Source organism: Mesorhizobium sp. M0166, from assembly GCF_040322255.1.
Lineage (GTDB): Bacteria > Pseudomonadota > Alphaproteobacteria > Rhizobiales > Rhizobiaceae > Mesorhizobium.
This window is the reverse complement of record NZ_JAMYTD010000004.1, coordinates 111,945-334,196: the sequence shown is the minus strand read 5'-3', so window position 1 is coordinate 334,196 and position 222,252 is coordinate 111,945. Positions and strand designations below refer to the sequence as shown.

Here is a 222,252-nt window from a genome sequence, read left to right as displayed (position 1 = left end):
TGAAGCGCATGGCGGCGATCGTCGACCGCCAGAACGAAGGCGATCCGCTCTACCGGCCGATGGCACCGGATTTCGACAAGTCCATCGCCTTCCTCGCCGCCTGCGATCTCGTCTTCAAGGGCCGCGTCCAGCCCAACGGCTACACCGAACCGGTGCTGCACGCGCGGAGATTGGAACTGAAGGCGAAAGAGCAGGCGCGATAGTCGCCAGCGTTCCCCTCCCCCTCGAGGGGAGGGTGGCCCGAAGGGCTGGGTGGGGTCCTGCGTGAAGTGCGCCGACTCCCATTCCGGCGACAAGAACGGGAACGAGGATTGTCTTAGCGACCGATAACGGGTGCCATCTTGATCTGCCGCATATCGAGGAGACGTTAAAGGCAGAGCACGTCACCGGCGACCCCACCCGGCCCTTCGCGGCCACCCTCCCCTCGAGGGGGAGGGAAACCTACGCCGCTTGTGCCATCCGCTCCGAGCTCATGCGGTAGGAAATCGCCTCGGCCAGATGGATGCGGCCGACCGTCTCGCTGGCCTCGAGATCGGCCAGCGTCCGCGCCACCTTCAAGACGCGGTGATAGGCCCGCGCGGAAAAGCCGAGCTTTTCGCTGGCATCCCTCAGCAGCGACAGGCCGGCGGCATCGGGCATGGCGATTTCCTCGATGACCGACGGCGAGCAATGCGCGTTGGTGGTGGCGGAGGTCGCGCCGAGCCGCTCGAAGCGTTCACGCTGGATCGTACGGGCACGAGCGACGCGCAGTGCCACGGCTGCACTCTTCTCCGCCCGGTCCGGCCGGATCAGATCGCTCGCCGAAACCGCCGGCACCTCGATCCTGAGATCGATGCGATCGAGCAGCGGGCCGGAAATGCGCGCCTGGTAGTCGGTGCGGCAGCGGTCGCCGCGCAGGCAGCGATAGCCCGGCTCGCCGGCCATGCCGCAGCGGCACGGGTTCATCGCCGCGACCAGCTGAATGCGCGCCGGATAGGTGACGCGGTGGTTGGCGCGCGCGATCATGCAGTCGCCGGTCTCCAGCGGCTGGCGCAGCGCATCGAGCGCCTGCGGCGAGAATTCGGGAAACTCGTCGAGGAACAGCACGCCGTGATGGGCAAGCGAGGCCTCGCCCGGCCGCACGCGCAACCCGCCGCCGACCATCGCCGCCATCGAGGCCGAATGATGCGGTGCCCGGAACGGCCGCCGGTCGGTTAACTTTCCTTCGCCGAGTTCGCCGGCCACCGAGGCGATCATCGAGACTTCGAGCAATTCCCTGGGCGCCAGCGGCGGCAGGATCGACGGCAGCCTCTGCGCCAGCATCGATTTACCGGAGCCCGGTGGCCCGACCATCAAAAGATTGTGGCCGCCGGCTGCTGCCACCTCCAGCGCCCGCTTGGCGGTCTCTTGGCCCTTGATGTCGGCAAGGTCGGGCAGGTCGCGCGCCGAAGCACGGATGCCGGCTTCCGGCCGCGACAGGACCTGCGTGCCGCGAAAATGATTGGCGATGGCGATCAGGCTGCGCGGCGCCAAGATGTCGAAATCCTTGCCGGCCCAGGCCGCTTCCGGCCCGCAGGCGAACGGGCAGATCAGGCCCTTGCCTTCGGCATTGGCGCCGATCGCCGCCGGCAGCGCCCCGGCCACCGCGGCAATGGTGCCGTCGAGCGACAATTCGCCAAGCACGACATAGCCGGCCAGCATGTTGCCCGGAATGGCGCCGAGCGCCGCCATCAGCCCGAGCGCGATCGGCAGATCGTAGTGGCTGCCTTCTTTCGGCAGGTCGGCCGGCGCCAGATTGACGGTGACCTTCTTCGACGGCATCGACAGGCCGGATGCATGCAGTGCTGCCTGTACCCGCTCGCGGCTTTCCGCCACCGCCTTGTCGGCCAGCCCGACGATGTGCATGTTGACCTTGCCCGGCGCGATCATCACCTGCACGTCGACCGGCACGGCCTCGATGCCCTGGAAAGCAACCGTGCGAACCCGCGCCACCATGTCTTCACCCCGGATGCAGGCTTTGCCCCAAGCCTTTGCGATCATGCCGCGAACGGCGTCACCGGAAACAACCACAGATTTCCGGCGAAGGCAAGAACATTTGGGGAACAGCTGAACGCAACGGCTGCAATGTTTGCAACGCGGCGCTCCCGAAGCGACTAGTTACGCTTCTCCTCCACGGCATCCCAGAACAGGCTGGCGATGTCGGCGCCGCCGAAGCGCTGCACTTCGCGTATGCCGGTCGGTGAGGTCACGTTGATCTCGGTCATGTAGTCGCCGATGACGTCGATGCCGACGAGGATGAAGCCGCGCTCCTTCAGCGAGGGGCCGATGCGGGCGCAGATCTCGCGTTCGCGTTCCGTCAGCTCGGTCTTTTCGGCGCGGCCGCCGACATGCATGTTGGAGCGCGAATCATGCTCGGCCGGCACGCGGTTGATGGCGCCGACAGGCTCGCCGTCGATCAGGATGATGCGCTTGTCGCCGGCCCGCACCTCCTTGAGGTAGCGCTGCACGATGTACGGTTCGCGGAACATCTGGCCGAACATTTCGAGCAGCGAGGCGAGGTTGCGGTCGGCCTCGTGCAGGTGGAAGATGCCGGCGCCGCCATTGCCGTAGAGCGGCTTGACGATGATATCGCCGAACTCCTTGCGGAAGGCTGAGACCTCGAGCGGGTCCTTGGTGATCAGCGTGTCCGGCATCAGGTCGGGAAATTCGGTGACGAAGATCTTTTCCGGGCTGTTGCGCACCCAGGCCGGATCGTTGATCACCAGCGTCTGCGGATGGATGCGCTCGAGGATATGCGTGGTGGTGATGTAGTTCATGTCGAAGGGCGGATCCTGCCGCAAAAGGATGACGTCCATCTCCGATAGGTCGATGCGGACTTCTTCGCCCAGCGAATAATGGTTGCCCTTCTCGTCGCGGACCTGCATCGCCTCGATACGGGCGAACACCTTGCCGTCGCGCAGCGACAGCCGGTCGGGCGTGTAGTGGAACAGCTGGTGGCCGCGCCGCTGCGCTTCCAGCGACAGCGCAAACGACGTGTCGCCGGCAATCGACACGGTGGAGATATGGTCCATCTGGACGGCGACTTTCAGGGGCATGGCAGCTCTCCAGCGCACTTGGGGCGATCCATTTGGATGCACAAAGTACGCTCCAACACTTTTCAATCCATGCATCGTGCTTTTCGAAATTCGATTTCCGATTTTCGGGCCGATGCGTCGACGACAGCGATATAAGGAAATCGGCGGCTTCTGCCAATCGGCCAAGGTCATGATGAGGCTGCGCTTCGCTTGGCGCAGACCCCAATGCGATGCTTTCAGCGGTCGAAGACCAGCTTGGAATAGCCGAGGAAGGACAGCGCCATGGCAACCAGCGAGGCGACCGCAAGGGCAACGAGCGGCGACACCATCGGCAGCGCGAACAGCATGGCGCAATAGACGAGATAATTGACGATGCTGGTGGCGATGCCGACGCCGCCGTAGCGTGCGCCCTCTTGCGCGATGCCGCGGCTGGAAGGCGAGAAGGTCAGATGGCGGTTGATCAGCCAGGTGACGGACAGGGCAAAACCGATCGAGATGATGCGAGCCGCGAATGGTCCGAGCGGCGCTATCGTCAGCACCAGCCAAAGCGCCGCCGCGTCGGCGACGAAGCCGATGCCGCCGGCGACAATGAAGCGGGCGAGGCGTCCCATTTAGAGCTCTAAGCCGCCCGCGGGGTCTTGCGCGGTCCGGCCTTCAAAGTCGCGAGAGCGCTTGCACGTTCACGTTCGACACGACCGGAAGGCATCGACAGATAGAAGATGCGCTTCTGCTCGGCCCGGCCGCGCGACACCGAATCGAGGATTACCCCGGTCACCGCCGCCAGCATCGACAGCAGCAGCAGCCCGACCGACAGTACCCAGGTCGGCATGCGCGGCACAAGCCCGGTTTCGGCGAACTCGATCAGCACCGGCGCCATCAGGAACAGGCTTGATGCCAGGAAGAACACGGAAAACGCGCCGAAGAAACGCAGCGGCTGCGTCTCCTTCATCAGCATGGCGAACATCCACAGGATCTTCGCGCCGTCGCGAAAGGTCGACAGCTTCGACGAGGAGCCTTCCGGCCGGCGGCCATAGTCGAGCCCGATCTCGCTGACCGGCAATTTCAGCTGCGAGGCGTGCACCGACATTTCGGTCTCGATCTCGAAGCCGCCGGAAACGGCGGGAAAACTCTTGACGAAGCGCCGGGTGAAGGCGCGGTAGCCGGAGAAGATATCGGTAAAGTCCGAGCCGAACAGCCGCTTGTAGAGGCTGTTGAAGATGCGGTTGCCGAAGGCGTGGCCTGTCCTGCCGGCATCGTTGGCGACGCCGCGCCTCGTGCCCACCACCATGTCGGAGCGCTCGGTCAGCAGCGTGTTGATCAGTTGCGGCGCGTCCTCCGGCGCATAGGTGCCGTCGCCGTCGGCCATCAGGTAGATGTCGGCCTCGATGTCGGCGAACATGCGGCGCACGACATTGCCTTTGCCCTGGCGCGGCTCGCGCACCACGATGGCGCCGGCGGCGCGGGCTCGGAGCGCCGTCAGGTCGCGCGAATTGTTGTCGTAGACATAGATCGCGGCGGAAGGCAGCGTTTCGCGAAAGCGCCGCACCACTTCGCCGATCGTCAGCTCCTCATTGTAGCAAGGCAGCAGCACGGCGATGCTCGGCTCATGGCGCACTTCTTGTGGCATTTTCGTCTCCGGATGCCCTGTGAGGCCCCTGACCGCTCAAACGCCGGCCTCGCTCGGGCGGCTTTACTATTTATTGAAGCTGTTAAGGCTAGGTTTAAACCGCCCCGTATTCCTTCCAAAGGTCCTGATATGAGCACAGCCGACGATGGCGCCTCCAGTTGGAGGTCCGAGATCGCGCTGGCGCTGCTTGCCACATTGCTGGCGCTGGCCGTCAATGCCTTTGCCGGCTTCCCGGAACTGACCAATGCCGGCGGCGACAACGACAATCTGCTGCGCCTCGTCGAAGTTCGCGATATGCTGGCCGGCCAGGGCTGGTTCGATCTGCACCAGTACCGGATGGGCCTGGAAGGCGGTTTCGTCATGCATTGGTCGCGGCTGGTCGATGCGCCGATCGCCGCCGTCATCATCGTCGTATCGGCCCTGACCGGCAGCGCGGCCCTTGCCGAGAATGTCGCTCAAGTGCTGTGGCCGGCGCTGCTCTTCTGCCTGACCGTGTTTTTCACCGCCCGCGCCGCGCGCAGCTTTGCCGGTGACGGCGCCGTGCTGCCGGTTGTCGTCGTCGGTGCCGCCGCACTGTATTTCCTCGGCATTTTTTCGCCTGGCGCACTCGATCACCACAATGTCCAGCTGATGCTGAGCATGGCCAGCCTGAGCCTTCTGCTTGAAGCGCCGTCGCGCAGGGCGGCGGCATCGCTCTCCGGCCTGTGCGCCGGATTGATGCTGGCCGTCGGCATGGAAACCGCGCCTTATGTCGCCACCATCGGCGCCTCTGTCGCCACGCTGTTTGCCCTCGACGCCAATGACGAGAGGCTGATCGCCAAGGATTTCGGCCTCGGCTTTGCCGGCGTGTCCGCTCTCGTCTTTGTCGCCACCATTGACCCATCCGCCTGGGGCCAGGCGCAATGCGACGCCTTCTCGACCGTGCAGTTCGTAGTCGCAGCGATTGCCGGAACCGGCCTTGCGGCGATAGCGTCGATCGAGCCGGCCGGCCGCACGCGCGGGCGGCGGTTCGCCTCGCTTGGCCTGCTTGCACTGGCATTGGCCACTGTCGTCGTCCTTTTGTTTCCGCAATGCCTGGCAGCGCCCTATGCCAATCTCGATCCGCGCCTCAAGGAGCTATGGCTTGATCACATCGACGAGGCGCAGTCGCTATTCAAACTGCTCGCCGAGGATCCGGCCGAGGTGGTGGCGCGCTATGCCACGCCGCTCATTGCGCTCGTGCTGATGGCGCTTCGCCTTGGCTGTGGCGGCTGGCGACGGCAGGACAGCCTTGTCGGCGCGCTGCTTGTCGTGGCGTTCATCGTCAGCGCCTGGCAGGTGCGCGGTTCGACATTCTCGATCGCCTTCGCTGTCATCCCGCTTGCCGCCTGGATTGCCAAATGGCGTCAACGGGCCGAGGCCAGCGCATCGCGCGGCGTGGCGCTGCGCATGGCTGCCGTCTGGCTGGTTTCGGTGAATGCGGTCTGGACTGGGGCTGCCGCGGCGACCTCGGTGGCCTTCGACGACAGCAACGCCACGGTCGATAATGGCACTGATGTCGCTTGCCACCGCATGGCCTCCTTTGCGGCACTTGGCCGCCTGCCCGGCACCACGGTGCTGGCAATCTCCAATCTCGGATCGCCGATCCTGGCCTATTCCGGGCATCGCGTCTTCGCCGGGCCTTATCATCGCAACATCGCCGGCAACCTGCTGGTGCTCGATGCCTTCCTTGGGTCCGATGCCGATGCCAGGACGGTCCTGGCCGATCATCACGTCGGCCTCGTCGCGTTGTGCCCCGGCAGCGCCGAAAGCAAGCTCCTCGCAACCAAGGCGCCGGCAGGCTTTCTTGCCGGGTTGATGCGCGGCAGCGTGCCGGAATGGCTTGAGCCGGTCGCCGGGACCAGCGGAGCCGCCGTCGAATTGTACCGCGTCCGGCTGGGCAGTTGATCGATCGGCGGCCCGTGCGGCCTTTTGTCGGACATAAGTCCTGACAATCCACTCTTTCGCCCTTGCCCGCCCGACACGGCTGGATAGGATGCGCGCCGGCCGACCGAGATCATTGGACCGGGAGAGAATTCATGATGCCATCGGCACGCTTTGCCGACCTCGAAGGCGCCTCGGTGCTGATCACCGGCGGCGGCTCCGGCATTGGTGCTGCCTTGACCGAAGGTTTTGTCCGCCAGGGGGCAAAGGTCGCCTTTATCGATATCGCCGACCGTCCGAGCCTGGCGCTGGCCGGTCGGTTGGACAAGGAGCTCGGCCGGCGACCGCTCTATCTCGAGACCGACATACGCGACATCGAGGCATTGCGGCTGTCAGTCGCCAAGGCCGCCGAGGCGCATGGCGACGTCACCGTGCTGGTCAACAATGCCGCGCAGGATGACCGTCATGCCGTGGAAGACGTCACGGTCGAGTTCTGGGACAACAACCATGCCATCAACCTGCGCCCGCATTTCTTCAGCGCACAGGCGGTGGCGCCAGGCATGAAGCGGGCCGGCGGCGGCTCGATCATCAACTTCACCTCGACCTCGTTTCTCATCAACCATCCCGACATGCCGGCCTACACCGCCGCCAAGGCCGGCATCGTCGGCCTCACCAAGGGTCTCGCCGGCAAGCTCGGTGTCGACGGCATTCGCGTCAACGCGATCGCGCCCGGCTGGGTAATCACCGAGCGGCAGAGAAAGCTCTGGGTCACCGAAGAGGCGCTCGCCGCCCACGTCGCCAAGCAGTGCATCAAGCGTGTGATGCAGCCGGACGACATCGTCGGCACCGTGCTGTTCCTGGCGTCGGATGCTTCACGCATGCTGACCGCGCAGATGCTGATCGTCGACGGGGGGTTCCTGTGATCTCATCGAGCAAGGCGGCGTCTGTCGCGGCCGTCGACTGGGGCACCACCCGTATGCGGGTCTGGCTGCTCGACGGCACCGGCAAGGTTCTCGCCGAGCGGCGCGGCGATGACGGGCTGATCACCGCCCAGGCCAAAGGATTTTCGTCCATTCTCGAAGGGCATCTGGCCGCCATGGGTGCTCCCGAGGCGCTGCCGGTCATAATTTGCGGCATGGCCGGTTCGCGCCAGGGCTGGCTGGAGGCGCCCTATGTCAGCGTTCCGGCGCCGATAGGCGCTATCCTCGCCGGTGCTGCCCACATCCCCGGCCAGCGCCGTGATATCCGCATCGTGCCTGGCCTTGCCCAACGCCTCGCCGATGCACCTGACGTCATGCGCGGCGAGGAAACCCAGCTTGCCGGCGCCGGTTTGCCGGCAAACGGACGTCACCTCGTCTGCATGCCTGGCACCCATTCGAAATGGGTGCTGGTCGAGGACGGCTCCGTTGCCGGCTTCGGCACCTGGCCGACCGGCGAGCTGTTTTCGGTGCTGGCTGCGCACTCGATCCTGCGCCATTCGCTGGGCGAGCCGCCGAAGCCGGTTGCCGCCGAAAGTCCGTTCTTCCGGGACTGGTGCCTGAAGGCGCTGGCCGAGGGCGGTGACGTCGTTTCAAGACTGTTCTCGATCCGCGCCGCCAGCCTGTTGCAGGACCTGAAGCCGGAGGATGCCGCCGCCTGCCTGTCCGGCCTGCTGATCGGCGGCGAGATCGCTTCGGCAAATCGCCGTTATGGAGCAAGCGCTGTGCCAGTCGTGCTGATCGCGTCGGGCGCACTTGGCACGCTCTATGCCGAGGCGCTCGGCCTTGCCGGGCTCGCTTTCAGGGCGGTCGACGCCGACGAGGCGGTGCGCGCCGGCCTTGCCGAAGCCGCGCGCGAAAATGGCATGATCGCCGGAAATGGAGTTGCCGCATGACAAAGACCGCACCTTTTCCAAAGCTCGAGCGGGGTCTGGTCGCGATCCTGCGCGGCCTCAAGCCAAGCGAAGCGGTTGCGATCTGCCAGGCGGTCTTCGGCGCCGGCATCGAAGCGATCGAGGTGCCGCTCAACTCGCCCGAGCCCTTCGTTTCGATCGCCAGCATTGTCCAAGCGCTTCCTCCGACAGCCCTGGTCGGCGCCGGCACGGTGCTCACCGCCGCCGATGTCGATGGCCTGCACAAGGCCGGCGGGCGGCTGCTGGTCAGCCCCAATATCGATGCCGAGGTCATGGGCCGTGCCATGCAGCACGGCATGGTGACGATGCCCGGCGTGTTCACGCCAACCGAGGCATTCCAGGCCATCCGGCTGGGCGCCTCGGCACTGAAATTCTTTCCGGCGAGCGTGCTTGGCGCGGCAGGCATTTCGGCGATGCGCGCGGTGCTGCCGGCCAGTGTGCTGGTCGGCGCCGTCGGCGGCGTTTCGGATAAGGATTTTGCCGGCTACAAGGCAGCCGGCGTCAGCGTCTTCGGTCTTGGCTCCAGCCTGTTCAAGCCGGGCATGAGCGTCGACGAAGTGGCAGCACGGGCGAAAGCCGCAGTTCAGGCCTGGGACGCGGCGTTTGGAGTGGCATGATGAGCGAGACCATCGTTTCGGTTTTTTCCGACCATGTCTGCCAACTCGGGGAGGGACCAAGCTATGACCCTGCCACGGACACGCTCTACTGGTTCGACATCGTCAACGGCCAGCTCCTGGAAAAACGTGTGTCCGGCGGTGCCGTCAAGATCCACGAGCTCCACCAGATGGCCAGTGCCATTGCCGTCATCGACGACCGGCGTCAGCTGATCGCCACCGAGACTGGCCTGCATGTCCGCGACGTCGCGACCGGCAAGCTGACGCTGCACACTCCCATCGAGGCCGACAATACGGTTACCCGCTCGAACGATTCACGCGTTCACCCTTGCGGCGCGCTCTGGGTCGGCACAATGGGCAAGGGCGAGGAGAAGGGCGCCGGTTCGATCTACTGGTTCTTCAAGGGCGAGCTGCGCCGGCTTTATGCCGACATTACTGTGCCCAACTCGATCTGCTTTTCCGAAGATGGGACCATTGCCTACTACACCGACACCAGCACCGGCCTGTTGATGCGCGTCGGCTGCGATCCGGCGACCGGCCTGCCGGTTGGCGAACCGAAGATCTTCGTCGATCACCGTTCGGCCAAGGGCTATATCGATGGTTCGGTGCTCGACCGCGACGGCATATTGTGGAACGCCTGCTGGGGCGGCAGCGTCGTCGAAGCCTATGGGCCCGACGGCAAGCTTGTCCGTTCGGTGGCGATGCCGGTCACGCAACCGTCCTGTCCGGCTTTTGTCGGCGGGAATGCCGACCGGCTGGCGGTCACCTCCGCCTGGTCGGGCAAGAGCGAGAAGCAGCGCCTGCTCGACCCGCAAGCTGGCATGACATTCATGCTCGACATTCCGGTCAATGGTCGCTTCGAGCCGCGCGTGCTGATCGGCTGACCATGATCCCGAACCTTTGGTTCGGAAAAGATCATGGTCAACAAGAGATGGGCACTTGCTGTCGTGCAGGCGTCCGATCGACGTCGGTTCCGCGCAAGCCGAATGCGTTCGCCGTGCGATGGTAGGCAATCGTGCTGCCAGGAGCCGTCCCGCCCATGTCAACCCGCAAGCCGAAACTGATCCTGGTTTATGAGCCGGAAAAGGCCTGCTTCGATCGGCTGATCGCCGATAACCACGTGCCGAAGCGTGCCGCCGAAATCGCCTCCTATCTGGCGCAATCGACCGATATGGCTGCTGAATTCGACGCACTTGCCACCGCTTGCCAGAAGCGCGGCTTGTCATTTGCGCCGGTGACGCTCGACGACGCCGCAAGCGTTCTCAGCGGCGAGGACCCGAAGACCACGCTTGTCTGGACGCTGACCGACGGCATTGCCTATTTCCGCGGCGGCGCAGCACCAGCTCTGGCGCGGCTGAACGGCCTGAAGGCGATCGGCGCCGACGATGCGGTGTTCGCGCTCTGTCAGGACAAGTTCCGATCCGGCGCCGTGCTCGGCGCGCTTGGCCTGCCGGTGCCGCAGGCGGGCCTCGCCCGTGACGGTGCCTGGCTTGTCGCGCCACCGACCTCGCCCGGCGGCTGGTTCGTCAAGCCGAACCGGCTCGGCGCCAAGATCGGCATCTGGCCGGATTCGCGCTGCGACGATCTCGGCCGTGCGCTGGAGCTTAGCCGGCGCGTATTCGCCGCCTATCGCGACGATGTCGTGGTCCAGCCCTATGTCGCCGGGCGCAACGCGCGGGCCAGTTTTCTCGGATTGAAGCCGGATACCGGCGTCGAGGCGTTGGGCATCGCCTTTGTCGATTCGGGCGGCGATTTCCAGACCATGCAGGACAGCCTGGCGCTTTACGGTAATACCGGCGAAGCGGCGAAAGCGTCGGGAACATACACAGAGCCGGCGCTGCTGCCGGTCGCCGACGGCCAGCCTCGAGCCGATGCCAGAATCCGTCGCATCGCCGAAAGCCTGATGGTCGGGCTTGGCCTGAGGGATGTGTTTTCCATCGACTTCCGGGTCGAAGCCGACGACAGCGTGCACCTCATCGAGTTCGAGGTCTGTCCCGGCCTGCCCTGCTTCGATTTCCGCGATTACTGTCGCCGGCAATGGGGCCTGAGCCTCGCCGATGCGATGGCGGAGGCAGCGGCGAACCGGCTTCTCGCCTAAATCCCTTCGACCAGAACGATTTCGCCGTCAGCAACCTTCTGGCGGATTGCGACTGCGCGCTGGTATTCGGGTGAGTGGTAGCAGTCATGCGCCGCCGCAAGCGACGGAAACTCGATGATCACGTTGCGGTCGCGGCCCGGCCCCTCTGCCTTCTCATGTGCGCCGCCGCGCGCCAGGAACTTGGCGCCGAAGCGGTCGAAGGCCAGCTTGGCAGCTGCGACATAGTCCTTGTAGCCTTCCGCATCGCGTACATCGACGCGAGCGATCCAGTATCCCTTGGGCATGGCTTTTCTCCGGGTTAATTCCTGGCGTCAGGCCGAGCGCATTTCATCCAGGATCGCTTCCGCCGCCGCCCGCCTGTCGGCCGCGCCGACGATCGGCCGGCCGACTACGAGGTGGCTGGAGCCGTTGCGGATCGCCTGGGCCGGCGTCACCACACGTTTCTGGTCGCCATGGTCGCTGCCCTTCGGCCGGATTCCCGGCGTCACGACGGCCAGGTCGGGGCCGACGATGCGGCGCACCGCCTCCGCTTCCTCGGCCGAGCAGACGATGCCGCCCATGCCGGCATGCAGCGCCTGCTCGGAGCGCCTCAGCACCAGCGTATGCGGATCATACTCATAGCCGGCGTCGATCACGTCCTGCTCGTCCATCGAGGTCAGCACAGTGACCCCCAGCAGGCAAAGGTCGCTGCCCTTCGCAGCCTCGACGGCCGCCTTCATTGTCTTCGGATAGGCATGGATGGTCAGCATGCTCATGCCCATTTTGACGATGTTGTCGACCCCTTTGGCTACCGCGTTGTCGATGTCCAGCAGCTTCATGTCGAGGAAGATCCTGGTGCCGCCGCTGGCCAGCTCGCGGGCGAAGTCGAGCCCGCCGGCAAAGGCGAGCTGGTAGCCGATCTTGTAGAATGAGACGATTCCGTCGAGTTCGCGCACCGCCTTCTCGGCTTCCCTCAAAGTCGGCAGGTCGAGGCCGACGATCAGCCTTTCCTGCATTGTGTCGGCATGCGCGGCGTCCGGGATCATGCCTCGATCCGCGTCGACAGCATGCGCGAGGTTTCGATCAGCGTGCGGCATAGGTGCTCCATCGATTGGTGTAGTCTCTCGTCCCTGAAGTTGCCCTCGTCGTCGAAGGCGTTGCCGCCCTCCGGCACCGAACACTCCGGTGTCACCACCTCCATCCGGCAGCGCACCAGCACGGCGCGCAGATGGTTGATGCAGCGTATCCCGGCGAAGGGTCCGTTGGAAGACGAGCACAGGCCGGCGACCTTGCCGGCAAACGGCCTGAACGTCCGGCCGCCATCCTTGCGCAGCTGGCTCACCCAGTCGATGGTGTTCTTGAGCAGCGGCGGAATGGAGCCGTTATATTCGGGCGTCGCGATCAGCAGCCCGTCATGGGCGGCGATCATCCGGCCGAGCTTGACTGCGTTTTCGGGAATGCCTTCGTCCTTTTCCAAATCCTGGTCGAGGATCGGCAGCGGATAATCGGCGAGCGAGATGCGGGTCACCTCGGCGCCCTGCATGGCAAGTTCCTTCTGTGCCACGTCGGCGGTCCTGCCGCTATAGGCGCCGCTGCGCACCGAACCGGCGAAGACAAGAATTTTCGGGATCACAGCCATGGGTCTGCCTTGTCACCCGATGGGTATTAAGACAAGTGCTATTCAAACCCAACGCTTCAATTCATGCGGCCCGGCGCCGATAGATCCAAAGCTGCGTCGGCGGAATGTTGCGGATGACGAAATGGAAATGCTCGACCGTATAGTCGCCGCGGCCGGGCGGGATCGGCGACAGCGGCCCGTAAGTCAGCTGCACGATTGGCCGGCCTGCCGGGATGCGGTCGAGCAGGCTCTCGACATAGGCGATGCGCTGGGCGACCGGAAAATTGAGCAACGGCACGCCCGATATCACCGAATCGAAGATCAGGTCGCGCTTGTCGCCAAGCGTCGCGTCGAGGTTGAAGGCGTCGCCCTCGATGACGTTGACGCCTGGATAAAGCTGGCGCAGATGGCGCACGAAATCAGTGGAATATTCGACCGCGTAGAGATTTTCAGGCTTTATGCCCTGGGCGAGGATGGCGCGCGTGATGACGCCTGTGCCGGGCCCGACCTCGAGCACCGGCAGGCCGGATGTCGGATCGACGATCGAGGCCATCTTGCCCGCGGTGATGGAACTGGTCGGGACGATCGAACCGACCGCCTTCGGCTTGTCGATCCAGCCCTTGAAGAACTTCAGCTCGTCGTCGAACTTTTCTGCCAGCGTCTTTCGCAGTCCGGGACTACGCGTCATCGAAAGTCCTCCTCAACGCCCCTCGCACGCTACTTAGCAGTTACGAGGTGCAAGACAAGGCGAATCCCCGGATAAGGTGTTGATGACGCTCGGGAAGCGTTTCCAGGGATCAGCTTCAGTGCTCGCCGAACGTTTCGAAAAAGTCCTTCATGCGTGCGAAAAATCCGCTCGACTGAGGCGAATTGTCCTTTGAGGAAAGCTGCTCGAATTCCTCCAGCAATTCGCGCTGGCGGCGCGAGAGGTTCTGCGGCGTCTCAACTACGGTCTGGATGTAGAGGTCGCCGATGTTGGGCTGGCGCAGCACCGGCATGCCCTTGCCCTTGAGGCGGAACTGGCGACCGTTCTGGGTGCCTTCCGGCACCTTTACTTTCGTCTGGGTACCGTCCAGTGTCGTCACCTCGAACGAGCCGCCAAGCGCTGCCGTCGTCATCGAGATCGGCACCTTGCAATAAAGATCGGCGCCGTCGCGCTGGAAGAATTCGTGCGGCTTGACCGCGAGGAAGATGTAGAGATCGCCCGACGGGCCGCCGCGCAGGCCGGCCTCGCCCTCGTTGGCCAGACGGATGCGGGTGCCGTCCTCGATGCCGGCAGGGATGTTTACCGACAGCGAGCGCTCCTCGGTGACACGGCCCTGGCCGGCGCATTTCGGGCACGGATCCTTGATGGTCTGGCCGCGCCCCTGGCATTGCGGGCAGGTGCGCTCGATCGAGAAGAAGCCTTGCGTGGCACGCACCTTGCCGTGGCCGTTGCACATCGAGCAGGTGACGGGCTGGGTGCCTGGCTTGGCGCCGCTGCCCGAGCATTCTGAGCAGGAGATCGAGGCCGGCACGCGAATTTGCGCGGTCTTGCCGGAAAATGCCTCTTCCAGCGTAATTTCCATATTGTAGCGCAGGTCGGCGCCGCGCTCGCGGCCGCCGGACGAGCGGCGCTGGCGCCCGCCCATCATGTCGCCGAAAATGTCTTCGAAAATGTCGGCGAAGCCGCCAGCGCCAAAGCCTTGCGCCGCGCCATTCATACCGCCATGCTCGAAGGCGGCGTGGCCGAAGCGATCATAGGCGGCGCGCTTCTGCGGGTCCTTCAGCGTCTCGTAGGCTTCGTTGATTTCCTTGAACTTGTGCTCGCAGGCATGGTCGCCTGGGTTGCGGTCGGGATGGAACTGCATGGCCAACTTGCGGAAAGCGCTCTTGAGCTCCTTCTCGTCGGCGCCCTTTTGCACGCCCAGCGTTTCGTAAAAATCAGCTTTCATGTTTTCCCGCAGTCCGGATAGTCAACGTCTTGAAGCATCGTTGCGTCGTTTGCCGGCACGCTGTTCCGATTTAGGTGTGATGGAGCCGGGATGCCAGTGTCTACGAGGCTTTGTCCGCATTTTTTCGGGGAGCTCCGCGTTTTTCCGGCAAAGGGTTGCAAAAAAGCCCGGCTGCGCACCGGGCTTTTTCCCTTACCTGTACCGTCAGGCGGTTCAGGCCGACTTCTTCTTCTCGTCGTCTTCGTCGATTTCCTCGAAATCGGCATCGACGACGTCGCTGTCCTTGGCGGCGTCAGCCTTGGCGTCGGCCTCGGCGGCTTCCTTCTGCGAAGCCTCGTACATGGCCTGGCCGAGCTTCATCGAGACTTCGGCGAGCGTCTGCGTCTTGGCCTCGATGTCGGTCACGTCGTCGCCTTCGGCAGCGGTCTTCAGCGCCGCGATCGCATCGGCAATCGCCGTGCGGTCGGCCTCGGAAACCTTCTCGCCGTATTCCTTCAGCGATTTCTCCGAGGAATGCACCAGCGCCTCGGCCTGGTTGCGGGCCTCGACCAGCGCGCGCCGCTTCTTGTCGGCTTCGGCATTGGCCTCGGCGTCCTTGACCATCTTCTCGATGTCGGCATCCGAAAGGCCGCCAGACGCCTGAATGCGGATCTGGTGCTCCTTGCCGGTACCCTTGTCCTTGGCCGAGACGTTGACGATGCCGTTGGCGTCGATGTCGAAGGTGACCTCGATCTGCGGCACGCCGCGCGGCGCAGGCGGGATGCCGACCAGATCGAACTGGCCGAGCGCCTTGTTGTCGGCGGCCATTTCACGCTCGCCCTGGAAGACGCGGATGGTCACCGCCGACTGCGAATCCTCGGCCGTGGAGAACACCTGGCTCTTCTTCGTCGGGATCGTCGTGTTGCGCTCGATCAGCCGCGTGAACACGCCGCCCAGCGTCTCGATGCCGAGCGACAGCGGGGTCACGTCGAGCAGCAGCACGTCCTTGACGTCGCCCTGCAGCACGCCGGCCTGGATGGCGGCGCCCAGTGCGACGACTTCATCCGGGTTGACGCCCTTGTGCGGCTCCTTGCCGAAGAACTGCTTCACGATCTCCTGGATCTTGGGCATGCGGGTCATGCCGCCGACCAGGACGACTTCGTCGATTTCGCCGGCCTTCAGGCCGGCATCCTTGAGCGCCGCCTTGCAGGGATCGATCGTGCGCTGGACAAGATCCTCGACCAGGCTCTCAAACTTCGCCCGCGTCAGCTTCAGCGTCAGATGCTTGGGGCCGGTGGCATCGGCGGTAATGAAGGGCAGGTTGATTTCGGTCTGCGTGGTGGACGACAGCTCGATCTTGGCCTTTTCAGCCGCTTCCTTGAGGCGCTGCAGGGCGAGCTTGTCGTTGCGCAGGTCGATGCCCTGTTCCTTCTTGAACTCGGCCGCCAGATATTCGACCAGACGCATGTCGAAATCCTCGCCGCCGAGGAAGGTGTCGCCATTGGTCGACTTCACCTCGAACACGCCGTCGCCGATTTCGAGCACCGAAATATCGAACGTGCCGCCGCCAAGGTCATAGACGGCAATCGTCTTGCCTTCCTTCTTGTCGAGACCATAGGCAAGCGCGGCCGCCGTCGGCTCGTTGATAATGCGCAGCACTTCCAGGCCGGCGATCTTGCCGGCATCCTTGGTCGCCTGGCGCTGGGCGTCGTTGAAATAGGCCGGAACGGTGATGACCGCCTTCTCGACCTTCTCGCCGAGATAGGCCTCCGCCGTTTCCTTCATCTTCTGCAGGATCATCGCCGAAATCTGGCTGGGCGACTGCTTTTTGCCGCCGGCCTCGACCCAGGCGTCGCCATTGTCGCCCTTGACGATCTTGTAGGGGACAAGCTTCTTGTCCTTCTCCGTCACCGGATCGTCGTAGCGGCGGCCGATCAGGCGCTTGACCGCGAAAATGGTGTTTTCAGGATTGGTAACGGCCTGGCGCTTGGCCGGCTGGCCGACGAGGCGCTCACCGTCGCTGTTGATGGCGACGATGGAAGGGGTCGTGCGGGCGCCTTCCGCATTCTCGATGACCTTGGATTCCTTGCCATCCATGATGGCGACACAGGAGTTGGTTGTTCCCAGATCGATACCGATTACTTTTGCCATTGTTCTAATCTCTCCGCTAAGCAGGCTCTCAGGACCCGTACAGGCGTTCCGACGAAAGCCCCTGTTCACAAGAAATTCCGCTCCGGCAACCGGCATTCGGCGCTGGACGGCTTGGCGCGTATATAAGAACAGGCTGCGTGGCGCGCAAGCATTCTGCGCAAGGCGTTCACCATTCATCGCGGTTGATCGGATTCGGGACCGGCAGGCCGGTATTTTCCGGTGGTGATCCAGCCGGCCCGACCTCCGGCCCATGAACCTTTCCGCCTCGCCCCGCGACTGACGCTCAGGTGCCGCGTCGTGCGGCCCCGGAAAGGACAGCCCCATGACCACAGATCCAGAGGCTCCATGGTCTGCGGGAACAGCAGGAGCTCAGCGCGACCATCGCCTTCGGGACCGGGTCGATGCGCTGGGCTGTTCGCTGGTTCCGTTGACCCTGCGCGGACGCAGGCGTATCGTGACGTTGAGGAAAGCAGACAATTCGATCAGGGATGAACGTGCCGGAACGCCGCGCCTTGCCCTGATTTGCGCGCCGGGACCGGACGCTTCTCCCATGACCTGTGGGGGGCGATCCATGTCTTGCGACCATGGCGCGTTGGTGCGCTCTCGTGTCGGCCGTTTGCGCCGCGCCATCCAGGCTGCCAGCGGCCAGGCTGCCAGCGGATTGTCGATCTTGGCACTCGCCGCTGGGGTCTGGCTCGGCGGCTCGGCCCAGGCCCAGGAAACCCAGATCATCTATCCCGGCTCGATGGCAGTGACCGGATTCTCCGGCACCATCATTCCCAATTTCGAGCAAGGCCTGCCGCCGGGCGTCGATCCCGTCGACGAAACCTTCATCGACACGGCGCGCGCGACCTTGCGCGTCTTCGACGTCTCAAGGCTGGGCGGGCCGGCGTCTGGCCAATTGGTCTTCACCCCGCCACCGTTCGAGGTCACGGCCGGACAAATCGGCCAGGTTTTCGGCATCGCCTACGACGACGGCGTGCGCGACGGCGTTCCCTCGGCCATTCCAAACCTCTATGCCGGCGCCACGTCGCTGCACGGCATCCGCATCGTCACACCAGACGGCGACGCCGACGGCCGGCCGGAGCGGCAGCGCCGCGGCACGGCTGACGCGGTCTTCATGGACGGTCAGTTCGGCACCGAAAACGGCGGCGGTCCCGGAACGATCTGGAAGATCGACGGCATCACCGGCGCTGTCTCGAAATTCGCCGATATCGACGCCAATAGCGGTCCCGGCATCGGCGACGTCACTTTCGACAATATCCACCGCCAGTTCTTCGCCAGCGATCTCGACACCGGCCTCATTCACCGCATCGACGCCAATGGCGCTCTGCTCGACACGTTCGACCACGGCATAGCCGGCCGCCCGGCGCACGGGCTTGCTGCCCTTGCCGACGACGGCTCGGTGATGGACATACAGGGTGCCGCCTTCGACAGTGAGGACCCGGACAGCTGGGGCTACACGCAGGACGAGCGTCGCGTCTGGTCGGTCGCCTATCGCGGCGGCCGGCTCTATTACTCGGTCGGGGAAAAGGCGGAGATCTGGTCGGTGGGCATTGCCGGCGACGGCAGTTTCGCCGGCGACCCGCGCTGGGAACTGACGGTCAAGGCCGACAAGGATTACGCGGTCACCGACATCGCCTTCGACAACAAGGGCTTCATGTATCTGGCCCAGCGCGGCCCGGTGGAGAACCGCTACGACTACAGCCAGTTCGCCGATTCCGGCAAGGGTGAGGTCATCCGCTACTGGCGCGAAAATCCGGACGATGCGGCGACGGAATCGGCCTGGGCGGAAGTGCCACAGGAATATGCGGTCGGCTTCCCGCAAGACAACCGGCAGTCGGCCGGCGGCCTCGACCTGCAATATGGCTACGATGCCGAAGGCAATCTCGATACCGGCGTCTGCACCGACACGCTGGTCGATACCGGTGACAAGTTACGCGACAACCCGGAGCTTGCCGAACAACTCGCTGCCGGCGGGCCGCTTGCCGTGCACGGCGTGCAGATCACGCCGACGGCGCTGGTCAAGCCGGCCAACGTGCCGCCTTTCGGCTCGTGGTTCGTCGACTTCGACACTTATTTCGAAGACCCGGAAGTCGAGGGCCATGTCGGCGACGTCGAGGTCTGGCGCCCCTGCGAAGGCCGTGCCGGCTATTACGAGCAGGTGCCGGGCGGCTATCTGCCACCGTTCTATCCGCCGGACTTCCCGCCTCCCGGCAATCTGCCTCCTTGCCTCGACGTCGAGGATGTCAGGTATTTCTGCACGCCTTCCGGCCTCGAGGCCGATCTCTATCTCCATGACCATGCCGGCTTCGGCGGCGATTCGATCAAGGCTCTGTCCAGGACGCCTGGCGTCGGGGTGACTTCACCTCTGTCGCATGCACCCGGCGCGCCATTCACGATCGGCATCACCGGCCATTATCCTGGCGACAGGGTCGATGTCGGGCTCTGCTTCTACAGGCAGTCCGACCGCGACAAGGGTGGCTACTACCCTTGCTGCAAGATGACCTTGCCGCTCAGAACCCCAGCCGTCAGCTGCGAACCGTGAGGAGGGGAAGATGAGCAATCTTGCACTTTTCCCGCCTGCGACGAGCAGCCAATCAACCGGCAAACAATCATTCGTCATGGAGACCATCATGAAACCCCTGTCACTCGCCAGGCGCGGCGCGCGCTGGCTGATGGCGGCCGGTATCGCGGTCGCCATGCTGAGTCCGCTGCAAGGCTTCGCTGAAGACCTCGCTCCGGCCAAGATCAAGCCTGCCGATGCGGGTGCTGTCATTCCAGATACCAAGCTCGATTTCGACAATCCTCGCATCGTCAATCCGGAGCCGGGCCGGATCGTGCCCTTCTTCACCAAGAAAGGCACCCAGCGAGGCTGCGACTATGTCGTATATTCGCTGAGCTTTGGCTTGCGCGGCAATCCGCAGGGTTTTGCCAGCCCCGGCCTCGCGGCCATGCTGAAAAAGGCCAGGCTCGATTTCAGGGACCAGCTCCCGCACGGCCTGCGCATCGTCGGCGTACATGTGACCGGCGACGGCACCGATGCGTCCGGCGGACCGCTGCCCGGCGCTGCGATCAGCAGTTCGGCTGGCCCGGACGATACCGCGACGGTGTCCGATTTCCGGATTTCCGCCAGCGACCTCGACGGCATCGGCGCTGCGAACGAGCGCGTCATCACGTTCCAGATCACCGCCAAGATCGACCATGCGGCGTTTCCGTCGCCGACGATCGTTCACAACCAGGGCATGGTCAAGGTGAGCCGCGAACGCGGCGCCGGCATGGAAATCAGGTCGCAGGATCCGGGCAAGCCGGACGACGGCAATTATCTCACGGGTGCAAAGACCTCGATCAAGATCAACGTCACCAGGTGCAACCCGCCGCCCCCACCTCCCGGCAAGGAATGCTTCAAGGTGGAGCGCGGCACGGTTGATTGCGTGCCCGGCGGCGGCGCCTTCATCTACCACATGCCGGTCGGCCCAGAGATGGCCGGCAAATGGGTGCAGCTTTCGACGACGACACCCGGCATCACCATCATTCCCGACACGCAATTGGTGCCGGTCGGCGGCGGTGTGCTCAATTGGAAGATCGTCGGCGCTTCACCCGGCGACGTCATCCACATCATCGTCACCGGTATCGAAACCTATGCCGGCCCGAAGGAGGGCTGGGGCCTGTGCTGCACGCAGACCATCGATATCGTCATCCCGCGTGGTCAGCGCTGCCCGCCGAAGGACAAGGAACCGGATCTGAAAGTCGAAAAGCACGCCGACGTGCAACGTTGCACGATGGGCGGCGGCTGCGACTTCACCATCAGGGTCACCAATGTCGGCGATGCACCCTACCACGGCAAGATCGTGCTCGACGAAGTTACCCTGCCGGCCGGCTCCACCCTCGATTCAGGGCCGAACCCGCCTTGGGTCTGCGCGCCTGGAACCACCCCGATGATTTGCACTCATCCGGTGACCACGCTCAATCCGGGTGCCTCTGTCGACCTCGAGCTCGGCTTCAAGCCGGCCGCAGGCTGGCGAGGCAGCGTCTTGCGCAACTGCGCCACCTACAATTATGGCGCCAGCGGCAAGCCGCTTTTCGGCAGCCAGCAAAACGATCGCGGCTGTGCTTCGATCCCGGTCTGCCGGCGTGGCGATCGTGACCGTGACTGCCGGCCGCCGGTGGAGAAGAAGGTCGACATGATTCTGAAGAAGCGCGCCCGCACCGAATTCTGTTCGGCCGATGGCGTCTGCACCTTCGTGATCGACATTATCAACAACGGCAGCGTCCCCTATAACGGGCCGCTGACGGTCGTCGATACCTATCCGGGCGGCGTGCCGGCATCCTCGACCTTCGGCCCGACGCCGCCATGGACATGCGGACCGAACGGCCCCGGCCAGTTCCACTGCGACAATGCCGGCATCGTGCTGTTGCCTGGCGCCTCGACGCCGATCTTCGTCAAGGCGGTGATGCCGGCCAACTACCGGCCCGATACCGTCGAGAACTGCGCCGAGGTGAAGGCTATTCCCGGTGAGGACGACCTCACCAACAACAGGACCTGCGCCAAGGAACGCATCCGTCATCCCAATGGCGGCCAGCCGGCCCTGCGCATCACCAAGGTGTGCAATGGTTCGCTGGCCGGCGCTGCGGTCGTTTCCTGCCGCATTACCGTCATCAGCCTCGGCACCACTGCCCCGACCGGTCCGGTGCGGGTCAACGATGCCGCGACGCTGATGGCCGGCGGAGCGCCGGTCCAGATCCAGACCGTCGCCCCAGACGGGCCGGAATGGGCTTGCGGACCGGTACCGGCCAACACACTGTCCTGCCAGATTCCCGGCGCCGTTATGACGCCCGGAACCAGCCGCCATTTCGACGTGACGGTTGCCGCGGGTGGCGAATTCGAGAACTGCGCACGCGGCTCCTACGGCCCGGCTCCAGGAGACGACATCGTCTATCCGATCGGCCAGGCCTGCGCCAAGGGCGGCGGCGCCTCGACTATCCGCGTCGAGAAGACCGGCGACGCCGAGTGCAAGCCCGGCCAGCCCTGCTCGTTCGAGATCACCATCACGAACGATGGCGCGAGCGCCTTCGCCGGCCCGGTTCGCATCGGCGATGCCATCGGCGTCGAAGGCCTCGGCCGGCTGGAAGGCGTCGCGATCACCTCGATCGATCCGCCCTTCGGCTGCTCGCCGGAGCCGGCAACCTTGCCGCTATCCTGCATCGCCAACTTGACGCTCGGCGCCGGGGAAAGCCACGTGCACAATGTGATCGTGACCATTCCTGACGACGGCCGCCTGGCCACTCTGCAGGGCACGGTCAATGGCCAGAACTGCGTCGGCGTGCTTTCTCCGAACACGCCGGTGCAAGGCGCGGGCGACGTGTTGTCCCGCGGTGCGGCCAACGTGCAGGGCGATCGCGGCAAGGCCTATGCCTGTCATCCCTTCACCATCAGGAATGAGGTGAAGAAGGAATGCTCAGCAGGCTTCGTCATGAACGACGCCGGCAACTGCGTCTGCCCGCCAGGCACCACCTTCCGCAACGGCCAATGCTCGTCCGGCGGCGGCACGGTCATCGTGCCGAAGCCAAGACCTTGCGTTCTGCTCAAAGGCCAGATCCGTACCGAAGACGGACGCTGCGTCTGCCCGCGCGGAACCGAACTGGAAAACGGCGCTTGCGTGGGGAAAGAGCCCAAGCCCGAGCAGTGCACGATCCGCGGCCAGATCCACGACGCTGCCGGCGATTGCGTCTGCCCGCGGGGCACCGAAGTCAGGGCTAGTGCCTGCCGGCCAATCCAGCCGAAGCCTGAGCAGTGCACCATTCCTGGCCAGATCCGCAACGCTGTTGGCGATTGCGTCTGCCCGAGGGGTACGGAAATCAGAGGCAATGCCTGCCGGCCAATCCAGCCAAGGCCCGAGCAGTGCACGATCCGTGGCCAGATCCACGACGCCGGTGGCGATTGCGTCTGCCCGAAGGGCACCGAAGTCAGGGGTAGTGCCTGCCGGCCAATCGAGCCGAAACCCGAGCAGTGCACCATCCGTGGCCAGATCCACGACGCCAACGGCGATTGCGTCTGCCCGAAGGGCACGGAAGTGCAAGGCAATGCCTGCAGGCGCAAGAAGCCTGTTGTGGTGGAGTGCCCGATACCTGGTCAGGTCCACAACAAGCGTGGCGTCTGCGTCTGCCCGCGTGGGACAGAGCTGCGCGACGGCGCCTGCCGCAAACCACGGCTGGAATGCGCACCTGGCGCGCGGCCGATCAATGGCCAGTGCCAGCCGATCCGCAACCCGAACCTGCTGCTGAATCCAAAGGTTCTTCAGCAGGTCGTGCCAAGGCGCAAGCCGCAGCTCGAGCAATAGGATCGCGCACGGAACTTCAAACGGTGATGGTTCGCGTCACCCAAACCCGCCGGAGCGGTCCGGCGGGTTTTTTCTTTGGCGGGCAGATGAAAGGGCAGCGCAAACCTGAAGCCGTGGCGTCGGCGGAAGGACAAACCGGCTTCCACTTTCCGCACTCATGGTCTAGGCAGTCGATACAGAGGGTCTGTAAACTGAGGCGTTCAGGAAGGCCGCACCATGAGCAAAAAAACCCTGATCGCGCCATCGGTGCTGGCTTCCGATTTCTCGAAGCTCGGCGACGAGGTCGAGGCGGTGGCGGCGGCCGGCGCCGACTGGATACATCTCGACGTCATGGACGGGCATTTCGTCCCCAACATCACCTTCGGGCCACCGGTGATCAAGGCGATCCGCAACCGCACCAAGGCCTTCTTCGACTGCCATCTGATGATCGCGCCGGCCGATCCGTATCTGGAGGCCTTCGCCGAGGCCGGCTGCGACGGCATGACGGTGCATGCCGAGGCCGGGCCGCATCTCGACCGGTCGCTGCAGACGATCAAAAACCTTGGCAAGAAGGCCGGCGTGTCGCTCAACCCGGCGACACCGGAAACGATGATCGAATACGTGCTCGACCGGCTTGATCTGGTCCTGATCATGACGGTCAATCCGGGCTTCGGCGGCCAGGCCTTCATTCCGGCGATCGTCGACAAGGTGAAGCGGGTGAAGGCGCTGATCGGTGGCAGGCCGATCAGGATCGAGATCGACGGCGGCATTTCGCCTGAAACTGCGCCCCTGGTCACCGCCGCCGGCGCCAGCGTGCTGGTCGCCGGTGCGGCCATCTTCAAGGGCGGCAGCGTCGAGGCCTACCGGGCAAATATCGAGGCAATCAGGGCGGCGGCGGACAAGGCGGCCGGCTGACCGCTGCCGCCTGGCCCGGAAACCGCGGCTCGGGGGACTTATGAGCAACCATCTGTTCGATGCTTTCCGTGCCCGGATGCCCGCGCCCGAACGCCTTTTGATGGAGGCAGAGGATCGGCGCTCGATCAGCTATGGCGAAATGCTGGCGCGCTCCGCTCAACTGGCACATGCGCTGTCGCAGCTGGGCGTCGAAGCCGGCGACCGCGTCGCCGTTCAGGTCGAGAAGAGCCCCGAGGCCATTTTCCTTTATCTCGCCTGCCTGCGTGCCGGCGCGATCTTCCTGCCGCTCAACACCGCCTATACACTGGCCGAGCTCGACTATTTCTTCAGGGATGCCGAGCCGCGACTGGTCGTCTGCGACCCGGCGCGACTGACCGAGATAGGCGCTTTGGCGCAGGCCTCGGGCGCTGCGGTCGCGACACTCGGCAGCAAGGGCGAGGGTTCGTTGACCGATCGCGCCTCTGAGGCGGCCGTGGACTTCCACGATGTGGCGCGCGGACCGGACGACCTTGCTGCGATCCTCTATACGTCCGGGACCACCGGCCGTTCGAAAGGCGCCATGCTCAGCCACGAAAACCTCGCCTCGAATGCGCGGGTGCTCGTCGACCTCTGGCGCTTCACTGCCGCAGACGTGCTGATTCACGCGCTGCCGGTTTTCCACACGCATGGCCTTTTCGTCGCCACCAATGTCGTCCTGATGGCCGGCGCCTCGATGCTGTTTGAAACCAAATTCGACCCGGCCTGCATCGTCTCGCTGCTGCCGCGCGCCACCGTCCTGATGGGCGTGCCGACCTTCTACGTCCGCCTGCTGCAGCAGGACGGTTTGAACCGGCAAGCGGCGAAAAACATCCGCCTGTTCATTTCCGGCTCGGCGCCGCTTTTGGCCGAGACGCACAGAACCTGGCGAGAGCGCACCGGCCACGCCATCCTCGAGCGCTACGGCATGACCGAGACCAACATGAACACGTCGAACCCGTATGAGGGCGAGCGGCGAGCAGGCACAGTCGGGTTTCCCCTGCCCGGCATCTCCCTGCGCATCGCCGATCCCCATGGCGGCGAAACACTTGCCCGGGGCGAGGTCGGCATGATCGAGGTCAAGGGCCCGAACGTCTTTTGCGGCTACTGGCGCATGCCGGAAAAGACCAGGGCCGAATTCCGTGACGATGGGTTCTTCATCACCGGCGATCTCGGGCTGATCGATGCCGACGGCTATGTCCACATCGTCGGCCGCGGCAAGGACCTGATCATTTCCGGCGGCTACAATATCTATCCAAAGGAAGTCGAGAGCGAGATCGACGCGCTGCCTGGTGTCGCCGAAAGCGCTGTCATCGGCGTTGTCCATCCGGATTTCGGCGAAGGCGTCACCGCTGTCGTGGTGCGGGCGCCGGGCTCGACCATCAGCGCCGCAGGGATCATCGAGGCCATCGCCGGGCGCCTCGCCAGGTACAAGCATCCGAAACGGGTGGTCTTCGTCGACGAACTGCCGCGCAACACGATGGGCAAGGTGCAGAAGAACCTGCTGCGCGAAGCCTACAAGGACCTCTATACGTCCAAACCGGGCTAGGCCGGATGGATAGCGTTAGCTGCAAAAACCTTGGCGCCATCGATCCAGACGCTTTTAATGTCCAGATCGTCTGACAGCGAAACGATGTTGGCGGCGGTTCCCTTGGCGAAGCGCCCGTGCCGGTGCGACTGGCCGATCGCTTGCGCCGGATAGAGCGAGGCCATGCGCAAGGCTTCGTCGAGGCCGAGGCCGACGACGCGGTGCACGAAGCGCACCGCGGAAATCATGTCGAGATCAGCGCCCGCCAGCGTGCCGTCGGCAAGTGTCAGCCTGCCATCCTTGCGGTGGATGGTGCGGCCGTTCAACGTGAACGAGGTCATGTCTGTGCCGATCGTCGCCATGGCGTCGGTGACGAGCAGGATCTTGCCCGGCCCCTGCTTGGCGCGCAAGGCGATGGCCATGGTGGCCGGATCGACATGGATACCGTCGGCGATGATCCCGGCATAGAATGTGCCGGTATCGATTGCGGCGCCCGCCAGCCCCGGCTCGCGATTGCCGATCTGGCTCATTGCGTTGAACAGATGGGTGACCACCGTTGCGCCGGCCTCGGCAAAGGCGCGAGCCGCGGCATAGCCGGTATCGGAATGGCCGATGCTGACGACAATGCCGGCCTTGCTAAGTGCCGACACCTGGCCGGGCTCGACGGATTCGGGCGCCACCGTCGTCAGCAGCACGGGCAGGTTTTTCCGTGCGGCGATCAGCATCGCCTGGTCGGAGTCTAGCATCGGCCGGATCAAAGCCGGGTCATGCGCGCCCTTGCGGGCGATCGACAGATGTGGCCCTTCGAGATGCAGGCCCAGGAACCCCGGCACCTTCCTCCGTGCCGCCTCGGCTCCGGCCGCAACCGCCGCGGCGGTGATCCCGGACGTGTCGGTAATCAGCGTCGGCAACAGCGCCGTCGTGCCGAAGGGTGCGTGCGCCCGGCAGATGGCCTCGATCGAGGCGAGGTCGGGATGGTCGTTGAGCATAACGCCGCCGCCGCCATTGACCTGCAGATCGACGAAGCCAGGCGCCAGCATGCCGCCGCCGGTCTCGATACGCGCAACATTGGATGGAATGGCGCCGGCGGCAACGATGGCCTCGACGAGCCCGTCGCGCACGACAAGCGCCGCATTGTCGTGCCAGTCGTCGCCATCGAAAATCCGGGCGCCAGTCAGGGCAAAGCGATCGCTCATAGGGTTTCCGTCACCTTGCGCAGATTGGGCGGCGTGTCGGGGTCGAGGCCGCGATGGCGGGCAAAAGCCTCGACGAAACCATAGAACGACACGATCAGCGTCAGCGGGTCGGTCAGCGGATGACCGGTGGCGACATGCGGCAGCGGCCGCGCGCCCTTTGCCTTGTTCGACGTCACAAAGACGGCGGCGCCCTTGCCGGCCAGGCTGTCGGCGGTCTCGGCAACCGAAGGCTCTGAGGCGTCGCGAGCAGCCAGAGCCAGCACAGGGAAGCCGGGACCGACCAGCGCCAGTGGGCCGTGCATGACCTCGGCGGCACTATAGGCTTCCGCATGCATGCCGCAGGTTTCCTTGAATTTCAGCGCCGCCTCGTTGGCGATCGCCGCCGACGGGCCACGGCCAAGGATGAACAGAGATTTTTGCGTCTCGAGTGCCCCGGCCAGCGCCATCCAGTCGCAGGCGATCGCCTTGCGAAAATGCTCCGGCAGGCGGGCGAGTGCGGCGAGCAACTTGTCGTCGCCGGTGCTGTGCGCCATCAAGGCGAGGCCGGCGACCGCCGAATTGACGAAGGTCTTGGTCGCCGCGACGCTGAGCTCCGGTCCGGCCAAGATATCGATGGCGTAATCCGAGGCGCGCGCGAGCGGCGAATCGGCGGTGTTGGTGATGGCGACGGTCAGCGATCCGCCGGCCCGCGCCGCTTGAGCCATTGCGACGATGTCCGGGCTCTTGCCGGACTGCGAGATCGCCAGGCAGGCCGAGCCGCCCAGCTTCAGCTTGGCGCCATAGATCGAGGCGATCGACGGGCCGACCGATGCAACCGCCAGCCCGGCGGTCAGCTCCACGGCATATTTCATGAAGGTCGCGGCATGGTCGGACGAGCCGCGCGCCACGGTGACGACGAAATTCGGGTCGCGCTCGCGAATGCCGCGTCCGGCTTCCGTCAGCACCGCGGCCGAACCGTCGAGCAGGCGGGCGGTGGCCTCCGGGATCTCCTCGATCTCGCGCCGCATATGGGTAATTGTTGCGCTCATGGCCGGCCCTCTTCGCCCGGCCCGCTCAGCCGGAGTTCGGCGACAAAATCATAGGCGTCGCCCCTGTAGATGGAGCGGGTGAACTCGATCACCTTGCCGCTCGCCAGATAGGAGATACGCTCGATGTGCAGGCCGGCAATGCCCGGCGGCACTTCCAGCAGATGCGCGTCGCTATCGCCGAGATTGGTGGCGGAAATGCGCTGCACCGCCCGCACCGGCCTGTTGCCGGTCTTTTCCAGCGCGGCGTAGAGAGACGAACCGATCGCCGCCGGATCGGGCAGCACGCTTGTCGATAGCGAGGCGCGCTCGATCGCCAGCGGCGTGTCGTTGGCGATGCGAAGGCGCGCCACGCGCGCCACCAGTTCGTTCGACGCCAGGCCGAGCACCATCATCTCGTCGGGCGACGGCGGATAGAGGCCGCGGTCGAGCCAGGCCGAACGCACCGCCATGCCGCGCCGCGCCATGTCTTCAGTAAACGAGGTCAGCATCGACAGCGACTGCTCGACGCGCTCCATGCGCGGCGCAACGAAGGTGCCGGAACCATGCCGCTGGACGAGGATGCCGCCCTTGACCAGGTCTTGCACCGCCTTGCGCACGGTGACGCGCGAAATATCGGCCTTGCTGGCGATGTCGCGCTCCGATGGCAGCGCATCGCCCGGTCCGATCAGCCCGCGTTTGACCGCATCCTCGATGCTTTTCCTCAGCTGCAGATAGAGCGGTGCGCCGCTCTGCGACGATTGTCTCAGCGCCGCGAATATCTGGTCGGCGGCCTCGCTCATCGCGCTGCCTCCGCCGTGTTCGCAAAAATCCGAACCGCCATCTGCACCGCGCCGCCCAGCGCGTCGTCGAGCGGCGGTTTCAGCAGCGCCCGGTAGCGGGCCGACAGGCGCGGCGCGTAAAGCGGCGCCAGCCCGCCGAGCAGGCAGAGCGGATCGTCGCCACCCAGGTCGAGCACGCCAAGCGCTGCCTCGACATCGGCGACCGCCTTGTCGAGGATCGAGATAGCGACGGCGTCGCCTTTTTCGGCATGTTCGAACACCTTGGGCGCGAAGCCGCCGAAGTCGCCGGGCTTGGCATTGGTGGTGAACTCGACCACATCCTCGGGATTGTTGCGGAAGATGGCGAGCATGGCCTCTGTCAGCGGCGATCCCTGGCGGATGCCGTCATAGGCGAGCAGCGTCTGTTCGAGCAGGTCGCGGCCGATACGGGCGCCGCTGCCCTGGTCGCCGACCTGGAACCCCCAGCCGCCGATGGCGCGCGACTTGCCTTGTTTGCGCGCCATATAGGCGGTGCCGGTGCCGAGTATGGCCATGGCGCCGTCGCCGGAGCCGACCGCGCCTTCAAGTGCGATCTCGGCGTCGGTCTCGACACGGCTGCTGCGGAACGGCAGGATCGCTTCCAGCTGCTGCCGATAGGTGCCGACATTGGCGCCGGCAAGGCCGAGAACGGCCGGAGTTTGCGGGATCAGTCCGGGATCTCTGCCCGCGGCGACAAAGGCCTGGTGCGCTGCATCGACGATATTGGCCCTGGCGCCGGTGAGATCGGTGCGGATGTTGGCGGCACCGCTTTTGGCGCGGCCGAGGAGGCTGCCGTCGGCCGTTGCAAGGGCCGCCCTGCAGCTGGTGCCGCCGCCATCGATGCCGAGCACGAATTTCACGCGATTTCTCCTCCGGGCGGATAATACCAATAAAATACCAATAGCCAAGGATTAATTTCTGTTTCAAAAAAGTTAAGGCGTAGTTTGTTGGAAAATCAGCCAATTTCGTCCGCAAGCCTGCACCGCCGCAACGATTTCATTAATGCGTGTGGACAAGTGGTATTTTTTTGGTATGGTTTTCTCGATTGGAGGAAAGCGGATGGCCGAAACGCGCACCGAAGCGCTTCACCACAATGCCGAGGGACTGGATATCCAGGCCCCGGAAGCCGTCCTTTCCTCCTTGGCCAACGCACAGATCGAGGCCGCCAAGGCCGTGCACGGCGCCATTCCTGCCATTGCCGCGGCAGCCGAAATCATCGCAAGCAGACTGAAAAGCGGCGGCAAGCTCGCCTATGCGGCTGCCGGCAGTTCGGGCCTGATGGCACTGGCCGATGCGCTTGAGCTGCCGGGCACTTTCGGCATCCAGCGCGACCGTATCGCCATCCTGATCGCCGGCGGCGATGAGGCCTTCAAGACACTGGCCGGCGGGCCGGAGGACGACACCGAGGAAGCTTCGGTATCGGTCGCCGCTGCCCGCATCGGCAAGGGCGACTGCCTGATCGCCGTCTCGGCCAGCGGCTCGACACCTTATGCTGTCAGGGCGATCGAGGACGCCAGGCGCCGCGGTGCGGCGACCATTGCCATCGCCAACAACAGGGATGCGCCGCTGCTGCGGCTGGCCGACATCGCCATCCTGCTCGAAACGCCGCCGGAGCTGATTGCCGGCTCGACGCGCATGGGCGCCGGCACCGCCCAGAAGATCGCGCTCAACATGCTGTCGACGCTCGCCGCCATCCATCTCGGCCATGTCCATGACGGCTACATGGTCAACCTCATGGCCGACAACATCAAGCTGCGCGACCGCGCCGCACGCATCGTGGCCGCCGTCAGCGGGCGCGACAAGGACGAGGCGGCGCGCCTGCTCGAAAAGAGCGGCGGTGTCGTCAAGACCGCCATTCTGCTCGCCGCCGGCGCCGCCAGCGCCGATGCAGCCGAGAAGATATTGGAAGGGACCGGCCACAGGCTGCGGCCCGCCCTTTCCGCGATCGAGGGGAACAAGGGGCGCAATGCCTCTGTTCTCATCAAAACCGAACCTGAAAAAGGTCAACAGGGAGACTGAGCATGACAACGAAGCTACTGACGGCACTTCTTCTCGGCACCAGCATTCTCGGCTCCGCCGGGGTGGCTTATGCCGACGACGTAACGCTCAACATCGAAAGCTGGCGCGGCGACGACCTTGCCATCTGGAAGGACAAGCTGATCCCGGCCTTCGAAGCCAAGAACCCGGGCATCAAGGTGGTGTTCGCGCCGTCGGCGCCAACCGAATATGACGCGGCGCTGGGCGCCAAGCTCGCCGCCGGCTCGGCCGGCGACCTGATCACCTGCCGCCCGTTCGACAAATCGCTGGAACTGTTCAAGAAGGGCAATCTTGCCGATATCTCGACCCTGCCCGGCATGGAGAACTTCTCGCCAGTGGCCAAGGCGGCCTGGCAGACCGACGACGGCAAGGTGAGCTTCTGCGTGCCGATGGCCTCGGTCATCCATGGCTTCATCTACAACAAGGACGCCTTCGACAAGCTCGGCCTCAAAGTGCCGGAGACCAATGAGGAGTTCTACGCCGCGCTCGACAAGATCAAGGCCGACGGCACCTACATCCCGATGGCGATGGGCACCAAGGATCTTTGGGAAGCGGCGACCATGGGCTACCAGAACATCGGACCGAACTACTGGAAGGGCGAGGAAGGCCGCCTGGCGCTGATCAAGGGCGAGCAGAAGCTGACCGATCCGCAGTGGGTCGAGCCCTTCAAGGAACTGGCCAAGTGGAAGGACTATCTCGGCGACGGCTTCGAGGCGCAGACCTATCCGGACAGCCAGAACCTGTTCACGCTCGGCCGCGCCGCCATCTACCCGGCCGGCTCGTGGGAGATCGGCCTGTTCAACACGCAGGCGCAGTTCAAGATGGGCGCCTTCCCGCCGCCGGTGCAGAAGGCCGGCGACACCTGCTACATCTCCGACCACACCGATATCGGCATGGGCCTCAATGCGGCTTCGAAGAACGCGGATGCGGCCAAGACCTTCCTGTCCTGGGTGGCCTCGCCGGATTTCGCCACCATCTACGCCAACGCGCTGCCGGGCTTCTTCAGCCTGAACAACACCCCGGTGAAGATGGAAGACCCGCTGGCCCAGGAATTCGTCTCCTGGCGCGGCAAGTGCAAGTCGACGATCCGCTCGACCTACCAGATCCTGTCGCGCGGCACGCCAAACCTCGAGAACGAGACCTGGGTTGAATCGGCCAACGTCATCAACGACACCGATACGCCGGAAGCTGCCGCCAAGAAGCTGCAGGACGGCCTCGACAGCTGGTACAAGCCGGCAAAGTAAGAGCGCGGCGAAGCGTTGTCTCCCCCCTCGAGGGGGAGATGTCGCCGAAGGCGACAGAGGGGGTCGGTCGAGGCAGGCCGCGGCTTGATCGTTGCTGAAAGGCGCGGTCGAACGACGATGGCGCGCTGCCTCGGCCGACCCCACCTGCCTCGCTTCGCGAGGCACCCTCCCCTCGAGGGGGAGGGAGGCGCCGTGCCCTTTGACGGCAATTGCAAGACCTGATCGGCGGGGACCGAACGCATGGCCGCAGCACCGAAAAGACCATTCCGTTGGCATATCGGCGTTTTCCTGGCGCCGGCGTTGCTGGTCTATACGGCGATCATGATCCTGCCGCTGGCCGGCACGCTGCAGCTTTCCTTGTTCCGCAACATCAATCAGTCGCAGGTCTTCGTCGGACTGGAAAATTTCCGCATGCTGTTCGGCGATCCCAACTGGTCGGTCAATTTCTGGAATGCGCTCAGGAACAATGTCTGGTTCTTCATCATCCACATGCTGGTGCAGAATCCGATCGGCGTCCTTTTGGCAGCACTTCTGTCCAGCCCCAGGCTGCGGTTTTCCGCCTTCTACCGCACGGCGATCTTCGTGCCGACGATCCTGTCCTTCGTCATCGTCGGCTTCGCCTGGAAGCTGATCCTGTCGCCGCTATGGGGCGTGGCGCCGCATATGATGGACCTTGTCGGCCTGAAAAGCCTGTTCACGCCCTGGCTAGGCAAGGCGCAATACGCGCTGACCGCGCTCAGCCTGATTTCGGTCTGGCAGTTCGTCGGCATCCCGATGATGCTGATCTATGCGGCATTGCTGTCCATCCCCGAAGAGGTGATCGAGGCTGCCGAATGCGACGGGATCACCGGTATGGCGCAGTTCTGGAAGATCAAGCTGCCGCTGATCCTGCCGTCGATCGGCATCATCTCGATCCTGACGTTCGTCGGCAATTTCAACGCTTTCGACCTGATCTACACCGCGCAAGGCGCGCTGGCCGGACCGAACTATTCAACGGATATTCTCGGCACCTTCCTCTACCGCGCTTTCTTCGGCTTCCAGCTCCAGGTCGGCGATCCCAACATGGGCGCGGCGATCGCCACGATGATGTTCCTGATCATCCTCGGCGGCGTCTGCGTCTATCTGTTCCTCGTGCAGACGCGCTTGCGTCGCTACCAGTTTTAGGGGAGCGTGACCATGAGCACCGCAACCCGCTCGCTGCCCCGCACCATCGGCGCCCACGCGATCCTATTGACCTACACCGCGATCGCGCTGTTTCCGGTGATCCTCGTGATCATGAATTCGTTCAAATCGCGTGCCGGTATCTTCGGTGCGCCGCTGACGCCGCCGACGCCGGGGACCTTCGACCTGATCGGCTACACCACGGTGATCGGCCAGGGCGACTTCATCCACTATTTCCAGAACAGCCTTGTCGTCACCGTCGCCTCGCTGTTCTTCGTGCTTTTGTTCGGCGCCATGGCTGCGTTCGCGCTGTCGGAATACCGCTTTCGTGGCAATTCGCTGATGGGGCTTTACCTGGCGCTCGGCATCATGATCCCGATCCGCCTCGGCACCGTCGCCATCCTGCAGTTGATGGTGGCGAGTGGACTGGTCAACACGCTGACGGCGCTGATCCTGGTCTACACGGCGCAGGGCCTGCCGCTGGCCGTTTTCATCCTGTCGGAATTCATGAAGCAGGTCTCCGACGATCTGAAGAATGCGGGCAGGATCGATGGCCTGTCCGAATACACGATCTTTTTCCGGCTGGTGCTGCCGCTTGTGCGGCCATCGATGGCGACGGTCGCGGTCTTCACCATGATCCCGATCTGGAACGATCTGTGGTTCCCGCTGATCCTGGCGCCGTCGGAGGAGACCAAGACGGTGACGCTGGGCGCACAATTGTTCCTCGGCCAGTTCGTCACCAACTGGAACGCCATCCTGGCCGCCCTGTCGCTGGCGATCATGCCGGTGCTGATCCTCTACGTCATCTTCTCGCGGCAGCTGATCCGCGGTATCACTTCGGGAGCGGTCAAGTGAATTCGCAAACACCCCTTCGCGTTGTCGTCGCCGGCCTCGGCAATATGGGGCGCAGCCATGCGCTGGCCTATCACACTAATCCGGGGTTTCAGATCGCCGCGCTGGTCAACCGCTCCGATGTGCCGCTGCCGGAAGGGCTTTCGACCTACGCCATCCGGCGTTCCTTCGACGAGGCGCTGCGCGATGAAAAGCCAGACGTCGCCTGCATCGCCACCTATTCCGACAGCCATGCCGACTATGCCGTCAAGGCATTCGAGGCCGGCTGCCATGTCTTCGTCGAAAAGCCGCTGGCAACGACGGTCGCCGATGCAGAACGCGTCGTCGCAGCAGCCAAGGCCAACGGCAAGAAACTGGTGATCGGCTATATCCTGCGCCACCACCCGTCCTGGATCAGGCTGATCGCCGAGGCGCGGAAGCTCGGCGGCCCTTACGTGTTCCGCATGAACCTCAACCAGCAATCCTCAGGACATACCTGGGAGACGCACAAGCAGCTGATGCAGACGACGTCGCCGATCGTCGATTGCGGCGTGCATTATCTCGACGTGATGCTGCAGATCACCGACGCCAGGCCGGTCGAGGTGCGTGGCATGGGGCTGCGGCTGAGCGACGAGATCGCAACGTCGATGTACAATTACGGGCACCTGCAGGTGCTGTTCGACGACGGCTCGGTCGGCTGGTACGAGGCCGGCTGGGGGCCGATGATTTCGGAGACGGCTTTCTTCGTGAAAGACGTGATCTCGCCCAATGGCTCCGTGTCGATCGTCATGAAGGAGGGCGCCAGGTCCGACGACATCGATACCCACACCAAGACCTCGACCATCCGCCTGCACAGTGCGGCAACCGGCGCGGACGGCAAGTTCGCCAAACCGGATGAGATGCTGTCAATGCAAGGCGAGCCCGGCCATCAGGACCTCTGCGACCTGGAACAGGCGTTTGTGCTGAAGGCGATCCGCGAGGATCTAGACTTGACCCGCCACATGGATGACGCGGTGAAGTCGCTCGCCGTCTGCCTGGCCGCCGACGAGAGCGTACGCAGCGGCCTCGCCGTGAAACTCTAGAACAGGGACTAAGCCGTGGGCTCGCTGAACATCGAGAACGTGAAAAAGGCCTTCGGGCCGGTCGAGGTGCTGAAGGGCATCAACCTCGAAGTGACCGATGGCGAGTTCGTCGTCTTCGTCGGTCCATCCGGCTGCGGGAAGTCGACGTTGCTGAGGGTCATCGCCGGACTGGAGGACTCGACCTCGGGCCGCGTGGTCATCGACGGGGCGGACGTCTCCGCAACGCCGCCGGCCAAGCGCGGCATCGCCATGGTGTTCCAGACCTACGCGCTCTACCCGCATCTGACGGTGAAGAACAATATGGGCCTCGGCCTCAAGCAGGCGGGCACGCCGACGGCCGAGATCGACCGCCGCATCGGCATCGCTTCCTCGATGCTGTCGCTAGAGCCCTATCTCGAGAGGCGGCCGGCCGAATTGTCCGGCGGCCAGCGCCAGCGCGTCGCCATCGGCCGCGCCGTGGTGCGCGAACCCAAGCTTTTCCTGTTCGACGAGCCGTTGTCGAACCTCGATGCCGCGCTGCGCGTCAACACCAGGCTGGAGATCGCGCAATTGCATCGCCGGCTGAAGGCCACGATGATCTATGTCACCCACGACCAGGTCGAGGCGATGACGCTGGCCGACAAGATCGTCGTCCTCAACGCCGGAAAAATCGAGCAGATCGGCGGCCCGATGGAGCTTTACAATTCGCCGGCAAATGAATTCGTGGCCGGCTTTATCGGCTCACCAAAGATGAATTTCGTCGACGGTGCCAGGCTTGGCGAAACGGCAAAGACCATCGGCGTCCGTCCCGAACATTTGACGGTGGATCCCAAATCCGGCGCCTGGAAAGGCACGGTCGTCCACGCCGAGCACCTTGGCGCCGACACCAATCTCTATCTCGACTGCGAGAAGGCCGGCTTGATCACCGTGCGCATCTTCGGCGTCTACAACGCCGAACCCGGCGCCACGCTCTATGCGACGCCGGATCCGGCGAAGACATACCGGTTTGGAGCCGATGGCAAGGTGCTGGAGTAGGCGCCGACTCCCCTTCTCCCCTTGTGGGAGAAGGTGGCCGAGCGAAGCTCGGTCGGATGAGGGGTGCTGGAAGGATCGCTGCCCTGAAAGCGTACGTGCCTAAAATCCCCTGATGTTTTCATGCCTCGTTTCTTCCAACACCCCTCAACCGTCTCGGCGCTGCGCGCCGATCCACCTTCTCCCACAACAAGGGGAGAAGGGAAGGTTTCTACAAATCCGCCTTGAACGTCTGCTTCTGTATACCAAGCCCTTCGATACCGAGCTCGACCACATCGCCGGGCTTCAGGAACACCGGCGGCTTCATGCCGAGGCCGACGCCGGGCGGCGTGCCGGTCGAGATGATATCGCCCGGGTGCAGCGACATGAACTGGCTGAGATAGGAGACGAGATAAGCGACGCCGAAGACCATGGTCTTGGTCGAGCCGTTCTGCATCGTCTTGCCGTTGACCGTCAGCCACATAGGGATGTTCTGCGGGTCCTTGACCTCGTCCTTGGTCACCAGCCACGGACCGATCGGCCCGAACGTGTCGCAGCTCTTGCCCTTGGTCCACTGGCCCTGGCGCTCGGCCTGGAAGGCGCGCTCGGAGACGTCATGCGCGACGCAGTAACCGGCGACATAGTCCAGCGCCTCGGCTTCGGTGACATATTTTGCGGTCTTGCCGATGACCACGCCGAGCTCAACTTCCCAGTCGGTCTTCACCGAGCCGCGGGGGATCAGCACGTCGTCATTCGGCCCGACAATGGCCGAGCTTGCCTTCATGAAGATGATCGGCTCCGGCGGCACGGTGGCGCCGGTTTCGGCGGCGTGGTCGGAATAGTTGAGGCCGATGCAGATGAATTTGCCGGTGCCGGCGACGCAGGCGCCGATCCGCGGCTTGCCGGAAACCGCCGGCAAAGATTTCACATCGAGCTTCGACAATGTCTCAAGCGATGCCGGGTCAAGCGCCTTGCCGGCAATGTCGGTGACATGGGCGGAGAGGTCGCGGATCGTTCCATCGGCATCGAGCAGGCCGGGGCGTTCGCTCCCCGCCTCGCCATAGCGCAGCAGTTTCATAGAATTCCTCTCCTTGATTTGAGATGAGCTTAGATCGACCAGCCACCGTCGATATTATAAGCCTGCCCCGACGTATAGGTGGCGCCAGCGAGATAGACGGCGAGATCGGCGATTTCCTCGGGTGTGCCGAGGCGGCCCATCGGCTGGCGGGCGATGAAGGCCGCGCGAGCTGCTTCGTAATCGCCCTGCGCATGCATGCGGTCCTGCAGCGACGGGCTTTCGACCGTGCCCGGACAGATCGCATTGCAGCGTATGCCCTTGCCGACATAGTCGGCCGCGACCGATTTGGTCAGGCCGATGACGGCTGCCTTGGTCAGCCCGTAAACGAAGCGGTTCGGCACGCCCTTGGTCGAACTGGCCAGCGATGCCATGTTGATGATCGAGCCGTCGCCGCGCTCCAGCATGCCGGGCAGCACGGCGCGGATGGTGCGGATCATCGAGCGAACATTGAGGTCATAGGCAAAGTCGAGATCGCCGTCCTTCATCTCGAGGATCGACCCGGAATGGACGAAGCCGGCGCAATTGAACAGCACGTCGACGGCGCCGATCTCGGCAAAAGCGGCGTTCACCGCCTCGTCGTTCAGCACATCCAGCTTGCGGGTCTTGATGCCGGGCGTCTTGCCGAGGTCGGCGAGCACCACCTCGTTGATGTCGGTGGCATGGACGACGGCGCCGGCCTTGGCGAAAGCCAGGGCGCTCGCCCGGCCGATGCCTTGCGCCGCCGCCGTGACGACAACGATTTTGCCTGTCAGATCCGCCATGCTTTTCTCCTCGCCCGTCTATGATCGTTCGGCTTTTTACCGGCACAAGGCCGGGGCGCAATGTGCCAGGGGAGCACTACCATCCCGCCTGTTTCGATATTCGCCTGCCAGCCAAATGTTTTTTCTCGGTAAAGAACATCTTTTGGCTCGTCAAGCCCGGACGTCCTTCCGGGACATTCAGTCGCCGTAGGGCACCCAGACGTTCTTGACCTCGATCGCACGGCGCAGCAGGGTATCGCCGGCTGCTTCGTTCAACGCCCAGTCGAGGCTGTGGCCGTTGCCGGTCCAGACGCGTTTGAGATTGCCGATGGACTCGGCCTCGGCCTTGGCGCAAGTCTCGGCATCGGCGAACACCCAGAGCCCGTCAACATCGTCATGCTTGGCCAGTACGCCGGCCAGCTCGGCGCTACGGCCGGTGACGATATTGATGGCGCCCGCCGGAACGTCGGAATATTCGATGACCTGGTAGAGGTCGGTGGCAAGCAGCGGGTATTTTTCGGACGGCACGGCGACCACGGTGTTGCCCATGGCGAGCGCAGGCGCCACCAGCGAGATCAGGCCGAGCAAAGGCGCATTGTCCGGCGCGACGATACCGACGACGCCGACCGGTTCGTGCAGTGCCAGTGTGACGGCGCGGGCTGGCGGCTGGTGGACGCGGCCCTCGAATTTGTCGGCCAAGCCGGCATAGAGGAACAGGCGCTCGATCGACAGCTCGACCTCGTCGCGCGCCGCCTTGGCGGTCGCGCCGGTGAGCTGGGTCAAACGGGCGGCAAACTCGTCGGCGCGGCCGGAAAGGTTTTCGGCCAGGTAGTAGAGCACCTGGCTGCGGTTGTAGGCGGTCGCCTCCGGCCAGGCCTTGCAGGCGCGCGCGGCCGCGACGGCGTCACGGATATCCTTGCGGTTGCCGAGCCCGGCCTCGCCGGCAAGCTTGCCCTTGGCGGTGGCGACGGCGAAGGAATAATTTCCGTCCGGCCGGACCTGCTTGCCGCCGATGAACAGTTTTGCCGTGCGGTCGATGGCGTCGCCTTCCGGCTGCTCGACAGGTTGGGCCGAAGACGTTGCCGGTTTGATGGTCGGGCTGAGCGGCAGTTTTGCCGAGAGATATTCGAACATGCCCTCGCGCCCGCCTTCGCGGCCAAAGCCGCTCTCGCGATAGCCGCCGAAACCGCAGGCGGCGTCGAACATATTGGTGCCGTTGACCCAGACGACGCCGGCCTTCAATTGCGGCGCGACGTGCAGCGCAAGATTGATGTTCTCGCTCCACACCGAAGCGGCCAGGCCATAGCGCGTGTTGTTGGCAAGCTCGACCGCTTCCTCGGTGTTGCGGAAGGTCATGGTGGCGAGCACCGGCCCGAACACCTCTTCCTGTGCCAGAATGTTAGTCGGCGAAACACCTGTCGCCAGCGTTGGCAGATGGTAATAGCCCGAGGCGGGCAGTGCCGAGTCCGGCTGCCAGCAGATCGCGCCCTGCTTGGCGCCTTCGGCGATCAGGCCCTTGACGCGATCGAGCTGGGTCAAATCGACCAGCGGGCCGATGTCGGTGTTCTTGTCGAGCGGGCTGCCGACGCGCAGCCGGCTCATCCGCGTCTTGACCTTGGCGATGAAGGCGTCGGCGATGCCTTCCTGCACCAGCAGGCGCGAGCCGGCACAGCAGACCTGGCCCTGGTTGAACCAGATGCCGTCGACCAGACCTTCGACGGCGCTGTCGAGGTCGGCATCCTCGAAAACGACAAAGGCCGACTTGCCGCCAAGCTCCAGCGACAGTTTCTTGCCCGAGCCGGCAGTGGCCTTGCGGATGATCTTGCCGACCTCGGACGAACCGGTGAAGGCAATCTTCTGGATGCCGGGATGGTTGACGATGGCCGCGCCCGCCTCCGGCCCGCCCTGGACGATGTTGACGACGCCCTTCGGCACGCCGGCGCGTCGGCAGATCTCGGCAAAGAGGATGGCGGTGAGCGGCGTGAATTCCGCGGGTTTGAGCACCACGGTGCAGCCCGCGGCGAGCGCCGGCGCGATCTTCCAGGCGAGCATCAAGAGCGGGAAGTTCCACGGGATGATCTGGCCGACGACGCCGACGCCCTTATGGCCTGGAAAATCCCTGTCCAGCGCCTGCGCCCAGCCGGCATGATGGATGAAATGGCGGATGGCGAGCGGCACGTCGATGTCGCGGCTTTCGCGGATCGGCTTGCCGTTGTCGATCGATTCCAGCACCGCGAACAGCCGTTGGTGACGTTGCATGGCGCGGCCGATGGCATAGAGCACTTTGGCTCGGCTGTAGCCGGTGCTGGCGCTCCATTTCGGCAGCGCTTTTGTGGCGGCCGAAACCGCAGCGTCGATATCGGCGGCACCAGCGTCCGACACCTTGGCCAGCAATTTGCCGGAGGCGGGATCGCTGGTGTCGAAGGTCTTGCCTCCGCTGGCTGCCTTCCAGTCGCCGCCGATGAACAGCGCTTTGCCGAAATCCCGCGCGGCAAGCCACCCATCGGCCTCGTTGCGGGCTTCCGGCGCCGGCCCGTAATCCATGGCGTGATAGCGTTCGAGAATGTTCATGAAGCGCTCCGAATCACGCCATCGCGTGGCGATGATTGGCCGAGTAGTGGCCTGTCAGATGATGCTCGAGTTGGCGCTCGATGTCGGTCAAAAGGCTTGATGCTCCGAAGCGAAACAGCTCCGGCTCCAGCCACGGCCGGCCCAGTTCTTCTTTCATCAGCACCAGCCAATCGAGCGAGGCTTTTGCCGTGGAAATGCCACCGGCCGGCTTGAAGCCGATGAGATAGCCGGTTTCCTCGAAATAGGCGCGGATGGCGCGCACCATGGCAAGGCCAACCGGCAGCGTCGCGTTGACGCTTTCCTTGCCCGTGGAGGTCTTGATGAAATCTGCGCCCGCCATCATCGCCACCATCGAGGCGAGCATGACGTTGCGCAGCGTCGCGAGGTCGCCGGTGCCGAGGATCACCTTCAGATGCGCCTCGCCGCAAGCGGCGCGCATCGAGACAATCTCGTTATAGAGCTCTTGCCATTTCGCCCCGAATACCAGGCCGCGCGGGATGACGACGTCGATCTCGTCGGCGCCGTCGCGGACCGATGCTTCGATCTCCTGCAGGCGCGTCGAAAGTGGGGCAAGGCCATGCGGGAAAGCCGTCGAAACGGCGGCGACATGGACGCCGCTGCCGCGCAGCGCCTCGACGGCAGTGGCGACGAAGGGATGATAGACGCAGACCGCCGCCGGGCGGATCTGTTCACCGGTAATGCCGAGCCCCTCGGCAATGTCGCGGCGGAACGGGTTGACTGCCTTGGCACAGAGCCGGCGCACGCGCTCTTCCGTGTCGTTCGAGTTCAGCGTCGTCAGGTCCATGCAAGCGACGGCGCGCAGCAGCCAGGCGGCCTGGTTATCGGCCTTGATCGAGCGTCGTTTGGTCAGGCTGGCGACGCGGCGTTCCAGCGCCGAACGGTTGACGCTGCGCACCGATTCCATGAAGCCGAGATCGAGCCTCATGCCGGGATTGCGGGCAATGCCATGGACCTGCGGCACCGGCGCATTGGCGGCGGCGCGCGCCGGCAGCGGCGTGATCTTGGACGTGCCGAGATCGGTTTCGCGGATTGTGCTGCTCATCTCCTGCCCCTTGTTCAGCGACTTATGCCGAAGATAGACCGTGAAGCAGCGCTTCACGAGTCCTTCAAGCGGTCATAGCGGAAAAAGGCAGTCAAGGCAGCCGATTTTTGACCGTATGATCAAAATCAAGGTCGCAAACCAGTGGACGCTGAGCTGCCGCGTCTCAGCCGACGAAGGCGCGCTCGACGACGAAGCTTGCCGGATGATGCAGCGAGCCTTCCTGGAAGCCGTGGCTTTCAGCCAGCTCCTTGACGTCCTTCAGCATATGCATCGAGCCGCAGATCATGATGCGGTCGGTCTCGGGATTGAGCTTGTCGATGCCGAGATCGGTGTAGAATTTGCCCGAGCCGATCAGCGCGGTGATGCGGCCCATGCACTCGGAGGTCTCACGCGTCGTTGAATTGTAGAGCGTGACGCGGCCACCGGTCAGCTCGCCGATCAGCGGATCATTCTCCAGTGCGGCCACCAGCTCCTGGCCGTAGGTGAGTTCAGCATTGTCTCGGCAGGTATGGGTCAGGACCACCTGCTCGAACTTCTCATAGGTGTCGGGATCGCGCAGCAGGCTGGCGAAGGGCGCGATGCCGGTGCCTGTCGAGATCATGAACAAGCGCTTGGCCGGCGTCAGTGCGTCGACCACCAGCGTACCGGTCGACTTCTGCCGCATGATGACGGTGTCGCCGATCTGGATCTTCTGCAGCTCCGAAGTGAGCGGGCCGTCCGGCACTTTGATCGAGAAGAATTCGAGTTCGTCGTCCCAGGCAGGGCTGGCGATCGAATAGGCGCGGAACACCGGCTTCTCGGCATTTGGCAGGCCGATCATGACGAACTCGCCGGAGCGGAAGCGCAGCGACTGCGGCCGGGTGATGCGGAACGAAAACAGCCGGTCGGTATAGTGCTTCACCGAGACGACAGTTTCGGCATAGACATTGGCCGGTATCGGGAACTGCAACGGCCGGGCGCCGGCAGTGTTGAACGCGGATGTGGTGTTCATCAAACCTAACCTTCCGGGCCAGCTCAGCGCCCGCGCCAAATCTTCACCTGCGCGCCCGAACCGGTCAGGTTCCAGCGTGCCGTTTGCACACTCCGAAGCGGTAAGCTCTTGTGTCCGGAATTTATTAGTATACAAACGATATTTGCGTCAAGACGCCGCCGTAAAACAGCTTTCCAAACTGAGGCATGTAAGCAGTTCGGGCATTTCGGGTTTCGACAATGGAACAGAATTTTTCGGCGCAAGCTCTGGATTCGGCGGGCAGTGTCGTCGCCGGCATAGATGTCGGCGGAACCTTTACCGACCTGCTTCTGATCGACGGCCGTGATGGTGGCCGGGTGCATATCGCCAAAACCCCGACGACGGTCGACAACCAGGCCTTCGGCGTCGTTGCAGCGCTTGGTGCCACCGGCTTTCCCGTCGACGGCATCGACCTCATCGTGCACGGCACGACGACCACGACCAACGCCGTTCTGGAGCGCCGGTTGGCCAAGACCGGCATGATCACCACGCGCGGCTTTCGCGACGTGATCGAGCTAGGCCGGCGGACACGGCCGCAACCCTATGGAATGACAGGCACCTTCGTGCCGATCATTCCGCGCAATCTGCGGCTCGAAGTGTCGGAGCGGGTCGAAGCCTCGGGCGCGGTGCGCATCCCGCTCGACGAGGCCGAGATGCGGACAGCGATTTCACAACTGATCGCGGCCGGCTGTGAATCCCTCGTCATCCATTTCCTGCATTCCTACGCCAATCCGGCGCATGAGCGGCGCGCCGCCGAGATCGCCGCCGAGCTTTGGCCGAACGGCTACATCACGACGGGCCACGCGCTGCTTTCGGAAGCGCGCGAATTCGAGCGCGGGGTGACCGCTTCGGTCAACGCTTCGGTGCAACCGATCCTCGAACGTTATGTCGAGCGGCTGCGTAAGGAGCTGGCATCAAAAGGCTACGCCCGCGACTTCCTGATCATGAACGGCAATGGCGGCATGATCTCTGCCCGTTTTGTCACACGTGAGTCGGCCAAGACCGTCATGTCCGGCCCCGCTTCCGGCGTCATTGCCGCCGCCTATACGGGAAAACGCGCCGGCTTCGAAAACCTGGTCACCTACGACATGGGCGGCACCTCGACCGACGTGGCGCTGATCCGCAACGCCGAGCCGGCGGTGTCGAACGAGATCGAGATCGAATATGCCATGCCGATCCATGTGCCGATGGTGGCGGTGCATACGGTCGGCGCCGGCGGCGGCTCGATCGCCCGCGTCGATGCGGCCGGCCTGATCCAGATCGGCCCGGAAAGCGCCGGCGCCAATCCCGGGCCGATCTGCTACGGACGCGGCGGCTTGGAGCCGACCATCACCGACGCCAATCTGGTGCTCGGTCGGCTAGCGCCGAAAAAGCTGCTTGCGGTGGAAAACCCGGTCACCGTCGAACGCGTCACCGGCATATTCGAGGACAGGATCGGCCGCGCCACCGGCCTATCCGGCGTCGAGGCTGCGGGTGCGGTGCTGCGGCTCGGCAACGTGAAGATGGCCGGCGCCATCCGCATGGTTTCGGTATCACGCGGCCACGACCCGCGCGATTTCGCGCTGTTCGCCTTCGGCGGCGCCGGGCCGCTGCATGCGACGGCATTGGCGCGCGAGCTCGGCCTGCCCAAGGTGCTGGTGCCGGCGCGGCCGGGCATTACCAATGCGCTCGGCTGCGTCGTCGCCGACCTCAGGCACGACTTCGTCAACACGGTCAACCAGCCGGTGGCCAGTCTCGATGAAACCCAACTCCACGACACATTGGAACGGCACCGAAACGAAGGCGAAGAGCTGATCGGCAAGGAAGCGGTGAAGCCGGAAACGATCCGCGTCACGCATTCCGCCGACATGCAGTTCGTCGGCCAGACGCATATCATCAACGTGCCGCTGCCGTCGTCTGCGGTGACGCGCGAGGTACTGCAGCAACTGTTCGAGAAGGCCTATTTCGCCCGCTTCAAGGTCCAGCTGCCGGAAATCCGCGCCAATCTGGTCAACCTCAACACCTCGGTCACCGGCGTGCGGGCGGCGATCGATCTGTCGCGGCTGATCGACCCGGCTGGCCGCGCCAAGACGCTCGAAGAGGCGCGGCGCGAAATCCGGCCGGTCTGGTATGGCGGGCGCTGGTACGACACGCCGGTCTACAGCAGGGAAAAACTGCCGCTCGACGCCGTCATCATGGGGCCGGCGATCCTCGAGCAGATGGACGCCACCACCGTGCTGGAGCCGGGCGACCGGGCGCGATCGGATGCCGATGGCAACATCATCATCGATATCGGTGAGGCCTGAGATGGAAAAACTCGACGCGATCACCCTTTCGGTCATCCAGGCGGCCCTGCAGCAGGTCTGCGACGAAATGGACCTGACGTTTTCGCGCGCCGCGTTCTCGCCTGTCATCGCCGAGGCCAATGACCGTTCGGATGGCATCTATTCGGCGCTCGATGGTTCGCTGATCGCGCAAGGCAGCCAGGGCCTGCCGGTGTTCGTCGGCGTCATGCAGTATTCGACCAAAACCGTGATCGAGATGATCGCCGACGGACGCTGCCTGCCGCCCGAGCCGGGCGATATCTACATCGTCAATGACCCCTATCTCGGCGGCACCCATCTGATGGATGTGCGCTTCGCCATGCCGGTCTACCGGGACGGCAAGATATTCTGCTGGCTGTCGAACACCGGCCACTGGCCCGACATCGGCGGTTCGGTGCCGGGCGGCTTCTCCGCCTCGGCAACGGCGGTCGAGCAGGAAGGTTTGCGGCTGCCGCCGGTGAAGCTGTTCAAGAAGGGCGTGCTCGATCGCGAAATCTACGCCATCATCTGCTCGAACATCAGGGTTGCCGACCAGCGCATCGGCGACATCCGGGCGCAGGCGGCGGCACTGCTGATCGGTCAAGATCGACTGAACGGAATCCTGGATCGTTACGGGGATGAAACGGTCGTCGATGCGATCGCCGAACTGCGCCGCCGCGCCGCCGAACAGATGCGCGCGAACATATCAGCCATTCCCAACGGCATTTATCGGTCGCGGGCTTTTGTTGATTCCGACGGCGTGGTCAACGAGCCGCTGACTATCGCGCTGGCGGTCGAAAAACAGGGCGACACGCTCAGCTTCGACTTCTCGGGGTCGTCAAAGCCTTGTGCCGGGCCGATGAACAGCGTGCTGGCGACGACCTTGTCCTCGGTGTATCTCGCCATGCGCCATATTTTCCCCGACGTGCCGATCAGCGCCGGCGCATTCGAGCCGCTGATCGTCAAGCGGCCGGAAGGCACTTTCCTCGACGCCAAATATCCGCGTCCGGTGTCGGGCTGCGCGGCCGAAGTCTCGCAGCGCATCGCCGAGGCGGTGTTCGCGGCGATGGTACAGGCGCTGCCGGACAAAGTGACGGCGGCTCCGGCCGGCTCCAGCGGCAATTTCGCGCTCGGCGGCAACGATCCGGCCCGCGGCCGCGATTATGTCATGTACCAGATCTCCGGCGGCGGCTATGGCGGCAATGCCGGTCACGACGGCCTGACCAATGGCTGCTCGACCATCGGCATTTCCAAGTCGCCACCGGTCGAAATCATGGAGCAGGCCTTCCCGGTGCTCTACCGCCACTACGCCCTGCGCGAAGGCTCGGGCGGCGCCGGCAAGCATCGCGGCGGTTTCGGACTTGCCTATGAGGTCGAGATCCTGCGCGGCGACGCCCGCGCCTCCTTCGTCATGGATCACGGCCGCTTCGGCCCGCAAGGCGCGCTCGGCGGCAAGGACGGTGCGGTCAACACGGTGACCGTGTTCCGCGACGGCGAGGCGCATGTGCCTGCGCATCTCTCCAAGGAGCAGGACATCACGCTGAAGGCAGGCGACCGCGTGCGCGTCGGCACGCCGGGCGGCGGCGGCTACGGCGATCCGTTGCAACGGGACGCCGATCTGGTGTCGAGGGATGTCGCGCTGGGCTATTACACGCCCGCAGAAGCCGCCGAAAAGTTCGGCGTCGCTCTCTCGGCGGATGGATTGGGGATCGACCGGGCAGCCACGGAAAAGAGGCGCGCCGGCTGACGGCGCGGCCCTGGATTTCCGTCATTTGCGGCCAACGATCAGTTGCGGTGGTCCAGCCTCGCGACCAGCCGGTCGCCGGCCCACTGGATGCCGCAGACCAGGGCGATCAGGACGATGACAACGGCGATCATGACTGACGTTTCGAAGCGTTGGTAACCGTAGCGGATGGCGAGGTCGCCGAGCCCGCCGGCGCCGATGGCGCCGGCCATGGCCGAGGCGCCGATAAGCGTCACCAGCGTCACCGTGAAGCCGGCGACGATGCCGGGCAACGCTTCCGGCACCAGCACCTCGCGAATGATCGTCCAGCGGTTGCCGCCCATGGCGCGCGCCGCTTCGATCAACCCGTGGTCGACCTCGCGCAGCGACACTTCGGCGATGCGGGCATAGTAGGGCGTCGCCGCGATCGACAGCGGCACGATCGCTGCCCAGGTGCCGATCGAGGTGCCGACGATCAGCCGCGTCACCGGGATCAGCGCAACCAGCAGGATGATGAAAGGCACCGAGCGGAAACCGTTGATGACCGCGCCAAGCGCGCGGTTCACCCACAGGTTTTCGGCGATGCCGCCGCGGTCGGTGGCGACCAGCGCCAGGCCGAGCGGCAGCCCGAAAACCAGCGAGATTAGGCCGGAGGCGGCCGTCATCAGGATCGTTTCCCAGATCGAACGGACGAGAAGCTCAAACAGAACCGGCGACATGGCCAAGCACCTCCACCCGCGCATTGCGGGCTTTCAAGAACGCGATCACCTCTGCCAGGTGAGCTTCATTGCTGCCGGCGATGGCCACGAACAGCGTCCCGACAGGCTGCTGCTGGACGTGATCGATGCCGCCATGCACGAGGCGGAACGAGCCGGGAACTGCCGAGGCAAGATCGGACAAAAGCGGGCTTCGCGCGGCCTCACCCGCCACGTCGATCCTGAGGATCGCTTCCACGCCGGCGTTCTGCGTTAGCCGGGTTGCGATCTCCGCCGGCAATTGCGGCCTGATGCCGCCGAGCAGGCTTTGCGTGATCGCCGACTTCGGATCGGCAAACACCGACCAGACCGGCCCTTGCTCGACGATCCGCCCGGCGTCGATCACCGCGACGCGGTCGGCGATCGAACGGATCACCTCCATCTCATGGGTGATGAGCAGGATGGTCAGGCCGAGCTGCCGGTTGATGTCTCTGAGCAAGGCAAGGATGGAGCGCGTCGTCTCCGGGTCCAATGCCGAGGTCGCTTCGTCCGACAGCAGCAGCGCCGGGCGCGCCGCAAGCGCCCGGGCAATGCCGACGCGCTGCTTCTGCCCGCCCGACAGCGAGGCCGGATAGGCTTTCGCCTTCTCCGACAGGCCGACGAGCTCGAGCAACTCGGCGGCGCGCGCCAGGCGTTCGGCCTTGGGCCGGCCTTCGATTTTGAGCGGCAGCGCTACATTGTCTTCGACCGTCTTGGCGGACAGCAGGTTGAAATGCTGGAAGATCATGCCGATGCGCCGGCGCAGCGGCTGCAATTCGCGCTCGCCGAGCCGGCTGATGTCGCGACCTTCGATGAAGACCTGTCCTGTATCCGGCCGTTCCAGGCCGTTCAGGCAGCGTATCAGCGTCGACTTGCCGGCGCCGCTGCGGCCGATGATGCCGAGGATCTCGCCCTGGCGCACGCTGAGCGATACGCCGTCCAGCGCCGCTGTCGCGCCAAAGCGGCGCTTCAGCTCGATTAGGCGTACGACATCGTCCGGTCCCGCGGCACGGTTGCCGGCGGAATGCATGACTTCGGCAACCGGGGCGAAATGCTGGTTCATGAAAGTTCCTGTTTAGTGTCCCGCAAACGCGATCGCGGTCCGCGTTGAAGCGCGGACCGCTTTATCACGCCGGGCTTCAGCGCCCAGTCGAGCTCGGCATCAATAGGCGCTGATGCCGGTTCCCTTGTAGACCAGGTCGAATTCGGCCTTCACCTTTTCGTTCTGATAGGAGGCGACCAATGTCTTTACCCAGGGCTGGTTTTCATTGCCGGCCCCGACCGCGATGAAGTTGCGGTAGGGATTGTCGGCCACCGCCTCCTGGGCGATGCGGTTCTCCGGCGTGAGCCCGCTCTTAAGCGCCCAATCCGTGTTGACCACGGCCCCGTCGAGGTCTTCCACCGAGCGCCCGACAATGCCGGCGTCAAGCTCCTTGACGACCAATTTCTTCGGGTTTTCGGCAATGTCGGTGGTCGTCGCCAGAATGCCGGTGCCTTCCCTGAGCTTGATCAGACCTTCGCTCTGCAGAACGCGCAGTGCGCGGCCCTCATTGGACGGGTCGTTCGGTACGCCAATGACCGCGCCTTCGGGCAGGTCGGCAATCCTTGTGTATTTCTTGGAATAGAGGCCGATCGGCCAAACCCCGGTATAGCCGACCGGCACGATGTGATAGCCCTGCGTCTTGATCTGATTGTCGAGATAGGGCTTGTGCTGGAAGGCGTTGGCGTCGATTTCGCCGCGTTCGAGCGCTTCATTCGGCTGGGTGTAGTCGTTGAACACCACGGTCTCGATCGTCAGTCCCCTCTCTGCCGCCTGGGCGGTGACGACCCGCCACACATCCTCGTCCTCGCCGCTCATGATGCCGACCTTGACCGCCGTCTTGTCTTCGGCGAAGGACGGCGCAGCAAGGCCGACAATCGCAACCGCCGACGCGAAAAGTACAGCCAGACCGGCGCGCCGGTTTATACTTGCGGAGAGAAATGAGCGCAAAGTGTTGGTGTTCCCAGACATGATCTATCCCATCGGTTCTGAAGTTGTTGCGGCCAGGCGGAGTGCCAAGCCTTCCCGGCATCATCGGGAATGCTGACCGTCGGATCAAAGCACCGAATTTCCCGCGAAATGCGAAGCCAGGAATATTCTCTCAAAGTTTCGGGCCTGGCGAGCACAGGGCGCGTGCTGGGATCATGCGTTATAAGCCAATGCTGGTTCAGAAATTGTCCAGGCGTCGTCTCCGCTACGAGGCCCGCCATGCATCGGAACGGCGGGCCTTTCTGCATTCGAATTGCCCAGCACGGGCAGCAGTTTGGGATGTCGACAATGCAGGGCGCGCCGCATGTCCCTTCAAAAAACGACGCGCATTGCTCACTGGATGACCTTCACGATCCTGCGTGTGCCCGGATCGACCAGGACGGTCTGGTTGTCGACGACGACGTAGCGGTATTTGACGTTGGGAACTTCATGAAGCTCGACGGTATCGGGCAGGGTCGAGCCGACATTGAGCTCCACGCCGGGAAGCTGGACGGACGCCAGGGGCTGCTTTTTCACATATTCGCGTACGATCGTCTCCTGCTGCGGTTCGATGACCACGTCCTGAGCGGCAGCGGCGCCAACACCCGCAAGCAGCAAGAACCCACCCGCGGCTGCCGAAAGATGCATTCTCATGATCGTCTCCTTTCGTCGTGAGCCACCTCTGCGCTGCGTCGCGTCATGCTGTTCGCAGCGGGGTCGCTATAGGCCGGTAACGTCATCAGGTGGAGCTTGTTCCGCCACTCGGATCGCTTGCCGTTTCCCTCCATTGTTTGGAACAAAGTTTTTTAGCCGCAGTTTTACGCGGTGAAGGGACGCATTTTCCAAGGAGATCTCTCATGAAAGGCGTTCTGATCACCAGCATGCTAGCAATCAGCGTCAGCTGCGGGGCTGCACTTGCCCAGACGCAGCAGTCGACCGATGACCAGTCCGGCGCCAATTGTGCAACCGGCACCGCCAACTGCCCAAATGGCGCCAAGATGGGCGAGCAGGCCCAGGGCAAGGCCGGCGCCACGACTGATCAACAGGCGCAGGGCAAACCGAAGCTGAAGACCGACGAGCAAGCCCAGGGCAAGGCCGGTGCCACGACTGAACAGCAGGCGACGGGCACCACCAAGATGAAGACCGACGAGCAGGCTCAGGGCAAGACTGGCCCTACGACTGAGCAGCAGGCCACGGGCACCACCAAGATGAAGACCGACGAGCAGGCTCAAGGCAAGGCTGGAACCACCACCACCGAGCAGGCCCAAGGCAACACGAAAATGAAGACCGAGGAGCAGGCTCAGGGCAAGACTGGGACCACGACCACCGAGCAGACTCAGGGCAATGCCTCGACGCAGACGCAAGACCAGAGTTCGACCGCTTCCATCAACAATGTGACCGTTGAACAGAAGACGGAGATCACGCAGGTCATCAAGGAGACCAACGTCCAACCGGTTTCCAGCGTCGATTTCGACATCTCTGTCGGTGTCGAGGTTCCGCGAAAGAAGGTCCGGCTGCATCGCCTGCCGGCGCGCATCGTCAAGATCGTTCCGGCTTACGAAAGCTATGAGTATTTCGTGCTCGCCGACGGCCGGATCGTCATCGTCGACCCGAATACCTACAAGATCGTGATTATCCTGACCTAGTCGTGGCCAGACGGTCTACCGTGGGTTGATGCACCAAAAAGCCCGCCGCGCAGCTCGGGCGGCGGGCTTTTCCGTACCCGGCTCCAGCGTCTGCAAATCGCAAATCAAGGTCCGTCCTCGGGGCGAGGAGCGAGCACGGTGTGATCGATGGTGTCGGGCAGGCAGGGACCGGGCACGCAGCTTGTTCGGACTGACGCGGTGGTAATGGCATCGATATCGGTGACCAGCACCATTCGCGCGTAGTGCCGCGGCCACAGCGGTTCTCCAAACAGGACGAAGACGCCGCCAACCATTAGCGCCAGCAACAAGAGTGCCGTTGCGTTTGCAAATATCTCGCCGTAGCGCATTGAGGTAACCTGTGCTGGCCGGAAGGCGATTCAGCCTGTGACAGCGGCGACCAGGACGGCGCCGAAAGCCGGCGCTACTATCCTTGAGGCCTCGCGAATGCCGCCTTCCATTGGATATTCCGCGGAATAGGGCGGGTGAATAACGGCACTCTCGGTGCTTTGTTCCCGGCCCGACGACAGCCGCTTCATTCATGCCGGGGCGTTTCCGTTGGCGAAGCCGCACGGTGTTCGCTCTCATTGATGCGCGGCAGCGAGATCCTTCACGTGACGTTCGTGCATTTGCAGCACCGGCAGCGTCTTCTTGGCAAACTCCTTCATCGCCGGATCGTCGCCGGAATTTGCGTAGGCGGAAAACAGCGCCACCGCTTCCTTATGCGCCTGGGTCTGCATGTCGATATATTTCGATTGGAAGCTGTCCCCGCTGGTCTCCTTGAGTTGGTCGAGCAGCGCCTGGTGCTTGGTGTCCAGCGGCGGGCCGGCTGGCTGGGTGGCCGAAGTCGTCTGACCCTTGCTGAGCGCCGCCTTGAAGTCCTCGCCGGCCTTGGTGTGGTCCGTGATCATTTGCGCCGCGAATGCCTTCACGTCGTCGGCCTTCGCCTGGGTCTGCGCAAGCCGGCTCGATTCGATTTCAAATGTATTGGCAATGGGCACGGTCTTGATGAACGTCGCGGTGTCAACCTTGCTCATGGTGTCGGTCGTCAGAGGCGTCAGCGTCGCCGATTGGGCGAAAGCAGCCAAAGATGCGCCAGCCATCATCGCTGCCGCAGTGATGGATAGAAGGGTTTTCATGGGGATTCTCCGAGGCTGATGTCATCCCTCCGATGGCTCAACGCGGAAGCTGCGGCGAGGTTGCCTGGTCGTGGGGGGCCCCGCCGCCGCGGCGCCAAACAATGGTTTGGTAACGCAAAACAAAATACCCCGGCTGCGTCCGGCAAAGTGCAACGCAAGCCACGAGATCGTACGGAATCGTACAAGCTCTTTCGCTTTACCGCAGTCTTGCTATCGTTGGCTGGGAGAGATGGGTGGAGGCTTCCGTGGGGCAGATCAAGTCGCCGCTTGGAATCGGTATTGATACCGACAAAGCCGTCCATACCGTCATGGCCGACTACCATCCGGGCGATATTCTCTCGACCACCGTCGTCATAGCCGATTTGCGCAAGCGCTTTCCCTGCTTCCGGCAAACCGACGAGGAGCTGGTTGGCTTCATCGTTCGGGCGCTGGACGGTCGGGAGATCGCGGTCAGCTTCGACCACCGCGGCCGTTAGGCGGCTGATCTTACGGCAACCGGCCGCGGAGCCTATGCTCCGCGGCCTCGTCAGGCTGTGGCGCTTACTTGCCGCAGTGGTTGTCGTTCACCGTCGGCGCCATCGTGCCCGGAGCCTTGCCGGTCGCATCGGGCAGAGCCCCTTGCGGGCCAGGCGGGCAATTCCGGTCGGCATTCGAATTCGTCGTTGAGAAATCGCGAATGCTGTTGGTGATGGTCGAATCCGTGCCGGTATCAGGGCCGCCATTATCCGGCACTACGACCGTCCGCCCGCTCCCGTCGGCAGCGGCTCCGGAGGGATCGCCGACGTTCTGGGCCATCGCTGACGTGGCCAGACCGATCGTAAGCGCCGAAGCTGCGAGTATTTTCGTGAGCATGATGCTTCTCCTTTTTACGAGGGTCGTCGCGTTGCGACTACGAAAACAACCGTTCGGGCGGGCGAAGGTTCCGACAAATTCCCCATGAAATTCAGCATGTTCTCAGGTGTTCAAGGCGGCCGCCATGCCATTCTCGGCTGGCATGCTTCTGTGGACTTTTCTAACGGCACAGCCCGGTATTTTGCTCGCCGCATAAGCGTACGCCTTACGTCCCGCCGGAACAGGAATGCTCCTTGTGAGTTCATACCTTTGTACGTTCATACCTTTGTACAATGCGACGCGCTGATGCGAATGGCGGCAGCGCAAACAAGGAGAGCAGACATCATGGGCCTTGGAACCATTCTCATCATAATCTTGGTCCTTGCCTTGCTTGGCGGCTTCAGCGGCTTGGGCGGCGGACCGTTCTATGGCACCGGCTATTACGGTGGTGGCGGCCTAGGCCTGGTGCTGCTTATCGTCATTATCCTGGTCCTGCTTGGGCGCATTTGAATGCATGTCGCGCAAAAGCATGCCCTCGGGCTTGAACCGAGGGTGTGCAGCGGTTTTGTGATAGCGACGTGCATAAAACAGGAACCTAAAGCACATCGCATGAGGCCAGTCGAACGCGACGGGCCTTAGTGTCACGCTCGCGACAAAAACGCCTGCCGCTTGGCAACAAGCGCCGGGCGTTTTGTCGTGAAAAGACAAGATTTCCACGATCCTTGGCCAACCAGGACCTTGGCTAAAAAGGGTGACTCGGTGCCGAACCTTTCGGCACCGAGGACACCACCATAGCAGCAGCTTAGTGTTGGCGATCGGCGGCCAGCGCTTCTTTCAGATCGGCGCTGAGCACACCCTCGTTGAACAGCGACATGATACGTGCGGCCAACCGCTCGCGGACAGGACTGTCGTCCGCAACACCCAACTCGCGGCAGCAGTCGTCGAGCGCTTTTTTCAGCACGCTCAGTTCGGCTGGAGTTGCTGCACCTTGCATCGACATGCCATCCTCCCTTGAAAAAGGGCGAAAGCGCGAAGCGTCTTTCAAGCGTCCACTCGCCATGTCTTGTGGACGACACCAATTCAATTAGCGCCGCTTTCGTCCAAACTCAATGTACGGAAATTACCAAGCAGACAGTTTGGGAACGACTGCCTTGCACCTGCATTGTTGCTGCGATCCAACCCACCCCTCATTTGGATCATTGGGCGTAGCCCACGACGCCCGAATGGAGCCCGTTGCATCCCTCGCGACGGGCTCTTTCGCATCCGGTGACCTCAATTGTCGTTTTCGTACCAAACGGTCTTTGGTACGTTTCCAACTCTAACTTTCAGTCGGATGTTTTCGTAGGCAAGCGGCAGGAGAAACTGCCGTGCATCGATTCATTTTTTTATTTAGTAGGCTCCATACCTTTGAGTCCATATATAAGCGCTATCGTCCGCAGGTTATACCGGGCGCGGACGGCTGGGAGATAAGAAAGCTCTTGCCCTGTTTTGGGGCTAGCTATGTCTGATCCAGCAATTTCCGATAGAACTCTATACAGAAACAAGCTGTTGCGCCGGATGAGCGCCGACGATTTCGCCTCTCTCGAGCCGCACATCGAGCGCTGTTCGCTGGAGTTACGGCAATCGCTCGAAGTGTCCGGATCGCCGATCGAGGCCATTTATTTCCTCGAGGACGGCATCGGTTCGGTGGTTGCGAAAATGCCGAACGGCAGCGATGCGGAAGTTGGCCTTGTCGGCTTGGAAGGTATGACCGGCTCGGCCCTGATAATGGGCGACGACCGTACGGTCCATGATTGCTATGTGCAGCTGGCCGGAGAGGCCGCCAGGATCGACGCCGAGCCGTTCAAGGCGGCGCTGACGCAAAGCCCGACGCTGCGGCTGTTCTTGCTGCGCTACGTGCAATATCTGCATGTCCAGACTGGCTATACCGCGCTGGTCAACGCACGATCGAAACTTGAAGACCGGCTGGCGCGCTGGCTGCTCATGTGTGACGATCGGGTGGACGGCGGCCGGCTGACGATCACTCACGAATTCCTGTCGATCATGCTTGGCGTAAGGCGCCCGGGCGTCACGGTCGCGCTGCAGCTGCTTGAGGGGCGAGGGCTCATCCGGTCCCGCCGCGGCGAAATTATCATCCGCGATCGCGATGGTCTCGTCGCACTGGCCGATGGCGGCTACGGCCTGGCGGAGGCCGAATATACCCGCCTGGTCGAGCATATCGGCGAGCGCTGACGGCACTTTCCTCGCCGATTGCTGCCGCAGGTCGAGACCCCTTGCGACACTAGACAGCGGGGTCCGAAAAAATTTTCGAAGCTCCCGGACCGTCAGGGAACTTGTTTCCCGTCGGAGGGTTATGGGACGCCTCTACTCTGCGAGGCGGCACGAACCATTCGGGAGAGGATCATGGCGACCACGAAAAAGGCCGCGAAGGCGGCAAGCAAGGGCCTTGAGGATCTGTTCCTCGACGGGCTCAAAGACCTCTACTACGCCGAGAAGAAGATACTGAAAACGCTGCCCAAAATGGCCAAGGGCGCGGAGTCGGAAGAAGTGACCGCCGCCTTTGAGAAACACCGCATGGAAACCGAAGGACATGTCGACCGCCTCGAGGAGGTGTTCGAGAAATTCGGCAAGCCGGCCCGCGGCAAGACCTGTCCGGCGATCGACGGCATCATCGAAGAGGGCTCGGAAGTGCTCGAGGAGTATAACGGTGCTCCCGCGCTCGACGCCGGGCTTGTCGGCGCGGCGCAGGCTGTCGAACATTACGAGATCGCTCGCTACGGCACTTTGATCGCGTGGGCGGAAGAACTTGGCAAGAGCGACGTTGTCGAGCTGCTCAGGGCAACCCTCAAGGAAGAGGTCGCGACCGACGAAGCGCTTTCCAAGCTCGGCGAAAGCGGCGTCAACGAACGAGCAATGCAAGAAGCCGCTTGATCTCAAAACCACAACCGAGCCTCGGAAATGGTTGCCAAGGCTCGGTTGGCCGCGGCGAACCGATGAATTCTGCATTGGTCCGTCATGAACGGTAGAGCGGGCAGCAAGAGCCTTGAAACGGTGCCTCGGAGCGGACTTACTCGATCTGCTCGAACGTACATTGCCGGGGTTCCTTGTCCGGCCGCCAGCGCAACAGCTTGGTACCGTGCCGGAACCGGTCGCCTGTCACATGGTCGAAACGAACCTCGACCACCAGTTCGGGTTTTATGGGCTCCCATTGCCCGCTGCGCTCCGTGCTCCAGCGGCTTGGTCCGCCCGGCGCCTTGCCGGTGAAACCCGGTTTGGCCCGCAGTTTTTCCAGCCGCCTGGTCAGCGCCGCCCGGTCGTCCTTGCCGATGGTCGAGGTGAAGCCGACATGGTCCAGCCTGCCTTCATTGTTGTAGAGCCCGAGCAGCAGGGATCCGACTTCGTTGCTGCCGGCGAGATAGCGAAAGCCGCCGACCACGCAATCCGCGGTGCGCAGCCGCTTGACCTTGACCATGGCGCGCTCGCCGGGCCGGTATGGCTCGGCGATCAGTTTTGCAACGACGCCGTCGGTCGAGCCGTGGCCGGCGCCCTGCAGCCAGCGCTCGGCGGTGGCGGCGTCGTGCGTATATCTGGACAGGTGCAGTGCGGGCCGTGCCGCCGACGCCACAAAGGCCTCAATCGCCTGCCTCCTGGTGGTGAGAGGCTCTTCGATGATGATCCTGCCGCCGGGTTCGGCCAGCATGTCGAACAGGACCAGCATGGCAGGCGTCTCCAGGCTCAACTTGCGGATCCTGCTTTCGGCGGGATGAAGGCGCATTTGCAGGGCCTCGAACGAGGACGATCCGTCGACCTCGATGACAATCTCGCCGTCGGCAACAAACCGTCGCGAGCTCACGTCCCGCAGCACCGCGACCAGTTCGGGAAAATAGCGGCCAAGCGGCTTGCCCGATTTTGCACGCAGATCGACGGCATCGTCGCCCTTGAACACGAGGCAGCGAAAGCCGTCCCATTTCGGTTCGTACTGCCAAAGCCCGTCGCCGCCAGGAATTGCGTCGGCGGCTTTGGCTTCCATCGGACGAAGGTCGAGCGGCAACGGAAATGCGGTCATGGCTGGTCCGCGCCCCGCTGAGGCATTCGCTATCGCCGTCGGCCATTCCCCTGTGCCCCGCTTTGCCGCCTCGGCGCCTTGCGGCCGGTTTGGTCGGGTGAAGGCGACCGCGGATAGACCTCGCCGAACCCACCGATCTCCTTGGTGATGCGATAGGCCAGATAAGCGACGGCTCCGGCAAGCAGCAAGCGGACCATGACTGCAAATCCTTCGTTGGCGTGAACCCACCAACCCGCAGGCCGAAGGTTTTGTTCCGCCGCTGCCCATCGCCGGGGTGAATCGTCGGCGGCGCAACCAAAATCCAGGCGCATCGTTTGTTGCTTATCGACGAAAAGAATTTGCGATGAAGACGCTCTTGCCCTTGTTCGCTTTGACCATGGCGCTATTCCTGGCCAGCCGCGCTTGGCCTGACGGGTGACCGCGATGGTCCTCGTTGTTCCGGTCTGGCAGGACATCGCGGCACGGTTGCTTCTGACCGCGCTCGCCGGCCTGTTGATAGGCCTCAACCGCGAGGCGCGCGGGCACGCGGCGGGGCTACGCACCACCGTGCTGGTCGGGTTAGCCGCTGCCATCGCAATGATCCAGGCCAGCATTCTGCTGGGGACCGTAGGCAAGCACCCGGATTCGTTTGCATCGATGGACGTCTTGCGCTTTCCGCTGGGCGTGCTGACCGGCGTCGGCTTTATCGGCGGTGGCGCCATTCTTCGCCGCGGCAATCTTGTCAGCGGCGTCACCACGGCGGCCACGTTGTGGGTGATGACGGCAATCGGATTGGCTTTCGGTGGTGGCCAATACGGCTTGGGCGCGGCCGGCACGGCGCTGACGCTGGCCACCTTGCTGGTCCTGAAATGGGTGGATCTTCGAATGTCGCGCGAACACCACGCCCAGTTGGCGGTGACGTGGAAGGCCGCAGCCCGACAGGAACTCGATACGATGATCGGGCCGCTTGGCTACCGGGCACGCCTCGTCGCGATAGAGAGGCGCCCGGATATCAAGGACCCCGTATTCTCGTTCGAGATCAGTTGGAGGCGGCCGGACACTGGCGCACCGCCAATGGATCTGCTGGCATCGGTGGGCGAGCATTGCGAGATCCAGAAGTTTGATCTCCTCAGCGAACCTGCCCGCTAGAGCGGTTCATCGTTTCACGGAAACGCCGGCTTGCAACGATCGCGGCCTGAATTCAGGCCATCGCTTCTTCGCGGCGCTTTCGATATCTATCTATCTGTCGAGGCAGGACTCAAGGAGCAAGCAAAAGAGCGTGGCACAGCGATCGGGAAGTGCTGATCTTCCACTTCACGGCGGGCGCGTACCGAAATGGCTCGGCGACCGCATGACGCGGCTTGGCGCGGTCATGTGCGAAGCGATCATCCACCATTACGGCCGCGATGAACTGCTGCGCCGGCTGGCGCATCCGTTCTGGTTCCAGTCCTTTGGCGCCGTGATGGGGATGGACTGGCACTCTTCCGGCATCACCACCAGCGTCGTCGGAGCGTTGAAGCGCGGCCTGTCGCCGCTTTCCGGCGAACTCGGCATCCACGTTTGCGGCGGCCGCGGCGCGCATTCGCGCAAGACCCCGCATGAGCTTGCCCTGATCGGTGAGCGCGTCGGCCTCGACGGGCAAGGCCTCGCGACCGCCAGCCGGCTTGTCGCCAAGGTGGACAGCGCTGCGGTCCAGGACGGTTTCGATCTCTATCTGCACGGCTTTATCGTCACCGACGACGGCAAGTGGGTGGTGGTGCAGCAAGGCATGAACGGCGACAGCAAGGTGGCACGCCGCTATCACTGGCTGTCCGAGGGCCTGACGAGCTTTGTCGACCAGCCGCATGCTGCCATCGAGGGCGCCAACCAGGGCGAGATCGTCAACCTGACCGACCGCCGCGCCGAAGCGTCGCGCCAGGGACAACTGGACCTTCTGCGCGACCTTGGACCGGATCGCATCGTGAGGGAGCTTGCCGCTTTGGAGCGGGGTTCAGCGCCAGCGCCGGAGCCGGCACAAAAGCTGCTGCCGCATCTGGTGATGCCGGCGCACCACGATGTACGCGAAAGCGATGTCGTCATGCGCCGCCTGCACGGCAACATCGCGGCGGCGGCCGAGCGCGGCCCGACAGATTTCGCCGGGCTTCTCCTGGTGCCCAATGTCGGCGCGCGCACTGTGCGGGCGCTGGCGCTGGTCGCCGAAGTCGTGCATGGCGCGCCGTGCCGCTTTTCCGATCCCGGACGTTTCTCGCTGGCGCATGGCGGCAAGGACAGGCACCCGTTCCCGGTGCCGCTGAAGGTCTATGACGAGACGATCGGCGTACTGAAGTCGGCAGTGCAGAAGGCCAGGCTCGGCCGTGACGAAGAGATCGGCGCGTTGCGGCGGCTGGACGACCAGTCGCGGCAGGTGGAGCGCTATGTCACCGGTCCAAGCCTGAAGGAAATCGTCGCCGGGGAGTTCGAGCAATCGCATCTGCTCGGCGGCCGCAGCGTTTTCGGTTGGGAAGGCGCCCCCGAGAAAGCCGCAGTTAAATCAGCGAAGTGATCGGGTCGGATCAAGCCTCCAAGTCGATCAGGGCGACGCCGAGTTCGGGACGGTGCCTCCGGCGCAGATGGCCAGGCGTCTCCACCAATGTGACCTCGAGCGTCGGCCGCACGATGCCGTCCAGCAGATGACCGCCCCTCGTGGTGCCGTCACTCAATCCAAGGACTGCGTGGACGTGCAGGCTGGGCCTGCCGTCGTCGCCGATGGCAACATCGCCGATCGCGCTCAGCACTTCACACTGTTCCCGGACGGGGATTTTCCGGTAGGTCCTTTCGCCAGGGTCGAACCAGCCGACGGTTGCGCTTTCGAAAGCGCCAAGCGCGGTCAGCGACGCACTGCCGACGCCACGGTCGACCGCAAACGACGTCAGCTGCGCAAACGCCTCTTCGCCGGGATCAAGCACAACGACGAACGTTCTCTGTCCGGCGCTTTCGGCAACAAGCTGTGATTTCATGATTTCGCTCCAGCCGTCAGGAATTCAAATCCACCACACCAGCCATGCCAGCAAGACGAGACCCACCAGGCCGGCGATGAAAATGATCCGGCGCGCCCGCGTCCGCAGGATGATCTCGCCCTGCCGCGCCTGTTCCGCCGAAAAGACAGGACCATCCTTGTCCCGGTCGTTGCTCATCCATCGTCTCCTTCCGGGGGCACTTGTTCGGCATTGAATAGATCGGGCGCCCGATAGAACACAATCTCGTTTGGCGGATGAGGTTCCACGGCTGGGCAGCGTCTGCATCTATTCCTTTGGCGCGGTTGCGGGCGCGGTATAGCGGCGGCGCACGGCGTCGAGGACGTGGTTGCGGCTCTCTTGCGCCGAAAGTGTGCCGTCTTTCTCCGCTTCGGCCGTTTCGCATGCCAGTTCCTTGTCCCTGATCTGGTGGCGAAACCATTCGGAATAGTCGCCGGCGCGCAGATGATGTTCCCAGGTCTTGTCGTCGATGCCTTCGGCGATCTGGGCGAAAATCATCAGATTATGGGCGCGGAGGTTCATCGCATTGTCGGGGCCGCGGAAATAGAAGCTGCCCTTCTCGTCGAGCTGACCCTCGGCATATTTTCGGCTGTGGCGCTTGAGCGACTGTCGCGGCTCGATCGGCTCGACCATGGCAGGCTTCTTGCGCGCCTGCGGCCGCCAGAACAGCACGCGCTCGTCTTTTGGAGAGTTCAGGTCCTTGTCCTTTGGCGGTTCGGTGCCGGTCTCGCGACAGAACGTCTTGATGACCTTTTTCGCCTTGGGACCGAGTGCGATGACGGCGGTGACCAGCCGCAATGCCTCGGTTGAGATCGCGTCCGGATGAACCGTGATCAGGATCGTGCCCGGCAATTCCATGGCCAGCACCATTGGCGTGTCGTCGCGCCGCTTCGGCAACAGGTGATGCGCCTCGTCGATGATCAGCCAGTGTGGTCGTGCGGTGCGGAAGCGAACACCGCCAAGGCCCGGCAGCAGGTCGGCAAAGAAGTCCGGCCGCTCGTTGACGCGCAGCGCCAGGCCATTGACGACCAGATTGTTGTCCGGCTTCTCCAGGAGATCGAGCAGTTGCGTCTTCGTCGGCGCGTTCGAGCCGTCGCCCAGCCGGACGGCGCCTTCGAGGCCGTCATAGTCGCCTTCCGGATCGAAGATGCAGAACTGGAACTTTCTCTCGACGAAGCGCTCCGTCAATGCGGTCGCCAGGGTCGATTTGCCGATGCCGGAGCTGCCGGCGATCAGCACCGTATCGGTTGGCGATAGATACACCTCCTTGCCATCCTCCGAGCCAAGCAGAATGCCGTCGCGGCTTGGCACAAGCTCGCGGTCGCGCTCGACCACCTTGGCGATCAGCTCCTCGACGCCTTTTCCGCGCGCGCCGCGTGTCACGAGATCCGCCGTACTCTTGACTGCCGGCAGTGCGTTGTCGACGGCGACGCTGAAGCCGCAGGCGCGCAGGAAGGCATGGTCGTTTTCGGCGTCGCCGACACCGACGACGTTGTGCGGCGACAATCTGAGGTCCTGAAGCGCGGCTGTCAGCCCCGTCGCCTTGTTGATGCCGCTGGGCAGGATCATCACCGCGCCTTTGTTGAAAATGATTTCCAGCTCCAGCCCCAATTTCTGGATGACCTCGAGCGCGGTAGTCTGATGCGGTTCCCAGGTTGCGACGATCGAGCGTCCGACCGAAAGCGGTTTGACACCGCGTTTCCTGAGTTTGGCGATGAACTCGGGGGCGGGCGGCGGAGATATCGTCCGCTCCTCCTCGCTGGCCGGCGTGTAGATCAGCGCCCCGTTTTCCGCGACCACCTTGTCGAAGATCGCGACTTCGGGAAAGACGCGTTTGAGGTCGGGCAGCTCGCGCCCGGTCACGAGAATGAGTTTGCGGCCGCTCTTCTTGAAGCGTTCAAGCGCCGCAAGCGTCTTCTCGGCAACGAGCCCTTCATGCGCCAGCGTGCCGTCATAGTCAGTGGCCAGGGCAATGAAATACATGCCGTCAGTAGCCGCCGACGATCGGCAATATCTCGCCGGTGATGTAGCTCGAGCAGTGTGGCGAGGCGAGGAACACGTAGGCCGGCGCGATCTCTTCCGGCTGCGCCGGCCGCTTCATCGGCGTATCGGCGCCAAATTTCGAGACATCGCCGGCTTCCTTGTCCGAGGGGTTGAGCGGCGTCCAAACCGGGCCTGGCGCCACGGCGTTGACCCTTATGCCCTTCTCGACAAGGTTGCCCGAGAGCGCGCGGGTGAAGGCATGAATGCCGCCCTTGGTCATGGAGTAATCGACCAGTTGCTTCGAGCCCTCGATGCCGGTCACGGAGCCGGTATTGATGATCGCCGAACCGGCTTTCATGTGCGGCACGGCCTCCTGCGCCATGTGGAAATAGCCGTAGAGGTTGGTCTTCAGCGTCGTGTCGAAATGCTCCTCGGTCAGCTCGCTGAAATCGCTGGAATGGATCTGGAAAGCGGCGTTGTTGACCAGCACGTCGATCCGCCCAAACTCCTGTACGATCTCAGCCACCGCGTTGTGGCAGTGGTCGCGTTCGCTGACGTCGGCCTTGATCAGGATGCAGCGCTGGCCTTCCGCTTCGACGGCCCTTTTGGTCTCTTCGGCGTCCTTGTCCTCCGAGAGATAGATGATCGCCACATCGGCGCCTTCACGCGCATAGAGCACGGCCACCGCACGGCCGATGCCTGAGTCGCCGCCGGTAATGACGGCCACTTTACCGTCGAGCTTTTTCGATCCGATATAGTACGGCGCATCGTAAAGCGGTGCCGGCTCGATCGCCCATTCATGCCCCGGCTTCGGCTGGTGCTGCTCGGGGAAGGGCGGCTCGGGATATTTGCGGGCACCGGCCTGCATAGCGCCTTTTTGCTTGCCATTGGACTTGGACTTGTCTCTCTCGTCGATGCGGCGCTGGATGTGCCGTTGCTTGGCGGCCTCGCCGGCGATTTCCGATTTCATCTGCATGGTCATCTCCCTGGCTTGAAACCCAACAACGCGTGTCCGGCGAAAAGGTTTATGCGACCAGGTCGTTCCTTCAGCCCGGGCGGATCGTGCGGAGTCTAACCCACGGCACCGGCTGCAGTACGGACCCGCTGAAAAGCCTAGGAGATTGCGGCTCCCTCAGCGGCGCATTCGTTCGACCCGCCCTGAGTCACAGATTGTTCTGCAGGGTCGCCGGCCCGTTGGCTCCATCCGTCCTATTCATGTCGCGCCCCTTGCCGTTGAGCTGCCTGGCCTCGTCCTCGGCTGCGTCTTCAAGCTTGGCGACGAGCAGGTCCTTGAGGTCGCCAACCTCTTCCTCGATGTCTTCTATGGGCACGCCGGCGTCGGCCGCCTCTTCCTTGCATTCCCTGGCGAGGATTTCCGCCTCCTTTTCAAGCTTGATCGAAGGCGGCGGTAGATGAACGTTTTCGTGGATCCAGTCCTGCAAGAATTCTATCGCACTAGCACTCATGGCGCTCACCTATAGCGGCAACCTGTAGTGCACATTAACGTACGTGCTGCAAAATGGATGCTTGGTAACGCCGGATTTCGAATAGCGACACTTGACGATAGCGTGATCGCCTAGGGCTAGAGCTTCTGCAGCCAAATGGGATCACTTGGCGTCGCGGAAATGCGGCTAGCCAGACAGTTGGAGCGGGATCTAATTTGAAGGCATCCCGCCCTTAGGACGTGTTGCGCCGCCGCGCCGGTGTTGCTCGACTAGGATCGCCAGACAGCCGACCATCGTCGTCCGCAGCAGCCGGTCGCGTCGGCCACTCAGCGGCGCGGTCGGCGCGCATTTTGCGTTTATGCGCCATCCAGAACGGCAAGAGCTCAGCAAGAAAACTGTATATGGTGGTCTTCATAGGCATGCTCCGGATACGGCTTACAACTCGTGATCCCCGAGTTGCGTTCCGACAAAGCGTTCCGTTCCGACAATGAGTTGCAAATCCGTCGCTTTTACAATTGCGATTCGATCGGCAGGCATCCAACCAGCGCTGCAACGATGCGCCGATAGAGACTGGCCTCGGGTTCACGCGAATATTGCCGCATCTCGCCATCCGCCATGCCGAGCCACCGCAAGGCGCCTTTGTCCAGGACCAGCTGATAGCTCGTCTGCGGTGATTTTTCGTGCTCGAACAGCCGGCGCAACTCCATCACCAGATTGGTATCGTGGAAAAGCACGCCCATTTCCGCATTCAACGACACCGAACGTGGGTCGAAATTGAAGGAACCGACAAACCCCAGCGTATCGTCGACCGTGAAGGCCTTGGTGTGGAGGCTGGCTCCCTTTGAACCGAAAACGGAGATGTTGGCCTGACGGTCGAAGGGCTGCAATTCGAAAAGCTGGATACCCTTTTTAAGCAGCTTGCGGCGGTATTTGGCATAGGCGCCGTGCACGGCGGCGACGTCCGTCGCGGCGAGCGAGTTGGTCAGTACTGCAACCTCGGCGCCACGGCCCACCAGCTTCGACAGGATGGCCAACCCGGTGCGGCTGGGGATGAAATAGGGCGAGACAATTTCGAGGCGCTGCCTGGTGGCCGCGATAGCGGGAAGCAGCTCCTTGGTCAGCCAGTTCCTGCGCCTTTTGCCGCGCACCTTTTCCGGCGGATCGGAAATGACGCGAACGCCTTTCGTCCAGCAGACGTCGCTGTGTGCTGCAATGAACTCCGTGATCGTGCGCCAGGCACTGAGGCTGTTCAACAGCCGGCCGTCCGCGGTCGCGTCGGGATTGTCGAGGAAATCGGCGCGCGAGCCCGCCGCAGCTGGACTGAGCAGCTGGATCGGCGTTGCTGCCTCGCAATTCCAGAACGCCTCGAAGATCTGCATCGTCTGCCCTACGGCAGGACCGAGAAGCAACAGGTCGAGATCGCGAAAATTCGTCTCCGCAGCGTCGAAATAGGCATCGCCGATATTTCTTCCGCCGACGATGGCCAAGCCCTCATCGGCGATCCAGGCCTTGTTGTGCATGCGGCGGGTCATCGCAAACAGCCGGGCGACCATCTCCAGCGAGCGAAAGATGCTGCCGTTCCTCATGCCGCTCGGGTTGAACAGCCTCAGCTCGATGTTCTTGTAGCTGTTGAGCGCCAGGTAAGCGGCGTCGCTGTTGCGCGGATTTATATCGTCCAGCAGCATGCGGACGCGGACACCGCGCTCCGCCGCCTTGACGACCTCCTGCATCAGCAGCCGGCCGCTATGGTCGTCGTGCCAGAGATAGTACATCAGGTCGAGGCTGCTTGTGGCACTGCGCGCAGCAAGGATTCGCGCGGCAAACGCGTCATAATTGTCGGCGATCAGCAGCAGCCCGCTATTGCCGGCAGCGATCTTGTCCCGGGCAAACCGCGAAATGGCTGTATCCATGAAGTGCACCGGCAAACATCAGCGAAGCAAACCGTCTGAAATCTGACTAACAACCCTTCAGGGTCATTCTGGTTGCAGTCGCGGCTGACGTATCGCGTCCAGGTTCAGCCGGGCCTTGATCGGCAGATGATCGGAAGCCCGTTGCGCCAGCGGCGTCTTGTGCACCTCGATGCTGGAAATCAGGTGCGGCGGCCTGGCCAGGATGCGGTCGAGCGCAAACAGCGGAAAGCGCGACGGAAAGCTCGGCAGAACCGCATCGATCGGACCGAAATGCGGAAGCAGGGCCAGCAGCGAAGACCTGTTGCGGACGCGCCATTCGTTGAGGTCGCCAAGCAGGATTGTTGGCCGCAGAACCGGGTGCGTGGCTTCGACCAGCGCGTTGGCCTGCTGCGAGCGCGACCGCCGCAGCAAGCCAAAATGTGCGGCTATGATCCTGAGCGAAACGCCCTTCAGTTCCAGGTCCACGATGACCGCACCGCGCGGCTCGAGGCCGGGCAGCCGGAGCTGGTTCACGCTTTCGACCACGCCACGGCGTGCCAGGATCAGATTTCCGTGCCAGCCATGGCTGCGGCGGTTTTCCGGGACATGGGTGGGGACGAGATCGCTGTCCCGCTCGAGCGCTGCGAGATCCAGCAATCCCTGCCTGCTTCCGGTTCTTTCGTCGGCCTCCTGCAAGGCAATGATATCGGCATCGAGTTCCCTAACCACGGCTGCGACCCGCTCCGGATCGAACCTGCCGTCGGTGCCGACGCATTTATGCACATTGTAGGATGCGACCGTGGTGCACGAAATTTCATTGCCGGGCGCGGCAAACCGCGGCACTTCCCTTCGCAGCGCAGCGCCAAGCGACCTTGGAAGGGTAGGCGATCGATCCAGCATGTGATCCATTTGCTGTTGAGTCGGTGAGTGGCGGCCATTGCGATTATGGCGCGTGCGGAGGTCTGAAACAACGGCGACCTTGCAAAACCGTTCCACCACCGGCCTCGGCGCGCCCGCCGTCTGGAACCCTGACGGGCAACAACACGTTTCGGGAGGGCAGCGCAGTCAACGGAGAAGTCGAATGCAGCCCTTAGCCGCAAATTCCGCCCCCCGGCCAGGCCCGCTCAGCATTGTCCCGTTCGACGGAACCGTAACCGTTCGGTTCTCCGACGCGATTATTGCGTCGAGCGACCGGGCAAAGCTGCTCTACGAAGACGGCCATGATCCTGTCTTCTACATACCCTTCGAGGACATCTATTTCGACCTTCTGGAGAAGGCGAACACAACGAGCCACAGCCCGCTGAAGGGCACGGCAAGCTATTGGCGTGTTCATGCGGTCGGTTCGTCGGCAGAAGACTTCATGTGGGCCTACGAGACGCCCGACACCCCGGCATTGGCGATCGCCCGCCACGGCGCGTTCGATCCCGGCAGGGCGCGGATCGAGGCCGATCCCGCGGAGGACAAGCGGCATACGCCGCACGTCACCGAATAGATCCAAATCAGCGACAGGCGCCAGCCTTCCGTCAGCTCGAGAACTCTTCTCTGAGAATACGCAAGCCGTCTTCGTATTTCGCTGTCGACGCCCCGATCTGCCGTGCCTGCCATAGATTGTCGACAAGATCGGCGCGCTTGACCGGCAATGCCAACGGATTGACCGCGGCCCTGCGAACGAAAGCGGCATCGTCCTCGTTCGGCAGCCGCGTCATGGCGTCGATGGCAGACACGATGGACGGCCCGAACCCGGCCGCCTCAAGCCGGTCGCGGTTCCAGCCGTCGCCTTTTTCGATGACATCGTGAAGATAGGCAATGGCTTTCTGGTCGAGCGTTTCGACGGCATCGACGACCCGGCGGCAATGTTCGATATAAGGCCGCCCTGTCTTGTCCGTCTGCCCGGCATGAGCCTGTTCGGCGATTTTTGCTGCGCGATAAAGCACGCTCATTGGGTCGATCCCCGTAACGAACAGCGCATGTCCTGGCGCACCAACGCGCCATCGTCAGTGCGAGTTCCTACGCGCCGCGGGACCCTACTGCCTCGCCTGCGCGCTGAGTGCCGCGGTGGCGGGCGCGATAGTCAGGCGACGCGTTCAAAACTGTCGAGGCTGGTTCCAAACGCGCGCCAGGCGGGGAGTTTCCTGGCACGGGCCGGGGCACCTTCCTTTTCCGCCGACAAAGCGGCATCTGCAACGGTGTGCCACAGCATCTCCAGCTTCCCGTTCCTGAGTATCCCGGTATAGCTCACCGCCGCGGCTCCGACCCGCCCTTCGGCCGCGCAGGTGAATCCGATGACGTCTCCATGGCAGGCTCCGAACAGCGGCACGGTCATGCCGAAGAAGGCGCTGTCCTCCAGCGCCGTCCTGAAGGTTCCGCTGATCCGTCCGCCCTCTTCGCTGGTCAGTTCGACGACCGACCCGTACTGGTTCCGCCAGGTGCCCAGCCAACTCATCGCTGCTCCTCCTGATTGCTACCATAGGGATTGCGCTGCCAGACGGCCGCCAAGCCGCGGCCGAGGTAGCGGCCTTTAATCAGCCGCGATGCCGGCCGTCGACATCTGAACGAAGCGCAGCGGCGCTTCCAGCGTCCAGGTGATGCCGTGCCTGGCGAATTCCAGGCGGCCCGTGCCGCTGAGCGCCTGCGGCGTGACGCGTTTGAGCACAACCGTTCCGAAACCGCGTCGCGCGTTTTCATCGACCAATGGTCCGTCCAGTTCCCGCCAGACAAGGCGGAAGCCATCGCTGCCGTCGGCGGCTGACGTCACGGTCCATTCGACCTCGACCCGTCCGTCATAGTACGACAGTGCTCCGTGCTTTACCGAATTGGTGGCCAGCTCGTGAAAGGCAATGCCGAGATATTGCACCGCGTTCGGCTGCAGCATGATCATCGGCCCGCTCATCGTCAGACGGGCCTGTGTCGCGAAGGCCTTGGTCTGGGCATGGATCAATTCGCCGATAGTCGCGCCACGCCATTCGGCATCGACCAGCAGATCGTGCGACTCCGACAGCGCCATGATGCGTTCCCGGACCTGTGAAAGGAAAGCCTCGGGCGTCCCCGCCAGCTTGCTGGTCTCGCGGATCATCGAGACGATCACCGAATACTGGTTTTTGACGCGGTGGTTGACTTCGCGCATGAGGGTGCGGATGCGCCGTTCGCTCTCCTTGTGCGGGCTGATGTCGCGCGCGATCTTGGAGGCGCCGATGATACGACCGATGCCGTCGCGTATCGGCGAGATGGTGAGCGAAACCGGTACCAGGGTGCCGTCCTTGCGCTGCCGGATCGTCTCGTATGAGGGAATCCGTTCGCCGGCGCGAATGCGGCTGATGATCATGGCTTCCTCATCCAGGTGGTCGGGCGGGATGAGGATCGTCACCGGGCGCCCGATCGCCTCGGCGGGCGTGTAGCCGAACAGGCGCTGTGCCGCGTCGTTCCAACTGGTGATAATGCCGTTCAGGTCTTTCGACACGATCGCGTCCATCGAGGATTCGACGATGGCAGCGAGCCTTATGCCGGCGTCGTCAGCCAGCGCCTGGGTGCGCAGGTCGAGCAAGGTGTTGATGGCGCCGACGACCTCGCCGCGTACATTGCGAAGCAGGACCGGGTGCGCGCTGAACGGGATGAACTGGCCGTCCGGCCGCTCGGCGATCGCCCGGCCCCCACGAACGTCCCGCTCCTCCAGCAAGGCAACGGCCATCGGACATTCGTCGTGCGCCATCGGTCGCCCGTCAAGGTGGCGAAGCTTCCATGAACCGCACCAGCGGTCCTGGCCAAGCATCGGACGATGTCCCCAGAGATCGGCAGCGGCTTCGTTGAAGAAGGTGATGTAGCCTTGTCTGTCGGTGGTGTAGACGGCCACAGGCAACGCCTGCATCAGGTCGGCGGAAGAAACTTGCGGGATTCCGCCAGTCCTTAGTTCAACGACGTCCACCAGTCCCCCGCTCCGCTTAGCTTGCCGACGGATTGCTACGTCATCTAAATGCGTGCGAGTGTTTTCGGTTCCGTTCGATCTGCTTTCGGACATTCAGGCCGATTTGCGTTTCGCCGCCGCCCTCGGACTTTTGTTCGGAGCCTTGCCGCCCTCCTGCGCCAGGCTCTTGCGCAGAACATCGGCGAGATTGACGACGTTCGTCCTCGGCTCGGGTGCCGGCTTGGGCGGTTTCTTGCCCTTGCGCTTGGCTTCGATCATCGCAACCAGCGCCTGTTCATAAGTGTCTTCGAACTTCGACGGGTCGAATTTGGCCGGCTTCTTGTCGATCAGCAATTGCGCGATTTCCAGCATCTCGGGATCGACCTTGCGAGCCTTCAGCCCTTCGAACACCGTGTCCGCCGCGACCACTTCATTGTGGTTGCGTAATTCCGTCATCACCATGCCCTTGCCCAGCGGCTGGATCAGCACCTCTCGGCCACGCTGGTACAGCACGACGCAGGACCGGGCTGCCACTTTCTTCCTGGCCATGGCGTCCCGGATCACCGCGAATGCCTCCGTGGAGGGCACATCGGCCGGGACCAGATAATAGGGCTTTTCGAGGTAGCGTGCGTCGATTTCGGCGGTAGGCACAAACTCCCCGATCTCGAGCGTGTGCTGCGACACCATCTTTAGTTTCTTGATTTCGTCCGGCTCTATGCGGATGAATTCGCCCTTCTCGACCTCATAGCCCTTTACCTGGTCGGCAGCCTCCACCGTGTCGCCGGTCTCCTCGTCGATATAAGCGCTCTTGACGGGGAGACCGTCCTTGCGGTTCAGGATCCTGAAATGCACTTTCTCGGACTCGCTGACGGCGCCGATAATCTTGACGCCACAGGAAACCGATCCGACTTTCATAAAGCCCTTCCAGGCAGCTCGCGGCGTCGCCATGTCAATCACACTCATTTGCCGAACGGACGGAACGGCTGCGAGCAGAAATCGTTCCGCCGTGGGAGGCTGCTCCACATGCCGGCCAGGACGAGAACGTTCGTTTGATTTTCGTCAGGGGAATAGCGGAATGGCCAAACGCAGCGCAGGGTTGCTCATTTATCGCCAAAGCCGAGGTTCACTTCAGGTGTTGCTGGTGCATCCGGGCGGCCCATTCTGGGCGAAGAAAGACGACGGCGCATGGTCGATCCCGAAGGGCTTGGTCGACGAGAACGAGGACGAGCTGACGGCGGCCAAACGCGAAGCCGAAGAGGAGCTCGGCATCGCCATCGATGGAGTTTTCGAACACCTTGGCAGCTATCGGCAGCCGGGCGGCAAGCTCGTCGTCGCATGGTGCGTCGAAGCAGACTTCGACAGCGACGCCATAAGCAGCAACACCTTCGTCATGGAATGGCCACCACGGTCCGGCTCGATGAAGGAATTTGCCGAAGTCGACAGAGCGGGCTGGTTCTCCCTGCCGGAAGCCAACCTCAAGATTCTGAAAGGCCAGCGCGCCATGCTGGCGGATTTTGCCGGTCGGCATGGCGACCGATGAACCGTATCGGCTTGGTAGTTCAGGGCTGCGCCGGCTTGCCTCACCGTGCTATCCCAAGCGAATTTGAGCGCGCAGTGTGCGCAACGTGATCGAATAGCGATGCTCGGCAACCGGCGGAATGCTGTGCTCCCATTCGCTGCGCGCAGCGCCCGTCATCAGATAGGCCGACCTTGGCTCGACGGTGACCGTCTTGCGATCCCATCGCGTGCCGTTTTTCCGGCGCAGGCGGAAGCTGCAGGCGGCCAGCAGGGAAACGCCGGCGACCGCCTCGAAATGAGGCTTATCGCGGTGCCAGCCGATACCGGCGCCCGGCCGGTATTCGTTGATCAGCACCTGCACGAAGGTCTCGGCCGGCAGGCGGGCAAAGGCTGCAACCTTTTCCCTGAGCGGCAGCAGAAAGCCGGGTATCGGCGGTGCCTCGACGACTTCGCGCCGGTCGTAGTCGTAACGCAGCCCGAAGCCGACCACCCGCCGGTTTGCCAGATGGCCGTGAAAGTCGAAGGCCTGAAAAGGCAGGCTTGCCAGCTGGCTCGCCAACGCTGCTTCTTCCTCCGGCGTGATCATTTCAGGCTGGTAGTGAAATCCTTCCGGCAGGTCGTCGGTGGCGGCAAAGAGATCGCCCTGGCGGGCAGCCGATGTCTTGGGCGATGGCATCAACCGTATTTGGTGAAGCCGGCCCGTAGCGGCAAGGCTGCTTCGGCAGCAAGGAACCTCGCCCTCCGTGCAGGGTTATTCACACGGCGGCATGGAACGGAGCACTGCCGAGCATTGGACCTGTCGAGGATGCCTTCAACTGCGATCAGAAACATCGATTACCAGCCGGCGACGAGGGTACTCTCGGTATGGTTCGTCCCCAGCGGAAACCGCTATGACTACGAGGACGTGCCGCCGCAGGTCCACGCGGCATTCCGCAAAGCCTTGTCAAAGGGCCGGTTCTTCAACGAACATATTCGCGACCGGTACAAATACCATCTGGTCGAGCAGAGCCATTCGAGCTGAGCCTTCAGACGCTTCTCAACCACGATCTCGGCTCCGCGCGACAATGAGCGGACTTCGCAGTTGGCGAGTGACCTGATATTAATCATGGTCCCACCCGAAGACCGAAAGCCTGGAATGTCCGCCGAAGCTGAAAAAACCGAGCAGCTCCAGCAATTGCTCGACAACCTCGATCTGGCGGGCGCCCTGGACAGTGACGGTTACAAGCGGTTCCTCGACCAGCTGCCGATTGCGATCGCAATTTCCGATTTGAGCGGCGATGAACGTGTTGTCTATGTCAATTCCGAGTTCCAGAAATTGTCGGGCGTTTCCGTCGCAGAACTGGAGCGCCGCAACTGGGCTGCACTGAGCGGAGAAGGCTTGGGCGAGAACAAGGACCGGTCGCTGGCCCGCGCCATCGTCGAGGACATCGACCGGGCGGGAACCTTTAGCCTGCAACGTGCCGACACAGCGCCGGTCATCATCGATGTGTATTCGAACCTGATCGAGGACGAGCGCGGGCGACCGTCCTTTCGACTGGTCGCCCTTGTCGATGTTACCGCGCACAAGGCAAGTGACAGCGAAGCCTTCGAACAACGCATCCGGGAAAAGGACATGCTGCTGCGCGAGTTGCAGCATCGGATGAAGAACAATCTCCAGATGATCACAGCTCTCATCAGATTGGAGGCTCGCAGCGCGGCGTCGCCCGATCAGAAACGTTTCGAGCGCCTCGCCGGCCGCGTCGATGCGCTCGCAATTCTCTACCAGACGCTGTCGGTCGACGAACAGAAAGCCGAAGTGGACCTTGGCGTCTATCTCAGCCAGATCGCTTCCGCCGTGATGACCTCGCACGCCGTGCAAGGCATCCGGCTGGACATGAAGGTCGACACCTATCCGGTGTCCATCAATGTGGCGATGCCAACGGGTCTGGTGGCCAATGAGCTTTTGACGAACGCGCTAAAACACGCCTTTCTGGATCGCGAAGGCGGGACGATCACGCTGCGGAGTGTTGTCGACGACGATGGTTTTCGCGTCGTGGTCGCCGATGACGGCATCGGCCTGCCCGAAGGCGAGACCTGGCCGAAACCCGGCAAGCTCGGAGCATTGATCGCTCAATCACTGATCGAAAATGCCAAAGCCCGGTTCGAGGTGGATTCTGCCCCCGGCAAAGGAACGCGGGTGACCATCGTCTTCAACAGATCGGCCGCGCTCGCGACGTAGCCGGTCGAGCAAGGCCGTCCGCATCAGCCGAGCCCCTCCATCACCTTGCGGGTGTGGCGGGCGATGACACCTTCTTCGTCGGTTGCGATGACGCGGGCTTCGACCTTGCTGTCCGCTTGGCTTATGAGCGCTTCATGGGATTTGTTGGCGGCCTCGTCTATCGCCACGCCGAGCCAGCCAAGTCTGTCGCAAATCGCTTTGCGGGCCGGGGCAGAGTGCTCGCCGATGCCCCCACTGAACACTAGGCATTCCAGCCCGCCCAGCGTGTTGGCGAGGGCGGCAACTTCCCTGGCGGCGCGGAAGGCGAAAAGCTCCACCGCTTCGCGAGCCCGGCGGTCGTTGCTGGCTTCCAGCGTGCGCATGTCGCCGGAAATGCCGGACACGCCGAGCAAGCCGGATTCCTCGTACAGCATGTCTTGCAGCGCTTCTCCCGAAACGCCTCTTTCCAGCAGCAGGTATAAAAGCACGCCCGGATCGATGGCGCCGCAGCGTGTGCCCATGACCAGGCCGTCAAGCGCCGAAAAGCCCATCGTCGTATCGACGCTTCGCCCGTCGCGCATGGCGCACAGGCTCGCCCCGTTGCCGAGATGGGCGACGATGGTTCTTTTCGCCGCCAGTTCGGGCGATATCTGCTTGAGCCAGCCGGCGACATATTCGTAGGAAAGCCCGTGAAAGCCGTAGCGGTGGATGCCGTCCGCCTCGTAGCGGCGCGGCAGCGCGAAACGGCTGACCAGAGGCTCGATGGCCCGATGGAAGGCCGTGTCGAAACATCCGACCTGCGGCAGGTCGGGCCGCAACGCGGCAAGCGCCCGGATTGGTGCGAGGCTGCGTGGCTGGTGCAGTGGCGCAAGCGGGGTCAGCCCGTCGAGAGCCTCGATAACTGTCGGCGTCAGGCGGACAGGTTCGACGAACTCGCGTCCGCCATGGACGATGCGATGGCCAGCGGCAATCAATTTCCGTCCGCCAAGTTCGTTCTCGATCCATTGCAGCATCTGGCCGATGCCCATGTCGCGTGATGCGGCTGCGGCAAGCGGCCGATCGCACTGCAGCTCCCCATCGGCAGCTTTTGCGGTCAGCCTTGGCGCGTCGCCCAGATCCAGCGAACCGCGCGAGGCAAGATCCAGCTCGGCGGATGCCGCAAGGTCGTAAAGTCTGAACTTGATGCTCGACGAGCCGGCATTCAACGCAAGGATCGATCGTCGCATCAATCGTCGGCCCTCGTCGCGCTGTCCTGTGGCCAGGACCATTTCTGGATCTCGGGCATGTCCTCGCCTTGTTCGCGGACATAGGCCTTGTGCTCAGCCAATTTCGCATGCAGCGCCGCGGCAAGCTCCTTCGCCCGCTCGGCCAGCCCCGGCACGCGCGCGATCGCGGCGAGCGCCAGATGATAGCGGTCGAGCTGGTTGAGCACCACCATGTCGAACGGCGTCGTCGTCGTGCCTTCCTCGCGAAAGCCATGCACATGCATGTTGTCGTGATTGGCGCGCCGGTAGGTCAGACGGTGAATGAGATAGGGGTAGCCGTGATAGGCGAAGATGACCGGCTTGGCCCTGGTGAACAGTGCGTCGAATCTGTCGTCGGCAAAGCCATGCGGATGCTCGGAATTCGACTGCAAAATCATCAGGTCGACGACATTGACGACGCGGATCTTCAGGTCCGGAACGCCCGAGCGCAGGAGGTCGGCTGCGGCAAGGGTCTCCAGTGTCGGCACGTCGCCGGCGCAGGCCAGGACCACATCCGGGTCTTCGCCCTTGGCCACCGTCCCGGCCCATTCCCAGATGCCGGCGCCGGCCTTGCAGTGCGCTTCCGCGTCTTCGACGGACAGCCATTGCGGCGCCGGCTGCTTGCCGGCGACGATGACGTTGATGCGGTTGTAGGTTTTCAGGCAATGGTCGGTGATCCACAGCAGCGTGTTGGCATCCGGCGGGAAGTAGAGCCTTACCGTGTCGGCCTTCTTGTTGGCGACGAAATCGGCAAAGCCCGGGTCCTGATGACTGAAGCCGTTGTGATCCTGCCGCCAGACATGCGAGGTCAGCAGGTAGTTCAGCGAGGCGATCGGCTTGCGCCAGGCAAGTTCGCCGGAGGTCTTCAGCCATTTGGCGTGCTGGTTGACCATGGAATCCACGATGTGGACGAACGCCTCGTAGCACGAGAACAGGCCGTGGCGGCCGGTAAGCAGATAGCCCTCCAGCCAGCCTTGGCAAAGGTGCTCGCTGAGCACTTCCATGACGCGGCCGTCGCGGGAAAGATGGACGTCGTAAGGCTCGATCCGCTCCATCCAGACGCGGTCCGTAACCTCGAACACGTCGTCGAGGCGGTTGGAGGATGTCTCGTCCGGCCCCATCAGCCGGAAATTCCTGGCCTTGGCGTTCAAGCGTATCACGTCGCGAAGGTAGCTTCCGACGGTCCGCGTCGCCTCTCCGACGGTACCGCCCGGACGCGGTACGTCGAGCGCCAGGCCTTTCCAATCGGGAAGCACGAGGTCTTGTTTCAGCAACCCGCCATTGGCGAAGGGGATTGCGCCCATGCGTCTTGGCCCTGTCGGCGCAAGTGCTGCGAGCTCCGGCAGGAGATGCCCGCCTTTGTCGAACAGTTTTTCCGGCTCGTAGCTGCGCATCCAGTCTTCGAGGATCTGGCGGTGCGCCGCGTCGCCACGCGCGTTCGACACCGGTACCTGGTGCGAGCGCCAGAAATCCTCGACCTTCTTGCCGTCGACCTCTTTCGGCCCGGTCCAGCCCTTGGGGCTGCGCAGCACGATCATCGGCCACAGCGGCCGCTCTCCCTTCCAGCCCGCGGCTCGTGCAGGCTCCTGGATGGAGTGGATCCGGTCGAGCACGGTATCGAGCGTGCGCGCCATCTCGCGATGCATCGCGGCAGGATCATGACCTTCCACGAAGAAGGTTTCGTAGCCATAGCCGAGGAACAGGCTGCGCAATGCCTCGTCTTCCATGCGGCCGAGGATCGTCGGGCCGGCGATCTTGTAGCCGTTGAGATGCAGGATCGGCAGGACGGCACCGTCGGATGCCGGGTTCAGGAACTTGTTGGAATGCCAGGCCGCGGCGAGCGGGCCTGTCTCAGCTTCGCCATCGCCGACGACGCAGGCAACGACAAGGTTCGGATTGTCGAAGGCGGCGCCGAACGCATGGACCAGAGCATAGCCGAGTTCTCCGCCTTCGTGGATCGAGCCGGGCGTCTCCGGAGCCGCGTGGCTCGGCACTCCGCCGGGAAACGAGAACTGCCGGAACAGCTTTCGCAGGCCGTCTTCGCCCCTGCCGACCTCGGGATAGATCTCGCTGTAGGTGCCCTCGAGCCAGGTGTTCGCGACCATTGCCGGGCCGCCATGACCCGGCCCGCAGATGAACAGAACATCGAGACCACGTTCACGGATGATCCGGTTCAGATGCACATAGATGAAATTGAGGCCGGGCGTTGTGCCCCAATGGCCGAGCAGCCGCGGCTTGATGTGCTCGGGCCGTAAGGGCTCGCGCAAGAGCGGATTGTCGAGCAGATAGATTTGGCCAACCGAAATGTAGTTCGCGGCGCGCCAGTAGCGGTCCAACAGATCGACCTGGTCAAGGCCGGTTGTTTGCGCAGCGGTGCGAGCCTCGTCGTTCATGGACATGCCTCCGGAATACCCTCGTCCGTCGTTATCTGGAGTGGCGTCGCGCCGGAGAAAGGATTTGCCTCGAAATAAGTTTGGGCGGTGCAGCCAGCGCCCGCTTGCCGATCCTGCAACCCGCCTCGCCGGACAGAAAGCGGGTCTCTCTTTTGGGGAACCTCAGGGCTCGCCAACGGTTAGGAAGATGCACCGTATGCATGAAATCCAAGTGGACTGCCGAGGCCCGGCATAACGACCGGCCAAAGTGCCGCTGAGCAGCTTGGGTGGCGGAAGCCCTAGGAGGAGCAGAAAGATGCTCGATCTCTCCCATGCCCGCAACCAAATGGTCGATATCCACCTGAGCCGCCGTGGCATTCGCGACCGCAATGTCCTTCAGGCGATGCGCGAGGTCCCGCGCGAGGCTTTCGTCGAGCCTGGTTTCGAAGAATTCGCCTATGAGGACGGGCCGCTGCCGATCGCCGAAGGTCAGACGATATCCCAGCCCTATATCGTTGCGTTCATGATCGAAATGGCGGAGGTCGGAGCCGGTGACCACGTCCTCGAGGTCGGCACCGGATCAGGCTATGCGGCTGCCGTAATGAGCCGTATCGTCGAACGCGTCTACACAATCGAGCGCCACGCCGCGTTGGCTGAAACGGCGAGGCAGCGGTTCAAAAAGCTCGGCTATGACAATATCGAAGTCCGCATCGGCGACGGCACCAAGGGCTGGCCAGAGGCGGCACCCTTCGATGCGATCCTGGTTGCGGCCGCCGGACCCGGCGCACCGCTCGCTCTGCAGGAACAGCTCGACGTCGCCGGCCGGCTTGTCATCCCGGTCGGCGACGAATTCGACTCGCAGCGCCTGCTCAAGGTCACACGGACCGGCGCAGCAACTTACACCGAGGAGGATTTCGGCGGCGTGCGGTTTGTTCCGCTGATCGGCGAGCAAGGCTGGGGCGAGCCAGGCAGCGACAGCCAGATAGCGGCCGAGCTTCCGCACCGGCATCAGCGCAGGAGCAGCCTGCCGCAGATGATCGCGGCCGCCGCCGAACCGCTTCCGGATTTCGACGATCCGGCCTTCGGTGCGCTGTTCGACCGGTTTGCCGACCGCCGCGTCGTTTTGCTCGGCGAAGCCAGCCACGGCACGTCGGAGTTCTATCGTGCGCGCGTCGCGATCACTCGCAGGCTGATCGAGAAGCATGGCTTCACCATCGTCGCGGTCGAGGCCGACTGGCCCGATGCCGCGACGATCGACCGCTACGTCCGCCATCGGTCGCCGCGGCCGGGCGCCGCGCCGCCGTTCCAGCGCTTTCCCACCTGGATGTGGCGCAACACCGACGTCGCGGCGTTCGTCGACTGGATGCGACAGCATAATGGGCGGATCAGCATATCCTCCCGGCGGGTCGGGTTCTATGGCCTCGACATCTACAATATGGGCGGATCGATCGCGGCTGTCCTGCAATATCTCGACCGCGTCGATCCGCGGGCGGCAAGGATCGCACGCGAACGCTACGGCTGCCTGACCCCGTGGCAGAACGACCCGGCCACCTATGGCCGTGTCGCACTCACCTCCGGCTACCGGCAATGCGAGAAGGCCGTGCTCGAGCAATGCCGGGAACTGCTTTCCAGAGAGCTCGACTATGCCCAGCAGGACGGCATCGATTTCCTCGACGCCACCCAGAACGCCCGCCTGGTCGCCTCCGCCGAGCGCTACTACCGCACCATGTATTACGGCGGCGCGCAGTCCTGGAACTTGCGCGACACCCACATGTTCGAAACGCTGGAGCACCTGCTTCAGGCCCGCGGCCCGGACGCCAAGGCGGTGGTCTGGGCTCATAATTCCCATATCGGCGATGCCCGCTATACCGAGATGGGGATCGTCAGGGACGAATTGAACATCGGCCAGCTCTGTCGCCAGCGTTTTGGCGACGAGGTTGCCTTGATTGGGCTCAGTACTCATTCCGGGACGGTGGCAGCCGCCACCGACTGGGACGGCGACATGGAAGTGAAACCGGTGCGGCCTTCCCACAACGACAGCTATGAGCGGCTTTGCCACGACAGCGGCGTCTCGCCTTTCCTGCTCGATTTCGAGCGCGACGACACGCTGCGCGAACGGCTTCTGGAGCGCCGGCTGGAACGCTTTATCGGCGTCATCTACCGGCCCGAAACCGAGCTCCACAGCCATTATGCGGACGCCTCGCTCGCCCGCCAGTTCGATGCTTTCGTCTGGTTCGATGAAACCAGTGCCGTGACGCCGCTTGGGCCGGAACATGTGGGGACAGGCCTTCCCGAGACCTATCCTTTCGGGCTGTAGCGAATTGGACCCTGGGAAAGCGGAAAATAGAAAGAAGGAGGTCACCGATGGCCGGAAAAAAAGACCCATGAGCAGCAATTGCGCATCATCGAAGAGCGCGAGAACACGAAAAACGCCGGCAAGGATTTCGACGCCGAAGCGGATTTGAAAAAGACCAGGCAAGAGCGCGAGGCGTTCCGGCGCGGTGCCGAGCTCAGATCGGACCCGAAGGATATTGCCGATCCCGACGATCGCAACATCATCCGCGGCGAGCACCAGGAAAGCGCTCACAACAAGCATCGCGCCGACCGCTGAGCGGCCGGATCGCTTGACGTTAAGACAATACGGCGCCGGGTTCGTTCTCTGATCTGACGGATGCAGCGTCCGCGGCCGCAAATTGGCGGACGAGGGCGCCGTCTTGATCCCGGGGCTATTCGGCAAAAAATGTCGCGGCGACAGCAATTGAGACGAGGCTCAGCATCGCCAGGCCTGCCCTGGCGACATGCGAAGCCTCCCAGACGTTGCGCAAATCTCTCCAGTCGCCGGCCTGCTTTCGAGAGAACATTGAAAAAAACGTCCCGGCTGATTTCGGCATGGCAACGTCTTGCACCCAGAAATTATTGACGGGATGCGTGACCAACCAATAGGTCGCATGCTCCGCGAGCAAGAAGACAAGCGCCGCCAAGGTCCACCAGAATCGGGCGCTTGGATAGGGCGTCAGGTAAAGCAGGACGGCGAGTGCAATGATGCCGCCGATCTCGGCGAACCCGCCGATCGTGAAGCCGGGATAGTAGATCGCCTGCACTGATCTGTAGGCGGCCGCGTTGAGGCGCAACTTGCCGGGCAATTCCAAAGCGTGCGCGAGCGAGAGCGCCATCGAGACGGCGACCAGAAGAAGGGCGGCGATCATCAATGCGCGCATGTTCCTGCTCCGACCATGCCAAGGTGCGCCCGTAGATAGGGTCGTTGGTGATCCGGCAAAGGCGATGACACCCGACGTCGGCGGCAAGCCGGTAGGGTCATTCCCCGATCTGGCTGGTAGACCGTTCGTGGAGCGTGGCGCCGGTCTGCGCGTCGACCGCGACCATGCTGACCTCGTAACCCCAGAGCTTGCGGATGTGGCGCAGCGTGGCGTCGCGGCTGCCGCCTTCCAGCACGATGCCGTCCTTGACCTTGTGCTGCAGGCGCAGATGCCGGTCGCCGAGCAGGTCCACATCCACCACCTGGATGTCGGGCCGGCTGGCGCCGATGTCGTAGCTGTGGGCGAGTGCGCCGCGGATGCTCTCGTAGCCGCGCTCATTGTGTATCGAGGCGACTTCGTAATGGGGGTCGTTGGCAGCATCGGCAAGCACAAAGAATCGCCATTTCCGTATCAGGGTAGGGCTCAGATATTGGCGGATGAAGGACTCGTCGCGATGGTTGGCCCAGGCGTCCAGCAAGGTCTGGCGCCAGTCGCCGTTGCCGGCGATGTCGGGGAACCAGTCGCGGTCCTCGGCCGTCGGCGCGGTCGAGATGCGCTGGATGTCCTGCATCATGTCGAGGCCCAGCGCGTAAGGGTTGATACCGGAAAAGCGCGGATCGTCGAACCCCGGCTGGAAGATCACATTTGAATGGTTGCGCAGGATCTCCAGCATGGCACCTTCGCCGATCAGGCCGCGGTCGAACAAAAGGTTCATCAGCGTGTAATGCACGAAGGTGGCGCAGCCCTCGTTCATCACCTGCGTTTGCCGCTGGGGATAGAAATACTGCGCGATGACGCGGACGATCCGGATGACCTCACGCTGCCATGGTTCCAGGATCAGGCTGTTCTTCTCCAGGAAATAGAGCAGGTTCTCCTCGGGCAGCTTGAGCGATTTCTTGCGCTCTGTCATGGTATCCGTCTCGCGGACCTTGGTGCCGTCCTTGGAAGGCGGCAGCGTGCGCCACAGATCGTTGTAGGAACGCTCCTCGTACTCCAGGCGCTCGCGAAGGCCCTCGCGCTGCTTTTCCGACGACAGCTTCGGCGGTCGGTGATATCTGAACACGCCCTGTTCCATCAGCGCATGTGCGGCATCGAGGATCTCTTCCACCGCATCGACGCCGTGCCGCTCTTCGCAGCGGGCAATATAGCCCTTGGCGAAGTCGAGATAGCTGAGGATGGCGCCGGCGTCCGTCCACTGCCGGAACAGATAATTGTTCTTGAAGAAATGGTTGTGGCCAAGTGCCGCGTGCGCCGTCACCAGAGCCTGCAGGGCCATGGTATTTTCTTCCATCAGATAGACGATGCAGGGATTGGAATTGATGACGAGTTCATAGGCCAGCCCCCGTCCGCCTTTGCGATAGAGCAGTTCCTGGTAGAGGTAGTGCTTGCCGAAGGACCAGTGCCGGTACATCAGCGGCATGCCGACCGAGGAATAGGCGTCGAGCATCTGTTCGGACGAGATGATCTCCATCTGCACCGGATAGATGTCGAGGTGGAGCTCTTCGGTGGCGATCGCCTCGATGGTCTCGTAGGCGCGCGACAGCGTCCTGAAATCCCAGTCGGAACCGGAAAATAGCAGCCCGGATCTGCTCGCCATCAGCCCCCTCTTTCGCCGCGCTTTTGATAACCCGGCTGTCTGGCGAAGAGCTGGCGGAAAACCGGGTAGATGTCGGCCGCCGTGGCGATGCGGCTCATCTGGAAATTTGACCATCTCAGCTTGACCGCACTGTAGGCACGCCATAGCGACGTGCCGTTGTCGGTAGCGCCGAAGATGTGGCTCTCGCGCTCGTCGAGGATCTCGACATAGGCGAAATACTGGCAGAGCCGCATGATCTGTTCGTCGAGCAGGGCGATGCAGCGCTCGGAATCGGTGACGAAATTGTCGCCGTCCGAAGCTTGGGCGACATAGATGTTCCATTCGCGGCTGGGATAGCGTTGCTCGACGATGCGGTGCATCTCCTCAAGCGCCGTGGAAACCACCGTGCCGCCGCTCTGGGTGTTGTAGAAGAAGGTTTCCTCGTCGACCTCCTGCGCCTCGTGCGTGTGGCGGATGAAGACCACCTCGGTCCGGTCATAGCGCCGTTTCAGGAACAGGTGCAGCAGCACGAAAAAGCGCTTGGCCAGATCCTTCTCGCGTTCGCCCATCGAACCGGACACGTCCATCAGGCAGAACATCACCGCATTGGCGTTCGGCACCGGCTGGGCGTCGAAGCGGTTGAAGCGGATATCGACCGGATCGACAAAGGCGATCCGCTTGCGGCGGCGCTCCAGCCGCTCAAGCTCTTCCTGCAGCGCCACGATGCGCTGGCGCAGCTCGGCGTTTTGCGGCTTCGCCTCCAGCGACGCGACCTCCTGCTCGATTGCGTCGAGTTCCTCCTGCTTGGGGCGCCTGAGCGCTATGCGGCGGCCATGGCTGTTGCGCATCGTGCGCCCGACATTGATGTTGGTCGGCGAGCCGGTCGCAGCAAAGCCGGCCCGGCGCGGCTTGAAGGCGAGGATCTCCTTGAGGTTGAGCTTGACCATGTCAGGCAGTTCGAGGTCTTCGAAAAAGAGATCGAGCACCTCTTCGCGCGACAGCACGAAACGGAAATCGTCCTCCGATTCGGTTCTCCCCGGGGCGGACCCCATGCCGCCGCCCTGGCCGGGCTTGGGCAGCCGGTCGCCTGGGGTGAAATGCTTGTTGCCGGGCAGGACGTGCTGGCGGCTGCCGCTGTTCCTGGCATCGTTGAAGCTCGGCTCGCCGGTACCCCGCGCCGGCATCGAAACGGCATGCTCGGCGTCCACGTCGGCGATCTTGCCGGCGCGGATCTGATCGCGGATGGTGCGCTTCAACTCTTCGCGCGCCCGCCGCAGGAAACGCTGCCGATTGCCGAGGCTTTTGTCCTTCGGGTTCAGTCGGCGATCGATGAAGATCGGCATATGTTACCCCGGGCTGGCTTCAACCCGCCTTGTTCACCCGCATGTACCAGTCCACCAGCCGGCGGACCTGGCGCTCGGTGTAGCCGCGCTGGATCATCCGCTGCACGAATTCGGTATGCCGCTTCTCCGTCACGCTGTCCTGCTTGGAGCCGAAGCTGATCACCGGCAGCAGGTCCTCGACCTGCCCGAACATCCGCTTCTCGATGACTTCGCGCAGCTTCTCGTAGCTTGTCCATGACGGGTTGCGGCCATGGTTTCTGGCCCGCGCGCGCAGCGTGAACTTCACCACTTCGTTGCGGAAGTCCTTGGGATTGGCGATGCCGGCCGGCTTTTCGACCTGCGACAGTTCGTTGTCCAAGACCTCGCGATTGAGGATCTGGCCGGTATCGGTATCCTTGTAGTCCTGATCCTCGATCCAGGCATCGGCGTAGGCGATATAGCGGTCGAACAGGTTCTGGCCGTATTCGCTGTAGGATTCCAGATAGGCCTTCTGGATCTCGTGGCCGATGAACTCGGCATAACGGGTGGCCAGCTCCGACTTGATGAAATCGAGATAGTCCGCCTCGGTCTCCTTCGGGAACTGCTCGCGCTTGATCGCCTCTTCCAGGATGTACATCAGATGCACCGGATCGGCGGCCACCTCTTCGGTGTCGTAATTGAAGGTCTGCGACAGGATCTTGAAGGCGAAGCGAGTGCTGACGCCGGTCATGCCTTCGTCGACGCCGGCCGCGTTTCGGTACTCCTGGACCGACTTCGCCTTGGGATCGGTTTCCTTAAGGTTCTCGCCGTCATAGACGCGCATCTTGGTGTAGAGAGGCGAATTGTCGTGTTCGGCCAGGCGGGTCGAGACGGTGAACCGGCTGAGGATATCGAGCACTTCCGGAGCGCAGGGGCTGTTAGCCAATTCGCTTTCGCGCAATAGCTTCTCGTAGATCTGCCGCTCTTCGGTGACGCGCAGGCAATACGGCACCTTGACCACCAGGATGCGGTCGAGGAACGCCTCGTTGTTCTTGTTGTTCTTGAACTGCAGCCATTCCGACTCGTTGGAATGGGCAACGATGATGCCCTGATAGGGGAAAGCGCCGAAATTCTCGGTGCCGTTGTAGCTGCCTTCCTGGGTCGCGGTCAGCAGCGGATGCAGCACCTTGATCGGCGCCTTGAACATCTCGACGAATTCGAGCAGCCCTTGCGTCGTCCGGTTCAGCCCGCCGCTATAGGAGTAGGCGTCCGGATCGGACTGGCTGAAGTTTTCCAGCTGCCTGATGTCGACCTTGCCGACCAGAGCCGACACGTCCTGGTTGTTTTCGTCGCCGGGCTCGGTCTTGGCGATGCCGATCTGGCGCAGCCGGGACGGCATCAGCTTGACGACACTGAATTTGGAGATGTCGCCGGACAATTCGTCGAGGCGCTTTGCCGCCCAGGGCGAGATCAGGCCGTTCAGCCGCCGCCGGGCGATGCCGTATTTGTCCTCCAAAAGGTCGCCCATGCGGTCTGGATCGAACAGCCCGAGCGGCGATTCGAAGACTGGGCTGACCTGGCCGCCGACCTTCAGCGTATAGATCGGACGCTGCTCCATCAGCCTTTTCAGCTGCTCCGCAAGCGAGGACTTGCCGCCGCCGACCGGGCCGAGGAGATAGAGGATCTGCTTGCGTTCCTCGAGCCCTTGCGAGGCATAGCGGAAATAACCGGCGATACGCTCGATCGTATCCTCCATGCCGTAAAAGTCGGCGAAGGTTGGATAGATCTTGATCGTCCGGTTCGAAAAAATACGGCCGAGCCGCTCGTCCTTGCTGGTATCGACAAAGGTCGGCTCGCCGATCGCCTCGACCATCCGTTCGGGTGCCGAGGCGTACATCGACTTGTCCTCGCGGCAGGCAAGCAGATATTGCTGGAGGCTTATCTCCTCCTGCGCCGCATTCTTGTAAACCTCGGAAAACAGATCGAAGACGTCGGATTGATTCTCACGCATGGTATTCCTAGCCCCGGAGCCGGTGTGGCTGCACGTTTGTCTCTTGAACAACCAAATGTCAGAAAGCGCTTGTGGTTCCCTTCACTTCGCAGAGAGTGCATGTGATCGAAGGATAAGAGTCTAGATAAGGACATCCTGAGTGCAGACAAGGCGTGCAACGTCCTGACCGAGGCATAAAATCCTGAAATGCACCACGCCCCGCTGACGACCCCCAACAAGACGGAGGAACGGTTCGGGTCCTTCCCGGTTGTGAGGGAAAGGAGACGGTCGATGTCTGGGAATAGTTTGTGGTTGCTCGTCGTTGCAGGCGGTCCACTGCTGCTGGGAATTCTGATCGCCTACGCCCTGCTCACGCAGCGCCGTCGCGGCCCGGCGGAGCGCAGGGAAAGCGAGCGCGCAACCGAGCGCCTGTATCGGAAAAGAAGGACTGACCGACAGGATCGCAGCTCAGCTGCCGGCAACCGCCAGCCCGGTCGCTTTTTCGGCCCGCAGCAGCATGCCGAACAGGTCGCGCGGCTCATCGGGATCGGCCAGAAGGTCTAGTTCCTCGTAAAGACCGGTCCGCTGAAGCTGATCGCGGACGTAGCGCAACGCGGAAAAATCCTCGATCGCAAAGCCGACGGAATCAAACAGCGTGATCTGTCTTGCATCCGTCCGGCCTGCTGCCTTTCCTGTCATCACCTGCCACAATTCGGTAACCGGATGATCCGCATCGAGCTGCTGGCTCTCGCCTTCGATGCGCGTCTGCGGCGGATATTCAACGAAAATGTCCGAGCGCAGCAGAATGTCGCGATGCAGCTCGGTCTTGCCCGGGCAGTCGCCGCCCACGGCGTTGATGTGCACGCCGGATCCGACCATGTTGTCGGTTAGGATTGTTGCCGACCGCTTGTCAGCGGTGACCGTGGTGATGATCTCTGCACCTTCAACGGCTTCCTGCGCCGACGCGCAGAGCTTGATGTCGAAACCCATGCCGGCAAGGTTCTTCATGCATTTCGCCGAGGCCGCCGGGTCGATATCGTAGAGCCGCAGCCTGTCGACGCCAAGCAGCGCCTTGAAGGCAATCGCCTGGAATTCCGATTGCGCGCCATTGCCGATGATCGCCATGCACCTGGCGGCCTCGGGAGCGAGGTATTTCGCCGCGACGGCCGAGCTTGCGGCGGTTCTGAGCGCGGTCAGGATGGTCATTTCCGAAAGCAGCATCGGATAGCCGTTGCCGACATCGGCAAGCACGCCGAAAGCGGTCACGGTCTGGCGGCCGTCACGCGTGTTCTTCGGATGCCCGTTGACGTATTTGAACCCGTAAAGCTGCCCGTCGCTGGTCGGCATCAGCTCGATGACGCCGTCAACGCTGTGCGAGGCGACCCGCGGCGTCTTGTTGAACAGCTCCCAGCGCCTGAAATCCTCTTCGATATAGGCGGCAAGCTCGAGCAGGAAGCGCTCGATGCCGATGGCAAGCACCAGCTTCATCATGCGGTCGACGCTGACGAACGGGACGATGTTCAAATTGACGGTCATGGCTCAGAACCCCCTCGTCGGGCGATCCATGATCCGCCGGCCCATCAGGCTTGCGGTCAGGTCGACCAAAAGCGTGGCGGTGCGGCCGCGCTCGTCGAGAAAAGGATTGAGCTCGACCAGGTCGAGACTGGTGACGAGGCCGCTGTCATGCAGCATTTCCATCGCCAGATGTGCCTCGCGGAAGGTGGCGCCGCCTGGAACGGTGGTGCCGACCGCCGGGGCGATCGACGGGTCGAGAAAATCGACGTCGAGGCTGACGTGCAGCATCCCGTTGGCGGCGCTCACCCGTTCGAGAAAGGCGCGAAGCAGTTGCGCAATGCCGTGCTCGTCGATCGAACGCATGTCATGGACCGTCACGCCGGCTCTGCGCAACGCTTCCCGTTCCGCCAGGTCCACGCTGCGGATCCCCAGCGCGCATATGCGAGCCGGATCCACCTGCGCTGCAAGGCGGGGGAAATAGCCCTCGAAGCCGGGCTGCCCGCTGGCGTAGGCCAGCGGCACACCATGCAAATTGCCGCTGGTGGTCGTGTCGAGCGTATGAAAATCGGGGTGGGCGTCGAGCCACAGCACGAAGAGCGGCCGGCCGGCATTCGCCGCCCGGCGGGCAATGCCGGCGAGCGTGCCGGCCGAAATGCTGTGGTCGCCGCCGAGAAAGATCGGCATCGCGTCGGCGCTCGCGGCATAGGCCGTTTCGCTGATTGCCGCCGTCCAGGCGGCAATTTCCGGCAGCGCCTTCACCGCCGCGTTGCCATGTGCGACAGGACGCATGTCGGCAGGGACGATGGTTCCGAGGTCGGTCAGCGTATGGCCGAGTTCGGTCAATGCGCCGGCCAGGCCGGCCGTGCGCAGCGCACTCGGCCCCATCTCGCAGCCCATGCGGCCTGAGCCGGCCTGGATCGGCGCCCCAACGATCGTGCAATGCATGCTCATACCCCACCAATTACGATGCCTTTATTGAAGCCGGCATCGCTGGCAGAATGAACATGTCAAATTGGCAAATTTGTCGAAGTGCCTTACCATAGTGGCATCATCTACTTCCGTTGTGAGCAATCATGGACCAGCTCGACGAGCAGATCATCACCTCTTTGCGGCACGACGCCCGGCGCAGCATTTCCGATCTTGCCATCAGCCTGGGTGTCTCCCGGGCAACGGTAAGGTCGCGGATCGAGCGGCTTGAAAGAGACGGCGTCATCGTCGGCTACACCGTCATTCTGCGCGCCGACGCGGTCGATCAGCGCGTGCGTGGTATCATGATGATCGAGATCGAAGGCCACGCCGCCGATCGCGTCATCCGGGCGCTGGGCGGCTTCTCCGAGGTCTCGACCATTCACACCACCAACGGCCGCTGGGATCTGGTGATAGAACTCGGAACCCAGACCCTGAGCGAGTTCGACGCGGTGCTGAGACGTATCCGCCTGATCCCCGGAATTACCGGCAGCGAAACAAGCCTGCTCCTGGCAACACCACGCACCACCAAGGCGCGGCTGTGATTTTCGCCCTTGGCCTGTAGCGGCAACGAAGTCCTAAGCCACGGAACCTTCAATTGCCGCCGCGGTTAGAGCAATTCCAGGAAAAGTGTGGAACGCCATTGGCGGATGTTCCCGGCCGGCGGCGTGTTTCGGCCCGACCTGACATGGCTAGAATGACGATCGGCCGGCCTCCCCGACCGGCCCTCGGATCGCCTGGGTGACGACGGTATAACGCGTGATTTGACCCTCCTCGGGGTCCTCCCCGTGGAAATGGATTGCTGCGTTCAGCGGCAGCCGCCCAATGCTGCCGAACTGCTTGACGGCGGAGACATGCACGATCTGCATGTCGGGGTCGCGCTTCATGGCGTCCATTGCTGCCAGCTCGGCGCTGCTGCTGCCACCGATCCGCCAGCTGGCTTCCAGCACACCCGATCGCCAGATGCCCGAGGAATCGACACCTTGGCCGATGTCGTAGTTGCGTCGCGAGGCGAAGAATCCGGGATAACCATCCATCGCTGCGTCATAGGTTCTCGCCTGCGCCACGGCCAAACCCAGCGCCGGAGATAGTCCCAGCCCATCCAGCGCCTCCCATCCGCCGCGCACGACAACCAGATCGGATCCGCCGTAAACGGGCTGTCCGTCGTTGTCGGTCGTCGTCCGCTGGGTGCCGTAATAGCTGACCGACAATTCGTCGATCGTGGTTCTGCCAACGCTCAGCGTAACGATGTCGCGAAGCTGCGTTTCGAGAACAAGGCCGTATTCGCTGAGGTCAGAAGATGGATATTGGTCCAGCAGCCTTTCGACATCGCCGACCGTCGCGGCGGTGTGCTGGTCGCGGCCCCGCGAAGCGCGCGGTGGCTTGAACCGGACCAGCCCGAGCTCCAGCAGACGTTGCGCTGCGCGCAGCGCGTCATGGCGTGAAAATGCAGTGTAGCCGGGCAGTACGGCCGCGGCGACGGTGTTGCCGAAACCGGCGGGCCATTCTTTTGGCCGTGCCGCCGACCCGTCCACCAGCTCGTGCGTTATGGCCTTGGTGGTTGCGAGCCGCCAGGGCACCACGCCGCCGAAGAGATCGTCGGGCCCGTTGATGCCCAGTTGGGCCGCATCGGCAGCAAGCAGGCTGTCGTCCGGCACGAAATACCGCCCGCCGCTGTCACCGCCGCCGTCACGCAGGCCCTGGCGGAAGGAAAATCCCTTCAACGCTGCAATCGTGCGCGCGACGGCAGCGACGGTTTCCCGTTCGTGGGCGTAGATGGTCTCGCCGCCCGGCGCGGAGAATGCGACCACAACACCTTTCGCCCCGCTTGGTTGCTTACCGCTTAGCCCGGTCATGTCGCGCCTTCGTCCATTGCCGAGCCCATTGCCGTTATTCCGCGGCAATGCGTCCGAACCGAAAAACCCGTTTACGCGGCGAATGTTCCGGCCAACGGCCGGCTGCAGGTTTGACCGGGTGACGGCCGCGCCGCACGTCCTGGGAGAGGCCGAGCTCGTTGGCACATTCGAGCGGGCTTGAGACCGGAGCTCGCTGTCGCATGAACTGCGGCCAACGGCCGAATTAATATTAAAGCGCGTCGTGTTCGATCGGCCTCACGCGAGGCGCTTTTTGCGCGACATGCATCAGCGGTTCATGTTCATGATCGCGTCCATCGGCATCAAATTGTGGTCGAGATTGGCCATGATCCAGATCGAGCCGCCGATCACCAGGACTACGATCAGCACGCCGAAGGCAAGTGCCAGGGCGTTGTTGGTGTTGTCCGGCCCCGTCGTGATGTGCAGGAAGAAGACGAGATGCACGCCCATCTGGGCGATCGCCAGCACGACCAGCGCCACCGGAATGCCGGGTGCCCATATCAGGTTCGTTCCGGGCAACCATAATGAGGCGATGGTCAGCAGCGTTGCCAGCCCGAGGCCGATCACATAGCCGCGTAGCCCGGATCCGACCTCGGCGTCGCCGAGGTATTCGTCACCCGGCGCGGTATCGATGTCGTAGCGCTCCAGGCCATCGGTGTCGCGCCGTTGCGCGTGGCGATCATCCGCATTGCTCATCGACTTGCTCCCAGGAGATAGACCACCGTGAACAGGGCGACCCAGATGATGTCGAGGGCGTGCCAGAACAAGCTGAAGCACATGAAACGCCGAAGAATATCGTCGCGGAATCCCTTGGCGAAGATCTGCGCCATCATCGTGAGCAGCCACAGCAGCCCCGCCGTGACGTGAAGGCCATGGCATCCAACCAGCGTGAAGAACGCCGACAGGAAAGCACTGCGCGTCGGTCCGGCACCGCCGGCAACCATATGCGCGAACTCGCGCAGCTCGAGCAGGATGAAGGTGGCGCCGAGCACGAAGGTGACAGCCATCGCGACATAGAACCAGGAGCTTCGCCGTGCTGTCACGGCGAGGCTGGCGAGACCGCAGGTAAAGCTCGACAAAAGCAAAGCGGACGTCTCGATCGCGACGTTGCGCAGGTCGAACAGCTCGGCTCCGCTTGGTCCGCCCGCCGTCTTGCCCGCCAGCACGGCATAGGCCGCGAAGAAGGCGGAGAACATCACGATGTCGCTCAGCAGGAAGATCCAGAAGCCGTAGCCGACGACGATCCGGATCGGTGCCGGGCCGCCGTCGCCATGGCCGGGTGCATGGCCGTGCCCGCGATGGCCGAGGCGGTAGGGATCACGCTCTCGAACGTCGATCGCGGTCATGGCCTTGGCCCCGTGTAGGTGGCCAGCGCCTCGCGGCGGGCACTTCGATTGGCGCGGTCGATCCGGGCGACTTCGGCGGCGGGAATGACGTATTCGGGGATGTCGCGCCACGCGAATACGACGAAGGTGGCGAAAGCGCCGAGCGCGCCGAGCGCCACCATCCACCAGATGTGCCAGATGAGGGCGAAGCCCATCACGGTCGCAAAGAAGGCGCAGATGAACCCGGTGGGACTGTTGCGCGGCATCTCGATCGGCTCGTATTCAGGCTCGTCGCGCAGCCGGTTTTGCTCGCGTGCCCGCTGCTTGATGCTCCAGTAGGGCTCTTCGCCCTCGACATGCGGAAGCGCGGCGAAGTTGAAGACCGGCGGCGGCGAGGGCGTGGCCCATTCCAGCGAGCGACCGTCCCAGGGATCTCCGGTGGCGTCGCGAAGTGCCGCGCGCTGCCGGATGCTGACGACGAGCTGTACGATCTGCGCGACCACGCCGGCGGTGGTGATTAACATGCCGGCGCCGGCAACCAGCACCCAGGGATGCCAGGCCGGAACGTCGAAATGCTGCATGCGGCGGGTCATGCCGAGCAGGCCGACGGCGTAGAGCGGCACGAAGGTGGCGTAGAACCCGGTCAGCGTCAGCCAGAAGGCCAGCTTGCCCCAGCCCTCGTGCAGCCGGAAGCCGAATGCCTTGGGAAACCAGTAGGTATATCCCGCGAAGGCCCCGAACAGCACACCGCCGATGATGACGTTGTGGAAATGCGCCACCAGGAACAGGCTGTTGTGGAGCAGGAAATCGGCCGGCGGCACGGCCAGCAACACGCCCGTCATGCCGCCGATGACGAACGTCACCATGAAGCCCAGCGACCACAGCATCGGCGTCGCGAAGCGGATGCGGCCGCCATACATGGTGAACATCCAGTTGTAGATCTTCACGCCGGTACCGACAGCGATGATGCTGGTGGCGATGCCGAACGCGGCGTTGACGTCGGCGCCGGCGCCCATGGTGAAGAAGTGGTGCAGCCACACCATGAAGGAGACGATGCAGATGAAGAGCGTCGCGGCCACCATCGAGCGGTAGCCGAACAGCGGCTTGCTGGAGAAGGTGGAGATGACTTCCGAGAAGATGCCGAACGCCGGCAGGACGAGGATGTAGACCTCGGGATGGCCCCAGGCCCAGATCAGGTTCACGAACATAAGCATGTTGCCGCCGGCTTCGTTGGTGAAGAAATGAAAGCCGAAATAGCGGTCGAGCGTCAGCATCGCGAGCGTGGCGGTGAGGATCGGGAAGGCGGCGACGATGAGCAGGCTGGCGGCGAGTGAGGTCCAGCAGAACATCGACATCGTGAGGTAATTCATGCCGGGCGCCCGCATCTTCAGGATCGTGGTGACGAAATTGATGCCGGTGAGCAGCGTTCCGACGCCCGCTATCTGCACGGCCCACAGATAATAATCGACGCCGACGCCCGGCGAGTAGGCGGTCTCGCTGAGCGGCGGATAGGGCAGCCATCCGGTACGCGCGAATTCGCCGATTACCAGCGAGATGTTGACCAGCAGCGCACCGGTGGCGGTGAGCCAGAAACTCACCGAGTTGAGCGTTGGAAAGGCAACGTCGCGGACGCCGAGCTGCAGCGGCACGACCAGGTTCATTAGGCCGATGACGAACGGCATCGCCCCGAAAAAGATCATGATGGTGCCGTGGGCGGAAAAGACCTGGTTGAAGTGGTCGGGCGGAAGATAGCCGGGTGCCTGGAAGGCGAGGGCCTGCTGCGATCGCATCATGACGGCGTCGCTGAAGCCGCGCAGCAGCATCAGCAGCGCCAGCAGCGTGTACATCACGCCAATCCGCTTGTGATCGACGCTGGTGATCCATTCGCGCCACAGATAGGGGAAATGGCCGGCCAGGAAGACCCAGGCCAGCACGCCGAGGATTGCCAGGGCGACGACCGCCGAGGCGATCATCGGCAGAGGCTGATCGAACGGAATGACGTCCCAGCTCAATTTTCCGAGCATTGTCAGCCTCCTGTCGTGGGCGATACGCCCGGCTCGGGGCGACTGGCCTGGGGACCGGGCGCGGGCGGAACGCCCTGCGTCGCGATTTCATGGAAAAGGTCCGGCTCGACCGAGCGATAGGTCGAAGGCGGCACGTCCAGGCTCTGTCTGGCCAGTTCCTGGTAGCTGGCCTTGTCGAGTGCCTGCCCCTGGTTTCGCGCGGAATTGACGAATGCATCGAAGGCGTCCGCCGCGACGGCATGCAGCACGAATTGCATGCCTGGAAAACCGTCGCCGCTGAAATGGGCCGACCGCCCATAGAATTCGCCCGGCTGATCCGCCTGCAGGTGAAGCTGTGTCGTCATGCCGTTCATCGTGTAGATCATGCCGCCGAGCTGAGGCACGAAGAACGCGTTCATGACGCTTGCCGAGGTGAGCGAGAAATGCACCGGCCTGCCCGCCGGCACCACAAGCTGGTTGATGCTCGCGACATTCTGCTCGGGGTAGATGAACAGCCATTTCCAGTCGAGCGAGACAACCTGCACCTCAAGCGGCTTTTGCTGGGAATCCAGCGGCTTCATGGGATCGAGGTCATGCGACCCGATCCAGATAATGCCGCTCAAAAACAGGATGACGAGGATGGGGATCGACCAGACCACCAGTTCGATGCGTCCGGAATAGGCCCATTCCGGCAAATACTGCGCTCTTGTGTTGGTCTCACGGAACCACCAGGCAAAACCGAGCGTCGCCACGATCGTCGGGATGACGATGGCCAGCATGATGGCAACCGAATTGAGCAGGATCGTGCGTTGCGCGGCGCCGACCGGCCCTTGCGGGTCGAGCACGCCGCCCTGGCAGCCGGCAAGCAGCCCGGCAACAAGCATCGTCGCGCCGACGCGGCCAGGACGGATGGCGGCACAGTTTCGAACGATCGCCCTCAGCAACATGAGATCTCGCCGTTTTCTGAAAACCGATTGGAACGTTGCAGGCAGCGTGGCTGCCAACCCCGAATGTGCGCGTCGGTGTGCTCCTGGCGACAGTTTCTTCACGCACGGGGTTCCGGCTGGCAGAACCGCATGCGGCGGATGTCATCGTTAAGCGGTCGACCTGTCGAGAACCCCTCCAAATCCTAAAAACCAGCGGCAAATCCCGAGCAACCAGAGCCAAATCCTAAGAAACCAGAAACAGTACCCAGATCGAAGTTATCGCCAGAAACGTGGCGAATGCCAAGGCGGTAAACCGGTTCATGGCCGCGCCCATAGTTGGTCCATTTGGCCTGCTCCCTGCGACGTGGCTGCTGATTTCAGTGATGCTGCTCCAGATGACCGGCGCCAACCGAACGAATGTTCCTCGCGAAAGTTCCCAAAAAACCGGATCCATCGCAGCCTTTGGTTGTAGGGCCGGGCGGCAACGCGATGCGCACCAGGGACGGTTGGGCGGCTTCCTGCCAAACGGAAGTGGGGTCGGGCTTTGCGTATGTAAAAACTACTTGTCTAGGTGAAAATAGTTGCTACTAATCGGCTGGGCCGGCGCATGGCCGGCTCTGGGAGGAATTTCGGCATGACAAGGCTGCGCGGCCTCGCGTGGGATCACCGACGCTGCTGGGGTCCGCTCGACGCCAGCATCGGGCCGTATTGTGCCGCAAATCCCGGTCTTGAGATCGAATGGGACCGCCGCAGCCTCTACGAGTTCGGCGAGGGCGCGCTTGGTCCGGTGCTCGACGCCTATGATCTCGTCGTGTTCGACCATCCGTTCATCGGCGATATTGCCGAAGGCGGGCTGATGGTGCCGTTTGATTTGTCGGCTGAGCAGCGCCGCGGTTTCGAACAGGATTCAGTTGGCGCATCCTGGCAATCCTACGCAAGGGACGGGCGCCAATGGGCGTTGCCGATCGATGCTGCCTGCCAGGTTGCCTCGTATCGCCCCGATCTCCTGGAGCGCTACGGGCCGCTGCCGCGCAGCCATGACGAGGTGCTGGAGCTCGGCCGGCGCGCCTTGAAGGACGGCAAATGGCTTGGACTGCCATTGGTGCCGACCGACGCCATGTGCCTGCTTTTGACGCTGGGTGAGCCCCGCGAGGACGGCGACGAGTTCATTGCCAGGGACAAAATCGAGCAGGCCGTCGGACAATTGCGCCAGCTTGCCGCGCTGTCGCACCCGAACTCGCCGAAATGGAACCCGATCCGCTGCTACGATCATATGATCGCGCATGACGACGTGGTCTACGTGCCGTTCGCCTTCGGCTATGTGAATTATGCCTCCAAGGCAGACAGGCCGTATCTGCGTTTTGCCGACGTGCCGACGCCGCGATCCGCCGGCGCCTTGCTCGGCGGCGCCGGCATCGGCGTCAGCGCCCAATCGAAACACAAGCAGGCAGCCATCGACTACGCGCTGTTTCTGTGCTCGCCCGGCTATCAGCGCGGCGACTATGTGAAATTCGGCGGACAGCCGGGATCGCTGGCGGCGTGGCAGGATGCCGAGGTCAACGCTCTCTCGGGCGGCTTCTTCGCCTCGACGCTGGCGACGATCGAAGCCTCCTATCTGCGCCCGACCCACCCGGGCTTCATCAGCTTCTTCCGCCAATGCGCCCCTCATGCCGCGGCGGCCATCGCCGGCGAATTGCCGGCGGCGGAGCTCGCGGACCGGCTGAATCGGCTCTATCGCGAGACCAGGCAGCCGCAACGGAGCGTCGCGTAATGGCCACCGATATTGCCCAGGTCGTCGACGAAGGCGAAAGCGGCCGCAACGGCTACCGCGTGCCGGCGGTGGAGAAGGCGCTCGACATCCTGGAATTCATGGCTGCCAGCGGCGAGCTGCTGACCCAGACCGAGATCGCCACCGGAATGGGGCGCTCCATTCACGAGATCTACCGCATCCTGCTGCTGCTGGAGAAGCGCGGCTACATTTTCCGAACCCAATCGGACCGCTTCCGCCTGTCGTTGAAGCTGTTCGAACTGGCGCATATGCATCCGCCGGTGAACCGCCTGGTCGAATGCGCGCTGCCGGTGATGCGCGGCCTCGCCGCCAATGCCGACCAGAGCTGCCATCTGGTCGTGCGCGAAGGCGAGAGCGCACTGGTCGTGCTGCAGATCGATTCGCCTTTGCCGATGCGTTATTCGGTTGCCCTTGGCTCGCATTTCCCGATCCTCGAAACGAGCTCCGGCGCGGTGCTGCTGGCGCATTCGAGCCGCGCCGAGCGCGACCGCATCGTCGAGCGGATCGTCGCTGCAGGCGAAGGCCAGGGCAGCCGGGCGGAAATCGAAGCGCGGCTGAACGAAGTCGCAAGGCTCGGCTATGAAATGCGCGCCTCGCTGGCCGTCGAGGGCTGCACCAACATCTCGATGCCGGTGCGCGACCACACCGGCGCCGTCATTGCCGCGCTCACCGTCCCCTTCCTGCCGCAAAAGGCCGCGCGCTTCGATCGCAAGACCGTCTTCGAACGGACGAAGGTGGCGGCCGAGACGATATCGGCGGCGCTGGGCGCGGGCGAAGCTGCCGCCTCTTCACGTGCCGACCCGGAACGGCGGGACTATCCGTTCAGCAACTGACAAGAAATACAGGGAGAAGAACATGAACTGGTCCAAATCGATGCTGTTTGCCTCGGCGGCGGTGCTGGCTCTGAGCGCCGCCGCGGCACACGCCGAAAACATGCCGAAGCGCATCGGCTACGTCACCAACTATGCCACGCATGAGTGGTATCAGAACGTCATCAAGGGCATGCAGTCCCGCGCCAAGGAGCTCGGTATCGAGCTCGAGGTGCAGGACGCCAATCTCGACGTTGCCAAGGAGGTCTCGGCGGCCGAAGATTTCATGGCCAAGGGCGTCGACGTCCTGATCATCACGCCCGTCAACGAGGAAGGCGTCGTGCCGCTGCTGCGCCAGGCGAAATCCAACAACGTTCCGGTCGTGCTCGAAGGCAATCCGGTCAAGGGCATGACCACCATGGTCGCGATCTGCGACTACGACACCGGCTACACCGCCGGCGTCGAAGCCGGCAAATACACCAAGGAAAAGCTCGAAGGCAAAGCCAAGGTGATGAATGTCGGCCTGCCGCTGCTGTCAGCCACCGTGCTGCGGTCGCAGGGTTTCATGGACGGCCTGAAGACCATAATCCCCGACGCGGTCATGGTCCACGATCTCGACGGCGGCGGCAATCCCGATCGCGCGCTCGAAGTCTCTTCGGCGGCTCTTGCCAAGAACGCCGACATCAACATCATCTACGGCATCAACGATTCCTCGTCGCTCGGCGGCCTTCAGGCCTGGAAAGCGGCCGGCAAGTCGCAGGACGGCCTGTTGACGGTCGGCACCGGCGGCGAAGGCCTCGCTTTCATCAATGCCATGCAGAACGAGCCGTCCTACCGCATCGAAGCCGCGATGTTCCCGGAAAAGGAAGGCTACACCGCCATCGATGCAGCGGTTAAGCTCTTCAACGGCGAAGAGGTGCCGGAACACATCGTCAGCCCGACCGCGCCGATGAACGGCGACGACTGGAAGAAGTTCTACGACTACGATGGCACCACACGCAAAATCAAATGGGATGCCGTCAATGCGCTTCAGCCACCGGAAAAATGCATGAAAACTTCCGCCGATCTGAAGAAGTAAGGATTCCAGCCAGCCCTTCCCGCACGGCGGGAAGGGCATTGGATCGGATGCCGACGGCAAAACAGGTCAACCGTCCTGTTTTGACCCGGCAGGTTTCCGAACGGCGACGGCACCGATACGGGCCCGGAAATGAAATGGACATGAGCGAGCTTACGCAATCCTCCGCGCCGCGTTTCATCGGCGGCCAGCTGCTGGGCAGCAGCCAGCTGGTGCTCGGCGTGATCCTGGCTGTGCTCTGCATCGCCATTTCGATTGCGGCGCCGCAATTCTATTCCGAGGCCAACATCATCGCCATCCTGCGCCAATGCGCGCTGGTGCTGATTGTTGCCTCCGGCATGACGATGCTGATCATCGCCGCCGAAGTCGACCTGTCGGTCGGTGCATCGCTGGCGTTTGTCGGCTGCATCGGCATGGCCGTGCTCAATTCGACGCACAGCCTGACGCTCGGCCTGCTGGCGGCGCTCGCCTTTTCCGGTGCCGTCGGCCTTTTCAACGGCCTCGTCGTCACCAGGCTCAAGGTGAACTCGCTGATCGCCACCATCGGCACCATGATGATGCTGCAGGGCGGCGTCTATCTGTTCACCCGCGAGGCGGTGCAGAACCACCACCGGCTTGCAAGCTTCACCGATCTCGGCGCCGGCTATATCGGCGCGATCCCGCTGCCCGTGGTCCTTGCAGCGGTGATTTTCGCGCTGGCCGCGGCGACGCTGCGCTTCACCACGCTCGGCCGCTATCTCTATGCTGTCGGCGCCAACGAGCGCGCGGTTCGCCTTTCCGGCGTGCGCTCGCAACGCTTGAAGCTGTTCGCCTTCGTCGTCACCGGCCTGTGCGTCGGCGTCGCCGGCATGATCCTGTCGTCGCTGATGAATGCCGGCCAGCCGACCGCCGGCCGCGGCTTCGAGCTGACGGTGATTGCCGCGGTCATCCTCGGCGGCACCAGCCTGCTTGGCGGCCGCGGCTCGCTGCTCGGTACGTTGCTTGGAGTGCTGGTGTTGAAGGTCATCGACAACGGCATCATCATCCTCGGCTGGAACCAGGATCTGCAGATGGTGGTGCCGGGCATCGTCATCATCCTGGCGACCTATCTCGACATCGTGCGGAACAGAGCCAATGTCGGTTGATTTCCTTCACCCCGCCGAAACCGTGGCTGTCGACAAAAGCGTGCCGGCGCTGGAGATGCGCGGCATCGGCAAGCGCTTTCCCGGCGTGGTGGCGCTGGACAATGTCGACCTCACCCTGGAACCCGGCAAGATCCATGCCCTGATGGGCGAGAACGGCGCCGGCAAGTCGACGCTGATCAAGATCATGGCCGGGGTCTATGGCAAGGATGCCGGCACCATCCGCCTGCGCGGCCGCGAGGCCGACATCAAGTCGCCGCGCGACAGCCTGAAAGAGGGCATCAAGGTGGTGTTCCAGGAGATCGCGCTGATCGCCGAATTCAGCGTCGCCGAGAACATCTTCCTCGAAGGCTATCCGACCGGCAAAGGCGGCTCGATCGACTGGAAGAAGATCCGTGCCGACGCGGCCGCTCTGTTCAAGCGTATCGGCTTCAACGTCGACCCGGCGGCGCGCACGGGATCGCTGCCGGTCAGCCAGCAGCAGATGGTCGAGATCGCCCGCGCACTCGCCCACGAAGCACGCGTCGTGGTGATGGACGAGCCGACCTCCTCGCTGACGCCGAACGAGGTCTCGCTGCTGTTCACCGTCATTCGCCGGCTGGCCGCGCTCGGCATCGCCGTGCTCTATGTCAGCCACAAGCTCGACGAGGTCTTCGAGATCGCCGACACGGTGACAGTGCTGCGCGATGGCCGCCACGTCTCGACCAGGCCGATCGGCGAGCACACCAACGACACGCTGATCCAGGACATGATCGGCCGGCGCATCGAAAACCTGTTCCCGCGCAAGCGCGGTGCGCCGGGCAGCAAGGTCGCGCTTTCCGTTGAAGGGCTCAGCACCGCCAAGAAGCTGAAGGATGTGTCGTTCGAGGCGCATGCCGGCGAGGTCCTCGGCTTTTTCGGCCTGATGGGGGCCGGCCGGACCGAACTCGCCAAGGCTATCGTCGGCTACGACCCGATCACTTCCGGCGCCATTTCGGTCGATGGCAGCCGATTGCTGCCGCACGACACGCACACCGGCGTCCGGCTCGGAATCGGCCTGCTCACCGAGGACCGCAAGAGCGAAGGGCTGATGGGCGAGCTGCCGGTCTACCAGAACGCCAGCCTCGCCTCGCTCGGCGCCTTCGCCAGAATGGGCTTCGTCGACAAGGCCAGGGAACGCAAGGCGGTGCAGGACTATGTCGACCGTTTCCGCATCCGGACGCCCAGCCTGTTCCAGCAGGTCAAGAACCTGTCCGGCGGCAACCAGCAGAAGGTGCTGATCTCGCGCTGGCTGATGCGAGGTCTCAAGGTGATCGTCGTCGACGAGCCCACCCGCGGCATCGACGTCGGCGCCAAATCGGAGATTTTCGCGCTCATCGACAGGCTCGCCGGCGAAGGCCTGGCGGTCGTCATGATGACGTCCGAAATGCCTGAGCTGCTGGGCCTTGCCGACCGTATCGCGGTGATGTGCGAAGGCCGCCTCACCGCGATCATGCCTCGCGACGAGGCCACGCAGGAGAACATCCTCAATGCGGCGATCGGCTAAGACGATGACGCTTCGCAAAGGGAGCAAGCGATGAGCCTGGCAAGCACCGACACCATGAAAGCTGGGCCGTCCATGCTGGCGCGGCTCGTCGCGCGGCAGGAATTGGCATTGCTCCTCTGCCTCATCCTGGTGATCGCGTTCTTTTCCTTCACCGCGGAGAACTTCTTCTCGGTGCGCAACATCACCAATGTGCTCGGTCAGGCTTCGCTGGCGCTGACCGCCGGTATCGGCTGCGCCATCGTTTTCATCTCCGGCGAGGTCGACATCTCGATCGGCTCACTGCTGGCGACGATCGCGCTGCCGCTTATCATCATCATGAACGACACCAACTCGCTTGTGCTCGGCATCAGTGGCGCGCTGCTGTTCGGACTGATCATCGGCGTCGTGAATGGCTATCTAACGGCCTATGCCGGCATCAACTCGCTGATCGTGACCCTGGGCACGATGTTCATCATGCGCGGCGGTGTCTACCTCTACACCGGCCAGCGCGCCATCCCCGACGATGCAGCGCTCGACAGCTTCATCGCGCTGTCGGACGGCCGCCTGTTCAATGTCGTTCCCTATTCGGCGGTCATCGCCATCGTCCTGCTCGCCGTCTTCGCCTACATGATGCAGCACCGGCCGTTCGGACGGCAGATCTATGCCGTCGGCGGCAATCCGGAAGTGGCACGGCTGGCGGGTTACGACGTGCGCCGCGTCAAGTTCATCTGTTTCATCATCAGCGCGCTGCTGGCAACGGTAGCCGGAATCATCCTGGCCGCCCGCGTCGGCTCGGCGCAGCATACGGCCGGGCTGAATTTCGAGTTCCAGGTCGTCGCCGCCACCGTGCTCGGCGGCGTGAGCCTTGCCGGCGGCATCGGCAGCCTGACCGGCATGGCGCTCGGCGTGCTGATCCTGCAGTTCCTGTCCAACGGGCTGCGCGGTCTCGGCCTGCCGACCGAGTGGCAACTGGTCATCACCGGCATGATCATCATTGCCGCCGTCGCCTTCGACGAAGCAAAGCGCCGGCGCGCCATTGGAGGCTGACATGGATCGTCTCAAAGGGAAAACCGCAATCGTCACCGGCGCCGCCGACGGTATCGGCCATGCGATCAGCGAGGCGATGGCAAGGGAAGGCGCGCACGTCTTCCTCGGCGACATCGCCGACGAGAAGGGTGAAAACTTCGCAGCCGAGCTGCGCGCCGCCGGCCACCGCGCCGACTACATCCATTGCGACGTGGCGGAGGAGGCCGACATCGCCGCCCTGATAGACGGCGCGGTCGCCAAGACCGGCCATCTCGACATTCTCGTCAACAATGCCGCCATCGCCATCGGCGGCATGCCGGTTCACGAAATGACCGACGAGCAGTGGCACCGGCTGATCGCGGTCAACCTCACCAGCGTCTTCCGCGGCTGCAAATATGCGCTGCCGCATATGATCGCGCAGAAATCGGGCTCGATCATCAACATGGCCTCGGCACAAGGGCATATCGGGCTCGACGGCTGGACCGCCTATGCCGGCGCCAAGGGTGCGGTGATGGCGATGACGCGCCAGATGGCGGTCGAGTTCGGCCCGCTCAACATCCGCGTCAACTCGATCTCGCCCGGCACCATCAACACGCCGATGAACGACAAATTGGTCAAGCAGATCGGCGGCAATCTCGCCAAGGCCTGGGTGAAGATGCATCCGCTCGGCCGCATCGGCAAACCGTCCGAAGTGGCCGAAGCCGCCGTCTATCTCGCCTCCGACGCCGCCGGTTTCACCACCGGCACCGACCTGCGCGTCGACGGCGGCCTCACCGCAGCACCCCGCTACGTACCCGACCTGCTTTGACAACCAACGAGACAAAAATGAACAAGGCCCTCGAAGGCGTCCGCATTCTCGATTTCAGCCATCTGCTGCAAGGGCCGTTCGCCACACAGCTGCTCGGCGACATGGGTGCCGACATCATCAAGATCGAGCGTGCCGGCGCCGGCGACATGTTCCGCGGCATGACCTTCTTCGCCAAATGGGTCGGCGGCTCCGAGAGCCCGAATTTCCTCGCATGGAACCGCAACAAGCGCTCCATCGCGCTCAATCTGAAAAGCCGCAAGGTGCATGCCATCATCATGGATATGGCCAAGAAGGCGGATGTGGTGGTGCAGAATTTCCGCCCTGGCGTGCTCGCCAGGCTCGGCTATGGCTACGAGGATTTCAGGGCGGTCAATCCCGCCATTATCTATTGCTCGGGCTCTGGCTATGGCGAGGAAGGCCCCTATGTCGAGCGCCCCGGCCAGGACATGCTGATCCAGGGACTGTCCGGGCTGATTTCCAACACCGGCCGCGGCGACCAGGCGCCTGTTCCGGCCGGCGCCGGCCTGGCCGACCAGATCGGCGCCATGAACATGGTCTATGGCATCCTGTCGGCGCTCTACTATCGCGAGAAGACCGGCAAGGGCCAGAAGATCGAGGTCAATCTGCTGGCCGGCATGCTGGCGCATCTCAATCAGGAATATGTCGCCGTGCTTAATCTCGGCGAGGATTTCGTGCGCCCGAATTCCGGCATCGGCCACCCCGGCATGCAGGCGCCGTTCGGTATCTACGAAGCGAAGGACGGCGGCTATGTGTCGATCGCCATGAGCCCGTTCAAGACGCTGTATGAAGTGCTGGAGGCGCCGCAGCTCGCTGTCTACGACGATCTGAAGACGCTGTTCGACAAGCGCGACGAGGTGTTCGACAAGGTCAACGCCGAAACCAGGAAGTTTGCCACGCAGGACCTGCTGGCGCGGCTGCTGGCAGCCGACATCTGGTGTGCCGAGGTGAAGGACATCCGCCGCGCAGCCGAGGACCCGCAGGTCAAGCACCTGGGCATGATCACCAGCTACGATCATCCGCGCGGCGGCAAGGTCAGGGTGGTCGCACCGGCGGTCAAGATGAGCGAGACGCCGGCCACCATAGAGCGGCCGGCGCCGCTGGTCGGCCAGCATGGCCGCGAGATACTGGCCGAGTTCGGCCTCTCCAGCGGCGAGATTGCAGCACTTGAGGCGTCCGGCGACATGACCGTGGATGCTGCCTGACGATGAGCGTTAACCAGACACTCAGCTTGGAAATATCCGGGCGCGTCGCAGTCGTCACCTTCCGGCGCGCCGATCAGCTCAACGCCATGAACCGGCTGATGCAAAGCGAGATCACCGAGGTTTTCGAGGCGCTGTCGCAGGATGACGGCATCGGCGCGATCGTGGTGACCGGCGAGGGGCGCGGCTTCATGGCCGGCGCCGACATCAAGGAATACGCCGCCCAGACAGCTGCCGAGTTCGACGCCTTCCAGATGGCGGGCACGCGCATGTATGCGGCGGTCGAGAACAACCGCAAGCCGGTCATCGCCGCGGTCAACGGCTTTGCGCTCGGCGGCGGCATGGAGCTGGTGCTGTGCTGCGACATCGTCATCGCCAACCAGTTCGCGAAGCTCGGCCTGCCCGAAATCAAGCTCGGGCTGGTCCCCGGCGGCGGCGGCACCCAGCGCAGCGTCCAGAAGCTCGGCGGCAACCGCGCCAATTTTTTGCTGATGACCGGCGCCATCGTGCCGGCTTCCGAGTTCGTCGGCGCCGGTCTGGTCAACGAGATCGTCGATGCCGAAAGGCTGATGCCGCGGGCGCTGGAACTCGCCGAGATGATTGCCGCCGAACCGGCCGCAGCGATCGAGGGGCTGAAAGCACTGACAGCGCATGCCGTGTCGGGCGATCTGGCCGGCGGCCTTGCCATCGAGCGCGATGTCCTGGGTGGCCTCTACCGCAGCGAGATCGGCCAGCGTCGCGTCAAGGAATTTGCTGAAAAGAGCGCGGCACGGGCCAAGGCTGCAAAATGACGTCCCTGGTCAAGCAAAACCGGCCACGCTTCACCGATGTCGAGGGCTTGGCCGCGATGGTCGGCGGCGGCGATGTCTTCGGTGTCGGTGGTCATCATTTTGCCCGGCTGCCGATCGCCTTGTTGCGGGCCATCGCCCGCTCGGGCGTCAGGGACCTTCGCTATGTCTGCTGGGCCGGCGGCCTGCCGCTCGAACTGCTTCTCGAAGCGAATGCCGTGGCGGAGGTCGATATCTGCTTTTCCAGCCTCGATATTTTTGGCTTGCCGCCGCGCTTCCGCGCGGCTGCCGAGACCAATGCCGTGCCGATCCGCGACTGGACGGCGCTGGCCATGATCCAGGCGTTGCGGGCGGCGCAGCAGAACCTGCCGTCGATGCCGTTTCAGCTTCCGCAGGGTTCGGACATGCTGGCGCGCGTGCCCGGCGCGATCGCCGTGTCCGATCCGATCGCGGGAATCACGACCGGGATCATCCCGGCCTTGCGGCTCGATACGTTCGTCGTCCATGCCCAGCGAGCCGATGAGAGCGGCAATGTCCAGATCATCGGACCACGAGCGCTGGATTTCGCCATGGCCGGCGCGGCGCGCCAGGTGCTGGTCACGGTCGAGGAAATCGTCCCGGTCGGAGCGCTGCGGCATGATGGCCGGCAGAGCATTTTGACCCGCAACCAGGTGTCGGCGATCGCGCTGGCGCCAGGCGGCGCCTATCCCGCCTCTTGCCTGCCATTCTATGTGACGGATTATCAAGCGTTGGCGGGGGCGTTCGCGGCCAAGGAAATACCCTTGTCGGACAGCCTGAGCATGCCTGCGGAAGACGTGCCGGAGCGGGTTCAAGACGCTGCGAAAGTCCGCGCTGAAACAGTCCTCGCGATGCCTGCGCTCGTGCACGGCGAAAAGAAGGCGTCCATCGACGAGATCGTCGTCGCCCGCATCGCCGCTGAGCTCGACAATGAGAGCTTTGCCAGTGCCGGTGCAGTGTCGCCGCTCGCCAATGTCGCCTACCGGCTGGCCAAAGCGACGCTTGCGCCGGACATGATCATCGCTACCATGAGTTGCGGCCATCTCGACATAGCGCCGAGCCCGATGATCCTGTCGCTGATCGAAAGCCTCGATTGCGAGACGGCGGTGGCGCATGCCGGCGGCGATGACACCTATTCGACCCACTACCAGGCCGGCGCGGTGACGCATGAGATCGTCGGTGCCGCGCAGGTCGATCGAGGCGGGCGCGTCAACACCATTGCGCTGCGCAAGCGCGACGGCAGCCTTATCCGGCTGCCCGGGCAAGGCGGCATGGCCGATGTCGCCAACATGCATCGCGATTATCTGCTCTACGTCCCCCGCCATTCGGTGCAGTCGCTGGTCGAGACGGTCGAGATCGCCAGCTCGGCGCGCGGACTGTTGACTGAGGCCGAACGCGAGCCGATGGGCTATCGGACCGGCGCGGCACTGGTGTTCACCGACCTTTGCGTGTTTCGGCTCGACCGGGAGAGCCGGCAATTGGCCGTCGTCGAGACCATGCCGGGCGTGACGCGCGAGCAGGTCCAGGATGCCACCGGCTTTGCCCTGACATTCGATGTCGATTGCCGCGAAGTTGCGCTACCCTCGAACGAGACGCTCGACATCCTGCGAAACCGCATCGACCCGCTCGGCCTGCGGCGCCTCGAATTCGTCAGCGCCAAGGAGCGCCGCGCGCTGATCGCCGAGATCCTGGCGGCCGACCGGCTGATGGTCGAGCGCTGCATTGCCGCACAGCGGTCGCATACTGCACCGGATTGAAGAGGGGGCGGCGCATGACAAAGCCATTGCTCGAAATGTCGGCCGCGAGGGTCTTCTTCGATGGCATCTTCACCAGCCCGCGCGTCGCCCATCCGGAAGGCGTGGCCATCCATCGCGACGGCTCGATCTGGTGCGGCACCGAAACCGGCGACCTGCTGCGCCTGGCCGCGGATGGCAGCTCGGTCGAACGCATGGGCGGCACGAAGGGCTTTCTGCTCGGCATCGCCTTCGATAGCGCGGGGAACTGTTTTGCCTGCGATCTGAGACATTCGGCGATCTTTCGCTGGGATGCCGCGACGGCCGACATGCAGCGCTTCGCGGCGTCCGGCATCCGCGTGCCGAACTATCCGATCGTCGACGAGGCACGAGGCCGGCTCTACGTGTCGGACAGCGTTGGCGAAGACAACCGCTCCGGCATTTTTCGCTACGATTTGAAGACCGGCGAAGGCGGCCTGTGGTGTAGCGAGGCGATGGCCTTCGCCAACGGCATGGCGATGGCGCCGAATGGCAATGGGCTTTATGTGGTGGAAAGCCATGCGGCCCGCGTCAGCTATGTGCCGATCCTTGCCGACGGCGCGCCGGGGCCTCGCCAGCTCGTCGTGGACGGCGTGAACAACGTCCCCGATGGCGTCGCCTTGGCGCCGGACGGGTCGCTGTTCATCTCGTGCTACGAGCCGAGCCGCATCTATCGTTGGCGACAGGATAGCGGGCTCGAGGTGCTGATCGAGGATCCGGCCGCAACGACGCTCGCCCATCCCACGAACATCGCCTTCAAGGGCGACAAGCTCTACACCGCAAATCTCGGCCGCTGGCATATTACCGAGATCGACCTACTTCGACGATGACATGCAAGCTCGAGCCACTCCAAGGCCCCTCGGGCCAAAAGTGTCACCTATGTCTCCGGTCTAAACGGTAACCCGTGTCTCCGGGCCGTGGTCATTCCAGGCGGAACCCCAAGGCGGCTGGCCAGTTTAAGAGGTTTGAACTGGGAGATAAGTCATGGACTACGGTTCCGCCCTGCAACCCGCCGAAGCACTGGTTCGGAAGAACGGCGCCCACCAACCGAACGAGACCGCCGAGTACCGCAAGGCCCGCGAGGCCCTGATGGTCGAGGAAATCGACCTTCGCCGGCATATCGCGCGCGTCGCCGCGCAGCGCCGCGCCCTGCCGCCCGGCGGCGAGGTGAAGGGCGACTATCAGTTCATGGGCGAAGCCAGCAGCGTGGCCGGCGCCAATCCCGTCGGCGTCGCTGAGCTGTTCGGCGACAAGGACACGCTGTTTGTCTACAACTGGATGTACGGCCCCAAACGCGCGCGACCCTGCCCCATGTGCACGGCGCTTCTGAGCTGCCTGGATGGCAACGCCGACCACATCCGTCAGCGTGTCGCCCTGGCCGTCGTCGGCCTTTCGCCCATCGAGCGACAGGTCGCCTTCAAAGTCGAGCGCGGCTGGAAGAACTTGCCGCTCTACGCCGACGTGAACGGGAAGTTCAGCCAGGACTACCACGCCATCATGGATGACGGGACCGATACCGCCGCTCAAAACGTCTTTACCCGCCGTGATGGAACCATCCGGCATTTCTGGGGCGCCGAACTGGGTTTCGAGACTGCCGATCCGGGCCAGGACCCGACCACGCCGCCGGACTTGATGGTCCTGTGGAACGTCCTGGACCTGACGCCGGACGGCCGCGGGACGGACTGGTACCCGAAGATCACCTACTAACTGATCCTGCCGCCGCACGATCTGCGGAATGTCGAGCGTCGCCTGCTCGACGCCGGTGTCGCCTGCCTGGCTTAACACGATGCTGTCCGGATCGACCGCAAATCTCGGCCGCCGGCATATTACCGAGATCGACTTGACGGCGATGCCACGGATCGAGCCCGATGCGGCGGCGCCGGCCTATCCCAGCCGGCCGTGACTGGAGCGGATGCGCAACACCTGCACCCTCGACGGCAGCTCGATCAGGAACTCTTCATCCCGCTCGAGATGGTGGATTTTCGTCGGATCGCCGCCGGTGAACGCTGCCATCGCCTCGACGTTTTCCCAATAGGAGATCGTCACGAATTCCGAATGGGTCGGCGTGTCCTCGCGAAAGGTCTGCACGCCCAGGGCCTTCTCGATCAGCGGCTTGATGCCGGCCTCGTAATTGTAACTCTCATAGGCATCCGCCTTTTTAGGCACGGTTCTGCCGCGCCAGATACGAGCGATGGTCGGGGTTTTCTCTGTGGCTTTCTCTGTCATGGCCAACGAATTCCTGCTGGTTTGATTGGTCCGCGGCGTTCGGGCAAGGCCAGCCAAGGAACGCATCTCCCCGGCTGGCAGCCTGGTATCCCGTTGCCAGCGCTTTCATCCTCTCCGGCCGACAGGCCTCCTGCCGACCCGTAGGGGACTCACTCCTGATCCTCGGCGTCTGCTCCGTGGAAGAAGGATCGGATTTCCTGCATGTCGACGCTGCCGTCACCGTCCTCGTCGACGGCGTTGAATATCCGCCCGACGAAATCCTGGACTTCGCTTTGAGAAAGCGCGCCATCGCCGTCCGCATCTACTATGGCGAACATCATTCGCATCCTCGCGCCATGCATCCCGCCGCCGCGCCCTCCCATCTCCCAATCTCTGTGAGGCGGGCCCATCCTGTAGTCGCGATGCCAGTGACCTCGCCGTTCTCCCCGGGGCGCGCGATCTTCCTGCATTCTCTCTTCCAGCATCTCGGTCATCATCTGGCGCATCATGTCGCGCATGGCGTCCTGCCCGTTCACATTCCCCGGTGCCGGTGCCGGCGCTGCGGGCGGGCTCGTCTGGCCGAATGCCGGCGCGGCCAACATGGCCAGCGCCGCTGCAATTACAGTGGTTTTGCTTGCGAGCGTCATCGTAATCTCCATCGGTATGAATTGGGGGCTGCTGCATCCAAGCCAAACCGGCTGCTCGCCTCATGGTTCCTGGTCAGTCGCCACGATGGCGCAAAAGTCCGCCTGGTCGCGGCAACGAAACCCGCTTGCCCACGTTGCCATTGATGCGAAGCTCCACCAGGAGGAAAAAATGGCTGACGATAAGAGCAAGCGAGATTTCCGCGACCGCGATCGCGTTGCTGCGGAAGACGACCGTGAGGTCGAGTATTTTGCCCAACTGAACGGCATCACCGCCGACCAGGTCCGCCAGCTGATCAAGAGCTTCGGCAATGATCGCGGGCGCCTGATCGAAGCCGCGAAGGCGTTGCGAGGGATTTCACCTGCCGGAGCCGACGAGGTGACCAGCGAAGCCCGCCAACAGAGAACGCCTATGCATCTCGGCAAACCCGACGAGTGATGCCAGGCAGCTGCTCTGCCGCTGCCGCAGCGTCAGAATTTGCGACTCAAATAATCCGAGCCGCGCAGGCCGAACCGCCACTCCGCATCGACAGCCTTGGAAATGCCGATCCGGCGGCCTGTAAGAACGACGCTGGCGTCGCCCGGCTGTCTGAAGTCGAATGGCGGCAAGTCCAGCGGCAGCCCGTCATGGGATTTGTCGATTGCCAGCGCCTGGCAAAGGCGACCCGGTCCCGAACAAAGCAGCCGGGGATCGTCAACGCGGCGATTGGCCCGCATCACATCCAGCCCGGATTGCGGTTCGATTGCGCGGATAAGCACGGCACTGCCGGGCAGGCACACGGCATTGAGGCACCAATGCAGGCCATAGGAGCGATAGACATAGGCGCTGCCCGGGGCGCCGAACATGGCGCCGTTGCGCACCGTCCTGCCACCGAAAGCATGCGAAGCCGGGTCATCCGGGCGATACGCCTCGGTCTCGACGATGATGCCGCCAACGCCGTGCAGAAGCAGCGAGGCGCCAATGATGTCGCGCGCCACGATGGTGGCGTCACGGGCAAAGAATTGATGGGTCGTGGTCACTGTGCAGCAGACTCGTTCACGCCTGAACCTGGCGCGTCGGCAAGTTCCCGGACCGGACACAAAATGTCCAGCCACAGCTCACGGATAAAGGTATTCAGCGCAGAATGGCTGCGCCGATGAAAACCGCCGCGGCCAGCACGACGATGGCGGCAATCACCAGGACCGGCCCGTATCTGCGCGGTTGGACGGCGGGCTCGTCCCTCAGCGGGCGCATCGCATTGGCATAGCTCGCCTGGTTGGTGAACTCCGGCGTTTCATGGCGTGGAGACGGATCATCTGCGGAAGCGGTACCGGCGGATTCCGCGTCCGTTTCCATGGGAGCCGCAGCCGGATCGATGCCCGGTGTCTTGTCCCCCGCGCGCCCGGCGTCGATATCGCCCCGCGCCTGAGCCGGGCTCCGCCCAAGAGGTGCTGCGTCGGTCATCGTCGAGGTCCTTTCAGAGCATCGGCTTCAAGCATCCTAACCTGCGTCTCATTTCAAAGTTCCGGCGAGCGGAAACCGCTTGCCTGCCTACAGGAACAACCGGCGATCGAGCGGGTTGAGCAAGCATCGGGGAGAGCGAGATGGACTTGGTGCGCCACGCGCCCAGATCGGCAGGTCGAAACAGGCTCCAGCGCATGATCTACTTCACCGCCGACACGCATTTCAGCGACCCGCGCATCCTGCGCATCGACCGCCGCCCGTTCGGCTCGCTGGCGGAACATGACCGGGCGCTCGTTGCGTTCTGGAACGAGACTGTCGGGCCGGACGACGAGGTCTGGCATCTCGGCGATTTTGCCAGGGGATCGGCCGCGTTCGTGTCGTCGCTGCTGTCGTCTCTTCATGGCAGCAAGCATCTGGTCATCGGCAACAACGATGCTGCGGCCACCATCGAGGCCACGGGTTGGGCGAGCACGCAGCACTACAAGGAGCTGACGCACCACGGCAGCCTGCTGATCCTTTGCCACTACCCTTTTCGCACCTGGAACCAGATCGGCCGGAAATCGATCGACCTGCATGGCCATTCGCACGGCAGGCTCATCCCGGTCACGCGTCAATATGACGTCGGCGTCGACAGCTGGGATTTTCGTCCGGTCACGCTGACCACCATCCTTGCCAGCCGAGGCCGAAGGACGGCTCGGACAAAACCCGGCTGAAAGGCTGCCGGCCGCAACCGGAACCTCTGCGCAGCTGAGGCGTTCGAAAATTGCAAGGCGTAAAGGCAACTGCAATGGCTCAGAAGATCACGACAGGCGCGAACGACCGGCCGCGCAATGAAACCATCGGCCAATCCGGCGAAGGCCTGCCGGACGACAGCAGCAGGCCGCTCGAGGTCGACGAAGGCTGGGTCGCCCGGCTGAGAAACAAGCTGCAGGGCAAGCCCCGGCAAGCCGGTCAGACCAACGCGGACGAAGTCCCCGCAGGCACTCCAGGCGCTGGCGAGAATATCTGCCGCCGCTGTGCGGGGTCAGGCATGATCGACGGCCGCACCTGCCCCGAATGCGGCGGAACCGGCAAGGTGACGACACCGATCGGCGGAGGCTGAGCAATTCCAGGAAAGTTTGAAACGGGTTTTCGTGCGGAATTGCGTCAAAACACAAAAATGGACCAGTTCTGCGTTTCCGCGGAACGATGAACCGTTCCAGCGCCGGTCAGATCGCCGGCACCCACTTCCAGAACACGCCCTCTTTGCGCTCGGGATAGTGCTTGAAGTCGCATTCGAAGCGCCAGCCGTAGTTCTTGGCGGCGGCAAGCGCCTCCTTGCTGACCGGGTTCATGCCGGTTCCCGGCGCAAACCAGTCCTCCAGCAGATCGTCGGGGACATAGGCGCCGATCCTCAACGGCAGCTGTTCGAGGACGACATCCATTTCAGGTGGTGCAGGCACGGCGGCGCTCCCTTCGAAACCTACCGGCGAAGAAGTCGTTCAACGCCAGGCGGGTTCATTCTTCTGTTCATAGTCCTGGAACGCCTTCTGGAGGCCGCCGATCACCTCGGCGGACGTCTCGAACATCGCCTTCAGCTGCGGCTCATCGACCTTCTCGATGTCCTCGCGAAGGTGCTGCTTCACCTCCTCCAACTTTTTCTGCATTTTCTGCGTGTGATGGCGCGGATCGCGGTCGGCAGCGCTTGTCATGATCAATCCCCAATTTGTGGATCTCGGACAACTCGGCCCGGCCTCTGAGGATCGCCAGGCGGGTTTGCAGCGTAAACGGCTTGCCGACAGCTGTGGTTCCCGACTGTGGAGCGGTCTTCGTACGCCTCAGCGCGCCGTTCTCGCTCTCAGCCGTCCGGTAGAGGCGGCGACAAGGCAAGTCGGAGAGGTCGCTTCCAATGAATTCGAGACGCGAGCAGTCGAAACGCGCATAGATGAAGCTGAGAACTGATGGCGCCTCTGGCCAAGGGACGGCAATCCACCACCTATAGCCTACGCCGCGTCCGCGATCCATTCGAGCGAGGCGCCATGCGGGTCGGTCCAAGCTACAGGGGAGCCGTTCGCAGACAGGAGGAAGCGGCCGGGCGGCCAACTTGTTCCGGCGCGTGTGGCGATGGACGGGAAGACGCGAGGGAACTCGTTCGATACCCAATAAGGCGAGAGACGCATCGCCTGTTGGGCAAAAGCTTCTCTGTCACCAGGGTCGGAGACATAGTCGAGGACGGCTGTGTGAAAGATGACGAGTGTAGCGTCGTTTGGCGCTTCGTTGCAGAGTTGCACGAGGTCGCTCCCGCGCAGGTCGCCCTTCACCAGCCGAGGCTTGACTGTGGCAGCGATCTTCAGGGCCGCCCGCAGATTGGCGAGCCGTGCTGTCTGTTCCGGCCAGACCAGCGTCTCAAGCCATGCGACTTGCGTGTCGTCCGAAGCATCTATCGGGCTCAGGTCCAATCCCGCCCGCCAGACGACTTGTGGCAAGGCCGTCGGCAATGGCGTTGTTTCGCTGGCGAGGCAGCGGAAGACAGGCGGCTCCAAGGCCATCGCGGGTGCGCGGATCACCTTGCGTCCGTAGTCATAGCCATAGAGATCGGGCATGAGGCAGAGCCCTGCGGAGGTCCCGACCTCGATGAGGGCCAGCGGCTGCGGCAAACGCGCGAGCACGGGGAGCAGGGTGGCGCATCTTCCCGGCTCGTTGGTTTGCGTTGAGCGCTCGAGCATGAGCGAGCGGATAGCGTCGGGATTAGCCTGAAGCGCCTGGCGAAACTCGGTCCACCCTGTCGGCGTGGCGAACAGGTGACGCACCACGGCAAGTAGAAGGTTCGGTTGCCGCTTTAGGTCCGGAAGGGTCGACAGGAAACCGAGCGCCTCCCGATCCCCAGCGACTGCCCGAGCCAACTCCTCGTAGAGCGGCGAGCGACCGCGAGCTTCCGTATCGGCGAAGCGAATATATCGGGCTGAGATCTCGGCCAAGCCCTCCTCGTCCATATCCGCTGATCCTCGGTCCCGACGTCTCGTCACAGTATACGATCCACGGGTCTGATTGGAGCCAGGCCCGGCGTTTTTACACAGGCTTGGGAACCCCGCGGACTTCCCGCGGTCGCCTACTTAACCGTTGCGTTATGAGGCCGTGCGCAATCCAAAATCTGGGGAACTGTCCCTAATTGGTGTCTCACCCAAGGGGGTGCAGTCCACCATGTCTCCGGTATAAACCGCAACCTATGTGTCCGGGCCGTACATTTTGAGAGTTGGCGCACCCGACAGGATTCGAACCTGTGACCTCTGCCTTCGGAGGGCAGCGCTCTATCCAGCTGAGCTACGGGTGCTTTCAGGATCGGTGATCCCAAAAACGAACCAGCCGGTGAACCGGCCAGCCACGGCTTCTTAGCGGAAGCAGGCGCCGGCTTCAACGGGCAATCGCGGGCGGGCTTAAGTTGCCGTAGCAGGCTTGGTATAGACACCGTCCCGGCGGCCGCGCCTGCTCATCCGGTCATGGTAAGCACTGCCTTGCCGCTGATGCTGCGTTGCCGCAGCGCGTCGAGGGCCTGGCCGACGTCCCGCCATGGCACGGTCAGGACCACGCGCGTTTCGAGCCGGCCGGCTGCGATCAGCGCGAGCAGCGAGGCGATGTCGGCGCCTACCTCCGGACCGGAAGCGTAGTAGGCGAAGGTCTGCAGCCGCGCGCCTTCGTGGCCCGGAACGAACTGGCGGAAGCCGATCGGCGTGAGTTCGCCGCTGCTCGAGCCGAACATGACGACGGTCCCGCCGGGCGCGACCCGTTCGATCGCATGGGCGAGGCTATCGCCGCCGACCGATTCGGCAATCAGCGAGAACAGTCCGTCGGCGAGCTCGATCGTTTCGACGACCTGCTCGGCTCCGAGGCTGCGGAGATCTTCGGCATGCCGGGCGGCGGCGACCGCGACCACCGACGCGCCCTGCTGGCGGGCGATCTGGATCTGGAAACGGCCGACCGCACCGCTTGCGCCGGTAATCAGGACCCGCTGGCCGGCCAGGTCGCCGCCGAGGCGCAGGGTTCGCAGCGCGGTCGTGCCCGCGACCGGAACGGTGGCGGCGGCGCCGAAACTGACGTCGTCCGGCAGGACGGCGAGGTGGTCGGTTGGAACGGCGACATTTTCGGCCCACCCGGCCTCGTCGACCAAAGCCGCAACCCGGGCGCCGACGGCTGGCCCGGAGCCGTCGGCCGCAGCACGCTCGACGACCCCGGCGACGTCTTGGCCAGGTACCCAGCCGTTCGGGCGGATGTTGAGCAGGCGCAGTTCGCCGCGGTTCAGCGAGACTGCCCGGACCGAGACCAGCGCCTCGTGCGGGGCGGGCTCGGGCTCGCCAAGTTCGGCGAGCCTCAACCCGGTGGCGCTATCGAGAGATGTGATTAAGCCGAGCATGGTTCGTACCTTCCTGCTGCCTGGCGGACGCCAGCCTGTTTTCGTGCGGGCTTGTTGGTCCGACGTTCAGAACGCAAGCAGGGGACTGGAAGCCCCCTGCCGGCTCCTGAGTTACTCATCTGGAGGCCTAAGCTAGCGACTTTCCTGTTCGAGTAATTTAGATATCTTGGCATATCATCGCTAAGATCAGTCAATATGAGACAGCCTCTCCGCTACCCCTGGCCTTTCGATCCGGATGATGTCCTCGCGCCGGCAATCGCCGTGCGCGTTGACGTCACCGAGACCAGGGCGGAGGTGCCCGACCACCGCCACCGCAAAGGCCAACTTGTCTTCGCGCTCGGAGGTGGCGTCACATGTCGCGTCCCCAGCGGGCTGTGGATGGTGCCGCCGCATTGCGCGGTGTGGATTCCGGGCGACATGGAGCACAGCAATATCGCGACCGCCAATGCCCGGATTTTCTTCGTCTATATCGAGCCGGAAGCTGCCGACCTGCCGGACCGGTGCTGCACGCTGTCGATCTCGCCGTTGCTGCGCGAGCTCATCATCGAGCTGGCGGATCGCGGTGAGGACGATGATGGGAGGGGCGAGCTCCTGACCAGGGTTCTGCTCACCGACCTGCCGCGCATGCCTGTCCAGCAGCTACATTTGCCGATCTCGTCCGAGCCGCGCTTGAGGCGCATCGCCGCGGCACTGGCGCAAGATGCTGCCGACCGCAGCACCCTGGCGGAATGGGCCAGTCGCGTCGCCCTCAGCGAAAGCAGTCTCGCCCGTCTCGTGGTCAAGGAGACAGGGCTGACCTTCGGGCGCTGGCGCCAGCAATTGCACCTGATCGTCGCATTGCGCGAGCTGGCCTCCGGCGCCAGCGTGCAGCAGGTTTCGGCCGATCTCGGCTATGAATCGGTCACCGCCTTCATCACTATGTTCAAGAAAGCGCTTGGCAAGCCGCCGGCAAAATATCTCAGCAGTATCGCGCAAAACGGCGGTTCTGCGTTTGTCGCCTGAACCCGCACACGGTCAACACCCGGACTTCAACCGTCACTGCTCCTCGGCATACAGCAGCCGCGTCTTTGCCTCGGAGGTCGGCAACAGGCTGCGCTGGATCAGCGCCTCGACGTGGTCGTTGCGCTGGCGCGCGCTGTCGGCGCCCATCACCACGATGATCAGCCGGTGCCCGTCCGCATTATAGGAGGTAACGATGTTGAAGCCCGAAGCCCTGATGTAGCCGGTCTTGATGCCGTCGACGCCGCGCACCCGGCCGAGCATGTCGTTGTGGCCGCGCACCAGCCTGCCGCGGAACATGAAGTCGCTTTCGGAGAAATAGTGGAAATGCTGCGGGAAGCGGGCGTGCAGCGCCATGCCGAGCACCGCCATGTCGCGCGCGCTGGTGTGCTGGTCGCCGTCCGGCAGGCCCGAAGCATTGCGGAACACGGTGCTGCTCATGCCGATCTGGCGCGCCTTGGCGGTCATCATGCCGGCGAACGCCTGTTCGCTGCCGCCGAGATATTCGGCGACGGCGACCGCCACATCATTGGCCGATTTGACGACGATGGCGCGGATCGCCGAATCGACGTCGATGGTCTCGCCGCGCCTGAACCGCAGCTTGGTCGGCGGCTGCCGGGCGGCGTTGTCCGACACCGGGATTTGTGTCTCCTTGCTGATGCGGCCCTGCTCCAGCGCCTCGAACAGAAGGTAGAGCGTCATCATCTTGGTCAGTGACGCCGGATAACGCGGCGCCGTCGAATTGACCTCGAACAGCGTCTTGCCGGTGCCGGCATCGATGACCATGGCGGCATATTTCTGCGGCGGCGCCGGCACCGCCAGCACGCTGTCGGGAGGCGTGACAGTCGTGCAGCCGGCGACAAACAGCAGCAGCGCCAGCACAGCGACGCATTTGTGGATGAACGAAAAGAACCGGAAGGCGGACAAGTCAGTTCCGAAGGCAGGCTGTTTCTGAGACGAGGCGAAGCTATCTTAACGCAAAGGCACAGTCCATTTGGTTAATATGGTCTGGGCCTGGATTGGTGCCCTGTCCACAGGCCGACGTGGCGGCTATGCCGCCGCCGTGTGATGGGAATTGCCGGCCGCACCGCTTGCGCAACCGGCGGCGAGTGGGCTTTGCTGGCGCCGGCAGAATCGGTAGGTGCACATGGATACGGTCACGATCACGGCAAAAGGCATTTCGGTATCGGTCGATCTTGCCGTCGGCCATCTCGCCGACATGGCGATCGATATCGATGGCCGCCGGCTGAAGCCGCTGCATCGCGCGCCCTGGGTCGGCGAGCCGCGCGAGACGCTGCCGAAAGACCTGCCTGAAGGGACGGTCCACCTGTCGGGCGATTTCCTGTGCGCGCCGTTCTCGGTCAGCGACGTCGAAGCGGCACCTTTGCATGGCTGGCCGGCCAATAGTCACTGGGATGTGGTCGACAACGCAGCAACGGCCGATGGCTGGCGCGCCGTCTTCCGCCTCCAGCGCCTGGTCATGGGCGCAACCGTCGACAAGATCCTGACCTTGCGCGACGACCATCCTTTTCTCTATCAGGAGCACGTCTTTTCCGATGGTGCCGGCGCCATTCCCGTCGCCCACCATCCGATGACGGTGATGACGGCCGGCGGCAGGCTGGCCTTCTCGCCGAAGCGCCTTGCCGCAACGCCGAACGAAGCGCCGGAACCCGATCTGGCTCGCGGCCGCTCTCTGCTCGCCTATCCGGCGCGAACCGACGACCTGACGCGCTTTCCCGCCGCCGACGGCGGCACGATCGACCTGACCACCTATCGCATGGATCAGCAGCGTGAGGATTTCGTCACGCTGGTCGAGGCCGATCATGGCGGGCCGGGCTGGACCGCGCTGGCGCGCCAGGCGGAAGCCGATCTCGTGCTGGTGCTGAAGAACCCAGCCGAACTGCCGGTCACCATGCTGTGGGTCAGCAATGGCGGGCGCGATTATGCGCCATGGAGCGGCCGCCACCGCGGCGTGCTCGGCATCGAGGACGGCCGCACCGCAGTTGGCCACGCCGCCTCGCTCGGCGACAACTGGCTGAAGCGCGAAGGCGTGGCGACCGCCTTTGCCCTTTCCGAAGGGCGCAGCTTTTCGTTCCGCCATGTCATCGGCGCACTGCCATGGCCATCCGGCGAGCCGCCGCGCGACGTCACGACCTCGCCGGGCCGCATGCGCATCCTGGCGGCCGATGATGCCGTGCGCGACGTCGGCTTCGACAGCGATTTCCTGCGGATCGGCAGGTCGGTCCCAGTTTGAGAGCTCGCCTCCCCACCTTCGTCATCCCAGGGCGGAGCAGGAGCGAAGCGACGTCGCGGAGACCATGGGATCCATGCCGCGACCGTCGTCGAGGAATGCGGCGGAACAGAATTCTGCGCCGCTGAGGCGCCCCTGATGTCACGGCATGGATCCCGGGGTCTGCGCTGCGTCGCTTCGCTCCTTGCTCCGCCCCAGGGACGATCGTTTCGGGCAATCTCAAAGCTTTGCGATTTGCCAACGGACGGTCAAAATCCCTGAGCGAGGAAACTAATCCCGGGTTTGAAATTCCCGCGAATTGTCGCCAAGATCGAAAACACTCAGCCAGAAAGGCTCCAATGTCAGAGATCGCTCATCTCGCCGCCACCATATTCAAGCGCGCCGCCAAGGCACCGCGCTTCATCGTTGCCATTGCCGGTCCGCCCGGCGCCGGCAAATCGACATTGTCGGCAGGTTTGCACGACCTGCTGCCGGAAGGCACGGCGGAAGTCGTGCCGATGGATGGCTTCCACTACGATGATGTCGTGCTCGAGCGGCGCGGCCTTCGCGCGCGAAAAGGTGCCCCGGAAACCTTTGATTTTGCCGGCTTCGAAACGCTGCTCAAGCGCATCCGGGCCGGCGAGCCGGATATTGCAATCCCGGTCTTCGACCGCAGCATGGAGCTGTCGCGCGCCGCCGCCGCGATCATCGCCGCCGAGACCAAATTCATCCTGGTCGAAGGCAATTATCTGCTGCTCGACGAAGAGCCATGGACGCGGCTGGCGCCGCTGTTCGACTTCTCGATCTTCGTCGATGTGCCGCGCGCCGAGCTCGAGCGCCGGCTGCTGGAGCGATGGCACGAGCACGGCCGGTCCGACGAGGACGCGCGCGCCTGGATCGCTTCCAACGACATGCCGAACATCGATCGGGTGCTTGCCCGTCGGCGACCCGCCGACCTGGTGGTCGGCGAACAGGCCTGATCTGTAAGGACTGTTCGGCCGGAACCTTAACACTTTCAGGCCGTTATCCCGGGACACGGCAATCGTGCCGTATGAGGGAACAGTTCGATGGAAACCATGGCAAGAAAGCCTGCGCCCGCCAAGGGCAGGGCAACACGATCAAAAGCCACTCGAGCGAAAACCGGCGCCGGCCCGGCAGCGGCGGCGCGTTCCAAGGAGGCGGCAAAGCCCAGCTTTGGCAAGGCAGCGCCGAAAAAGGTGATGCCTGCTGCGAGCAAGGCCGCAGCTCCCAAAGCCGCCAGCCCTAAAAAGCCGGCAAGCAGCAGAGGATCGATCGCAGGCAGCGCAATGCGCACTGTTAAAGCAACGGCCAACGTCGCCGCTGGTGCCGTGCTTGCGACCGCCAAAGGTGCGGCCTCGCTTGCCGCTTCCGTAGTCGGCAAGAGCTCGAAACGCCGTACCAAGGCAAAATAGCCGGTCCAGTCAGGCTTTCGATCAGGCTCTGGCCGGAATGGTGAGGCCCCTCTGTACCGCCGGCCGGGCGAGGCCACGCTCCAGCCATGCGCCCACGCTGGGGAAGTCGTCGAAACCGACGAGTTCCCGTGCCTCGTAAAAGCCGATCAGGTTGCGCACCCATCCAAGCATCGAAATGTCGGCGATGGTGTAGTCGTCGCCCATGATCCAGCTGCGGCCCTTGAGCCTCGTTTCGAGGACGCCGATCAGCCTCCGCGACTCGTCGCGATAACGTTCCAGCGGGCGCTTGTCGGCGATTTCGCGGCCGGCGAATTTGTGGAAGAACCTGACCTGGCCGAACATCGGCCCGATCGAAGCCATCTGAAAGAACACCCACTGGATCGTCTCGTAACGCAGCGTTGCGTCTGCCGGAACCAGCTTGCCGGTCTTGTCGCTGAGGTAGAGCAGGATGGCGCCGGATTCGAACAGGCCGATCGGCTTGCCGCCCGGGCCGTCCGGATCGATCATCGCCGGTATCTTGCCGTTGGGGTTCAAAGACAGGAATTCCGGGGTCCAGCTCTCGTTCTTGCCGATGTCGACGGCATGCGGCTCGTACGGCAGGCCAAGTTCCTCCAGCGCGATCGATATCTTCACCCCGTTCGGCGTCGGAAACGAATAGAGCTGGATGCGGTCGGGGTGGATTGCCGGCCAGCGCCTGGCGATCGGAAACGCGGACAGATCGGTCATCGAAAACTCCTGGTCGGCGCGCTCCGAACGGCGCAGTCATGGCGGGCCGCAGAGAGTTAGGCGCGACGCCTGGCGCGATCAATATGCGCATGGAAAGTTTCACCGGCCCCGGTGAAGGGCCGCAAGGTATGCGGTTACACGGCCTTGACCGCCAGCACCGCATTGGTGCCGCCGAAGGCGAAGCTGTTGCTGATCGCGGTGCGCACCGCGCGCTCGCGCGCCACGTTCGGCGTGATGTCGAGATCGCAGTCGGCGTCGGCTTCCCGATAATTGGCGGTCGGCGGCACGATGCCTTCGCGGATTGCCATCACGCAGGCGATCATTTCCAGCGCGCCGGACGCGCCGAGACAGTGGGCATGCATCGATTTGGTCGAGGACACCGAAAGCTTGTAGGCATGGCCGCCGAAGACACGCTTGATCGCCGCCGTCTCGATCTGATCGTTGGCCTTGGTGCCGGTGCCATGCGCGTTGAGATAGTCGACGTCCTCCGGATTGAGCCCGGCATCGACGAGGCAGAAGCGCATCGCCGCCTCGGGCCCTTCGATGGTTGGCGCGACGATGTCGGAGGCGTCGGCGGAAAGGCCGACGCCGGCGATTTCGGCAAGGATGGCCGCGCCGCGCGCCATGGCATGCTCATATGTTTCCAGCACCACCATGCCGGCGCCTTCGCCGAGCACAAGCCCTTGGCGGTCGGCCGAAAACGGCCGGCAGGTGTCCGGCGACAGGACCCGCAGGGCCTCCCAGCCCTTGAGGATGCCCCAGACCAGCGGCGCATCGGTGCCGCCGGCGACCATGACGTCGGCCCGGCCGAGCCTGATCTGATCGACCGCCGAGGCAATGGCGTGGTTGGATGACGAGCAGGCAGAGGTGATGCCGAACACCGGCCCGCGCAGACCAAGATTCATGCTGACGTGGCCGGCGGCTGCGCCCGGCATTACTTTCGGTACGGTGAAGATGCCGGCGCGGTTCTTGCCTTCGAGCAGGATGGCGCGATAGTTCTCTTCGATTGCCTCCCAGCCGCAGACGCCGACGCCGACGATGGTGCCCATCCGGTAGGTGTTGGCCGCGTGCGGGTTCAATCCCGCCTGCTGTGCCGCCTCCCGCGCGGCGATCGTCGCCAGAAGGCTGAAGCGGTCCATCGACACGACCTGCTTGCGGTCGATGCCGTGCTCCGGAAGCGCCTTGATTTCGCAGCCGACCTTGACCTTCAGATCATGCAACAGCGGATTGTCGATCGCGCCGATCGCCGAACGGCCGGCGCGCATCTCATTCCAGATTGCCGGTGCATTGGTGCCGAGGCCACATAATCCGCCGATGCCCGTGATGACGATGCGCTTGTGCATTCAGTCAGGCTTTTTTCGCGATCAGCGCGCGAACCGCCTCGACCATGTCGCCGACATTCTTCAGATTGCTCCAGGCATCGACCGTGTTCATCTCGATTTCGATGCCATACTCTTCCTCGAGATCGAAGATGATTTCCGTCAGTTCCAGCGAATGGATGCCAAGGGCAGTCAGTTCGGTACTGGTGGTGATTTCCTCGCCGCCCGGCTCGGCGTGAGCCTTGATCTTGGCGATGATATCGTTTGCCAGCTGGTCAGCCATTCGGTTTCTTCCCCAACTCTGTCGTTTCCCGACGCCAACTGATCAGCGCCCCTTTTGTCCTCGATTACGTCGTCATCGTCGCCCTTTACCCCCGCCGGGCGCCGGTGACCGTACCAAGGTGGCTCCCTCTATAGAAACCGAAACGCTGTCAAGCAACAAGCTATATATCGACAAAGCCGCCGCAGTGCTTAACGTTGGTGTCGTGGACACGATCGCATATAGCTTGACCTCAGTGCCGCCGGCCCAGCGTGTTGCCGGCGTCGCGCGGCTTGGCTGCGACTGGAAGGGGGGCCGCACGCGTCTTCGGCGCCTGTACCAGGACGGCTCGGCCAAGATCCGCATGCCGGCAGTCTCGGCCGATCCGCTCGAAGCTGTCCTGATCAACACCGCCGGTGGGCTGACCGGTGGCGACCGTCTCGCCTGGGAGGTCGATGTCGGTGCCGGCGCCTCCGCAACCATAACAACGCAGGCCTGCGAGAAAATCTACCGCGCCGCATCCGACCGTGCCGAAGTGCGGGTGCAGCTGACCGTCGGCGAAGGCGGCCACATTGCCTGGCTGCCGCAGGAAACCATCGTCTTCGACCGCTCGGTCTTTGCCCGCACGCTTGACGTGGAGCTTGCCGCTGGAGCCGAGGCGCTGATCCTGGAGGCTACCGTCTTCGGCCGCCTGGCCATGGGTGAACGGGCTTCGCAAGGCCAATTCCACGACCGCTGGCGCGTCCGCCAGGACGGGAAGCTAGTCCATGCCGAGGAGTTCCGTATCGGGCCGGACATTGCGGCCACCTTGAACCGTCCGGCGGTTGGCGGCGGTGCCGTCGCCGTGGCGACGCTGCTGATGGTGTCGCCGCGGGCAGAGGCTTTGCTCGAGCCGGCCCGGGGCATAGTCGGCGGCCAGGGCGCCGTGAGTTTCTGGAGTGTACGGAAATCTGGCAAGCTTCTTGCGAGGCTGTTCGCCGAGGACGGCTACCAGCTCCGCAAGCGGCTGGTGCCGCTTGTCGAATTGCTCAACGGACGGGCGGGCCTGCCCAAATTATGGTCACTTTGATTTTGATTATACCACCGCAGGAAAACGCATGAATCTAACGCCGAGGGAGAAAGACAAGCTGCTGATCGCCATGGCGGCGATCGTGGCCCGCAAGCGGCTCGAACGCGGCGTCAAGCTCAACCACCCGGAAGCGATCGCGCTGATCACCGATTTCGTCGTCGAGGGTGCCCGCGACGGCCGCCCGGTCGCCGAGCTGATGGAGGCCGGCGCCCATGTGGTCACCCGGGCCCAGGTGATGGAGGGCATTGCCGAAATGATCCACGATGTGCAGGTCGAGGCGACGTTTCCCGACGGCACCAAGCTGGTGACCGTGCACGAGCCGATCAGATAACACCGCAAGGAGAGGAAAATGCTTGAGCTGCGCCCCAACTGCGAATGCTGCGACAAGGATCTGCCACCTGATGCGACGGATGCGGTGATCTGCACCTTCGAATGCACCTTTTGCGCCGACTGCGCACAAAACGTGCTCGGCGGCGCCTGTCCGAATTGCGGCGGGAACTTCTCGGTCCGCCCGATCCGTCCGGCAGCGCTGCTGAACAAATATCCAGCCTCCACCAGACGTGTGCTGAAGGCCGAAGGCTGCGACCCCCGCAAGGCCGCCTGATCCGGCGACCGTGAAACGGAAGGAATCAATGATCCCCGGCGAAATCATCACGGCAAGCGGCGAGATAGAGCTGAACAAGGGTCTGGCGACGGTCACCTTGAAGGTAGCCAACAGCGGCGACCGGCCGATCCAGGTCGGCAGCCATTACCACTTCTTCGAGACCAATGAGGGACTGAGGTTCGATCGCGACAAGGCCCGCGGCATGCGGCTCGACATCGCTGCCGGCACCGCCATGCGCTTCGAGCCGGGGCAGGAGCGCGACGTTACCCTGGTGCCGCTCGGCGGCAAGCGCGAGGTCTACGGGTTTCAGCAGAAGATCATGGGCGCGCTGTGAGATCGAAGGCGTCGAGCAGTTTCGGCTCAGCCGGGCGGCTTGGCCGCCGCGTAAATGACGACCTTTCCCGGATCGTCGAATTCTACCGCCAGAACGTCCTCGGTCTGCACACGCCGCGAGTCGATGGCGTTGAACAGCAATGCGTTCGCCTCGATCTCCTTGCGCAGCTCGGCAATGTCGTCCCGATGTTGCCTGACCTTGTTCTCGATCGCCGGCGGCGGGCCGCCTTCGGTGCGCGCGGCATCGGTAAGAAACACGATATCGACCCTGTCGAGCTTGGACGTCTTGCGCACGGCGGCGATGTTCTCACGCGTGCGGTCGATCGCCGAACTGACCTTGCCGGCTTCCGCATTTGTCTTGGTCTCTTCCTGGCCGACCTCCGAGCCGACGATCCGGTTGACGGTCTCGGCGCTGTCCAGGCTTTGCGCGTTCAGCGCGGCGTGCGGAATGCTGGCTGCCAGAAATGCGGTCGCGGCAATCCCATGCAGCCATCTGGTGTCGGACAAGGTGGTGATCGCCATCGCTCGTTCTCGGGGTCCTTTTCGAGGCTTGTGTCAGGGCGACAGGACCGAAACGTAACGTCCCCCGTGAAGGTTCCCTTTGCGATGCGGCGGGCTGGCGGGGCGCCCGCCCGCCGCCTCGTCTCGTCAGCTCGCTTTCTTGGTGATCAGCGTCAGCGCGCCATTGGTGCTCATGCTGGCGGCGATCACCTGCGCCGAGGTGAGCCCTTTGGCTTCGAGCGCGGACTTGACCTGCGGTGTCGCGTCGATCGAGCCGCGCAGTTTCTGCAGATCGGCATCGCTGCGCTTGGCGATCACCTCGTTGACCTTGGCTTGAGTGTCCGCCGGCAGATCCTTGATATCGACGACGTTGATCGCCTGGATGGTGGGCGCCTGCGGCTGCGCCCCGGGTGCGGCAGGAGCAGGCACGGCCGGCGCCGGACTGGGCTGCTGCGCAGGCTGCTGCTGGGCGCTGGCGGCGGTTGCGAGCACCAGCGTGGCGGCGGCTGCCAGAAGGGTCGTTTTGCGCATGGATGTTCCTTTCCATCGATTGGCAAATGGTCGTTTTGGGGTGACCTGGCCACCTCAACCGCCAAATGGGATCGGAAAGTGTCGCTCAGCGGGTCATTGCGTGACCATAGGATGGCGGCAATGTGGGCCCCGGCTTCGACAAGCCGTATTTTCGGGCTGTATTTCGGGAGCAATTGCTGATGGCTAGAATCACCCGCGCCGCCTATGCCCAGATGTACGGCCCGACCTTTGGCGACAAGGTCCGGCTCGCAGACACCGAGCTGTTCATCGAGGTCGAAAAGGATCTCACCCTTTACGGCGAGGAGGTGAAATTCGGCGGCGGCAAGGTCATCCGCGACGGCATGGGCCAGAGCCAGGTTTCGCGCGCGCAAGGCGCGGTCGACACCGTCATCACCAATGCGCTGGTCGTCGATGCCACCGCCGGTATCGTCAAGGCCGATATCGGCCTCAGGGACGGCCGCATCGCCGCGATCGGCAAGGCCGGCAATCCGGATACTCAAGGCGGCGTCACCATCATCATCGGCCCGGGCACCGAGATCATCGCCGGCGAGGGCAAGATCCTGACCGCCGGCGGCTTCGACGCGCATATCCACTTCATCTGCCCGCAGCAGATCGAGGAAGCGCTGATGTCGGGCATCACCACCATGCTCGGCGGCGGCACCGGCCCGGCGCACGGTACGCTGGCGACCACCTGCACGCCGGGGCCGTGGCATCTGGCGCGCATGATCCAGTCTTTCGACGCCTTCCCGATGAATATCGGCCTGTCGGGCAAGGGCAACGCGTCGCTGCCTGCCGCGCTCGAGGAGATGGTGCTCGCCGGCGCCTGCTCGCTGAAGCTGCACGAGGACTGGGGCACCACGCCGGCTGCAATCGACTGCTGCCTGTCGGTCGCCGACGATTACGACGTGCAGGTGATGATCCACACCGACACGCTGAACGAGTCCGGCTTCGTCGAAAACACGGTGGCGGCCATCAAGGGTCGCACCATCCATGCCTTCCACACCGAAGGCGCCGGCGGCGGCCACGCACCTGATATCATCAAGGTCTGCGGCCTGCCCAACGTCATTCCGTCCTCGACCAATCCGACCCGTCCCTATACGGTCAACACGCTGGCCGAACACCTCGACATGCTGATGGTCTGCCACCATCTGTCGCCGTCGATCCCCGAAGATATCGCCTTTGCCGAAAGCCGCATCCGCAAGGAAACCATCGCCGCCGAAGACATTCTGCACGACATCGGCGCCTTCTCGATCATCTCGTCGGACAGCCAGGCCATGGGCCGCGTCGGCGAAGTGGCGATCCGCACCTGGCAGACCGCCGACAAGATGAAGCGCCAGCGCGGTTCGCTGCCGCAGGAGACCGGCGACAACGACAATTTCCGCGTTCGCCGCTACATCGCCAAATACACCATCAATCCGGCCATCGCGCATGGCCTGTCGAAGGACATCGGCTCGGTGGCGGTGGGAAAACGCGCCGATCTCGTGCTGTGGAACCCGGCCTTCTTCGGCGTCAAGCCGGACATGGTGCTGATCGGCGGCATGATCGCGGCGGCCCCGATGGGCGACCCCAACGCCTCGATCCCGACGCCGCAGCCGATGCATTACCGGCCGATGTTCGGCGCTTATGGCAAGGCGATGACCAATTCGTCGGTGACCTTCGTTTCCAAGGCCGCGCTCGATTCCGGCCTGCGCGGCAGGCTCGGCGTCGACAAGCAGATGGTCGCCGTCGAGAACACCCGCGGCGGCATCGGCAAGCACTCGATGGTGCTCAACGACGCCACGCCGCATGTCGAGGTCGACCCCGAAACCTACGAGGTCCGCGCCGACGGCGAACTCTTGACCTGCGAGCCCGCAACCGTGCTACCGATGGCGCAACGATATTTTCTGTTTTGAGGTGATGAGTGTTCTGGCGCGCTCCCCGCTGGACGCCGACGACGAGGAGTGGCAGCTCGATTGCTGGGGTTGGCTGCTCAAGCATTTCGGCGGGGCGGCGGCACTGCGCAAACGTTCGCTGATCCTGCCGACGCGAGCGTTTTTCACCCCGTCCGAAGAACGGGGGCACGCCGCTGAATCGCACTATTTCAGGCAGGTGGCGGCATATTTTGACATCGATGCCGCCCGCTTCAATTTCGTGCCGCAGGAAGATTCAATCGATCCGGTTTTCGGACCGCTTCAGGTCCTTCAGAACGCGCCGCGAGAGCCTGCCGGGACCTTCTCCGTATCCCTGGGCGGTGCCATGACAATCACCTACAATCCGGCGATCGTTCCGAAGCCCATGAAGCTCATTACGACCTTCGCGCATGAGATTTGCCATCCGTTGCTGCTCTCGGTGTCTGAAGAACCGCCGGGCGGCTCCGAGATGGAGGAGTTCGCGACCGATCTCGCAGCCACCTTCTTCGGCTTTGGAATCTTCAATTCCAACACCGCGGCGAGTTTCACTCAGTACCGCGACACTGCCACCGGCACGCAAGGCTGGTCCTTCGAGCGACAAGGCTATCTGTCGCCAGCGGAACGCGCGTTTGCGCTGGCGCTGTTCATCCAGGCGCGTGGTCAGGGAGTACAAGAGGCAGGCGAGTATTTGGATTCCGGGCCGTTGGCCTATTTTCGTAAAGCAAGGAAGTATCTGGCGCAGACGCCATCCATTTCATCCGATCTGCTTGCGGCGAACCAATAACCAAGGTCTCAACGGACTCAAGATTCGAACGGTAGGTCAGCGACGCAGAAACCGGTTTTCACTTTTCAGGATCTTGGTCTAGAACGTTTGATGTAGAACATGCCGCGCCAGGCTTATGGACCAGCAACTCCCCTACGCCCACGACATTTTCCCGCATATCCGCATCGTCCTGGGCATGGTGATCGGCCTTGGCGTCACCCGCCTTTTGTCGGGGCTTGCCCGCATCGTCCAGCATCCCGGCCAGTACCGGCTCTATCCCGTGCACCTCGCCTGGGTTGCGTCGGTGCTTTTGATGCTGGTGCATTTCTGGTGGTGGGAGTTCGGTCTGTTCCAGATCGAGAATTGGACCTTCGGCAAATACTTGTTCATCATCTTCTACGCCGTCACGCTGTTCCTGCTCTGCGCGCTGCTGTTCCCGGATTCGATGCTTGACTACACCAGCTATGAGGATTTCTTTTATTCGCGCCGGGCCTGGTTCTTCGGCCTGCTGGCGGCGACCTATCTGCTCGACGTGATCGATACGCTGCTGAAAGGTCCGGAGCATTTCGCCCATTTCGGCGTCGAATATCTGATCCGCACGCCGGTTTTCGTCGCGCTTTGCGTCGTTGCGATCCTGCTGCGCGACCGCCGCTTTCACATCGCCTTTGTCGCCGGCGCGCTCGTCTATCAGATATCGTTCATCCTGCGGCTCTTCGACACGATTGTTTGAGCGCCATTGGGGCGGCTGATCTGATAGTCTAGGCTTTTTGCGAAAGGCAGTTTTTACATGAAGCTCGATATTCGCACCGACTTCACCAAATTCCCGCGCGCCGTCTCCGTCTTGGCCGCAGGCGAAGCCGGAACCACCACACCATACGACAGTGCGGTGCTTGCCCATGACGAGCGGCATCTGCGCCGTCGCGCCATCGAAACGGCCCGTAGCGACAAGGTGCTGGTCGACCTGCCCGAACCGGTGACCTTGAACCATGGTGACCGGCTGGTGCTGGAGGATGGCCGTCACATCGAGATCATCGCGGCCGAGGAGCCGCTCTACGACGTCCGGGCCAGCGACCCTGTCCATCTGGCCGAGCTGGCCTGGCACATCGGCAACCGCCATCTCGCAGCCGCCATCGAAGCTGGGCGCATCCTCATTCTGCGCGACCATGTCATCAAGGCGATGCTGGAGGGATTGGGCGCCGCGGTGAGCGACGTCTCCGAGCCGTTCAGGCCGATGCGCGGCGCCTATTCCGGGCATGGCGGGCACGGCCATGCTCATGCCGAGGCGCATACGCACAGCCACGCCGAATCGCATTCCCATAGCCATAGCGAATCGCATTCCCACAGCCATTCGCACGACCATGACCATGACTGACCAGCCCTCCAACGTGGCCCAGCCTTCCAACATTGCTTTGTTGCGGCTGATGGCGTGGCTGTCGCCCTCCTTCCCGGTCGGCGGCTTTTCCTACAGCCATGGCCTGGAACAAGCCGTGCACGCCGGGCTGGTTGCCGACAGCAAAGAGCTCGCCGCGTGGCTGGAAACGCTGGTCGAGATGGGTTCGGGCTGGAACGATGCGGTGCTGTTCGCCGAGAGCTGGCGCCGGGCGCGCGAAACCGGCGATCTCGATGAAATCGTTGCCCTTGCCGAAGCTCTGGCAGGCTCGCGCGAGCGTCATACCGAGACGATGCTGCAGGGCGCCGCCTTCCTGAAGGCGGCCTCGGCCTGGCCGTGCCAGGTGCTGGATCGCCTGCCGGCCGAATGTGCCTATTGCGTTGCCGTCGGCGCCGTTGCCGGCGATCACGGCATTTCGCTGCGGGATGCCCTGGCGGCCTTCCTGCAGGCCTTCTTCTCCAACCTCGTCCAGGCTGCGATCCGGCTTGGCGTCCTCGGCCAGAGCGCTGCGATGGCGCTGCTCGCCGCCTTCGAACCGCTGGCCTTGGCGACGGCCGACCGCGCCGCCCGCTCGACGCTCGACGATCTCGGCGGCTGCGCCTTCGTTTCGGATATCGTGGCGATGAAGCACGAGACCCAGTATTCTCGGCTGTTCCGCTCATGATCGTCCTCGCTTTCGCGCTCTCGCTCGTCCTGCTGTTGATCACCGCACTGCATGTCTATTGGGGCATTGGCGGCATCTGGCCGGGCAGGGACGCCGCCTCCTGCGCCCACGCCGTCATCGGCTTTCGCGGCGTCGACGAGATGCCGGCACCCTTCGCCAGCTTCGCCGTCGCCGCATGTCTCGGCCTGGCGACACTGTGGCCGATGGCGCTCGAGGGCGTCTTTGCCACGCCGTTTCCCAAGGCTGGGCTTGCCGCCACGTCACTGCTTATCGCGCTGGTTTTCCTGGCGCGCGGCATTGCCGGCTTCACGCCCTGGTGGCGCCGGCTGACGCCCGAACAGCCTTTCGCGAGACTCGATCTGCGTTATTATTCGCCGCTGTGCCTGCTGATCGGGCTTGGCTTTGCTGTTCTTGCCCTCACGGAGTTCCCCGCATGACATCGCCCAACGGTCCTCTTCGCATCGGCATTGGCGGTCCGGTCGGCTCGGGCAAGACGACGCTCACCGAAAAGCTCTGCAAGGCGCTGCGTGACGAGTTTTCGATCGCCGTCGTCACCAACGACATCTACACCAAGGAAGACGCCATGATGCTGGCCCGGCTGCAGGCACTGCCCGAGGATCGCATCGTCGGCGTCGAGACCGGCGGCTGTCCGCACACCGCCGTCCGCGAGGACGCCTCGATCAATCTGCAGGCGATTGCCGAGATGACCAGGAAGTTTCCGGACCTCGATATCGTCTTCATCGAATCGGGCGGCGACAACCTCGCCGCCACCTTCTCGCCGGATCTTGCCGACCTGACGCTCTATGTCATCTCGGTTTGCCAGGGCGAGGAGATTCCGCGCAAGGGCGGACCGGCGATCACCCGGTCCGATTTCCTGGTCATCAACAAGAGCGACCTTGCGCCCTATGTGAACGTCAATCTCGACATCATGGAACGCGACGCTGCCCGTATGCGCGGTAAGCGGCCGTTCGGTTTCACCGACCTGTCGCGCGGCAAGGGACTGCAGGACGTGGTCGATTTCATCGTCGAACATGGCGGGCTCAGGGTCGGCACGGCCACCAGCACGGCGGCATAACGGCGCTCGCCTGCACCAAACGAAACCGGTTGCGCGTCTTCCAGCCGCGCGGCATCCTTGCTTCGTTCACGGAGGTTTACGATGAGCATCACGCGCCTGCAGAAGGAAGTGCTGACCAACCTGCCGTTCTATGAGGAGCGCGTCGATCTGGCTTGCGCCTTCCGCTGGACAGCGCGGCTCAACATGCACGAAGCGGTGGCCAATCATTTCTCGCTGGCCGTCAACGACGACGGCTCGCAATTCCTGATGAATCCCAACCAGGTGCATTTCTCGCGCATCAAGGCGAGCGACCTGTTGCTGATCGACGCCAATGATCCTGACACGCTGGTCGGCCCGAATGCGCCCGACCCGACGGCGTGGGGCCTGCACGGCGCCATCCATCGCAACGTCGGTCACGCGCGCTGCGTCATGCATGTCCACTCGATCCACGCCACCGTGCTTGCTTCGCTTGCCGACTCGACGCTGCCGCCGATCGACCAGAACTCGGCGATCTTCTTCAACCGCCATGTCGTCGACGCTCACTATGGCGGGCTGGCCTTCGAGGAAGAGGGCGAGCGCTGCTCGCAGCTTCTTGTCGACCCGAAGGTCAAGGTGATGGTGATGGGCAACCATGGCGTGCTGGTCATCGGCGACAGCGTCGCCGATACCTTCAACCGCATGTTCTATTTCGAGCGCGCCGCCGAAACCTATATCAAGGCGCTGTGGACCGGCCGGCCGCTGCGGGTACTGTCGGATGAGATCGCCGAAAAGGCGGCAAGGGAACAGGAAGACTATCCCGGCCAGGCCGAGCGCCACCTCTCCGAACTGAAGGAGATCCTCGACGAGCAGGAGCCTGCCTACCGGAATTGAGTGCGGTCCAGCCGGGCCTGGCCTAAAGCCCGAGTTCGGCCCGCAACTGGTCGGCGGTGTTGACGACAATCGCGCCCGGCGGCCCCTCCATGGGCACCTCTGGCCAGAAGATCGTCTTCATTCCAGCTGCCAGCCCCGCCGTGGCGCCGGTCACGCTGTCGTCGACCGCCACGGCCCCAGCGGGATCGACGTCGGCCAACCAGGCGGCGCGCAGGAAAGGTTCGGCATGCGGCTTGCCTTCGCGCACGTCGTTGCGGCTGATGGTCTTCATGCCGGGGTAGAAAAGGCCGACGGCGCGCAGATTGGCGTCGACGATCAGCCTGTCCGAGTTGGACACCACCGCTTGCGGCACGCCAAGCGCGCGCAGCTCATTGAAAATCTCGATCGCGCCGGTGCGTGGCATCAGCGTTTCGGCCATCGGCAGATAGTGATCGTATTTGCGCACGATCCAGTCGTCGAAAGGCAGGTCGAGGCCGAACTCGTCGCGCAGCATTTCGTAGACCGGCCATGCGGCGATGCCGAGCACCCGCTCGTGCAAGTTGGCCGGCGGTGCGATGCCGACGCTGTGCAGCGCCGCAATCAGCGCTGCCTCGTGCAGCGGCTCGCTGTCGACCAGCGTGCCGTCCATATCCCAGAAAACCGCTTTCGGCGTCATGCAAGGCTCCATTCACAAAAAATCCCTTAAAGCGTTTAGCGCGGGAGATAAACCGCCGCGTCCCCGCTAATGCATGTCGCGCAAAAATGTGCAGCGGTTTTGCGATGACGACATGCATAAAAAAGAACCTAAAGCGCGTCACATGAGGCCGATCGAACGCGACGCGCTTTAGAACCGAGATTGGTACGACCTCGACAGCCTTGCAGTTGCAACGAGCTGGCTCGACCCCCTCACTTCGCTGCAAACACCAAGTTTCAGCCCTAAGCAATTGCTCTTGCAATAGGCAATTGCGCGCAAGTTCATTCCCTGCGAAACTACGGCGCTCCGCCTCATATGCTCGGCGGGGCTGGGAGGCACGGACTTGAATTCGCGGCAGGATAGCGGCGGCAACAGGCTGGACGACGCGGCGCGCGCCGGCTGGCTCTATTACGTTGCCGGCAACACCCAGGACCAGATCGCCGCCACGCTTGGCATCTCGCGGCAGACGGCGCAGCGGCTGGTGTCGCTCGCAGTCTCCGAAGGGCTGATCAAGGTGCGCGTCGACCATCCGATCGCCAATTGCCTCGACGTTGCGGCACGGCTGAAATCGCGCTTTGCGCTTGATCTGGTCGAGGTGGTACCGAGCGATCCCGCTTCCTCCTCCACCGTCATCGGCGTTGCCGAGGCGGCGGCGGCCGAGATCGAACGGCGGCTGCGGTCGCCGACGCCGATTGTCATGGCGATCGGCACCGGCCGCACGCTGAAGGCCGCGATCGAGCAGCTGCCGCCGATGGAATGCCCGCAGCACAAGGTGGTATCGCTGACCGGCAACATCTCGCCGGACGGCTCGGCCGCCTTCTACAACGTCATCTTCACCATGGCCGACAGGGTCAAGGCGCGCTCGTTTCCGATGCCTTTGCCGGTCATCGCCTCCTCGCCGGAGGAGCGCGAGATGCTGCTCAGCCAGCCGATGATCCAGCCGACGCTGGCGCTCGCGGCCGAGGCCGACGTCACCTTTGTCGGCATCGGCGATCTCGGCCCGAAGGCGCCGCTTTACGAGGACGGCTTCATTTCGGAGGGTGAATTAAAGGCGCTGCAGAAGGCCGGCGGCGTCGCCGAGATCGTCGGCTGGGTATTCGATCGCGACGGCCGCATGATCGACGGCATCACCAACGACCGGGTGTCGTCGGCGCCGCTGCCGTCGCGCGAAAAGTCGCTGGTGATCGCGCTTGCCATGGGCGACCGCAAGCTGCCGGGCATCTTCGCCGCCGTCAACCGGCGGCTGGTCAACGGCCTCATCACCGATGAGCGGACCGCCGCCGCCTTGCTGGCGGGCGCATGATCTCCGAGCCGCTGGCGGTCGGAAACGATCATGTGAAATCGAAACGCATCTGAACCCCGATAAAACGAGCGACATTACTGGTGCCGGCCGCAAGGATCGTTGCCGTCGAGGAAGCCCATGTCGCGCTGCAGATGCGGCGGCAGTTCCCGGACGTCGAGATAGGCCCGTTTCCGCGCCGCGTGCCCTGCCAATCCCCGCGCCAGCCGTGAAAACCAGCCATGGGCTGGAGCAAGAAGCAGCTTTTCCTGTATCGTGGTCATGATCGTCAGCCTTCACTATCTCTAGGCGTAATTGATCTTCAATACGGAATATCGGTAGGACCGGCCGGTGCCGCCAATCAAACGTCGATCACTGCCCATAAGGAGGGCTTATGCCGGAGCTCAATTCACGACAGCTGATTTCGCAGCTTCCTCCGCTTCAGGCGATCCGGGTGTTCGAGGCGGTGGCGCGGCATCTCTCGTTCACCAAGGCCGCCCAGGAGCTTGGCATGACGCAGGCGGCGGCAAGCTATCAGATCAAGCTTCTGGAGGAGCGCATCGGCGCGCCCTTGTTCCTGCGCCAACCAAAACAGATCGTTCTGACCGAACCCGGCCAGCGCCTGGCACCTGCGGTCAGCGAAGCGTTCGCGCTGTTGAGCGGCGCCTATGCCGCCGCGCGCACCGGCGCAGACGGCGTGCTTTGCGTTTCGACGCTGCTGACCTTTGCCTCCAATTGGCTGGCGCAGCATCTCGGTTCGTTCCAGGTCGCGCATCCGTCGCTGGCGGTGCGCGTCGATACCTCGAACAGGGTTGTCGACTTTGCCAGAGAGGATATCGACATCGCCATCCGCTCCGGCGGCGGCAACTGGCCGGGCGTCGAGACCCATATGCTTTTCAGGGCCGATTTCACGCCCGTTCTTAGTCCAAAGCTCGCGGCAAGCATCGGCGGCGTCAAGGAGCCGGCCGACCTGCTGCGGCTGCCGATCCTCGACCCCGGCGACATCTGGTGGCGGGACTGGTTCGCCGCCGCCGGCCTGCCGGTCGAGGAGCTGGCCAAGCGCCCCGGCACCAGCATGGGCGCACAGGCCTATGAGGCCAATGCCGCGATTGCCGGCCACGGCGTGGCGATCGTTACCAAGGCGCTGTTCAAGACCGAACTTGCCGACGGCCGCCTGATCCAGCCCTTTGATCTGGTTGGTGACGACGGCCATGCCTATTGGCTGGTCTATCCGACGGCGCGGCGCAACGTGCCGAAGATCCGCGCCTTCCGCGATTGGATCCTGAGCGAGATCGCTTGCCAATAGGCTGAATCCCAGCAAGCCCGATAGCAAAGCTCCGGACCCAATCAGCCCGGCCGAATCCTTCATCAGACATGCCGCAAACGTCCCAGGCTTGTCGCTGCACCAGACCGGCGTGCTGCGCTGCAGCAACGAATCCGTCTTGACATAATTCAGCGCGAGTGAGTAATTGCTCACAGCCAAGGCAAATGCTCATCTTGGTTTATGGGAGGAATTTTGATGAAACTTCGCACGTTCACCCTAGGCCTGTTCTCGGCCAGCGCCCTCGCGTTCGCCGCGCATGCCGAATCCATCACCATCGCCACCGTCAACAATGCCGACATGATCCGGATGCAGACGCTGACGGACGACTTCAGCAAGGCGAACCCCGACATCACGCTGAATTGGGTCACGCTGGAAGAGAACGTGCTGCGCGAGCGCGTCACTACCGACATAGCCACCAAGGGCGGCCAGTATGACGTGATGACCATCGGCACCTATGAAGTTCCGATCTGGGCCAAGCAGAACTGGCTGCTGCCGCTCGACAAGCTCGGCGACGATTACGACGCCAAGGACATCCTGCCGGCCATCGCCGGCGGTCTGTCGGTCGACGGCAAGCTCTACGCAGCGCCCTTCTACGGCGAAAGCTCCTTCGTCATGTACCGCAAGGACCTGATGGATAAGGCCGGGCTGAAGATGCCCGACGCACCGACCTGGGACTTCATCAAGCAGGCCGCCGACAAGATGACCGACCGAGCCAGTGGCGTGAACGGCGTCTGCCTGCGCGGCAAGGCCGGCTGGGGTGAGAACATGGCTTTCCTGACCGCCATGTCGAACTCCTTCGGCGCACGCTGGTTCGACGAGAACTGGAAGCCGCAGTTCGACCAGCCCGAATGGAAGAGCACGCTGCAATTCTATGTCGACCTGATGAAGGCCGACGGCCCCGAGGGTGCCTCGTCCAACGGCTTCAACGAAAACCTGGCGCTATTCCAGCAAGGCAAGTGCGGCATGTGGATCGATGCCACGGTCGCGGCATCCATGGTCTCCGACCCGAAGAGCTCGAAGGTCGCCGACAAGGTTGGCTATGCGCTGGCGCCTGACAATGGCCTCGGCAAGCGCGGCAACTGGCTGTGGGCCTGGTCGCTGGCTGTTCCGGCCGGTACGCAGAAGACCGACGCGGCCGAGAAGTTCGTGGCCTGGGCAACCAGCAAGCATTACTCCGAGCTCGTCGCCTCCAAGCTAGGCTGGGCCAGCGCTCCTCCGGGCACGCGCACCTCGCTCTACGCCAATGCCGAGTACCAGAAGGCGGCGCCCTTCGCCAAGATGACGCTGGACTCCATCAACGCCGCCGATCCGACGCATCCGACGGTCAAGCCGGTGCCTTATGTCGGCGTCCAGTTCGTCGCCATTCCCGAGTTCCAGGGTCTCGGCACCACCGTCGGTCAGCTCTTCTCGGCGGCACTCGCCGGCCAGTCGAGCGTCGACGATGCCTTGAAGCAGGCCCAGGACGCCGCCACCGCGACGATGACCGAGGGCGGTTATATCAAGTAGGCTCCTCCCGGTGCCGAATGCCGGTCGTCGATCATGACCGGCAACGGCCGCCCGAATTCCCAGTTCGGGCGGCCAGCTTCTTACCGCCGAAAACTTGGCTGACCTCGAAGGGTGACCGTCATGGCTACTCAGCAGACCCGTTCGCTTGCCCGTTTCATGATGGCGCCATCCGTGGTGCTGCTCTTCGTCTGGATGATTGTCCCGCTGGTCATCACCATCTGGTTCTCCTTCCAGCAATACAACCCGCTCAATCCCGTCCGCGACGGCTTCGTCGGCTTTTCGAATTACGCGCTTTTCTACTCCAACCCGGCATTCCTGCAGTCGATCCTCAACACGCTTGTCCTTGTCGGCAGCGTGCTTTTGATCACGGTGATCGGCGGCATCATGCTGGCGCTGCTGATCGACCAGCCGATGTGGGGACAGGGCATCGTACGCATCCTCGTCATCTCGCCGTTCTTCGTCATGCCGCCGGTGGCGGCACTGGTCTGGAAGAACATGATCATGCATCCGCAATACGGCGTGTTTGCCGATATTGCGCGCTTCTTCGGCATGCAGCCGATCGACTGGTTCGGGCAGCATCCGATGACGGCGATCATCATCATCGTCGCATGGCAGTGGCTGCCGTTTGCAACACTGATCCTTTTGACGTCCCTTCAGTCGCTCGACGGCGAGCAGAAGGAAGCCGCCGAGATGGACGGCGCCGGCTTCGTCAGCCGCTTCATCTATTTGACTCTGCCGCACATGTCGCGCGCCATCACCGTCGTCATTCTGATCCAGACGATTTTCCTGTTGTCGGTCTATGCCGAAATCCTGGTCACCACCAATGGCGGCCCCGGCTACGCCTCCACCAACCTGCCCTTCCTCGTCTACCAGAAGGCGTTGCTGGAGTTCAAAATCGGCCAGGCATCCGCCGGCGGTGTCATTGCCGTCATTCTCGCCAACATCGTCGCCTTCTTCGCCATGCGCGCGGTCGGCAAGAACCTGGACAAATAAGGGAGGATAAGATGGCACGTGCAGTCACCACCCAGCACAAGACGATCGCGACCGCGGCCGCCTGGATCGTCGCGCTGCTGATCTTCTTCCCGATCCTCTATACGATCATCACCTCGTTCAAGTCGGAGCAGGAGGCTATCCAGGGCTTCAACCTGTTCCCGTCGGGAACCACGGAGAGCTATTCCGAGGTCCAGGCGCAGAACGGCTATTTCAAATTCTTCCTGAACTCGGTGTTCCTGTCGGTCGGCTCGACCATCCTGGCTCTGCTTGTCGCCATACCGGCGGCATGGTCGATGGCGTTTTCGCCAGGCAAATGGACCAAGGACATCCTGATGTGGATGCTTTCTACCAAGATGATGCCGGCCGTCGCCGTGCTGTTCCCGATCTATCTGATCTTTCGCGACACCGGTCTGCTCGACAGCCGCATCGGCCTGATGGTCATGCTGATGCTGATCAACCTGCCGATCGTGGTCTGGATGCTCTACACTTATTTCCGCGAGATCCCGGGCGAGATCCTGGAAGCGGCGCGCATGGACGGCGCGTCGCTGTGGAACGAGATCATCTACGTGCTGACGCCGATGGCGGTGCCCGGCATCGCCTCGACCATGCTGCTCAACATCATCCTCGCCTGGAACGAGGCGTTCTGGACAATCCGGCTGACCACCACCGAGGCCGCGCCGCTCACCGCTTTCATCAGCTCCTTCTCCAGCCCGCAGGGGCTGTTCTGGGCCAAGCTTTCGGCCGCCTCGACGCTGGCGATCGCGCCGATCCTGATCATGGGCTGGTTCAGCCAGAAGCAGCTGGTCCGCGGCCTGACATTTGGGGCAGTAAAGTAACGGAAACTGCCTGACGCAAAACGACGAAATAGCCCTTCGGGGGAGGAAACCATGGGAAACATCACGCTCAAGAACGTCTCCAAATCCTTCGGGGCGACATCCATCATTCCCGGCCTCGACCTGGTCATCGAGAACGGCGAGTTCGTCGTCTTCGTCGGCCCGTCAGGCTGCGGCAAGTCAACGCTGTTGCGTCTGATCGCTGGCCTGGAGGATACCAGCGGCGGCACCATCAACATCGATGGCCGCGACGTCACCGGCGAGGCACCGGCCAAGCGCAAGCTGGCCATGGTGTTCCAGTCCTATGCGCTCTACCCGCACATGACGGTGGCCAAGAACATCGCTTTCCCGCTGAAGATGGCGGGCGAGGACAAAGCCACCATCGACAAGAAGGTGAAGGACGCCGCGCGGATTTTGAACCTCACCAACTACCTAGACCGCCGCCCCGGCCAGCTCTCCGGCGGCCAGCGGCAGCGCGTCGCCATCGGCCGCGCCATCGTGCGCCAGCCATCGGCCTTCCTGTTCGACGAACCGTTGTCCAATCTCGACGCGGCGCTGCGCGGCACCATGCGGCTGGAGATCAGCGAGCTGCATCATCAGCTCAAGACCACCATGGTCTACGTCACCCACGACCAGATCGAGGCGATGACCATGGCCGACAAGATCGTCGTGCTCAATGCCGGCAATATCGAGCAGGTCGGCTCGCCGATGGAGCTCTACAAGATGCCGAAGAACCTGTTCGTCGCCGGTTTCATAGGTTCGCCGAAGATGAACCTGATCGAAGGCGCGCCGGCCGCCAAATATGGCGCCAACACAGTCGGCATCCGCCCGGAGCATATGAACATTTCGAAGACGTCAGGCGACTGGAAGGCGACGGTCGGCGTTGCCGAGCATCTCGGCTCCGACACGTTCTTGCACGTCCAGGCGGATGGCGTCGGGCCGCTGACGGTGCGCGCCGACGGCGAATTGCCCGTCCATCACGGCGACACGATCTACCTGACGCCGGACAAGACCAAGCTGCATCGTTTCGGCGCTGACGGGAAGGCGATGCTGCAATGAGACTCCGGGGTAAATCGGCGCTGATTACCGGATCGGCGCGCGGCATCGGCAGGGCGTTTGCCGAAACCTATGTGCGCGAAGGGGCGACGGTCGCGATTGGCGACATCAATCTCGAAGCCGCCGAGAAGACGGCTTCGGAAATCGGCGGCAACGCCTACGCGGTGAAGCTGGACGTCACCGATCTCGCGTCGATCGATGCGGCCGTCAAGGCGGTCGAAGCCAGGGCCGGCGGCCTCGATATCTTGATCAACAACGCTGCCTTGTTCGACCTGGCGCCGATCGTCGAGATCACCAAGACAAGCTACGACAAATTGTTTTCGGTCAACGTCGCCGGCACGCTGTTTACGCTGCAGGCCGCCGCCCGTTCGATGATTGCCCGCGGCAAGGGCGGCAAGATCATCAACATGGCAAGCCAGGCCGGGCGCCGCGGCGAGGCGCTGGTCGCCGTCTACTGCGCCACCAAGGCGGCGGTCATTTCCTTGACCCAGTCGGCAGGGCTCGATCTGATCAAGCACCGCATCAACGTCAATGCCATCGCCCCGGGTGTCGTCGACGGCGAGCACTGGGACCATGTCGATGCCTTGTTCGCCAAGTTCGAGAACCGGCCGAGGGGCGAGAAGAAGAGGCTGGTCGGCGAAGCGGTGCCTTATGGCCGCATGGGCACGGCGCAAGACCTCACCGGCATGGCGGTGTTCCTGGCCAGCGACGAGGCCGACTACATCGTCGCCCAGACCTATAATGTCGATGGCGGCCAGTGGATGAGTTGAGGGGGCGAAGGCGCTCTTCTCCCCGTCTCCTCCACGGGGAGAAGAGCCGTCCTGCCAAAAGGGTAAAAGCAGATGACCGTGAAACTCTCTTCTTCCAACCTCGCCAACCTGCCGCCCAAAGTCGCCGGCCCGAAATATGATCGCGCCGCGCTCAAGGCCGGCATCGTGCATTTCGGCGTCGGCAATTTCCATCGTTCACACCAGGCCGTCTATCTTGACGACCTGTTCAATTCGGGCGTCGGCCACGACTGGGCAATCGTCGGCGCCGGCGTCTTCGAGGGCGAGAAGGTCGGCCGCGGCAAGTTGCAGGAGCAGGACTGGCTGACCACCGTGGTCGAGCAGGACAGCGGCCATATGAGCGCGCGCGTCACCGGCGTCATGATCGATTTCCTCATGCCGGGCGACGCGGCCGCAATCGTCGAGCAGCTTGCCGATCCGGCGATCAAGATCGTTTCCCTGACCATCACCGAGGGTGGCTATTTCATCGATCCGGCTTCCGGCGTCTTCAATCCGACACATCCCGACATCATTGCCGACGCGCAACCCGGGGCGACACCGAAGACCGTTTTTGGGCTCATCCTCGCTGGGCTGGTGCGCCGCCGCGCCGACGGCATCGTGCCCTTCACAATCATGTCCTGCGACAACATCCCCCATAACGGCCACGTCACCTCGGATGGCGTCATCGGCCTTGCCCGGCTGATCGACGAAGGTTTGGCAAACTGGGTGAGCGAGAACGTTGCCTTTCCCAATGGCATGGTCGACCGCATCACGCCGGCCACCACCGACCGCGAGCGCGGCATTCTCTCCAGCGAGTTCGGCCTCGACGACAATTGGCCGGTGTTTTGCGAACCGTTCAAGCAATGGGTGCTGGAGGACCGTTTCACCGACGGAAGGCCGCCGCTGGAAAAGGTCGGCGTGCAGTTCGTCAGCGATGTCGCGCCCTATGAGCTGATGAAGATCCGCATCCTCAATGGCGGCCACGCGACCATCGCCTATCCGGCCGGGCTGATGGACATCCATTTCGTCCATGAGGCAATGCAGGAGCCGCTGGTACGCGGCTTCCTCGACAAGCTCGAGCATGACGAAATCATCCCGACCGTGCCGCCGGTTCCGGACACCGACCTCGAAGATTACTACCAGCTTATCGAGCACCGCTTCTCCAATCCGAAGATCGGCGACACCATACGCCGGCTTTGCCTCGACGGCTCCAACCGCCAGCCGAAATTCATCATTCCGACCATCGCCGACCGGCTGAAGGCTGGCAAAAGCGTCACCGGCCTGGCGCTGGAATCTGCGCTCTGGTGTCGCTACTGCTTCGGCACGACGGATTCCGGTGCCGTCACCGAGCCCAACGACCCGAACTGGGGCCGGCTGCAGGCGACGGCCAAGGCGGCCAGGGACATGCCTGCCGCCTGGCTTGCCATGGAAGACATCTATGGCGATGTCGGCCGCTCGCGGCCGTTCGCCGAAGCGTTCGCCCATGCGCTCAAATCGCTGTGGGCGGACGGCGCGCGCGCGACACTGACGCGCTATCTCGCCGGCGACCTCTGAAGCCGATCCAGCGCGATGACGCCTGAACTGGTCATTTTCGACTGTGACGGCGTGCTGGTGGATAGCGAGATGCTGTCGGTCTCGGCATTGCTGGAGATGATCGCGCTTGCCGGCGGCAACGTCAGCGAGGACATTGCCTACGAGCACTTCCTCGGCAAGAGCATGAAGAGCGTCCGCGAAATCCTCGCAAGCGACTTCGGGCTCGATCTCACCGACCAGCATCTGACCGAGATGCGCTCCGAACTGATGCGCAAGTTTCGCCAGGAGCTGAAACCGATGCCAGGCATCGCACAGGTCCTGCCGACGCTCGGCGTGCCGTGCTGCGTCGCCTCCTCCGGCACGCTGGAGCGGATCCGCTATGCGCTCCAGGTCACGGGGTTGCTTGGGCTGCTGGAGCCGCATTTGTTCAGCGCTGCCATGGTGGCGCGGGGCAAACCGGCGCCCGATCTCTTTCTCCATGCAGCCGATAAAATGAGAGCAGCCCCGCGAAACTGCCTCGTCGTCGAGGACAGCCCGGCCGGCATCGAAGCGGCGCGGGCGGCCGGCATGCGCGTCCTTGCCTTCACCGGCGGCTCGCACACCGGCAACCCGGCATTGAAAGCGCGGCTTGCGTCAAGTGAGCCGGACTTTATATTCGCTGACATGCTGCAATTGCCCGATCTGATTGCAGGCCTGGGAGCGAGAGCAAGAACACCTTGACCAACAGTTTCGTTTGCGCGGTCGATGTCGGCACCGGAAGCGCCCGTGCCGGCATTCTCGACACCGGTGGCGCCTTGCTCGGCCGCGCCGAGCACCCGATCGCCATGCAACAGCCGAAGGCCGACCATGCCGAGCACGATTCGCAGGATATCTGGTCGGCAGTGTGCATGGCCGTGCGCGCTGCCCGCGAAAAGGCCGGCGTGAAGGCTGAGGATATCGTCGGCATCTCTTTTGACGCCACCTGCTCGCTGGTGGTGCGGGACCGGCATGGCGGCCAGCTCAGCGTGTCCGTCACTGGCGAAAGGCGCTGGGACACCATCGTCTGGCTCGACCATCGTGCCATTGCCGAGGCCGACGAATGCACCGAAAGCGGCCATGCCGTGCTCGACTATATCGGCGGCGTCATGTCGCCGGAAATGGAGACGCCCAAGCTGATGTGGCTGAAGCGCAACCTACCCGGAACATGGAACGAAGCCGGCTACCTATTCGACCTCACCGACTTCCTCACTTGGAAGGCGACCGGCTCTCTCGCCCGTTCACAATGCACGCTGACCGCCAAATGGACCTATCTGGCCCATGAAGAGACCGGCTGGCGGCGCGACTTCTTCGAAGCCGTGGGGCTCGGCGACCTTTTCGAGCACGGCAATCTGCCGGGAAAGGCAAGCCCGGTCGGCGCCGATATCGGTCCGCTTGGCGCACAAGCCGCGGCGGAGCTTGGCCTCACCGAAAAATGCCGGGTCGGCGCCGGCGTCATCGATGCCTATGCCGGCGCGCTTGGCGTGCTCGGCGGCTTCGCCGGTGACGCGAAGGACATCGGCCGCCATCTGGCCCTGATCGCCGGCACCTCGAGTTGCGTCATGGCGATGTCGCCCGACCCACAGCCTTTCGCCGGTGTCTGGGGGCCGTATTATGGCGCCGCCCTTCCCGGTCTGTGGCTGTCAGAAGGCGGCCAGTCGGCCACCGGCGCGCTGCTCGATCACATCATCCGCTGGCACGGCGCCGGCGGCGAACCGGATGCCGCCATGCATGCCAGGATCGCCCGCCGCGTCGCCGAGCTGCGCGCCGCCGAGGGCGGCAACCTCGCCGCCAGGCTGCACGTGCTGCCCGATTTTCACGGCAACCGTTCGCCGCTCGCCGACCCGCATGCCGTCGGCGTCATCAGCGGGCTGACGCTGGATTCCTCCTTCGACAGCCTGTGCAAGCTCTACTGGCGCACCGCCGTCAGCATCGCGCTTGGCGTCCGCCATGTGCTGGAAGCGCTGAACGAAAACGGCTATCTGATCGACACGCTGCACGTCACCGGCGGCCACACCAAGAACCCGCTATTGATGGAACTCTATGCCGACGCCACCGGCTGCACAGTGGTCGAGCCGCTGGCGGATGAAGCGGTGCTGCTCGGCACCGGCATGATTGCGGCCACCGCGGCCCGACTTTTTCCCGATTTGAACGCCGCCTGCGTCGCCATGCAGCAAGGCGGCAGGACGCGCGAGCCCAATCCGGCTGCCGCCGGCCGGTTCGACCGCGACTATCGCGTGTTTCTCGAAATGCATCGGCAAAGGCACGCGCTGGACGCGATCCGATAGGGCCGAACGGCCTCGAGACAGCTATCTCTGGTTCCAGCGCCGGACTACCGGTTCGTCAAAATCGTGCTCGTAGCCGAGCACGCTTATGCTGGCGGTGTCCAGAACGAAAAGCGCGCCACCTTGCGGCGGCAGGCCGAGCCAGCGTGCGGCCAGCACCCGCAGGAAATGCGAGCTTGAGAAGACCAGGACGTTGCTGCCGGCCTCGCGCAACTGGCTGACGATCCGGTCCGCCCTCGAGCCGACATCCGCGGCCGACTCGCCACGCGGGCAGCCGTCGCGAAAGAGCCGCCAGCCGGGACGCTCGGCGAGGATTTGCTTGGTGGTCAATCCCTCATAGGCACCATAATCCCACTCCGCCAGATCGTCATTCTTCACGCCGGACGAGCCGAAGCCGGCCAGCGCACAGGTGTTGAAGGCGCGCTGCGACGGGCTTGACCACACCGCCGAGAAGGACAGGCCCTTGAGCCGGTCGACGAGTTGCCTCGCCGCGTCCTCGCCGGCCGGCGTCAGCGGTATGTCGGTCCGGCCGGTATGTTTTCCGGACGCGCTCCATTCCGTCTCGCCATGCCGAACCAGATAGATTTCGGGAAACGCGCTCATCAGGGTGCCTTTTCAAATGAATCCGCCGTGACCATAGCGGCTTCCATAGCCTCTCCAATAGCGTGCGTTGAGCAGACTGGCTTAACCCTTCCGCAAGTCAGCCTCTTGCCACCAGTGCCCATTTGATAGACAAACCCGTCGTAATGCGGAATCCGGCCGATCTTGGCCATTTTCCGCGCTGAGACGCGGCTTCCGGCTCTTGCCGACGTGCCGCAATCGGATAGGCGGAAAACTAGAATGTCTGCGATCGAAGCCGACGCTCGCGCGCCGGAAAACCTTTGGCGTCGGGAAATCAGGGCGATGCTGGCGCTCGCCTGGCCGATGGTGCTGACCAATCTCGGCCAGACCGCGATGACCGCTACCGACGTCATGATGATGGGGCGGCTGGGGCCGGACACGCTGGCCAGCGGTGCACTTGGCGCCAATCTCTATTTCATGCCGCTCATCTTTGGGCTCGGCTTGATGCTGGCGACCTCGCCGATGATGGCGACCGAGCTCGGCCGTCGCCGCCACTCGGTGCGCGATCTGCGCCGCACCGTGCGCCAGGGTCTGTGGCTGGCGATCCTCATTTGCATTCCGATATGGGTCCTTCTCTGGCACGGCGAGAGCGTGTTGCTGGCCATGGGTCAGGAACCGGCGCTGGCGCACCAGGCCGGCGTCTATCTGCGCTGGCTTGAATGGGCGGTGCTGCCCTTTTTCGGCTACATCGTCCTGCGCTCGTTTATTTCGGCCCTGGAGCGGCCGGGCTGGGCACTGATCATCGTTTTCGTTGCCGTCGCCTGCAACGCCTTTTTCAACTGGCTGTTCATGTTCGGCAATCTCGGCATCCAATCGATGGGCATCGCCGGCTCCGGCCTTGCCACCACGCTGTCCAGCACACTTATGTTCGCCGGCATGGCGGTGGTGGTGATGCTTGAGAAGAAATTTCGGCGCTATCGTCTGTTCGGACGCTTCTGGCGGGCCGACTGGCCGCGCTTCAAGGGCCTGCTGCGGCTCGGCCTGCCGATCGCGGGCCTGCTGGCCTTCGAGGTGACGATCTTCAACGCGGCGGCCTTTCTCATGGGCCTGATCGATGCGGCTTCGCTTGCCGCCCATGCGATCGCCATCCAGATCGCCTCGATCACCTTCATGGTGCCGCTCGGCCTCAACCAGGCGGTGACGGTGCGCGTCGGACTTGCCCACGGCGCCGGCAATCCGGAAGGTGTCAGCCGGGCTGGCTGGACCGCCTATGTCGTCGGTGTCTCCTTCATGGCGCTGATGGGGCTGGTGATGATCCTGTGGCCGCATCTCCTGATCGGCGCCTTCATCGACCTGGGCAATCCGGCGAATGCCGAGGTGGTGGCGCTTGCCGTGTCGTTCCTCGCCTTTGCCGCGCTGTTCCAGGTTTTTGACGGCGCGCAGGCGGTGGCCAGCGGCATGCTGCGCGGCCTGCACGACACTAAGGTGCCGATGATCTATGCCGCGATCGGCTATTGGGGCATCGGCCTGCCGCTCGGCGTGCTGCTGGCCTTCCGTTTCGGCTTCAATGGCGTCGGCATCTGGATCGGCCTGTCGTCGGGACTGGCGGTGGTTGCCGCGCTCTTGCTGGGGCGCTGGCTGCGGCGCGACCGTATAGCGCCGCCTCTGGTATTCGGGCGTTGAATTGCTGGTCGCCCGCTCAGCGGGCCGCCGCCCGCTGCTCGAGCGAACGTGCGTATTGCGTAAGCGGAAAGCACATGACGAAGAAGATCAGCGCTACCAGCCCATAGACTTTGAACGGTTCGAAGGTCGCATTGTTGATCGCGTTGGATGTCCTCACCAGCTCCTCGAAACCGATGATCGAGGTCAGCGCGGTCGACTTGATCAGCTGCACCAGAAAGCCGACGGTCGGCGCGCGGGTGATCGAAAACGCCTGCGGCAAGATGATCAGCCTGAGCTCCTGCAAATAGTGCAGGCCGAGGCTGGCGCCGGCGTCCCACTGGCCGCGCGGCAGCGCATCGACGCCGCCGCGCCAGATCTCGGCGAGATAGGCGCTGGCGAAGAAGGTCAGGCCAAGCACCGCCGCGGTCCACGGCTCGATGCGCAGGCCCAACATCGGCAGGCCGAAGAACATCAGGAACAGCTGCATCAGCAGCGGCGTGCCCTGGAAAAGCGCGATGTAGCCGGAGGCAAGCCGCCGCGCCCATTTATTCTTGGCGATCCGGAAGAACAGCACGATCATGCCGACCACGGCGCCGCCGACAAAGGCAGCCAACGACAAGAGCACCGTCCAGCGCGCCGCCAGCAGCAGGTTGCGCAGAATGTCCCAGAAGGTGAATTCGATCATGACACGCCGGCTCCAAGAAGCCGGCGCCCGCCGCCGACCAGCAGCCGGCGCAGCCCAATCGACAGGGCGAGATAGACCATCGTCACCACGAAATAGGTCTCGAAAGCCCGGAACGTGCGTGCCTGCAGCATGTCGGCTTCGTAGGTCAGCTCGCGCACCGCGATCTGCGACACCACGGCGGATTCCAGCATCATGATGACGATCTGGCTGGTCAGCGCCGGATAGATCACCTTGAGCGCCTGCGGCAGCACGATCTTGATGAAGACCTGGCGCGGCCTGAGCCCAAGGGCGAGAGCCGCTTCCGTCTGCCCGGGCGGCACCGCGTCGAGCCCGGCGCCAACGATCTCGATCGTGTAGGCGGCCATGTTGAGCGTCATCGCCAACATGGCTGCCAGCACCGGATCGAGCCTGACGCCGATGCTGGGCAGCCCGAAGAAGATGAAGAACAGCTGCACCAGGAAAGGCGTGTTGCGGATCACCTCGACATAGACGCCGATCGCCCGCTTGAGCAGCAGCGGGCCGTTCCGCCGCCCTGCGGCGCCGAGGATGCTGAGCAAGGTTCCCGCCAGCGTGGTCACGGCGATCAACAGGATCGTCGTGGCCGCGCCGCGCGCGATCGCCCCTGTCGCCCCGGCAAGCCAGCCGAAGTCGAGGCTATAGGTCACTGGCCGTCAATCCTTGAGATTGGCGGGATCGAGCGGTGTCTTCAGCCAGGCCTTCGAGCTTTCGTCCAGTTTGCCGTCGGCCAGCATCTTGGCAACCGCATCGTTGACCGCTTGCTTCAGGCGGTCTTCCTTCTTGTTGAGGCCGATATGCGAGGGCGAGGTGAGAAGCTGGAATTTCTGTTCCGGCTTCAGCGCCTCCTGGCGGGCGAGCACCTGGGCGCCGACATCGTTGCCGACCACCATCAGCTGGGTCTGGCCCGAAATGAAGGCCTGGATGACGGAATTGTAGTTGTCGAAGCGGCGGATGTCGGCCGAGGCGGGTGCTGCCTCGGTCAGCGAGGTGTCTTCCAGCGTGCCGCGATTGACGGCGATCGACTTGTCGGCAAGGTCTTCCTTGCCTTTGACCGCAAGTGCTGCAGGGCCGATCACGGCGATGTAGTAGGGCGCGTAGGCGGCGGCGAAATCGATCACCTGCTCACGCTCCTTGGAGTAGCCGACGCTCATCAGCAGGTCGACACGCTTGTCGGTCAGGTACGGAATGCGGTTCTGGCCGGTCACGCTGACCAGATTGAGCTTGACCTTGAGCTGGTCGGCGATGGATTGCGCCACGTCGATGTCGTAGCCCTTGATGCTCATATCGGCGCTGGCCGAGGAGAAAGGCGGGAAATCGGAAAAGATGCCGACATTGATGGCGCCGGCCTTGACGATGTCGTCGATCGCGTCGGCATTGACGGCCTGGGTGGTGAAACCAAGACCGGCCGCACCGAGCATCAGCACGGCGGCGATAGATGATTTGAGTTTCATGTGAAGTGTCATTTTTATTCCCCTGCTGGAAGCTTGTTTGTTTGAGTGCAACCGCCGGCTCCAGCGCGGCGGTCGCCTTTGGATTCTCTAGTGGACCATGATCTTCTCTCCGAAACCGGTTCCCACTTTCGGGATCATGGTCGAGCGTGTCAGCCCGCCTTGCCGGTGATTGCCGGGCTGAAGACCATCAGGCTGAGGATCTCGAACAGCACCTGCGCGCCGGCGTGCGCCGTGTTGGTGGTTGCGTCGTACTGCGGTGCCACCTCAACGACGTCGCCGCCGACGATGTTGAGGCCTTTCAGGCCGCGCAGCAGCTCGAGCACTTCGCGCGTCGTCAGCCCGCCGACTTCCGGTGTGCCGGTGCCCGGCGCGAAGGCCGGGTCGACGCTGTCGATGTCGAAGGAGACATAGGTCGGGCCGTCGCCGACTATCCTGCGCGCCTTCTCGATAATGGCGGGGATGCCGAGGCCGGTCACCTCTTCGGCATGCACGACGGTCATGCCGGACTCATAGGTGAACTCCCAAAGGTACTCGGCCGAGCCGCGAATGCCGATCTGGATAGTGCGGCTCGGGTCGAGCACGCCGTCCAGCACCGCGTTGCGGAACGGCCCGCCATGGTGGAACTTGGTCATGTCGAACAGGCCGCTGGTATCGCAGTGCGCGTCGATATGGATCATGCCCACCGGCGCCTTTTTGCCGACAGCCTTCAGGATCGGGTCGCTGATCGAATGATCGCCGCCGACAGATAAGGGCAGCACGCCGGCGTCGACGATCTGGTTGGTGCGGCGTTCGATGTCGTCATGGCTGGTCTCCAGCCGGTAGCGGGTCTGGAATGGCACGTCGCCGATGTCGGCGACCTTCAGCTCATGCGTCGGCGCGCATTCCAGCACATGGTTGTAGGGGCCGATGCGCTCGATGGCGCGCAGTGCCCTTGGCCCGAAACGGGCGCCCGGCCGGTTGGTGACGCCCAGATCCATCGGCACACCGATCATCGCCACCTGAAGATCGCCGAAATCCGGATTGTCGGCGGCGATTTCGCGATAGGGCGCCGCGAGGAAGGTCGGGATGCCGGAATAAGGCGCCAGCCGCGTGCCGGTCTTGGAGAAGATCTTGTCGGCGACACGCTGGAATTTCGGGTCGAACATTTCGCCGCCATGGCTCTCGCCGTATTTGCGGCGCAACGCTTCGAGCTTGCCGCGGTCGTAACCCATGTCGGTCCTCCATGGCTGGTGAGGCGCGCGGACGGCGGCCTCGATAGCCGCAGCCGTCGGCTGCCTGCAGTTTTCACGTCTTGATGCAATGCCTGGGCAAAGTGTCCTGTAGCTGCATTGAAAAATCAATTGATATTGTTAGGGTGTTTGTTGTGAGAAAATCTCACAGAGTTCAGGTTCCAATGGCCAAGCGATTGCCACCGCTCAACCCGCTGCGCGCCTTCGAGGCGACGGCGCGCCACGCCTCGCTGACCAAGGCGGCGGCTGAGCTCAACGTCACCCACGGCGCCATCAGCCATCAGATCAAGGCGCTCGAGCAATCGTTGGGCGTCAAGCTGTTCGAGCGTGCCGGCCAGCGGGTGAAGCCGACGCCGCACGGCGCCGAATTGCTGCCGGCGGTGTCGACCGCCTTCGACGGCATAGCCGCCGCCACGCAGCGCATGACGAGGCCGGCCAGCACCGGCGCGCTGTCGATATCCTGCGTGCCGGCGCTGCTGTTGCTGTGGATGATCCCGCGGCTGGGCAGCTTCACCTCGCAATATCCGGATATCAGGCTGACGCTGATCCCATCCAATGACGCCAAGGACGTCCGCGCGCCGCATATCGATGTCTGCGTGCACTATGGTGACGGCAGCTGGACCGATTGCTGGATGCGCAAATGGTCGGGTCTCGAACTTTTCCCGGTGGTCAGCCCGACGCTGATCAACAACCGCCCGATCCGCACCGTCCGCGACCTCGCCGATCACGTCTTCCTGCATGGCGACGACGGCCGCGAATGGCACACCTGGCTGGCCGCCGCTGACGCGCTGGACCTGGAGCGCGGCCGCCGCCACCATCTTGGCGACGCGCGCATGGCGACCGAGGCCGCGGTCCACGGCCATGGCGTGGCGCTCGGCGATACAGTGACGGCAAGCGGGCTGCTCGCCAGGGGCCTGCTTGTCGCGCCATTCAGCCTTTCCGTGCCGGCGGTCGACGATTTCTACGTCGTCTGCCGCAATGAGATGCGGTCGGCGCCGATCGTGCAATTGTTCATCGGCTGGCTGTTTGCCGAGAAAGAGCAGGCCGATCGCCGCGCCGACGCGCCGGTGGCGGGTCGCATCGGCACTCGTCGCAAGCGTCCAGCGCCCAAGGTGGTCGGCGCCAAAACCGCATCCTGAGGCCGAAACTGCCGTAGGCGCCGCTTGCCGCAGGGGCTTCTTTTTGTCGGGCCAGCCCGCAAAGCGGGAGGCGCTTTCAAAAATTCGATGCTAAGAGGCATTTGGAGCAACTCCGGGAAAACTGCGCGGCGGTTTTCCGTCCGGAATTGCGCTAGACAAAAGCTAGAGCGAGCAGCGAAGGCGCATTGAGCGATGGCAAAGACCGATATAGCGCGGCGCGTCTACAACCACACCTGGAAGCTCGACCCGATCGTCCGCAGCTTGCTCGACACCGATTTCTACAAGCTTCTGATGCTGCAGATGATCTGGGGCATGTATCCCAAGGTCGACGCCACCTTCTCGCTGATCAACCGCACCACCTCGGTCCGCCTTGCCGAGGAGATCGACGAGACGGAGCTGCGTGAGCAGCTCGACCATGCCCGCACCTTGCGCTTCTCGAAGAAAGAGATGATCTGGCTCGGCGGCAACACCTTCTATGGCCGCAAGCAGATATTCGAACCGGAATTCCTCGCCTGGCTGGAAAATTTCCGGCTGCCCGAATACGAGCTCTCCAAGCGCGACGGCCAATACGAACTCGCCTTCAGCGGCCCGTGGATGTACACGACGCTGTGGGAGATCCCAGCGCTGGCAATCATCAATGAACTTCGATCTCGCGCGGCCATGCGGGCGTTCGGGCCGTTCGCGCTCGACGTGCTCTATGCCCGCGCCAAGGCCAAGATGTGGGCCAAGACCGAGCGGCTGAAGGCGCTGCCCGGCATCCGCATCTCGGATTTCGGCACCCGCCGCCGTCATTCTTTCCTGTGGCAGCGCTGGTGCGTCGAAGCGTTGAAGGAGGGCATCGGCGAGGCCTTCACCGGCACCTCCAATGTGCTGCTCGCCATGGACAACGATCTCGAGGCGCTCGGCACCAATGCGCATGAACTGCCGATGGTGTTCGCCGCGCTCACCAATTCGGAAAAGGAATTGAAACAGTCGCCCTACAACGTGCTGCAGGACTGGCAGCGCTACTACGGCGGCAATTTGCTGATCGTGCTGCCGGACACCTTCGGCACCACGGCTTTCCTGCGCGATGCGCCGGACTGGGTCGCCGACTGGACCGGCTTCCGCCCCGACAGCGCGCCGCCGATCGAGGGCGGCGAGAAGATCATTTCCTGGTGGCGCGAAAAGGGCAGGGACCCCAAGCAGAAGCTGCTCATCTTTTCCGACGGGCTTGAGGTCGAGACCATCGAGGAAACCTACCGCCACTTCCGCGGCAAGGTGCGCATGTCCTTCGGCTGGGGCACCAACCTGACCAACGATTTCGAGGGCTGCGCGCCGACCGAGACCAACCGGCTAGACGCCATCTCGCTGGTCTGCAAGGTCACCGAAGCCAACGGCAGGCCGGCGGTCAAGCTTTCCGACAATCCGGCCAAGTCGACAGGCTACGAGAAAGAGATCGAGCGCTATCTGCGCATCTTCGGCCAGAAGGACCGCGTGGAGCAGTTGGTCAAGGTGTGAGGGTGTGGGGAACTCTTGCGTAGTATGAGTTCCTTCGCGCCCCCCTCTGTCCTACCGGACATCTCCCCCACGAGGGGGGAGATTGGCCATCACCCCCGCTTTCGCCAATCTTGCATGTTGCAAGAAAAGCGCCGACCCCACAGCCAGCCGATCTCCCCCCAAGTGGGGGAGATGTCCGGCAGGACAGAGGGGGGCGCCGTAGAGCGCTGTTGTTCGTCAGCCATTCCTGGCCTCGTCGCTTCCTTGGCATTCCTGCCCACGCCCGCGTTCGCCCACGCCTCCGACCGCGGCCACGTTCTGCTGCTTCCCACCGGCTACTATGTCGCCGGCGGCGCGCTCGCCATTGCCGCGAGCTTCCTGATCCTGGCTCTACTCCCGCCGGACTCCCTCGACCGCTTCTGGCGCAAACGCCTGCCGCTTTTCGCCTTCGGCGACGGAGCGCGGACTGCCGTCAGCCTGGTATCCTTTGCCGGCTTTGCAATTCTCATTGCCGCCGGCCTGTTCGGCAGCCGCGACCCGCTTTCCAACCCGCTGCCGTTGACCATATGGACATTGCTCTGGGTTGGCCTGGCTCTGTTGCAGGGGCTCGCCGGCGATCTCTGGTCGTGGCTCAGTCCCTGGTACGGGCCGTGCCGCGTCGCCTCGCGCCTGTCCGGCAGAACGCAGCCGTATCTGCTCCCCCAGTGGGTCGGCTATTGGCCGGCTTTCATGCTGTTCTTCGCCTTCGCCTGGTTCGAGCTTATCGACCCGGCGCCCGACGATCCGGCGCGGCTGGCCTGGGCCGCCGGCGCCTATTGGCTGCTGAGCTTTGCCGCCATGCAGGTCTTCGGCTACCGCGACTGGAGCCTGCGCGGTGAGTTCCTGACCGTGTTCTTTTCGGTGGTGGCGCGCTTCGCCATCGTCGAGCGTAGTGCAGACGGCCGGCTCAAACTCTGCTGGCCGGGCGCCAAGCTGCTTGGTGCCGCGCCGCTACCGCTCAGCGGCGTCGCTTTCCTGCTGCTTGCGCTGTCGTCTGTGTCCTTCGACGGCCTGTCGAAAACCTTCTTCTGGCTAGGCTGGTTCGGCATCAATCCGCTGGAGTTCCCTGGACGCACCGCTTTGATTGGCATCGGCAGTTTCGGCCTTGTGCTGACCTTTGCCGTGCTTGCGGCCGTGTTCGCGTTCGCCGTCTTTCTTGGCCTGCACCTTGCCGGCAGCAAGCATTCGCTCGGTCACGCCGCCGGGCTTTTGGTCTGGTCGATCGTACCGATCGCGCTCGCCTACCACTTCGCGCATTATCTGACGGCGCTGCTGGTCGACGGCCAATATGCGATTGCCGCTCTCTCCGACCCGTTTGCGCAGGGCTGGAACCTGTTCGGTAGCGCCGACATGTCAATTGAAGCCGGCGTCGTCGCCGGCGCCGGTTCGGCGTGGTGGCTGTGGAACCTCCAGGCCGGCGTCATCATAGCAGGCCACATGCTTGCAGTGCTTGTCGCCCATGGCTTGGCCTGGCGGCTGCATCCCGTTCCCGCACGCGCCACGCTCAGCCAGTTCCCGCTCACCGTGCTGATGATCGCCTATACCGTCCTCGGCCTGTGGCTGCTTGCGACGCCGAGCGCCGGATGAACGACGTGTGCGATGCCCGTCAATCGAACCTTGGGGAAAGCTCGCTTGCCACGTCAGAGCTTTGGTGATTTAGTTTGTACACATGCAATTTTCGCCCCTCTTAACAGAGTGGCCTGCCTGCTACAGCCATTGGTCAAAGCTCAAAAACAAGGGGAACTGCCGTGACTGACAAGAATGGGTTTTTCGATCTCTCCAGATCCGCTCTCACCCGCCGCACGGCGCTGAAAGGCCTTGCCGCCGGCGCCGGTCTTGCCGTCGCGCCGGGTTTCGTGCGTTACAGCCAGGCGCAGAGCTCGGCGCCGATCAAGATCGGCTTCCAGTCGCACCGCACCGGTATCGGCGCCGCCTATGGCCGCTGGTACGAGAAGACCACGGCGGCTGCGGTCAAGGCGATCAACGATGCCGGCGGCATCAACGGCCGGCCGGTCGAGGTGATCATCGAGGATGACGGCACCGATCCCGGCCGCGGCGCCGAAGTCGTCGGCAAGTTCGCCTCCCAGCACAAGACCGACATCGTCTACGGTACGTTGTTTTCGCATGTCGTCATCGGCTCGGCGCCGGCCGCCGGCGAGGCCAAGATGCCTTATTTCGTCGTTAGCGAAGGCCACCACGTCGCCTCGACCAAATTGAACCGCTACGTCTTCCAGCCCGGTATCACCGATGTGAAGAGCCAGATCCAGTCGATGGCGCCGTGGATTGCCGCCAACGCCGGCAAGAAGGTGACGCAGATCTTCCCCGATTTCGCTTTCGGCTACGACCATCGCGACTACCTGCCGCCGGCGCTGAAGGCGCAAGGCGCCGAGGTGATTGCGCAGATCGCGATTCCGCCGACGGAATCCTCCTTCACCAAATATTTCCCGCAGATCCCCGCGGAGACCGAGGTGATCTACCATGTCATGGTCGGCCCGGCGGTGCTCACCTTCGTCAAGGAGCTCGGCGAGTTCTACGGCTCCAACCGGCCGCAGCTGTTCGGCTTCATCGATTCGCTCGAAGCTACCGACATCAGCAGCCCCGGCCTCGAATTCCTCGACGGCAGCCATTTCTGGGAAGGTTCGCCGCGTTATGCGCAGCCCGATGACTCCCCTGCGCAGAAAGCCTACCGCGCCGCCGTCGGCATCGACGACAATGGTGCCGCCATCGGCGATCCCAAGGACGTCTCCACCGCCGCGCACATGTTCGGCTGCTGGGAAACGCTCTACGTCGTCAAGAAGGCGATGGAGGATGCCGGCTACAAGGGCCCGGAAGACCGCGCCAAGCTGGTCGAGGCGACCGAGGCGTTGACCGAGTTCGCCGAGGGGCCCGAGCACCCGCAGGGGCCGAAAACATTCAACGGCAAGATCCACCAGTGTTTTGGTATCCAGAACATCTCCAAGGTCGAAGGCGGCCGGCTGAATGTCGTCCACAAGACCAAGATCGAGGACGGCCTCTACGAGCCGGAAGGGGATTACACCACGCAGGCGCTGTGAGCTTGGCTGCTGCAGCAAGCGTGAGCGCCAAGACACCCCCCTCTGGCCAGAGGGGGGTGCTTCGCGCATCCGCCGGTGCTTAGCCGATGCACTTCGGACCCCACCTGCTCCTCGCCGCCCTCGAAGGCCTCGTCACCTCCGCCGTGCTGGCGCTGACGGCGCTTGGCCTGTCGCTGGTGTTCGGCGTCATGCGCGTCGTCAATGTCGCGCATGGCGAGTTCTTCATGCTGGGCGCGGTGCTTGCCTGGGCGATTTCTACGACGATATCCGGCCATCCGGCACTTGGCTTCCTGGCCGCCCTGGTGCTGGCGCCGCTAATCGTCGGCCTGATCGCGCTGATCGCCGAACGGCTGGTGCTGCGCCGGCTCAACTACAATCCGGAAGCCACCATCGTCGCCACCATCGGCATGCTCTACATCATCCAGCAACTGGCGCTGACCTTCTACGGCCCGGAGGCGCGGCCGGTGGAGCCGCCGTTCAGCTACCGCATCCTCCTGCCGTGGTTCGGCTATTCCGGCTACAAGCTGTCGGTCATCGCCGCATCGGCGCTGCTGCTGGTCGCGACCTGGCTGGTGCTGACGCGCACCAAAATCGGCCTCATCATGCGCGCCACGCAATATGACAGCGAGACGGCGCAGGCCTTCGGCATTCCGGTGACCAGAGTCTATGCCGGCGTCTTCGCCCTCGGCGCCATGCTGGCGGCTGTCGCCGCGGTGCTGATCGTGCCGATCAGCCAGGCCCACTATCTGATGGGACAGGACCCGCTGCTGCTGTCGTTCATCGTCGTCATCATCGGCGGCCTCGGCTCGCTGCGCGGCACGGTCGTCGCCGCGGTGCTGATCGGCCTTTCCGACGGCATTATCTCGGTGTTCTTCTCACCGACGCTGGCCAAGATCATCGCCACCTTGCTCGTCGCCATGGTGCTGGTGTTCCGGCCGCAGGGCCTGTTCGGGACGACGTCGCGATGAAGGATGCTTCGCCGGCAAAGCCATATGCGCTGCATCTCGGCGTCATCGCCCTGCTTTTCGGGCTTAGCTTCATCCTGCCGGAATACCATCACGGCCTGCTCGCCCGCATCATGGTGCTGGCGGTCTTCGCCATGGGCTACAATCTGCTGTTCGGCTATGTCGGGCTGCTCAGCCTCGGCCATGCCATGTTCTTTTCAGCCGGGCTCTATGGCGCCGGCCTTGCCGTCATCCATCTCGGCTGGAGCGTGCCGGCCGCCTTCGCAGCCGGGTTTGCCTGCGGCGCGCTGCTTGCGTTGGTGATCGGGCTGCTGGCGCTGCGCACCTCCGGCGTCGCTTTCATGATCGTCACCATGATGTTCGCGCAGGTATTCTATCTCGTCATCCTCTATTTCGCCGCCTGGACCGGTGGCGACCAGGGCATGGTCGTACCGCAGGCGATGCGGGTCCTGGTCCTGGGCAGCACGTCGCTCGACCTCACCAACCCGACCGTGCGCTATATGAGCGCGCTGACGCTGTTCTCGATCGTGCTGCTCATAAGCCTGGCGGTAGTCCGCTCCGGCTACGGTCGCGTGCTGGTCGCCATCCGCGAGAACGAGGAGCGGACCAAGATGCTCGGCTACGATACGTTTTCCAACAAGCTTGCCGCCGTCGTCATCTCCGGCAGCATCTGCGCGGCTTCCGGCGCCGCCTATGCGCTGCTGTTCGGCTATGTCGGCTCGAGCTTCGCCTCGGTGCAATATTCCATCCTGCCGCTGCTCTGGGTGCTGCTGGGCGGTGCCGCCACCACGCTCGGGCCGCTGATCGGCACGCTGTTCATGTATTACGTCATCGACGTCGCCAGCGGCTACACCTCGGCCTATCTGCTGATCGTCGGCATTGCGCTGATCCTGCTGGTGCTGTTCTTCCCGAGAGGCATTCTCGGCAGCATCCGCCAGCGCTGGGTCGGGTGGTTGCCATGATACCGCTTTTGACCACCAAAGGCCTGTCGCGCAGTTTCGGCGGCTTGCGCGCCGTCGACGGCGTCGACTTCGCGCTGACGCCGGGCGAGATCCGCGCCGTCATCGGCCCCAACGGCGCCGGCAAGACCACCTTCGTCAGCCTGGTCAGCGGCCGCATCCAGCCCTCGTCGGGCACGATCGTCTTCGATGGCGCCGACATCACCAGCCTGCCGGCCTATGCCAGGGTTCGCCTTGGCATCGCCTACACGTTCCAGATCACCAGCGTCTTTGCCAATCTCAGCGCCTACGACAATGTTGCCCTGCCGGTGCAGCGCACGCTGACTGACGGCCGCTCGAAGGGCGCGGTTCACACCGGCGTCATGGCGGCGCTCGAGCGCACCGGCCTTGCCGACCGCGCCCACATGCCGGCGGGGCAGCTGTCCTACGGTCACCAGCGCCTGTTGGAAGTGGCGATGGGACTGGCACTGAAGCCGCGGCTGCTGATTCTCGACGAACCGACGCAGGGGCTGGCCGACGGCGAGATCGACAATTTCATCGAGCTGGTGCGCGAGATCGCCGATAGCGCCACCGTGCTTTTGATCGAGCACAACATGCCGGTGGTCATGCAGCTCGCCGACCGCATCACCGTCTTCAACGCCGGCAGGATTTTAGCTGAAGGCACGCCCGAGCAGATCCGTGCCAATGCCGCGGTGCAGGACGCCTATCTGGGAACGACCCATGGCTGAGGTCCAGTCAAAGGCACTGACGATCTCCGGGCTCGACTGCTTCTATGGCGAAGTCCAGGTGCTCTATGGCCTGGATCTCGTGTTGAACGAGGGCGAGGTGCTCTGCCTGTTCGGCCGCAACGGCGCCGGCAAGACGACGACGCTGAAGGCAATCATGGGCCTGGTGCCGGCAAGCGCCGGCTCGATCCGGCTCGAAGGGCGGGAATTGACCGGCCTGCCGGCGCATGAGGTACCCAAGGCCGGCGTCGCCTACGTGCCGCAGGGCCGGCGGCTGTTCGCCGAGATGACGGTGGCGGAAAACATCGAGATCGGCCTGATGGCCCGCAACAAGGGCAAGGCGACGCGCGAAAACGTGCTCGATCTCTTTCCGCTGCTGCGCCAGCGCCTCAGGCAGCGTTCCGGCACGCTGTCCGGTGGCGAGCAGCAGATGCTGGCCATGGCCCGCGCCCTGTGTCTGGAACCGCAGGTGCTCCTGCTCGACGAGCCGACCGAAGGGCTGATGCCGTCGATGATCGCCAAGATCCGCGAAACCGTGTCGAAGCTGCGAGCGCTCGGCGTGTCGACAATTCTTGTCGAGCAGCGCGTCGATGCTGTGCTGTCGGTCGCAGACCGCGTTTGCTTCATTGAAAACGGCCGCAGCCGCGAGACGGTCGATGTTGAGGAACTGCGTGCCGATCCCTCGGCGGTCCGCCGCTATGTTGGCGTCGGATGATCAGGCAAAGAACAGCAAACCGGCAAGCAGGAACGTCGGGATCAGCACGGCACCCGACCATGCCATATAGCCAAAGAAGCTCGGCATCTTGATGCCGCGATGCCTGGCAATCGCGTAGACCATGAAATTCGGCGCATTGCCGACATAGGTGTTGGCGCCCATGAACACCGCGCCGGCCGAGATCGCCGCCAGCGTCGAGGCGAGCTCGGTCATCAGATGCTGCGCATCGCCGCCAGCCAGCTCGAAGAACACCAGATAGGTCGGCGCATTATCGAGGAAGGACGAGAGCGCCCCGGTCAGCCAGAAATAGGCAAGGTTGTCGGGCGCGCCGGTCGGCGAACTGACCAGCAGCACCAGCGGCGCCAGCGCGCCGTCGAGCCCGGCCCGCAATATGGCGACGACCGGCACGATGCAGATGAAGATGCTGGCGAACAGCTTCGCCACCTCGGCAATCGGCCCCCAGCTGAAGGCGTTTGCGCCGCGAAACTCCTTCGGCGAGACGACAAGCGACGTGAAGGCCAGTATCAGGATGGCGGCGTCGCGCACCAGGTTCTGCAGCTCGAGGCTGACGCCCTGGAAAGAGAAACTCACTCCCGGCTTCCAGGCAGCGGAAATCAGGATCGCGGCAATTACCCCCGCCAGCAGCGGGATGTTGGCCAGGCCGCGAATGCGCACCTTGCTGTCGGGCGTCGGATCCTTGATCTTCGGCGCGCCTTCCTCCCGGTGATGCATGATGATGTCGATCGCCAGGAAAACCACCAGCAGCACGCCGGCGACGAACAGCGTCTCGGGCAACAGGTGAACTGTCGTCCAGAAGAAATCGACGCCGCGCAGGAAGCCGACGAACAGCGGCGGATCGCCGAGGGGCGTCAGCGACCCGCCGATGTTGGACACCAGGAAGATGAAGAAGATGACGACATGGGCGTTGAAGCGCCGGTTGTCGTTGGCGCGGATCAGCGGCCGGATCAGGATCATCGAGGCGCCGGTTGTGCCAATGATAGAGGCAAGGACAGCCCCGCCCAGCAACAGCCCGGCATTGACCAGCGGTGTGCCGTGTATGTTGCCGGCAACGAAGATGCCGCCCGAAATGGTGAACAGCGCAAACAGCAGGATGATGAACGACATGTATTCGGTGAGCAGCGCATGCAGCACCGCCTGCGTGGCCGACGGGATGCCGAAGGCGATGGCCAGCGGCCCGATCACCAACGCTGCCCAGAAGGCAGCGATCTTGCCGTAATGGTGCTCCCACGCATGTTGGAAGAGCAACGGCCCGGTCGCGATGCAAAGCAACAGCCCGGCAAACGGCAGCACCCACCACAGCGACATGGCGGCGCCCGGCAATTCGTGCGCTTCGGCCGCAAGAACCGCTCCCGGAGAAAGAATTGCGGCAATCAGTACAGCACTTGCCGTCCACGCCGCAAACCGCATGAAGCCCCTCAAAAGTCTGTCAGCTTCGGCTGGATGACGTTCAAATCAGTGCCACGCCGGCATCGCGCATCCGGCCCAGCATCCTCTCCACGGAGCCGTTGAGATCGATGCCGCGGCAGGCGTCGAGCCGCACGGACGTCTCAAAACCGAGCTTGACCGCGTCGAGCGCCGAAAAGGCGACGCAGAAATCCGTCGCCAGGCCGACCAGGGTCAGCGCCTCGATGTTCCGATCCCGGAGATAGCCGGCAAGGCCGGTCGGCGTCGTCCGGTCGTTTTCGAAGAATGCCGAATAGCTGTCGATCGCAGGACGGAACCCCTTGCGGATCACCAGCTCGGCCTTGCTCCAGGCGAGGCCCGAATGGAAATCCGATCCCAGGCTGCCCTGGATGCAGTGATCAGGCCACAGCGTCTGGTGGCCATAAGGCATGTCGATCGTTTCGAACGGTTGCTTGCCGGGGTGGCTGGAGGCAAAGCTGGAATGGCCGGCAGGGTGCCAGTCCTGCGTCAGCAGGACGTGCTCGGTCCGCCGGATCAGGTCATTGACCAACGGCACGATTTCGTCGCCACCGGCCACTTCCAGGGCGCCACCCGGGCAGAAATCGTTCTGCAGGTCGATGACGACAAGCGCTTCGTCGGCCATGGAGCCTCCTTATCTTCTGGTCTTGAGCTTAGGCTCCAATGAAAACGCGACCGGACGCAGAAACTTGACCAGATGGCCGGCTGCGTCAACCTCTCATGGCATAACAAATGCGTTCCGGGCGCACCGGTGCCAACAGTCGTGCAAACTCTGGCTTTGACAATTCCTGCCGGCTTGATATCATTTGCATACGAATGAATTTCCTGCCTTGAATGTTCGGGAAAATCTTTCGGCAGGATCCCCTCTCGGGAAGCCCATTCTGGGAAGGCAAAGCGTGATCCGTTACGCAAAACCCACCACGGTCGACGACGCCCTCGCTTTGCTGGGCGAAGGGCATTGGCGCATCCTCGCCGGCGGCACCGACTTCTATCCGGCACAGGGCAGCAAGCCTTTCCGCGACAATGTCCTCGATATCAATGGCCTGGTGGCATTGCGCGGCATTGCCGAAGCCGAAAACCATTGGCTCGTTGGCGCGCGCACCACCTGGACCGATCTCGTCCGCCATCCGCTGCCGGCGGCCTTCGACGCGCTGAAGCAGGCGGCGCGGGAAGTCGGCTCGGTACAGATCCAGAACACTGCCTCGATTGCCGGCAATCTTTGCAATGCCTCGCCGGCCGCCGACGGCGTGCCGGCGCTGCTGGTGCTCGATGCCGAAGTCGAACTGCGTTCCGCGGTGGCGACCCGGCATCTGCCCCTTGCAGAATTCATCCTCGGCAACCGTCGCACCGCACTGCAGCCTGGCGAAATGGTCACGGCAATCCGCATTCCGAAACCCGCGACCGCCGGCAGCTCCGCCTTCGTGAAACTCGGCGCGCGGCGTTATCTCGTCATCTCCATCGCCATGGCCGCCGCACGCCTGGCCGTCGAAGATGGTATGGTCAGGAACGCGGCCGTCGCCGTCGGGTCCTGCTCGGTCGTCGCCAGGCGGCTGGCGGGTGTCGAGGCGGCGTTGCGCGGCCTGCCCGTCGGCCACGCGCTGGCCACTGCGATCCAATCCGCACCGATGGACGAGCTGTCGCCGATCGGCGACGTGCGCGGCAGCGCCGAATACCGGCTGGACGCTGCGCGTGAGATCGTTGCCCGCGCCGTGCTTGGTGCGATGGGCGCTGTTCCCGGCGAAAGGGCGGCAGCCTGATGGGCATGGAGCGCGCCGACATCGCCTTCGAGGTCAACGGCGCCGCCGTCAGCGTTTGCGTGCCGCCGGTGCGACGGCTGTCCGCGGTGCTGCGCGACGAGCTGCGGCTGACCGGCACCAAGATCGGCTGTGATGCCGGCGATTGTGGCGCCTGCACGGTGCTGGTCGACGGCCAGCCGGTCTGCGCTTGCCTGATGCCCGCGGCTTCCGCCTCCGGCACCGTGGTGACGACCGTCGAAGGTCTCGGCAATGGCAGGCTGTCGGCGCTGCAGGCTTCGTTCCTCAGCCATGGCGCGGCACAATGCGGCGCCTGCACGCCCGGCCTGCTGGTCGCCGCAACGGCACTCCTGGACAGGACGCCTTACCCGAGCGAGGCCGAAACGCAGGATGCGCTGGGCGGCGTGCTCTGCCGCTGTACCGGCTATCGCAAGATCGTTGCGGCGGTAATGGATGCTTGGCGCTATACCGATGGTCTCGATCCGCGCATGCCATTGTCCGGCCATGCCGTCGGCTCCTCTCCGATCCGCCTCGATGGCGTGCCGAAAGTCACCGGCGGCGAAAAGTTCGGCGGCGATTCCTTCCCGGCCGATGCGTTGTCGGTGCTGGTGGTCCGCTCGCCGCATTATCATGCCGCTTTCACTTTTGGCGATCTCGGCAGCTGGGTGAAATCCCGTCCCGGCATTGCCGGCGTCTTCACCGCCGCCGACATTCCGGGAAAGAATTGTTTCGGCGTCATCGCACCCTTCGCCGACCAGCCGGCGCTGGCCGAAGGGTTTTCGCGCTTTCGCGGCGAGGCGGTGGCGCTGATTGCCGGCGAACGCGAGGCTATCCTCGATCTCGACCTTGCTGATTTCCCTGTCAGTTGGACTGAATTGCCGCATTTTCAGGAAACGGGCGAAGCACAGGCCGGCGGTGCGCCACTGGTCCATGAAAATCGGCCGTCGAACCTGCTCACCTCCGGCTTCGTCGAGCGTGGCGACCCGGAAGCCGCGCTTGCCGGTGCGGCTTTCGTCGTTTCCGGCGCCATCGACACCTCCTATGTCGAGCACGCCTATATCGAACCGGAAGCCGGCTATGCCTTCATGGACGGCGACACGCTGGTCGTCGTCGCCTGCACCCAGGCGCCCTATATGGACCGTGACGACACGGCAAAGGTGCTCGGCCTTGCCCCGGAAAAGGTGCGCATCGTGCCGACCGCCACCGGCGGCGGCTTCGGCTCCAAGCTCGACGTCTCGCTGCAACCGCTCATCGGCCTCGTCGCCATGAAAACCGGCCGGCCGGCGGCGCTCGCCTATACCCGCACCGAATCGATGATCTCGACCACCAAGCGCCATCCCGCTCGGATGATAGCGAGCATCGGCGCCGATGCGGACGGCCGTGTCACCGGCATGGTCTTCGCCGGCGATTTCAACACCGGCGCCTATGCCAGCTGGGGGCCGACGGTCGCCAACCGCGTGCCGGTGCACGCCTCCGGTCCCTATGCGACGCCGAACTATCGCGCCGAAGGCCGCGCCATCCACACCAATGGTCCGATTGCCGGCGCCTTTCGCGGTTTCGGAGTGCCGCAGGCGACGATCATGCAGGAGACCCTCTATGACGAGCTCGCCGACAAGCTCGGCATGGACCGGCTCGACTTTCGCCTGAAGAACTGCCTTCGTAACGGATCCGAAACAGTCACCGGGCAGCGGCTCGAGTCGGGCGTCGGCATCGCCGACTGCCTGGAGGCCCTCCGCTCACATTGGCAGCGTGCCCTTCATGATGCCGAAGCGTTCAATGCCGGTAGCAGCGTCAAAAAACGCGGCGTCGGCGTGGCCTCGTGCTGGTACGGCTGCGGCAACACCTCGCTGCCCAATCCGTCGACCATCAAGGTCGGCATCTCGGTATCGGGCGAAGTCGTCCTGCATCAGGGGGCGGTCGATATCGGGCAAGGTTCGAACACCGTCATCGCGCAGATCTGCGCCGACGCGTTGGGTCTTCCGCTTGAAAAGCTCCGGCTGAAAGGCGCCGACACGGCGATCACCCCCGACGCCGGCAAGACCTCGGCCTCGCGCCAGACTTTCGTCACCGGCAAGGCCGCCGAAAAGGCCGGCCGCGCCTTGCGCGAGGAGATCTTGCGTTTCGCCAATGTCTCGGAAAAGGCGGCGATTGCGCTGGACGGCACAAGTCTGAGCATCGGGGAAGGCGAAGCGACGCGCCGCATCGATCTTTCGTCGCTGAAGGCAGACGCCGAAGGCTTCGTCTTCCGGGCCGAGGAAAGCTACGACCCGCCGACGCAGCCGCTCGATGCAAAAGGTCAGGGCAAGCCTTACGCTGTCTATGGCTATGGCGCCCAGATCGCCGAACTGGAGATCGACCTCAGGCTCGGCACCGTGAAGTTGATAAAAATCACCGCCGCGCACGATGTCGGCAAGGCCATCAATCCCTTGCTTGCCGAAGGCCAGATCGAGGGTGGCATCGCCCAGGGCATCGGCATGGCGCTGATGGAAGAATACATCCCCGGCCGCACCGAAAACCTGCACGACTATCTGATCCCCACCATCGGCGACGTGCCGCCGATCGAGACCATCCTGATAGAAGTTCCGGATCCGGAAGGACCCTTCGGTGCCAAGGGTTTGGGCGAGCATGTGCTGATCCCGACGGCGCCGGCGATCCTCAACGCCATCCGCCACGCAACCGGCGTCTTGGCCACCAAAATTCCGGCGACGCCAACGCGCATTCGCGCCGCCATCCTCGACAAGGAGGCGCGCCGATGAGCGAGCTTGCCGAACGCTTCGAGACGCATGATCCCGGCGAAAAGCTGGTGGCCGAGAAGATCCGCTGCGATGCCTGTCCGGTCATGTGCTACATCGCCGATGGCCGCACCGGCGCCTGCGACCGCTATGGCAATGTCGGCGGCAGGATCGTGCGGATGGACCCGTTGACCATCCTCGACCATGCGGCCGAGACAGGCGGCGCGGTCGTATCTTTTGTTGCCGAAGGCGAGGCATGGGACGGCGAACTGGTCAACACCGGCCGCCCCTTCGTCACCGCGATCGGCGCCGGCACCACCTATCCTGACTACAAGCCGGCGCCCTTCATCGTCAGCCAGGAGGTCGAAGGCGTCGATCTGGTCACCGTCGTCACCGAGGGCATCTTCTCCTATTGCGGCGTCAAGGTGAAGATCGACACCGACCGTCATATCGGCCCCGAAACGGCGACGGTCCGTGCCCAAGGCGAGGCGATCGGCCATGTCACCACCGGCGAATACGGCTCGCAGATGCTGTCGCTGGGCGGCGTGCATCATTTGACCGGCGGCTCGAAGGCTGAAGGGCGCGCCACCTGTGACGCCATGCTCTCCCTGTGCAACCGCAAGCCGGTCGAGCTCGTCATCGACGGTGGCGCCACCGTCATCGTCGAAGCCGGCAAGCCGCCGGTCATCGACGGCAAGCTCGAGCAGCGCATGCGCGTCGGCTGCGGCTCGGCCACCATCGGCATGTTCGCCACCCAGTGGCGCGGCCTTGTCGACGAGGTGGTGGTGGTCGACGACCACATCACCGGCGTCGTCTCCGAGCATCAGGCCGGCAAGGTGCTCGGCTGGCAGGACACCGGCATCAAAATCATCGGTCGCCGTTCGACGCCGGGCCGCTATTTCAAGGTGTCGGAGCCCGGCCTCGGCTGGGGCGGCACCAGCATTTCCGACCCGCTGTCGATCCTTGGTGAATGGAACGCTAAAAAGGGTGCGCGCCCCGGCATGTCGCTGCTGATGGTCTCGACCACCGGCGAGCAATTCGCCTATTACGAGCTCGACGACGAATTGAAGCCCGTGCAGAAACCGTTCCCGGAGCGGCTGCGGAAGTCGGTTGAACTGATCGAGGACAATTGTGAGCCGGCGCTCTGCACCGTGCTTTTCGTCGGCGGCGCCGGCGGCTCGCTGCGCGCCGGCGTCACCGAGAACCCGGTCAATCTGACCCGCTCGGTGCAGGGCTTGACGACCTATGTGACGGTCGGCGGCGCGCCGGTCTATGTCTGGCCGGGCGGCGGCATCACGCTGATGGTCGACGTCACCCGCGTGCCGGAAGGCGCCTTCGGCTATGTGCCGACCCCGGCGCTGGTGGCGCCGATCGAGTTCACCATGCGCCGCGACGATTATGTCAGGCTTGGCGGCTACGAAGGCGAAATCCGCAGCGTCGATGATATCCTGGCCAAGGGCGGCGAATATCTCAATCCGCGCCGCGGCACGGCCGCACCCCGTGACAATCCCTGGCCGCCGCTGGCGCAGTTGCGTCGCGCAGCCGTAAACGGGGCCGGGCGATGAACGGCCCGCAGGCGCATTGGCTCGAGGACGGCCGGCGGCTTCACCTCAATCATGGGCCGATCGATCTGATCGTCGAGGCCTTCGGCGAGGCGAGTGAATGCAGCGCCGCCTATCGCCAGGCAGTGGCGCGCTTCCAGACAATCCTGGTTGAACTGGTCGAAGAGTTGCCCGAGCTGCGCTGCCCGGCCTCCTCGCGGCCACGGACTTTCGCTGGCCCGACAGCGCGCCGCATGGAAGCGGCGGTCGTTCCGCTAGCGAAACAATTCATCACACCGATGGCGGCCGTCGCCGGCTCGGTAGCCGATGAAGTACTTTGTGCGCTGCTTGCCGGCCGCCGGCTCGATCGCGCCTATGTCAACGATGGCGGCGACAGCGCGATCTATCTCGGCAACGGCCGGTCGATGACGCTTGCCATTGCCGGGACAGGTCATGGGCTGGCAGACCGTCTCACGATCCGGGCCGAAGACGGGATCCGCGGTGTCGCGACAAGCGGCTGGCGCGGCCGCTCCTTTTCGCTCGGCATTGCCGACGCCGTCACCGTGCTGGCGCGAACGGGTGCTGAAGCCGATGCGGCTGCAACACTGATCGCCAACGCCGTCGACCTGCCCGGCCATCCGGCCGTTACGCGCATACGGGCCCGCGATCTCGCACCTGACAGCGACCTCGGCGACCGTTTGGTGACGCAGGGCGTGGGGCTGCTTTCCGCCGCTGAAATCGCTATTGCGCTGGAAGGCGGATTTGCCGTTGCCGAGGAGTTTCGGCGGCGCGGCCTGATTGCCGCCGCGGCGCTTTTCCTCGGCGGTCAGGCGCGCATCGCAGGTCCGATGGCGCTCGCCAATAGAGTTTTAGAGAGGGAAATTGCTCATGCCTGAGTTTCCGATCCGCAAGATCGCCGTGCTGACCGAAGAGATTTTTCACGAAGGCGGGCCGGTGGCGAAGGTGCCGCGGCGCCGCGCCGCGGCCATGGCTGTGGTCAAGAACCCCTTCGCCGGCCGTTACGTCGAGGAACTGCAAAGCGCCATGGAGGATTTGAAGCCGCTCGGGCTGCTGCTCTCCGACAGGCTCATTGTCGCACTGGGTGGCGACGTCAAACAGATCGACGGCTACGGCAAGGGCGCCATCGTCGGTATGGCGGGCGAGCTGGAGCATGGCGCGCTGTGGCATGTGCCGGGCGGCTATGCCATGCGCGAACGGCTCGGCGACGCCAAGGCGATCGTGCCCTCGGCGAAGAAGGTCGGCGGCTTCGGCGCGCGGCTCGATGTGCCGCTCGGCCACATCAACGCCGCCTATGTGCGCAGCCATTTCGACGCCATGGAAATCGGCATCAGCGATGGCCCGCGTCCCGACGAGATCCTGTTTTGCCTCGCAATGACCTGCGGCCCGCGCGTGCACGACCGTATGGGCGGGCTGGCGGCCAAGGACATCAAGGCATGGGATGGGCTGCGGTGAGCGCCGAGGACAATCTGCTCAAGCTGGTCGAGGCCGAGGAGCCTGACGAAAACGACTATCGCTTGCAGGAGCAGGTCGGCTTCATCCTGCGCAAGGCGCACCAGCGCCATGTCTCGATCTTCGCCGCACACATCGCCGATCTGACGCCGCCGCAATTCGCCGCCCTGGCCAAATTGCGCGACGTCGGCGAGACCTCGCAGAACCAGCTTGGCAGCCTGATCGCCATGGACGCGGCGACCGTGAAGGGCGTCATCGACCGGCTGAAAGCGCGTGGCTTTGTCGAACTTAGCAAACACGAAGTCGACAAACGGCGCCTGCTGGTCAGTCTGATGGCCGAGGGGCGCGACGCGATCGATCGGCTGATTCCGCTTGCCCGCGAGATTACGCAGGAAACGCTGGCGCCGCTTTCCGCCAAAGAAGCGGCCATTTTCATGAAGCTGCTGGCCAAGCTGGCTTGAGCTGCTGCCTGCCGGCGTTTGGTTGTTGTTCCTGCCGGGCGCTGAACGCCCGGCAGGAAAGCCTCGTCTCAGAGGCCGTTGTCCTTCAGGATCTGGGCGGCATTTTCCTTGGTGATCTTCTGCGTCGGCAGGGTGATGGTCTTTTCCACCTTCTCCCCGTTCAGGAACTTGATCGCCTGCCGCAGCCCCTCGGCGCCCGGCGTCACATAAGTGAACGTCGCCGTCAGCTCGCCATTGGCGACCAGCTGCACGCCTTCATTGGGCAGGCCGTCGATGCCGATGAACTTGATGTCCTTCTCACGTCCGGCGTCCTTGGCGGCAAGATAGGCGCCATAGGCCATCGGATCATTGTGGCCGTAGACGAGATCGATCTTCTCGTTGTTGCGCAACGCGGTCGCCATGATGTTGTAGGCCTGGTCCTGCTTCCAGTCGCCCGACTGCTGGTCGAGCAGGTATTTTATGCCCGGCTCCTTGTCGGTGAATTCATGGAAGCCGTCATGGCGATCGTGTGCCGGCTGGGTGCCCATGCCGCCCCAGATCTCGACGACGTTGCCCGCAGCCTTGCCCTTGCCGCCAAGCAGCTCGACGGCATATTCACCGGCAGCCCGGCCGATCAGCTTGTTGTCGCCGCCGACGAACTGCGTGTAGTCATTGGTTTCGACGTTGCGGTCGAGCACGAAGACCGGGATCTTGGCATCGATCGCCTGCTGCACGACACCGGTCAGGCCGGCGGATTCTTTCGGTGATACCAAGAGCGCATCGACCTCCTGACGGATCAGGTTTTCGACATCGGCGACCTGCTTCTCGGTCTTGTCCTCGCCGTCGGTGATGATCAGCTCGACTTCCGGATGCTTGGCCGCTTCGGCCAGGATGTCCTTGTTGAACTGGGCGCGCCAGGGTTCGATGGTCGTCACCTGCGAGAAGCCGATCTTCCACTTCTTGTCCTGCGCATGGGCACCGCCGGCAAACATGGCGGTCGTGGTCAGGAGTGCCGCTGTCAGCCCGGCGAGCTTCAACAATTCACGTCGTTTCATTTCTTGTTTCCTCCAATATTCAGAGACGCGGTCTCTTGCGACGGCCGCTTTGCCGCGGCCGTTTCCTTGTGCGCTTGCCCACCGGGCAGTCGCAGATAGAAGAGAAGATCACCGGCATTGCGCTCCTGTACGAGCACGGTACCGATGATGATCATCCCCTTCAGCACCAGCTGAAGGTTCGAATTGATGTTGTGCAGCTGCAGGATGTTGGAGAGCAGCCCGAAGATCAGCACGCCGCAGAACGTCCCGGTGAGGCTGCCGCGTCCGCCCATCAGGCTGGTGCCGCCGATGACCACGGCGGCAATCGCGTCGAGCTCCAGCCCGGCGCCGGCGTCCGGCTTGCCTTGCCGGTACTGCGCGACATAGAGCACCGCCGCGATGCCGGCCAGCAGCCCTGACACGGCATAGGTGGCGATCTTCACGCGGCCAGCGGCGATGCCCGACAGCCGCGCCGCCTCCTCATTGCCGCCGATTGCGTAGACATAGCGGCCGAACGGGGTGAAGCGCAGCACGGCGCCGTAGATCAGGATGGCGCCGAGGAAGAACAGGCCCGGCATCGGGATCACGCCGAACACCAGCGAGCGCAGCATTTCGAAATCGGCGGTGGCGTTCGACCCGGTATAGACCGGCAGCACCGCATTGTTCTGGCCGGCTGTCAGCCGGGCGATACCAAGCGCAGTGACCATCATCGCCAGCGTCACGATGAAGGGCTGCAGCCGCCCGGCGACGATGATGAAGCCGTTGAGCGCGCCGAACAGCAGGCCGACGCAAGGCGCCACCAGCAACACGCCGAGCACGCCGAATTTTGAGCCTACCTGCGGCAGCAGGAACCACAGCGCCAGACTGCACAGGATCACCCCGACAATGCCGGGCGTGACCAGCCCGCGAACGCTGTCCAACCTGATGTCGTGCGTGGCCTGCGCGCCGGCGCGGGATTTTTCGATGTTCAGCAGGATGAAACGAGTGACGAGAATGCCGAGGCAAAGGGCTGCCACGGCAACTGTCGGCACCCCCAGCACCACCGCCGGCGTCACGCCGGGGACCGTCAGCAGCATGGCACAGACGACCGTGCAGATTGCCATCAGCGAGCCGACGGAAAGGTCGATACCGCCGGTGATGATCACCGCCGTCATGCCGGTGGCAATCAGGCCGGTGGTCGACACCTGGCGCAGCACATCGAGCAGGTTGCCGTAGGACAGGAAAATGTTGTTGCCCTTGGAGCTGATCGGCGAGCCGAGCACGCCGATCAGGAAGATGGCGATCAGGCCCCAATAGAGTTTCGTCCGGGACAGGATATGCAAAATGCTCATGCGGCAGGCCTCGTCATGGTCCGTCGCGGCGCCGCAAGTCGCATGATGGCCTCCTCGCTGGCTTGCGCGCGAGACAGCATTCCCGTCTGGCGGCCGTCGGCCATGACCAGGATACGGTCGGAAAGATGCAGCAGCTCCGGCAATTCCGAGCTGATGACGGCGATCGCCAGCCCGTCTCGCGCCAGCTTGAAGATGAGATCGTAGATTTCCCGCTTGGCGCCGACATCGATGCCGCGCGTCGGCTCGTCGAGCAGCAGTACCCGCGGCCTCGTCGCCAGCCACTTGCCGATGACGACCTTCTGCTGGTTGCCGCCGGACAGCGTGCCGGCCGACTGCTCGACGGTCTCGCAGCGAATGCCGAGCGCCTTGACGGCGTCCCGTGCCAGCCCTTGCTCGCCGGCCAGCGAGCGCAGGCCGAACCGCGCCAGCGCGCCGACCAGCGGCAGCGCGACATTGTCGGTGATCGAGGCCTCGAGATGCAGGCCTTGCGTCTTGCGGTCTTCTGTGACCAGGGCGATGCCGAGCCGGCGCGCATCGCGCGGCGAACGGATTTCTACTGCCTCGCCATCGAGCCTGATCTCACCGCCAGCACGTCCGCCGCTGGACCCGAAGATGGTTTCCAGGATTTCGGTACGGCCCGAGCCCAGCAACCCACCGATGCCGAGGATTTCTCCGGCGGCAAGATCGAAGCTGACGCCGTCGAGCACGGTGCGCCAGCCATGGCGATTGGGCTTCGACAACGACAGCTCGCTTACGGAAAGGACCGTGTTGCCACCGGGGATGCGGTGCTCCTGGGAGGAAGCAAGCAGGTTTCGCCCGACCATCGCTGAAATTATGGCCTCTTCGTCGAGCTTGTCCATCGCCTGCGTCAGGACGTGGCGTCCATCGCGAAAGACCGTGACCCGGCTGGCTAGATGCATGACTTCGTCGATGCGGTGCGAAATGTAGACGATCGCCACGCCGCTATCGGCGAGCTGGCGGATGATGCGGAACAGCCGCTGGCATTCGGCCGGCGAAAGCGCCGAGGTCGGCTCGTCCATGATCAGGATGCGTGCCGACATCGACAGCGCCTTGGCGATCTCGACCAGTTGCTGTTCGCCGACGCGCAAGGCACCGACGCGCGCATCCGGGTCGAGCTCGATGCCGAGCCTTTGCAACAGCCCGCCGGCAGCGCGGCTGCTCGCCTTGCGGTCGACGATCAACCCGGCGATCAGCTTCTCGCGGCCGAGAAAGATATTGTCGGCGACGCTGAGTTCGGGGACGAGGTTCAGCTCCTGGTGGATGATGGCGATGCCGGCACGCTCGGCTTCGCGGACGCCGGCAAAGCGCACCGCGTGGCCATCGATACTGACCGTTCCGTTATAGTCCGTATAGACGCCGGACAGGATCTTCATCAGCGTCGATTTGCCGGCGCCGTTCTCGCCCATCAGCGCATGGACCTCGCCGCGCCGCAGCTCGAAACCGACATCGACAAGTGCGGCGATGCCGCCGAAGGACTTGGAGATATGTTCGGCGCTCAGCACGATAGCCGAGCCGCCCGCCATAACGCCTTGCGCAGGAATGGAATTGCCGTGCTGCATGACAAGGACGGCCTCCCTCCGTCGTCACCGAAGACCTCAAACGCTAATCTAAACGTTTCGATCATGTCAAGGCAATATCTGGAGCCTAAGATTGATCCATTTCAATTCTTGCGCAAAATCATAAGATTCCGTACTTATTGCTGCCGTGGAGTGGTGAAACGTTTCGAAAATGACAGCGTCAGGACGAAAAAAGCAGCGCAAATTCACTGCTCCGACCATGCTTCATGTGGCCGAGGCGGCGCGTGTTTCCGTGGCCACCGTATCGGCGCTGATCAACGGCACCGCGACCGTCAGCCCCGAGCTCAGCCAGCGCATCGAACAGGCGATCCGCGACATCGGCTACAAGCGCAATGCCATCGCCCGCAGCCTGAAGATGGGCACCACACGCACCATCGGGCTCACCGTCCCACACATCACCAATCCGTTCTTTACCGACGTGGTTTCGGTGATCCAGCAGGCTTTCGACAGGGCCGGCTACGCCGTCATGCTGTGCTGCACCGACGAGCACCTGAACACCCAGGACGACCAGATCAGGCTGCTGCTCGACCGGATGGTCGACGGACTGATCGTCGCGCGTGTCGGCGACGGCGCGATCCTCAAACGGATTGTCGACGACGCCAATGTGCCGGTCGTGCTGCTCGACCGTGTTTGCCAGGGTGTCGACACCGATGCCGTCGTTCTCGACAATCAGCGCGCGGTGTTCGACGCCATCACCTATTTGATCGATCTCGGCCATCGGCGCATCGGCTACATCTCCGGCTCTTTCGATATCTCGCCGATGCATGACCGCATGGCGGGATACCGCGAGGCCCTCCAGGCCGCCGGCCTGCCGGCCGAGGCCGAGCTCGTCCGCTTCGGCAACTTCCATGAAGTCGACGGCTACAACGCCACCATGCAGCTGCTTTCGCTGCACGACCGGCCGAGCGCCATCTTTTCGGCCAACAACCCGATGGTGATCGGCACCATGAAGGCCATTCGCGATATCGGCCTGTTCTGTCCGGAGGATATTTCGGTCGCCTGCTTCGACGATTTTCCGTGGTCGGATGTGTTCCGGCCGCAATTGACCACGGTCGCACAGCCGGTGCAGGCGATTGGCGAACAGGCGGCCAATCTGCTGCTCGACCGGCTCGCCGGCAACAGGGATGCGCCGCCGCGCAAGCTGACGCTCAAGGGACGCTTGATGATCCGCAATTCATGCCGTCCGCTAGGCGCCACTGCGCAGAGCGTCAGCGCGTAGCGCTTGGGCACTGTTCAGAAGCTTTGTAATGCCGGACGGACAGCGCTCCCTCCGTCCTGCCGACCCCGGCAGCCCGCCGACAAGCAGGAAAATCTTGGCAATCGAAGCACGTGGGATTAGGAATATGACGAGATGCGGCTGATCGCTCACACGGGCGCCGGCTTGAGTCATGCGCGTGAAATCGATCCTAATCGGGCTGGTACTTGCTGGGATGGTCGCATTCTTCGGCTGCACCACCGGCGGCGCATTAAAGACTTCCCCCTCGGCCTATGGCGGCCTCACCGATGCCGGTTTTCGCGTTCCGCCGGTTCCGATCTACAAGGTTGACCAGAAGTTCCTTCGACAGACAGTGCCTTATGCGACTGAAGAGGCGCCTGGCACCATCATTGTCGATACAGGAGCGAAGTTCCTCTACTACGTGTTGGGAGACGGTCAGGCGCTGCGCTACGGAATCGGCGTTGGCAAGGCGGGCTTCGAATGGCATGGCACCGCTCACGTTGCGAGGAAGCGCGAATGGCCGGCTTGGAGCGCGCCGTCTGCGATGATCGTGCGCGAGCAGAAGCGGGGCCGCATCATACCGGCTCATATGGAGGGCGGGCTCATGAACCCGCTCGGGGCGCGGGCACTCTATCTTTTCAACGAGAGAGGTGACACTGGATATCGCCTGCACGGTAGCCCTGAATGGTGGTCCATCGGCAAAGCTGTGTCGGCTGGCTGCATCCGCCTCATGAACCAGGACATCATCGATCTCTATAACCGCGCCACAATCGGCACCAAGGTGATCGTCATTTAGTGGACGCCGCGTTTCCGTCTAACGGACGAGCATGACGGATCGAAAACCTCCGCGTAAAACGCGCGAACTGTTCGCGATGTCTTCGCACACCTGTTCGCGATGTTCCCTGCCTAAGGCCGGCCTTGCCCGCAACAGTGCCAGGTGGCGAACCAACTCTCAGGCAGCTTCCGACAGCGATTTGTGAGCGTCGGCCAGGATCTCGAACGAGCGCACCCGCGCCGCATGGTCGAAAATCTGCGCCGTGACCATCAGTTCGTCGGCGCCGGTGCGGCCCACGAATGCCTCGATGCCTTGCCTGACCGTTTCGGGAGAGCCGACGACGGCGCAGGAAAGCGCCTGTCCGAGCATGGTCCTGGCCATCGGATCGAGGTCGCGCTCATATCCTTCGACCGGCGGCGGCAATCGGCCGGGCCGGCCGGTGCGCAGATTGACGAAGGCCTGCTGCAGCGAGGTGAACAACAGCCGCGCCTCGGCATCGGAAGAAGCGGCGAAGACGTTGAGGCCGAGCATCACATAGGGCTTGTCGAGCTGCTCCGACGGCTGGAAGCGCGAGCGGTAGATCTCCAGCGCATGGTCGAGCTCGGCCGGCGCAAAATGCGAAGCGAAGGCGTAGGGCAGGCCGAGCATGGCGGCAAGCTGCGCGCCGTAGAGGCTGGAGCCCAGGATCCAGATCGGCACCTTTTCGCCTTCGCCGGGCACCGCGCGGATGCGTTGACCGTCTTCGGCCGGCTGGAAGTAACCCATCAGCTCGACGACGTCCTGCGGGAAATTGTCTGCGCCGGCGTCGAGGTTGCGGCGCAGCGCCCGTGCCGTGGCCATGTCGGTGCCGGGCGCCCGGCCGAGGCCGAGATCGATACGGCCGGGATGCAGAGCGTTGAGCGTGCCGAACTGCTCGGCGATGACCAGCGGCGAATGATTGGGCAGCATGATGCCGCCGGCGCCGACGCGGATCGTACGGGTACCTCCGGCGACATGGGCAATGACGACGGAGGTGGCGGCGCTGGCGATGCCCGGCATGTTGTGATGCTCAGCCAGCCAGTAGCGCCGGTAGCCCAGCCGCTCGGCATGGCGGGCGAGATCGAGCGAATTGGCGAGTGACTGCGAAGCGTTGCTGCCTTCGACGATCGGCGACAGGTCGAGAACGGAAAGAACGGTCATGGCGTCTTAGGCCTCCAGGATTTTCTTCTGTCGCGCCATGGCCTCGAGGGCTGCACGGTCGGGAATGGCGATTTCGAGCGGGCCTTCCAGCACGTCGGCGAGTTCGGCGGTTGTTGCTATCTCCATCTGCTCGGTACCGCCGCCGAGATGATGCGTCGACAGCCGGTTGTTGCGGAGCGCATAGCGGCGGTCCGGCAAGGCCCGTGCCGCGATTACGGAGGAAAGGAAGTGTGAAGTTGGGTGGGTCGACAGGAAATGGTTGCTGACCGAATAGTCGACCTCGTAGTTCTGCTGCATGTCGAAGCGGTACATTGTCCGCCAGTCGCCGCCGACATTGGCCTGCAGGCGAAAATGATCGCCTGTCTCAACCATGCGGAATGTCTCATGTGGGGTCTTCTGCTCGAGACCCGGTCGAAGCAGGAGCGGTGCCGTCAGCGTCAGCCCGCCGAAGCCGACGTCGGCAATGTAGGTTCGGCCGTCGAGTTCGACACGCAGCAACATATGGCTGCGTGCAGTTATGGCATCATCGGGCTGGCCCCAAAGAACGCGTGCTGCAAGGCCGCTGACGGCGAAGCCAAGCGCCTTCAGCACATGCATGAAAATGAGATTGTGCTCGAAGCAATAGCCGCCGCGACGCCGAGCGACGATCTTTTCCTGCAGCGAGGCAAGATCGAGACGAACCGGGCGGCCTAGAAACGGATCGAGATTTTCGAACGGGATTGCCTGCGGGTGCAAGAGATGGAGCGACTCCAGCGTGTCCAGCGAAGCGTCCCTCGAGCGGGTGTATCCGATGCGGGCGAAATAGGCATCGATGTCGAAGGAGATATCGGTCATGGAAGGGAGTCCGAGCTTTGACCGGCTCGATATAGGCATTCAATCCGGGCGCCGCAAACGCCGCGCGTCGGTTTGCGCTGCAGTGCTGTCCTCGATGAGTTCTTCTTCAGCCACCGCCGTGTGTTGCGCCGCCAGGAAATTGCCGACATGGCTGAGACCGTCGAAATGATCGCAGAACACCTTGATGACGACCAGCAGCGGCACCGCCAGCAGCGCGCCGACGAAACCCCATAGCCACGACCAGAAGGCGATGGCGATGAGAATCGCCACTGCGTTGATCTCGAGACGGCGGCCGACCACCGTCGGCGTCACGAACTGGCCTTCGACGACGTCGCACAAAAGGACGAAGGCCGGCGCCAGCAGCGCATAGGAAATCGTGTCGAAGCTTATCAGCGCGATGATCGTGACCAGTGTGATGGTGGTCAGCGCCCCGATATAGGGCAGGAAATTGAGCAGAGCCGCTGCCGCGCCCCAGACCTGAGCGTTGGGCACGCCGAGCGCCCACAGGCCGAGCCCGATGACCACGCCGAGACATGTGTTGATGACCGTGACGGTAAGCAGATAATGCGAGATTTCACGTTCGACGTCGTAGACGACGCGCAGCGCCCGCTTCTTTTCGCTAAGACTGGGGAAGGACTGGACGATCTTTTCATAGAACATCGTGCCCGAGGCGAGCAGGAACAGCGACAGGACGAAGACGATAGTAACGCTGGCGCCGGCCGACAGCACATTGCCGGCGGCCTGCGAGAGAATACCGGATGGCGCCATCGCCACCCTCTGAACGCCCGGCTCCTGGGATGTCTGTGTCAGGCCCTCGATCTGGCGTGAAATCTCCACGATCCTTTCGAACGGACGGCGCAGTTGTGCCAGACGTTCGGTAAGCTGCTGGCCGATCGTCGAGGTGTTGTTGATGAGATCGATGACCGGGCCGCTGAGCAGATATCCCGCGACGGCGACGAGGCAGAACGAAAGCAGCACCAGCAGTGTCGCCGAAATGACATCGGGCATGCCATGCTTGCGCAGGAAGCGAACGATCGGCGTCAGCGTCAGCGCCAGCAGGAAAGCCAGAATGACCGGCATGAAGAAGGCGCGGGCGAAGTAAAGCGCGTAGATCGCCATGAGGATGAAGATGCCAACGAGCAGCGAACGCATCAGATGCGCATCCGCCCGCGCCTCGACGCGCGGATCCGGGCTTTCGGCAGCGCTTGCGCCCGAAGCGGCGGGTTCGGCTTTCATTCTGACCCTCGGCGGCACACCGCGATTGGTGCAGACCGTTGGCGAAAACGCCTCTGTCGCTTCAAGGTTCCGTTAGCCGGCGTCACCGGCAAGGCCGCCTCGCGGCCTTGCCGGTCAATCAGGCAACCGGCGCCGCCACGGCGGGAACGGCCTTCGCCGTTTCCCGGCGCACGATCGGCGCCACCTTGGTGCCGTAGAGTTCGATGGCCTTCATGACCTTGGCGTGCGGCATGGTGCCGATCGCCATTTGCAGCAGGAAGCGGTCGTTGCCAAATATCCTGTGCTGGGCAATGATCTTCTCGGCCACCTGTTCTGGATTGCCGACGAACAGCGCGCCGTTCGGGCCGCGCGATTGGTCGAAATGCGCCCGCGATGTCGGCCCCCAGCCGCGCTCGCGGCCGATGCGGTTCATCACCTCGGCCTGCGGCCCGTAAAAATCGTCGGCTGCCTGGTCCGTGGTCTCGGCGATGAAACCGTGCACGTTGAGGCTGGTGGCAAGGCTCGCCGGATCGTTGCCGGCCCGCCTGGCTGCATCCCTGTAGATGTCGAACAGCGGTGCGAACCGCGCCGGCTCGCCGCCGATGATCGCCAGCGCCAGCGGCAGCCCGAGCACGCCCGCGCGGGCGACGGATTGCGGTGTTCCACCGACGGCGATCCAGATCGGCAATTTGTCCTGCACGGGCCGGGGATAGACGCCGCGATCGTTGATCGGCGCGCGCAGGCTGCCCGACCAGGTCACCTTGACATGATCGCGGATGGCGAGCAGCAGGTCGAGCTTCTCGGCGAAGAGCTCGTCGTAGTCTTCGAGATTGTAGCCGAACAGCGGAAAGGACTCGATGAACGACCCACGCCCGGCCATGATCTCGGCCCGGCCGCCGGACAGAAGATCGAGGGTGGCAAACTGCTGGAAGACGCGCACTGGATCGTCGGACGACAGCACGGTGACAGCGCTGGTCAGCTTTATGCGCCTGGTTCGTTCGGCAGCCGCCGCCAGGGCCACCACCGGGGCCGAGGCAGCATAGTCGGGACGGTGGTGCTCGCCGAGACCAAAGACGTCCAGCCCGACCTGGTCGGCGAGCTCGATCTCCTCGATCAGGTTGCGCAACCGCTCATGCGCACCGATCGCACCGGGACCCGGTTGCGGGCTGACGTCGGCGAAGGTGTAGAGACCGAGTTCCATAGTGTGTCATCCCAGCGTTTTGTCTTGCCGCTACAGGTAGCGATCAGTCCGTCGCCCCGCCAGAGGCCTGGATGGTGAACAGTGCGGGTGGCTTTCAGCCGAATTCAATCGAAATGGCGTCTCCTGGTTGCAACAGATCAGAATTTCATGGCTGGCATACCGTTTTGGCGCTTGAACTCTCGGTTTTCACGCGTATGTAAGCCTCGCAAATTGACTTCAGGGAAGTGGACTTGGCTATCTATAGAGAAAAAGACGTTTTCGAGCGGCGCAATGCCGCAAACGAGGCAAAGAAGGCGCTTCTGGAGCGCTTCAAGGCAAAGCCGGCGGCAGATGATCCAGCGGTGCTGGCACGGCAGGCCGAGCGCAAGGCGATCCTCGAGGCCCGCGCTATACGCGAGGCCGAAAAGGCCAGGCTGAAGCAGGAAAAGCTGGCGCGCGAAGCAGCCGAAAAGGCCGAGCGCGAGGCAGCTGCTGAAGCGGCACGCATCGCCGCGGAAGAAGCCGCACAGGCCGAAGCGAAGATCCGGGAAGCTGAAGAGAACGAGCGCATCGCCCGTTTTCTTGCCGACGAGGCTGAACGCAAGGCCAAGCGTGACGCGCGCTATGCCGCGCGCAAGCAGCGCACCGGCAGGACGCCGCCCGGCTTCTCCGCCCGATAGCGCCTTCCGGCGCTGATCAGCCGAATTCAAGACTCAGGGCCGCCTTGCAGCGGCCCCGAACGCGTTTGTCTGTCAGAATCGGCTAAGCCGCGAGCTTCAGTCCCATGATGCCGCAGACGATGAGCGCGATGCAGGCAAGCCTGATCGCCGTCGCCGGTTCCCCGAGCAGCCATATCCCCAACAGCGCCGTGCCGACGGTGCCGATGCCGGTCCACACCGCATAGGCGGTGCCGACCGGCAATGCCTTCAGCGCCAGGCCGAGCAAGGTCAGGCTGACGATCATCGAGGCTACCGTCAGGACAGTCGGTAGCGGCTTCGAGAATCCGTCGGTGTATTTGAGGCCGATCGCCCAGCCGATCTCGAACAGGCCGGCGAGGAACAGGAAAATCCACGACATCGGAACGCTCCGTTTCGATGGCTTCCGGCCGATTTCTTGAATGCGCAAAAACTGTCTTCGCCGCATCCATAGGGGATGCGCGTGAGCTTAATGAACAATCATACCGGCCGCGTTGCGGCCGGTCGAATAAGCCGAAACGGTAATCGCGGCCCTACTTGTCCTTCAGCTTCATCGCCTTCACAGGCGGTGCCTTCAGGGCCGGCGCCGGAGCGGGTTTCTTGGCGTCCTTCTTCGGCTTGCGGGCTTCCTTGCCTGCCTTCATCGCACCCTTAGCCATGATTCGTTCCTCCAGTTGATGTCTGGCGAAGTGAAACAAGAGAAAACGCCCGACTGCAAGAGGCCGTTGCCGTGCAGTCGCCCTGGCCGATGGCTGTTAACCGGTTTCTAATTCCCTCGTAAACCGCAGCGGTCCGTGCCATGGTCTTCTTCGCACTGCAGCATCAGCCCTTGCGTTTCGCCAGCTGATGATCAGGCAGGCCGGTCAGGACGACAATGCGGATCCACATCGGTTGCCAGATGAGCTTCGACTTCCCGCAGGAAACACCGCTGATCGCGATGCTAAATGTCCATTATTCGCGCGCATCCGATCTTGAGCGGCCGGATTTCCTGACGTCGAACCCGCCGGTGCCGATCGAAAGCTACCGCGACAGTTTCGGCAATTGGTGCAGCCGTCTCGTTGCGCCGGCCGGGCGCTTTGCGTTCGGCACGGACGCGGTCATCCGCGACCCCGGCTTCTTCGAAGCGCGCGAGCTGACGGCGTGGCAGCACGAGGTGCGCGATCTGCCGTCGGAGACGCTGCTGTTCCTGCTGCCCAGCCGTTATTGCGAGAGCGACGTGCTGGCGAATGAAGCGTGGCGGCTGTTCGGCAGCACCCCGCTCGGCATTCCGCGCGTCCAGGCGGTCTGCGACTTTGTCCATAACCACATCGTCTTCAACTATTTCAATGCACGGCCGACACGCACTGCCGCCGAGGCCTATCGCGAGCAGAGCGGTGTGTGCCGTGACTTTGCCCACCTCGCTGTTGCCTTCTGCCGCGCCCTGAACATTCCGACCCGCTACTGCACCGGCTATATCAGCGATATCGGTCTGCCGAAGCCGTGGTCGGACATGGATTTCGCCGCCTGGATGGAGGTCTATCTCGGCGGCCGCTGGCACGCGTTCGACCCGCGCAACAACGCGCCGCGCATCGGCCGTATCCTGATTGCCTCCGGACGCGATGCCGCCGATGTGCCGCTGACCCACATTTTCGGGCCGGGCGCGCTGGCTGGCTTCAAGGTCTGGACGGACGAGGTCGTCGAATAGCCTCTCGCGCGGCCCTCTTGAACAACTGACCTTGTGAACAACTGGGCACTTCGGGCGTTGTGGGCACTGTGGAGCGTGGGCGGGCGCTCCGGCAATCTCGGTGCATCAACCAAGGCAGCACACCATGGCGGCGCATGGCGGGTCGAAAAAAGTGATCTATGCGGCGCTCGCCGGAAATCTTGCGATCGCACTGACCAAGTTCGCCGCTGCGTTGTTCACGGGCAGCTCGGCAATGCTCTCGGAAGGCGTCCACTCGCTCGTCGATACCGGCAATGGCAGCCTGCTGCTTTACGGCATGCACCGTGCCGCCCGGCCGGCCGACCGCACGCATCCGCTCGGCCATGGCCGCGAGCTGTACTTCTGGAGCTTCATCGTCGCGCTCCTCGTCTTTGCGCTGGGCGCCGGCATATCGTTCTACGAAGGCGTGACGCACATCATGGCGCCGGAGCCGATCGCCAACGCCAAGGTGAACTACGCTGTCCTTGGCCTTTCCTTCCTCTTCGAAGGTACCTCTTGGCTGGTGGCGCTGAAGGAATTCCGTCACCAAAAAGGCAGCCACGGCTGGCTCGAGGCGGTGCAGCTCAGCAAGGATCCGAGTGTCTACACCGTACTCTTCGAGGACAGCGCGGCACTTCTCGGCCTCGTTGTCGCCTTCGCCGGCATATTGGCGGCGGAACGGCTGGACATGCCGAAGCTAGACGGCACCGCGTCGATCGGCATCGCGCTCATCCTCGGCGCGACCGCCATCTTCCTGGCGCGCGAAAGCAAAAGCCTGCTGCTCGGCGAGCCGGCCTCGCCCGAGGTGCAAACAAAGGTGCTGGCCATCGTCCAGCAGGACCCGGCGGTGCAACGGGCAAATGGCGTGCTGACGCTGCATATGGGTCCGCAGGAGATCGTCGCCGCTTTGAGCATCGAGTTCGAGGATCATTTGTCGGCGCCGGAGATAGAGACCTGCGTCGAGCGCCTCGAGACGCGACTGAAGGCGGAGATGCCGGAGGTGACGCGGCTCTTCGTCAAGCCGCAGACCACCGGCACCTGGGAACGCCGGAGCAAGGCCTTGGCGGCGTCCGGAGGGGAACCGGTCTGAGGAAAATGACTGCGCCATCGGGCAGTCCCGGTTATGATTGCGGGCAAAAGCTCCAGGAGGAACGAAGATGAAAATCGACGGCGGGTGTCATTGCGGCGCCATCACTTACGAGGCCGAAGTCGATCCGGAAAAGACCACCATTTGTCACTGCGTCGATTGTCAGAAGCTAACCGGAACGGCCTTTCGCGTCACCGTGCCGGCGTCCGAGGACAATTACAGGATCACCAAGGGCACGCCGAAAATCTACATCAAGACCGGTTCGAGCGGCGCCAAGCGCGCCCAGGCATTTTGCGGTGAGTGCGGCTCGCATCTCTACGCCACGTCGGCGGGCGCGGGACCGAAGGTTTACGGCATCAGGGTCGGCACGACACGGCAGCGCGATCAACTGGTGCCGAGAAAGCAGATCTGGCATCGCTCGGCGCTGCATTGGCTGCCGGAATTCGAAGGCACAATCATCATCGAGGAGCAGTAGCGCCGGACCCGGGCGAAGCGCTCGGCTCCGGGTTCCAGCATAGCTCTCAATCGTCGCCTTCGACGACCCTCAGCCTCAATTGCCCGGTTTTCGAATCGGCGACGCGCGGGCTGCTTTCCGCTATTGCTCCGCTGCCATTCGAACCAGCGGTGTCCTCTGCCGGCTGTACGCCAAACTCCAGCGCCTCGATCTTTTGTCCGCGCCTGGTCACCTTCGATGTCGAGACGAGGATGTCCTCGATATCCCTGGCCGATTGACCGAAATGCGTCTGCAATTTGCGCACCCGCTCGTCGAGCCGGGAGACGTCTTCCATCAGCCGGATGACCTCGCCCTGGATCAGGTGGGCCTGCTCGCGCATGCGTGCGTCCTTGAGGATTGCCTGGATGACCTGGATCGACAGCATCAAAAGCGATGGCGAGACGATGACGATCCGCGATCGATGCGCCTTTTGGACAACGGCCTCGAAATTCTCATGGATTTCCGCGAACACCGATTCCGAGGGCACGAACATGAAGGCGGTGTCCTGCGTCTCGCCCTGGATCAGGTATTTTTCGGCGATGTCGCGGACATGCACCTCGATGTCGCGGCGGAAAGCCTGAGCGGCGGACTTCTGCAGGTCGGCGCCTTCGGCGGCACGGATGGCATTCCAGGCCTCGAGCGGAAACTTTGCATCGATGGCAAGCGACGGTGCGCCGTTCGGCATCTTCACCAGGCAGTCGGGCCGGCTGCCATTCGACAAGGTCGCCTGGAATTCATAGGCGCCGTGCGGCAATCCGTCGGCGACGATGGCTTCCATGCGCGACTGGCCGAAGGCGCCGCGCGTCTGCTTGTTGGAAAGGATCGCCTGCAATTGCACGACCTGGCCGGCCAGCGACTGGATGTTGCCTTGCGCGATATCGATGACCGCCAGCCGTTCCTGCAGCTTGGCGAGGCTCTCATGCGTCGATCTCGTCTGCTCGGTCATGGTCTGGCCCAAGCGGCCGGTCATGGCATCGAGGCGCTGGCCGATCGACTGTGTCAGTTCCGCCTGGCGCGCCCCGAACACCTCTGCGATGGCGCCCATGCGGCCCTGCATTTCCGCCTGGCTTGCCAAGATGCCAGCCATCCGCACCTCGGCGTCGCGGGCGTGGTCGGCGGCTTCGGCGGCCGCCATTGCACGCGCCTTGGCCGATCGCCAGAGCGCAACGACGAGCGCCACGAACAGTCCGAGGAACAGCATTGCGCCGAAACCCAGGGCATGGCCGAGCGTGATCGTGGTGGCGCCGAGGCGGGCGACAGGTTCGGACAGGATGATGGCCAGATCGTTCATGCCAACAGCATAGATGATTCGGTCTGCCGGCACAGATCAAAACGTGAACGACCCGAAGGCGTCCCGGTTGACGCTTTTCCTGCGAGGTCTTAGGTGAGACGCCATGTCGATCAAGCCGCTTATCATCCTTCCCGATCCCGTCCTGCGTCAGGTTTCAAAACCGGTCGAGCGTGTCGACGGCAATTTGCGCAAACTGGCCGGCGACATGCTGGACACCATGTACGACGCGCCCGGCATCGGCCTCGCTGCGATCCAGGTCGGCGAACCCTTGCGCATGCTGGTGATCGACCTCGCTAAAGAGGACGAGACGCCGGCACCGCACGTCTTCATCAATCCCGAAATCCTCGAAAACTCCGACCAGCGTTCGGTCTATGAAGAAGGCTGCCTGTCGATCCCGGACTACTACGCCGAGGTCGAGCGGCCGGCGGCGGTGCGGGTGAAGTATCTCGATCGCGACGGCAAGCTGCAGGAGATCGAGGCCGAAGGGCTGATGGCGACCTGCCTGCAGCACGAGATCGACCACCTCAACGGCGTGCTGTTCATCGACCACATCTCAAAACTGAAGCGCGATATGGTGGTCAAGAAGTTCAAAAAGCTCGCCAGGGACAAGGCGCCGGGCAAGATGGTGGGGTAGGGGTCGACGAATGCCCCTGCGTGTCATCTTCATGGGTACGCCCGAATTCTCCGTACCGACCTTGCGGGCGATTGCCGGGGCAGGGCATGAATTGGCAGCCGTCTACACGCAGCCGCCGCGCGCCGGCGGCCGGCGCGGGCTCGAGCTGACGCCGTCGCCGGTGCAGCGCGAGGCGGAGCGGCTGGGTGTCGAGGTCCGCGCGCCGGTGTCGCTGAAGAGCGAGGCGGAGCAGGAGGCGTTCCGCGCGTTGGGTGCCGACGTCGCCGTGGTCGTCGCCTACGGGCTGCTTCTGCCCAAACCCATTCTCGAGGCGCCGCGGCTCGGTTGCCTCAACGGTCACGCGTCGCTGTTGCCGCGCTGGCGCGGCGCTGCCCCTATCCAGCGCGCCATCATGGCCGGCGATACCGAAACGGGCATGATGGTGATGCGGATGGAGGAAGGCCTCGACACCGGCCCTGTGGCAATGGTTGAAAAATGCGCCATTGGACCCGACATGACGGCCGGCGATCTGCACGACCGGCTGATGGTGTTGGGTGCGGCTCTGATGGTGCAGGCGCTCGAACGGCTGGAGCGGAATACGCTGACATTTACCACTCAGGCGGAGGTGGGGGTGACCTACGCCAAGAAAATCGATAAATCGGAGACTCGCATAGACTGGCCGCGACCTGCCGGCGACGTGCACAACCAGATTCGCGGCCTGTCGCCCTTTCCCGGTGCATGGTGCGAGACCGAAATCGGCGGCCGCGTGGAACGGCTGAAACTGCTTCGCTCGACGCTCTCGCAAGGCGCCGGCGAACCGGGAGGAATTCTCGATGACCGGCTGACGGTCGCCTGCGGGTCAGGCGCGATCAGGCTGGTCGAAGTTCAACGTGCGGGCGGAAGGCCCATTGCCGCGCAGGAGTTTCTGCGCGGGGCCAAGCTCGAAAAAGGAATGAAATTGTCATGAGCATGATGTCCATACGCGCGGCGACGCCGCGGGACCGCGAGGCGATCCGCCTTGTCGAAGAACACGCATTTGGCCAGCAGACGGAGGCCGGACTGGTCGACGCGCTGGTCACCGGCGGTGACGCCGTCGTCGAACTGGTGGCGGACGAAGACGGGCAAGTGGTTGGCCATATCCTATTTTCACGGCTTTTCGTGCAGAATGGCGGCAAGAGCTTCCCGGCGGTGGCTTTGGCTCCTTTGGCGGTCGAGCCGTCGTTCCACGGCACCGGCATCGGCGGTGCGCTGGTCCGCGAGGCGCATATCCGCCTGAAGGCTGCCGGCGAGACGCTCGCCGTGGTGCTCGGCGATCCGGCTTACTATGGCCGTTTCGGCTACAGCCGCGCCCGTGCAGCGAAATTCGAGAGCGAGTACCAAAGCGAGGCTCTGCAGGCGCTTGCCTGGGGCGAGGCGCCGGAGACCGGCAGGCTGGTCTACGCCTCGGCCTTCGGCTCAGCCCTCGCCGCCTGATTTCGCCTCGATCCGGGAATGCCGCGTTTTCGCCTCGACATCGAATATGACGGCAGTCTCTTCGCCGGCTGGCAGCGCCAGGCCAACCAGCCTTCGGTGCAGCAGGCGATCGAGCAGGCGATCGAGAAGTTCTGTGGTGAGCAGGTTTCGCTGCGCGCCGCCGGCCGCACCGATGCCGGCGTCCATGCGACCGCTCAGGTGGCGCACGTCGATCTGATCAAGGCATGGCCCGGCGACAAGGTGCGCGACGCCGTCAACGCGCATCTGCAGGCGGCCAAGGTGCGCATCGCCATCCTGAAGGCCGCCGTCGTGCCGGATGGCTTCGATGCGCGTTTCTCGGCGATCGGCCGCCACTACCTCTATCGCATCGTCAACCGCCGCGCGCCGGCGGCGCTCGACAAGGGCAAGATCTGGTGGGTACCGAAGCAACTTGATGCGGCTGCCATGCACGAAGCGGCAAAGGTGCTGCTTGGCCGGCATGATTTCACCACCTTCCGCTCGACCCAGTGCCAGGCCACCAGCCCGGTCCGCACGCTCGACCGGCTGGAGGTCAGCCGGGCGGGCGATTTCATTGAAGTCCGCGCGTCGGCGCGGTCATTCCTGCACAACCAGGTGCGCTCGATGGTCGGCTCGCTCAAACGTGTCGGCGAAGGCGGCTGGACTATTGCCGACCTCAAGGCGGCGCTCGACGCGCGCGACCGTGCGGCCTGCGGTCAGGTGGCGCCGCCCGACGGGCTGTTTCTCGTCGGCGTCGATTATCCAACGCCTGGCTGATCCGGAACGCTGATCCCGAGCAGCGCCTGCAGGCCGAACAGGACGATCAGCGACGCCACGAACATACCGGCAAAAACAGCGCTGCCGGTGGCCGCACCCCTGCCGATCGCAACATTGGTCATCCGCCAGGTCAATACCATCGACAGCGCGAACAACAGCAGCGACACCAGTCCGGAGACTTCGTTGGCCGACGTCAGGAAAAGCCGGATCAACGCCGATGGCAGCATCATCCAGGCGATGATCGCCGAGGCCCAGTTGCTGGCCACGACATAATGGACGAAACGGCCGCCGACGCCGACCCGCGGCGCCACCAGGGCGAGGCCTATGAGCGGCAGCACCCAGGCGCCGATATCGACGGTGGCCAGGCGGATCAACATGCTGAAACGGCCGACGAATGCGTTGGGATCGCCGATCTCGTTGGCAATACCGACCCAGCCGACGATCAGTGCCGGCGCCGCGACGACGATGGCAAAAAAGGAGTTCCAGAAACCGTCCGCCGAAAGGTCGAGCAGGCGAAATCCGTCGGCCTTGCCGAGCATCAGCCGCCAGGCACCGGCAAGCGAAGCGTAGGTTTCATCCGCTGAAAGCATCACTAGGATATGTCCTGCGCAAACCAGTCTTCAACGAAGCGCAGATAAATCTGCGTCAGCGTCTCAAGGTCGGCAATCGCCACGCGTTCGTCGACCATGTGCATGGTCTTGCCGACCAGGCCGAATTCGACCACCGGACAATAATCCTTGATGAAGCGGGCATCGGAGGTGCCGCCGGAGGTGGAGAGCGCCGGCTTCCTGCCGGTCACCGCCTTGATCGAGCCGCCAAGCGTTTCGATCAACCTGTCGTCGCGTGTCAGGAAAACATGGCTCGGCCCGTCGCGCCAGACGATCTCGTAGTCGACCGGCGTCTTCTTGCCGGCGCGGTATTTCTTGCGTTTCGCCGCCCGATCGAGGCGGTTGTGGATCTCGGCCTGGATCGTCTCGGCGGTCCATGTGTCGTTGAAGCGGATATTGAAGGTAGCTGCTGCCTTCGCTGGGATGACGTTGGTGGCAGGATTGCCGACATCGATGGAGGTCACCTCAAGATTAGTCGGCTGGAAATCCCTTGTTCCGTTGTCGAAGACGGGGTGCAGCAAGGCGTCGACCAGCGTCACCAGGCCGCGCACGGGATTGTCGGCTAGCTGCGGATAGGCGGCGTGGCCCTGGCGGCCGTTGACGACGACCGTGCCCGACAGCGAGCCGCGCCGGCCGATCTTGATCATATCGCCGAGCGCGTCGGGATTGGTCGGCTCGCCGACGATCGCGGCATGCCATTTCTCACCCTTGGCGGCCGCCCATTCGAGCAGTTTCGTCGTGCCGTTGATCGCCGGCCCTTCCTCATCGCCGGTTATCAGCAGCGAGACCGATCCCTTCGGGCCGCCCTTCTGCGCGATATGTCGCGCTACCGCCGCGACGAAACAAGCAATGCCGCCCTTCATGTCGACGGCGCCGCGGCCGAACATCTCGCCATTGGCGGTTTCGGCGGCAAAGGGCGGGTGCGTCCAGGCGGTTTCATCGCCCGCCGGCACCACATCGGTATGGCCGGCAAACATCAGATGCGGGCCGTTGCCGGAACGCCGCGCGTAAAGGTTCTCTATGTCAGGTGTGCCGGATTCGGAAAACACCGGGCGCTCGACGGCAAAGCCGAGCGGCTTCAACATTTCTTCCAGCTCGCTCAGCGCACCGCCCTCGGCGGGCGTCACGGAAGCGCAGCGGATGAGAGCAGCCAGATTTCGGGCTGGATCGGTAGGCAGCATCATGGGCAAAAGCGATAGTCGAAAGCGCAAGGCCTGTCACGGCCAGACATAAGGGCCAGCCATGCCGCCGACATTATGGTTTTCATGTCGTATAATTGCGGCAAGGCTTCTCGACCAGGACAGGGCCATCGCATGGTCAGGCATGGCAAGACGATTGTAATCGCCGGTGCCGGCAGTATCGGCTGCTACGCAGGCGGCTGCCTGATACTTGCCGGGCGGAAGGTGGTTCTGCTGGCGCGACCGCGCATCGAGCAGGCGCTGCAAAAAGGTGGATTGCGCATCACCGACCCTGATGGCCGCGACCGTTCCGTCAAGCCGGAGGCATTGTCGGTCACGGCCGATCCGGCCGCAGCATTGCCCGGTGCCGATGTCATCCTGGTAACGGTCAAGAGCGGCGCGACGCAAGACATGGCCGGGCTGGTGCGCGGCCGAGCAGGAGAGAAGCGGATCGCCCTGCCTGACGCCGGAAGCCGTCGTCGCGACCGTCAGATCGTAGCCCGCACAGGCGCCCAGTAACGGCCCTTGCCGGTGCGCTTGGCTTCGTAGAGCGCATGGTCGGAACAGGTGAGCAGGATTTCCGGATCGCCGCCGTCGGCGGGTGCGAAGGCGCTGCCGACACTCAAGCCGACATGGATGGCGGAACCGACCCCGAGGTCGAAGGGCACCGAGACCTTTTCGATGGCGCGCTTTGCCAGGTAGGTAGCCTCGATCTCCGAGGTTGCGGGCAAAACGATGACAAATTCGTCGCCGCCGATGCGGAAGACCACGTCCCCCGGACGGAAGCCGCGCTTCAAGCGTTCGGCCACCTTGCACAGCAGCACGTCGCCGACGGCGTGGCCAAAACGGTCGTTGACCTGCTTGAAGCCGTCGAGATCCATGCTGAGCACTGCAAACGGCTTGCCGCCATTGGCGGCCGGCGCCGCAAGGTCGCGGCACATGTCGCGCAATTTCTCCTGCAGGAAGATCCGGTTTGGCAGGCCGGTCAGCGCGTCCTTGATCGCCAGGTCGCGATTGTCCAGTTCGGCGCGGATCATGCGCGCGTTGATTGCGTGGTTCTGAAGAAGCACGATGATGACGCCGGCCACATAGAACGGCGTCTGAATTCCGACGATCGGCATTCCGGGCGCCGCAGAAAACAATGCACCGACGACGTAAGGCAGACTTACGGCCAACATGACGAATATGGCGAAGCGCGGGGTCGCCGCATTGCGTGACGACACCACGCCAACGACACCTGCGACATTCAAGGCGGCCAGTACGGAAAGCGCCATATTCCCGCTGGCAACACAGCCATAGCAGCCGAGGCCGAAAACAACCGACCAGATACCGCTGGCTGCCATCAGGCCCGCCAGCGGCCCTTTCGAGCCGCGCCTGCGGGCCTGCTCGCATTCCCGCATCAACAGAACACGGACGGTGAAAAGCATCAGGTCGGCTGCGATCCAGGCGTAGGGCCACCAATCCCCGGTGACAAATGCGGCGCTGACCGCAACCACCAGAACGCTGATGGTGCCGAACAGGACTGCGAATTTGCGATCGAAAGTGGTGTCGAGAAGCCGGGCGCGGACGGCTTCCGGTTCCAATCTCATCGGCGAAGAGAACCAGGCAAACAGGCGAGCGGCGGCGCTCCGCGTTTTGCGCAGCTCCTTGGTGGTCAGGGATAGGTCGCTTGCCAGTCGAGCGCTCCGTGCCGGTCGACACAGTCTTCGCCGGCATGCTGGGCGAGGGTGATTAACATTCGCTTAGAGCATCCGGCGCAAAACCGGGGTTTCGGAACTCCCCGTTCTGCCGCTCTCGCGGATCTGCCGCCGGCTCGCGGGTTTTAGCTTGCCGGCCCCGATTGTTTGCGGACCGCAGGCTGACGCGGCGGACCCGGCTCGGGATCGGTCTTCGCCGCGCGTGCCGGCTGCCCATGAGGGGTTTCGATCAGCGTGATCTTCTGCCAGATCTTTCGCGACAGGTTCGAAGCCAGGTTCTCGATGTCATTGACGCCGTCGATGACCACGGCGTCATTCACCGATTGCGCGAACAGCGCGGCGATCTTGCCGGTGATCGACAGCATTTCGGAGCAATAGTCGAGATAGCGGGCAAGGTCGGCGGCGTTGGTGATGCGGGCTGGCGAATGCGCAGTCGGCTTGAAACTGGCTGACAGTGCTGCCGGATCCTTGGTCAGCTGGTGCATGTCAATGACGTGGATCAGCGACCGCAGCCCGTGGAGCTGGTGAAACACCCGCTTGCGCTTGATCCGCTCCTCGGAGCGGATCAGGGCCAGGAAGCCCAGCACGGCGAGGATGATCATGTTGAGGGAGGCTTCGATGCCTTGCACGGATTGGAAGGCATCGTGGTTTCCAGAAATGCGGCCAAGCGGCAGGATTGTGCCGACGAACAGGAACATCAGCGCTCCGACGGCGAAGGCGGCGATGATGAGGCCGCGCAGCCACCAGATCGGCGCCTCCAGCGCCTTGGCTGCTTTTGCCAGATCGCGCGACAGCGACACGAGCTCGGAGGCAACGCCGCGCAAGCCTGCATCGGGAAAGCGCTCGGCGACGCGCTCTTCCAGCCGTTCGGCGGTTTCCAGGATCAGTTTCGGATCAAGCGAGCGGTAGCGCATGACGAAATGTCCGATCGGCGCTCAGGGTTCGGCCGGTGCGTTGGTGCGCTTGCCGTAGCGGTTGGGGCCGGGGTCACTTTTGAAAAAAGCCAGGATAAAAAGCAGGACAAAGCCGATAATGAGAGAGACCAATGCGTAATAGGTAGGCTTGCCGAAATCATGGAACCGCTTCGCCGTTAGCACAAAGGTCGACCATGTCGAGACGAACATACCGATCCATAAGGCGAGCGCCCAGTACTGGCTCGCGGCAGTGCCTAACGGCGTTCGTGCGAATTGGTAGAGCAGAAAGAGTTGAACGATGACCGGCAAGAGGCCAGCCAAAACGTAAGCGCTCGGATTCACTCGCCCGGAAAGGCTGAAGAAAAGCCACAGGAATTGAGGTTTGTCAGTCAACCCGGTGCATCCGTTCTTGGGAAGATCAATCGCGCAGCAATTCGTTGATCGAGGTCTTGGAACGGGTCCTGGCGTCGACCCGCTTGACGATGACGGCGCAGTAGAGGCTGGGGCCCGGCTCGTTGTTTGGAAAAGGCTTGCCCGGCAACGATCCGGCGACGACGACGGAATTAGGCGGCACTTCGCCGTAGAAGATCTCGCCGGTGGCGCGGTCGACGATCTTGGTCGACTGGCCGATGAAGACGCCCATGCCGAGCACCGAGCCCTCGCGCACGATGCAGCCTTCGACCACTTCGGAACGGGCGCCGATGAAGCAATTGTCCTCGATGATGGTTGGGCCGGCCTGCATCGGCTCCAGCACGCCGCCGATGCCGACGCCGCCCGACAGATGCACATTCTTGCCGATCTGGGCACAGGAGCCGACCGAAGCCCAGGTGTCGACCATGGTGCCGCTGTCGACATAGGCGCCGACATTGACGAAGGACGGCATCAGCACGGCGCCGGGCGCGACATAGGCGGAGCGGCGCACGATCGACGACGGCACGGCGCGGAAGCCGGCCTTCTCGAAATCGACGGCGCTCCAGCCATCGAATTTCGAGGGCACCTTGTCCCACCATACTGCCTGACCGGGACCGCCCTTTATGATCTCCATCGGGGTAAGCCGGAAGGATAGCAGCACCGCTTTCTTCAGCCACTGGTTGACGTGCCATTTGCCGTCGGTCTGCCGCTCGGCAACGCGGGCGACGCCCCGGTCGAGCAGGTCGAGCGCCGATTGGATGGCCTCGCGCGTCTCGCCGCGGGTTGCGGTCGAAATCGTGTCGCGTTCCTCGAAGGCGTTCTCGATAATCTCCTCGAGGCTCGCGAGATCGGGCTTCGACATGAATTCGCTCCATTACCAAGCTGTTAAGGGCCGGCGCCTTAACCTGTTTGAAAGTCGCGCGGACCCTATGTGAAGGCTTGGGGAGGGTCAATCGCGGCAGCGTCACGGGACGGCGCAAGTGAATGATTGGACGGGTAAAGCAAATATGACTCCCATGGAAAAGGCGGGATGGACGCCGCTGCCGCATTCGGACGAGGATCTGGAGCGGTCGAGAAGCGTGCCGGACACGCCGCAAACGCGCGCGGAGACATATCGGCTGGCCTGGAACGATCCCGATTTCATGACGCGGCGCGAGTTGCGAGCTGTCAGGCTGCAGCTCGAACTGCTGAAACCGGAGATGATCCTGGCCGAGCGCGGCATCCAATCGACCGTCATCCTGTTCGGCGGCGCCCGCATTCCCGAGCCCGGCGGCGAAGCCTGGGCGGCCAAGAACGAGACGCAGAAGAAGAACCTCGAGCAAAACAGCAAATATTACGAGGAGGCGCGCAAATTCGCCCGCCTCTGCTCACAGCAGTCGGCCACCTCGTATTATCGCGAATTCGTCGTGGTGACCGGCGGCGGGCCCGGCGTCATGGAGGCTGGCAATCGCGGCGCCGACGATGTTGGCGCCCCGTCGATCGGTCTCAATATCGTGCTGCCGCACGAGCAGGCGCCAAACGCCTACGTGACGCCGGAACTCTGCTTCAACTTCCACTATTTCGCGGTCCGCAAGATGCATTTCGTCATGCGTGCCAAGGCCGTTGCGGTATTTCCCGGCGGCTTCGGCACCATGGACGAGTTCTTCGAAACGCTGACCCTGATCCAGACCGGCCGCATGGAACGTGTGCCGGTTATTCTGTTCGGCAAGGCTTTCTGGGCAAAGGCGATCGACCTCGATTTCCTCGCCGAGCAAGGCACGATCACGCCCGGCGACCAGGATATCATCGATTTCGTCGACACCGCCGATGAGGCCTGGGGGATCGTCAGCCGTTTCTACAAGTTAGGGGAGTAGGGGAGTAAGGGAGTAAGGTAGTAAGGTAGTAGGGAATAGGTGATCGCAGCCGCCGCTTTTCAGGTCAATTTCCCCCTACTCCCCTACTCCCTTACGACTATCGCCGTGAGAAAGCCGGCGAGATCGTCGGTGACGAAGTCCACATCGTCCTCGTTGGCCGGGTCGCGTTCCCAGATTTCCGAGAAGGTCGGCTCGAAATTGCGCGGCACCACCAGCACCGTGGTCATGCCCAGCGATTTCGGCACCGACAGGTTGCGGGCGAGGTCTTCGAACATCACCGCATTTTGCCCGGTAACGGCGTGGAGTTCGGCAAATTTCTCGTAGGATTGCCGCGCCGGCTTGGGGTTCAGTCCGGCTGCGACGATATCGAAAATATCGTCGAAATGCTCGAGAATGCCCAACTGCCGCGCGGTGCGTTCGGCATGCCGGCGATCGCCGTTGGTGAAGATGAATTTACGGCCGGGAAGCTGGCGAATGGCGGTGCCGAGGACGGGATCTGGAACCAGCCAGGAATAATCGATGTCGTGGACCTTCTCGAGAAAATCATCGGGGTCGATGCCGTGGCGCGTCATCAATCCGTTCAGCGTCGTGCCGTATTCGCGGTAGAGCTCCTTTTGCAGCTTGCGTGCTTCCTCGCGCGGCAGCGTCAGCAATTCTCCGACGTAGGCGGTCATCTTCACATCGATCTGCGAGAATAGATTCGAATGGTGCGGATAAAGCGTGTTGTCGAGATCGAACACCCAGTCGGTGACATGGGCAAAGCGGGCGGGGTCGGGAAGTGTGGTCATACCGTCCTTATGGCACGAAACGATCTTTCTAACAGGAGGTTTATCCACAACCTATGCGCGCTCTGGGTGGTGAAAATGGCGCCATAATTAAAATCTTAAGCATCACCGAAAGGTGACATTCAGCGCTTTGCTGGAACCAACACGGACCAGTGGGAGCAAGCGATGAACCGCATATTTCTAAAATCTGCCGCCATCGCTTTCGCCTCTGTCGCGGTCTCGCTTTTGCTGACGCTGATCGTCGTGCCGGCAATGGGTTTTCCGATCAATCGCACCATCTGGCTGACATCCACCGTATGCCCGCTCGCGCTTGCCTGGGGCGTCGGCGCCTATACGTTCTGGCAGGGCGAAAGGTTGCAGACCGCGCATCGCGAGCTCGCCCGCGCCCATGCCCAACTAGCCGCCGCGCACAGGCGCTTGGCGGAAAAGGCGAGCCGCGACGACATGACCGGCATGCTCAACCGCGAAAGCTTCTTTGCCGCGCTCGACGGCTCCCGGCGTAAATTCGATCGCGGGGCATTGCTGATCATCGATGCCGATCATTTCAAGACCATCAACGACAGCTACGGCCATCTGATCGGCGACGATGCGTTGCTCCTGATCGCAAACGCGATAGAGCGTGGCGTGCGCAGCGGCGACGTGCTTGGACGCATCGGCGGCGAGGAATTCTGCGCCCTTCTGATCGGCGCCACCGAACCGAGGCCAGGCGCGTCGCCGAGCGCATCCGGCGTGAAGTCGAGCGTATCCGTTTCCGGCCCGTCGACGAACGAACGGTTCCGCTGACAGTCAGTATTGGCGGCATCACCTGCGGCAGGGACGCCGCAGTGTCGGAGCTGATGCGCGCCGCCGACCAGCGGCTTTACGAGGCCAAGCATCGCGGCCGCAATCTGTCGATCATCGACCGCGATATTTCCGAAGCCGCCTGAGCCTTGGCGGTCGCTAACAAGAACTGACCTTTCAGACCTTTGCCGGATCGAGCGCCGGCTCGCCTTTGCGGCGCGCCACGATCGCCGCAAGATCGGCGGTCTCGAAAGCATCACGCAGGGCGTCGAACGACGGCAGCACGAAATAGGCACGCTGGAACTTGTCGATCTCGTAGCCGGTGCGCATTACGGTTTCCAGGTCGAAGGGGACATGGTGCGCCTCGCCGCCTTCGACCGCGAACTGAAGCTCCGTGAAGGATGACATCAGCCCGGCGCCGAAAGCCTTCAGCGGCTGGCCCGGCTCGCGTATCAGCCCGTATTCGACGGTGTACCAGTAAAGCCTGGTGATCATCTCGTCGCCGCCGAGCGCAATCACGCCATCGGCCTTCTTGCCATACATCTGCATGAAGTCGGCAAAGACCGGCTGCGTCAGGATCGGCACGTGACCGAAGAAATCGTGGAACATGTCGGGCTCGACGATGTAGTCGAGCTCCTTTTGGGTTCGCAGCCAGTTGGTGACCGGGAACCGGCGGTTGGCGAGGTGGTCGAAGAACGGCTGGGCGGGGATGAGCCCCGGCACGGCGACGATCGCCCAGTCGGTGAGCTTGCGCAGCTTCTCGCTGACTTCACCGAAATCCGGGATCTTGTCGAGAAGGCCGAGCGCCGCAACGCCATCGAGATAGGAGTGATGGGCGAGCTTCCTGGTCAGCTTCGTCTGGCGGTCGCACAGCGTGCGCCACACCGCCTGTTCTTCGTCGCTATAATTGTAGCCCTGCGCCACGGTGAAATCGGCACGGCAGACCGAATAATCGCCGCGGAGGCCTCGCGCCGCGCATTCGCGGGCATAATCGGCAACGTTCATGGTCATGGCTGCTCTCCCTGGAAATCATGATCAGCGAATTGTCGGCAATTTTAGCCGGATCGCGCGAGGCAAATCAGCTTTGATGGTGGCTCAAATGCGGGGTTGGAGGTAAAAGACTCCACGATCAAGCTTTGGGAGAGTGAAAATGCCTCAGTTTGACGAATTCGAGATCAAGATGCTCGACATCCTGCAGCGCGACGGGCGCAAGCCGGTATCCGAACTGGCGCAGCAGATCGGCCTGTCGACGACACCTTGCGCGCGGCGCTTCGAAGCTCTTCAGCAGGCGGGCATCATCAAGCGCTTCGCCGCGGTGCTCAGCCGTCGCGCCGTCGGGCTGATGGTCGAGGTGTTCATCCAGGTGCGCCTGACCAGCCACAGCGACGGCTCGCCCGAGAGCTTCATCGCCGCCGTCCAGCGCATGGACGAGGTGTCCTCATGCTGGACCATGACCGGCGACCATGATTTCCTGCTGCATGTCATGGTGCCGTCGGTCGACGAGCTCAATGCCTTCGTCATGCACCGGCTGATGCGGCTCGAAGGCGTGCGCGACGTCCACACCCAGCTTGTGCTGCAGAACATCAAGGGGCCTGGCCATGTCCCGCTTGCGCATCTCAGACGATAGGTAGTTCTGCGGAAAAGCTGCACACAAACTGCTGAAGCTGGCCAATCTCCAGAGCTAGATCGCCGACTACGACATGCGGACCGCCATTGCATAAGGCCCGCCATGAAAATCGTCCTGATCAACCCGCCGCATTCCGCCATCGGCAGCCGTGTGCCGGACGACCATCTGCCGCCGCTCGGTTTGCTGGCACTGGGCGGCCCGCTGATCGACGCGGGACATCAAGTGCGGCTTGTGGACGCCGAATTCGGGCCGATGCCGCTTGCCACGCTGGTCCGGGACGCCTTGAGCGACCATCCCGACTGCATTCTGATCGGCCATTCCGGCTCGACCTCTGCACATCCGACAGCCCTGCTGATCGCCGGCATGGTCAAGGACATCGATCCAGCGACAATCCTGATCTACGGCGGCGTGTTTCCGACCTATCACTGGCGCGACATACTGGCCGAAACGGATGCCTTCGACTTCATCGTGCGCGGCGAGGGCGAGGCGACCATCGTCGCGCTGATCGAAGCGCTGGAGAAACGCAAGCCGCTGTCGGACGTGGCGGGCATCGCCTTTCCTGACGATTTGCGCCGGCCCTTTGCCACCTGCCCGGCACTGACGATCGCCAACCTAGACGACTACCGCATCGGCTGGGAACTGATCGACTTCAGTCGCTACAGCTATTGGGGCGGCAAGCGCGCAGTGGTCATGCAGTTCTCGCGAGGCTGTCCGCATCTGTGCAACTATTGTGGCCAGCGCGGCTTCTGGACGCGCTGGCGTCACCGCGACCCCGTGAAGTTCGCGCGGGAGATTGCCTGGCTATACCGCGAGCATGGCGTCGAGCTGATCAACCTTGCCGACGAGAACCCGACCTCGTCCAAAAAAGCCTGGCGCGCCTTTCTCGATGCGATGATCGCTGAGAACGTGCCGGTGCTGATCGTCGGCTCCACCCGCGCCGACGACATCGTCCGCGACGCCGGCAGCCTGCATCTCTATCGCAAGGCCGGCATCATCCGCTGGCTGCTTGGCATGGAAAATACCGACGAGCAGACGCTCCAGTTGATCCGCAAGGGCGGCAGCACCTCATCCGATCGCGAGGCGATACGGCTGCTGCGCCGCAACGGCATTCTGTCGATGGCAACCTGGGTGGCCGGTTTCGAGGACGAAGGCTTTCGCGACCTCTGGCGAGGCTTCCGCCAGCTGATCGCCTACGATCCCGACCAGATCCAGGCGCTCTATGTGACGCCGCATCGCTGGACGCCGTTCTTCAGGATTGCCAGGGACCGCAAGGTGATCCAGCTGGACGCCCGCCTGTGGGACTACAAGCACCAGGTGCTGCAGATGACCCGCCTCCAGCCGTGGATGTTGTTCTTCGCCGTTAAGCTGATCGAATTGGCCGTGCAGTCGCGGCCCAAGGCGCTGGTGCGTATCCTGTTCCACAAGGATCCGGAGCAACGGCATTCGATGCGCTGGTACACCAAAATGGGCCGCCGCGTCTGGTTCCGCGAAGTCTGGGGCTTTCTGGTCCGCGACCGCCGCCTGAAAAATGGCCCGACGCTCGCCGAATTCTGGGGCGCGCCGCAAGACGAGGAAGAGGAATCGATGGTTGTCGAACGCCTGCCGCGTCAGTCCGTGACTGCTATTTCGCCAAACGCTTGAGTCCCTCAGACACCCGGCCTCACGGCACGATCAGCGTGCCGGCGCCGTGTTCGGTAAACAGCTCGAGCAGCACCGCATGCGGCGTCTTGCCGTTAAGGATGACGACGCCTGCGACGCCGCGCTCGATCGCCTCGATGCAGGTCTCGACTTTGGGGATCATGCCGCCCGAGACCGTGCCGTCCTTGATCAGGCCCTTGGCCTCGGCCACGGTCAGCTCGTCGATCAGCTTCTTGTTCTTGTCGAGCACGCCGGGCACATCGGTGAGGAACAGCAGGCGCGTCGCCTGGCAGGCGCCGGCGATGGCGCCGGCAAAAGTGTCGGCGTTGATGTTGTAGGTATGGCCGTCGCGGCCGGGCGCCACCGGCGCCAGCACCGGGATCATTTCGGATCGTGCCAGGAGGTCGAGCAATGTACGGTCGACCTCGACAGGCTCACCAACGAAGCCCAGGTCGAGCACCCGCTCGATGTTGGAATCCGGATCGATCATGGTCTTGCGCGCCTTTTCGGCAAACACCATGTTGCCGTCCTTGCCGCACAGGCCGATCGCCCACTCGCCCTCGGCATTGATCAGCGCGACGATCTCCTTGTTGATCGAACCGGCCAACACCATCTCGACAATCTCGACGGTCTTCTGGTCGGTGACACGCAAGCCGCCCTCGAATTTGGATTCGATGCCCATCTTGCTGAGCATGGCGCCGATCTGCGGCCCGCCGCCATGCACGACGATCGGGTTGACGCCGGATTGCTTGAGCAGTGCGATGTCGCGGGCGAAAGCCTTGCCGAGCGCGATGTCGCCCATCGCGTGGCCGCCATATTTCACCACGACCGTCTTGTTCTCGTAGCGCTGCATATAGGGCAGCGCCCTTGAAAGCAACGCGGCCTGCATTTCGGCGGTGGCGGCGACATCCGTCATCGGCGTGGTTCCCAGCTTGGCATGAACGGCGGCGTCTTAGCGGGAATTGGGCGAGGGGGCAAACGGCTTTGCTGTCATGATCGGTCAAATCGGTACTACTATTTGTTTGACCATGATCTTGTCCGAAAACCGGTTCCCACCTTTCGGGATCATGGTCTATGCCGGCACCTGCAGCGGCGCGCGCCGTCCCAGCCATCCGGAGATCTTTTCCATCTGCGCGGCGAACGACAAAAGCGTTTCCTCATCGCCGGGGCGGCCGGCGGCCTGGACGCCGAGCGGCAGGCCGGCATCGGTGACGTAGACCGGAAGCGTGATCGACGGTTGCCCGCTGACGTTCTGGATCGCCGGCCAGTGGGTGAACCAAAGGCTCTTGTCCATCAGCTGGCCGAATAGCGGCTTGAACTTCAGCAGGCCGGCCAGGCGCAGTCTGTCCAGGACATTCTCGATGAATTCGTCGGCGCCTTTCGGGTCCATGGTGCCGCAGGCGAGCGGCGGGTGCGCGATGACAGGCATCAGCACTGCATCATAATGCGCGGTTTCGGTGATAAGCCGGCGCGAGGTTGCGTGCAGCCGCTGCAGGCCGGCATAGATTTCGCCGGCCGAGAGGATTTCACCGAACCGGCTCATCACGCGCGTGGCGCGTTCGATGTCGCCTGAGATGGAGCGGCCGACGCGCAAGGCCTCGCCACGCATCGTACCGGCCACCGCCGCGGCGACGGTTCTGGAGAAATCGGCGATGAAATCGCGATCGATATAGGGCAGGTCGATCTCCTCGACGCTGTGTCCGCCTTCGCGCGCCAGCGCAATCGCCGCATCCAGAGCTTTCAACGTCTCTTCCGATATCGGCAGGCCGAGCGGCGATTTTCGATAGAAGGCGAGCTTGAGCTTGCCCGGATCGCGCCCGGCCGCCGCGGCGAAACTGCCGTTCGGCGACGGTGCCGCGTAGGGCGACAGCGGGTCGGGCCCGTGGGTCAGGTCGAGCAGCAGGGCCGTATCGCGCACCGAGCGGGCCAACGCATGGTCGACGACGAAGCCGTACCAGCTTTCGGTGACGAGCGGCGTCAAGGGCACACGGCCGCGCGAGGTTTTCAGCCCGACCAGCCCGGTGCAGGCTGCAGGCACCCTGATCGAGCCGCCGCCATCCGAGGCATGCGCCACCGGCACGATGCCGGCCGCGACCAGCGCAGCCGCACCGCCCGAGGAACCGCCGGTCGTGTGCGCGGTGTCCCATGGGTTGCGGGTGACGCCGTAAGCCACCGACTCGGTCACCAGCCTCAACCCGTGTTCGGGTGCGGTGCTGGTGGCGATCGGGATCAGGCCGGCGGCCAGATAGCGATCCGTCATGACCGAGTTGAAATCGGGGGTGTAAGCCGGAATGCGGCTGCCGCCATGCGTCGGCACGCCCTTCATGGCGATGCCGAGGTCCTTCAAGGCAAAGGGCACTCCGGCAAGCGGCAGCTTGTGGTCGACGGTTCTCGCTCGCGCCCGCGCCGCCTCAAAAAGCGGTTCGGCGATGGCGTTGATCTCCGGCCGGGTGGCCTCGGCCCGGGCGATCGCCGCATCGACGAGATCTTGCGGTGTGATCTCTCCCTTGTGCACGAGTGCGGCCTGGCCGGTCGCGTCATGCTCCCACAGAACCCGCTCGATCGACATGGTCGCCCTCCCGCTCATGGCAAGCTAGCGGGCGGCGATTTCATTGGCAATCGAGGCTGGCGCTGCCGGTGCGCAAGACCATTTCAGTCGTTGCAAATACATTGCAATCGCCTAATTTGGCGGCCGATGACGCCGCAGGACATCAGCAACCTGATTGTCCGGACTTCGATGAAGGACCGGGCTGCGTTCGATCTGCTGTACCGGCAGACCAGCGCGAAACTTTTCGGCGTCTGCCTTCGTGTATTGAAGGATCGGGGAGATGCAGAAGAGGCGCTTCAAGAGGTCTTCGTCAAGATATGGACGAAGGCGGACCGTTTCGCAGTTTCGGATCTGAGCCCGATCTCCTGGCTGGTGGCCATTGCGCGCAATCATGCGATCGATCGGATCAGGGCGCGGCGAGAGCCTGCCGCCTATATCGATGCCGCGCTCGACGTGGCCGATCCGGCGCCGGGGCCGGAGGCCATGGCCGTGGCGGGCGGTGAGTCCGGACGCATCTACCATTGTCTCGAGGAATTGGAGAAGGACCGGGCGGCGGCCGTCCGGGGCGCCTATCTGGATGGCAAAAGCTATGCCGAACTGGCGGAGCGCTGTGGCGTACCGCTGAACACGATGCGGACCTGGCTGCGTCGCAGCTTGTTGAAACTGAGAGAATGCCTGGAAAGATGACGCTGGCTGACGACAATGGACCGGAACGTGGGGGCGACGACCTGTTCGCCGCCGAATACGTTCTTGGCGTTCTGGCCGCCGATGAACGGGAGATCGCGTCGCGCCGCATCGATGCGGACGCCGCCTTCGCACGCCTTGTCGATGCCTGGGAGGCGCATCTTTCGCCGATGGCGGCCGCCTATCCGGAGACAGAGCCTCCGATCAGGGGTCAAGGAAGCATTGGACCGCCGGCTGTTCGCTGCAGAGCCGCGCGCCGGCCTCTGGTCGAGCCTTGGCTTCTGGCGCGGTGTTGCCGCCGCCGCCATTGCGGCGCTGGCGATCTACATCGCCGTGCCCTACTTCCGCCCGCCCACCGAACCGCCGCAGGCGCGGCTTGTCGCCTCGCTGGCGGCCGAAGGCAGCGACGTCAAATATCTCGTCATCTACGATGCCGCCCGTCACGAGGTCGGTCTTTCCCACGTTTCCGGCGAGCGGGCCGCCGGCAAGGACTTCGAGTTGTGGATGATCGAAGGCAAGAATGCGCCGGTGTCGATGGGCGCCATCCCGGCCGGTGCGACAGCGCATCTGGCCATCCCGCCCGCCGTCCAGGAGAAATTGGCGCAAGGCGCCGTGCTTGCGGTCAGCGTTGAGCCTGCCGGCGGTTCACCGACCGGCCAGCCGACTGGACCGGTGGTCGCAGCGGGCGATCTGAAGAGCATCTGACCGCTTCTCATCTCTGGAAGCAGACCTGAAATCTATCTCCCGCGATTTAAACGCCTGCAAAGCGTGTTGGCGGCTGTCGATCCGCGCCGGACAAATTGCAGCGACGCAATATTTTTGCGGAGAGGACGAAACTCCGGCATTTCTATCGCGTATCTCCTTGCGTTCCCGAATGAGGGGAATGATAACCCGAGGAGATTGAAATCATGCGTAAATTCGCCACCCTTTTGCTTGCCGGCACGGTCGCCATTTCTGCGCTCGTCACCATTGCCTATGCCCAAAATCCGATGGTCGGCGGCGCCGCCATGTATGCCCAGAAAAACATCGTCGAAAATGCGGTCAACTCGAAGGACCACACGACGCTGGTCGCTGCCGTCAAGGCTGGCGGCCTGGTCGACACGCTACAGAGCGCCGGCCCTTTCACCGTATTCGCGCCGACCAACGAGGCCTTTGCGGCACTTCCGGCCGGCACGGTGGAGACGCTGCTCAAGCCTGAAAACAAGGACAAGCTCGTCAAGATACTGACTTGCCATGTCATCGGCGCCAAGGCGATGGCCGCCGACGTCGCCAAGATGGTCAAGGATGACGGCGGCACCCATAAGGTCAAGACGGTCGGTGGTTGCGAACTGTCGCTCAAGGCCGACGGCGGCAAGGTCACCGTGACCGACGAAAATGGCAACGTCGCCAATGTGACGATCGCCGATGTCGAGCAGTCCAACGGCGTCATCCACGTCGTCGACAAGGTTCTCCTGCCGAAGATGTAACAAACGCACGCTGCCGGCGAAGATATCGCTAAGGGCCTCCCTGCGCACGCTCCGCGCCGTTCACGCAAGATGTGGACAGGCGCGGAGTCCCGCTTTGAGGACAGCGATCGTCACCGGCTTTTGATTTCCGTGTGGCGGTCGAATTTGGCACAAGCAGCAACAGGAGGAAATGGCCATGAACCGTCGCGAGCTTCTTTTGAGTGGTGCGGCAGCCATTGGCGTTGTCGCAGGCGCCACCGCGCTGCGCATGGGCGGAGCCCAGGATGCACGCGCGGCCGAGACTTTCGAGGTTACCAAGACCGAAGCCGAGTGGCGGGCCATCCTGTCCGACGCGGCCTTCAATGTGCTACGCAAGGAGGGCACGGAATATCCGGGCACCAGTCCGCTGCTCAACGAGCACCGCAAAGGCATCTTCGCTTGCGCCGGCTGCGACCTGCCGGTCTATTCGTCTGAAACCAAGTTCGATTCCGGCACAGGCTGGCCGAGCTTCTGGCAGGAAATCCCGAATTCCATCGGCAAGACCGTGGACAGGTCGTTGGGCATGACCCGCACCGAGGTCCATTGTCGCCGCTGCGGCGGCCATCTCGGCCACGTCTTCGACGACGGCCCGCCGCCTACCGGGTTGCGACACTGCATCAATGGCGTCGCCTTGACCTTCAAGCCGGCGACGGCCTGAGGACGGTTGCGCCCCTGACTTTGTCCGAGCGCGAGCGGACTCGTAATGGTTGATTTTGCGCATGACCCCGAAAATCGCTTTTCGGGGTCATGCGCGAGGGCGCCAGGCGGGGGATCCAGCGCGCCTCAATGGCCTCCGCCACCGCCGCCCTGAGCGGCTGGCTTGCGGATCACCAGGGTGAAGAGCCCAAGCGTCGCGAACAAAACCGTCAGCATGAAGAATACGTCCATGAACGACAGCAGCGACGCCTGCTGCTGGACCATGCCTGACAGTTTGGAGATGGCCGCCTTGGAGGCGTCGAGCCCGGCGGTCTGCTCGAAGTTGACCGTCATGTTCTGCAGCTTCTGCTGCGCAGCGGCACTTCCCCATTGCACGTGCTCGGAGAGCCTGGCGTAGTGGAAGGCATTGCGGTCGATCAGCACGGTGTTGATGACGGCCAGGCCGACGGCGCCGCCGAGATTGCGGGTCAGGTTGAACAGGCCAGACGCATTCTTCAGCCGCTCCGGCGGCAAGGTTCCGAGCGCAATGTTGTTGATCGGCACCATGCACAGCATCATCGAGCAGCCGCGCAGGATCTGCGGGATCAGCAGTTCATAGAAATCCCAGTCGGCGGTGAGATGCGTCATCCACCAGGTCCCGGTGGCGAAGCCGAAGAAGCCGATCATCATCATGATGCGCGGGTCCATCTTGTTCGACAGGATGCCGGAGATCGGCGCGGTGAAGAACATGGCCAGGCCGCTGACGAACAGCGCCTCGCCGATCATCATCGAATCGTAGCCGCGGATGCGCCCCAGAAACACCGGATAAAGATAGGTCAGACCGTAGAGGCCGATTCCGACGACGAAGGAGAACAGCGAGCCGAAGGCAAAATTGATATTGCTGAAGGCCCTCAGATCGACAATCGGCTCCTCGGCGGTGAACACGCGCCAGAAGAACAGCACCGCGCCGAAGGTCATGATGATGGCGCAGACGAGCACCGCCTGATCCTGCAGCCAGTCGTTGTTGGGGCCTTCCTCCAGCACATATTCCATGCAGCCCAGGAAGGCGGCCATGCCGGCAAGCCCCCACCAGTCGAACTTGCTGAACAGCTTGAGATTGGGTTTGTCGAAGTCGATCAGCGACCAGGCGGCCGTCGTCACCAGAATGCCGGGCACGACGTTGACCAGGAACAGCCAGTGCCAGGACATGGCGTGGCTGATATAGCCGCCGACGGTCGGGCCGATAGTCGGCGCCAAGGTCGCCACCAGGCCGATCATCGGCGAGACGACGGCACGGCGCGACGGTGGGAAGATGGTGAAGGCGGCTGCAAAGACGCTCGGGATCATGCCGCCACCGATGAAGCCCTGCACGGCGCGGTAGACGATCATCTGGTCGATATTGGTTGCGGTCGCGGCCAGCGCGCTGGCCGCGGTGAACCCTGCCGCCGAGATCGTGAACAGCACGCGCGTCGACAGCATCCGGCTGAGGAAACCCGACAGCGGGATCATCACCACCTCGGCAATCAGATAGGCCGTCTGCACCCACGGAATCTCGTCCGAACTGGCACTCAGGCCCGCCTGGATCTCGGCCAGCGAGGCCGAGACGATCTGGATGTCCAGGATGGCCATGAACATGCCGAACACCATTGCCAGGAAGGCGATGACGCGGCGTGTCGAGATGTGGTCAACCGGCACCGGCATGGCTGGCGCCGGTGTCGATCCTGCAGTCAGGGTTGCGGTCGCCATGACCTTTGCTCCCGGTTCCGCTTTACTTCGATGCCGAAGGCGCGGTGCGGCTGTCGACGGCGACGACGACGCTCAGGCCGGCGCGCAGCTTGCCCGTCTTCAGCACATCCGCGGGCACATCGATGCGAACCGGAACGCGCTGCACCACCTTGGTGAAATTGCCTGTGGCATTCTCCGGCGGCAGCAGCGAGAACACTGCTCCCGAAGCCGGCGCCAGCGACGACACGGTACCCTCGATGTCCTGGCCGTCGATCGCGTCGACCGACACTCTGACCTTTTCACCAGGCACCAGCCGGGCAAGCTGGGTCTCCTTGAAGTTGGCGACGATGTAGAGCTTGTCCATTGGTACGATGACGGCGAGCTTCTGTCCGGGGCTGATCAGGTCGCCCTGCTCGACCGAGCGGTTGCCGACCACGCCGTCATAGGGTGCGCGCAACACGGTGAAGGACAGATCCCGCACCGCCTTGTCATGGGCAAGTTGCAGCGAGGCCAGCGTGCTGGCCGATTCCGCGCGCTGCGCCTGGAGCACGCCGATATTGGCTTGAGCCGCCGCGATCTGTGCGTCGGCGCCGGCAAGCGCGGCATTGGCTTGCTCGACCGCCGTCTGGGCATCGTCCAGCTGGGCCTGGGTGCCGACGCGAGTCTTGAGCAACTGGGCGGCACGAACCTGAGCCCGCTTGGCATTGTCGGCCGCGGCCTGGTCGGCGGTCTTCTGCGCCTGTGCCTGCTTGAGCGAGGCGCGCGCCGCGTCGGTCTGGGCATCGATGCGGTCGAGCGTCTTGCTCAACGTGGCGATCTGCGCCTCGGCCTGGGCAACGGCTATCTTGTAGTCACCGTCATCGACGATCAGCAGCGGGTCGCCGGCCTTCACCTGCTGGTTCTCGGTCACTTTGACCTGATCGACATAGCCCGAGATTTTTGGCGAGATGAACGCCGTGTCGGCCTGGACATAGGCGTCGTCGGTCGTGATCATGAAGCGCCCGTCGGTCCAGTAATTATAGCCATACCAGGCGCCGGCGCCCAGCAGGGCCAGGCCAATAGTGGGCAGCAACATCGAGCGCATCGAGCGCTTCTTTTTGGCGGGAGCCAGCGGGGTGACGTCGGCGGGCTTGAGAGGGGCTTCCGGCGCTTCGATCGCAGGCTGGACCTTGGCGTTGGGGAAAGGGCGGACTTCGGCACTGGTGGGCGCGTTCGAGGACATGATATCTCTCTAAATTAACTGGCGCTGAACTTCATCAGACTGAACCGTTCGGTTCGATCTCGACGTTGACTTAGCGCTTAAAGAGGACCATATCAAGAGCAATCGAACCGGATGGTTCGAATTATTTTACGAGGTGTGACATTATGGCCGAAGCCCCCAAGGCCGCTCCTTTGCCTGATTCAGGCCCATTGCCCAGCGCTGGCAAGGACCAGTGCGATCTGCTGGACAGTCTGCCGCGCGGCCGCCCGGCCGCGGGGCAAGACCCGGTCAAGCGCAGCCAGATCATCGACGGTGCGCGCCGTGTCTTCATCGACAAGGGCTTCGAAGCCGCGTCGATGAACGACATCACCCGCGAGGCCGGCGTGTCCAAGGGCACCATCTATGTCTACTTCGCCAACAAGGAAGAGCTGTTCGAAGCGCTGATCGAGGAAGAGCGCGGCACGATCTTCAAGAACATGTATGAGGTGCTCGACCAGATCGGCGACCTTCGCCAGACGCTGGTGAAGTTCGGCATCGTGCTGTCCATGAAGATCACCTCGGCGAGGGTCATCCTGGCGCAGCGGACGGTGATCGGCGCGTCGGAACGCATCCCGGAGCTTGGCGCGCGATTTTACGAACGCGGCCCGAAGCGCGGCCATGACAGGGTTGTCGTTTTCCTCAACATGGCTATCGAACGCGGCCTGCTGAAGATCGACGACGTCGAGCTTGCCGCCTATCAGTTCACCGAGCTGTGCCTGGCCGGTCTTTTCCGCCAGTGCATATTCGCCTATCGCACCAAGGCGCCAAGTGCGGCCGAGATCGAACATATCGTCAGGTCGGGCGTCGATGTGTTCCTGAAGGCCTATGGCACCGAACAGCTTGCAGAGCAGGAACGAGCCTCCAGTCTCGCCTGACCAACCGTCGGAGTCCGTTGCCTATCCGCCATTGGCGGCGAGCACGATCGCCGCACGCAATTCCTCGAGGCCCTCGCTCTTTTCCGACGACGTGGCGAGCACGAAGGGAAAGGCCGCCGGGCGTTTCTTGATCTTCTGGAGCGTTTTCTCGATCAGCCGCGGTACCCCCGCCGCTTTGATCTTGTCGGTCTTGGTCAGCACGATCTGATACGACACCGCCGCCTTGTCGAGCAGCGACAGCACCTCGTCGTCCTTGGCCTTGATGCCATGGCGGGCATCGATCAGCACGTAGACGCGCTTCAGCGTCACCCGGCCCTTGAGATAGTCGAACACGAGCTTCGTCCACTCGTCGACCTTTTCCTTGGGTGCCGTGGCGTAGCCATAGCCCGGCATGTCGACCAGCGCCATCGGCGGCAGGTCGGCGCCTTCTCCCGAAAATCCGCCCGGCACGAAATAGTTGAGCTCTTGCGTCCGGCCCGGCGTGTTGGAGGTGCGCGCCAGTCCCTTCTGGTTGACCAGCGCGTTGATCAGCGACGATTTGCCGACATTGGAGCGGCCGGCAAAGGCGATCTCGGGCGGTCCCTCCGGCGGCAGGAATTTCATCGCCGGCACGCCGCGGATGAAGATCCAGGCTCGCGTGAACAATTCGATGCCGATCGTGGTCTTGCTCAACGCGTTCAAACCGCTGCCTCCAGGAGAAAAATATTGCTGCCACGAATGGCATCGAGATTGCGGCTGATCTTTTCCACCGGCCAGTGCCACCACGCCAGCGCCAGCAGCCGCCGGATGGTCCTGTCGTCGAAGCGCATCTTCACCACCTTCGCCGGGTTGCCGGCGACGATCGCATAGGCCGGCACATCGTGCGTCACCACCGACTTTGCCGCGACAATGGCGCCGTCGCCGATCTTCACGCCCGGCAGCATCACCGCTTCCATGCCGATCCAGACGTCGTTGCCGACGATTGTGTCGCCACGCACCTCCTTCGACCATGTCGCCGGGTCGAAACCCTCTTCCCAGCCGTGGCCAAAGATGTTGAACGGATAGGTCGAAAAGCCGGACATGGCATGATTGGCGCCGTTCATGATGAAGCGCGCGCCTTCGGCAATGGCGCAGAACTTGCCGATGATCAGCCTGTCGCCGATGAACGGATAATGATGCAGCACGCATTTTTCGGCGAATTTGTCGGGTCCGTCAGGGTCATCATAATAGGTGAAGTCGCCGATCTCGATATTCGGCGCCGTCACCAGCGGTTTCAGAAAGCCGACGCGCGTGTGCAACGGGATCGGATGCTTGATCGATGGATTGGGTCCGGTCATATCGAGCTCCGTCGGGCAACTGCCAGCCAGGTCAAAATAGCGCGATCCGTCCGGCAGTACCAATCGCTTAATCCAGGCCGGCTGCTTGTGCAAAAAGCCCCGGACGAACCGGGGCTTTCTGGTTTCGCATCATCGGAGCGTCGGCTATTCCGCCGGCGACGGTTTCTTGCGGAACAGCGCGACCAGATTGTCCCACAATTCGATCTTGGCGCCTTGCCGTTTCATGATCACGCCCTGCTGCAGGATCGACAGCGTGTTGTTCCAGGCCCAGTAGATGACCAGCCCGGCCGGAAAACCCGCCATCATGAAGGTGAAGATCACGGGCATCCAGGTGAAGATCGCAGCCTGCGTCGGGTCCGGCGGCGTCGGGTTCATGCGCATCTGCAGGAACATCGTCACGCCCATGATCAGCGGCCAGATGCCGATCATCAGCATGTGCGGCAAGGTTACGGGGATCAGCCCGAACAGGTTGAAGATTGATGTCGGGTCCGGCGCCGCCAGATCCTGGATCCAGCCGAAGAACGGCGCGTGCCGCATCTCGATGGTGATATAGAGCACCTTGTAGAGCGAGAAGAACACCGGGATCTGCAACGCCACAGGCCAGCAGCCGGCGAGCGGATTGATCTTCTCGGTCTTGTAGAGCTCCATCATCGCCTGCTGCTGCTTCATCTTGTCGTCCGCGTATTTCTCGCGGATCTCGAGCATCTTTGGTTGCACCTTCTTCATGTTCGCCATCGACGCATAAGACTTGTTGGCGAGCGGGAAGAACAGCGCTTTGACGATGACGGTGGTGGCGAGGATCGCCAGGCCGAAATTGCCGAAGAATTTGTAAAGCGTGTCGATCAGCCAGAACATCGGCTTGGTGATGAAATAGAACCAGCCCCAGTCGATCAGCAGGTCGAACTGGCGAATATGACGGTCCTTTTCATAGGCGTTGATCGTCGACACTTCCTTGGCGCCGGCGAATATCTCCGACTCTACCGTCGTTGACTGCCCGGGAGCGATCGTGACCGGATCGGACAGGAAATCGGACTGGTAGCTATGCGGGTGGGGCCCGCTTTTGAACTCGAAATAAGAGAATTTGGGCTGAAATTCGCGGCCGCCCGGCGGCACCAGGGTCACCGCCCAGTATTTATCGGTGATGCCGAGCCAGCCGTCGGTCGACTTGCCTGGCTTGAATTCTCTTTCCGATTCGACCTTGGAGTATTTGTACTCTTGCAGGCCTTCGCTGCCGGTAACGCCGATCAGGCCCTCGTGCAGCACATAGGTGCTGGCGATAGCCGGCTTGTCGAAACGGGTGACGCGGCCATAGTTCGACAACGTCGCAGGTGCCGAGCCGCCGTTCTGGACAGTGTCGGACACGGTGAACATATATTGGCTGTCGACCGAGAAGGTGCGCTTGAAGGTCAGGCCCTTGTCATTGGTGAAGGTCAGCGTCACCGGCGTCGCCGGTGTCAGCGTCGCATTGCCGTCGGTCTGCCAAACGGTGTCTGGGCCGGGCAGCCTGCCGACATCCGGTGTGCCGGAAAAGCCGATCTCGGCGAAATAGCCATTAGGTAGGGACGCCGGATTGAGCAACGCGATCTCGGGCGAGGTCTTGTCGACCGTCTCTGTGTAGTGCTTGAGCTTGAGATCATCGAGGCGCGCGCCGGTGAGGTTGATCGAGCCTTCGAGGCTCGGCGTGTCGATCTTCACGCGCTTGGTCGAGGCAATCGCCTGCTCGCGGCCGGCCGGCGTTACCGCGTCGCCGCCAGGTGCGTTCGGAATGGCGCCCGGCTGCACCGGTGTTTCGCTGGCTCCCGGGCTGGTGCCTTGGGCGGCCTTCTTCTGCTCCGCCACACGCTGTTCTTCGATGCGGGCGGCCTCGCGCTGCATCTCGCTGCGCGGCATCACATAGAAATATTGCCAAAGCGCCAGGATCAGCACCGACAGTGCGATGGTGATGAAGAAGTTGCGGTTGTTTTCCATCGAAGCCCTTGGCCTATCGTGTTCCACGCAATCTGCGGGAGAGTTCGGCCTTCAGCTGGCCGAACGGAGTGGTAAGCACGTCTTCGCGCCCGACGATGACATAATCATTGCCCGGCGCCATGTCATCCGCGGCATGCGTACGCACGGCCTCTCTCAGCCGCCGCCGAATGCGGTTGCGAACGACGGCATTGCCGACCTTCCTGGTGACGGTATAGCCAACACGCGGCCCTTCGCTGTCGCCGCGGCCCAGGACCTCGACGAGGAAAAGCCGCCCGCGGCGCTTTTCGCCACGGCGGACGGCCAGGAATTCCGCGCGCTTCAGAAGCCGCTTGGGATGGGGACCCGTTGGCTTGCCGGTTGCGGGCAACGATCTTGTCTCTCGCTTGGTGCTCAGGCGCTGAGACGCTTGCGGCCGCGGTTGCGGCGGGCTGCGACGACGCCGCGGCCACCTTTGGTGGCCATGCGGGCACGGAAACCGTGCCTGCGTTTGCGGACGAGTTTGGACGGCTGGTAAGTACGCTTCATTTGTTTAAATACCGCGGGGTGCGGCCCTTCTTGATTCTGTCACTTTGTAACAGGAGCTTTGCCGGGCCGGTTTTGGCGCGATCGAAACCGCGCCGGGACGAATGGCCCGAGCGTGAGCGGGCTTATAGAAAGAAGGGTTTTGGAAGTCAATCCAGCGCGTCGGGCCGGCATTGTCGGACCGGCAGGGAAATCTTGTGGCCCTTTGTCCGGCTTCGACCAAGGATGAATTTGGCAAAAAAGCCGCAATCGCCTAATCTCACCCGATCAAGCGATCGTGAAGACGAGCAGTCCTTAAGACAAGCAGCCGTGATGACAGGCAGCCGTGACGACGAGCATGAGTGAAGTCTCAGCAACCGAGGAAAGCATCGCCCAGGCGAAGGCGGCGACCCGCAGGGTGCCGCTGGCGCGCGGCCTGTCGACCAAGCTGCTGCTGCTCACCATCGTCTTCGTGCTCTTGGCCGAAATCCTCATCTTCGTGCCCTGGATCGCCAGCTACAGGCTGAGTTGGCTGAAGGAGAGGCTGAGCACGGCCGCCGCGGTTTCCATCGTCCTGGTGCAGGGCGAACCTGCCTCGCTGTCGCGTGCCGCCCAGAACGACGTGCTGATGGCGATCGGCGCCAAGGCGATCGCCGTGCGCGACGGCGGCGTCTCGCGGCTTCTGGTCGTGGCCGAAATGCCGCCGCAGGTCGACGAGCATATCGATATCGCCAATGTCGGCATGATCAAGGGCATGACCGGAGCGCTGGACACGCTGTTTTTCGGCGGCAAGCGGATGCTGCGCGTTTTCGGGCCGGTCGGCGACAGCGACAAGGAATTCGAGCTGATCATGCCCGACCACCGCCTGCGCAATGCCATGCTGATCTATTCGCGCAACGTCGCCTTCGTCTCGCTGCTGATCTCGCTGTTCACCGCCATGCTGGTTTACGCCGCGATAGACCTGATCATGATAGGTCCGATCAGGACGATGACACGCTCGATGCTGTCCTTTTCCGAGGCGCCCGACGATCCCGGCCGCATCATTCACCCCGCCGCCCGGGCCGACGAGATCGGCGTCGCCGAACGCGAGCTGTCGCAGATGCAGGAGCGGCTGCAAAAGATGCTGACCGAGCAGAAGCACCTGGCCGATCTCGGCCTGGCCGTGTCGAAGATCAACCACGACATGCGCAACATCCTCGCCTCGGCGCAGCTGATGTCGGACCGCCTGCGCCAGGTCAAGGACCCGACCGTGCAGGCGTTCGCGCCAAAATTGCTGCGCGCGCTCGACCGCGCCGTGTCCTATTCGGAGGGCGTGCTTGCCTACGGCCGCACCCAGGAGCCGCCGCCGTCGCGCCGCAGGCTGCGGCTGCGCCAACTGGTCGAAGACGTCCAGGGCCTGCTCGACATCGAATGCGGCATCGAATTCGTCAATGCCGTCGATCCGGTGCTCGAGGTCGATGCCGATTCCGACCAACTGTTCCGCGTGCTCACCAATCTTAGCCGCAACGCCGTGCAGGCGATGGCGGCCGACACCGAGAGCGCCGTGGTGCGCCGCCTGACCATATCGGCCGAGCGCATCGGCAGCGTCAGCCGCATCGTCGTCACCGACACCGGCCCCGGTCTGCCGCCGAAGGCGCGAGAAAACCTGTTCGCGGCATTTCGCGGCTCGGCCCGCAGCGGCGGCACCGGCCTTGGCCTGGCGATCGCCCACGAATTGATCCGCGCCCATGGCGGCACGGTGGAGCTGGTCGAAAGCATCGGCGGCCGCACCACATTCGCGGTCACCATTCCCGACCAGCCGGTCCGGCTCGACCAGGCCCGCAACGGTCTGCGCCGGCCGGCGTAACGGACCGTTTCGTTACGGACCGTTCCAATTCGCTAATGGTTATCGGCTCGGTCGCCGTGTAACGGCTCGTTTCGTTACGGACCGTTCCGATTGGCAAATGACCGATCCGAGACTACGACGTATCGGCCCGGCCGCCGTATTGCGTGAGCTCGCCCTCGCCGGCCGGCGCATGACGGCAAAACGTGACGGCAAAACTTTTGGCCAGGATCGGCTTGCTTTTCGCAAATTCAGTCGCTAGGGAACAGCTCACATTCGCGGCCGGTCGCCAGGACCGGTTCGCGGGGCTATGCAAAGCATGGCCTGTTGCGCGCCCGTAGCTCAGCTGGATAGAGCACCAGACTACGAATCTGGGGGTCAGGAGTTCGAATCTCTTCGGGCGCGCCATTTGTAATGCACATCCCAATACACCGGCATCGATGGGCCGCTTAGCCGCTCATCACTGCCACCATGGTGGCGCTTTAGCGGTTACCGGCAAATCTGCGGGACTCCCGGCGCTGAGAAACGACTTCTCCATGAGGGATGAGCCACGGCTGGTCGGCTGATGTTTAGGACCGCCTTGCATGCAGGCGACTGCATGCGCTGCCGCCGCCCGCCACGGCGACGGCGAACTCGATCACACGTGCGTTGCCGCTATCGAGCATTCGTACTAAACTCTGCCCCTCTTGAAATCGTGCCGGGTCCTCAGGCTTGCCTTGGGAGACGCTAATGCGCGGGTTCTTGCCTTTCATTCTGTTGGTGCTTCTACTCGTTCCGATTGTATCGCATGCCGCCGCCATCCACGACGCCGCCATGAAGGGCGATGTCGCGGGGATCACGGCAGCGCTCGACGCTGGTGCCGGCGTCGATGAGAGCGACGGGGGTGCGACACCGCTCTATCTTGCGGTTAGGGGCGGGCATTTTGCGGCGGCAAAACTGCTCATGGAACGCGGTGCCGACGTCAACGCCGCCCCGACGCCGCTTTTGGGGCCTGCGCTCATGCCGGCTTTGGCAAAACGCAGGATCGACCTGATCAATCTGTTGCTGGACGGTGGCGCAAATCCAAATTCGCGCCGCAACCGCGAAAACGCACTCCACATCGCGGTCATATCCGGTTGCCTCGATTGCGTGAAGGCACTGGTCGAGGCCGGCGCGGACGTGAATGCGACGACAAAGGACGGCAAGACACCGCTCCATCTGGCAAAATTGAAGGGGCAACGCGAAGTTGCCGACTATCTCATGTCGCACGGCGTCGTCTTGCCAACACCAGCTCCGATCTCGATGAAGTTGGCTACTGCCGATGTCGAGAAAGGCCGAACCTACTTCACCCGCCTGTGTGCCGGTTGCCACAATGCCGAGCCACAGGGAGGGACCAAGACGGGACCCAACTTGTGGAGCGTCGTCGGTCGTGACAAGGCGTCTGTGGCAAAAATGCGTTACTCCGACGCTTTGCTCGACTGGGAGGGTGTATGGACGTACGAGGATCTGAACAGATATCTCTTCGGACCCATGCTCACCACGCCGGGCGTTTACATGGAGACGCCTGGTGTTCCGGACGAGACCGAACGGGTCGACCTGATCGCCTACTTGCGCACACTCAGCGACAAGCCGATCCCGCTGCCCTGAACTTTCGCCCCAGGAGGGCCGCGGCCGGATTGCGCCCAACGCCGATGAGCGCTCGAATTCTGCATGGAGGTCACTTCGCTTCCCTTGACGAATGACCGGTTGGATCCGATTTTGGCTGTTCAGGGGTGGCAAGGGACAGTTTATGGCGCGCAAGGCGGACCTTCGGCTCCGAGCGGTGATCTCAGAAATCGATAGGCGCAGCAATAACATACGAGTTCCCAGTTTCATCCTCTTCGGGAGCGCCATCAATCCAATGCACGGTCCGCCTAATGGGGCCTCTCGGGCGCGGTGAGCTAATAGCCGCCCGACTATGACCGTGACCGGCGCCAGTGGCCGGAACGTCGCGAGACGTGAGCGCTATCCATGCCAAAAAGGGGATCGTCAGCTGATGCCGCTCAGTCGGCCTGCTTAATCTCCGGACCCGGTTCAGTCGGCGGAGCTGGAGTGCAATCCTGGCCAGTGCATTCCTGCACGGGATCTTTCGCCGGCGGGAGACAATTTTGGCCTTCACAATGAACGGGCGGCTGCGTTGTTGCGGCTTTATTGTTCTGCGGCACAGGCTGATCCTCAGCGCGAACGGCCGGCATTCCAAGATCGATCATGGCCGTGCACAAGAGCGCAATCCGAAGCAAATTCATTTTCGCCTCCGCAACTGACAGCGAGACGCAGGCTACACCTTCGAACTGCCGCCAACATCCTGTCAGCCGCGAACGGCGTTAACAGCGCGTTACACGCAGCGGCAGCTTGGGCGGAAATACGGATGCTGTTTCCGGCGAGGCCGTCTTCGACACGGACGGCAGGAGCGGCGGCCGGTCGTATAGTGTTCGCACTTCGAAAAGCTTATGCCGTGCGCCACTTCCCGGCCCCCTCACCTAAACCGCACATTCCCCCTGGAAAGCTCTGCCACCGACCTGCATCCCATCAGCCGCATGTCGCGTTCGATCTCGGTTCGCATCAGGCCGAGCGCCCGTTCGACGCCGGCCTGTCCGGCGGCTGCCAGCGGGAAGAGATAGTAGCGCCCGACGCCGACGGCCTTGGCGCCCAACGACAGGGCTTTCAGCACATGCGTGCCGCGCTGGACGCCGCTGTCGATGATCACGTCGATCCTGTCGCCCACCGCGTCGACGATCTCCGACAGCTGGTCGAAGGGGCTGCGCGAGCCGTCCAACTGCCTGCCGCCATGATTTGACAGAACGATGCCGGTGCAGCCGATGTCGACGGCTTTTCTGGCATCGGCGACGCTCATGATCCCCTTCAGGCAAAACTGGCCGTTCCAGAAGCGGACCATGTCTTCGACGTCCTTCCAATCCAGCGATGGATCGAGGATCTCCGTGAAATAGCGGCTGATGGAAAGCGCTCCGCCGCCGAGATCGATATGGCCGTCCAACTGCGGCAGGCTGAACTTTTCGTGCGTCAAATAGTCGATGGCCCATCTCGGCTTGATCGCGAACTGCATCATCCCGCCGAGCGTAAGCCGAAAGGGGATGGAAAAGCCGGTCCGCAGGTCACGCTCGCGGTTTCCGCCGGTGACGCTGTCGACCGTCAGCATCATCACCTCGACGCCGGACGCCTTGGCGCGCTCCATCATGGCGCGGTTCAGGCCGCGATCCCTGTGGAAATAGAACTGATAGACCTGCGGCGTCCTGTGCTTGCGGACTTCCTCCAGGCTGACCGTGCCGAGCGATGAGACGCCGAACATCGTGCCGAACTTCTCCGCCGCCGCAGCGACGGCGCGCTCGCCGCTATGGTGAAACAGCCGCTGGACAGCCGTCGGCGAACAATAGACCGGCATCGCCAGCTTCTGGCCCATGACGGTGACCGACATGTCGACCTGTCCGACGCCGGCAAGGACGTTGGGGACGAGATCGCAGTCCTCGAACGCCGCCGTGTTGCGCCGCAGCGTCGTCTCGTCGTCCGCGCCGCCATCGATATAGTTGAAGATCGGGCCTGGCAGGCGCTGTTTTGCCAGCCGGCGGAAGTCCTGAAAATTATAGCAGCTTTGCAGTCTCATGAGATCAATCGGGTATATGCCGGGCCCGATGTCAAGCCTGTGCCATTGTCGATCGCCGGCACTCTCGCCTCAGCCCGCCACCGCGCCAACCGACTCCCGCTCCACCAGCGGGCATTCGAGCTTGGTGATGGGATAGCGGCCGCGACCGGGAGCAGCGGGGACTTCGAGCTGCTCGATCGCCCATTGTCCCATTGCCATATGCGGCAGGATCGACGTCGTCAACGGCGGGAACAGATGCCGGGCGATCTCCTCGTCGTCATAGCCGACCACCGAAATATCCTGGGGGATGTGCAGGCCGGCCTCCTTCAGCGCCTCATAGCAGCCGATCGCGGTGCGGTCGTTCTGGCAGAAGATGGCGGTCGGCCGGTCCTTCAGCGCCAAGAGCTTGATGGTCGCGGCATAGCCGGCGCTCGCCGACCAATCGCCTTCGACGACCAGCGCCGGGTCGAACGGGATGTCGGCCGTCGCCAGTGCCCGGCGGTAACCCTTCAGCCGGTCCTGCGCCGCCTGCATCCAGGGCTCGCCGGTAATGGTGGCGATACGCCTGTGGCCATGGCTGATCAGGTGCCGGGTCGAGCTCTGGCCGCCGGCGATTTCGCTCGGCACCACGGCGGGAAAGGCATAGTCGGCGGTGTAGCAATTGAGCAGGATGACCGGGATGTCGAGGCCGTACAGATAGTCCGGCGCGACGATCTCGCGGGTGAAGATGGTCATATAGATCAGCGCCGAAATGCCCCGCTTGGCCAGCGCCGCGATGGCGCGGGGCTCCATCACCTCGTCGCCCATGGTCTGCGCCACCAAAAGCACATTGCCGGCGTTCCACGAGGCTTGCCGCGCCCCTTCGATGGCGACGACCGCCTCCGGGCTGGTCGCCAGTTGGTCGACTGCGAAGCCGATCACCCCATCCAGCCCGTCGAATGCGGCAACAGGAGCTCGCAAGGCAGAAAACACCGGGGGCGAATAGCCTAGCGTTCGCGCGGTCTCAATCACCCGCTCTCGGGTTTGCTGCGACAGCCTGATGCCCGGCGTGTTGTTGAGGACGAACGAGACCGTCGCCTGCGAACAGCCTGCGGCCCTGGCGATGTCGGTCATGGTGACGCGGCCCTTGGGGTTTTTCCCGGACGGCTTGCGCCGTCTGGTACCCTGAAGGACCGCATCCCGAAGTGGTTCGTTCATGTTGTTGGTCCTTCGAATTTCGCCTATATAAGGCAAAGCGCTACTAATAGATATAATCCACCCTCTTGGGCGAATTTAGTCGCCAATCCCAAGCAGCAACGACTGGAAGGCATCTCCCTTGTGGCGAGAATCCCGACCAACTAATACTCTTTACTAATATCTGGCATCTCTATAACGTCAATCCGTCATGCCCGGACGACGTCGGACCGCGCATGTTCGGAACGCAAGCCAGCCTTGTATCGGACGGTTCCCGTCAGCCGAAGCTTGCCTGCCGTTTCGGGGAAATGTCAGACAAATCGGACTATTTACGAACGGCGAATGAGTCTCTAAAGTCGATGATCGCGGTTGGAATGGCGTCGTTCCTCGCTGCCGGAACCCTGAGGAGGAGGAGGAGGGCGTCCAAGCCGCGTCGGCACGTTCATCATCAGCGAAAATCACTGAGTCAAATGGGAGGTTGAACATGAAATCTGTAATACGAAATGCGTCCGTCGCCGCTGCGGCCCTGCTGCTCGGCTTGTCCGCCAGCGCAATTGCGCGAGCCGACGACAAGCCGACACTGGCCTTCGTCGTCAACGGCGCTTCCGATTTCTGGAAGGCGGCCGAAGCCGGCGTCAAGAAGGCTCAAGCCGAACTGCCCAATTATAATCTGGAACTCAAATATCCGGAGCAGTCCTCGGTCGCCATCCAGCAGCGCCTGATGGACGATCTTGTCACGGCCGGCGTGAAGGCGATCATGGTCTCGGCCGTCGATCCCAAGACGTCGACCGACGGACTGAACAAGATCGCCTCGCAAACGGCGTTGTTCACCACCGACAGCGACGCACCGCAGACCAAGCGTGTCGCCTATATCGGCTCGTCCAATGTCGATGCCGGCAAGCAGGCGGCAGAGATCGCCAAGAAGGCAATGCCTGACGGTGGCAAGTGCCTCGGCTTCGTTGGCCTGCTCGGTGCCGACAATGCCAAGGAACGTATCCAGGGCATGAAGGACGGCCTCGCGGGCACCAAGATCGAATTGGTCGACGTGCGTGGCGACGACATCGATCAGGCTCGCGCCAAGAAGAACGTCGAGGACGCGCTGGTCGCCAGCCCCGACGTCACCTGCATGGTCGGCTTCTATTCCTACAACACGCCGCGCATCTATGAAGCGCTGCGCGATGCCGGCAAGCTCGGCCAGATCACCGTCGTCGGTTTCGATGACGATCCGATCACGCTGGGCGGCGTCAAGGAAGGCACCGTCGCCGCCACCGTCGTGCAGCAACCCTTCGAATGGGCCTATCAGGGCATGAAGCTGATGGCTGCCTATCTCGAGGGCGACAAGTCGGGCATTCCTGCCGATGGCCTGATCATCATCCCGACCAAGATCATCGGCAAGGACGATGTCGACGCCTACGCCGCCAGCCTCAAGGCGATGTCTGGAAAGTGAGCGAATTAGGTTACGCCGGCTCAAGGTTCGCCTTGAGCCGGCGTTCTATTGACGGGCTTCGCGAGGCCCGTCAGTCTGAGACCAAACGGCTCACCGGCTGCTGTCAGGCGTGATGAATTATTCCGACCCATCCATCGTTGCATCTACGGACGCTCCGTTCCTGAGCCTCGACGGTGTGCGCAAGACCTATCCCGGCGTCGTCGCGCTGGACGGATTCTCGATCGACGTAAGGCCCGGCGAGGTCATCGGCCTGGTCGGCGAAAACGGCGCCGGTAAATCGACGCTGATGAAGATCCTCGGGGGCGTGACCAGGCCGGACACCGGCACCATCACCGTCGATGGCATCGCCCATGACGGGCTGACCGTCGAGGCCAGCATCGGCTCGGGCATCGCTTTCGTCCACCAGGAACTCAACCTGTTCGAAAACCTCGACGTGGCCGCCAACATCTTCTTCGGCCGCGAACCGCTGCGCGCCGGGCCGCTCAAGCTGGTCGACCGCGCCAGGCTGCGAGCGCAGGCGGCGCCGCTGCTCAAACGCGTGGGCGCCAATTTCTCGGCCGATACGCCGGTGTCGGCGCTGTCGCTGGCGCAGCAGCAAATGGTCGAGATCGCCAAGGCGCTGTCGATCGAGGCACGGCTGGTTATCCTCGACGAACCGACCTCGAGCCTTCCGATCGCCGAAACCGACAAGCTGCTTGGTGTCATCAAGGCGCTGAAGGCAGACGGCATCAGTGTCATTTTCATCTCGCACCGCCTTCACGAGGTCGAGCGCGTCGCCGACCGCGTCGTCGTGCTCAGGGACGGCATGCTCGCCGGAACCTTGCCGAAGAGCGCCATCAATCACGACCAGATGGTCAAGCTGATGATCGGCCGCATGCTGAAGGAGCGCGAGAAGGCCGCGGAATCGGCGCGCCCGCCGGGCTCTGTCGCGCTGTCGGTAAAGGCCATTCGCACCGCCGCCTATCCTGACCGGCCGGTCGACCTCGACGTCAGGCATGGCGAGATCCTCGGCCTCGCCGGCCTCGTCGGCTCCGGCCGGACGGAGCTGGCGCGCGTCCTGTTCGGCATCGACAGGAGCTTTGGCGGCTCGTTCCAGCTTGACGCAAGAGATCTGGTTCTTGGTTCGGCCGCCGACGCAGTGGCCAACGGAATTTTCCTCGTCCCCGAGGATCGCAAGCTGACCGGCATCCTGCTCGACCTGTCGATCGCCCAGAACATCTCGCTGCCCAATCTGCCGGCGCATTCGCGGCGCTCGCTGGTCTCGGCCAGTGCCGAGGCCGCCACCGCCGAGAAGCAGAAGACCGATCTCGGCATCAGGGCGCCCTCCGTGCAGACGCGTACCGGCACGCTGTCGGGCGGCAACCAGCAAAAGGTCGTGCTGGCCAAATGGCTGGCGATGAAGCCGAAGGTGATGATCCTCGACGAACCGACGCGCGGTATCGATATCGGCGCCAAGGCCGAAATCTACGGGCTGATGCGGGCGCTGGCCGATGCCGGCGTCGCCGTGCTGATGATCTCCAGCGACATGGAGGAGGTGATCGGCGTTTCCGACCGCATCGCCGTCATGCATGAGGGCCAGATCTCCGGCATTCTCGACAAGGACCGGTTCAGCCAGGAAAACGTGCTGTTGCTGGCGGTCGGCAAGCAGCCGAAGTAATTCGCAGGCACTGGGAGAAGACGATGAGCAAGAAAGATCTCGGCCTGCTGATCCTGATCCTGGTGGTCGGCGCGGTGGTGGCGATCATCAACCCGCGCTTCCTGCTGCCGATCAATCTCGCCAACACCTCGAACCTGATCGGGCTGTTCGGCATCCTGTCGATCGGCCAAGCCTTCGTCATCATCACCGGCGGCATCGAATTGTCGGTCGGCTCGGTGGTTGCGCTGCTCGGGACGCTGTTCGTCGATTTCATCGCCGTGCGAGAGATGGAGTGGCCACTGGCCTTTGTGCTGATCATCGCGCTTGGCGCCGTCATTGGGCTGGTGCATGGCTGGTTGATCACCCGGCTGAAACTGCAGCCCTTCGTCGTCACGCTATGTGGCCTGCTGATCTATCGCGGCGTGGCGCGCTTCTACACCGCCGACGGCACTGCCGGTTTCGCCTTCGGCCAGAACTTTCCGGAGCTGGAATTCCTGACCGCCGGCCGGTCGTGGGGCGTACCGAACAGCTTTTTCGCGCTGATCGTCATTGCCATCGTCATGTGGGTGGTGCTGCACCGCTCCGTATTCGGTCGCTATCTCTACGCCATCGGCAAGAACGAGGAAGCGGCGAAATATTCCGGCATCCGCACCGGCCGCATCGTCATGGCCGCCTATGTCATCTGCGGCGTGCTGACGGCGCTGTCGGCGATCTATTTCGCCATGTACACACGCTCGATCTCGCCGGCCAGCCACGGCCAGTTCTACGAGCTCTACGCCATCGCGGCAGCGGTGCTCGGCGGCTTCTCGCTGCGTGGCGGCGAAGGCTCGCTGATCGGCGTCCTCCTCGGCACGGTGCTGCTGCAGGAGCTGCAGAACCTCGTCAACCTGCTCGGCATCCCGTCCTCGCTCAACTTCGCCGTCATGGGCGGGGTGATCCTCATCGGCGTGCTGGTCGACCAGCAATGGGGCGTGTTCAGGGCGCGGCGGCGGATGCTGGAAGCTACCCGCAAGGGCGTGGCGGGTGCTGCCGCGGAATGACGCAAAAATAGCTGGATGAAATACGCCGACTGCCATTGGCAGGCATGAAAAGGTCAGCCTGAGCTTCGCGACAGCAGTTCAGGTTAATCTCTATTTGGAACGAAACCCGTATTTGAGCGTTTATTTAAGCTTTGCTACGCGGAGGCGTCCCATGCCCACGAATCCAGTAAGTACCGCAAAGGTAGGAACTCACCCCCTCCACCCGATGCTGATACCTTTTCCTGTCGCGTTTCTTGTCGGCGCCTTTGTCACCGACCTGGTTTTCTGGGGAACTGCCGATGCCTTCTGGGCACGGGCATCGATGTGGCTGATCGGGGCAGCCATCGTAATCGCCCTTCTCGCCGCGACAGCCGGTTTTATCGACTTCATCAACGAGCCGCGCATTCGCGCCTTGTCGGACGCCTGGTACCACATGCTGGGCAATCTGACCGCGGTCGTCGTGGCACTGATCAATTTCTATCTTCGCTATGCGCAAGGCGCCGAGGCCGCGGTCCGCCCATGGGGTGTGCTGTTGTCGTTCATAGTGGTCTGCATACTGCTGTTTACCGGCTGGAAGGGCTGGGAAATGGTGTATCGCCATCACGTTGCAGTTCTGGATACACCAGCGGATGCGCCCGCGAAGCCTTCGACAACCACTGGCACAGATACTCATCACGCTGGTCGGGACCGGCACGCCGCATGAGGCCATAATCCCGAAAAGTGGATAACCGGTTTCCAAAAAGATATCGGTTAGGCCCATCCCGATTGCATCGGGGTGGGCGCGCTTTAGATAAGGCCCGACATATCGGAGAAGGCCATGGCCTTGCGCAGCACCTCGGCAAAGCGCTCGCCGGCGGCTTCACGAGGGCCGCTATTGTCGATCGAGGTGACACCCGGTCCGGATAGCGCCAAATTGGCATTGCGCGCCAGCCGTGCCAGCACTTCGCCGCGCGACTCGCGACCGCGCAATGCCAGCCGCTCGGCCAGGATCTCCGGTGTAGCCGTGATCTCGACGACAGCCAGATTGGCGTAGCGCTCCCGCAGCGCCGGGATGATCGCGCGCGAGACGTTGGCAATCGCGACACGGCCGTGGGCGACCGACCAGTCGACTTCGGCCGGGATACCATAGCGCAGGCCATGCGCCTCCCAGGAAATCGCGAAGGCGCCATCCGCTTCGGCCTCGACGAAGGCCGCATCGGCGAGCGTGTCGTGATCCTCGGTGGCCGCATCGCTCGGACGGGTGATCACCCGGCGCACGAACTCCAGCCGGCTCTCGTCGGCAAACACAGCGCGCGCATAGCCGATCACCGTGTCCTTGCCGGCACCGCTCGGCCCGACGACGGCGACGAAGACGCCGTCGCGGATCGGAAATCCCGCAGCGGACAATTCACGCTCGACCGATGCCGACACCATCATGCGACCCGGCGTCCCTGCCGCCAGACTGTGCGGACGACCGGGACATGGTCGTCGACGCGCACGCGAACCAGATCGGCGCGCCGGCCGGGCTCGATGACGCCGCGATCGGTGAGGCCGACCGCCTCGGCCGGGTTCTTAGAGACCATCGCCACCGCCTGAGGCAAGGAAATGCCCTCGACCATGTCGCCGAGGAAGAAGGCCGACTGGATCAGGCTGAACGGAATGTAGTCCGACGACAGGATGTCGAGCAGGCCGTTGCCGGCCAGCGTGCGGGCCGAGACATTGCCCGAATGCGAGGCGCCGCGCATGACATTCGGCGCGCCCATCAATACGCCGAGCCCTGCCTCCTTTGAAGCCCGTGCTGCCTCCTCGGTGGTCGGGAACTCGGCGACGCGCACACCTTGCTCGATCGCTTCGTCGACATGGCCGACGGTTGCGTCGTCATGGCTGGCGAGCACGATGCCGCGCTCCT

Annotated in this window: 222 protein-coding genes, 2 tRNA genes and 2 pseudogenes (2 of these 226 running past the window's edge); 116 read left to right on the top strand and 110 right to left on the bottom strand. The window is 63.4% G+C overall.

Features of this window, described 5'->3' with window-relative positions:
• Window positions 1-203 carry the end of a malate synthase G gene (locus tag NKJ46_RS08260; RefSeq protein ID WP_352663915.1) on the top strand. 1,972 nt of this gene lie to the left of the window's left edge, so the window shows 203 of its 2,175 coding nt (coding positions 1,973-2,175); its start codon lies off the left edge, out of view; the stop codon is at window positions 201-203.
• Between the two features lie 238 nt (window positions 204-441).
• Here NKJ46_RS08260 and NKJ46_RS08255 read toward each other — a convergent pair whose 3' ends face one another.
• From NKJ46_RS08255 to NKJ46_RS08240, 4 genes are all read right to left on the bottom strand, one after another.
• Window positions 442-1,974, bottom strand: coding sequence for a YifB family Mg chelatase-like AAA ATPase (locus NKJ46_RS08255; protein ID WP_352663955.1), 1,533 nt, complete (start codon window positions 1,972-1,974; stop codon window positions 442-444).
• Between the two features lie 158 nt (window positions 1,975-2,132).
• Window positions 2,133-3,074 (bottom strand): glutathione synthase, encoded by a 942-nt coding sequence (gene gshB, locus NKJ46_RS08250; protein ID WP_352663913.1) that lies wholly within the window; start codon window positions 3,072-3,074, stop codon window positions 2,133-2,135.
• Between the two features lie 215 nt (window positions 3,075-3,289).
• On the bottom strand, window positions 3,290-3,664 hold the full coding sequence (locus NKJ46_RS08245) for a GtrA family protein (protein ID WP_352663911.1): 375 nt from the start codon (window positions 3,662-3,664) through the stop codon (window positions 3,290-3,292).
• Between the two features lie 8 nt (window positions 3,665-3,672).
• A complete protein-coding gene (locus NKJ46_RS08240; RefSeq protein WP_352663909.1) occupies window positions 3,673-4,680 on the bottom strand; it encodes a glycosyltransferase in 1,008 nt (335 codons plus the stop codon).
• Window positions 4,681-4,809: 129 nt separating this feature from the next.
• On the opposite strand from NKJ46_RS08240, the gene NKJ46_RS08235 reads away from it, so the two are divergent.
• The 6 genes from NKJ46_RS08235 to NKJ46_RS08210 all read left to right on the top strand — a co-directional run bounded on the left by NKJ46_RS08235 (window position 4,810) and on the right by NKJ46_RS08210 (window position 11,185).
• Entirely contained in the window at window positions 4,810-6,606 is a 1,797-nt protein-coding gene (locus NKJ46_RS08235; protein ID WP_352663907.1) for a GtrA family protein, read from the top strand.
• Window positions 6,607-6,737: 131 nt separating this feature from the next.
• On the top strand, window positions 6,738-7,505 hold the full coding sequence (locus NKJ46_RS08230; protein ID WP_352663905.1) for an SDR family NAD(P)-dependent oxidoreductase: 768 nt from the start codon (window positions 6,738-6,740) through the stop codon (window positions 7,503-7,505).
• Window positions 7,505-8,455 (top strand): 2-dehydro-3-deoxygalactonokinase, encoded by a 951-nt coding sequence (locus tag NKJ46_RS08225; protein WP_502903372.1) that lies wholly within the window; start codon window positions 7,505-7,507, stop codon window positions 8,453-8,455. Before NKJ46_RS08230 ends, NKJ46_RS08225 begins: the two co-directional genes overlap by 1 nt.
• Window positions 8,452-9,090, top strand: coding sequence for a 2-dehydro-3-deoxy-6-phosphogalactonate aldolase (locus tag NKJ46_RS08220; protein ID WP_352663901.1), 639 nt, complete (start codon window positions 8,452-8,454; stop codon window positions 9,088-9,090). The genes NKJ46_RS08225 and NKJ46_RS08220 overlap by 4 nt, the downstream gene beginning before the upstream one ends.
• A complete protein-coding gene (locus NKJ46_RS08215) occupies window positions 9,090-9,971 on the top strand; it encodes an SMP-30/gluconolactonase/LRE family protein (RefSeq protein WP_352663899.1) in 882 nt (293 codons plus the stop codon). The genes NKJ46_RS08220 and NKJ46_RS08215 overlap by 1 nt, the downstream gene beginning before the upstream one ends.
• A 155-nt stretch (window positions 9,972-10,126) precedes the next feature.
• The gene (locus NKJ46_RS08210) at window positions 10,127-11,185 is read left to right on the top strand and encodes a D-alanine--D-alanine ligase family protein (RefSeq protein ID WP_352663897.1); all 1,059 of its coding nucleotides are present in this window, start codon (window positions 10,127-10,129) and stop codon (window positions 11,183-11,185) included.
• Here NKJ46_RS08210 and NKJ46_RS08205 read toward each other — a convergent pair.
• The 6 genes from NKJ46_RS08205 to dnaK all read right to left on the bottom strand — a co-directional run bounded on the left by NKJ46_RS08205 (window position 11,182) and on the right by dnaK (window position 16,846).
• A complete protein-coding gene (locus NKJ46_RS08205; protein ID WP_023718908.1) occupies window positions 11,182-11,469 on the bottom strand; it encodes a DUF1330 domain-containing protein in 288 nt (95 codons plus the stop codon). The two genes, NKJ46_RS08210 and NKJ46_RS08205, sit on opposite strands and share 4 nt — an antisense overlap.
• 27 nt (window positions 11,470-11,496) lie before the next feature.
• Entirely contained in the window at window positions 11,497-12,210 is a 714-nt protein-coding gene (gene pyrF, locus NKJ46_RS08200; protein ID WP_352663895.1) for an orotidine-5'-phosphate decarboxylase, read from the bottom strand.
• Window positions 12,207-12,803, bottom strand: coding sequence for an NADPH-dependent FMN reductase (locus tag NKJ46_RS08195; RefSeq protein ID WP_352663893.1), 597 nt, complete (start codon window positions 12,801-12,803; stop codon window positions 12,207-12,209). Before NKJ46_RS08195 ends, pyrF begins: the two co-directional genes overlap by 4 nt.
• A 61-nt stretch (window positions 12,804-12,864) precedes the next feature.
• The gene (gene pmtA, locus NKJ46_RS08190) at window positions 12,865-13,470 is read right to left on the bottom strand and encodes a phospholipid N-methyltransferase PmtA (RefSeq protein WP_352663891.1); all 606 of its coding nucleotides are present in this window, start codon (window positions 13,468-13,470) and stop codon (window positions 12,865-12,867) included.
• A gap of 115 nt (window positions 13,471-13,585) precedes the next feature.
• Entirely contained in the window at window positions 13,586-14,716 is a 1,131-nt protein-coding gene (gene dnaJ / locus NKJ46_RS08185) for a molecular chaperone DnaJ (RefSeq protein WP_352663889.1), read from the bottom strand.
• Between the two features lie 213 nt (window positions 14,717-14,929).
• Window positions 14,930-16,846 (bottom strand): molecular chaperone DnaK, encoded by a 1,917-nt coding sequence (dnaK, locus tag NKJ46_RS08180; RefSeq protein ID WP_352663887.1) that lies wholly within the window; start codon window positions 16,844-16,846, stop codon window positions 14,930-14,932.
• A 571-nt stretch (window positions 16,847-17,417) separates the two neighbouring features.
• Here dnaK and NKJ46_RS08175 point away from each other — a divergent pair.
• From NKJ46_RS08175 to NKJ46_RS08160, 4 genes are all read left to right on the top strand, one after another.
• The gene (locus tag NKJ46_RS08175) at window positions 17,418-19,394 is read left to right on the top strand and encodes a hypothetical protein (RefSeq protein ID WP_352663885.1); all 1,977 of its coding nucleotides are present in this window, start codon (window positions 17,418-17,420) and stop codon (window positions 19,392-19,394) included.
• A 10-nt stretch (window positions 19,395-19,404) separates the two neighbouring features.
• The gene (locus NKJ46_RS08170; RefSeq protein ID WP_352663883.1) at window positions 19,405-23,187 is read left to right on the top strand and encodes a DUF7929 domain-containing protein; all 3,783 of its coding nucleotides are present in this window, start codon (window positions 19,405-19,407) and stop codon (window positions 23,185-23,187) included.
• A gap of 216 nt (window positions 23,188-23,403) precedes the next feature.
• Window positions 23,404-24,081, top strand: a complete 678-nt coding sequence (gene rpe, locus NKJ46_RS08165) for a ribulose-phosphate 3-epimerase (RefSeq protein ID WP_352663881.1) — start codon at window positions 23,404-23,406, stop codon at window positions 24,079-24,081.
• Between the two features lie 40 nt (window positions 24,082-24,121).
• Complete coding sequence (locus NKJ46_RS08160) at window positions 24,122-25,645, top strand: malonate--CoA ligase (RefSeq protein WP_352663879.1); 1,524 nt, start codon at window positions 24,122-24,124, stop codon at window positions 25,643-25,645.
• On the opposite strand, the gene nagA is transcribed toward NKJ46_RS08160, so the two are convergent.
• From nagA to NKJ46_RS08140, 4 genes are read right to left on the bottom strand one after another with little or no spacing between them, the layout of a single operon-like run.
• Complete coding sequence (gene nagA, locus NKJ46_RS08155) at window positions 25,642-26,820, bottom strand: N-acetylglucosamine-6-phosphate deacetylase (RefSeq protein ID WP_352663877.1); 1,179 nt, start codon at window positions 26,818-26,820, stop codon at window positions 25,642-25,644. The genes NKJ46_RS08160 and nagA overlap by 4 nt on opposite strands.
• Window positions 26,817-27,848 carry an SIS domain-containing protein gene (locus NKJ46_RS08150; protein WP_352663875.1) on the bottom strand — a complete coding sequence of 344 codons (1,032 nt, stop codon included), beginning with the start codon at window positions 27,846-27,848 and terminating at the stop codon, window positions 26,817-26,819. Before NKJ46_RS08150 ends, nagA begins: the two co-directional genes overlap by 4 nt.
• A complete protein-coding gene (locus NKJ46_RS08145; protein WP_352663873.1) occupies window positions 27,845-28,627 on the bottom strand; it encodes a GntR family transcriptional regulator in 783 nt (260 codons plus the stop codon). Before NKJ46_RS08145 ends, NKJ46_RS08150 begins: the two co-directional genes overlap by 4 nt.
• Complete coding sequence (locus NKJ46_RS08140; protein ID WP_352663871.1) at window positions 28,624-29,505, bottom strand: glucosamine kinase nucleotide-binding domain-containing protein; 882 nt, start codon at window positions 29,503-29,505, stop codon at window positions 28,624-28,626. The genes NKJ46_RS08145 and NKJ46_RS08140 overlap by 4 nt, the downstream gene beginning before the upstream one ends.
• Before the next feature lie 199 nt (window positions 29,506-29,704).
• Here NKJ46_RS08140 and NKJ46_RS08135 point away from each other — a divergent pair, with 199 nt between their 5' ends.
• The 6 genes from NKJ46_RS08135 to NKJ46_RS08110 all read left to right on the top strand — a co-directional run bounded on the left by NKJ46_RS08135 (window position 29,705) and on the right by NKJ46_RS08110 (window position 36,014).
• Window positions 29,705-30,664, top strand: a complete 960-nt coding sequence (locus NKJ46_RS08135) for an N-acetylmuramic acid 6-phosphate etherase (RefSeq protein ID WP_352663869.1) — start codon at window positions 29,705-29,707, stop codon at window positions 30,662-30,664.
• Between the two features lie 2 nt (window positions 30,665-30,666).
• The gene (locus NKJ46_RS08130; protein ID WP_352663867.1) at window positions 30,667-31,926 is read left to right on the top strand and encodes an ABC transporter substrate-binding protein; all 1,260 of its coding nucleotides are present in this window, start codon (window positions 30,667-30,669) and stop codon (window positions 31,924-31,926) included.
• A gap of 240 nt (window positions 31,927-32,166) precedes the next feature.
• Entirely contained in the window at window positions 32,167-33,090 is a 924-nt protein-coding gene (locus NKJ46_RS08125) for a carbohydrate ABC transporter permease (RefSeq protein WP_023718922.1), read from the top strand.
• 12 nt (window positions 33,091-33,102) lie between these two features.
• Window positions 33,103-33,942: a carbohydrate ABC transporter permease gene (locus NKJ46_RS08120; protein ID WP_023718923.1), complete on the top strand. Its 840-nt coding sequence runs from the start codon at window positions 33,103-33,105 to the stop codon at window positions 33,940-33,942.
• Window positions 33,939-35,000 (top strand): Gfo/Idh/MocA family protein, encoded by a 1,062-nt coding sequence (locus NKJ46_RS08115; RefSeq protein ID WP_352663865.1) that lies wholly within the window; start codon window positions 33,939-33,941, stop codon window positions 34,998-35,000. Before NKJ46_RS08120 ends, NKJ46_RS08115 begins: the two co-directional genes overlap by 4 nt.
• Before the next feature lie 15 nt (window positions 35,001-35,015).
• On the top strand, window positions 35,016-36,014 hold the full coding sequence (locus NKJ46_RS08110; RefSeq protein ID WP_352663863.1) for an ABC transporter ATP-binding protein: 999 nt from the start codon (window positions 35,016-35,018) through the stop codon (window positions 36,012-36,014).
• A gap of 208 nt (window positions 36,015-36,222) precedes the next feature.
• Here the strand turns inward: NKJ46_RS08110 and NKJ46_RS08105 are convergent, their stop codons facing one another.
• From NKJ46_RS08105 to NKJ46_RS08085, 5 genes are all read right to left on the bottom strand, one after another.
• Window positions 36,223-37,068: a fumarylacetoacetate hydrolase family protein gene (locus NKJ46_RS08105; protein ID WP_352663861.1), complete on the bottom strand. Its 846-nt coding sequence runs from the start codon at window positions 37,066-37,068 to the stop codon at window positions 36,223-36,225.
• 29 nt (window positions 37,069-37,097) lie between these two features.
• Window positions 37,098-37,829 (bottom strand): SDR family oxidoreductase, encoded by a 732-nt coding sequence (locus NKJ46_RS08100; protein WP_254815741.1) that lies wholly within the window; start codon window positions 37,827-37,829, stop codon window positions 37,098-37,100.
• Window positions 37,830-38,006: 177 nt separating this feature from the next.
• A complete protein-coding gene (locus tag NKJ46_RS08095) occupies window positions 38,007-40,379 on the bottom strand; it encodes an aldehyde dehydrogenase family protein (protein WP_352663859.1) in 2,373 nt (790 codons plus the stop codon).
• A 13-nt stretch (window positions 40,380-40,392) separates the two neighbouring features.
• On the bottom strand, window positions 40,393-41,442 hold the full coding sequence (gene deoC / locus NKJ46_RS08090) for a deoxyribose-phosphate aldolase (protein ID WP_352663857.1): 1,050 nt from the start codon (window positions 41,440-41,442) through the stop codon (window positions 40,393-40,395).
• Between the two features lie 163 nt (window positions 41,443-41,605).
• Window positions 41,606-42,433, bottom strand: a complete 828-nt coding sequence (locus NKJ46_RS08085; protein ID WP_352663855.1) for a ferredoxin--NADP reductase — start codon at window positions 42,431-42,433, stop codon at window positions 41,606-41,608.
• 218 nt (window positions 42,434-42,651) lie between these two features.
• Here NKJ46_RS08085 and NKJ46_RS08080 point away from each other — a divergent pair, with 218 nt between their 5' ends.
• Together NKJ46_RS08080 and NKJ46_RS08075 are read left to right on the top strand one after the other, a co-directional pair.
• Window positions 42,652-44,736 (top strand): hydantoinase/oxoprolinase family protein, encoded by a 2,085-nt coding sequence (locus NKJ46_RS08080; RefSeq protein WP_352663853.1) that lies wholly within the window; start codon window positions 42,652-42,654, stop codon window positions 44,734-44,736.
• Between the two features lies 1 nt (window position 44,737).
• Window positions 44,738-46,480, top strand: a complete 1,743-nt coding sequence (locus NKJ46_RS08075; protein WP_352663851.1) for a hydantoinase B/oxoprolinase family protein — start codon at window positions 44,738-44,740, stop codon at window positions 46,478-46,480.
• Between the two features lie 38 nt (window positions 46,481-46,518).
• Here NKJ46_RS08075 and NKJ46_RS08070 read toward each other — a convergent pair whose 3' ends face one another.
• The 4 genes from NKJ46_RS08070 to NKJ46_RS08055 form a co-directional block, all read right to left on the bottom strand.
• Window positions 46,519-47,175, bottom strand: a complete 657-nt coding sequence (locus NKJ46_RS08070; protein WP_352663849.1) for a methionine ABC transporter permease — start codon at window positions 47,173-47,175, stop codon at window positions 46,519-46,521.
• Complete coding sequence (locus NKJ46_RS08065) at window positions 47,156-48,220, bottom strand: methionine ABC transporter ATP-binding protein (RefSeq protein ID WP_352663953.1); 1,065 nt, start codon at window positions 48,218-48,220, stop codon at window positions 47,156-47,158. The genes NKJ46_RS08070 and NKJ46_RS08065 overlap by 20 nt, the downstream gene beginning before the upstream one ends.
• A gap of 132 nt (window positions 48,221-48,352) precedes the next feature.
• The gene (locus NKJ46_RS08060) at window positions 48,353-49,201 is read right to left on the bottom strand and encodes a MetQ/NlpA family lipoprotein (RefSeq protein ID WP_352663847.1); all 849 of its coding nucleotides are present in this window, start codon (window positions 49,199-49,201) and stop codon (window positions 48,353-48,355) included.
• 351 nt (window positions 49,202-49,552) lie between these two features.
• Window positions 49,553-49,852, bottom strand: a complete 300-nt coding sequence (locus NKJ46_RS08055; RefSeq protein ID WP_352663845.1) for a DUF1236 domain-containing protein — start codon at window positions 49,850-49,852, stop codon at window positions 49,553-49,555.
• Window positions 49,853-50,055: 203 nt separating this feature from the next.
• Here NKJ46_RS08055 and NKJ46_RS08050 point away from each other — a divergent pair, with 203 nt between their 5' ends.
• The gene (locus tag NKJ46_RS08050) at window positions 50,056-50,844 is read left to right on the top strand and encodes a DUF1236 domain-containing protein (protein WP_352663843.1); all 789 of its coding nucleotides are present in this window, start codon (window positions 50,056-50,058) and stop codon (window positions 50,842-50,844) included.
• Between the two features lie 104 nt (window positions 50,845-50,948).
• Here NKJ46_RS08050 and NKJ46_RS08045 read toward each other — a convergent pair whose 3' ends face one another.
• Together NKJ46_RS08045 and NKJ46_RS08040 are read right to left on the bottom strand one after the other, a co-directional pair.
• Entirely contained in the window at window positions 50,949-51,191 is a 243-nt protein-coding gene (locus tag NKJ46_RS08045) for a polymerase (RefSeq protein ID WP_352663841.1), read from the bottom strand.
• Window positions 51,192-51,425: 234 nt separating this feature from the next.
• Window positions 51,426-51,980 (bottom strand): DUF4142 domain-containing protein, encoded by a 555-nt coding sequence (locus NKJ46_RS08040; protein WP_352663839.1) that lies wholly within the window; start codon window positions 51,978-51,980, stop codon window positions 51,426-51,428.
• A gap of 245 nt (window positions 51,981-52,225) precedes the next feature.
• Here NKJ46_RS08040 and NKJ46_RS08035 point away from each other — a divergent pair, with 245 nt between their 5' ends.
• Window positions 52,226-52,456, top strand: coding sequence for a hypothetical protein (locus NKJ46_RS08035; protein ID WP_352663837.1), 231 nt, complete (start codon window positions 52,226-52,228; stop codon window positions 52,454-52,456).
• A 64-nt stretch (window positions 52,457-52,520) separates the two neighbouring features.
• Here the strand turns inward: NKJ46_RS08035 and NKJ46_RS08030 are convergent, their stop codons facing one another.
• Window positions 52,521-52,832 carry a hypothetical protein gene (locus NKJ46_RS08030; protein WP_023720549.1) on the bottom strand — a complete coding sequence of 104 codons (312 nt, stop codon included), beginning with the start codon at window positions 52,830-52,832 and terminating at the stop codon, window positions 52,521-52,523.
• Between the two features lie 324 nt (window positions 52,833-53,156).
• Between NKJ46_RS08030 and NKJ46_RS08025 the strand changes: the two genes are divergently transcribed.
• Window positions 53,157-53,321 (top strand): DUF3309 family protein, encoded by a 165-nt coding sequence (locus NKJ46_RS08025; RefSeq protein ID WP_023677107.1) that lies wholly within the window; start codon window positions 53,157-53,159, stop codon window positions 53,319-53,321.
• A 292-nt stretch (window positions 53,322-53,613) separates the two neighbouring features.
• Here the strand turns inward: NKJ46_RS08025 and NKJ46_RS08020 are convergent, their stop codons facing one another.
• A complete protein-coding gene (locus tag NKJ46_RS08020; RefSeq protein WP_292655400.1) occupies window positions 53,614-53,811 on the bottom strand; it encodes a hypothetical protein in 198 nt (65 codons plus the stop codon).
• Between the two features lie 557 nt (window positions 53,812-54,368).
• On the opposite strand from NKJ46_RS08020, the gene NKJ46_RS08015 reads away from it, so the two are divergent.
• Both NKJ46_RS08015 and NKJ46_RS08010 read left to right on the top strand, forming a co-directional pair.
• A complete protein-coding gene (locus NKJ46_RS08015; protein ID WP_352492201.1) occupies window positions 54,369-55,043 on the top strand; it encodes a Crp/Fnr family transcriptional regulator in 675 nt (224 codons plus the stop codon).
• Between the two features lie 171 nt (window positions 55,044-55,214).
• Window positions 55,215-55,742 carry a YciE/YciF ferroxidase family protein gene (locus NKJ46_RS08010; RefSeq protein ID WP_292655403.1) on the top strand — a complete coding sequence of 176 codons (528 nt, stop codon included), beginning with the start codon at window positions 55,215-55,217 and terminating at the stop codon, window positions 55,740-55,742.
• A gap of 136 nt (window positions 55,743-55,878) precedes the next feature.
• Here NKJ46_RS08010 and NKJ46_RS08005 read toward each other — a convergent pair whose 3' ends face one another.
• Entirely contained in the window at window positions 55,879-56,877 is a 999-nt protein-coding gene (locus NKJ46_RS08005; RefSeq protein ID WP_352663834.1) for an ATP-dependent DNA ligase, read from the bottom strand.
• A gap of 29 nt (window positions 56,878-56,906) precedes the next feature.
• Window positions 56,907-57,074, bottom strand: a complete 168-nt coding sequence (locus NKJ46_RS08000) for a hypothetical protein (RefSeq protein WP_352663833.1) — start codon at window positions 57,072-57,074, stop codon at window positions 56,907-56,909.
• 268 nt (window positions 57,075-57,342) lie between these two features.
• Here NKJ46_RS08000 and NKJ46_RS07995 point away from each other — a divergent pair, with 268 nt between their 5' ends.
• On the top strand, window positions 57,343-58,005 hold the full coding sequence (locus tag NKJ46_RS07995; RefSeq protein ID WP_352663831.1) for an MgtC/SapB family protein: 663 nt from the start codon (window positions 57,343-57,345) through the stop codon (window positions 58,003-58,005).
• 130 nt (window positions 58,006-58,135) lie between these two features.
• Window positions 58,136-59,398, top strand: coding sequence for a DUF763 domain-containing protein (locus NKJ46_RS07990; protein ID WP_352663829.1), 1,263 nt, complete (start codon window positions 58,136-58,138; stop codon window positions 59,396-59,398).
• Window positions 59,399-59,408: 10 nt separating this feature from the next.
• Here NKJ46_RS07990 and NKJ46_RS07985 read toward each other — a convergent pair whose 3' ends face one another.
• The 7 genes from NKJ46_RS07985 to NKJ46_RS07955 all read right to left on the bottom strand — a co-directional run bounded on the left by NKJ46_RS07985 (window position 59,409) and on the right by NKJ46_RS07955 (window position 66,087).
• Complete coding sequence (locus NKJ46_RS07985; RefSeq protein WP_352663827.1) at window positions 59,409-59,852, bottom strand: PPC domain-containing DNA-binding protein; 444 nt, start codon at window positions 59,850-59,852, stop codon at window positions 59,409-59,411.
• A 24-nt stretch (window positions 59,853-59,876) separates the two neighbouring features.
• Window positions 59,877-60,029: a peptide ABC transporter permease gene (locus NKJ46_RS07980; RefSeq protein WP_352663825.1), complete on the bottom strand. Its 153-nt coding sequence runs from the start codon at window positions 60,027-60,029 to the stop codon at window positions 59,877-59,879.
• Between the two features lie 108 nt (window positions 60,030-60,137).
• Window positions 60,138-61,853: an HAD family hydrolase gene (locus NKJ46_RS07975; RefSeq protein WP_352663823.1), complete on the bottom strand. Its 1,716-nt coding sequence runs from the start codon at window positions 61,851-61,853 to the stop codon at window positions 60,138-60,140.
• 4 nt (window positions 61,854-61,857) lie between these two features.
• Window positions 61,858-62,829, bottom strand: a complete 972-nt coding sequence (locus NKJ46_RS07970; protein ID WP_352663821.1) for an SDR family oxidoreductase — start codon at window positions 62,827-62,829, stop codon at window positions 61,858-61,860.
• A 187-nt stretch (window positions 62,830-63,016) separates the two neighbouring features.
• The gene (locus NKJ46_RS07965; RefSeq protein ID WP_352663819.1) at window positions 63,017-63,319 is read right to left on the bottom strand and encodes a hypothetical protein; all 303 of its coding nucleotides are present in this window, start codon (window positions 63,317-63,319) and stop codon (window positions 63,017-63,019) included.
• A gap of 488 nt (window positions 63,320-63,807) precedes the next feature.
• The gene (locus tag NKJ46_RS07960; RefSeq protein ID WP_352663817.1) at window positions 63,808-65,208 is read right to left on the bottom strand and encodes a phospholipase D family protein; all 1,401 of its coding nucleotides are present in this window, start codon (window positions 65,206-65,208) and stop codon (window positions 63,808-63,810) included.
• A gap of 63 nt (window positions 65,209-65,271) precedes the next feature.
• Window positions 65,272-66,087 carry an endonuclease/exonuclease/phosphatase family protein gene (locus NKJ46_RS07955; protein WP_473599676.1) on the bottom strand — a complete coding sequence of 272 codons (816 nt, stop codon included), beginning with the start codon at window positions 66,085-66,087 and terminating at the stop codon, window positions 65,272-65,274.
• 181 nt (window positions 66,088-66,268) lie between these two features.
• On the opposite strand from NKJ46_RS07955, the gene NKJ46_RS07950 reads away from it, so the two are divergent.
• Entirely contained in the window at window positions 66,269-66,679 is a 411-nt protein-coding gene (locus tag NKJ46_RS07950; protein ID WP_352663813.1) for a DUF427 domain-containing protein, read from the top strand.
• A gap of 31 nt (window positions 66,680-66,710) precedes the next feature.
• Here NKJ46_RS07950 and NKJ46_RS07945 read toward each other — a convergent pair whose 3' ends face one another.
• From NKJ46_RS07945 to ku, 4 genes are all read right to left on the bottom strand, one after another.
• Window positions 66,711-67,127: an HD domain-containing protein gene (locus tag NKJ46_RS07945; RefSeq protein WP_352663811.1), complete on the bottom strand. Its 417-nt coding sequence runs from the start codon at window positions 67,125-67,127 to the stop codon at window positions 66,711-66,713.
• Between the two features lie 131 nt (window positions 67,128-67,258).
• Window positions 67,259-67,630: an avidin/streptavidin family protein gene (locus NKJ46_RS07940; protein ID WP_352663809.1), complete on the bottom strand. Its 372-nt coding sequence runs from the start codon at window positions 67,628-67,630 to the stop codon at window positions 67,259-67,261.
• A 75-nt stretch (window positions 67,631-67,705) separates the two neighbouring features.
• Complete coding sequence (locus NKJ46_RS07935) at window positions 67,706-69,106, bottom strand: PAS domain-containing HWE histidine kinase family protein (protein ID WP_352663807.1); 1,401 nt, start codon at window positions 69,104-69,106, stop codon at window positions 67,706-67,708.
• Between the two features lie 93 nt (window positions 69,107-69,199).
• Window positions 69,200-70,033, bottom strand: a complete 834-nt coding sequence (gene ku, locus NKJ46_RS07930) for a non-homologous end joining protein Ku (RefSeq protein WP_352663951.1) — start codon at window positions 70,031-70,033, stop codon at window positions 69,200-69,202.
• A 127-nt stretch (window positions 70,034-70,160) separates the two neighbouring features.
• Here ku and NKJ46_RS07925 point away from each other — a divergent pair, with 127 nt between their 5' ends.
• Window positions 70,161-70,625: an NUDIX hydrolase gene (locus NKJ46_RS07925; protein ID WP_352663805.1), complete on the top strand. Its 465-nt coding sequence runs from the start codon at window positions 70,161-70,163 to the stop codon at window positions 70,623-70,625.
• Window positions 70,626-70,673: 48 nt separating this feature from the next.
• On the opposite strand, the gene NKJ46_RS07920 is transcribed toward NKJ46_RS07925, so the two are convergent.
• Entirely contained in the window at window positions 70,674-71,279 is a 606-nt protein-coding gene (locus NKJ46_RS07920) for an alpha-ketoglutarate-dependent dioxygenase AlkB (RefSeq protein WP_352663803.1), read from the bottom strand.
• 129 nt (window positions 71,280-71,408) lie between these two features.
• Here NKJ46_RS07920 and NKJ46_RS07915 point away from each other — a divergent pair, with 129 nt between their 5' ends.
• Together NKJ46_RS07915 and NKJ46_RS07910 are read left to right on the top strand one after the other, a co-directional pair.
• A complete protein-coding gene (locus NKJ46_RS07915; RefSeq protein WP_352663801.1) occupies window positions 71,409-71,624 on the top strand; it encodes a KTSC domain-containing protein in 216 nt (71 codons plus the stop codon).
• A 114-nt stretch (window positions 71,625-71,738) separates the two neighbouring features.
• Window positions 71,739-72,821, top strand: coding sequence for a sensor histidine kinase (locus tag NKJ46_RS07910; protein ID WP_352663799.1), 1,083 nt, complete (start codon window positions 71,739-71,741; stop codon window positions 72,819-72,821).
• 23 nt (window positions 72,822-72,844) lie between these two features.
• Here NKJ46_RS07910 and NKJ46_RS07905 read toward each other — a convergent pair whose 3' ends face one another.
• Together NKJ46_RS07905 and NKJ46_RS07900 are read right to left on the bottom strand one after the other, a co-directional pair.
• Entirely contained in the window at window positions 72,845-74,026 is a 1,182-nt protein-coding gene (locus NKJ46_RS07905) for an acetate/propionate family kinase (RefSeq protein ID WP_352663797.1), read from the bottom strand.
• On the bottom strand, window positions 74,026-76,437 hold the full coding sequence (locus tag NKJ46_RS07900) for a phosphoketolase family protein (RefSeq protein WP_352663795.1): 2,412 nt from the start codon (window positions 76,435-76,437) through the stop codon (window positions 74,026-74,028). The genes NKJ46_RS07905 and NKJ46_RS07900 overlap by 1 nt, the downstream gene beginning before the upstream one ends.
• Window positions 76,438-76,732: 295 nt before the next feature.
• On the opposite strand from NKJ46_RS07900, the gene NKJ46_RS07895 reads away from it, so the two are divergent.
• Window positions 76,733-78,733: a protein-L-isoaspartate(D-aspartate) O-methyltransferase gene (locus NKJ46_RS07895; protein ID WP_352663793.1), complete on the top strand. Its 2,001-nt coding sequence runs from the start codon at window positions 76,733-76,735 to the stop codon at window positions 78,731-78,733.
• Window positions 78,734-78,811: 78 nt separating this feature from the next.
• Window positions 78,812-79,027 (top strand): hypothetical protein, encoded by a 216-nt coding sequence (locus NKJ46_RS07890; RefSeq protein ID WP_352663791.1) that lies wholly within the window; start codon window positions 78,812-78,814, stop codon window positions 79,025-79,027.
• A gap of 115 nt (window positions 79,028-79,142) precedes the next feature.
• On the opposite strand, the gene NKJ46_RS07885 is transcribed toward NKJ46_RS07890, so the two are convergent.
• The 6 genes from NKJ46_RS07885 to rocF all read right to left on the bottom strand — a co-directional run bounded on the left by NKJ46_RS07885 (window position 79,143) and on the right by rocF (window position 87,000).
• Window positions 79,143-79,634 carry a DUF1772 domain-containing protein gene (locus NKJ46_RS07885; RefSeq protein WP_352663789.1) on the bottom strand — a complete coding sequence of 164 codons (492 nt, stop codon included), beginning with the start codon at window positions 79,632-79,634 and terminating at the stop codon, window positions 79,143-79,145.
• 97 nt (window positions 79,635-79,731) lie between these two features.
• Complete coding sequence (locus NKJ46_RS07880) at window positions 79,732-81,270, bottom strand: SpoVR family protein (RefSeq protein WP_352663787.1); 1,539 nt, start codon at window positions 81,268-81,270, stop codon at window positions 79,732-79,734.
• Window positions 81,270-82,592, bottom strand: a complete 1,323-nt coding sequence (locus tag NKJ46_RS07875) for a YeaH/YhbH family protein (protein ID WP_352663785.1) — start codon at window positions 82,590-82,592, stop codon at window positions 81,270-81,272. Before NKJ46_RS07875 ends, NKJ46_RS07880 begins: the two co-directional genes overlap by 1 nt.
• Before the next feature lie 19 nt (window positions 82,593-82,611).
• Window positions 82,612-84,561 carry a PrkA family serine protein kinase gene (locus tag NKJ46_RS07870; protein WP_352449545.1) on the bottom strand — a complete coding sequence of 650 codons (1,950 nt, stop codon included), beginning with the start codon at window positions 84,559-84,561 and terminating at the stop codon, window positions 82,612-82,614.
• A gap of 447 nt (window positions 84,562-85,008) precedes the next feature.
• Window positions 85,009-86,076, bottom strand: a complete 1,068-nt coding sequence (gene ocd, locus NKJ46_RS07865; RefSeq protein ID WP_352663783.1) for an ornithine cyclodeaminase — start codon at window positions 86,074-86,076, stop codon at window positions 85,009-85,011.
• Window positions 86,077-86,079: 3 nt separating this feature from the next.
• Window positions 86,080-87,000 carry an arginase gene (gene rocF, locus NKJ46_RS07860; RefSeq protein WP_352663781.1) on the bottom strand — a complete coding sequence of 307 codons (921 nt, stop codon included), beginning with the start codon at window positions 86,998-87,000 and terminating at the stop codon, window positions 86,080-86,082.
• A 128-nt stretch (window positions 87,001-87,128) separates the two neighbouring features.
• Between rocF and NKJ46_RS07855 the strand changes: the two genes are divergently transcribed.
• A complete protein-coding gene (locus NKJ46_RS07855; RefSeq protein ID WP_292655471.1) occupies window positions 87,129-87,566 on the top strand; it encodes an Lrp/AsnC family transcriptional regulator in 438 nt (145 codons plus the stop codon).
• A 147-nt stretch (window positions 87,567-87,713) separates the two neighbouring features.
• On the opposite strand, the gene NKJ46_RS07850 is transcribed toward NKJ46_RS07855, so the two are convergent.
• From NKJ46_RS07850 to cyoA, 5 genes are all read right to left on the bottom strand, one after another.
• Complete coding sequence (locus tag NKJ46_RS07850; protein ID WP_352663779.1) at window positions 87,714-88,877, bottom strand: DUF3182 family protein; 1,164 nt, start codon at window positions 88,875-88,877, stop codon at window positions 87,714-87,716.
• Between the two features lie 285 nt (window positions 88,878-89,162).
• Window positions 89,163-89,591, bottom strand: a complete 429-nt coding sequence (gene cyoD / locus NKJ46_RS07845; protein WP_352663777.1) for a cytochrome o ubiquinol oxidase subunit IV — start codon at window positions 89,589-89,591, stop codon at window positions 89,163-89,165.
• Complete coding sequence (gene cyoC / locus NKJ46_RS07840) at window positions 89,588-90,241, bottom strand: cytochrome o ubiquinol oxidase subunit III (protein ID WP_352663775.1); 654 nt, start codon at window positions 90,239-90,241, stop codon at window positions 89,588-89,590. Before cyoC ends, cyoD begins: the two co-directional genes overlap by 4 nt.
• Complete coding sequence (gene cyoB / locus NKJ46_RS07835; protein ID WP_352663773.1) at window positions 90,238-92,244, bottom strand: cytochrome o ubiquinol oxidase subunit I; 2,007 nt, start codon at window positions 92,242-92,244, stop codon at window positions 90,238-90,240. The genes cyoC and cyoB overlap by 4 nt, the downstream gene beginning before the upstream one ends.
• Before the next feature lie 2 nt (window positions 92,245-92,246).
• The gene (gene cyoA / locus NKJ46_RS07830; protein WP_352663771.1) at window positions 92,247-93,170 is read right to left on the bottom strand and encodes a ubiquinol oxidase subunit II; all 924 of its coding nucleotides are present in this window, start codon (window positions 93,168-93,170) and stop codon (window positions 92,247-92,249) included.
• Between the two features lie 613 nt (window positions 93,171-93,783).
• Between cyoA and NKJ46_RS07825 the strand changes: the two genes are divergently transcribed.
• The 13 genes from NKJ46_RS07825 to NKJ46_RS07765 all read left to right on the top strand — a co-directional run bounded on the left by NKJ46_RS07825 (window position 93,784) and on the right by NKJ46_RS07765 (window position 106,982).
• Entirely contained in the window at window positions 93,784-94,920 is a 1,137-nt protein-coding gene (locus NKJ46_RS07825) for an ABC transporter substrate-binding protein (protein WP_352663769.1), read from the top strand.
• Window positions 94,920-95,771: an IclR family transcriptional regulator gene (locus NKJ46_RS07820; RefSeq protein WP_352663767.1), complete on the top strand. Its 852-nt coding sequence runs from the start codon at window positions 94,920-94,922 to the stop codon at window positions 95,769-95,771. Before NKJ46_RS07825 ends, NKJ46_RS07820 begins: the two co-directional genes overlap by 1 nt.
• A 22-nt stretch (window positions 95,772-95,793) precedes the next feature.
• Window positions 95,794-96,825: a sugar ABC transporter substrate-binding protein gene (locus NKJ46_RS07815; protein ID WP_352663765.1), complete on the top strand. Its 1,032-nt coding sequence runs from the start codon at window positions 95,794-95,796 to the stop codon at window positions 96,823-96,825.
• Between the two features lie 140 nt (window positions 96,826-96,965).
• Window positions 96,966-97,946, top strand: a complete 981-nt coding sequence (locus tag NKJ46_RS07810) for an ABC transporter permease (protein WP_352663763.1) — start codon at window positions 96,966-96,968, stop codon at window positions 97,944-97,946.
• Window positions 97,936-99,468 (top strand): sugar ABC transporter ATP-binding protein, encoded by a 1,533-nt coding sequence (locus NKJ46_RS07805; protein ID WP_352663761.1) that lies wholly within the window; start codon window positions 97,936-97,938, stop codon window positions 99,466-99,468. The genes NKJ46_RS07810 and NKJ46_RS07805 overlap by 11 nt, the downstream gene beginning before the upstream one ends.
• Window positions 99,469-99,498: 30 nt before the next feature.
• Complete coding sequence (locus NKJ46_RS07800) at window positions 99,499-100,494, top strand: ABC transporter permease (protein ID WP_352663759.1); 996 nt, start codon at window positions 99,499-99,501, stop codon at window positions 100,492-100,494.
• 1 nt (window position 100,495) lies between these two features.
• Complete coding sequence (locus NKJ46_RS07795) at window positions 100,496-101,281, top strand: SDR family NAD(P)-dependent oxidoreductase (protein WP_352663757.1); 786 nt, start codon at window positions 100,496-100,498, stop codon at window positions 101,279-101,281.
• 17 nt (window positions 101,282-101,298) lie between these two features.
• Window positions 101,299-102,504, top strand: coding sequence for a CaiB/BaiF CoA transferase family protein (locus NKJ46_RS07790; RefSeq protein WP_352517176.1), 1,206 nt, complete (start codon window positions 101,299-101,301; stop codon window positions 102,502-102,504).
• 2 nt (window positions 102,505-102,506) lie between these two features.
• The gene (locus NKJ46_RS07785) at window positions 102,507-103,292 is read left to right on the top strand and encodes an enoyl-CoA hydratase/isomerase family protein (protein WP_352663755.1); all 786 of its coding nucleotides are present in this window, start codon (window positions 102,507-102,509) and stop codon (window positions 103,290-103,292) included.
• Entirely contained in the window at window positions 103,289-105,064 is a 1,776-nt protein-coding gene (locus tag NKJ46_RS07780; protein WP_352663753.1) for a CoA-transferase, read from the top strand. The genes NKJ46_RS07785 and NKJ46_RS07780 overlap by 4 nt, the downstream gene beginning before the upstream one ends.
• A 14-nt stretch (window positions 105,065-105,078) precedes the next feature.
• Window positions 105,079-105,909, top strand: a complete 831-nt coding sequence (locus NKJ46_RS07775; RefSeq protein ID WP_352663751.1) for an SMP-30/gluconolactonase/LRE family protein — start codon at window positions 105,079-105,081, stop codon at window positions 105,907-105,909.
• A gap of 154 nt (window positions 105,910-106,063) precedes the next feature.
• Window positions 106,064-106,786, top strand: a complete 723-nt coding sequence (locus NKJ46_RS07770; protein ID WP_352663749.1) for a DUF899 family protein — start codon at window positions 106,064-106,066, stop codon at window positions 106,784-106,786.
• 28 nt (window positions 106,787-106,814) lie between these two features.
• Entirely contained in the window at window positions 106,815-106,982 is a 168-nt protein-coding gene (locus NKJ46_RS07765; RefSeq protein ID WP_352663747.1) for a hypothetical protein, read from the top strand.
• Here NKJ46_RS07765 and NKJ46_RS07760 read toward each other — a convergent pair.
• Both NKJ46_RS07760 and NKJ46_RS07755 read right to left on the bottom strand, forming a co-directional pair.
• Complete coding sequence (locus NKJ46_RS07760) at window positions 106,964-107,305, bottom strand: antibiotic biosynthesis monooxygenase family protein (protein ID WP_352663745.1); 342 nt, start codon at window positions 107,303-107,305, stop codon at window positions 106,964-106,966. The two genes, NKJ46_RS07765 and NKJ46_RS07760, sit on opposite strands and share 19 nt — an antisense overlap.
• 149 nt (window positions 107,306-107,454) lie before the next feature.
• Window positions 107,455-107,931 (bottom strand): EF-hand domain-containing protein, encoded by a 477-nt coding sequence (locus NKJ46_RS07755; RefSeq protein ID WP_352663743.1) that lies wholly within the window; start codon window positions 107,929-107,931, stop codon window positions 107,455-107,457.
• On the opposite strand from NKJ46_RS07755, the gene NKJ46_RS07750 reads away from it, so the two are divergent.
• Window positions 107,885-108,367: a DUF3606 domain-containing protein gene (locus tag NKJ46_RS07750; RefSeq protein WP_352663741.1), complete on the top strand. Its 483-nt coding sequence runs from the start codon at window positions 107,885-107,887 to the stop codon at window positions 108,365-108,367. The genes NKJ46_RS07755 and NKJ46_RS07750 overlap by 47 nt on opposite strands.
• 32 nt (window positions 108,368-108,399) lie before the next feature.
• On the opposite strand, the gene NKJ46_RS07745 is transcribed toward NKJ46_RS07750, so the two are convergent.
• Window positions 108,400-108,948, bottom strand: a complete 549-nt coding sequence (locus NKJ46_RS07745) for a DNA-3-methyladenine glycosylase (protein WP_352663739.1) — start codon at window positions 108,946-108,948, stop codon at window positions 108,400-108,402.
• 94 nt (window positions 108,949-109,042) lie between these two features.
• Window positions 109,043-109,372, bottom strand: a complete 330-nt coding sequence (locus NKJ46_RS07740; RefSeq protein WP_352663737.1) for a hypothetical protein — start codon at window positions 109,370-109,372, stop codon at window positions 109,043-109,045.
• A gap of 194 nt (window positions 109,373-109,566) precedes the next feature.
• On the opposite strand from NKJ46_RS07740, the gene NKJ46_RS07735 reads away from it, so the two are divergent.
• Window positions 109,567-110,085, top strand: coding sequence for a metallophosphoesterase (locus tag NKJ46_RS07735; protein WP_352663735.1), 519 nt, complete (start codon window positions 109,567-109,569; stop codon window positions 110,083-110,085).
• Between the two features lie 74 nt (window positions 110,086-110,159).
• Window positions 110,160-110,474 carry a hypothetical protein gene (locus tag NKJ46_RS07730; protein WP_352663959.1) on the top strand — a complete coding sequence of 105 codons (315 nt, stop codon included), beginning with the start codon at window positions 110,160-110,162 and terminating at the stop codon, window positions 110,472-110,474.
• A 106-nt stretch (window positions 110,475-110,580) separates the two neighbouring features.
• Here the strand turns inward: NKJ46_RS07730 and NKJ46_RS07725 are convergent, their stop codons facing one another.
• From NKJ46_RS07725 to NKJ46_RS07705, 5 genes are all read right to left on the bottom strand, one after another.
• A complete protein-coding gene (locus NKJ46_RS07725; protein ID WP_352663733.1) occupies window positions 110,581-110,814 on the bottom strand; it encodes a hypothetical protein in 234 nt (77 codons plus the stop codon).
• Between the two features lie 39 nt (window positions 110,815-110,853).
• Window positions 110,854-111,063 carry a hypothetical protein gene (locus NKJ46_RS07720; RefSeq protein ID WP_352474763.1) on the bottom strand — a complete coding sequence of 70 codons (210 nt, stop codon included), beginning with the start codon at window positions 111,061-111,063 and terminating at the stop codon, window positions 110,854-110,856.
• Window positions 111,064-111,354: 291 nt separating this feature from the next.
• On the bottom strand, window positions 111,355-112,344 hold the full coding sequence (locus NKJ46_RS07715) for a DUF2332 domain-containing protein (protein WP_352663731.1): 990 nt from the start codon (window positions 112,342-112,344) through the stop codon (window positions 111,355-111,357).
• Window positions 112,345-112,605: 261 nt separating this feature from the next.
• A tRNA-Arg gene (locus tag NKJ46_RS07710) sits at window positions 112,606-112,682 on the bottom strand.
• Between the two features lie 156 nt (window positions 112,683-112,838).
• Window positions 112,839-113,759 (bottom strand): zinc-binding dehydrogenase, encoded by a 921-nt coding sequence (locus NKJ46_RS07705; RefSeq protein ID WP_352663729.1) that lies wholly within the window; start codon window positions 113,757-113,759, stop codon window positions 112,839-112,841.
• Window positions 113,760-113,954: 195 nt separating this feature from the next.
• On the opposite strand from NKJ46_RS07705, the gene NKJ46_RS07700 reads away from it, so the two are divergent.
• Entirely contained in the window at window positions 113,955-114,761 is an 807-nt protein-coding gene (locus NKJ46_RS07700) for an AraC family transcriptional regulator (protein WP_352663727.1), read from the top strand.
• Window positions 114,762-114,794: 33 nt separating this feature from the next.
• Here the strand turns inward: NKJ46_RS07700 and NKJ46_RS07695 are convergent, their stop codons facing one another.
• Window positions 114,795-115,685 (bottom strand): D-alanyl-D-alanine carboxypeptidase family protein, encoded by an 891-nt coding sequence (locus NKJ46_RS07695; RefSeq protein WP_352663725.1) that lies wholly within the window; start codon window positions 115,683-115,685, stop codon window positions 114,795-114,797.
• A gap of 220 nt (window positions 115,686-115,905) precedes the next feature.
• On the opposite strand from NKJ46_RS07695, the gene NKJ46_RS07690 reads away from it, so the two are divergent.
• Entirely contained in the window at window positions 115,906-117,012 is a 1,107-nt protein-coding gene (locus tag NKJ46_RS07690) for a hypothetical protein (protein WP_352663723.1), read from the top strand.
• A gap of 335 nt (window positions 117,013-117,347) precedes the next feature.
• Window positions 117,348-117,968 carry a nucleoside triphosphate hydrolase gene (locus tag NKJ46_RS07685; RefSeq protein WP_352663721.1) on the top strand — a complete coding sequence of 207 codons (621 nt, stop codon included), beginning with the start codon at window positions 117,348-117,350 and terminating at the stop codon, window positions 117,966-117,968.
• A 35-nt stretch (window positions 117,969-118,003) separates the two neighbouring features.
• Here the strand turns inward: NKJ46_RS07685 and NKJ46_RS07680 are convergent, their stop codons facing one another.
• The 4 genes from NKJ46_RS07680 to NKJ46_RS07665 form a co-directional block, all read right to left on the bottom strand.
• Window positions 118,004-118,303 carry a hypothetical protein gene (locus NKJ46_RS07680; protein WP_352663719.1) on the bottom strand — a complete coding sequence of 100 codons (300 nt, stop codon included), beginning with the start codon at window positions 118,301-118,303 and terminating at the stop codon, window positions 118,004-118,006.
• Between the two features lie 139 nt (window positions 118,304-118,442).
• Window positions 118,443-119,147, bottom strand: a complete 705-nt coding sequence (locus NKJ46_RS07675) for a glutathione S-transferase family protein (RefSeq protein ID WP_352663717.1) — start codon at window positions 119,145-119,147, stop codon at window positions 118,443-118,445.
• A gap of 134 nt (window positions 119,148-119,281) precedes the next feature.
• Window positions 119,282-120,490, bottom strand: a complete 1,209-nt coding sequence (locus tag NKJ46_RS07670; protein WP_352492188.1) for a beta-ketoacyl-[acyl-carrier-protein] synthase family protein — start codon at window positions 120,488-120,490, stop codon at window positions 119,282-119,284.
• Window positions 120,491-120,494: 4 nt separating this feature from the next.
• Complete coding sequence (locus NKJ46_RS07665; RefSeq protein ID WP_023677013.1) at window positions 120,495-120,749, bottom strand: acyl carrier protein; 255 nt, start codon at window positions 120,747-120,749, stop codon at window positions 120,495-120,497.
• Window positions 120,750-120,951: 202 nt separating this feature from the next.
• Here NKJ46_RS07665 and NKJ46_RS07660 point away from each other — a divergent pair, with 202 nt between their 5' ends.
• From NKJ46_RS07660 to NKJ46_RS07645, 4 genes are read left to right on the top strand one after another with little or no spacing between them, the layout of a single operon-like run.
• The gene (locus NKJ46_RS07660) at window positions 120,952-121,794 is read left to right on the top strand and encodes an urease accessory protein UreD (protein WP_352663714.1); all 843 of its coding nucleotides are present in this window, start codon (window positions 120,952-120,954) and stop codon (window positions 121,792-121,794) included.
• Between the two features lie 28 nt (window positions 121,795-121,822).
• Entirely contained in the window at window positions 121,823-122,125 is a 303-nt protein-coding gene (locus NKJ46_RS07655) for an urease subunit gamma (protein WP_023693076.1), read from the top strand.
• Between the two features lie 18 nt (window positions 122,126-122,143).
• Window positions 122,144-122,398, top strand: a complete 255-nt coding sequence (locus tag NKJ46_RS07650; RefSeq protein ID WP_352663712.1) for a DUF1272 domain-containing protein — start codon at window positions 122,144-122,146, stop codon at window positions 122,396-122,398.
• Window positions 122,399-122,426: 28 nt separating this feature from the next.
• Window positions 122,427-122,732: an urease subunit beta gene (locus tag NKJ46_RS07645; protein ID WP_352567600.1), complete on the top strand. Its 306-nt coding sequence runs from the start codon at window positions 122,427-122,429 to the stop codon at window positions 122,730-122,732.
• Window positions 122,733-122,758: 26 nt separating this feature from the next.
• Here NKJ46_RS07645 and NKJ46_RS07640 read toward each other — a convergent pair whose 3' ends face one another.
• On the bottom strand, window positions 122,759-123,253 hold the full coding sequence (locus NKJ46_RS07640; protein ID WP_352663710.1) for a hypothetical protein: 495 nt from the start codon (window positions 123,251-123,253) through the stop codon (window positions 122,759-122,761).
• A gap of 126 nt (window positions 123,254-123,379) precedes the next feature.
• Window positions 123,380-123,763 (bottom strand): hypothetical protein, encoded by a 384-nt coding sequence (locus NKJ46_RS07635; RefSeq protein ID WP_352663708.1) that lies wholly within the window; start codon window positions 123,761-123,763, stop codon window positions 123,380-123,382.
• 179 nt (window positions 123,764-123,942) lie between these two features.
• Here NKJ46_RS07635 and ureC point away from each other — a divergent pair, with 179 nt between their 5' ends.
• The 8 genes from ureC to NKJ46_RS07595 all read left to right on the top strand — a co-directional run bounded on the left by ureC (window position 123,943) and on the right by NKJ46_RS07595 (window position 130,393).
• Window positions 123,943-125,655 (top strand): urease subunit alpha, encoded by a 1,713-nt coding sequence (ureC, locus tag NKJ46_RS07630; protein ID WP_502903371.1) that lies wholly within the window; start codon window positions 123,943-123,945, stop codon window positions 125,653-125,655.
• Window positions 125,656-125,659: 4 nt separating this feature from the next.
• Window positions 125,660-126,436, top strand: coding sequence for a hypothetical protein (locus NKJ46_RS07625; protein ID WP_352663706.1), 777 nt, complete (start codon window positions 125,660-125,662; stop codon window positions 126,434-126,436).
• Between the two features lie 115 nt (window positions 126,437-126,551).
• The gene (locus tag NKJ46_RS07620) at window positions 126,552-127,145 is read left to right on the top strand and encodes a hypothetical protein (protein ID WP_352663704.1); all 594 of its coding nucleotides are present in this window, start codon (window positions 126,552-126,554) and stop codon (window positions 127,143-127,145) included.
• Between the two features lie 57 nt (window positions 127,146-127,202).
• Window positions 127,203-127,787 carry an urease accessory protein UreE gene (locus NKJ46_RS07615; protein ID WP_352663702.1) on the top strand — a complete coding sequence of 195 codons (585 nt, stop codon included), beginning with the start codon at window positions 127,203-127,205 and terminating at the stop codon, window positions 127,785-127,787.
• Window positions 127,780-128,469: an urease accessory protein UreF gene (locus tag NKJ46_RS07610; RefSeq protein WP_352663700.1), complete on the top strand. Its 690-nt coding sequence runs from the start codon at window positions 127,780-127,782 to the stop codon at window positions 128,467-128,469. Before NKJ46_RS07615 ends, NKJ46_RS07610 begins: the two co-directional genes overlap by 8 nt.
• Entirely contained in the window at window positions 128,466-128,906 is a 441-nt protein-coding gene (locus tag NKJ46_RS07605; RefSeq protein WP_352663698.1) for a DUF3995 domain-containing protein, read from the top strand. Before NKJ46_RS07610 ends, NKJ46_RS07605 begins: the two co-directional genes overlap by 4 nt.
• Complete coding sequence (gene ureG, locus NKJ46_RS07600; protein WP_352663696.1) at window positions 128,903-129,544, top strand: urease accessory protein UreG; 642 nt, start codon at window positions 128,903-128,905, stop codon at window positions 129,542-129,544. The genes NKJ46_RS07605 and ureG overlap by 4 nt, the downstream gene beginning before the upstream one ends.
• A gap of 81 nt (window positions 129,545-129,625) precedes the next feature.
• Window positions 129,626-130,393 (top strand): class II aldolase and adducin N-terminal domain-containing protein, encoded by a 768-nt coding sequence (locus NKJ46_RS07595; RefSeq protein ID WP_352663694.1) that lies wholly within the window; start codon window positions 129,626-129,628, stop codon window positions 130,391-130,393.
• 22 nt (window positions 130,394-130,415) lie between these two features.
• Here NKJ46_RS07595 and NKJ46_RS07590 read toward each other — a convergent pair whose 3' ends face one another.
• On the bottom strand, window positions 130,416-131,048 hold the full coding sequence (locus NKJ46_RS07590) for an HAD family hydrolase (RefSeq protein WP_352663692.1): 633 nt from the start codon (window positions 131,046-131,048) through the stop codon (window positions 130,416-130,418).
• 361 nt (window positions 131,049-131,409) lie between these two features.
• Between NKJ46_RS07590 and NKJ46_RS07585 the strand changes: the two genes are divergently transcribed.
• On the top strand, window positions 131,410-132,369 hold the full coding sequence (locus NKJ46_RS07585) for a sugar-binding transcriptional regulator (RefSeq protein WP_352663690.1): 960 nt from the start codon (window positions 131,410-131,412) through the stop codon (window positions 132,367-132,369).
• Between the two features lie 74 nt (window positions 132,370-132,443).
• Here the strand turns inward: NKJ46_RS07585 and NKJ46_RS07580 are convergent, their stop codons facing one another.
• Complete coding sequence (locus NKJ46_RS07580; protein ID WP_352663688.1) at window positions 132,444-132,629, bottom strand: hypothetical protein; 186 nt, start codon at window positions 132,627-132,629, stop codon at window positions 132,444-132,446.
• A 110-nt stretch (window positions 132,630-132,739) separates the two neighbouring features.
• Here NKJ46_RS07580 and gcvA (NKJ46_RS07575) point away from each other — a divergent pair, with 110 nt between their 5' ends.
• From gcvA (NKJ46_RS07575) to NKJ46_RS07535, 9 genes are all read left to right on the top strand, one after another.
• Window positions 132,740-133,651: a transcriptional regulator GcvA gene (gcvA, locus tag NKJ46_RS07575; protein ID WP_352663686.1), complete on the top strand. Its 912-nt coding sequence runs from the start codon at window positions 132,740-132,742 to the stop codon at window positions 133,649-133,651.
• Window positions 133,652-133,864: 213 nt separating this feature from the next.
• A complete protein-coding gene (locus NKJ46_RS07570) occupies window positions 133,865-135,175 on the top strand; it encodes an ABC transporter substrate-binding protein (protein ID WP_352663684.1) in 1,311 nt (436 codons plus the stop codon).
• A gap of 120 nt (window positions 135,176-135,295) precedes the next feature.
• Window positions 135,296-136,168, top strand: a complete 873-nt coding sequence (locus NKJ46_RS07565; protein ID WP_352663682.1) for a carbohydrate ABC transporter permease — start codon at window positions 135,296-135,298, stop codon at window positions 136,166-136,168.
• Between the two features lie 11 nt (window positions 136,169-136,179).
• Window positions 136,180-137,004 carry a carbohydrate ABC transporter permease gene (locus tag NKJ46_RS07560; protein ID WP_352663680.1) on the top strand — a complete coding sequence of 275 codons (825 nt, stop codon included), beginning with the start codon at window positions 136,180-136,182 and terminating at the stop codon, window positions 137,002-137,004.
• A gap of 51 nt (window positions 137,005-137,055) precedes the next feature.
• Window positions 137,056-138,060, top strand: a complete 1,005-nt coding sequence (locus NKJ46_RS07555; RefSeq protein WP_352663678.1) for an ABC transporter ATP-binding protein — start codon at window positions 137,056-137,058, stop codon at window positions 138,058-138,060.
• Window positions 138,057-138,827, top strand: coding sequence for an L-iditol 2-dehydrogenase (locus tag NKJ46_RS07550; protein ID WP_352663676.1), 771 nt, complete (start codon window positions 138,057-138,059; stop codon window positions 138,825-138,827). The genes NKJ46_RS07555 and NKJ46_RS07550 overlap by 4 nt, the downstream gene beginning before the upstream one ends.
• 72 nt (window positions 138,828-138,899) lie before the next feature.
• On the top strand, window positions 138,900-140,378 hold the full coding sequence (locus NKJ46_RS07545) for a mannitol dehydrogenase family protein (protein ID WP_352663674.1): 1,479 nt from the start codon (window positions 138,900-138,902) through the stop codon (window positions 140,376-140,378).
• A 15-nt stretch (window positions 140,379-140,393) separates the two neighbouring features.
• Window positions 140,394-141,077, top strand: a complete 684-nt coding sequence (locus NKJ46_RS07540; RefSeq protein WP_352663672.1) for an HAD family hydrolase — start codon at window positions 140,394-140,396, stop codon at window positions 141,075-141,077.
• Window positions 141,074-142,660 (top strand): FGGY-family carbohydrate kinase, encoded by a 1,587-nt coding sequence (locus NKJ46_RS07535; RefSeq protein ID WP_352663670.1) that lies wholly within the window; start codon window positions 141,074-141,076, stop codon window positions 142,658-142,660. The genes NKJ46_RS07540 and NKJ46_RS07535 overlap by 4 nt, the downstream gene beginning before the upstream one ends.
• A gap of 21 nt (window positions 142,661-142,681) precedes the next feature.
• Here the strand turns inward: NKJ46_RS07535 and NKJ46_RS07530 are convergent, their stop codons facing one another.
• Entirely contained in the window at window positions 142,682-143,263 is a 582-nt protein-coding gene (locus NKJ46_RS07530; protein ID WP_352663947.1) for a histidine phosphatase family protein, read from the bottom strand.
• A gap of 234 nt (window positions 143,264-143,497) precedes the next feature.
• Between NKJ46_RS07530 and NKJ46_RS07525 the strand changes: the two genes are divergently transcribed.
• Complete coding sequence (locus tag NKJ46_RS07525; protein WP_352663668.1) at window positions 143,498-144,901, top strand: MATE family efflux transporter; 1,404 nt, start codon at window positions 143,498-143,500, stop codon at window positions 144,899-144,901.
• 16 nt (window positions 144,902-144,917) lie between these two features.
• Here NKJ46_RS07525 and NKJ46_RS07520 read toward each other — a convergent pair whose 3' ends face one another.
• The 4 genes from NKJ46_RS07520 to speB all read right to left on the bottom strand — a co-directional run bounded on the left by NKJ46_RS07520 (window position 144,918) and on the right by speB (window position 148,245).
• Window positions 144,918-145,565, bottom strand: coding sequence for an amino acid ABC transporter permease (locus tag NKJ46_RS07520; protein WP_292662377.1), 648 nt, complete (start codon window positions 145,563-145,565; stop codon window positions 144,918-144,920).
• Window positions 145,562-146,230 carry an amino acid ABC transporter permease gene (locus tag NKJ46_RS07515; RefSeq protein WP_352663666.1) on the bottom strand — a complete coding sequence of 223 codons (669 nt, stop codon included), beginning with the start codon at window positions 146,228-146,230 and terminating at the stop codon, window positions 145,562-145,564. The genes NKJ46_RS07520 and NKJ46_RS07515 overlap by 4 nt, the downstream gene beginning before the upstream one ends.
• Before the next feature lie 6 nt (window positions 146,231-146,236).
• Complete coding sequence (locus NKJ46_RS07510) at window positions 146,237-147,046, bottom strand: transporter substrate-binding domain-containing protein (RefSeq protein WP_031195178.1); 810 nt, start codon at window positions 147,044-147,046, stop codon at window positions 146,237-146,239.
• Window positions 147,047-147,183: 137 nt separating this feature from the next.
• A complete protein-coding gene (gene speB / locus NKJ46_RS07505) occupies window positions 147,184-148,245 on the bottom strand; it encodes an agmatinase (RefSeq protein WP_352663664.1) in 1,062 nt (353 codons plus the stop codon).
• Between the two features lie 182 nt (window positions 148,246-148,427).
• Here speB and gcvA (NKJ46_RS07500) point away from each other — a divergent pair, with 182 nt between their 5' ends.
• From gcvA (NKJ46_RS07500) to NKJ46_RS07465, 8 genes are all read left to right on the top strand, one after another.
• A complete protein-coding gene (gene gcvA / locus NKJ46_RS07500) occupies window positions 148,428-149,402 on the top strand; it encodes a transcriptional regulator GcvA (protein WP_352663662.1) in 975 nt (324 codons plus the stop codon).
• A 192-nt stretch (window positions 149,403-149,594) separates the two neighbouring features.
• Window positions 149,595-150,899: a nicotinate phosphoribosyltransferase gene (pncB, locus tag NKJ46_RS07495; protein ID WP_352663660.1), complete on the top strand. Its 1,305-nt coding sequence runs from the start codon at window positions 149,595-149,597 to the stop codon at window positions 150,897-150,899.
• Between the two features lie 171 nt (window positions 150,900-151,070).
• Window positions 151,071-152,504, top strand: coding sequence for a hypothetical protein (locus tag NKJ46_RS07490; protein WP_352663658.1), 1,434 nt, complete (start codon window positions 151,071-151,073; stop codon window positions 152,502-152,504).
• Window positions 152,505-152,665: 161 nt separating this feature from the next.
• Entirely contained in the window at window positions 152,666-153,970 is a 1,305-nt protein-coding gene (locus NKJ46_RS07485) for an ABC transporter substrate-binding protein (RefSeq protein ID WP_352663656.1), read from the top strand.
• 86 nt (window positions 153,971-154,056) lie between these two features.
• Complete coding sequence (locus tag NKJ46_RS07480; RefSeq protein WP_352663654.1) at window positions 154,057-154,938, top strand: branched-chain amino acid ABC transporter permease; 882 nt, start codon at window positions 154,057-154,059, stop codon at window positions 154,936-154,938.
• On the top strand, window positions 154,935-155,897 hold the full coding sequence (locus NKJ46_RS07475) for a branched-chain amino acid ABC transporter permease (RefSeq protein WP_352663652.1): 963 nt from the start codon (window positions 154,935-154,937) through the stop codon (window positions 155,895-155,897). The genes NKJ46_RS07480 and NKJ46_RS07475 overlap by 4 nt, the downstream gene beginning before the upstream one ends.
• Window positions 155,894-156,622 carry an ABC transporter ATP-binding protein gene (locus NKJ46_RS07470; protein ID WP_352663650.1) on the top strand — a complete coding sequence of 243 codons (729 nt, stop codon included), beginning with the start codon at window positions 155,894-155,896 and terminating at the stop codon, window positions 156,620-156,622. The genes NKJ46_RS07475 and NKJ46_RS07470 overlap by 4 nt, the downstream gene beginning before the upstream one ends.
• On the top strand, window positions 156,615-157,334 hold the full coding sequence (locus tag NKJ46_RS07465) for an ABC transporter ATP-binding protein (protein ID WP_352663648.1): 720 nt from the start codon (window positions 156,615-156,617) through the stop codon (window positions 157,332-157,334). The genes NKJ46_RS07470 and NKJ46_RS07465 overlap by 8 nt, the downstream gene beginning before the upstream one ends.
• Here NKJ46_RS07465 and NKJ46_RS07460 read toward each other — a convergent pair whose 3' ends face one another.
• Complete coding sequence (locus tag NKJ46_RS07460; RefSeq protein ID WP_352663646.1) at window positions 157,335-158,762, bottom strand: sodium:proton antiporter; 1,428 nt, start codon at window positions 158,760-158,762, stop codon at window positions 157,335-157,337.
• A gap of 40 nt (window positions 158,763-158,802) precedes the next feature.
• Window positions 158,803-159,402, bottom strand: a complete 600-nt coding sequence (pncA, locus tag NKJ46_RS07455) for a bifunctional nicotinamidase/pyrazinamidase (protein ID WP_352663644.1) — start codon at window positions 159,400-159,402, stop codon at window positions 158,803-158,805.
• A 271-nt stretch (window positions 159,403-159,673) separates the two neighbouring features.
• Here pncA and NKJ46_RS07450 point away from each other — a divergent pair, with 271 nt between their 5' ends.
• Genes NKJ46_RS07450 through NKJ46_RS07425 form a run of 6 tightly spaced genes read left to right on the top strand, consistent with a single transcriptional unit; the run spans window position 159,674 to window position 166,735 of the window.
• Window positions 159,674-160,534: an FAD binding domain-containing protein gene (locus tag NKJ46_RS07450; RefSeq protein ID WP_352663642.1), complete on the top strand. Its 861-nt coding sequence runs from the start codon at window positions 159,674-159,676 to the stop codon at window positions 160,532-160,534.
• Complete coding sequence (locus NKJ46_RS07445; protein ID WP_352663640.1) at window positions 160,534-163,287, top strand: molybdopterin-dependent oxidoreductase; 2,754 nt, start codon at window positions 160,534-160,536, stop codon at window positions 163,285-163,287. The genes NKJ46_RS07450 and NKJ46_RS07445 overlap by 1 nt, the downstream gene beginning before the upstream one ends.
• Entirely contained in the window at window positions 163,284-164,828 is a 1,545-nt protein-coding gene (locus NKJ46_RS07440; RefSeq protein WP_352663639.1) for a 6-hydroxynicotinate reductase, read from the top strand. The genes NKJ46_RS07445 and NKJ46_RS07440 overlap by 4 nt, the downstream gene beginning before the upstream one ends.
• On the top strand, window positions 164,825-165,700 hold the full coding sequence (locus NKJ46_RS07435; protein ID WP_352663637.1) for a UPF0280 family protein: 876 nt from the start codon (window positions 164,825-164,827) through the stop codon (window positions 165,698-165,700). Before NKJ46_RS07440 ends, NKJ46_RS07435 begins: the two co-directional genes overlap by 4 nt.
• Window positions 165,693-166,277, top strand: coding sequence for an amino acid synthesis family protein (locus NKJ46_RS07430; protein ID WP_352663635.1), 585 nt, complete (start codon window positions 165,693-165,695; stop codon window positions 166,275-166,277). Before NKJ46_RS07435 ends, NKJ46_RS07430 begins: the two co-directional genes overlap by 8 nt.
• The gene (locus NKJ46_RS07425; protein WP_352663945.1) at window positions 166,274-166,735 is read left to right on the top strand and encodes a MarR family winged helix-turn-helix transcriptional regulator; all 462 of its coding nucleotides are present in this window, start codon (window positions 166,274-166,276) and stop codon (window positions 166,733-166,735) included. The genes NKJ46_RS07430 and NKJ46_RS07425 overlap by 4 nt, the downstream gene beginning before the upstream one ends.
• A 68-nt stretch (window positions 166,736-166,803) precedes the next feature.
• Here the strand turns inward: NKJ46_RS07425 and NKJ46_RS07420 are convergent, their stop codons facing one another.
• From NKJ46_RS07420 to NKJ46_RS07410, 3 genes are read right to left on the bottom strand one after another with little or no spacing between them, the layout of a single operon-like run.
• A complete protein-coding gene (locus NKJ46_RS07420) occupies window positions 166,804-167,769 on the bottom strand; it encodes a substrate-binding domain-containing protein (protein ID WP_352663633.1) in 966 nt (321 codons plus the stop codon).
• Complete coding sequence (locus tag NKJ46_RS07415) at window positions 167,766-169,079, bottom strand: ABC transporter permease (RefSeq protein ID WP_352663631.1); 1,314 nt, start codon at window positions 169,077-169,079, stop codon at window positions 167,766-167,768. Before NKJ46_RS07415 ends, NKJ46_RS07420 begins: the two co-directional genes overlap by 4 nt.
• Window positions 169,076-170,659, bottom strand: a complete 1,584-nt coding sequence (locus NKJ46_RS07410) for a sugar ABC transporter ATP-binding protein (RefSeq protein WP_352663629.1) — start codon at window positions 170,657-170,659, stop codon at window positions 169,076-169,078. Before NKJ46_RS07410 ends, NKJ46_RS07415 begins: the two co-directional genes overlap by 4 nt.
• A gap of 217 nt (window positions 170,660-170,876) precedes the next feature.
• Between NKJ46_RS07410 and NKJ46_RS07405 the strand changes: the two genes are divergently transcribed.
• Both NKJ46_RS07405 and NKJ46_RS07400 read left to right on the top strand, forming a co-directional pair.
• Window positions 170,877-171,896: a LacI family DNA-binding transcriptional regulator gene (locus NKJ46_RS07405; protein WP_352663627.1), complete on the top strand. Its 1,020-nt coding sequence runs from the start codon at window positions 170,877-170,879 to the stop codon at window positions 171,894-171,896.
• Between the two features lie 169 nt (window positions 171,897-172,065).
• Window positions 172,066-172,689: a L,D-transpeptidase gene (locus tag NKJ46_RS07400; protein ID WP_352663625.1), complete on the top strand. Its 624-nt coding sequence runs from the start codon at window positions 172,066-172,068 to the stop codon at window positions 172,687-172,689.
• 156 nt (window positions 172,690-172,845) lie between these two features.
• On the opposite strand, the gene NKJ46_RS07395 is transcribed toward NKJ46_RS07400, so the two are convergent.
• The 4 genes from NKJ46_RS07395 to NKJ46_RS07380 form a co-directional block, all read right to left on the bottom strand.
• Window positions 172,846-173,847 (bottom strand): LLM class flavin-dependent oxidoreductase, encoded by a 1,002-nt coding sequence (locus NKJ46_RS07395; RefSeq protein WP_352663623.1) that lies wholly within the window; start codon window positions 173,845-173,847, stop codon window positions 172,846-172,848.
• A gap of 6 nt (window positions 173,848-173,853) precedes the next feature.
• Complete coding sequence (locus NKJ46_RS07390; protein WP_352663621.1) at window positions 173,854-174,681, bottom strand: arylamine N-acetyltransferase family protein; 828 nt, start codon at window positions 174,679-174,681, stop codon at window positions 173,854-173,856.
• Between the two features lie 39 nt (window positions 174,682-174,720).
• A complete protein-coding gene (locus tag NKJ46_RS07385) occupies window positions 174,721-175,917 on the bottom strand; it encodes an AI-2E family transporter (protein WP_352663619.1) in 1,197 nt (398 codons plus the stop codon).
• Window positions 175,918-176,035: 118 nt separating this feature from the next.
• Window positions 176,036-177,097, bottom strand: a complete 1,062-nt coding sequence (locus tag NKJ46_RS07380) for an LLM class flavin-dependent oxidoreductase (RefSeq protein WP_352663617.1) — start codon at window positions 177,095-177,097, stop codon at window positions 176,036-176,038.
• Between the two features lie 230 nt (window positions 177,098-177,327).
• Here NKJ46_RS07380 and NKJ46_RS07375 point away from each other — a divergent pair, with 230 nt between their 5' ends.
• Window positions 177,328-177,756, top strand: coding sequence for a DUF6481 family protein (locus tag NKJ46_RS07375; RefSeq protein ID WP_023718183.1), 429 nt, complete (start codon window positions 177,328-177,330; stop codon window positions 177,754-177,756).
• A gap of 82 nt (window positions 177,757-177,838) precedes the next feature.
• Here the strand turns inward: NKJ46_RS07375 and sugE are convergent, their stop codons facing one another.
• Together sugE and NKJ46_RS07365 are read right to left on the bottom strand one after the other, a co-directional pair.
• Window positions 177,839-178,153, bottom strand: a complete 315-nt coding sequence (gene sugE, locus NKJ46_RS07370; protein WP_352490539.1) for a quaternary ammonium compound efflux SMR transporter SugE — start codon at window positions 178,151-178,153, stop codon at window positions 177,839-177,841.
• A 151-nt stretch (window positions 178,154-178,304) separates the two neighbouring features.
• Window positions 178,305-178,430, bottom strand: coding sequence for a hypothetical protein (locus NKJ46_RS07365; protein ID WP_013528464.1), 126 nt, complete (start codon window positions 178,428-178,430; stop codon window positions 178,305-178,307).
• Window positions 178,431-178,645: 215 nt separating this feature from the next.
• On the opposite strand from NKJ46_RS07365, the gene NKJ46_RS07360 reads away from it, so the two are divergent.
• The 3 genes from NKJ46_RS07360 (at window position 178,646) to NKJ46_RS07350 (ending at window position 181,014) form a co-directional block, all read left to right on the top strand.
• Complete coding sequence (locus NKJ46_RS07360; protein WP_352663615.1) at window positions 178,646-179,455, top strand: transglutaminase-like domain-containing protein; 810 nt, start codon at window positions 178,646-178,648, stop codon at window positions 179,453-179,455.
• A gap of 124 nt (window positions 179,456-179,579) precedes the next feature.
• Window positions 179,580-180,542, top strand: coding sequence for a cation diffusion facilitator family transporter (locus tag NKJ46_RS07355; RefSeq protein WP_352663613.1), 963 nt, complete (start codon window positions 179,580-179,582; stop codon window positions 180,540-180,542).
• A gap of 67 nt (window positions 180,543-180,609) precedes the next feature.
• Window positions 180,610-181,014, top strand: a complete 405-nt coding sequence (locus tag NKJ46_RS07350; RefSeq protein ID WP_352663611.1) for a GFA family protein — start codon at window positions 180,610-180,612, stop codon at window positions 181,012-181,014.
• A 46-nt stretch (window positions 181,015-181,060) separates the two neighbouring features.
• On the opposite strand, the gene NKJ46_RS07345 is transcribed toward NKJ46_RS07350, so the two are convergent.
• Window positions 181,061-182,323: a DNA recombination protein RmuC gene (locus NKJ46_RS07345; protein WP_352663609.1), complete on the bottom strand. Its 1,263-nt coding sequence runs from the start codon at window positions 182,321-182,323 to the stop codon at window positions 181,061-181,063.
• A gap of 103 nt (window positions 182,324-182,426) precedes the next feature.
• Here NKJ46_RS07345 and def point away from each other — a divergent pair, with 103 nt between their 5' ends.
• Genes def through truA form a run of 4 tightly spaced genes read left to right on the top strand, consistent with a single transcriptional unit; the run spans window position 182,427 to window position 185,183 of the window.
• On the top strand, window positions 182,427-182,957 hold the full coding sequence (gene def, locus NKJ46_RS07340) for a peptide deformylase (RefSeq protein WP_352663607.1): 531 nt from the start codon (window positions 182,427-182,429) through the stop codon (window positions 182,955-182,957).
• Between the two features lie 16 nt (window positions 182,958-182,973).
• A complete protein-coding gene (gene fmt, locus NKJ46_RS07335; RefSeq protein WP_352663943.1) occupies window positions 182,974-183,903 on the top strand; it encodes a methionyl-tRNA formyltransferase in 930 nt (309 codons plus the stop codon).
• Complete coding sequence (locus tag NKJ46_RS07330; protein WP_254815873.1) at window positions 183,900-184,409, top strand: GNAT family N-acetyltransferase; 510 nt, start codon at window positions 183,900-183,902, stop codon at window positions 184,407-184,409. The genes fmt and NKJ46_RS07330 overlap by 4 nt, the downstream gene beginning before the upstream one ends.
• A gap of 18 nt (window positions 184,410-184,427) precedes the next feature.
• Entirely contained in the window at window positions 184,428-185,183 is a 756-nt protein-coding gene (truA, locus tag NKJ46_RS07325) for a tRNA pseudouridine(38-40) synthase TruA (protein ID WP_352663605.1), read from the top strand.
• Here truA and NKJ46_RS07320 read toward each other — a convergent pair.
• Window positions 185,165-185,773, bottom strand: coding sequence for a transporter (locus NKJ46_RS07320; protein ID WP_352455970.1), 609 nt, complete (start codon window positions 185,771-185,773; stop codon window positions 185,165-185,167). The genes truA and NKJ46_RS07320 overlap by 19 nt on opposite strands.
• Window positions 185,774-185,775: 2 nt before the next feature.
• The gene (gene dapE / locus NKJ46_RS07315; RefSeq protein WP_352663603.1) at window positions 185,776-186,975 is read right to left on the bottom strand and encodes a succinyl-diaminopimelate desuccinylase; all 1,200 of its coding nucleotides are present in this window, start codon (window positions 186,973-186,975) and stop codon (window positions 185,776-185,778) included.
• A 129-nt stretch (window positions 186,976-187,104) separates the two neighbouring features.
• On the opposite strand from dapE, the gene NKJ46_RS07310 reads away from it, so the two are divergent.
• Window positions 187,105-187,488, top strand: coding sequence for a 2-dehydropantoate 2-reductase N-terminal domain-containing protein (locus NKJ46_RS07310; protein ID WP_352663601.1), 384 nt, complete (start codon window positions 187,105-187,107; stop codon window positions 187,486-187,488).
• On the opposite strand, the gene NKJ46_RS07305 is transcribed toward NKJ46_RS07310, so the two are convergent.
• The 4 genes from NKJ46_RS07305 to dapD all read right to left on the bottom strand — a co-directional run bounded on the left by NKJ46_RS07305 (window position 187,458) and on the right by dapD (window position 190,853).
• The gene (locus NKJ46_RS07305; RefSeq protein ID WP_352663599.1) at window positions 187,458-188,558 is read right to left on the bottom strand and encodes a diguanylate cyclase domain-containing protein; all 1,101 of its coding nucleotides are present in this window, start codon (window positions 188,556-188,558) and stop codon (window positions 187,458-187,460) included. The genes NKJ46_RS07310 and NKJ46_RS07305 overlap by 31 nt on opposite strands.
• Window positions 188,559-188,791: 233 nt before the next feature.
• On the bottom strand, window positions 188,792-189,580 hold the full coding sequence (locus tag NKJ46_RS07300) for a hypothetical protein (RefSeq protein ID WP_352663597.1): 789 nt from the start codon (window positions 189,578-189,580) through the stop codon (window positions 188,792-188,794).
• Window positions 189,581-189,601: 21 nt separating this feature from the next.
• Complete coding sequence (locus NKJ46_RS07295; RefSeq protein WP_352663595.1) at window positions 189,602-189,973, bottom strand: DUF805 domain-containing protein; 372 nt, start codon at window positions 189,971-189,973, stop codon at window positions 189,602-189,604.
• 25 nt (window positions 189,974-189,998) lie between these two features.
• Entirely contained in the window at window positions 189,999-190,853 is an 855-nt protein-coding gene (gene dapD / locus NKJ46_RS07290; RefSeq protein ID WP_352663593.1) for a 2,3,4,5-tetrahydropyridine-2,6-dicarboxylate N-succinyltransferase, read from the bottom strand.
• A gap of 145 nt (window positions 190,854-190,998) precedes the next feature.
• Here dapD and NKJ46_RS07285 point away from each other — a divergent pair, with 145 nt between their 5' ends.
• Window positions 190,999-191,844 carry an LOG family protein gene (locus tag NKJ46_RS07285; RefSeq protein ID WP_352663591.1) on the top strand — a complete coding sequence of 282 codons (846 nt, stop codon included), beginning with the start codon at window positions 190,999-191,001 and terminating at the stop codon, window positions 191,842-191,844.
• An 83-nt stretch (window positions 191,845-191,927) separates the two neighbouring features.
• Here the strand turns inward: NKJ46_RS07285 and NKJ46_RS07280 are convergent, their stop codons facing one another.
• Window positions 191,928-192,632 (bottom strand): pyrimidine 5'-nucleotidase, encoded by a 705-nt coding sequence (locus NKJ46_RS07280; RefSeq protein WP_352663589.1) that lies wholly within the window; start codon window positions 192,630-192,632, stop codon window positions 191,928-191,930.
• A gap of 162 nt (window positions 192,633-192,794) precedes the next feature.
• Here NKJ46_RS07280 and NKJ46_RS07275 point away from each other — a divergent pair.
• Window positions 192,795-193,555: pseudogene (locus NKJ46_RS07275) on the top strand (GGDEF domain-containing protein).
• Window positions 193,556-193,586: 31 nt separating this feature from the next.
• Here the strand turns inward: NKJ46_RS07275 and phhA are convergent.
• Window positions 193,587-194,420: a phenylalanine 4-monooxygenase gene (gene phhA, locus NKJ46_RS07270; protein ID WP_352663587.1), complete on the bottom strand. Its 834-nt coding sequence runs from the start codon at window positions 194,418-194,420 to the stop codon at window positions 193,587-193,589.
• 139 nt (window positions 194,421-194,559) lie between these two features.
• Between phhA and NKJ46_RS07265 the strand changes: the two genes are divergently transcribed.
• Together NKJ46_RS07265 and bchE are read left to right on the top strand one after the other, a co-directional pair.
• Window positions 194,560-195,036: an Lrp/AsnC family transcriptional regulator gene (locus NKJ46_RS07265; protein ID WP_292655879.1), complete on the top strand. Its 477-nt coding sequence runs from the start codon at window positions 194,560-194,562 to the stop codon at window positions 195,034-195,036.
• 102 nt (window positions 195,037-195,138) lie between these two features.
• The gene (gene bchE, locus NKJ46_RS07260) at window positions 195,139-196,677 is read left to right on the top strand and encodes a magnesium-protoporphyrin IX monomethyl ester anaerobic oxidative cyclase (RefSeq protein WP_352663585.1); all 1,539 of its coding nucleotides are present in this window, start codon (window positions 195,139-195,141) and stop codon (window positions 196,675-196,677) included.
• A 19-nt stretch (window positions 196,678-196,696) separates the two neighbouring features.
• Here bchE and argB read toward each other — a convergent pair whose 3' ends face one another.
• The gene (gene argB, locus NKJ46_RS07255; RefSeq protein WP_352663583.1) at window positions 196,697-197,590 is read right to left on the bottom strand and encodes an acetylglutamate kinase; all 894 of its coding nucleotides are present in this window, start codon (window positions 197,588-197,590) and stop codon (window positions 196,697-196,699) included.
• Between the two features lie 156 nt (window positions 197,591-197,746).
• A complete protein-coding gene (locus NKJ46_RS07250) occupies window positions 197,747-199,243 on the bottom strand; it encodes an amidase (protein ID WP_352663581.1) in 1,497 nt (498 codons plus the stop codon).
• Between the two features lie 126 nt (window positions 199,244-199,369).
• Here NKJ46_RS07250 and NKJ46_RS07245 point away from each other — a divergent pair, with 126 nt between their 5' ends.
• From NKJ46_RS07245 to msrB, 4 genes and pseudogenes are all read left to right on the top strand, one after another.
• Complete coding sequence (locus tag NKJ46_RS07245) at window positions 199,370-199,909, top strand: sigma-70 family RNA polymerase sigma factor (RefSeq protein ID WP_352663579.1); 540 nt, start codon at window positions 199,370-199,372, stop codon at window positions 199,907-199,909.
• A pseudogene (locus NKJ46_RS07240) lies at window positions 199,906-200,611 on the top strand (anti-sigma factor). The gene NKJ46_RS07245 and the pseudogene NKJ46_RS07240 overlap by 4 nt, the downstream one beginning before the upstream one ends.
• Window positions 200,612-200,814: 203 nt before the next feature.
• Window positions 200,815-201,372 carry a fasciclin domain-containing protein gene (locus NKJ46_RS07235; RefSeq protein WP_352663577.1) on the top strand — a complete coding sequence of 186 codons (558 nt, stop codon included), beginning with the start codon at window positions 200,815-200,817 and terminating at the stop codon, window positions 201,370-201,372.
• 175 nt (window positions 201,373-201,547) lie between these two features.
• Window positions 201,548-202,048 carry a peptide-methionine (R)-S-oxide reductase MsrB gene (gene msrB / locus NKJ46_RS07230; RefSeq protein ID WP_352663575.1) on the top strand — a complete coding sequence of 167 codons (501 nt, stop codon included), beginning with the start codon at window positions 201,548-201,550 and terminating at the stop codon, window positions 202,046-202,048.
• Between the two features lie 125 nt (window positions 202,049-202,173).
• On the opposite strand, the gene NKJ46_RS07225 is transcribed toward msrB, so the two are convergent.
• Window positions 202,174-203,727, bottom strand: coding sequence for a DHA2 family efflux MFS transporter permease subunit (locus NKJ46_RS07225; RefSeq protein WP_352490571.1), 1,554 nt, complete (start codon window positions 203,725-203,727; stop codon window positions 202,174-202,176).
• A gap of 67 nt (window positions 203,728-203,794) precedes the next feature.
• A complete protein-coding gene (locus tag NKJ46_RS07220; protein WP_352663573.1) occupies window positions 203,795-204,973 on the bottom strand; it encodes an HlyD family secretion protein in 1,179 nt (392 codons plus the stop codon).
• Window positions 204,974-205,116: 143 nt separating this feature from the next.
• Here NKJ46_RS07220 and NKJ46_RS07215 point away from each other — a divergent pair, with 143 nt between their 5' ends.
• Window positions 205,117-205,866, top strand: coding sequence for a TetR/AcrR family transcriptional regulator (locus NKJ46_RS07215; RefSeq protein ID WP_352490516.1), 750 nt, complete (start codon window positions 205,117-205,119; stop codon window positions 205,864-205,866).
• A gap of 21 nt (window positions 205,867-205,887) precedes the next feature.
• Here the strand turns inward: NKJ46_RS07215 and yihA are convergent, their stop codons facing one another.
• The 5 genes from yihA to rpmH all read right to left on the bottom strand — a co-directional run bounded on the left by yihA (window position 205,888) and on the right by rpmH (window position 209,675).
• Window positions 205,888-206,547, bottom strand: coding sequence for a ribosome biogenesis GTP-binding protein YihA/YsxC (gene yihA / locus NKJ46_RS07210; RefSeq protein ID WP_352663571.1), 660 nt, complete (start codon window positions 206,545-206,547; stop codon window positions 205,888-205,890).
• Window positions 206,544-207,182 (bottom strand): CatB-related O-acetyltransferase, encoded by a 639-nt coding sequence (locus NKJ46_RS07205; RefSeq protein ID WP_023677492.1) that lies wholly within the window; start codon window positions 207,180-207,182, stop codon window positions 206,544-206,546. The genes yihA and NKJ46_RS07205 overlap by 4 nt, the downstream gene beginning before the upstream one ends.
• 144 nt (window positions 207,183-207,326) lie before the next feature.
• The gene (yidC, locus tag NKJ46_RS07200) at window positions 207,327-209,150 is read right to left on the bottom strand and encodes a membrane protein insertase YidC (RefSeq protein WP_352663569.1); all 1,824 of its coding nucleotides are present in this window, start codon (window positions 209,148-209,150) and stop codon (window positions 207,327-207,329) included.
• Window positions 209,151-209,163: 13 nt separating this feature from the next.
• The gene (rnpA, locus tag NKJ46_RS07195; protein WP_352663567.1) at window positions 209,164-209,517 is read right to left on the bottom strand and encodes a ribonuclease P protein component; all 354 of its coding nucleotides are present in this window, start codon (window positions 209,515-209,517) and stop codon (window positions 209,164-209,166) included.
• 23 nt (window positions 209,518-209,540) lie between these two features.
• Window positions 209,541-209,675, bottom strand: a complete 135-nt coding sequence (gene rpmH / locus NKJ46_RS07190) for a 50S ribosomal protein L34 (RefSeq protein ID WP_008833937.1) — start codon at window positions 209,673-209,675, stop codon at window positions 209,541-209,543.
• A gap of 334 nt (window positions 209,676-210,009) precedes the next feature.
• On the opposite strand from rpmH, the gene NKJ46_RS07185 reads away from it, so the two are divergent.
• From NKJ46_RS07185 to NKJ46_RS07175, 3 genes are all read left to right on the top strand, one after another.
• Window positions 210,010-211,497, top strand: coding sequence for an ATP-binding protein (locus NKJ46_RS07185; protein WP_352663565.1), 1,488 nt, complete (start codon window positions 210,010-210,012; stop codon window positions 211,495-211,497).
• Between the two features lie 307 nt (window positions 211,498-211,804).
• Window positions 211,805-211,881: transfer RNA gene (locus NKJ46_RS07180), tRNA-Arg, on the top strand.
• 321 nt (window positions 211,882-212,202) lie between these two features.
• The gene (locus NKJ46_RS07175) at window positions 212,203-213,099 is read left to right on the top strand and encodes an ankyrin repeat domain-containing protein (RefSeq protein ID WP_352663563.1); all 897 of its coding nucleotides are present in this window, start codon (window positions 212,203-212,205) and stop codon (window positions 213,097-213,099) included.
• A gap of 868 nt (window positions 213,100-213,967) precedes the next feature.
• Here NKJ46_RS07175 and NKJ46_RS07170 read toward each other — a convergent pair.
• Entirely contained in the window at window positions 213,968-215,110 is a 1,143-nt protein-coding gene (locus tag NKJ46_RS07170; protein WP_352663561.1) for an alpha-hydroxy acid oxidase, read from the bottom strand.
• Window positions 215,111-215,179: 69 nt separating this feature from the next.
• Window positions 215,180-216,286 carry a LacI family DNA-binding transcriptional regulator gene (locus NKJ46_RS07165; RefSeq protein ID WP_352663559.1) on the bottom strand — a complete coding sequence of 369 codons (1,107 nt, stop codon included), beginning with the start codon at window positions 216,284-216,286 and terminating at the stop codon, window positions 215,180-215,182.
• 460 nt (window positions 216,287-216,746) lie between these two features.
• Here NKJ46_RS07165 and NKJ46_RS07160 point away from each other — a divergent pair, with 460 nt between their 5' ends.
• The 4 genes from NKJ46_RS07160 (at window position 216,747) to NKJ46_RS07145 (ending at window position 221,067) form a co-directional block, all read left to right on the top strand.
• Window positions 216,747-217,709, top strand: a complete 963-nt coding sequence (locus tag NKJ46_RS07160) for a sugar-binding protein (protein WP_352663557.1) — start codon at window positions 216,747-216,749, stop codon at window positions 217,707-217,709.
• A 112-nt stretch (window positions 217,710-217,821) separates the two neighbouring features.
• Entirely contained in the window at window positions 217,822-219,366 is a 1,545-nt protein-coding gene (locus NKJ46_RS07155; RefSeq protein ID WP_352663555.1) for a sugar ABC transporter ATP-binding protein, read from the top strand.
• Between the two features lie 23 nt (window positions 219,367-219,389).
• The gene (locus NKJ46_RS07150) at window positions 219,390-220,385 is read left to right on the top strand and encodes an ABC transporter permease (protein ID WP_352663553.1); all 996 of its coding nucleotides are present in this window, start codon (window positions 219,390-219,392) and stop codon (window positions 220,383-220,385) included.
• A 151-nt stretch (window positions 220,386-220,536) separates the two neighbouring features.
• Window positions 220,537-221,067, top strand: coding sequence for a DUF2231 domain-containing protein (locus NKJ46_RS07145; protein ID WP_352663551.1), 531 nt, complete (start codon window positions 220,537-220,539; stop codon window positions 221,065-221,067).
• Window positions 221,068-221,150: 83 nt separating this feature from the next.
• On the opposite strand, the gene phnN is transcribed toward NKJ46_RS07145, so the two are convergent.
• Window positions 221,151-221,780, bottom strand: coding sequence for a phosphonate metabolism protein/1,5-bisphosphokinase (PRPP-forming) PhnN (gene phnN / locus NKJ46_RS07140; RefSeq protein WP_352663549.1), 630 nt, complete (start codon window positions 221,778-221,780; stop codon window positions 221,151-221,153).
• Window positions 221,777-222,252: the 3' end of an alpha-D-ribose 1-methylphosphonate 5-triphosphate diphosphatase gene (locus NKJ46_RS07135; protein ID WP_352663547.1), read on the bottom strand. The gene runs 664 nt beyond the window's last position; 476 of the gene's 1,140 nt are visible here — the last part of the coding sequence; its start codon lies off the right edge, out of view — the gene reads right to left on this strand; its stop codon occupies window positions 221,777-221,779. Before NKJ46_RS07135 ends, phnN begins: the two co-directional genes overlap by 4 nt.

Bases quoted from the DNA above. Each gene is read 5' to 3' on its own strand.
- NKJ46_RS08255 (WP_352663955.1), bottom strand. From the start codon at position 1,974: ATGGTGGCGCGGGTTCGCACGGTTGCTTTCCAGGGCATCGAGGCCGTG.
- gshB (WP_352663913.1), bottom strand. From the start codon at position 3,074: ATGCCCCTGAAAGTCGCCGTCCAGATGGACCATATCTCCACCGTGTCG.
- NKJ46_RS08245 (WP_352663911.1), bottom strand. From the start codon at position 3,664: ATGGGACGCCTCGCCCGCTTCATTGTCGCCGGCGGCATCGGCTTCGTC.
- NKJ46_RS08240 (WP_352663909.1), bottom strand. From the start codon at position 4,680: ATGCCACAAGAAGTGCGCCATGAGCCGAGCATCGCCGTGCTGCTGCCT.
- NKJ46_RS08235 (WP_352663907.1), top strand. From the start codon at position 4,810: ATGAGCACAGCCGACGATGGCGCCTCCAGTTGGAGGTCCGAGATCGCG.
- NKJ46_RS08230 (WP_352663905.1), top strand. From the start codon at position 6,738: ATGATGCCATCGGCACGCTTTGCCGACCTCGAAGGCGCCTCGGTGCTG.
- NKJ46_RS08220 (WP_352663901.1), top strand. From the start codon at position 8,452: ATGACAAAGACCGCACCTTTTCCAAAGCTCGAGCGGGGTCTGGTCGCG.
- NKJ46_RS08215 (WP_352663899.1), top strand. From the start codon at position 9,090: ATGAGCGAGACCATCGTTTCGGTTTTTTCCGACCATGTCTGCCAACTC.
- NKJ46_RS08210 (WP_352663897.1), top strand. From the start codon at position 10,127: ATGTCAACCCGCAAGCCGAAACTGATCCTGGTTTATGAGCCGGAAAAG.
- NKJ46_RS08205 (WP_023718908.1), bottom strand. From the start codon at position 11,469: ATGCCCAAGGGATACTGGATCGCTCGCGTCGATGTACGCGATGCGGAA.
- pyrF (WP_352663895.1), bottom strand. From the start codon at position 12,210: ATGATCCCGGACGCCGCGCATGCCGACACAATGCAGGAAAGGCTGATC.
- NKJ46_RS08195 (WP_352663893.1), bottom strand. From the start codon at position 12,803: ATGGCTGTGATCCCGAAAATTCTTGTCTTCGCCGGTTCGGTGCGCAGC.
- pmtA (WP_352663891.1), bottom strand. From the start codon at position 13,470: ATGACGCGTAGTCCCGGACTGCGAAAGACGCTGGCAGAAAAGTTCGAC.
- dnaJ (WP_352663889.1), bottom strand. From the start codon at position 14,716: ATGAAAGCTGATTTTTACGAAACGCTGGGCGTGCAAAAGGGCGCCGAC.
- dnaK (WP_352663887.1), bottom strand. From the start codon at position 16,846: ATGGCAAAAGTAATCGGTATCGATCTGGGAACAACCAACTCCTGTGTC.
- NKJ46_RS08175 (WP_352663885.1), top strand. From the start codon at position 17,418: ATGTCTTGCGACCATGGCGCGTTGGTGCGCTCTCGTGTCGGCCGTTTG.
- NKJ46_RS08170 (WP_352663883.1), top strand. From the start codon at position 19,405: ATGAGCAATCTTGCACTTTTCCCGCCTGCGACGAGCAGCCAATCAACC.
- rpe (WP_352663881.1), top strand. From the start codon at position 23,404: ATGAGCAAAAAAACCCTGATCGCGCCATCGGTGCTGGCTTCCGATTTC.
- NKJ46_RS08160 (WP_352663879.1), top strand. From the start codon at position 24,122: ATGAGCAACCATCTGTTCGATGCTTTCCGTGCCCGGATGCCCGCGCCC.
- nagA (WP_352663877.1), bottom strand. From the start codon at position 26,820: ATGAGCGATCGCTTTGCCCTGACTGGCGCCCGGATTTTCGATGGCGAC.
- NKJ46_RS08150 (WP_352663875.1), bottom strand. From the start codon at position 27,848: ATGAGCGCAACAATTACCCATATGCGGCGCGAGATCGAGGAGATCCCG.
- NKJ46_RS08145 (WP_352663873.1), bottom strand. From the start codon at position 28,627: ATGAGCGAGGCCGCCGACCAGATATTCGCGGCGCTGAGACAATCGTCG.
- NKJ46_RS08135 (WP_352663869.1), top strand. From the start codon at position 29,705: ATGGCCGAAACGCGCACCGAAGCGCTTCACCACAATGCCGAGGGACTG.
- NKJ46_RS08130 (WP_352663867.1), top strand. From the start codon at position 30,667: ATGACAACGAAGCTACTGACGGCACTTCTTCTCGGCACCAGCATTCTC.
- NKJ46_RS08125 (WP_023718922.1), top strand. From the start codon at position 32,167: ATGGCCGCAGCACCGAAAAGACCATTCCGTTGGCATATCGGCGTTTTC.
- NKJ46_RS08120 (WP_023718923.1), top strand. From the start codon at position 33,103: ATGAGCACCGCAACCCGCTCGCTGCCCCGCACCATCGGCGCCCACGCG.
- NKJ46_RS08105 (WP_352663861.1), bottom strand. From the start codon at position 37,068: ATGAAACTGCTGCGCTATGGCGAGGCGGGGAGCGAACGCCCCGGCCTG.
- NKJ46_RS08100 (WP_254815741.1), bottom strand. From the start codon at position 37,829: ATGGCGGATCTGACAGGCAAAATCGTTGTCGTCACGGCGGCGGCGCAA.
- NKJ46_RS08095 (WP_352663859.1), bottom strand. From the start codon at position 40,379: ATGAACATTCTCGAACGCTATCACGCCATGGATTACGGGCCGGCGCCG.
- deoC (WP_352663857.1), bottom strand. From the start codon at position 41,442: ATGAGCAGCACAATCCGCGAAACCGATCTCGGCACGTCCAAGATCACG.
- NKJ46_RS08085 (WP_352663855.1), bottom strand. From the start codon at position 42,433: ATGAACACCACATCCGCGTTCAACACTGCCGGCGCCCGGCCGTTGCAG.
- NKJ46_RS08080 (WP_352663853.1), top strand. From the start codon at position 42,652: ATGGAACAGAATTTTTCGGCGCAAGCTCTGGATTCGGCGGGCAGTGTC.
- NKJ46_RS08075 (WP_352663851.1), top strand. From the start codon at position 44,738: ATGGAAAAACTCGACGCGATCACCCTTTCGGTCATCCAGGCGGCCCTG.
- NKJ46_RS08070 (WP_352663849.1), bottom strand. From the start codon at position 47,175: ATGTCGCCGGTTCTGTTTGAGCTTCTCGTCCGTTCGATCTGGGAAACG.
- NKJ46_RS08065 (WP_352663953.1), bottom strand. From the start codon at position 48,220: ATGCATTCCGCCGGCAACCGTGCCGCGGGACCGGACGATGTCGTACGC.
- NKJ46_RS08060 (WP_352663847.1), bottom strand. From the start codon at position 49,201: ATGTCTGGGAACACCAACACTTTGCGCTCATTTCTCTCCGCAAGTATA.
- NKJ46_RS08055 (WP_352663845.1), bottom strand. From the start codon at position 49,852: ATGAGAATGCATCTTTCGGCAGCCGCGGGTGGGTTCTTGCTGCTTGCG.
- NKJ46_RS08050 (WP_352663843.1), top strand. From the start codon at position 50,056: ATGAAAGGCGTTCTGATCACCAGCATGCTAGCAATCAGCGTCAGCTGC.
- NKJ46_RS08045 (WP_352663841.1), bottom strand. From the start codon at position 51,191: ATGCGCTACGGCGAGATATTTGCAAACGCAACGGCACTCTTGTTGCTG.
- NKJ46_RS08040 (WP_352663839.1), bottom strand. From the start codon at position 51,980: ATGAAAACCCTTCTATCCATCACTGCGGCAGCGATGATGGCTGGCGCA.
- NKJ46_RS08030 (WP_023720549.1), bottom strand. From the start codon at position 52,832: ATGCTCACGAAAATACTCGCAGCTTCGGCGCTTACGATCGGTCTGGCC.
- NKJ46_RS08025 (WP_023677107.1), top strand. From the start codon at position 53,157: ATGGGCCTTGGAACCATTCTCATCATAATCTTGGTCCTTGCCTTGCTT.
- NKJ46_RS08020 (WP_292655400.1), bottom strand. From the start codon at position 53,811: ATGTCGATGCAAGGTGCAGCAACTCCAGCCGAACTGAGCGTGCTGAAA.
- NKJ46_RS08015 (WP_352492201.1), top strand. From the start codon at position 54,369: ATGAGCGCCGACGATTTCGCCTCTCTCGAGCCGCACATCGAGCGCTGT.
- NKJ46_RS08010 (WP_292655403.1), top strand. From the start codon at position 55,215: ATGGCGACCACGAAAAAGGCCGCGAAGGCGGCAAGCAAGGGCCTTGAG.
- NKJ46_RS08005 (WP_352663834.1), bottom strand. From the start codon at position 56,877: ATGACCGCATTTCCGTTGCCGCTCGACCTTCGTCCGATGGAAGCCAAA.
- NKJ46_RS08000 (WP_352663833.1), bottom strand. From the start codon at position 57,074: ATGGTCCGCTTGCTGCTTGCCGGAGCCGTCGCTTATCTGGCCTATCGC.
- NKJ46_RS07985 (WP_352663827.1), bottom strand. From the start codon at position 59,852: ATGAAATCACAGCTTGTTGCCGAAAGCGCCGGACAGAGAACGTTCGTC.
- NKJ46_RS07980 (WP_352663825.1), bottom strand. From the start codon at position 60,029: ATGAGCAACGACCGGGACAAGGATGGTCCTGTCTTTTCGGCGGAACAG.
- NKJ46_RS07975 (WP_352663823.1), bottom strand. From the start codon at position 61,853: ATGTATTTCATTGCCCTGGCCACTGACTATGACGGCACGCTGGCGCAT.
- NKJ46_RS07970 (WP_352663821.1), bottom strand. From the start codon at position 62,829: ATGCAGATGAAATCGGAAATCGCCGGCGAGGCCGCCAAGCAACGGCAC.
- NKJ46_RS07965 (WP_352663819.1), bottom strand. From the start codon at position 63,319: ATGAGTGCTAGTGCGATAGAATTCTTGCAGGACTGGATCCACGAAAAC.
- NKJ46_RS07960 (WP_352663817.1), bottom strand. From the start codon at position 65,208: ATGGATACAGCCATTTCGCGGTTTGCCCGGGACAAGATCGCTGCCGGC.
- NKJ46_RS07955 (WP_473599676.1), bottom strand. From the start codon at position 66,087: ATGCTGGATCGATCGCCTACCCTTCCAAGGTCGCTTGGCGCTGCGCTG.
- NKJ46_RS07950 (WP_352663813.1), top strand. From the start codon at position 66,269: ATGCAGCCCTTAGCCGCAAATTCCGCCCCCCGGCCAGGCCCGCTCAGC.
- NKJ46_RS07945 (WP_352663811.1), bottom strand. From the start codon at position 67,127: ATGAGCGTGCTTTATCGCGCAGCAAAAATCGCCGAACAGGCTCATGCC.
- NKJ46_RS07940 (WP_352663809.1), bottom strand. From the start codon at position 67,630: ATGAGTTGGCTGGGCACCTGGCGGAACCAGTACGGGTCGGTCGTCGAA.
- ku (WP_352663951.1), bottom strand. From the start codon at position 70,033: ATGGCGACGCCGCGAGCTGCCTGGAAGGGCTTTATGAAAGTCGGATCG.
- NKJ46_RS07925 (WP_352663805.1), top strand. From the start codon at position 70,161: ATGGCCAAACGCAGCGCAGGGTTGCTCATTTATCGCCAAAGCCGAGGT.
- NKJ46_RS07920 (WP_352663803.1), bottom strand. From the start codon at position 71,279: ATGCCATCGCCCAAGACATCGGCTGCCCGCCAGGGCGATCTCTTTGCC.
- NKJ46_RS07915 (WP_352663801.1), top strand. From the start codon at position 71,409: ATGCCTTCAACTGCGATCAGAAACATCGATTACCAGCCGGCGACGAGG.
- NKJ46_RS07910 (WP_352663799.1), top strand. From the start codon at position 71,739: ATGTCCGCCGAAGCTGAAAAAACCGAGCAGCTCCAGCAATTGCTCGAC.
- NKJ46_RS07905 (WP_352663797.1), bottom strand. From the start codon at position 74,026: ATGCGACGATCGATCCTTGCGTTGAATGCCGGCTCGTCGAGCATCAAG.
- NKJ46_RS07900 (WP_352663795.1), bottom strand. From the start codon at position 76,437: ATGAACGACGAGGCTCGCACCGCTGCGCAAACAACCGGCCTTGACCAG.
- NKJ46_RS07895 (WP_352663793.1), top strand. From the start codon at position 76,733: ATGCTCGATCTCTCCCATGCCCGCAACCAAATGGTCGATATCCACCTG.
- NKJ46_RS07885 (WP_352663789.1), bottom strand. From the start codon at position 79,634: ATGCGCGCATTGATGATCGCCGCCCTTCTTCTGGTCGCCGTCTCGATG.
- NKJ46_RS07880 (WP_352663787.1), bottom strand. From the start codon at position 81,270: ATGGCGAGCAGATCCGGGCTGCTATTTTCCGGTTCCGACTGGGATTTC.
- NKJ46_RS07875 (WP_352663785.1), bottom strand. From the start codon at position 82,592: ATGCCGATCTTCATCGATCGCCGACTGAACCCGAAGGACAAAAGCCTC.
- NKJ46_RS07870 (WP_352449545.1), bottom strand. From the start codon at position 84,561: ATGCGTGAGAATCAATCCGACGTCTTCGATCTGTTTTCCGAGGTTTAC.
- ocd (WP_352663783.1), bottom strand. From the start codon at position 86,076: ATGACCGTCAATTTGAACATCGTCCCGTTCGTCAGCGTCGACCGCATG.
- rocF (WP_352663781.1), bottom strand. From the start codon at position 87,000: ATGCATTGCACGATCGTTGGGGCGCCGATCCAGGCCGGCTCAGGCCGC.
- NKJ46_RS07855 (WP_292655471.1), top strand. From the start codon at position 87,129: ATGGACCAGCTCGACGAGCAGATCATCACCTCTTTGCGGCACGACGCC.
- NKJ46_RS07850 (WP_352663779.1), bottom strand. From the start codon at position 88,877: ATGACCGGGCTAAGCGGTAAGCAACCAAGCGGGGCGAAAGGTGTTGTG.
- cyoD (WP_352663777.1), bottom strand. From the start codon at position 89,591: ATGAGCAATGCGGATGATCGCCACGCGCAACGGCGCGACACCGATGGC.
- cyoC (WP_352663775.1), bottom strand. From the start codon at position 90,241: ATGACCGCGATCGACGTTCGAGAGCGTGATCCCTACCGCCTCGGCCAT.
- cyoB (WP_352663773.1), bottom strand. From the start codon at position 92,244: ATGCTCGGAAAATTGAGCTGGGACGTCATTCCGTTCGATCAGCCTCTG.
- cyoA (WP_352663771.1), bottom strand. From the start codon at position 93,170: ATGTTGCTGAGGGCGATCGTTCGAAACTGTGCCGCCATCCGTCCTGGC.
- NKJ46_RS07825 (WP_352663769.1), top strand. From the start codon at position 93,784: ATGACAAGGCTGCGCGGCCTCGCGTGGGATCACCGACGCTGCTGGGGT.
- NKJ46_RS07820 (WP_352663767.1), top strand. From the start codon at position 94,920: ATGGCCACCGATATTGCCCAGGTCGTCGACGAAGGCGAAAGCGGCCGC.
- NKJ46_RS07815 (WP_352663765.1), top strand. From the start codon at position 95,794: ATGAACTGGTCCAAATCGATGCTGTTTGCCTCGGCGGCGGTGCTGGCT.
- NKJ46_RS07810 (WP_352663763.1), top strand. From the start codon at position 96,966: ATGAGCGAGCTTACGCAATCCTCCGCGCCGCGTTTCATCGGCGGCCAG.
- NKJ46_RS07805 (WP_352663761.1), top strand. From the start codon at position 97,936: ATGTCGGTTGATTTCCTTCACCCCGCCGAAACCGTGGCTGTCGACAAA.
- NKJ46_RS07800 (WP_352663759.1), top strand. From the start codon at position 99,499: ATGAGCCTGGCAAGCACCGACACCATGAAAGCTGGGCCGTCCATGCTG.
- NKJ46_RS07795 (WP_352663757.1), top strand. From the start codon at position 100,496: ATGGATCGTCTCAAAGGGAAAACCGCAATCGTCACCGGCGCCGCCGAC.
- NKJ46_RS07790 (WP_352517176.1), top strand. From the start codon at position 101,299: ATGAACAAGGCCCTCGAAGGCGTCCGCATTCTCGATTTCAGCCATCTG.
- NKJ46_RS07785 (WP_352663755.1), top strand. From the start codon at position 102,507: ATGAGCGTTAACCAGACACTCAGCTTGGAAATATCCGGGCGCGTCGCA.
- NKJ46_RS07780 (WP_352663753.1), top strand. From the start codon at position 103,289: ATGACGTCCCTGGTCAAGCAAAACCGGCCACGCTTCACCGATGTCGAG.
- NKJ46_RS07775 (WP_352663751.1), top strand. From the start codon at position 105,079: ATGACAAAGCCATTGCTCGAAATGTCGGCCGCGAGGGTCTTCTTCGAT.
- NKJ46_RS07770 (WP_352663749.1), top strand. From the start codon at position 106,064: ATGGACTACGGTTCCGCCCTGCAACCCGCCGAAGCACTGGTTCGGAAG.
- NKJ46_RS07765 (WP_352663747.1), top strand. From the start codon at position 106,815: ATGTCGAGCGTCGCCTGCTCGACGCCGGTGTCGCCTGCCTGGCTTAAC.
- NKJ46_RS07760 (WP_352663745.1), bottom strand. From the start codon at position 107,305: ATGACAGAGAAAGCCACAGAGAAAACCCCGACCATCGCTCGTATCTGG.
- NKJ46_RS07750 (WP_352663741.1), top strand. From the start codon at position 107,885: ATGGCCAGCGCCGCTGCAATTACAGTGGTTTTGCTTGCGAGCGTCATC.
- NKJ46_RS07755 (WP_352663743.1), bottom strand. From the start codon at position 107,931: ATGACGCTCGCAAGCAAAACCACTGTAATTGCAGCGGCGCTGGCCATG.
- NKJ46_RS07740 (WP_352663737.1), bottom strand. From the start codon at position 109,372: ATGACCGACGCAGCACCTCTTGGGCGGAGCCCGGCTCAGGCGCGGGGC.
- NKJ46_RS07735 (WP_352663735.1), top strand. From the start codon at position 109,567: ATGATCTACTTCACCGCCGACACGCATTTCAGCGACCCGCGCATCCTG.
- NKJ46_RS07730 (WP_352663959.1), top strand. From the start codon at position 110,160: ATGGCTCAGAAGATCACGACAGGCGCGAACGACCGGCCGCGCAATGAA.
- NKJ46_RS07720 (WP_352474763.1), bottom strand. From the start codon at position 111,063: ATGACAAGCGCTGCCGACCGCGATCCGCGCCATCACACGCAGAAAATG.
- NKJ46_RS07715 (WP_352663731.1), bottom strand. From the start codon at position 112,344: ATGGACGAGGAGGGCTTGGCCGAGATCTCAGCCCGATATATTCGCTTC.
- NKJ46_RS07705 (WP_352663729.1), bottom strand. From the start codon at position 113,759: ATGCTCGGCTTAATCACATCTCTCGATAGCGCCACCGGGTTGAGGCTC.
- NKJ46_RS07700 (WP_352663727.1), top strand. From the start codon at position 113,955: ATGAGACAGCCTCTCCGCTACCCCTGGCCTTTCGATCCGGATGATGTC.
- NKJ46_RS07690 (WP_352663723.1), top strand. From the start codon at position 115,906: ATGGATACGGTCACGATCACGGCAAAAGGCATTTCGGTATCGGTCGAT.
- NKJ46_RS07685 (WP_352663721.1), top strand. From the start codon at position 117,348: ATGTCAGAGATCGCTCATCTCGCCGCCACCATATTCAAGCGCGCCGCC.
- NKJ46_RS07675 (WP_352663717.1), bottom strand. From the start codon at position 119,147: ATGACCGATCTGTCCGCGTTTCCGATCGCCAGGCGCTGGCCGGCAATC.
- NKJ46_RS07670 (WP_352492188.1), bottom strand. From the start codon at position 120,490: ATGCACAAGCGCATCGTCATCACGGGCATCGGCGGATTATGTGGCCTC.
- NKJ46_RS07665 (WP_023677013.1), bottom strand. From the start codon at position 120,749: ATGGCTGACCAGCTGGCAAACGATATCATCGCCAAGATCAAGGCTCAC.
- NKJ46_RS07655 (WP_023693076.1), top strand. From the start codon at position 121,823: ATGAATCTAACGCCGAGGGAGAAAGACAAGCTGCTGATCGCCATGGCG.
- NKJ46_RS07650 (WP_352663712.1), top strand. From the start codon at position 122,144: ATGCTTGAGCTGCGCCCCAACTGCGAATGCTGCGACAAGGATCTGCCA.
- NKJ46_RS07645 (WP_352567600.1), top strand. From the start codon at position 122,427: ATGATCCCCGGCGAAATCATCACGGCAAGCGGCGAGATAGAGCTGAAC.
- NKJ46_RS07640 (WP_352663710.1), bottom strand. From the start codon at position 123,253: ATGGCGATCACCACCTTGTCCGACACCAGATGGCTGCATGGGATTGCC.
- NKJ46_RS07635 (WP_352663708.1), bottom strand. From the start codon at position 123,763: ATGCGCAAAACGACCCTTCTGGCAGCCGCCGCCACGCTGGTGCTCGCA.
- ureC (WP_502903371.1), top strand. From the start codon at position 123,943: ATGGCTAGAATCACCCGCGCCGCCTATGCCCAGATGTACGGCCCGACC.
- NKJ46_RS07625 (WP_352663706.1), top strand. From the start codon at position 125,660: ATGAGTGTTCTGGCGCGCTCCCCGCTGGACGCCGACGACGAGGAGTGG.
- NKJ46_RS07620 (WP_352663704.1), top strand. From the start codon at position 126,552: ATGGACCAGCAACTCCCCTACGCCCACGACATTTTCCCGCATATCCGC.
- NKJ46_RS07615 (WP_352663702.1), top strand. From the start codon at position 127,203: ATGAAGCTCGATATTCGCACCGACTTCACCAAATTCCCGCGCGCCGTC.
- NKJ46_RS07610 (WP_352663700.1), top strand. From the start codon at position 127,780: ATGACTGACCAGCCCTCCAACGTGGCCCAGCCTTCCAACATTGCTTTG.
- NKJ46_RS07605 (WP_352663698.1), top strand. From the start codon at position 128,466: ATGATCGTCCTCGCTTTCGCGCTCTCGCTCGTCCTGCTGTTGATCACC.
- ureG (WP_352663696.1), top strand. From the start codon at position 128,903: ATGACATCGCCCAACGGTCCTCTTCGCATCGGCATTGGCGGTCCGGTC.
- NKJ46_RS07595 (WP_352663694.1), top strand. From the start codon at position 129,626: ATGAGCATCACGCGCCTGCAGAAGGAAGTGCTGACCAACCTGCCGTTC.
- NKJ46_RS07590 (WP_352663692.1), bottom strand. From the start codon at position 131,048: ATGACGCCGAAAGCGGTTTTCTGGGATATGGACGGCACGCTGGTCGAC.
- NKJ46_RS07580 (WP_352663688.1), bottom strand. From the start codon at position 132,629: ATGACCACGATACAGGAAAAGCTGCTTCTTGCTCCAGCCCATGGCTGG.
- gcvA (WP_352663686.1), top strand. From the start codon at position 132,740: ATGCCGGAGCTCAATTCACGACAGCTGATTTCGCAGCTTCCTCCGCTT.
- NKJ46_RS07570 (WP_352663684.1), top strand. From the start codon at position 133,865: ATGAAACTTCGCACGTTCACCCTAGGCCTGTTCTCGGCCAGCGCCCTC.
- NKJ46_RS07565 (WP_352663682.1), top strand. From the start codon at position 135,296: ATGGCTACTCAGCAGACCCGTTCGCTTGCCCGTTTCATGATGGCGCCA.
- NKJ46_RS07560 (WP_352663680.1), top strand. From the start codon at position 136,180: ATGGCACGTGCAGTCACCACCCAGCACAAGACGATCGCGACCGCGGCC.
- NKJ46_RS07555 (WP_352663678.1), top strand. From the start codon at position 137,056: ATGGGAAACATCACGCTCAAGAACGTCTCCAAATCCTTCGGGGCGACA.
- NKJ46_RS07550 (WP_352663676.1), top strand. From the start codon at position 138,057: ATGAGACTCCGGGGTAAATCGGCGCTGATTACCGGATCGGCGCGCGGC.
- NKJ46_RS07545 (WP_352663674.1), top strand. From the start codon at position 138,900: ATGACCGTGAAACTCTCTTCTTCCAACCTCGCCAACCTGCCGCCCAAA.
- NKJ46_RS07540 (WP_352663672.1), top strand. From the start codon at position 140,394: ATGACGCCTGAACTGGTCATTTTCGACTGTGACGGCGTGCTGGTGGAT.
- NKJ46_RS07525 (WP_352663668.1), top strand. From the start codon at position 143,498: ATGTCTGCGATCGAAGCCGACGCTCGCGCGCCGGAAAACCTTTGGCGT.
- NKJ46_RS07520 (WP_292662377.1), bottom strand. From the start codon at position 145,565: ATGATCGAATTCACCTTCTGGGACATTCTGCGCAACCTGCTGCTGGCG.
- NKJ46_RS07510 (WP_031195178.1), bottom strand. From the start codon at position 147,046: ATGACACTTCACATGAAACTCAAATCATCTATCGCCGCCGTGCTGATG.
- speB (WP_352663664.1), bottom strand. From the start codon at position 148,245: ATGGGTTACGACCGCGGCAAGCTCGAAGCGTTGCGCCGCAAATACGGC.
- gcvA (WP_352663662.1), top strand. From the start codon at position 148,428: ATGGCCAAGCGATTGCCACCGCTCAACCCGCTGCGCGCCTTCGAGGCG.
- pncB (WP_352663660.1), top strand. From the start codon at position 149,595: ATGGCAAAGACCGATATAGCGCGGCGCGTCTACAACCACACCTGGAAG.
- NKJ46_RS07490 (WP_352663658.1), top strand. From the start codon at position 151,071: ATGTCCGGCAGGACAGAGGGGGGCGCCGTAGAGCGCTGTTGTTCGTCA.
- NKJ46_RS07480 (WP_352663654.1), top strand. From the start codon at position 154,057: ATGCACTTCGGACCCCACCTGCTCCTCGCCGCCCTCGAAGGCCTCGTC.
- NKJ46_RS07475 (WP_352663652.1), top strand. From the start codon at position 154,935: ATGAAGGATGCTTCGCCGGCAAAGCCATATGCGCTGCATCTCGGCGTC.
- NKJ46_RS07470 (WP_352663650.1), top strand. From the start codon at position 155,894: ATGATACCGCTTTTGACCACCAAAGGCCTGTCGCGCAGTTTCGGCGGC.
- NKJ46_RS07465 (WP_352663648.1), top strand. From the start codon at position 156,615: ATGGCTGAGGTCCAGTCAAAGGCACTGACGATCTCCGGGCTCGACTGC.
- NKJ46_RS07460 (WP_352663646.1), bottom strand. From the start codon at position 158,762: ATGCGGTTTGCGGCGTGGACGGCAAGTGCTGTACTGATTGCCGCAATT.
- pncA (WP_352663644.1), bottom strand. From the start codon at position 159,402: ATGGCCGACGAAGCGCTTGTCGTCATCGACCTGCAGAACGATTTCTGC.
- NKJ46_RS07445 (WP_352663640.1), top strand. From the start codon at position 160,534: ATGGGCATGGAGCGCGCCGACATCGCCTTCGAGGTCAACGGCGCCGCC.
- NKJ46_RS07440 (WP_352663639.1), top strand. From the start codon at position 163,284: ATGAGCGAGCTTGCCGAACGCTTCGAGACGCATGATCCCGGCGAAAAG.
- NKJ46_RS07435 (WP_352663637.1), top strand. From the start codon at position 164,825: ATGAACGGCCCGCAGGCGCATTGGCTCGAGGACGGCCGGCGGCTTCAC.
- NKJ46_RS07430 (WP_352663635.1), top strand. From the start codon at position 165,693: ATGCCTGAGTTTCCGATCCGCAAGATCGCCGTGCTGACCGAAGAGATT.
- NKJ46_RS07420 (WP_352663633.1), bottom strand. From the start codon at position 167,769: ATGAAACGACGTGAATTGTTGAAGCTCGCCGGGCTGACAGCGGCACTC.
- NKJ46_RS07415 (WP_352663631.1), bottom strand. From the start codon at position 169,079: ATGAGCATTTTGCATATCCTGTCCCGGACGAAACTCTATTGGGGCCTG.
- NKJ46_RS07410 (WP_352663629.1), bottom strand. From the start codon at position 170,659: ATGCAGCACGGCAATTCCATTCCTGCGCAAGGCGTTATGGCGGGCGGC.
- NKJ46_RS07405 (WP_352663627.1), top strand. From the start codon at position 170,877: ATGCTTCATGTGGCCGAGGCGGCGCGTGTTTCCGTGGCCACCGTATCG.
- NKJ46_RS07400 (WP_352663625.1), top strand. From the start codon at position 172,066: ATGCGCGTGAAATCGATCCTAATCGGGCTGGTACTTGCTGGGATGGTC.
- NKJ46_RS07395 (WP_352663623.1), bottom strand. From the start codon at position 173,847: ATGACCGTTCTTTCCGTTCTCGACCTGTCGCCGATCGTCGAAGGCAGC.
- NKJ46_RS07390 (WP_352663621.1), bottom strand. From the start codon at position 174,681: ATGACCGATATCTCCTTCGACATCGATGCCTATTTCGCCCGCATCGGA.
- NKJ46_RS07385 (WP_352663619.1), bottom strand. From the start codon at position 175,917: ATGAAAGCCGAACCCGCCGCTTCGGGCGCAAGCGCTGCCGAAAGCCCG.
- NKJ46_RS07380 (WP_352663617.1), bottom strand. From the start codon at position 177,097: ATGGAACTCGGTCTCTACACCTTCGCCGACGTCAGCCCGCAACCGGGT.
- sugE (WP_352490539.1), bottom strand. From the start codon at position 178,153: ATGTCGTGGATTTTCCTGTTCCTCGCCGGCCTGTTCGAGATCGGCTGG.
- NKJ46_RS07365 (WP_013528464.1), bottom strand. From the start codon at position 178,430: ATGGCTAAGGGTGCGATGAAGGCAGGCAAGGAAGCCCGCAAGCCGAAG.
- NKJ46_RS07360 (WP_352663615.1), top strand. From the start codon at position 178,646: ATGCGGATCCACATCGGTTGCCAGATGAGCTTCGACTTCCCGCAGGAA.
- NKJ46_RS07355 (WP_352663613.1), top strand. From the start codon at position 179,580: ATGGCGGCGCATGGCGGGTCGAAAAAAGTGATCTATGCGGCGCTCGCC.
- NKJ46_RS07350 (WP_352663611.1), top strand. From the start codon at position 180,610: ATGAAAATCGACGGCGGGTGTCATTGCGGCGCCATCACTTACGAGGCC.
- NKJ46_RS07345 (WP_352663609.1), bottom strand. From the start codon at position 182,323: ATGAACGATCTGGCCATCATCCTGTCCGAACCTGTCGCCCGCCTCGGC.
- def (WP_352663607.1), top strand. From the start codon at position 182,427: ATGTCGATCAAGCCGCTTATCATCCTTCCCGATCCCGTCCTGCGTCAG.
- NKJ46_RS07330 (WP_254815873.1), top strand. From the start codon at position 183,900: ATGAGCATGATGTCCATACGCGCGGCGACGCCGCGGGACCGCGAGGCG.
- truA (WP_352663605.1), top strand. From the start codon at position 184,428: ATGCCGCGTTTTCGCCTCGACATCGAATATGACGGCAGTCTCTTCGCC.
- NKJ46_RS07320 (WP_352455970.1), bottom strand. From the start codon at position 185,773: ATGCTTTCAGCGGATGAAACCTACGCTTCGCTTGCCGGTGCCTGGCGG.
- dapE (WP_352663603.1), bottom strand. From the start codon at position 186,975: ATGATGCTGCCTACCGATCCAGCCCGAAATCTGGCTGCTCTCATCCGC.
- NKJ46_RS07310 (WP_352663601.1), top strand. From the start codon at position 187,105: ATGGTCAGGCATGGCAAGACGATTGTAATCGCCGGTGCCGGCAGTATC.
- NKJ46_RS07305 (WP_352663599.1), bottom strand. From the start codon at position 188,558: ATGAGATTGGAACCGGAAGCCGTCCGCGCCCGGCTTCTCGACACCACT.
- NKJ46_RS07300 (WP_352663597.1), bottom strand. From the start codon at position 189,580: ATGCGCTACCGCTCGCTTGATCCGAAACTGATCCTGGAAACCGCCGAA.
- dapD (WP_352663593.1), bottom strand. From the start codon at position 190,853: ATGTCGAAGCCCGATCTCGCGAGCCTCGAGGAGATTATCGAGAACGCC.
- NKJ46_RS07285 (WP_352663591.1), top strand. From the start codon at position 190,999: ATGACTCCCATGGAAAAGGCGGGATGGACGCCGCTGCCGCATTCGGAC.
- NKJ46_RS07280 (WP_352663589.1), bottom strand. From the start codon at position 192,632: ATGACCACACTTCCCGACCCCGCCCGCTTTGCCCATGTCACCGACTGG.
- phhA (WP_352663587.1), bottom strand. From the start codon at position 194,420: ATGACCATGAACGTTGCCGATTATGCCCGCGAATGCGCGGCGCGAGGC.
- NKJ46_RS07265 (WP_292655879.1), top strand. From the start codon at position 194,560: ATGCCTCAGTTTGACGAATTCGAGATCAAGATGCTCGACATCCTGCAG.
- bchE (WP_352663585.1), top strand. From the start codon at position 195,139: ATGAAAATCGTCCTGATCAACCCGCCGCATTCCGCCATCGGCAGCCGT.
- argB (WP_352663583.1), bottom strand. From the start codon at position 197,590: ATGACGGATGTCGCCGCCACCGCCGAAATGCAGGCCGCGTTGCTTTCA.
- NKJ46_RS07250 (WP_352663581.1), bottom strand. From the start codon at position 199,243: ATGTCGATCGAGCGGGTTCTGTGGGAGCATGACGCGACCGGCCAGGCC.
- NKJ46_RS07245 (WP_352663579.1), top strand. From the start codon at position 199,370: ATGACGCCGCAGGACATCAGCAACCTGATTGTCCGGACTTCGATGAAG.
- NKJ46_RS07235 (WP_352663577.1), top strand. From the start codon at position 200,815: ATGCGTAAATTCGCCACCCTTTTGCTTGCCGGCACGGTCGCCATTTCT.
- msrB (WP_352663575.1), top strand. From the start codon at position 201,548: ATGAACCGTCGCGAGCTTCTTTTGAGTGGTGCGGCAGCCATTGGCGTT.
- NKJ46_RS07225 (WP_352490571.1), bottom strand. From the start codon at position 203,727: ATGCCGGTGCCGGTTGACCACATCTCGACACGCCGCGTCATCGCCTTC.
- NKJ46_RS07220 (WP_352663573.1), bottom strand. From the start codon at position 204,973: ATGTCCTCGAACGCGCCCACCAGTGCCGAAGTCCGCCCTTTCCCCAAC.
- NKJ46_RS07215 (WP_352490516.1), top strand. From the start codon at position 205,117: ATGGCCGAAGCCCCCAAGGCCGCTCCTTTGCCTGATTCAGGCCCATTG.
- NKJ46_RS07205 (WP_023677492.1), bottom strand. From the start codon at position 207,182: ATGACCGGACCCAATCCATCGATCAAGCATCCGATCCCGTTGCACACG.
- yidC (WP_352663569.1), bottom strand. From the start codon at position 209,150: ATGGAAAACAACCGCAACTTCTTCATCACCATCGCACTGTCGGTGCTG.
- rpmH (WP_008833937.1), bottom strand. From the start codon at position 209,675: ATGAAGCGTACTTACCAGCCGTCCAAACTCGTCCGCAAACGCAGGCAC.
- NKJ46_RS07185 (WP_352663565.1), top strand. From the start codon at position 210,010: ATGAGTGAAGTCTCAGCAACCGAGGAAAGCATCGCCCAGGCGAAGGCG.
- NKJ46_RS07175 (WP_352663563.1), top strand. From the start codon at position 212,203: ATGCGCGGGTTCTTGCCTTTCATTCTGTTGGTGCTTCTACTCGTTCCG.
- NKJ46_RS07170 (WP_352663561.1), bottom strand. From the start codon at position 215,110: ATGAGACTGCAAAGCTGCTATAATTTTCAGGACTTCCGCCGGCTGGCA.
- NKJ46_RS07165 (WP_352663559.1), bottom strand. From the start codon at position 216,286: ATGAACGAACCACTTCGGGATGCGGTCCTTCAGGGTACCAGACGGCGC.
- NKJ46_RS07160 (WP_352663557.1), top strand. From the start codon at position 216,747: ATGAAATCTGTAATACGAAATGCGTCCGTCGCCGCTGCGGCCCTGCTG.
- NKJ46_RS07155 (WP_352663555.1), top strand. From the start codon at position 217,822: ATGAATTATTCCGACCCATCCATCGTTGCATCTACGGACGCTCCGTTC.
- NKJ46_RS07150 (WP_352663553.1), top strand. From the start codon at position 219,390: ATGAGCAAGAAAGATCTCGGCCTGCTGATCCTGATCCTGGTGGTCGGC.
- NKJ46_RS07145 (WP_352663551.1), top strand. From the start codon at position 220,537: ATGCCCACGAATCCAGTAAGTACCGCAAAGGTAGGAACTCACCCCCTC.
- phnN (WP_352663549.1), bottom strand. From the start codon at position 221,780: ATGATGGTGTCGGCATCGGTCGAGCGTGAATTGTCCGCTGCGGGATTT.